Source organism: Virgibacillus kekensis, from assembly GCF_042654125.1.
In the GTDB taxonomy this organism is placed as follows: Bacteria; Bacillota; Bacilli; order Bacillales; family Amphibacillaceae; genus Lentibacillus; species Lentibacillus kekensis.
The window spans coordinates 57,672-288,357 of sequence record NZ_JBHSFU010000004.1 but is presented as its reverse complement, the minus strand read 5'-3'; the positions used below and the strand labels follow the sequence as shown (position 1 = coordinate 288,357).

At 43.4% G+C, this 230,686-nt stretch carries 212 protein-coding genes, 4 pseudogenes and 2 riboswitches (2 of these 218 only partly in view); of the genes and pseudogenes, 179 read left to right on the top strand and 37 right to left on the bottom strand.

All coding sequences use genetic code 11. The features are described from left to right. The 4 genes and pseudogenes from ACFO3D_RS05750 to ACFO3D_RS05735 form a co-directional block, all read right to left on the bottom strand. Positions 1-984, bottom strand: the 5' portion of a protein-coding gene (locus ACFO3D_RS05750) for a dipeptidase (protein WP_390293700.1). 72 nt of this gene lie to the left of the window's left edge; the window shows 984 of its 1,056 coding nt (coding positions 1-984); the start codon lies at positions 982-984; its stop codon lies off the left edge, out of view. Positions 985-1,647: 663 nt separating this feature from the next. Then, on the bottom strand, positions 1,648-3,105 hold the full coding sequence (locus ACFO3D_RS05745) for a sodium/proline symporter (RefSeq protein ID WP_390293698.1): 1,458 nt from the start codon (positions 3,103-3,105) through the stop codon (positions 1,648-1,650). A 58-nt stretch (positions 3,106-3,163) separates the two neighbouring features. Continuing rightward, on the bottom strand, positions 3,164-3,484 hold the full coding sequence (locus tag ACFO3D_RS05740; protein ID WP_390295461.1) for a hypothetical protein: 321 nt from the start codon (positions 3,482-3,484) through the stop codon (positions 3,164-3,166). A gap of 11 nt (positions 3,485-3,495) precedes the next feature. Further along, a pseudogene (locus ACFO3D_RS05735) lies at positions 3,496-3,849 on the bottom strand (FAD-dependent oxidoreductase); the annotation flags it as partial. A gap of 171 nt (positions 3,850-4,020) precedes the next feature. On the opposite strand from ACFO3D_RS05735, the gene ACFO3D_RS05730 reads away from it, so the two are divergent. Then, on the top strand, positions 4,021-5,247 hold the full coding sequence (locus ACFO3D_RS05730) for a CdaR family transcriptional regulator (RefSeq protein WP_390293696.1): 1,227 nt from the start codon (positions 4,021-4,023) through the stop codon (positions 5,245-5,247). Between the two features lie 29 nt (positions 5,248-5,276). Here ACFO3D_RS05730 and ACFO3D_RS05725 read toward each other — a convergent pair whose 3' ends face one another. After that, on the bottom strand, positions 5,277-5,627 hold the full coding sequence (locus ACFO3D_RS05725) for a hypothetical protein (protein ID WP_390293694.1): 351 nt from the start codon (positions 5,625-5,627) through the stop codon (positions 5,277-5,279). Between the two features lie 155 nt (positions 5,628-5,782). On the opposite strand from ACFO3D_RS05725, the gene ACFO3D_RS05720 reads away from it, so the two are divergent. Continuing rightward, a complete protein-coding gene (locus ACFO3D_RS05720; protein ID WP_390293692.1) occupies positions 5,783-6,088 on the top strand; it encodes a hypothetical protein in 306 nt (101 codons plus the stop codon). Between the two features lie 319 nt (positions 6,089-6,407). On the opposite strand, the gene ACFO3D_RS05715 is transcribed toward ACFO3D_RS05720, so the two are convergent. Together ACFO3D_RS05715 and ACFO3D_RS05710 are read right to left on the bottom strand one after the other, a co-directional pair. Beyond that, the gene (locus tag ACFO3D_RS05715; RefSeq protein WP_390293691.1) at positions 6,408-7,382 is read right to left on the bottom strand and encodes an N-acetylmuramoyl-L-alanine amidase; all 975 of its coding nucleotides are present in this window, start codon (positions 7,380-7,382) and stop codon (positions 6,408-6,410) included. A gap of 242 nt (positions 7,383-7,624) precedes the next feature. Beyond that, positions 7,625-8,719: a branched-chain amino acid aminotransferase gene (locus tag ACFO3D_RS05710; RefSeq protein WP_390293690.1), complete on the bottom strand. Its 1,095-nt coding sequence runs from the start codon at positions 8,717-8,719 to the stop codon at positions 7,625-7,627. Between the two features lie 296 nt (positions 8,720-9,015). Here ACFO3D_RS05710 and ACFO3D_RS05705 point away from each other — a divergent pair, with 296 nt between their 5' ends. From ACFO3D_RS05705 to ilvA, 15 genes are all read left to right on the top strand, one after another. Continuing rightward, a complete protein-coding gene (locus tag ACFO3D_RS05705; RefSeq protein WP_390293689.1) occupies positions 9,016-10,455 on the top strand; it encodes a carbon starvation CstA family protein in 1,440 nt (479 codons plus the stop codon). Between the two features lie 258 nt (positions 10,456-10,713). After that, positions 10,714-12,396 carry a dihydroxy-acid dehydratase gene (gene ilvD, locus ACFO3D_RS05700; protein ID WP_390293688.1) on the top strand — a complete coding sequence of 561 codons (1,683 nt, stop codon included), beginning with the start codon at positions 10,714-10,716 and terminating at the stop codon, positions 12,394-12,396. A 505-nt stretch (positions 12,397-12,901) separates the two neighbouring features. Then, on the top strand, positions 12,902-14,113 hold the full coding sequence (locus ACFO3D_RS05695) for an aspartate kinase (RefSeq protein WP_390293687.1): 1,212 nt from the start codon (positions 12,902-12,904) through the stop codon (positions 14,111-14,113). A gap of 38 nt (positions 14,114-14,151) precedes the next feature. Then, on the top strand, positions 14,152-15,462 hold the full coding sequence (locus ACFO3D_RS05690) for a homoserine dehydrogenase (protein ID WP_390293686.1): 1,311 nt from the start codon (positions 14,152-14,154) through the stop codon (positions 15,460-15,462). Further along, entirely contained in the window at positions 15,459-16,520 is a 1,062-nt protein-coding gene (thrC, locus tag ACFO3D_RS05685) for a threonine synthase (protein ID WP_390293685.1), read from the top strand. The genes ACFO3D_RS05690 and thrC overlap by 4 nt, the downstream gene beginning before the upstream one ends. Next, entirely contained in the window at positions 16,517-17,440 is a 924-nt protein-coding gene (gene thrB, locus ACFO3D_RS05680) for a homoserine kinase (protein ID WP_390293684.1), read from the top strand. Before thrC ends, thrB begins: the two co-directional genes overlap by 4 nt. An 869-nt stretch (positions 17,441-18,309) precedes the next feature. Further along, positions 18,310-18,495 (top strand): hypothetical protein, encoded by a 186-nt coding sequence (locus ACFO3D_RS05675; protein ID WP_390293683.1) that lies wholly within the window; start codon positions 18,310-18,312, stop codon positions 18,493-18,495. Positions 18,496-18,611: 116 nt separating this feature from the next. Then, positions 18,612-20,333 carry an acetolactate synthase large subunit gene (gene ilvB, locus ACFO3D_RS05670; protein ID WP_390293682.1) on the top strand — a complete coding sequence of 574 codons (1,722 nt, stop codon included), beginning with the start codon at positions 18,612-18,614 and terminating at the stop codon, positions 20,331-20,333. After that, positions 20,330-20,848, top strand: a complete 519-nt coding sequence (gene ilvN / locus ACFO3D_RS05665) for an acetolactate synthase small subunit (RefSeq protein WP_390293681.1) — start codon at positions 20,330-20,332, stop codon at positions 20,846-20,848. The genes ilvB and ilvN overlap by 4 nt, the downstream gene beginning before the upstream one ends. Before the next feature lie 42 nt (positions 20,849-20,890). Beyond that, entirely contained in the window at positions 20,891-21,925 is a 1,035-nt protein-coding gene (gene ilvC / locus ACFO3D_RS05660; protein WP_390293680.1) for a ketol-acid reductoisomerase, read from the top strand. Then, the gene (locus tag ACFO3D_RS05655) at positions 21,912-23,453 is read left to right on the top strand and encodes a 2-isopropylmalate synthase (protein ID WP_390293679.1); all 1,542 of its coding nucleotides are present in this window, start codon (positions 21,912-21,914) and stop codon (positions 23,451-23,453) included. Before ilvC ends, ACFO3D_RS05655 begins: the two co-directional genes overlap by 14 nt. Before the next feature lie 63 nt (positions 23,454-23,516). Continuing rightward, positions 23,517-24,623: a 3-isopropylmalate dehydrogenase gene (gene leuB / locus ACFO3D_RS05650; protein ID WP_390293678.1), complete on the top strand. Its 1,107-nt coding sequence runs from the start codon at positions 23,517-23,519 to the stop codon at positions 24,621-24,623. A gap of 19 nt (positions 24,624-24,642) precedes the next feature. Then, a complete protein-coding gene (gene leuC / locus ACFO3D_RS05645) occupies positions 24,643-26,049 on the top strand; it encodes a 3-isopropylmalate dehydratase large subunit (RefSeq protein ID WP_390293677.1) in 1,407 nt (468 codons plus the stop codon). Between the two features lie 11 nt (positions 26,050-26,060). Further along, positions 26,061-26,639: a 3-isopropylmalate dehydratase small subunit gene (leuD, locus tag ACFO3D_RS05640; protein ID WP_390293676.1), complete on the top strand. Its 579-nt coding sequence runs from the start codon at positions 26,061-26,063 to the stop codon at positions 26,637-26,639. A gap of 150 nt (positions 26,640-26,789) precedes the next feature. Next, positions 26,790-27,737, top strand: a complete 948-nt coding sequence (ilvA, locus tag ACFO3D_RS05635) for a threonine ammonia-lyase (protein ID WP_390293675.1) — start codon at positions 26,790-26,792, stop codon at positions 27,735-27,737. Between the two features lie 62 nt (positions 27,738-27,799). Here the strand turns inward: ilvA and ACFO3D_RS05630 are convergent, their stop codons facing one another. Further along, entirely contained in the window at positions 27,800-28,561 is a 762-nt protein-coding gene (locus ACFO3D_RS05630; protein ID WP_390293674.1) for a 2-keto-4-pentenoate hydratase, read from the bottom strand. 19 nt (positions 28,562-28,580) lie between these two features. After that, positions 28,581-29,789 carry an Nramp family divalent metal transporter gene (locus tag ACFO3D_RS05625; protein ID WP_390293673.1) on the bottom strand — a complete coding sequence of 403 codons (1,209 nt, stop codon included), beginning with the start codon at positions 29,787-29,789 and terminating at the stop codon, positions 28,581-28,583. A gap of 101 nt (positions 29,790-29,890) precedes the next feature. Between ACFO3D_RS05625 and ACFO3D_RS05620 the strand changes: the two genes are divergently transcribed. The 3 genes from ACFO3D_RS05620 (at position 29,891) to ACFO3D_RS05610 (ending at position 34,188) form a co-directional block, all read left to right on the top strand. Next, positions 29,891-30,655 (top strand): alpha/beta hydrolase, encoded by a 765-nt coding sequence (locus ACFO3D_RS05620; protein WP_390293672.1) that lies wholly within the window; start codon positions 29,891-29,893, stop codon positions 30,653-30,655. A 657-nt stretch (positions 30,656-31,312) separates the two neighbouring features. Next, positions 31,313-32,230, top strand: a complete 918-nt coding sequence (locus tag ACFO3D_RS05615) for a metallophosphoesterase (RefSeq protein ID WP_390293671.1) — start codon at positions 31,313-31,315, stop codon at positions 32,228-32,230. Positions 32,231-32,781: 551 nt separating this feature from the next. Beyond that, entirely contained in the window at positions 32,782-34,188 is a 1,407-nt protein-coding gene (locus ACFO3D_RS05610) for an APC family permease (RefSeq protein ID WP_390293670.1), read from the top strand. Between the two features lie 140 nt (positions 34,189-34,328). On the opposite strand, the gene ACFO3D_RS05605 is transcribed toward ACFO3D_RS05610, so the two are convergent. Then, the gene (locus ACFO3D_RS05605; protein ID WP_390293668.1) at positions 34,329-35,060 is read right to left on the bottom strand and encodes a class I SAM-dependent methyltransferase; all 732 of its coding nucleotides are present in this window, start codon (positions 35,058-35,060) and stop codon (positions 34,329-34,331) included. Positions 35,061-35,431: 371 nt separating this feature from the next. Between ACFO3D_RS05605 and ACFO3D_RS05600 the strand changes: the two genes are divergently transcribed. Further along, on the top strand, positions 35,432-36,619 hold the full coding sequence (locus tag ACFO3D_RS05600; RefSeq protein ID WP_390293667.1) for a M24 family metallopeptidase: 1,188 nt from the start codon (positions 35,432-35,434) through the stop codon (positions 36,617-36,619). A 277-nt stretch (positions 36,620-36,896) separates the two neighbouring features. Here ACFO3D_RS05600 and ACFO3D_RS05595 read toward each other — a convergent pair whose 3' ends face one another. Next, positions 36,897-37,880, bottom strand: a complete 984-nt coding sequence (locus ACFO3D_RS05595; RefSeq protein WP_390293666.1) for a 2-hydroxyacid dehydrogenase — start codon at positions 37,878-37,880, stop codon at positions 36,897-36,899. Between the two features lie 309 nt (positions 37,881-38,189). Between ACFO3D_RS05595 and ACFO3D_RS05590 the strand changes: the two genes are divergently transcribed. Continuing rightward, on the top strand, positions 38,190-43,703 hold the full coding sequence (locus tag ACFO3D_RS05590) for a pullulanase (RefSeq protein WP_390293665.1): 5,514 nt from the start codon (positions 38,190-38,192) through the stop codon (positions 43,701-43,703). Between the two features lie 66 nt (positions 43,704-43,769). Here the strand turns inward: ACFO3D_RS05590 and ACFO3D_RS05585 are convergent, their stop codons facing one another. After that, positions 43,770-46,043 carry an ATP-dependent DNA helicase gene (locus ACFO3D_RS05585; RefSeq protein WP_390293664.1) on the bottom strand — a complete coding sequence of 758 codons (2,274 nt, stop codon included), beginning with the start codon at positions 46,041-46,043 and terminating at the stop codon, positions 43,770-43,772. Positions 46,044-46,323: 280 nt separating this feature from the next. Between ACFO3D_RS05585 and ACFO3D_RS05580 the strand changes: the two genes are divergently transcribed. The 26 genes from ACFO3D_RS05580 to ACFO3D_RS05455 all read left to right on the top strand — a co-directional run bounded on the left by ACFO3D_RS05580 (position 46,324) and on the right by ACFO3D_RS05455 (position 72,885). Further along, positions 46,324-47,001 (top strand): GntR family transcriptional regulator, encoded by a 678-nt coding sequence (locus ACFO3D_RS05580; RefSeq protein WP_390293663.1) that lies wholly within the window; start codon positions 46,324-46,326, stop codon positions 46,999-47,001. Beyond that, the gene (gabT, locus tag ACFO3D_RS05575; RefSeq protein WP_390295459.1) at positions 47,001-48,356 is read left to right on the top strand and encodes a 4-aminobutyrate--2-oxoglutarate transaminase; all 1,356 of its coding nucleotides are present in this window, start codon (positions 47,001-47,003) and stop codon (positions 48,354-48,356) included. Before ACFO3D_RS05580 ends, gabT begins: the two co-directional genes overlap by 1 nt. 123 nt (positions 48,357-48,479) lie before the next feature. Next, complete coding sequence (locus tag ACFO3D_RS05570) at positions 48,480-49,925, top strand: NAD-dependent succinate-semialdehyde dehydrogenase (protein WP_390293662.1); 1,446 nt, start codon at positions 48,480-48,482, stop codon at positions 49,923-49,925. A gap of 12 nt (positions 49,926-49,937) precedes the next feature. Continuing rightward, positions 49,938-50,321 carry a RidA family protein gene (locus tag ACFO3D_RS05565; protein WP_390293661.1) on the top strand — a complete coding sequence of 128 codons (384 nt, stop codon included), beginning with the start codon at positions 49,938-49,940 and terminating at the stop codon, positions 50,319-50,321. Positions 50,322-50,521: 200 nt separating this feature from the next. Then, entirely contained in the window at positions 50,522-51,727 is a 1,206-nt protein-coding gene (locus tag ACFO3D_RS05560) for a M20 metallopeptidase family protein (protein ID WP_390293660.1), read from the top strand. A gap of 32 nt (positions 51,728-51,759) precedes the next feature. Then, positions 51,760-52,731 (top strand): pyridoxal-phosphate dependent enzyme, encoded by a 972-nt coding sequence (locus ACFO3D_RS05555; RefSeq protein ID WP_390293659.1) that lies wholly within the window; start codon positions 51,760-51,762, stop codon positions 52,729-52,731. Between the two features lie 39 nt (positions 52,732-52,770). After that, positions 52,771-53,625: a D-amino-acid transaminase gene (gene dat, locus ACFO3D_RS05550; protein ID WP_390293658.1), complete on the top strand. Its 855-nt coding sequence runs from the start codon at positions 52,771-52,773 to the stop codon at positions 53,623-53,625. A gap of 17 nt (positions 53,626-53,642) precedes the next feature. Next, positions 53,643-54,761: an alanine racemase gene (gene alr / locus ACFO3D_RS05545; RefSeq protein WP_390293657.1), complete on the top strand. Its 1,119-nt coding sequence runs from the start codon at positions 53,643-53,645 to the stop codon at positions 54,759-54,761. A gap of 25 nt (positions 54,762-54,786) precedes the next feature. Next, a complete protein-coding gene (locus ACFO3D_RS05540; protein WP_390293656.1) occupies positions 54,787-56,337 on the top strand; it encodes a Na+/H+ antiporter NhaC family protein in 1,551 nt (516 codons plus the stop codon). Positions 56,338-56,352: 15 nt separating this feature from the next. Further along, on the top strand, positions 56,353-57,420 hold the full coding sequence (locus ACFO3D_RS05535) for a tartrate dehydrogenase (protein ID WP_390293655.1): 1,068 nt from the start codon (positions 56,353-56,355) through the stop codon (positions 57,418-57,420). A 140-nt stretch (positions 57,421-57,560) separates the two neighbouring features. Further along, the gene (locus ACFO3D_RS05530; protein ID WP_390293654.1) at positions 57,561-58,394 is read left to right on the top strand and encodes a YitT family protein; all 834 of its coding nucleotides are present in this window, start codon (positions 57,561-57,563) and stop codon (positions 58,392-58,394) included. Between the two features lie 89 nt (positions 58,395-58,483). After that, a riboswitch (PreQ1 riboswitch) is annotated at positions 58,484-58,529 on the top strand. 607 nt (positions 58,530-59,136) lie between these two features. Continuing rightward, a complete protein-coding gene (queF, locus tag ACFO3D_RS05525) occupies positions 59,137-59,634 on the top strand; it encodes a preQ(1) synthase (RefSeq protein ID WP_390293653.1) in 498 nt (165 codons plus the stop codon). A gap of 54 nt (positions 59,635-59,688) precedes the next feature. Continuing rightward, entirely contained in the window at positions 59,689-60,303 is a 615-nt protein-coding gene (locus tag ACFO3D_RS05520) for a queuosine precursor transporter (protein WP_390293652.1), read from the top strand. Between the two features lie 209 nt (positions 60,304-60,512). Then, entirely contained in the window at positions 60,513-61,517 is a 1,005-nt protein-coding gene (locus ACFO3D_RS05515) for a LacI family DNA-binding transcriptional regulator (RefSeq protein ID WP_390293651.1), read from the top strand. A 52-nt stretch (positions 61,518-61,569) separates the two neighbouring features. Beyond that, on the top strand, positions 61,570-62,127 hold the full coding sequence (gene hxlB, locus ACFO3D_RS05510) for a 6-phospho-3-hexuloisomerase (protein WP_390293649.1): 558 nt from the start codon (positions 61,570-61,572) through the stop codon (positions 62,125-62,127). A gap of 10 nt (positions 62,128-62,137) precedes the next feature. After that, positions 62,138-62,773, top strand: a complete 636-nt coding sequence (locus ACFO3D_RS05505; RefSeq protein WP_390293648.1) for a bifunctional 4-hydroxy-2-oxoglutarate aldolase/2-dehydro-3-deoxy-phosphogluconate aldolase — start codon at positions 62,138-62,140, stop codon at positions 62,771-62,773. A 34-nt stretch (positions 62,774-62,807) separates the two neighbouring features. Beyond that, positions 62,808-63,821, top strand: a complete 1,014-nt coding sequence (locus ACFO3D_RS05500; protein WP_390293647.1) for a TRAP transporter substrate-binding protein — start codon at positions 62,808-62,810, stop codon at positions 63,819-63,821. A 66-nt stretch (positions 63,822-63,887) separates the two neighbouring features. Further along, entirely contained in the window at positions 63,888-64,373 is a 486-nt protein-coding gene (locus tag ACFO3D_RS05495; RefSeq protein WP_390293645.1) for a TRAP transporter small permease, read from the top strand. Beyond that, positions 64,373-65,659 (top strand): TRAP transporter large permease, encoded by a 1,287-nt coding sequence (locus tag ACFO3D_RS05490; RefSeq protein WP_390293644.1) that lies wholly within the window; start codon positions 64,373-64,375, stop codon positions 65,657-65,659. The genes ACFO3D_RS05495 and ACFO3D_RS05490 overlap by 1 nt, the downstream gene beginning before the upstream one ends. 31 nt (positions 65,660-65,690) lie before the next feature. Continuing rightward, entirely contained in the window at positions 65,691-66,437 is a 747-nt protein-coding gene (gene rpiA / locus ACFO3D_RS05485; RefSeq protein ID WP_390293643.1) for a ribose-5-phosphate isomerase RpiA, read from the top strand. Further along, positions 66,430-67,380 carry a sugar kinase gene (locus ACFO3D_RS05480; RefSeq protein WP_390293642.1) on the top strand — a complete coding sequence of 317 codons (951 nt, stop codon included), beginning with the start codon at positions 66,430-66,432 and terminating at the stop codon, positions 67,378-67,380. The genes rpiA and ACFO3D_RS05480 overlap by 8 nt, the downstream gene beginning before the upstream one ends. A gap of 13 nt (positions 67,381-67,393) precedes the next feature. Next, the gene (gene hxlA / locus ACFO3D_RS05475; RefSeq protein ID WP_390293641.1) at positions 67,394-68,011 is read left to right on the top strand and encodes a 3-hexulose-6-phosphate synthase; all 618 of its coding nucleotides are present in this window, start codon (positions 67,394-67,396) and stop codon (positions 68,009-68,011) included. Between the two features lie 26 nt (positions 68,012-68,037). Continuing rightward, positions 68,038-69,021 (top strand): Gfo/Idh/MocA family protein, encoded by a 984-nt coding sequence (locus tag ACFO3D_RS05470; protein WP_390293640.1) that lies wholly within the window; start codon positions 68,038-68,040, stop codon positions 69,019-69,021. Positions 69,022-69,430: 409 nt separating this feature from the next. Further along, positions 69,431-70,114 (top strand): YesL family protein, encoded by a 684-nt coding sequence (locus tag ACFO3D_RS05465; RefSeq protein WP_390293639.1) that lies wholly within the window; start codon positions 69,431-69,433, stop codon positions 70,112-70,114. Positions 70,115-70,162: 48 nt separating this feature from the next. Then, positions 70,163-70,987, top strand: coding sequence for an aldo/keto reductase (locus tag ACFO3D_RS05460; RefSeq protein ID WP_390293638.1), 825 nt, complete (start codon positions 70,163-70,165; stop codon positions 70,985-70,987). A 152-nt stretch (positions 70,988-71,139) separates the two neighbouring features. Then, a complete protein-coding gene (locus ACFO3D_RS05455; protein WP_390293636.1) occupies positions 71,140-72,885 on the top strand; it encodes a methyl-accepting chemotaxis protein in 1,746 nt (581 codons plus the stop codon). A 148-nt stretch (positions 72,886-73,033) separates the two neighbouring features. Here the strand turns inward: ACFO3D_RS05455 and ACFO3D_RS05450 are convergent, their stop codons facing one another. Then, complete coding sequence (locus tag ACFO3D_RS05450; RefSeq protein WP_390293635.1) at positions 73,034-74,194, bottom strand: acyl-CoA dehydrogenase family protein; 1,161 nt, start codon at positions 74,192-74,194, stop codon at positions 73,034-73,036. A gap of 160 nt (positions 74,195-74,354) precedes the next feature. Between ACFO3D_RS05450 and ACFO3D_RS05445 the strand changes: the two genes are divergently transcribed. The 11 genes from ACFO3D_RS05445 to ACFO3D_RS05395 all read left to right on the top strand — a co-directional run bounded on the left by ACFO3D_RS05445 (position 74,355) and on the right by ACFO3D_RS05395 (position 85,199). Continuing rightward, on the top strand, positions 74,355-74,798 hold the full coding sequence (locus tag ACFO3D_RS05445; protein WP_390293634.1) for a hypothetical protein: 444 nt from the start codon (positions 74,355-74,357) through the stop codon (positions 74,796-74,798). Between the two features lie 66 nt (positions 74,799-74,864). Further along, a complete protein-coding gene (locus ACFO3D_RS05440; RefSeq protein ID WP_390293633.1) occupies positions 74,865-75,713 on the top strand; it encodes a chemotaxis protein in 849 nt (282 codons plus the stop codon). 150 nt (positions 75,714-75,863) lie between these two features. Beyond that, the gene (asnB, locus tag ACFO3D_RS05435) at positions 75,864-77,708 is read left to right on the top strand and encodes an asparagine synthase (glutamine-hydrolyzing) (RefSeq protein ID WP_390293632.1); all 1,845 of its coding nucleotides are present in this window, start codon (positions 75,864-75,866) and stop codon (positions 77,706-77,708) included. 116 nt (positions 77,709-77,824) lie between these two features. Beyond that, positions 77,825-79,438: an FMN-binding glutamate synthase family protein gene (locus tag ACFO3D_RS05430; RefSeq protein ID WP_390293631.1), complete on the top strand. Its 1,614-nt coding sequence runs from the start codon at positions 77,825-77,827 to the stop codon at positions 79,436-79,438. 237 nt (positions 79,439-79,675) lie between these two features. Beyond that, entirely contained in the window at positions 79,676-80,626 is a 951-nt protein-coding gene (locus tag ACFO3D_RS05425; protein ID WP_390293630.1) for an ornithine cyclodeaminase family protein, read from the top strand. A 3-nt stretch (positions 80,627-80,629) separates the two neighbouring features. Beyond that, the gene (locus tag ACFO3D_RS05420; protein ID WP_390293629.1) at positions 80,630-80,842 is read left to right on the top strand and encodes a hypothetical protein; all 213 of its coding nucleotides are present in this window, start codon (positions 80,630-80,632) and stop codon (positions 80,840-80,842) included. Positions 80,843-80,873: 31 nt separating this feature from the next. Beyond that, positions 80,874-82,316, top strand: a complete 1,443-nt coding sequence (locus ACFO3D_RS05415) for a sodium:solute symporter family protein (protein ID WP_390293628.1) — start codon at positions 80,874-80,876, stop codon at positions 82,314-82,316. Positions 82,317-82,336: 20 nt separating this feature from the next. Continuing rightward, on the top strand, positions 82,337-82,927 hold the full coding sequence (locus ACFO3D_RS05410; RefSeq protein ID WP_390293626.1) for a hypothetical protein: 591 nt from the start codon (positions 82,337-82,339) through the stop codon (positions 82,925-82,927). A gap of 67 nt (positions 82,928-82,994) precedes the next feature. Then, positions 82,995-84,134 (top strand): glycerate kinase, encoded by a 1,140-nt coding sequence (locus ACFO3D_RS05405; protein ID WP_390293625.1) that lies wholly within the window; start codon positions 82,995-82,997, stop codon positions 84,132-84,134. 293 nt (positions 84,135-84,427) lie between these two features. Then, positions 84,428-84,979, top strand: coding sequence for a sigma-70 family RNA polymerase sigma factor (locus ACFO3D_RS05400; RefSeq protein ID WP_390293624.1), 552 nt, complete (start codon positions 84,428-84,430; stop codon positions 84,977-84,979). 28 nt (positions 84,980-85,007) lie between these two features. Then, complete coding sequence (locus ACFO3D_RS05395) at positions 85,008-85,199, top strand: YwbE family protein (protein ID WP_390293623.1); 192 nt, start codon at positions 85,008-85,010, stop codon at positions 85,197-85,199. A 50-nt stretch (positions 85,200-85,249) separates the two neighbouring features. Here the strand turns inward: ACFO3D_RS05395 and ACFO3D_RS05390 are convergent, their stop codons facing one another. After that, a complete protein-coding gene (locus tag ACFO3D_RS05390; protein ID WP_390293622.1) occupies positions 85,250-86,035 on the bottom strand; it encodes an HAD family hydrolase in 786 nt (261 codons plus the stop codon). A 206-nt stretch (positions 86,036-86,241) separates the two neighbouring features. Between ACFO3D_RS05390 and ACFO3D_RS05385 the strand changes: the two genes are divergently transcribed. The 11 genes from ACFO3D_RS05385 to ACFO3D_RS05335 all read left to right on the top strand — a co-directional run bounded on the left by ACFO3D_RS05385 (position 86,242) and on the right by ACFO3D_RS05335 (position 96,518). Further along, positions 86,242-87,012: an SDR family NAD(P)-dependent oxidoreductase gene (locus ACFO3D_RS05385; protein WP_390293621.1), complete on the top strand. Its 771-nt coding sequence runs from the start codon at positions 86,242-86,244 to the stop codon at positions 87,010-87,012. Between the two features lie 149 nt (positions 87,013-87,161). Continuing rightward, positions 87,162-87,359 (top strand): small, acid-soluble spore protein, alpha/beta type, encoded by a 198-nt coding sequence (locus ACFO3D_RS05380; protein ID WP_390293620.1) that lies wholly within the window; start codon positions 87,162-87,164, stop codon positions 87,357-87,359. Between the two features lie 197 nt (positions 87,360-87,556). Beyond that, entirely contained in the window at positions 87,557-89,605 is a 2,049-nt protein-coding gene (locus ACFO3D_RS05375; protein WP_390293619.1) for a BglG family transcription antiterminator, read from the top strand. Positions 89,606-89,642: 37 nt separating this feature from the next. Beyond that, positions 89,643-90,125 (top strand): PTS sugar transporter subunit IIA, encoded by a 483-nt coding sequence (locus ACFO3D_RS05370; RefSeq protein WP_390293618.1) that lies wholly within the window; start codon positions 89,643-89,645, stop codon positions 90,123-90,125. 2 nt (positions 90,126-90,127) lie between these two features. Then, positions 90,128-90,412, top strand: a complete 285-nt coding sequence (locus tag ACFO3D_RS05365) for a PTS sugar transporter subunit IIB (RefSeq protein ID WP_390293616.1) — start codon at positions 90,128-90,130, stop codon at positions 90,410-90,412. Positions 90,413-90,475: 63 nt separating this feature from the next. Beyond that, the gene (locus ACFO3D_RS05360; RefSeq protein ID WP_390293615.1) at positions 90,476-91,735 is read left to right on the top strand and encodes a galactitol-specific PTS transporter subunit IIC; all 1,260 of its coding nucleotides are present in this window, start codon (positions 90,476-90,478) and stop codon (positions 91,733-91,735) included. A gap of 41 nt (positions 91,736-91,776) precedes the next feature. After that, complete coding sequence (locus ACFO3D_RS05355; RefSeq protein ID WP_390293614.1) at positions 91,777-92,808, top strand: zinc-binding dehydrogenase; 1,032 nt, start codon at positions 91,777-91,779, stop codon at positions 92,806-92,808. Between the two features lie 28 nt (positions 92,809-92,836). After that, complete coding sequence (gene deoC / locus ACFO3D_RS05350) at positions 92,837-93,508, top strand: deoxyribose-phosphate aldolase (protein WP_390293613.1); 672 nt, start codon at positions 92,837-92,839, stop codon at positions 93,506-93,508. Positions 93,509-93,537: 29 nt separating this feature from the next. Continuing rightward, positions 93,538-93,702 carry a hypothetical protein gene (locus ACFO3D_RS05345; protein WP_390293612.1) on the top strand — a complete coding sequence of 55 codons (165 nt, stop codon included), beginning with the start codon at positions 93,538-93,540 and terminating at the stop codon, positions 93,700-93,702. Between the two features lie 51 nt (positions 93,703-93,753). Further along, the gene (locus tag ACFO3D_RS05340) at positions 93,754-94,806 is read left to right on the top strand and encodes a galactitol-1-phosphate 5-dehydrogenase (protein ID WP_390293611.1); all 1,053 of its coding nucleotides are present in this window, start codon (positions 93,754-93,756) and stop codon (positions 94,804-94,806) included. A gap of 161 nt (positions 94,807-94,967) precedes the next feature. Further along, complete coding sequence (locus tag ACFO3D_RS05335) at positions 94,968-96,518, top strand: Na+/H+ antiporter NhaC family protein (RefSeq protein WP_390293610.1); 1,551 nt, start codon at positions 94,968-94,970, stop codon at positions 96,516-96,518. Between the two features lie 519 nt (positions 96,519-97,037). Here ACFO3D_RS05335 and ACFO3D_RS05330 read toward each other — a convergent pair. Continuing rightward, entirely contained in the window at positions 97,038-98,735 is a 1,698-nt protein-coding gene (locus tag ACFO3D_RS05330) for a M3 family oligoendopeptidase (protein WP_390293609.1), read from the bottom strand. Between the two features lie 233 nt (positions 98,736-98,968). Between ACFO3D_RS05330 and ACFO3D_RS05325 the strand changes: the two genes are divergently transcribed. Together ACFO3D_RS05325 and ACFO3D_RS05320 are read left to right on the top strand one after the other, a co-directional pair. Then, complete coding sequence (locus ACFO3D_RS05325; protein ID WP_390293608.1) at positions 98,969-99,196, top strand: DUF2164 domain-containing protein; 228 nt, start codon at positions 98,969-98,971, stop codon at positions 99,194-99,196. Positions 99,197-99,285: 89 nt separating this feature from the next. Continuing rightward, entirely contained in the window at positions 99,286-99,564 is a 279-nt protein-coding gene (locus ACFO3D_RS05320; protein WP_390293607.1) for a hypothetical protein, read from the top strand. 94 nt (positions 99,565-99,658) lie between these two features. On the opposite strand, the gene ACFO3D_RS05315 is transcribed toward ACFO3D_RS05320, so the two are convergent. Both ACFO3D_RS05315 and ACFO3D_RS05310 read right to left on the bottom strand, forming a co-directional pair. Next, a complete protein-coding gene (locus tag ACFO3D_RS05315; RefSeq protein ID WP_390293606.1) occupies positions 99,659-99,871 on the bottom strand; it encodes a DUF3951 domain-containing protein in 213 nt (70 codons plus the stop codon). A gap of 133 nt (positions 99,872-100,004) precedes the next feature. Beyond that, entirely contained in the window at positions 100,005-100,844 is an 840-nt protein-coding gene (locus ACFO3D_RS05310; RefSeq protein ID WP_390293605.1) for a CvfB family protein, read from the bottom strand. Positions 100,845-101,311: 467 nt separating this feature from the next. On the opposite strand from ACFO3D_RS05310, the gene ACFO3D_RS05305 reads away from it, so the two are divergent. From ACFO3D_RS05305 to ACFO3D_RS05285, 5 genes are all read left to right on the top strand, one after another. Then, positions 101,312-102,208, top strand: a complete 897-nt coding sequence (locus tag ACFO3D_RS05305; protein ID WP_390293604.1) for an AEC family transporter — start codon at positions 101,312-101,314, stop codon at positions 102,206-102,208. A 442-nt stretch (positions 102,209-102,650) separates the two neighbouring features. Next, positions 102,651-103,034: a 5-carboxymethyl-2-hydroxymuconate Delta-isomerase gene (locus ACFO3D_RS05300; RefSeq protein ID WP_390293603.1), complete on the top strand. Its 384-nt coding sequence runs from the start codon at positions 102,651-102,653 to the stop codon at positions 103,032-103,034. 83 nt (positions 103,035-103,117) lie between these two features. Continuing rightward, a complete protein-coding gene (locus tag ACFO3D_RS05295) occupies positions 103,118-103,909 on the top strand; it encodes an SDR family oxidoreductase (protein ID WP_390293601.1) in 792 nt (263 codons plus the stop codon). 416 nt (positions 103,910-104,325) lie between these two features. Further along, positions 104,326-106,485: a DNA topoisomerase III gene (locus ACFO3D_RS05290; protein ID WP_390293599.1), complete on the top strand. Its 2,160-nt coding sequence runs from the start codon at positions 104,326-104,328 to the stop codon at positions 106,483-106,485. A 172-nt stretch (positions 106,486-106,657) separates the two neighbouring features. Next, entirely contained in the window at positions 106,658-108,130 is a 1,473-nt protein-coding gene (locus ACFO3D_RS05285) for a Na+/H+ antiporter NhaC family protein (protein WP_390293598.1), read from the top strand. Between the two features lie 178 nt (positions 108,131-108,308). On the opposite strand, the gene ACFO3D_RS05280 is transcribed toward ACFO3D_RS05285, so the two are convergent. Beyond that, entirely contained in the window at positions 108,309-108,506 is a 198-nt protein-coding gene (locus tag ACFO3D_RS05280; protein WP_390293596.1) for a DUF2188 domain-containing protein, read from the bottom strand. Positions 108,507-108,611: 105 nt separating this feature from the next. Here ACFO3D_RS05280 and ACFO3D_RS05275 point away from each other — a divergent pair, with 105 nt between their 5' ends. The 14 genes from ACFO3D_RS05275 to ACFO3D_RS05210 all read left to right on the top strand — a co-directional run bounded on the left by ACFO3D_RS05275 (position 108,612) and on the right by ACFO3D_RS05210 (position 120,317). Next, entirely contained in the window at positions 108,612-108,926 is a 315-nt protein-coding gene (locus tag ACFO3D_RS05275) for a CHY zinc finger protein (protein WP_390293594.1), read from the top strand. A gap of 71 nt (positions 108,927-108,997) precedes the next feature. Continuing rightward, complete coding sequence (locus ACFO3D_RS05270; RefSeq protein ID WP_390293592.1) at positions 108,998-109,234, top strand: indolepyruvate ferredoxin oxidoreductase subunit alpha; 237 nt, start codon at positions 108,998-109,000, stop codon at positions 109,232-109,234. Positions 109,235-109,592: 358 nt separating this feature from the next. Further along, complete coding sequence (locus ACFO3D_RS05265) at positions 109,593-109,985, top strand: hypothetical protein (RefSeq protein WP_390293591.1); 393 nt, start codon at positions 109,593-109,595, stop codon at positions 109,983-109,985. After that, positions 109,982-112,114, top strand: coding sequence for a LuxR C-terminal-related transcriptional regulator (locus ACFO3D_RS05260; protein WP_390293590.1), 2,133 nt, complete (start codon positions 109,982-109,984; stop codon positions 112,112-112,114). The genes ACFO3D_RS05265 and ACFO3D_RS05260 overlap by 4 nt, the downstream gene beginning before the upstream one ends. A gap of 427 nt (positions 112,115-112,541) precedes the next feature. Continuing rightward, on the top strand, positions 112,542-112,943 hold the full coding sequence (locus ACFO3D_RS05255) for a DUF192 domain-containing protein (protein ID WP_390293589.1): 402 nt from the start codon (positions 112,542-112,544) through the stop codon (positions 112,941-112,943). A gap of 24 nt (positions 112,944-112,967) precedes the next feature. Continuing rightward, entirely contained in the window at positions 112,968-113,168 is a 201-nt protein-coding gene (locus ACFO3D_RS05250) for a Flp family type IVb pilin (RefSeq protein ID WP_390293588.1), read from the top strand. A 237-nt stretch (positions 113,169-113,405) separates the two neighbouring features. After that, entirely contained in the window at positions 113,406-113,918 is a 513-nt protein-coding gene (locus ACFO3D_RS05245) for an A24 family peptidase (protein ID WP_390293587.1), read from the top strand. Beyond that, entirely contained in the window at positions 113,912-114,289 is a 378-nt protein-coding gene (locus tag ACFO3D_RS05240; protein ID WP_390293586.1) for a TadE/TadG family type IV pilus assembly protein, read from the top strand. Before ACFO3D_RS05245 ends, ACFO3D_RS05240 begins: the two co-directional genes overlap by 7 nt. Before the next feature lie 18 nt (positions 114,290-114,307). Next, positions 114,308-115,219: a pilus assembly protein TadG-related protein gene (locus tag ACFO3D_RS05235; protein ID WP_390293585.1), complete on the top strand. Its 912-nt coding sequence runs from the start codon at positions 114,308-114,310 to the stop codon at positions 115,217-115,219. A gap of 8 nt (positions 115,220-115,227) precedes the next feature. Further along, on the top strand, positions 115,228-116,193 hold the full coding sequence (cpaB, locus tag ACFO3D_RS05230) for a Flp pilus assembly protein CpaB (protein ID WP_390293584.1): 966 nt from the start codon (positions 115,228-115,230) through the stop codon (positions 116,191-116,193). Positions 116,194-116,209: 16 nt separating this feature from the next. After that, on the top strand, positions 116,210-117,022 hold the full coding sequence (locus ACFO3D_RS05225) for a CpaE/TadZ family protein (RefSeq protein ID WP_390293583.1): 813 nt from the start codon (positions 116,210-116,212) through the stop codon (positions 117,020-117,022). Then, a complete protein-coding gene (locus tag ACFO3D_RS05220) occupies positions 117,019-118,461 on the top strand; it encodes a CpaF family protein (RefSeq protein ID WP_390293582.1) in 1,443 nt (480 codons plus the stop codon). Before ACFO3D_RS05225 ends, ACFO3D_RS05220 begins: the two co-directional genes overlap by 4 nt. A 5-nt stretch (positions 118,462-118,466) precedes the next feature. After that, a complete protein-coding gene (locus tag ACFO3D_RS05215; RefSeq protein ID WP_390293581.1) occupies positions 118,467-119,393 on the top strand; it encodes a type II secretion system F family protein in 927 nt (308 codons plus the stop codon). Between the two features lie 3 nt (positions 119,394-119,396). After that, positions 119,397-120,317: a type II secretion system F family protein gene (locus ACFO3D_RS05210; RefSeq protein WP_390293580.1), complete on the top strand. Its 921-nt coding sequence runs from the start codon at positions 119,397-119,399 to the stop codon at positions 120,315-120,317. A gap of 43 nt (positions 120,318-120,360) precedes the next feature. Here the strand turns inward: ACFO3D_RS05210 and ACFO3D_RS05205 are convergent, their stop codons facing one another. From ACFO3D_RS05205 to ACFO3D_RS05180, 6 genes are all read right to left on the bottom strand, one after another. Then, entirely contained in the window at positions 120,361-120,507 is a 147-nt protein-coding gene (locus ACFO3D_RS05205) for a hypothetical protein (RefSeq protein ID WP_390293579.1), read from the bottom strand. A gap of 171 nt (positions 120,508-120,678) precedes the next feature. Beyond that, positions 120,679-122,721, bottom strand: a complete 2,043-nt coding sequence (locus ACFO3D_RS05200) for a thioredoxin domain-containing protein (RefSeq protein WP_390293578.1) — start codon at positions 122,719-122,721, stop codon at positions 120,679-120,681. 108 nt (positions 122,722-122,829) lie between these two features. Further along, on the bottom strand, positions 122,830-123,225 hold the full coding sequence (locus ACFO3D_RS05195) for a YmaF family protein (RefSeq protein WP_390293577.1): 396 nt from the start codon (positions 123,223-123,225) through the stop codon (positions 122,830-122,832). Positions 123,226-123,474: 249 nt separating this feature from the next. Continuing rightward, a complete protein-coding gene (locus ACFO3D_RS05190; protein ID WP_390293576.1) occupies positions 123,475-125,079 on the bottom strand; it encodes an amidohydrolase in 1,605 nt (534 codons plus the stop codon). Between the two features lie 110 nt (positions 125,080-125,189). Then, on the bottom strand, positions 125,190-126,839 hold the full coding sequence (locus ACFO3D_RS05185; protein ID WP_390293575.1) for a glycoside hydrolase family 13 protein: 1,650 nt from the start codon (positions 126,837-126,839) through the stop codon (positions 125,190-125,192). A 5-nt stretch (positions 126,840-126,844) separates the two neighbouring features. Further along, positions 126,845-128,599, bottom strand: a complete 1,755-nt coding sequence (locus ACFO3D_RS05180) for an alpha-glycosidase (protein ID WP_390293574.1) — start codon at positions 128,597-128,599, stop codon at positions 126,845-126,847. 273 nt (positions 128,600-128,872) lie between these two features. On the opposite strand from ACFO3D_RS05180, the gene ACFO3D_RS05175 reads away from it, so the two are divergent. The 14 genes from ACFO3D_RS05175 (at position 128,873) to ACFO3D_RS05110 (ending at position 144,678) form a co-directional block, all read left to right on the top strand. Beyond that, positions 128,873-130,159, top strand: a complete 1,287-nt coding sequence (locus ACFO3D_RS05175) for a sugar ABC transporter substrate-binding protein (protein ID WP_390293573.1) — start codon at positions 128,873-128,875, stop codon at positions 130,157-130,159. 118 nt (positions 130,160-130,277) lie between these two features. Further along, a complete protein-coding gene (locus tag ACFO3D_RS05170) occupies positions 130,278-131,525 on the top strand; it encodes a carbohydrate ABC transporter permease (RefSeq protein WP_390295457.1) in 1,248 nt (415 codons plus the stop codon). After that, positions 131,525-132,364 carry a sugar ABC transporter permease gene (locus ACFO3D_RS05165; protein WP_390293572.1) on the top strand — a complete coding sequence of 280 codons (840 nt, stop codon included), beginning with the start codon at positions 131,525-131,527 and terminating at the stop codon, positions 132,362-132,364. The genes ACFO3D_RS05170 and ACFO3D_RS05165 overlap by 1 nt, the downstream gene beginning before the upstream one ends. Before the next feature lie 37 nt (positions 132,365-132,401). Next, positions 132,402-134,747, top strand: a complete 2,346-nt coding sequence (locus ACFO3D_RS05160) for a glycoside hydrolase family 31 protein (protein ID WP_390293571.1) — start codon at positions 132,402-132,404, stop codon at positions 134,745-134,747. A 22-nt stretch (positions 134,748-134,769) separates the two neighbouring features. After that, positions 134,770-135,795 carry a LacI family DNA-binding transcriptional regulator gene (locus ACFO3D_RS05155; protein ID WP_390293570.1) on the top strand — a complete coding sequence of 342 codons (1,026 nt, stop codon included), beginning with the start codon at positions 134,770-134,772 and terminating at the stop codon, positions 135,793-135,795. 62 nt (positions 135,796-135,857) lie between these two features. Further along, positions 135,858-137,417, top strand: coding sequence for a plasmid pRiA4b ORF-3 family protein (locus ACFO3D_RS05150; protein WP_390293569.1), 1,560 nt, complete (start codon positions 135,858-135,860; stop codon positions 137,415-137,417). A gap of 156 nt (positions 137,418-137,573) precedes the next feature. Further along, positions 137,574-138,032 (top strand): flavodoxin, encoded by a 459-nt coding sequence (locus ACFO3D_RS05145; protein WP_390293568.1) that lies wholly within the window; start codon positions 137,574-137,576, stop codon positions 138,030-138,032. Between the two features lie 138 nt (positions 138,033-138,170). Beyond that, complete coding sequence (locus ACFO3D_RS05140; RefSeq protein WP_390293567.1) at positions 138,171-139,139, top strand: N-acetylglucosamine kinase; 969 nt, start codon at positions 138,171-138,173, stop codon at positions 139,137-139,139. A 12-nt stretch (positions 139,140-139,151) separates the two neighbouring features. After that, positions 139,152-140,009 (top strand): MurR/RpiR family transcriptional regulator, encoded by an 858-nt coding sequence (locus tag ACFO3D_RS05135; protein ID WP_390293566.1) that lies wholly within the window; start codon positions 139,152-139,154, stop codon positions 140,007-140,009. Between the two features lie 143 nt (positions 140,010-140,152). Continuing rightward, entirely contained in the window at positions 140,153-141,064 is a 912-nt protein-coding gene (gene murQ / locus ACFO3D_RS05130; RefSeq protein WP_390293565.1) for an N-acetylmuramic acid 6-phosphate etherase, read from the top strand. A 121-nt stretch (positions 141,065-141,185) separates the two neighbouring features. Next, on the top strand, positions 141,186-142,481 hold the full coding sequence (locus ACFO3D_RS05125) for an extracellular solute-binding protein (protein WP_390295455.1): 1,296 nt from the start codon (positions 141,186-141,188) through the stop codon (positions 142,479-142,481). 81 nt (positions 142,482-142,562) lie between these two features. Beyond that, a complete protein-coding gene (locus ACFO3D_RS05120) occupies positions 142,563-143,456 on the top strand; it encodes a carbohydrate ABC transporter permease (RefSeq protein WP_390293564.1) in 894 nt (297 codons plus the stop codon). Between the two features lie 100 nt (positions 143,457-143,556). Beyond that, positions 143,557-144,399, top strand: a complete 843-nt coding sequence (locus ACFO3D_RS05115) for a carbohydrate ABC transporter permease (protein WP_390293563.1) — start codon at positions 143,557-143,559, stop codon at positions 144,397-144,399. A 33-nt stretch (positions 144,400-144,432) separates the two neighbouring features. Further along, complete coding sequence (locus tag ACFO3D_RS05110) at positions 144,433-144,678, top strand: hypothetical protein (protein ID WP_390293562.1); 246 nt, start codon at positions 144,433-144,435, stop codon at positions 144,676-144,678. 156 nt (positions 144,679-144,834) lie between these two features. Here ACFO3D_RS05110 and ACFO3D_RS05105 read toward each other — a convergent pair whose 3' ends face one another. The 3 genes from ACFO3D_RS05105 to ACFO3D_RS05095 are packed head-to-tail and all read right to left on the bottom strand — an operon-like array spanning position 144,835 to position 149,964. Further along, positions 144,835-146,100 (bottom strand): exo-beta-N-acetylmuramidase NamZ family protein, encoded by a 1,266-nt coding sequence (locus ACFO3D_RS05105; RefSeq protein WP_390293561.1) that lies wholly within the window; start codon positions 146,098-146,100, stop codon positions 144,835-144,837. Positions 146,101-146,157: 57 nt separating this feature from the next. Beyond that, complete coding sequence (locus ACFO3D_RS05100) at positions 146,158-148,263, bottom strand: glycoside hydrolase family 3 protein (protein ID WP_390293560.1); 2,106 nt, start codon at positions 148,261-148,263, stop codon at positions 146,158-146,160. A 12-nt stretch (positions 148,264-148,275) separates the two neighbouring features. Next, positions 148,276-149,964: a serine hydrolase gene (locus tag ACFO3D_RS05095; RefSeq protein WP_390293559.1), complete on the bottom strand. Its 1,689-nt coding sequence runs from the start codon at positions 149,962-149,964 to the stop codon at positions 148,276-148,278. 217 nt (positions 149,965-150,181) lie between these two features. On the opposite strand from ACFO3D_RS05095, the gene ACFO3D_RS05090 reads away from it, so the two are divergent. Continuing rightward, on the top strand, positions 150,182-151,081 hold the full coding sequence (locus tag ACFO3D_RS05090) for a DMT family transporter (protein ID WP_390293558.1): 900 nt from the start codon (positions 150,182-150,184) through the stop codon (positions 151,079-151,081). Positions 151,082-151,114: 33 nt separating this feature from the next. Here ACFO3D_RS05090 and ACFO3D_RS05085 read toward each other — a convergent pair whose 3' ends face one another. Both ACFO3D_RS05085 and ACFO3D_RS05080 read right to left on the bottom strand, forming a co-directional pair. Beyond that, positions 151,115-152,140, bottom strand: a complete 1,026-nt coding sequence (locus ACFO3D_RS05085; RefSeq protein ID WP_390293557.1) for a potassium channel family protein — start codon at positions 152,138-152,140, stop codon at positions 151,115-151,117. A gap of 119 nt (positions 152,141-152,259) precedes the next feature. Continuing rightward, positions 152,260-153,588, bottom strand: a complete 1,329-nt coding sequence (locus ACFO3D_RS05080; RefSeq protein WP_390293556.1) for a short-chain fatty acid transporter — start codon at positions 153,586-153,588, stop codon at positions 152,260-152,262. A 367-nt stretch (positions 153,589-153,955) separates the two neighbouring features. Here ACFO3D_RS05080 and ACFO3D_RS05075 point away from each other — a divergent pair. The 4 genes and pseudogenes from ACFO3D_RS05075 to ACFO3D_RS05060 form a co-directional block, all read left to right on the top strand. Further along, positions 153,956-154,162: pseudogene (locus ACFO3D_RS05075) on the top strand (flagellin N-terminal helical domain-containing protein); the annotation flags it as partial. Positions 154,163-154,439: 277 nt separating this feature from the next. Continuing rightward, complete coding sequence (locus ACFO3D_RS05070) at positions 154,440-155,378, top strand: flagellin N-terminal helical domain-containing protein (protein ID WP_390293555.1); 939 nt, start codon at positions 154,440-154,442, stop codon at positions 155,376-155,378. 343 nt (positions 155,379-155,721) lie between these two features. Further along, a pseudogene (locus ACFO3D_RS05065) lies at positions 155,722-155,835 on the top strand (flagellin); the annotation flags it as partial. Positions 155,836-156,367: 532 nt separating this feature from the next. After that, positions 156,368-156,622 carry a hypothetical protein gene (locus ACFO3D_RS05060; protein WP_390293553.1) on the top strand — a complete coding sequence of 85 codons (255 nt, stop codon included), beginning with the start codon at positions 156,368-156,370 and terminating at the stop codon, positions 156,620-156,622. On the opposite strand, the gene ACFO3D_RS05055 is transcribed toward ACFO3D_RS05060, so the two are convergent. After that, on the bottom strand, positions 156,615-157,535 hold the full coding sequence (locus ACFO3D_RS05055) for an endonuclease (RefSeq protein ID WP_390293552.1): 921 nt from the start codon (positions 157,533-157,535) through the stop codon (positions 156,615-156,617). The two genes, ACFO3D_RS05060 and ACFO3D_RS05055, sit on opposite strands and share 8 nt — an antisense overlap. A 196-nt stretch (positions 157,536-157,731) precedes the next feature. Here ACFO3D_RS05055 and fabI point away from each other — a divergent pair, with 196 nt between their 5' ends. From fabI to ACFO3D_RS05030, 5 genes are all read left to right on the top strand, one after another. Continuing rightward, on the top strand, positions 157,732-158,511 hold the full coding sequence (fabI, locus tag ACFO3D_RS05050) for an enoyl-ACP reductase FabI (RefSeq protein WP_390293551.1): 780 nt from the start codon (positions 157,732-157,734) through the stop codon (positions 158,509-158,511). Positions 158,512-158,800: 289 nt separating this feature from the next. Next, on the top strand, positions 158,801-158,896 hold the full coding sequence (locus ACFO3D_RS05045) for a putative holin-like toxin (RefSeq protein WP_390293550.1): 96 nt from the start codon (positions 158,801-158,803) through the stop codon (positions 158,894-158,896). A 492-nt stretch (positions 158,897-159,388) separates the two neighbouring features. Then, positions 159,389-159,901: a sigma factor gene (locus ACFO3D_RS05040; RefSeq protein WP_390293549.1), complete on the top strand. Its 513-nt coding sequence runs from the start codon at positions 159,389-159,391 to the stop codon at positions 159,899-159,901. 666 nt (positions 159,902-160,567) lie between these two features. Beyond that, positions 160,568-161,767 carry a CynX/NimT family MFS transporter gene (locus ACFO3D_RS05035; protein ID WP_390293548.1) on the top strand — a complete coding sequence of 400 codons (1,200 nt, stop codon included), beginning with the start codon at positions 160,568-160,570 and terminating at the stop codon, positions 161,765-161,767. A gap of 21 nt (positions 161,768-161,788) precedes the next feature. Further along, on the top strand, positions 161,789-162,979 hold the full coding sequence (locus ACFO3D_RS05030) for an MFS transporter (protein WP_390293547.1): 1,191 nt from the start codon (positions 161,789-161,791) through the stop codon (positions 162,977-162,979). Positions 162,980-163,145: 166 nt separating this feature from the next. Here ACFO3D_RS05030 and ACFO3D_RS05025 read toward each other — a convergent pair whose 3' ends face one another. Then, positions 163,146-164,798 (bottom strand): SLC13 family permease, encoded by a 1,653-nt coding sequence (locus ACFO3D_RS05025; RefSeq protein ID WP_390293546.1) that lies wholly within the window; start codon positions 164,796-164,798, stop codon positions 163,146-163,148. Positions 164,799-164,953: 155 nt separating this feature from the next. Between ACFO3D_RS05025 and pxpB the strand changes: the two genes are divergently transcribed. From pxpB to ACFO3D_RS04920, 21 genes are all read left to right on the top strand, one after another. After that, positions 164,954-165,685, top strand: a complete 732-nt coding sequence (gene pxpB, locus ACFO3D_RS05020) for a 5-oxoprolinase subunit PxpB (RefSeq protein WP_390293545.1) — start codon at positions 164,954-164,956, stop codon at positions 165,683-165,685. Further along, positions 165,669-166,433 carry a LamB/YcsF family protein gene (locus ACFO3D_RS05015; RefSeq protein ID WP_390293544.1) on the top strand — a complete coding sequence of 255 codons (765 nt, stop codon included), beginning with the start codon at positions 165,669-165,671 and terminating at the stop codon, positions 166,431-166,433. The genes pxpB and ACFO3D_RS05015 overlap by 17 nt, the downstream gene beginning before the upstream one ends. A 454-nt stretch (positions 166,434-166,887) precedes the next feature. Continuing rightward, on the top strand, positions 166,888-167,829 hold the full coding sequence (locus ACFO3D_RS05010) for a 5-oxoprolinase subunit C family protein (RefSeq protein WP_390293543.1): 942 nt from the start codon (positions 166,888-166,890) through the stop codon (positions 167,827-167,829). A gap of 9 nt (positions 167,830-167,838) precedes the next feature. Next, the gene (locus ACFO3D_RS05005) at positions 167,839-168,420 is read left to right on the top strand and encodes a pyroglutamyl-peptidase I (protein ID WP_390293542.1); all 582 of its coding nucleotides are present in this window, start codon (positions 167,839-167,841) and stop codon (positions 168,418-168,420) included. Between the two features lie 12 nt (positions 168,421-168,432). Beyond that, on the top strand, positions 168,433-168,927 hold the full coding sequence (locus ACFO3D_RS05000) for a DUF1648 domain-containing protein (RefSeq protein WP_390293541.1): 495 nt from the start codon (positions 168,433-168,435) through the stop codon (positions 168,925-168,927). Between the two features lie 67 nt (positions 168,928-168,994). After that, a complete protein-coding gene (locus tag ACFO3D_RS04995) occupies positions 168,995-170,173 on the top strand; it encodes an MDR family MFS transporter (protein WP_390293540.1) in 1,179 nt (392 codons plus the stop codon). Further along, entirely contained in the window at positions 170,166-170,906 is a 741-nt protein-coding gene (locus ACFO3D_RS04990; protein ID WP_390293539.1) for a Cof-type HAD-IIB family hydrolase, read from the top strand. Before ACFO3D_RS04995 ends, ACFO3D_RS04990 begins: the two co-directional genes overlap by 8 nt. Positions 170,907-171,125: 219 nt before the next feature. Further along, a complete protein-coding gene (locus tag ACFO3D_RS04985) occupies positions 171,126-171,308 on the top strand; it encodes a cold-shock protein (RefSeq protein ID WP_390293538.1) in 183 nt (60 codons plus the stop codon). Between the two features lie 282 nt (positions 171,309-171,590). Continuing rightward, the gene (adh, locus tag ACFO3D_RS04980; RefSeq protein ID WP_390293537.1) at positions 171,591-173,114 is read left to right on the top strand and encodes an aldehyde dehydrogenase; all 1,524 of its coding nucleotides are present in this window, start codon (positions 171,591-171,593) and stop codon (positions 173,112-173,114) included. Positions 173,115-173,271: 157 nt separating this feature from the next. Next, entirely contained in the window at positions 173,272-173,625 is a 354-nt protein-coding gene (locus ACFO3D_RS04975) for a DUF779 domain-containing protein (RefSeq protein ID WP_390293536.1), read from the top strand. A gap of 382 nt (positions 173,626-174,007) precedes the next feature. Next, the gene (locus ACFO3D_RS04970; RefSeq protein ID WP_390293535.1) at positions 174,008-174,961 is read left to right on the top strand and encodes an ABC transporter ATP-binding protein; all 954 of its coding nucleotides are present in this window, start codon (positions 174,008-174,010) and stop codon (positions 174,959-174,961) included. Further along, positions 174,958-175,734, top strand: a complete 777-nt coding sequence (locus tag ACFO3D_RS04965) for an ABC transporter permease (RefSeq protein ID WP_390293533.1) — start codon at positions 174,958-174,960, stop codon at positions 175,732-175,734. The genes ACFO3D_RS04970 and ACFO3D_RS04965 overlap by 4 nt, the downstream gene beginning before the upstream one ends. A gap of 75 nt (positions 175,735-175,809) precedes the next feature. Beyond that, entirely contained in the window at positions 175,810-176,592 is a 783-nt protein-coding gene (locus tag ACFO3D_RS04960; protein ID WP_390293532.1) for a carbon-nitrogen family hydrolase, read from the top strand. Between the two features lie 322 nt (positions 176,593-176,914). Continuing rightward, entirely contained in the window at positions 176,915-178,531 is a 1,617-nt protein-coding gene (locus tag ACFO3D_RS04955) for a M14 family metallopeptidase (RefSeq protein WP_390293531.1), read from the top strand. A 208-nt stretch (positions 178,532-178,739) separates the two neighbouring features. Beyond that, positions 178,740-179,756 (top strand): hypothetical protein, encoded by a 1,017-nt coding sequence (locus tag ACFO3D_RS04950; RefSeq protein WP_390293530.1) that lies wholly within the window; start codon positions 178,740-178,742, stop codon positions 179,754-179,756. 140 nt (positions 179,757-179,896) lie between these two features. Beyond that, the gene (locus tag ACFO3D_RS04945; RefSeq protein WP_390293529.1) at positions 179,897-180,331 is read left to right on the top strand and encodes an IDEAL domain-containing protein; all 435 of its coding nucleotides are present in this window, start codon (positions 179,897-179,899) and stop codon (positions 180,329-180,331) included. A gap of 445 nt (positions 180,332-180,776) precedes the next feature. After that, on the top strand, positions 180,777-182,651 hold the full coding sequence (locus ACFO3D_RS04940) for an OPT family oligopeptide transporter (protein WP_390293528.1): 1,875 nt from the start codon (positions 180,777-180,779) through the stop codon (positions 182,649-182,651). Between the two features lie 177 nt (positions 182,652-182,828). Beyond that, positions 182,829-183,392 (top strand): chromate transporter, encoded by a 564-nt coding sequence (locus ACFO3D_RS04935; protein ID WP_390293526.1) that lies wholly within the window; start codon positions 182,829-182,831, stop codon positions 183,390-183,392. Next, positions 183,389-183,916, top strand: a complete 528-nt coding sequence (locus ACFO3D_RS04930; RefSeq protein WP_390293525.1) for a chromate transporter — start codon at positions 183,389-183,391, stop codon at positions 183,914-183,916. The genes ACFO3D_RS04935 and ACFO3D_RS04930 overlap by 4 nt, the downstream gene beginning before the upstream one ends. Positions 183,917-184,053: 137 nt before the next feature. After that, on the top strand, positions 184,054-184,191 hold the full coding sequence (locus ACFO3D_RS04925; RefSeq protein WP_390293524.1) for a hypothetical protein: 138 nt from the start codon (positions 184,054-184,056) through the stop codon (positions 184,189-184,191). After that, a complete protein-coding gene (locus tag ACFO3D_RS04920) occupies positions 184,191-184,523 on the top strand; it encodes a hypothetical protein (RefSeq protein ID WP_390293523.1) in 333 nt (110 codons plus the stop codon). Before ACFO3D_RS04925 ends, ACFO3D_RS04920 begins: the two co-directional genes overlap by 1 nt. A 255-nt stretch (positions 184,524-184,778) precedes the next feature. Here ACFO3D_RS04920 and ACFO3D_RS04915 read toward each other — a convergent pair whose 3' ends face one another. From ACFO3D_RS04915 to ACFO3D_RS04905, 3 genes are all read right to left on the bottom strand, one after another. Beyond that, on the bottom strand, positions 184,779-186,803 hold the full coding sequence (locus ACFO3D_RS04915) for a penicillin-binding transpeptidase domain-containing protein (protein WP_390293522.1): 2,025 nt from the start codon (positions 186,801-186,803) through the stop codon (positions 184,779-184,781). Between the two features lie 98 nt (positions 186,804-186,901). Further along, positions 186,902-187,846: an LCP family glycopolymer transferase gene (locus ACFO3D_RS04910; RefSeq protein WP_390293521.1), complete on the bottom strand. Its 945-nt coding sequence runs from the start codon at positions 187,844-187,846 to the stop codon at positions 186,902-186,904. A gap of 61 nt (positions 187,847-187,907) precedes the next feature. Continuing rightward, a complete protein-coding gene (locus ACFO3D_RS04905; RefSeq protein WP_390293520.1) occupies positions 187,908-188,501 on the bottom strand; it encodes a class D sortase in 594 nt (197 codons plus the stop codon). Between the two features lie 197 nt (positions 188,502-188,698). Beyond that, positions 188,699-188,783: riboswitch (cyclic di-GMP riboswitch) on the top strand. Between the two features lie 25 nt (positions 188,784-188,808). Here ACFO3D_RS04905 and ACFO3D_RS04900 point away from each other — a divergent pair. From ACFO3D_RS04900 to nagB, 8 genes are all read left to right on the top strand, one after another. Next, positions 188,809-188,946, top strand: a complete 138-nt coding sequence (locus ACFO3D_RS04900) for an anti-repressor SinI family protein (protein ID WP_390293519.1) — start codon at positions 188,809-188,811, stop codon at positions 188,944-188,946. An 83-nt stretch (positions 188,947-189,029) separates the two neighbouring features. After that, a complete protein-coding gene (locus tag ACFO3D_RS04895; RefSeq protein ID WP_390293518.1) occupies positions 189,030-189,362 on the top strand; it encodes a helix-turn-helix domain-containing protein in 333 nt (110 codons plus the stop codon). A 237-nt stretch (positions 189,363-189,599) separates the two neighbouring features. Continuing rightward, positions 189,600-190,124 carry an RNA polymerase sigma factor gene (locus ACFO3D_RS04890; protein ID WP_390293517.1) on the top strand — a complete coding sequence of 175 codons (525 nt, stop codon included), beginning with the start codon at positions 189,600-189,602 and terminating at the stop codon, positions 190,122-190,124. After that, positions 190,114-191,148: an anti sigma factor C-terminal domain-containing protein gene (locus tag ACFO3D_RS04885; RefSeq protein ID WP_390293516.1), complete on the top strand. Its 1,035-nt coding sequence runs from the start codon at positions 190,114-190,116 to the stop codon at positions 191,146-191,148. Before ACFO3D_RS04890 ends, ACFO3D_RS04885 begins: the two co-directional genes overlap by 11 nt. Positions 191,149-191,152: 4 nt before the next feature. After that, complete coding sequence (locus ACFO3D_RS04880) at positions 191,153-191,671, top strand: VanZ family protein (protein ID WP_390293515.1); 519 nt, start codon at positions 191,153-191,155, stop codon at positions 191,669-191,671. Positions 191,672-191,769: 98 nt separating this feature from the next. Continuing rightward, on the top strand, positions 191,770-191,910 hold the full coding sequence (locus ACFO3D_RS04875) for a hypothetical protein (protein WP_390293513.1): 141 nt from the start codon (positions 191,770-191,772) through the stop codon (positions 191,908-191,910). A 216-nt stretch (positions 191,911-192,126) separates the two neighbouring features. Beyond that, a complete protein-coding gene (gene nagA / locus ACFO3D_RS04870; protein WP_390293512.1) occupies positions 192,127-193,293 on the top strand; it encodes an N-acetylglucosamine-6-phosphate deacetylase in 1,167 nt (388 codons plus the stop codon). A gap of 4 nt (positions 193,294-193,297) precedes the next feature. Further along, positions 193,298-194,023 (top strand): glucosamine-6-phosphate deaminase, encoded by a 726-nt coding sequence (gene nagB / locus ACFO3D_RS04865; RefSeq protein ID WP_390293511.1) that lies wholly within the window; start codon positions 193,298-193,300, stop codon positions 194,021-194,023. Between the two features lie 17 nt (positions 194,024-194,040). Here nagB and ACFO3D_RS04860 read toward each other — a convergent pair whose 3' ends face one another. Next, complete coding sequence (locus ACFO3D_RS04860; RefSeq protein WP_390293510.1) at positions 194,041-194,676, bottom strand: YigZ family protein; 636 nt, start codon at positions 194,674-194,676, stop codon at positions 194,041-194,043. A 201-nt stretch (positions 194,677-194,877) separates the two neighbouring features. Here ACFO3D_RS04860 and ACFO3D_RS04855 point away from each other — a divergent pair, with 201 nt between their 5' ends. The 33 genes and pseudogenes from ACFO3D_RS04855 to ACFO3D_RS04695 all read left to right on the top strand — a co-directional run bounded on the left by ACFO3D_RS04855 (position 194,878) and on the right by ACFO3D_RS04695 (position 226,381). Beyond that, positions 194,878-196,017 carry a sensor histidine kinase gene (locus ACFO3D_RS04855; RefSeq protein WP_390293509.1) on the top strand — a complete coding sequence of 380 codons (1,140 nt, stop codon included), beginning with the start codon at positions 194,878-194,880 and terminating at the stop codon, positions 196,015-196,017. Between the two features lie 140 nt (positions 196,018-196,157). Continuing rightward, positions 196,158-196,844: a response regulator gene (locus ACFO3D_RS04850; protein ID WP_390295453.1), complete on the top strand. Its 687-nt coding sequence runs from the start codon at positions 196,158-196,160 to the stop codon at positions 196,842-196,844. Positions 196,845-196,975: 131 nt separating this feature from the next. Then, positions 196,976-197,371, top strand: a complete 396-nt coding sequence (locus tag ACFO3D_RS04845; RefSeq protein WP_390293508.1) for an ASCH domain-containing protein — start codon at positions 196,976-196,978, stop codon at positions 197,369-197,371. A gap of 101 nt (positions 197,372-197,472) precedes the next feature. Beyond that, on the top strand, positions 197,473-198,315 hold the full coding sequence (locus tag ACFO3D_RS04840) for a DegV family protein (RefSeq protein ID WP_390293507.1): 843 nt from the start codon (positions 197,473-197,475) through the stop codon (positions 198,313-198,315). A gap of 354 nt (positions 198,316-198,669) precedes the next feature. After that, positions 198,670-199,782, top strand: coding sequence for an ATP-dependent helicase ComFA (locus ACFO3D_RS04835; protein WP_390293506.1), 1,113 nt, complete (start codon positions 198,670-198,672; stop codon positions 199,780-199,782). A 1-nt stretch (position 199,783) separates the two neighbouring features. Continuing rightward, on the top strand, positions 199,784-200,467 hold the full coding sequence (locus ACFO3D_RS04830) for a ComF family protein (protein ID WP_390293505.1): 684 nt from the start codon (positions 199,784-199,786) through the stop codon (positions 200,465-200,467). A 313-nt stretch (positions 200,468-200,780) separates the two neighbouring features. After that, positions 200,781-201,197 carry a TIGR03826 family flagellar region protein gene (locus tag ACFO3D_RS04825; RefSeq protein WP_390293504.1) on the top strand — a complete coding sequence of 139 codons (417 nt, stop codon included), beginning with the start codon at positions 200,781-200,783 and terminating at the stop codon, positions 201,195-201,197. A 112-nt stretch (positions 201,198-201,309) separates the two neighbouring features. After that, on the top strand, positions 201,310-201,573 hold the full coding sequence (gene flgM, locus ACFO3D_RS04820; RefSeq protein WP_390293503.1) for a flagellar biosynthesis anti-sigma factor FlgM: 264 nt from the start codon (positions 201,310-201,312) through the stop codon (positions 201,571-201,573). 16 nt (positions 201,574-201,589) lie between these two features. Next, complete coding sequence (locus ACFO3D_RS04815; protein ID WP_390293502.1) at positions 201,590-202,075, top strand: flagellar protein FlgN; 486 nt, start codon at positions 201,590-201,592, stop codon at positions 202,073-202,075. A gap of 33 nt (positions 202,076-202,108) precedes the next feature. Beyond that, a complete protein-coding gene (gene flgK, locus ACFO3D_RS04810) occupies positions 202,109-203,629 on the top strand; it encodes a flagellar hook-associated protein FlgK (protein ID WP_390293501.1) in 1,521 nt (506 codons plus the stop codon). Positions 203,630-203,639: 10 nt separating this feature from the next. Further along, positions 203,640-204,521 (top strand): flagellar hook-associated protein FlgL, encoded by an 882-nt coding sequence (flgL, locus tag ACFO3D_RS04805; RefSeq protein WP_390293500.1) that lies wholly within the window; start codon positions 203,640-203,642, stop codon positions 204,519-204,521. A gap of 124 nt (positions 204,522-204,645) precedes the next feature. Next, on the top strand, positions 204,646-205,218 hold the full coding sequence (locus tag ACFO3D_RS04800; protein ID WP_390293499.1) for a DUF6470 family protein: 573 nt from the start codon (positions 204,646-204,648) through the stop codon (positions 205,216-205,218). Between the two features lie 19 nt (positions 205,219-205,237). After that, complete coding sequence (gene fliW / locus ACFO3D_RS04795; protein WP_390293498.1) at positions 205,238-205,681, top strand: flagellar assembly protein FliW; 444 nt, start codon at positions 205,238-205,240, stop codon at positions 205,679-205,681. 2 nt (positions 205,682-205,683) lie between these two features. Continuing rightward, positions 205,684-205,908 carry a carbon storage regulator CsrA gene (csrA, locus tag ACFO3D_RS04790; RefSeq protein ID WP_390293497.1) on the top strand — a complete coding sequence of 75 codons (225 nt, stop codon included), beginning with the start codon at positions 205,684-205,686 and terminating at the stop codon, positions 205,906-205,908. Positions 205,909-205,996: 88 nt separating this feature from the next. Continuing rightward, entirely contained in the window at positions 205,997-206,347 is a 351-nt protein-coding gene (flaG, locus tag ACFO3D_RS04785; protein WP_390293496.1) for a flagellar protein FlaG, read from the top strand. 15 nt (positions 206,348-206,362) lie between these two features. Then, positions 206,363-207,904: a flagellar hook-associated protein 2 gene (locus ACFO3D_RS04780; protein ID WP_390293495.1), complete on the top strand. Its 1,542-nt coding sequence runs from the start codon at positions 206,363-206,365 to the stop codon at positions 207,902-207,904. A gap of 22 nt (positions 207,905-207,926) precedes the next feature. Then, a complete protein-coding gene (gene fliS, locus ACFO3D_RS04775) occupies positions 207,927-208,328 on the top strand; it encodes a flagellar export chaperone FliS (protein ID WP_390293494.1) in 402 nt (133 codons plus the stop codon). Then, on the top strand, positions 208,328-208,681 hold the full coding sequence (gene fliT, locus ACFO3D_RS04770) for a flagellar protein FliT (protein WP_390293493.1): 354 nt from the start codon (positions 208,328-208,330) through the stop codon (positions 208,679-208,681). The genes fliS and fliT overlap by 1 nt, the downstream gene beginning before the upstream one ends. A 191-nt stretch (positions 208,682-208,872) precedes the next feature. Beyond that, positions 208,873-209,424, top strand: coding sequence for a ribosome hibernation-promoting factor, HPF/YfiA family (gene hpf / locus ACFO3D_RS04765; RefSeq protein ID WP_390293492.1), 552 nt, complete (start codon positions 208,873-208,875; stop codon positions 209,422-209,424). A 292-nt stretch (positions 209,425-209,716) separates the two neighbouring features. Further along, positions 209,717-209,872 (top strand): hypothetical protein, encoded by a 156-nt coding sequence (locus ACFO3D_RS04760; RefSeq protein ID WP_390293491.1) that lies wholly within the window; start codon positions 209,717-209,719, stop codon positions 209,870-209,872. Between the two features lie 313 nt (positions 209,873-210,185). Further along, the gene (gene secA / locus ACFO3D_RS04755) at positions 210,186-212,699 is read left to right on the top strand and encodes a preprotein translocase subunit SecA (RefSeq protein ID WP_390293490.1); all 2,514 of its coding nucleotides are present in this window, start codon (positions 210,186-210,188) and stop codon (positions 212,697-212,699) included. A 109-nt stretch (positions 212,700-212,808) separates the two neighbouring features. Then, a protein-coding gene (gene prfB / locus ACFO3D_RS04750) for a peptide chain release factor 2 (protein ID WP_390293489.1) occupies positions 212,809-213,910 on the top strand; the annotation gives its coding sequence in 2 pieces (ribosomal slippage) (positions 212,809-212,880 and positions 212,882-213,910; 1,101 coding nt in all). A 172-nt stretch (positions 213,911-214,082) separates the two neighbouring features. Further along, the gene (gene cccB / locus ACFO3D_RS04745) at positions 214,083-214,469 is read left to right on the top strand and encodes a cytochrome c551 (protein ID WP_390293488.1); all 387 of its coding nucleotides are present in this window, start codon (positions 214,083-214,085) and stop codon (positions 214,467-214,469) included. 351 nt (positions 214,470-214,820) lie between these two features. Then, the gene (gene ftsE, locus ACFO3D_RS04740) at positions 214,821-215,507 is read left to right on the top strand and encodes a cell division ATP-binding protein FtsE (protein WP_390293487.1); all 687 of its coding nucleotides are present in this window, start codon (positions 214,821-214,823) and stop codon (positions 215,505-215,507) included. After that, positions 215,497-216,390, top strand: a complete 894-nt coding sequence (gene ftsX / locus ACFO3D_RS04735) for a permease-like cell division protein FtsX (protein WP_390293486.1) — start codon at positions 215,497-215,499, stop codon at positions 216,388-216,390. The genes ftsE and ftsX overlap by 11 nt, the downstream gene beginning before the upstream one ends. A gap of 60 nt (positions 216,391-216,450) precedes the next feature. Further along, positions 216,451-217,815 (top strand): murein hydrolase activator EnvC family protein, encoded by a 1,365-nt coding sequence (locus tag ACFO3D_RS04730; protein WP_390293485.1) that lies wholly within the window; start codon positions 216,451-216,453, stop codon positions 217,813-217,815. A 274-nt stretch (positions 217,816-218,089) separates the two neighbouring features. Further along, complete coding sequence (locus ACFO3D_RS04725; RefSeq protein WP_390293484.1) at positions 218,090-219,556, top strand: S41 family peptidase; 1,467 nt, start codon at positions 218,090-218,092, stop codon at positions 219,554-219,556. 787 nt (positions 219,557-220,343) lie between these two features. Beyond that, positions 220,344-221,534, top strand: a complete 1,191-nt coding sequence (locus tag ACFO3D_RS04720; protein WP_390293483.1) for a PDZ domain-containing protein — start codon at positions 220,344-220,346, stop codon at positions 221,532-221,534. Between the two features lie 260 nt (positions 221,535-221,794). After that, positions 221,795-222,316 carry a cupredoxin domain-containing protein gene (locus ACFO3D_RS04715; protein WP_390293482.1) on the top strand — a complete coding sequence of 174 codons (522 nt, stop codon included), beginning with the start codon at positions 221,795-221,797 and terminating at the stop codon, positions 222,314-222,316. Positions 222,317-222,340: 24 nt separating this feature from the next. Then, positions 222,341-223,810 (top strand): annotated as a pseudogene (locus ACFO3D_RS04710) (cbb3-type cytochrome c oxidase subunit I). 29 nt (positions 223,811-223,839) lie between these two features. Then, the gene (locus ACFO3D_RS04705; protein ID WP_390293481.1) at positions 223,840-224,400 is read left to right on the top strand and encodes a hypothetical protein; all 561 of its coding nucleotides are present in this window, start codon (positions 223,840-223,842) and stop codon (positions 224,398-224,400) included. 225 nt (positions 224,401-224,625) lie between these two features. Next, positions 224,626-225,705: a multicopper oxidase domain-containing protein gene (locus tag ACFO3D_RS04700; protein ID WP_390293480.1), complete on the top strand. Its 1,080-nt coding sequence runs from the start codon at positions 224,626-224,628 to the stop codon at positions 225,703-225,705. A 136-nt stretch (positions 225,706-225,841) separates the two neighbouring features. Continuing rightward, positions 225,842-226,381: a YkoP family protein gene (locus ACFO3D_RS04695; RefSeq protein ID WP_390293478.1), complete on the top strand. Its 540-nt coding sequence runs from the start codon at positions 225,842-225,844 to the stop codon at positions 226,379-226,381. On the opposite strand, the gene ACFO3D_RS04690 is transcribed toward ACFO3D_RS04695, so the two are convergent. Further along, positions 226,341-227,222 carry a metallophosphoesterase gene (locus ACFO3D_RS04690; RefSeq protein ID WP_390293477.1) on the bottom strand — a complete coding sequence of 294 codons (882 nt, stop codon included), beginning with the start codon at positions 227,220-227,222 and terminating at the stop codon, positions 226,341-226,343. The genes ACFO3D_RS04695 and ACFO3D_RS04690 overlap by 41 nt on opposite strands. A 95-nt stretch (positions 227,223-227,317) precedes the next feature. Here ACFO3D_RS04690 and ACFO3D_RS04685 point away from each other — a divergent pair, with 95 nt between their 5' ends. After that, positions 227,318-228,418: an MGDG synthase family glycosyltransferase gene (locus ACFO3D_RS04685; RefSeq protein WP_390293476.1), complete on the top strand. Its 1,101-nt coding sequence runs from the start codon at positions 227,318-227,320 to the stop codon at positions 228,416-228,418. 298 nt (positions 228,419-228,716) lie between these two features. Here ACFO3D_RS04685 and ACFO3D_RS04680 read toward each other — a convergent pair whose 3' ends face one another. Further along, positions 228,717-229,118, bottom strand: coding sequence for a FixH family protein (locus ACFO3D_RS04680; RefSeq protein WP_390293474.1), 402 nt, complete (start codon positions 229,116-229,118; stop codon positions 228,717-228,719). A gap of 228 nt (positions 229,119-229,346) precedes the next feature. On the opposite strand from ACFO3D_RS04680, the gene uvrB reads away from it, so the two are divergent. Continuing rightward, on the top strand, positions 229,347-230,686 hold the 5' portion of the coding sequence (uvrB, locus tag ACFO3D_RS04675) for an excinuclease ABC subunit UvrB (protein ID WP_390293473.1). 643 nt of this gene lie beyond the right edge of the window; 1,340 of the gene's 1,983 nt are visible here — the first part of the coding sequence; the start codon lies at positions 229,347-229,349; its stop codon lies off the right edge, out of view.

The following is a 230,686-nucleotide window of genomic DNA, read 5'->3' as shown; positions in this document are numbered from 1 at the left end:
TCCATGAGCACGCAGTCGTTCAACGAGCTTGGTCAATCCGGTGACATCATGCATTTCATCCGGGATTGTTGTGCCATCAAAGTCAGAACCCAACGCGACATGAGCTATGCCAAACTTTTCCGCGATATAGCTAACGTGCTTTACAATTATATCAAGTGATATATCAGTGCCGAACATGCCGTCTTCACGAAGCATGTTAACCGCATAGTTAATACCGATAACTCCGCCTGATTCAGCGATGGCAGCAAGCTGTTTATCAGTCAGGTTAAGGGAAATCGGGCAGATGGAATGTACATTCGAGTGGGTAGCAACAAGAGGTGCATCCGTTATTTTAGCAACATCCCAAAATCCCTTTTCATTCAAATGGGTAGTGTCCACCATGATATCAAGCTTATTACACTCGCGGACCAAGGATTTCCCGGCATCGGACAGACCATCTCCAATATCGGGTGAAGATGGATAACGGAATGGGACGCCCTCTCCATATACATTTGGGCGACTCCAAACAGGTCCAAGTGAACGTAGGCCAGCCTGATGAAGAACATGCAGTGCATCGAAGTCTGTGTCGATTGCCTCGGCACCTTCAATATGGAAAACTGCTGCGATAATACCATTTTCCAGACAGTGTTTGAGTTCGCCGGCTGTCCGAACTACTTTAAAATCCCCACCGGATTCGCCTTCAATCCGAAACATTTTCCCAGCGAGCGCCATGCTAAACCGGAGAGCATCTTTTTGTTCAAGTTTGGGAGGCAAGGGCATGTCATAGCCATCATCTGTTAAATAATTATCTGGTTCAATTGCATAACCCTCGTTTGGTGTATATACGGCAAAAAAACCCCCGCCAAAGTTACCATTTCGGGCTCTTGGCAGATCAATGTGGCCAAATTTGCTTTCTTGGAAAAAGGTACGCTCCTGTCCCTTCTTTCCGAGGTGTAAGCTGAGTAATGTGTCATTATGTCCATCGAATACTGGAAAATTTGTCATATTATCCGTCCCCCAAATTAGTAATAATCCTATTATAACGTATATGTCAGGGGATTCCTTATGAGAAAGAGAGTAGAATATGGTACGGGTGTTAAAAAGACTGGGTTCTCCACCCTGGCAAAGCGGGTATATATATACCTGCTTGCTAATTAATAAAAAACAGGAAAGGGTGCTTGGCACGCTTTCCTGTTTTTTTACTAGATTCATTTTATAAATTCTATTTCTATTTTAATCTCGCAGTTGATATATATTGCGACGTAACAGCAATGTAGATTTCCGCTTCAGGCAGTCGCTTTCACCACTCCGGGTGCAAGTGCAACATCTGTTCCAGCTAAAGCTTTCACAGTGTTTCCTTCGCTGCCGGGCAACGCTTCAGCTTCCTCGGAAGAAGGCCACTTCCTGCGCGATTTTTAGCGGTTGCTTTTCCCGCAGGAGTTGACTGCCCTACGCTCCAATTCATAGGCTATATCAGAGGAGGAAATACACGCAGACCTCCTACGGGAAAGCGAAGACGTTGAGACCCCAGAGCGAGCGTTCTTTGCGAGCGAGGAAGCTCAGCGCGAGCCCGAGGAAAGCGTAGTGTATTTCCGGAGCGAATCTACGCTGTTACTTCGCAATTTATACTTTTTATGTCCACAAGAATCTTTCAAAAAGACTTTTTTATTATAATGCTTCTTCTGCAGGCCTTGCTTCTTCTTGTTGTTTGTCTGGCATCAGCAGACTAAACACAATTCCGAAGAAGGCTGCAATGAAGAAAGTTGTAAACTTGGATGTAATGATTGTCTCCAGAGGAGTGCTAATCCAAAGAATGGTTGAAAACAAACCGGCAAGAACTGTAGCAATAACTCCCGCTCCGGAATATTTTTTCCAGAAGAATGTCAGCAGAATCGCCGGTGAAAGAGTACATCCGACCCCTGCCCATGCCCAGCTAACGACAAGGTAGAGCAATGATTCGGAAACAAGTGCTATCGTCATACCAATAAGACCGAAGACTACCACAGATATCCGAGAGACCCAAATCAGTTGTTTCTCAGTCAGCTCGATGCCCATTGCCTTGTGGATAATATCCTCACTGACAGAACTGGTAATTACCATAAGCTGCGAATCTGCAGTAGTAATAATTGCAGCCAATACACCAGCCAGCAGAATACCAGCAATCCATGGTGGCATCAGGTCGAGAATCATGGTTGGCAGAATGGTTTCCACATCCGCAAAAGAGCCTTGGCTGTACATTGCGATCGCACAAATACCAATCAGGAAGGCACCACCATAGGCGAGGAACGTCCAGATAATAGCGACAATGCTTCCCTGGTTGGCTTCCTTATCATTTTTGAGCGCCATAAACCGGGCGCTTAGCTGTGGCTGACCGCCAAGAAACCCGAAGAACCAGGAGAAATTGTTAAAGAACAGGACACCGATTGCAAAACCCGTCAAACCACCAAACCAGTTATTAATGGAACCACCGGCATCGACTAGTGACTGACTGATTGAGAGATCATTGGTGGAGATATAAACCAGGGCAACGATTGGTAGTGCAACCAATGTTATAAGCATCATGACACTTTGGATCATATCGGTCCAAACGACAGAAATAAATCCACCGGCAAATGCAATGATGATTACAACAATCGTCGCAAGGATGATACCAACCACAGGTGGCATATCAAATGTGATGAGAAGCATTTTCCCTGCCCCAGCCATTTGTGCTCCTACATAGAACATCAGGAAACCGGCAATCAGTAAACTTACCAGCCAGCGAATGATATTTGCCTTTTCACCGAAACGTGCGGCAAGATAATCGGGAAGGGTAAGGACATTGTATTTGTTCGTCTCACGCATGAATTTCTTAGCAAGGAATAACCATGCAAAAATAATACCGACTGCTATCCCTGCGGCAACCCAGATGCCGGACAATCCGGTAGCAAATACAAATCCGGTATAACCAAGCAGGAGCCATGCCGATTCACCGGTGGCCCGCTCGGAAAATGCCAGCGCCCAACCGGGGATTTTTTTTCCACCCAGCAGGAAATCAGAGTGCGTTTTGCTTTTCTTACTGAAAAAATAACCGATTGCTAAAATAGCTACACAGTATAATAAGAACTCAACTAAAATAATAGACATCTAAACCCTCCTAATTTTTGTAATCGCTTTCAAAATAGTGCTGCCTGAGTGATGCAATTTATTCCAGAATGGTTCCAACCCCCTTTTCGATTGCACGTTTATAGATTTTATTTGCAACGACAACATCAAACAAGGCCATGCCGGTTGACTTGAAAACAATCGATGCGCCGTTTTTAAAGTGGAATTTATCCTTGTCAGCTATAAATCCTGCCATTGATTGAATCGATTCACTGGTAATCCATCCTTTTTCGAGAGGAACAGTGAGATCACCAGATTCTTTAACGGCATCTTCGGTATCGATAAAAATATGATCAGTCAATTGATAGAGAGAGCGAGGAAACTCCTGCGTTGTCGGCTGAAAAGACCCGACACCTACAATCAGTTTATCGGTAAGGAGTTCCGGTTCTGCATTTGTCTTTCTAGCTGGACCATATTCTCATTTTTGGCCAGGAAAAGATATCCGCGTTGTTTAAAGTCGATTTCGGCTTTCTCCCCGTCGATAGCCATATCCTCCGGGAAAGTTTGATACTTCTTAAGGCTATATCGGCTGATTTGAATATTAATAGCTGTAGTGAAGAGCTGCCTGATTCCACCAGCGCTCCTTGGGGTGGACGAATACTCATATATAGGGTCTTTCTCAAATACGGCAATATTTCCGGTATAGCCATCGTTTAACAGATTATAAGCGACACTGGAACCGATTACGCTCCCGCCAACAACGATAATATCTGCTTTCTTTTGCAAAAAATCACCCCGTAAAAAATAATTAATTATTCCTAACATTTTATTTATTTATAACGCATACAAAATCTGATTGCTATGGACACATTGCATAAAAATCTGCTGAGGTGTTTAGTAGTTTTCACAATTATTTAAATTATGGTACTATAGTTAAAAGCCGTAGATGCTGGAGGAATGTGGTATGGAGGGTTTGTTCAGTTTGCACAAAGCACAGTGAAAGCGGTTTCAGGAATTATTTCTTTTCCCATCAGTGTTAGTAATGAAAAAGGCTATATTATCGGTGATACTAACCCGGAAAGAATTGGGACTCGGCATAAACCATCCATTGAAGTAATCAGGAAGAATGATGTGACTCTTTTTACCCGTGAAAAGGTTGCCGGGATGGAGAATGTTCTTCCGGGCGTTGCAGCTCCATTGAACTTTGGCGGAAGACCTGTTGGCGTCCTTGGAATAATCGGAGAACCTGAATTAGTGGAACCTTATGCGCATCTGGTAAAAAAATACGTGGAAATGATGTGGCAGGAAACACTGCATGTCCAGGCTGAGAACCTGGAGTCCATGACACTGGAGTCATTTTTCCAGTATATCCTTCTGAATAAATCGGTTAACCGTGAACAGGTAAATCATTACTGTGATATGTTGAAAATCAGAGCTGACTGTACACGATTCTGCATTATAGTGGATATCGGTAACGCGCTGCTCGAAAATATCCGGCATACCAGTAACAGTCTGAAGCCTAATCGGTTCAAAGGGACATTGCTTGATTGTGTTAAGCGGGCATTTGACCATGGTAATGATGACATTTGTGCTTTTTTAAATACTGAGCGAATTGTCGTATTGAAGGCGGTAAGGGATGAGACCAGATATCTCGAGTATATGCGGGAGTTTAAAGGAAAATGTTTGGGACTGATTGAGACGCTGAAAATGTATTCGGTGGAATTGACAACCATAGGAGCGGGTAACCCCTATTCCTCGATAGATATGCTAAGCCGTTCCTATCTTGATGCAGATTCGGTTATGAAATACGGACAACAGTGGAATGGTGGCCGAAAAGTATTTAGTTATTATGACTGGGATATTCTCTTGGGTATGCTGCCGTCAAGGATTGATCCACATATGAGAAAAACGCTGATAACCAGATTGGAGGCTTTTCGAAAAGACAGTTCTTATATGGAGTTAAAGCATGATTTTTTGGTCTATTGTGAGCATAGCATGAATATTAGCCGGGCTGCCAAGGCATTGTATATTCACCGGAATACACTCATCTATCGTCTGAAAAAAGTTAACGAACTGACGGGACTTGATACTTCGCGATTTGATCATTGCACATTGTTGTATTTTTCTCTCAGGGAAGAAACTGAAAATCTTAGTCAGCAACATTTTCATAGAATGTTTGAATGAAAAGTGGGTCAATCAATCCGCCCGATATCTCAAAAACAGTATGATTGATCATTACTTTTATCAAAAATTACAATGAAATCTGTTTTTCCATTCCCCTCCAGGTAAACGGTGGTTGCCTGCTTCGGCAAGTAGGAGGGATTGTTTCCTCTTATCTTCCGGTAAACTGCCTGATCTAAATGATTCAGGAAGGATTGAATTTCAGTTTCATCGGTTGTGGTGGAATAGTTATTGGATACAGGTTCGGACAAGGTTAAACGGGTTACATTTTCTGGTATTATTGGCAATGTTTCAGCGAGAGGATAAGCTCTGTTTTCAATTTGGATGACAAAAGTAATCAGGAGAATGAGCAGTATTCCACTAACCAGTCCGATTTTTTTCATAACCTGACCTCCCTGGGAAGTTGATTCTTCTCTAATATATTGTCACCCATGAAAGGATATCAGCAATTGATACAAATCAAATTCGCTGAATAAAATTTGTGTTTTGGGAAACATTACCGCTAGCGAGTAAAAAATATACGAAGCGGTGAGATAGATTGAAAAAAGCACTGATTTTTGCTGGATTGGTACTGGTAGCTGGATGGAACGGGAGTATATACGCTAAGGCTATGGAAACAGAAGCAACCACGGCTAATAGGCATAACTGGGAGCAAATGAGCACGGACTTTGAGATTATTCCGACCGATTCTCATGAATTTACATACTGGAAAAATTTTATTCGGCATACCCGAACATGTGAAGTGTCGTTGAAAATAAAGACAACCGTGTATTATTGTGATCTACATAACCATACGCGAACTTCCACGGAATTGGATGGGACCGTTCATAGTTATAATCATTGATAGTACCGGCGGGTAGAAGGTTGGTTGCATTTGAGTGGATTTTAATCACTAAATGGAAAAACAAATAGAAAATGGAATGAACCTGAATAAATAAGAAAGGACCGCATCGCTTTAGGATGTGCCCTTTCTTACGTCAAAATCGATAAAAATTTGCCTTGTAGCGGAACCAGAATCCTAATAGTAGCGTTAAGGGCCCTTTTTTGTCTTTGAACGGAAAGAGGTTCCACTTCGGTGAACGCGAGGTACCTCATTCTATTATTAGACTTTGTTTCTCTGAAAAAACAGGGATGAACCGATGTCATCCCTGTTAATTGCTCATTTATTGCTTATAATAGTCTATTAACCCATCGGCAATAGCTGCGGCAACTTCCTCTTGATACTTGTCTGTTTTAATCGTGTCTAGTTCTTCCGGATTGGTCATAAAACCTAGCTCAACCAACAGAGCCAAATCATTATTTTCCCGAATTACGTGGAAGTTTCCTGTTTTTGCTCCACGGTTATCAAGTTTTACGTGACTTATTAGTGAGTCCTGAACGATTGTTGCCAGCTGAAGTTCCTCATTCCCATAATAAAACGTGTTGATTCCGCCTACAGATGGGTCGCGATATGCATTGTAATGAAAACTGATAAAAATATCTGCGGATTTCGAATGACTTATAGTAACGCGTTCCTCTAATGATAGGAACCTGTCATTAGTCCTGGTGAGTGTAACAGTCGCACCCTGGCGTTGTAGCTCTTCAGCTGCCAGCAGGGCTGTGGAAAGGGTGAGACTCTTCTCATTTACTCCTTCTGCGACAGCCCCCGAGTCATTTCCTCCATGTCCGGCATCTATTACGATATGATGGCCGGACAATGGACCGACACTGGAGACCTCAATTGTAGCTGATTTTAACTCAGGGGCCTCGGCTACTTTTAATTCCTTATTACTAGTATCCGCAGATTTGGATTCCTTATCAGGTTTTGGTGATTCAGTTTCGTTTGTCTCAGGTGTCTTTGTATTCTTTGGTGTTTCTTTTTTCACAGGTGCGATATGCTGAGATGCAACCCAAACTCTTTTACCACTATAGAATGTTTTAACATATCCATTTTTCTGGTCGAAAATGGTCAGCTTGTCTCCGCGTACTAGAATACCAACTGTTTCTGCATCAGTTGCCGGAGCAGTTTTCATATCCACCTGATCGGTCTCAACGATATACATTCCTTTGCCTTCACTCTCTGCACTTACAGGGGTAACAAAAATGAACATCATGATTACTAAAACGGCACCAAATAAAATAGACTGTTTACCTATCATACTATCCTCTCATTTCCTAATAGTTTAGTAGTATACAAGGATTACCAGAGATAGAGAGAAATATACATGCAAGTTTCATAGTAGCTGAATCCTCGGTATTCTAATCTATTAATAAATGAGAATGTCTCCCACAATAAAAAGGCTAACCCCAATGGGATTAGCCTTCGCTTAAATTATTCTGTAGAAACAAACCCTGGCTTCCGCGGTGGTTCATATGCGATAGCCAAGGTTTAATATATTATCTATGATTTCACCTTACTCGGTTCACGAACTTTCTCAATCCAACCGAACGGATCCTCCACTTTACCGTACTGAATTCCGGTCAGTGTATCATATAGTCTTTTGGCAACTGGTCCGGTCTCATGGTTATTGATAATCAAATCTGTATCATTCCAGGTCAGCTGTCCGATTGGTGAGATAACGGCTGCTGTACCTGAACCAAATGCTTCTTCCAGTCTTCCTTCCTGGTGTGCCTGGCGCAGGTCTTCCATCGAAATTCTCCGCTCGCTGACAGGGATATCCCAGTATTTCAGTAATTCGATGACAGAGTTCCTTGTTACGCCTTCAAGAATGCTGCCGTTCAATTTAGGGGTGACAACTTCACCGTCAATTTTGAAGAACACATTCATGCTGCCTACTTCTTCAATATATTTTTTCTCCACACCATCCAGCCATAGCACTTGAGCGTATCCACTGTTGGCTACGAGTTCCTGTGCCTTCAGACTTGAAGCATAATTGCCGCCGGTCTTGGCCTCGCCGGTGCCTCCTGCTACTGCACGTACATACTTGTTTTCCACCGCTATTTTAACAGGATTGATTCCCTCTTTGTAGTAGGCGCCTACCGGTGACAGGATAACGATGAATTTATAGTTATGTGATGGTGCAACACCCAGAAATGCTTCGGTCGATATGATGAATGGGCGAATATATAAAGAGGTTCCCTCCGCTTCAGGAATCCAATCTTTATCAATTGCAACCAACTGTTTGATGGCCTTCAGCGCATATTCCTCATCAATTGGCGGAATGCAGAGGCGGTCGTTTGAACGATTGATCCGCTGCAGATTTTTTTCCGGCCTGAATAATTGCGCTTCTCCGTCTGGATTCAAATACGCTTTCAATCCTTCAAATACGGATTGACCGTAATGAAATACCATGGCAGAGGGGTCAATAGACAGTGGCTGATATGGTACAATTCGCGCATCATGCCACCCCAGTGGAGCTGAATAGTCCATGATAAACATATGGTCGGTGAACACTCTGCCGAACTGCAGCTGGTCTGACTTGGGTTTTTCCTTCTCAGATGAACAGAAATTTACTTTTATTGAATGGTCTTCCATAAAGCCATCCCCCTTTGAGATATAAAATTGTTATTAATGATAAGCCAGATTTTTATGAATTGCAACAGTTTAACAAAAGAAATTTAAGATAAAAATTACAAAATTCTAATGTAAGCGTTTTATAAAAATATTTTGATAACTTGCCCGTAAAACCCTTGATTTTTAAAATTTTCAGGTATAGAATGTTCTCTAAATTCTTTTTTGATTGCTAGCAATTGATAGACAGAGGAACAAATGACTAAAAGCTCCCGTCCTAAACTGACGAGAAGCAAAACTTCATGAGGGGAGGCTCAGCGATGCTAACATTTATTGCATCTATTGTATTTTTAATTGCAGGTTATTTTGTCTACGGGAAGGTGGTTGAACGAATTTTCGGCGCCGACGATTCCCGGAAGACGCCGGCATATACACAGCAGGATGGTTTTGACTACATGCCGATAAGCTGGTGGAAGGCAAGCCTGATTCAGCTGTTGAATATCGCTGGGCTTGGACCGATTTTTGGCGCATTATTGGGGGCATTGTATGGCCCGGTCGCATTTATCTGGATTGTCATTGGATCAGTATTTGCAGGAGCAGTACACGATTATTTTTCCGGTATGCTATCACTTCGGCATAACGGGGCACAGTACCCTGCATTGGTTGGAAAGTATCTTGGGAAAAATGCCCAGAACGTAATCAACGTTGTTTCCATTGCTCTTATGATTCTTGTGGCCGCAGCATTTACAGCAGGACCTGCCCAACTGATGTCCGAAATCACACCACTTGGCTTCACAGCATGTATACTTATCGTTTTTGTTTATCTTCTACTTGCGGCAGTATTACCAATCAATAAGGTGATCGGAAAGATTTATCCGATTTTTGGTGCAATCCTCATTTTTATGGCTGTATCAATTGGAGTAGGGATGTTCTTTTTTGATAACCCAATTCCAAATCTGACGTTAAGCAGTTTGCATCCTGGCGGGCTGCCAATGTGGCCGCTTTTGATGGTAACAATTTCATGCGGAGCAATTTCTGGATTTCATAGCACACAGAGCCCGATTCTAGCCCGGACGCTGAAAAAAGAGAGCGAAGGCAGAAAGGTATTTTACGGGGCTATGATTGGTGAAGGAGTAATTACACTGATCTGGGCTGCAGCGGGAATGACTTTCTTTGGAAGTACTGCAAGTCTGCAGGCAGCAATTAATGCAGGGGGACCAGCGGGAGTTGTCAATGAAATCAGTATTTCCACGCTTGGTACATTTGGTGGAATTTTAGCGATACTGGGTGTTATTATCCTGCCGATTACGACCGGAGACACAGCATTGCGTTCTTCTAGGATGATGTTGGCTGATTTACTGAAGCAAGTCACGAAAAAGGATTTCAGTGGAAAAGGAGCTTTAGGGCTGCTTATTATTCCAGTAGCATTACCGACGTTTCTGCTGACACAAATGGACTATAGCTTTCTTTGGCGGTATGTTGGCTGGACAAATCAAGTTGTCGCGACAGTCATGCTTTGGACGGCTGCAATGTATTTGCTGAAACAGGGAAAATTCCACTGGATTGGCAGTGGACCGGCTTTGTTTATGACTGGCGTGACAAGTATGTACATTTTTTATGCGCCGGAAGGTTTTGGACTTGAATATTCCACTTCAATGATTCTTGGCTCGATTATCTGGGCCGTTGTTGCAGTGTGGTTTGTCTGGCAGGTTATTCGACATAGAGAAGGAAAGCACATCGAGGTTCCTGCCCAGGTTTAGGGCGGGAATTTTTACTACAAGGTTATACGGAATTTTTAAAATAACTGTTTTCTGAAAGATTGTTGGATTAACACAGAAGATTACGAAAGCAAACAACGTGAGCTTGAGTAGATGTCGTACTTGCACCCGGAGTGGTGAAAGCGTAGTGTATTTTCGGAGCGAAGCTTCGCTGTCATGTCGCAGTTTATAGAAACTGCGATTTACGAATAGAGTCAACAAAATAAAATCTATAAACTTTGATGAAGGGCGGGATTGAGAATGACAAAAGATTTACGGATTAATAGTAAGGTGTTCAGTGAGGGATCAATGAAGGCGCCAAACCGGGCCATGCTTAGAGCGGTGGGCGTTTCGGATGAGGATTTCACGAAGCCGATGATTGGGATAGCCAGCACATGGAGTGAGGTTACTCCTTGTAACATACACATTGATGATCTGGCTGTGAGTGCCAAAAACGGCTCCAGGGCAGCAGGCGGTGTACCGCTGATTTTCAACACGATAACTGTTTCTGATGGTATTTCCATGGGTACACAGGGCATGCGCTATTCTTTGCCTAGCCGTGACGTAATTGCGGACTCAATTGAAACGGTGGTTGGGGCAGAAAATCTGGACGGGCTCGTAGCGATTGGCGCGTGTGATAAAAATATTCCAGGATGTATGATCGCAATTGCGAACAGTGACGTGCCTGCTGTGTTTGTTTATGGTGGTACGATTGCGCCCGGCAGACATAATGGCAAGGACATCGATATCGTATCGGTATTTGAAGGAGTAGGACGCCACAACAACGGTGACATTGATGACAATGAGTTGCGGGGAATTGAGTGTAGTGCCTGTCCTGGTGCCGGAGCTTGCGGTGGCATGTATACAGCGAATACGATGGCTTCTGCAGTCGAAGCGATGGGGATGAGTCTGCCGGGAAGTTCTTCCAATCCCGCGGAATCAGAAGCAAAGGCAGCCGATTGTGCTGCGGCTGGAGAAGCGGTTTATCATTTGTTGGAGAAAGGAATTTATCCAAAAGATATCATGACAAAAGAAGCATTTGAAAATGCAATTACGGTTGTAATGGCACTTGGCGGGTCCACGAATGCTATTCTTCACCTTCTGGCAATCGCGCATGCACTTGAGGTTGATGTAACAATTGATGACTTTAATAGGATTCAGGAAAAAACCCCGCATCTAGCTGATTTAAAACCAAGCGGGAAGTATGTCATGCAGGATCTTCACCGTGTTGGCGGGGTCCAGGCAGTAATGAAACTTCTCCATGATGCCGGCTATCTTCACGGGGATTGTTTGACAGTAACCGGAAAAACAGTCGCAGAGAATCTGGCGGAGGCACCTTCTCTTTCAGAGGGACAGGACGTAATCATGCCATTTGATTCGCCAAAACGCACAAATGGACCGCTGATTGTTCTAAAGGGGAACTTAGCACCAAGTGGCGCTGTAGCAAAAGTCTCCGGGGTAAAAGTGAAACGGCATACCGGCCCTGCGAGGGTCTTTGACACGGAGCGGGAAGCGACAGCTGCGGTGATGGATAACAAAATCAATGAAGGTGACGTCCTGGTAATCCGCTATGTTGGTCCTAAAGGCGGGCCGGGTATGCCTGAAATGCTATCTATTTCCGCAATTTTGGTCGGAAAAGGGCTTGGTGAGAAGGTTGCATTGCTGACCGATGGCAGGTTCTCCGGAGGAACACATGGGCTTGTAGTCGGGCATATTGCCCCGGAAGCGCAATCAGGCGGACCTGTAGCCCTGTTAAAAGAGGGCGATATTGTGACGATTGACTCGGATAGAAAAGAGATTTCCTTCGAGGTAACCGATGAGGAACTGAAAAATCGCCGCCAGAATTGGTCTGCACCTCCATTGTACAAGAAAGGGATTTTGGGGAAATATGCCCATAATGTTTCCTGTTCATCAAAAGGGGCTGTTACTGATTTTTTGGACTGAACCGATGAGGCAGTTATTAAATGTAACCAAATTGTAATTTATCAATTTCCTGCTTGAAGATAAAGCAATGGAAACGTATACACAATATTTAATAAATCAAAAGTATCGAAAAAAATTTACAGAAACTGTTGACCTTCGGAGGAAATCGTTATATGATATTCCGCAATATCAAAAATAAATACCGTTATCGCAATGACGGGAACGAGGAGCAAAAGTGTAATCACAGAGATTCGGGGGTGCTGAGAACCCGAAATTACAGTTTGTTCTGACACCATCCCGGAGTGCCGGGTCGAACGGATTTCCTAGTAGGCTGGGCCAGGTTCATTCACATGCACCTGTTATCAAAGCGGGCTGTTCGCAGCCTCACAAGGTAGTAGTCGCGAGATTGCTATAAACCTGGGTGGAACCGTGAAAAGTAGACTCTTTTCTCCCCATTAATTCTGGACTTAAGCAGAATTATGGGAAGAGAAGAGTCTTTTTTATTTTTAAAAAAAGGGGTGGGAAGATGGCAATTGCTGTACAGAAATTTGGAGGTACGTCGTTACAAACGCCGGATGGCAGAGCAAAGGCAGTGGAACATGTTAAGGCTGCAGTTGAGCGAAACGCCAAGTTGGTTGTTGTTGTCTCCGCAATCGGGCGAAATCCCGATCCATATGCAACTGATACACTGCTAAGTCTGATTGGCAGTGCCACCCTGGGCCGGGAAAAAGACCTGCTGATGTCTTGCGGTGAAACAATTGCAGGGGTAGTACTGACCGATGTGCTGAGAACGAATGGAATTAACGCAACAACGCTGACAGGTGCACAGGCAGGGATCAGAACTACTGGTGACCATTTACAGGCCGAAATCGAGCATGTAGACACCACCCGGATACGAAAAGAACTTGGAAGCCATGATGCAGTGGTGGTTGCCGGATTTCAGGGACAAACGACCGAAGGAGAGGTCACAACGATTGGCAGGGGTGGTAGTGATACAACTGCTGCAGCACTGGGTGTTGCGCTTCAAGCTGAAAAGGTGGAGATTTTCACGGATGTCAACGGGATAATGACAGCAGACCCGCAAATGGTTTCCACTGCGAAATTATTAACCAAGTTAACATACTCGGATGTGTGCAACCTTGCTAATCAGGGAGCAAAAGTAATTCATCCGCGGGCTGTTGAAATCGCAATGAAGGCTACTATACCACTTTACGTGCGGTCCACGTACGATTTAGCGGGCGGAACTTTGATAACAGCACCTGAAAATAAAGGACTCCCCGACCAACCGATCATTGGGATAACCCATGCATCGGGTATGAGTCAAATTAGCGTCAGAGGCAGAGGTGCTATACAAAAGGTGAGAACAGTCATGCAGGAGGAGATTAACGGAGCAGGGATCCCTGTTGAAGTGGCAACGGTCAAGGATGGAAATCTCCTGCTCACGGTTTCATCACAACATATCGGTAATATATTGCAAAGGTTGAGAGAACGGAATCTACAGCCTGAAATCGTGGACCATTGTGCCAGAATTGCCGTCATAGGGAACGGGTTGGATGACCACTTACTTCTGTCTCGAATGACGACTGAAGTGAGTGAACAGGGGATTAAAGTACTGCAGGCCAAAACGAGTGAAACATCTATCCGAATGGTTGTTGTCGCCGATGAGTTAAAGCGTGCTGTTACTGTATTGCATGATAGATTTTGCGTAAGCGGATTTGCAAGGACGGAAGTCAGATAATTGCTCTCTAGGGGCAAAAAACTAAATGAGGTGAGTGTATGGAAAAAGAAATGGTTGTAGGATTATTAGGATTTGGAACAGTAGGATCAGGTGTTCATCAGCTGATCGAGGCTCATCAAGATGAGCTTGTTCATAAGCTTGGCCGTGGTGTAAAAGTGAAGCGTGTACTGGTTTATGATCTGCAGAAGGCACGGGAGGTCCAGGTTAACCCTGAGCTGCTTACAAACGATGCCAGTGAGATACTGAATGACCCGGAAATTGGTATCGTGATTGAAGTGATGGGGGGAATTGAGCAGGCGCGTAACTACATTCTTCGTGCATTTGAAAAAGGTAAACATGTCGTTACAGCAAATAAAGATTTGATGGCTTTACATGGACCGGAACTTCAATCAGCGGCTCTGGAAAATGGATGTGACCTCTACTACGAGGCCAGCGTGGCAGGTGGGATTCCGATTATACGGGGAATCGAGGATGGTTTGGTGCCTGATAGGATTGAAAGCATAATGGGCATTGTCAATGGGACTACAAACTATATTCTGACCAAGATGGATGATGAGGGTGTATCTTATGAGGCTGCACTCAAGGAGGCCCAGGAGCTTGGTTTTGCGGAAGCAGATCCGGCAGGCGATGTTGGTGGAATGGATGCTGCCAGAAAAATGGCGATTATGGCACGGCTTGCTTTTTCAATCCCGGTAGATTTAGCGGATGTTGAAGTGCAAGGAATTGAGCAATTGGCACTTGACGATTTACAGTTCGGTAAACAGCTGGGATTGACAATGAAACTGATTGGTCGGGCGCACTTTCAGGATAACCGAGTGGAACTGAGTGTCGAACCTGCTTTCCTCCCTAACACACATCCGCTGGCTGCAGTGAAAAATGAGAATAATGCTGTCTATGTTTACGGTAAGGCAATGGGAGAAACGATGTTTTATGGACCCGGTGCTGGCAGCCTGCCGACTGCCACCGCGGTGCTTTCGGATACAGTGGCAGTAATCCGAAATATGATCCTCGGGGTGAATGGTAAACAGGTGATTGCACCTCGGTTTGAAAAGGTATTAAAAGAGCCCGAACAGCGTAACGGCCAGTATTACTTCAGGCTCCAGGTCCAGGACAGGAGCGGCACATTTACCGTAATCGCGTCATTATTTAACAAATTGGATATAAGCTTTGAGCGAATCCTGCAGAATCCGGTAAACGAGAGTGATAACAGTGGTCTCGCAGAAATAATTGTGGTAACCCATCAAACGACACTCGATAGAATAGATGCCGCCCGTGAGGAACTTGAAAAAACTGAAGTGGTGACTGGTGTTAAGAGCTGCTTTCGGATTGAAGGAGGGCTGAACTCATGATATGGCAAGGGATAATGGAACAATACAAACAATTCTTGCCCGTTAATCAAGCGACACCAAAACTGTCACTTGGAGAAGGGAACACACCGCTAATTCATTTCCCAAGATTATCAGAAGAACTGGGTATCGAATTGTACGGTAAAGTGGAGGGTGCTAATCCAACCGGCTCGTTTAAAGACAGGGGGATGGTGCTGGCGGTTGCAAAAGCGATCGAGGAAGGAAGTAAATCTGTTATTTGTGCATCAACCGGTAACACATCAGCCTCAGCTGCCGCATATGCAGCAAGGGCAGGAATGCGTACCATCATTGTCATTCCAAAAGGGAAAGTCGCACTCGGAAAACTTGCCCAGGCGAAGATGTATGGAGCGGAAGTCGTTGAAATTGACGGGAACTTTGATAATGCACTGAAAATGGTCCGTAAGGTAAGTGAAACATCACCAGTCACACTTGTTAATTCAGTGAATCCGTATCGGATTGAGGGCCAGAAAACGGCTGCTTTTGAAGTCTGCGACCAACTTGGAACGGCTCCTGATTTCCTTGCTATACCGGTTGGAAATGCAGGGAATATCAGTGCTTATTGGCGTGGGTTTAAAGAATATCATGAAGCGAAGCAGACCGGTCTCCCCCGCATGTTCGGATTTGAAGCTGAGGGAGCGGCCGCCATTGTAAAAAATAAAGTGATTCCCAATCCGGAGACTGTTGCTACAGCAATTCGCATCGGGAATCCGGCAAGCTGGGATCTTGCTGTTTCTGCAAGGGATGAATCACAAGGAAAAATCGATTCGGTGACCGATGATGCAATCAAAGAGGCATTCCAGCTGCTCGCTCGGAAAGAAGGAATATTTGCAGAACCTGGTTCATGTGCCTCGATTGCAGGTGTTATCCAGCAGTGCAAGCAAGGGGAAATTGCCCCTGGCAGTAAAGTTGTTGCTGTTTTGACCGGGAATGGACTGAAGGACCCACAGACTGCGTTTGATCAGGTCAGTGTAGAACCCGTTTCCCTCCCAAATGATGAGGAGCAGGTGGCAGCATATATAACAGAATGGGTGAGAAAATGAGTCCTCTCAGAATTACTGTGCCAGCCAGTTCGGCGAATATCGGACCAGGCTTTGACTCAGTTGGCGTTGCGGTAAGCTGTTTTTTGATATTGGACGTGAGCGAACAGGATAGGTGGGAAATCCGGCACAAATCAAGTCACCTCCCTACGTTTGCGGAATATACGGATCATTTTATCTATCAGATCGCACGCCGTACAGCCGAATATCACAACAAAGAATTGCCGGCGTGTAAAGTGCTCGTAACAAGCGAAATTCCCTTAGCCCGAGGATTCGGCAGCAGTGCCTCGGCTGCTCTTGCGGGAATTGAGCTGGCAAACCAGCTTTGTGATCTGAATCTGTCAGACTCGCAGAAACTCAAATATGGGACTGAAATTGAGGGACACCCGGATAATATTGCTCCGGCGTTATTTGGTGGGCTGATGGTTACCGCTGTTTCACACGATGATCAGGTGGAATATATCTCCGTACCTGGCCCTGAGCTGGATTTAATAGCTTATATTCCAGAGACCGAACTGAAGACTGAGGAGGCCCGTCGAATTCTGCCGGAAAACTATTCGAGGGGTCAGGCTGCCAGGGCAAGTTCTGTCGGTAATTTAATGATTGCATCCCTATTGCAAGGGGACTATCAACTTGCCGGAAGAATGATAGAGCTTGATAGTTTTCATGAACCATATAGAGCTCCATATATTCCAAACTACCAGATCATCAGGCGGGAAGCCAGCCAACTTGGAGCTTATGGGTCTGCTATTAGTGGAGCGGGACCGACAATGGTCTCATTTGCTCCAAAAGGATATGGCCCCCGGATTGCAAAGCATATGACAACCTTGCTGCCTGAATATAAAGTTATGCCAATAAAAATAGATTCCAAGGGGTTGCAGGTCGAGCGGGTCAACCTGCAGAATACGATAGTCGCGGAATAAAACGCGGCTATCTTTTTATTTGGCTGTATTCTGTAACATTGTTGCTTTTAGCAGAAAATCTATAAACTGTGATAACAGCGTAGCTCCGCTCCGGAAATACACTTCGCTTGCCGCGGGCGACGGTTCAGCCTCCTCGTTCGTACCTCACTGTGGGGTCTTCACACTGTCGCTGTTCCCGCAGGAGTCTCCGTGTATTTCCTACGCTAAATTTGTTCACTATATACTGTGAATTAACGCATATTGCGGCGACACGACGGATAAAAGCAACGTTTTGTGTAACACCAGCAGATGGAACATGCGAGACTCCTGTGGGGCAACGGATCCTAAGAGACCCCACAGCGAGCGTTCTTGGTGAGCGAGGAGGCCTCGTGGTGAGCCCAACGGCAAAGGAAACACTGTGAAAGCTTTAGCTTGAACAGATGTTGGACTTGCACCCGGAGTGGTGAAAGCGAGTATATTCCAGTTTCGTGGTCAGAAAGCCATATTAATTCTGCTTTGCATTCTATATTTGGAGATTATTATAGAGCAACAAAATCTCGAAAAAAGTCAAAGAAAAGTTTATAGGAATAATGTCCTCCGACCTGCGCCATGGTAGATGTGAACTGCATTTGTGTAGATGCGAGGTGTAATAAAAAATTAACAAAAAAATTTTAGAATGCTAAAATGTTGGTCTGTCACATATGTAAACGCATACAACTTTTTGCATTTATCAAAAGTGTCAAAAAACTTCTTGAAAACCCCTTGACCCTTCTTCAAAAACGGTATATGATTGTCGGCAATATCAAGAATTCGAAAAACTGAAACTTAGAAGGCAATTCGAAAAAAAAGTATAAAATTAACGCGATGAAGAGAAAAAAGGAACAAGGCAAATGGATTTACAGAGAGCCGGGGTTGCTGGAAGCCCGGAAGTCCATTTTGTTCCGACATCATCTCGGAGTGCCGGGTTGAACGGAGGTTATCTCCAACTAGATCAGGCCAGGTGCATCTGGTTGTACCTGTTATCACAGAGGCTGAATGTTCAGCCTTGCAAGGCAGTGTTCGCGAGGATGCTGTGAAAACTGGGTGGTACCGTGAAAAGATGACTCTTTTCTCCCCAATAATTCTGTATTCATGCAGATTTGTGGGAGAAAAGGGTCTTTTTTTATAAATTTTTTAAAGGAGGTATGCTGCAGTGAAAGTGGAGGCAAAGCAGGAAGTGAAAGCTGTAAAAGAGCAGGTGACAGGTGCTGATTTACTTATTGATGCATTGGCTGATGCTGGTGTAGACACATTATTCGGATATCCAGGTGGTGCTGTTTTACCGATTTACGACGCACTGTACCGGAAAAAGGCTCCATTCCAGCATGTGCTTTCCCGCCATGAACAAGGATCAGTCCATGCTGCTGAAGGGTATGCCCGTGTCACCGGCAAGCCTGGAGTAGTACTCGCAACGTCGGGTCCGGGGGCGACAAATTTAATTACCGGGATTACTGACGCGATGATGGACTCTTTACCGCTTGTTGTTTTTACGGGTCAGGTGGCAAATAGTGTAATTGGAACCGATGCGTTTCAGGAGGCAGATGTGATGGGACTGACGACTCCGATTACCAAAAACAACTACCAGGTGAATGACTTGTCAGATTTGCCGAGAGTTGTTAAAGAAGCCTTTCATATCGCTTCCACTGGAAGACCAGGGCCAGTTGTGGTGGATATTCCAAAAAATATTTCTGCTGCAGTGTCTTCCGGGAGTTATGACAGTGAATTTTATCTGCCGGGATATCAGCCGACCAAACATCCAAATCCATTACAGATTGTCAAGCTTGCCGAGGCACTAAGCCGTGCTCAAAAACCACTGCTGTTGGCTGGGGCAGGTGTATTGTTTGCTAAGGCCTCCGAGGAACTTAAGGAGTTTGCCGAGGAGTACCAACTGCCAGTCGCAAATACATTACTCGGGTTAGGAAGTTTTCCGGGGAACAACGCCCTTTCTCTAGGGATGGCCGGGATGCATGGAACCTATACAGCAAACATGGCAATCGCCGAATGCGACCTGCTGATTAACATAGGCGCAAGGTTTGATGATCGTCTGACCGGTAATCTGAAACACTTTGCGCCAAACGCCAAAGTTGCACACATTGATATTGACCCTGCGGAAATCGGCAAGAATGTTCCAACTGATATCCCTGTAGTCGCCGATGCAAAAGAGGCGCTGCTGGCACTCTTGAAAGCACCGATTGAAGGTACTGAGTGTATTGGTTGGCATACTCAACTGCATCGGAACAAAACTGACTATCCGCTCTGGTATGAACGAACAGAGGAAGCAATCTCGCCGCAATGGTTGCTTGAGCAGGTATACCAGATATCGTCAGGCGAAGCAATTGTAACTACCGACGTTGGGCAGCATCAGATGTGGGCGGCACAGTATTATAAGTTCGATAAGCCAAATCGCTGGGTTACGTCAGGCGGACTTGGAACAATGGGATTCGGCTTCCCAGCAGCCATCGGGGCACAGCTCGGAAAACCGGAAGACCTGGTTGTAGCAATCGTCGGGGACGGCGGATTTCAAATGACACTTCAAGAACTGTCGATTATCAAGGAACGAAATCTTCCAGTTAAAGTGATAATCGTTAATAATCAGGCACTTGGAATGGTAAGGCAATGGCAGGAGAGCTTTTATGAAGAACGATACTCGGAATCGATATTCACGGAAAACCCTGACTTTGTAAAACTCGCTGAAAGCTACGGCGTACGAGGAGTCAAAGTTGAAACGGAGGAACAGGTTCCGGATGTCCTAAAGGATGTATTTGCCTATGAGGGGCCGGTCGTTGTCGACTGCCGGGTACTTCAAAAAACAGCGGTATACCCGATGATTGCACCAGGCAAGGGAATTCACGAAATGATCGGAGTGTCTAGATGAGACGGATAATAACAGCAACGGTGCAAAACCGGGGAGGGGTTTTAAACCGGATAACCGGAATGCTCCATAAGCGGCAATTCAATATAGAAAGTATCTCAGTCGGCAGTTCGGAGACAGAGGGAATCTCAAAAATGACATTTGTCGTGGAGGTCGGTGACAACCAAAAACTAGAGCAACTTACCAAACAGCTAAATAAGCAAATTGATGTTTTAAAAGTATCGGATATTACGGATAAAGCAATCGTGGCCAGAGAGCTGGCGCTTATAAAAGTTGGTGGGAGTGGACAGCAACGGACGGAAATACAGGGGATAATTGCCCCATTTAGGGCGTCGGTTATCGATGTCAGTAAAGATAGCCTTACAATCCAGGTAACTGGAAAGCCAGATAAAGTTGAGGCATTAATTTCATTGCTTCGGCCCTATGGAATTAAAGAAATGACGAAGACTGGGGTTACCGCTTTTCTGCGGGGCCATCAGCCAAAGCACGTTACTGAGATTAACACACTTACGCTGTAAGTAAGCATGGTTGATAAATATTAAATGGAGAGGGAGATTTAAATGGCAAAAGTTCTTTATGAAAAAGATATCCAGCAAGAGGTATTGAAGCAGAGGAAAATCGCAGTAATCGGTTACGGATCCCAGGGGCATGCACATGCGTTGAACCTGCGTGACAGCGGATATGATGTGGTGGTTGGGCTAAGACCAGGTAAATCGCAGCAAAAAGCGGAACAGGATGGTTTTGAAGTGCTGCCGGTTGCGGATGCAGTTCGGACAGCAGATGTTGTCATGGTTCTTTTGCCGGATGAACAGCAGCCTACCGTGTACTACCAGAGCATTCAGGCTAACTTGAAGTCCGGAAGTGCAATCGCATTTGCCCATGGTTTTAATATTCATTTTAGCCAGGTTGTACCCCCGCTAGATGTAGACGTTTTTCTTGTCGCGCCTAAAGGACCCGGACATTTAGTTCGTCGCACATTTGTGGAAGGCGCAGGGGTTCCAGCACTTTACGGTGTACAACAGGATGTTACCGGAAACGCGAAAGATCTTGCGCTTGCCTATTCACAGGGAATCGGTGCAGCACGGGCAGGAGTTTTGGAAACAACCTTCCAGGAGGAAACCGAAACTGATTTGTTCGGGGAGCAGGCAGTCCTGTGCGGAGGTATCACCAATTTAATCAAAGCAGGGTTTGAAACACTAACCGAAGCAGGGTATCAGCCTGAGGTTGCATATTTTGAATGTCTCCATGAAGTGAAACTGATTGTTGACTTGCTGTATGAAGGTGGTCTTGAGAACATGCGGTACTCCGTATCTGATACAGCACAATGGGGTGATTTTGTTTCCGGACCGCGTGTGATCAACGAAGAGACAAAAGAGCGGATGAAGGAAGTTCTTGCAGATATCCAGTCAGGTGAATTTGCTAAAGGATGGATTCTTGAAAATCAGGCGAACCGTCCAAAATTCAATGCAACAAACAAAAGGGAAAATCAGCATCTCATTGAACAGGTTGGAAGGGAGTTACGTGAGTTAATGCCTTTTGTTGAACAACCGATCCAAACTAAACAAAAGGATGTGAAAGTCAATGTCCCAAATTAAGATATTTGATACCACGTTAAGAGATGGCGAGCAATCCCCTGGTGTTAATCTGAATCAGCTGGAAAAATTGGAGATTGCCAAGCAGCTTGAACGCTTTGGAGTTGACCGGATGGAGGCAGGGTTCCCTGCTTCCTCCAAAGGGGATTTCAACGCTGTGAAAATGATTGCCGATACGATAAAAGATACATCGGTAACAGGGCTTGCCCGGACGGTTAAATCGGATATCGATACCGCATGGGAAGCACTGAAGGGTGCTGCCGAGCCATGTTTGCATCTTTTCTTGGCAACATCACCGATTCACATGACATACAAATTGAAGCAGACGCCTGAGCAGGTTATCGATACTGCGGAAAGAATGGTCGGTTACGCCCGGGAAAGATTCCCACAGGTGGAATGGTCGGCCGAAGATGCATCGCGATCGGACTGGAACTTCCTGGCGCAAATTATTGAGCGGGTTATTGATGCAGGCGCAACTGTTATTAACCTGCCAGATACGGTAGGGTATACGACTCCAGCTGAATATGGACAATTGTTCCGCTATATTAAAGAGACAGTGCCGAACATTGACCGGGTAAACCTTTCCTGTCATTGCCATAATGACCTGGGGATGGCCGTTGCCAATTCGATTGCTGCAGTGGAAAATGGGGCCACACAAGTTGAGGGAACAATCAATGGCATTGGTGAACGGGCCGGAAATGCCTCACTTGAGGAAGTAGCGGTGGCACTGAAAATCCGCGCTGACCATTATCCATATGAAACAGGGCTGAAGCTGAATGAAATCAAACGCACGAGTGATTTGGTCGCAAAATTGACTGGCATGTATGTGCAGGCAAATAAAGCGGTTATCGGACGCAATGCATTCGCTCATGAAGCAGGGATCCATCAGGACGGGGTACTCAAACATGCATCGACATATGAAATAATAACGCCGGAGTTAGTCGGCGTAAACTCAAATACGTTATTTCTTGGAAAACACTCCGGCCGGCATGCGTTCAAGGGAAAAGTGGAGGAACTCGGATACAATTTATCTGATGAGAAACTAAAAGAAGCGTTCAACCAGTTCAAACTATTGACCGATCGGAAAAAGGAAGTCACGGATGATGATATATTTACAATACTAACTGAAATACAAACGGATACATCGACCGTGGAGAAATACAAAATGGAAATGTTCCAAGTTCAATACGGAACAGCGAACATTCCAACTGCCACAGTACGCTTGAAGACTCCCGAAGGCGGCATTGTACAGACAGCGTGTACCGGACAGGGAAGTGTAGAGGCGCTGTACAAAACGCTGGATATGCTGGTTGAAGAAGAACTGAAACTGGTGGATTATCAGCTTAATTCTGTGGGTGGCGGGAAAGACGCACTTGCAGAATCACATGTACAGTTGATTGTAAATGGAGAACCAATGAATGGCAGAGGGTCTGCACAGGATGTTATCGAGGCATCGGCAAATGCATTTTTAAATGCAGTTAACCGCTATCTGGTTCAAGCAAAAAGCAGACGTAAAGAAGCCGTGAAATAATACAGCGGTCCCAAATCGCAATGAAGTATATGTACACATAACCGAAAAGGGGAGGAGAGTTTCATGAACAAGCAAATTATCATGCTTCCGGGGGACGGGGTTGGAAAAGAAATTATCGATTCAGCAAAGATTGTATTAAACACGGTTGCAAGCGAATTCGGCCACAGTTTCACATTTCATCAGCATGCCATTGGTGGTGAGGCAATTGACCTTTATGGTACGCCATTACCGGAAGACACCGTGAAAGCCTGCCAGGGTGCGGATGCCATCTTGCTTGGCGCGGTAGGCGGAAAGAAATGGGACTCTCTTCCAGGAGATCAGCGTCCGGAAAAAGGATTGCTCGGTATCCGTAAGACATTGGGGTTGTTTGCGAATCTTCGGCCTGTTAAAGGATACCGTTCGCTCCTTCATGCTTCACCACTTAAAGAAGAAGTGATTAAAGGCAGTGATATCTTGCTTATCCGCGAACTAACCGGTGGCCTATATTTTGGGAAACCAAGTGAGCGGCGTGAAAATGGCGACGCGGTGGTTGATACACTTTATTACCAACGGAATGAAATGGAGCGGATTATCGATAAGGCATTTGAAAGCGCACGGCTGCGGAAGAAGCATTTGACATCTGTCGATAAAGCCAATGTGCTGGAATCGAGCCGGATGTGGCGCGAAATTGTCGACGAAAAAAGCCGGGAATACCCTGATGTTACGGTAGAGCATTTATTGGTTGATGCTGCTGCTATGAAACTGATTACCCAGCCCAATCGCTTTGACGTTATTGTTACGGAAAATCTATTCGGTGATATTTTGAGTGATGAGGCATCGGTTCTGACTGGATCACTTGGGATGCTGCCATCTGCTAGTGTACGGTCTGATGGAGTTGGGTTGTACGAACCGGTACATGGTTCAGCACCAGATATTGCAGGACAGGGAATCGCTAATCCGCTTGGCATGATTCTTTCTGCTGCAATGATGCTCAGGCATTCATTCGGTATGGAAGAAGAAGCAGCTGAAATCGAAGAAGCGGTCCACGACAGTCTTGAACAAGGATACCATACACCTGACTTACAGATAAAAGGCGGGAAAGTGGTAACTACCAAGGAAATGACCGAAGTGGTTGTCGAAAACTTAACAACGATAAATGTGTCAAATAGCATCTGTAACATGTATGTCTAATTAATGGAGGTGGAATGAATTGGGAAAACCCGAAACGATTGTGTCGAAAATATGGAAAAAACATGTTGTGCATGCAGAAGAGGAAAAGCCGGATTTGCTTTATATTGATTTGCATCTGGTTCATGAAGTGACCTCTCCGCAGGCGTTTGAAGGTTTGCGCCTGAACAACCGAAAAGTACGCAGACCGGATCTAACGTATGCAACGATGGACCATAATGTTCCAACGCGGAACCGGGAAGTTATTCAGGATAAGACAGCGGAGAAGCAGATGAAAACACTGCGGGAAAACTGTATGGAGAACGGGATTGCATTAGCTGATATGAATCATCCGGATCAGGGAATTGTCCATGTTATCGGACCAGAGCTTGGGCTCACCCAACCGGGAAAGACAATTGTATGCGGTGATAGTCACACATCAACCCATGGTGCATTCGGTGCACTTGCGTTTGGCATCGGGACGAGTGAAGTGGAACATGTACTGGCAACGCAGACGTTATGGCAGGACCGGCCCAAAACATTGAATGTCCAAGTGGAAGGTGAGTTAGGACCGGGGGTTACTGCGAAGGACCTCATTCTTGCCATTATTGCTAAGTTCGGAGTGCGGTTTGGCACTGGATATGTAATCGAATATACCGGCGATGCTATCCGAAATCTATCGATGGAAGAGCGGATGACCGTCTGTAACATGTCCATCGAGGCCGGTGCCAGGGCGGGCCTGATCAGCCCGGATGCAAAAACAGTTGAATTCCTCCGGGGAAGGGCTCATGTACCGCAAGGAGAAGACTTTGACAAAGCAGCTGAGGAATGGCTTGATTTGGCAACTGATGAAGGCGCTGCATTTGATAAGACTGTAACAATCGAGGCAAGAGAAATTGAACCACAGGTATCGTGGGGAACGAACCCAGGGATGTGTGTTCCGGTAAGTGGGAAGACCCCTGATTTAAATGAGGTCGATCATAAAGAAGATGTCCAGCGCGCATTGGAATACATGGGTCTAAAAGAAAATCAGCCGATTTCCTCAATTGAAATCGATCATGTGTTTATTGGGTCGTGCACCAATTCAAGAATTAGTGACCTCAGGAAAGCTGCAGGTATTGTAAAGGGAAAGAATGTAAAGCCGGGCGTTAGGGCGATTGTCGTCCCAGGTTCATTCGGTGTTAAACTACAGGCGGAAAAAGAAGGGCTTGATACTGTTTTTAAAGAAGCAGGTTTTGAGTGGCGTGAGGCCGGTTGTAGTATGTGCCTTGCAATGAATGATGATGTGGTACCTCCTGATGGCAGATGTGCTTCCACCTCAAATCGGAATTTTGAGGGTCGACAAGGAAACGGGTCCCGTACCCATTTGGTGAGCCCGGAAATGGCGGCAGCTGCTGCAATTGAAGGTAGGTTTGTAGATGCAAGGCAATATGCCGGAGTACTTAACTAGGAGGTGGAATCATGGAAGCTGTACAAACACATGCCGGCATTGTATGTCCAATGAATCGGACCAATGTCGATACCGATCAAATCATCCCCAAGCAATTTCTCAAACGGATTGAACGAAACGGATTCGGACAATTTCTTTTTTACCATTGGCGATTTGATGATGAGGGAAATAAGCGAAAGGATTTCACACTAAACCTGGATGCTTATCAGGATGCATCAATCCTGCTTGCTGGAGAAAATTTTGGGTGCGGCTCATCCCGGGAACATGCACCATGGGCACTACTAGACTATGGATTTAAAGTGGTAATTGCCCCAAGTTTTGCGGATATCTTCTATAATAATGCATTGAAAAATGGGCTTCTGCCCGTGCAAGTGGAAGAGGAGCAGGTGGAACGGTGGATGGAAGCGGCAAAATCTTCTAGTCTTGTTTTAACGGTAGATTTGGAAAAACTAACTATTTCTAGTGACGATCAGAAAGATATACCGTTTGAAATCCCTGCCCATCATCGGGAAAAATTACTTAATGGCTGGGATGAGATAGCATTGACATTACAGTTGGAAGATAAAATTCTAGCATATGAGCAAAGATAGAGTATTAGCATAGAGAGTGCTGCAGTGAAGTATAATGACACCAGGAGAGAGGATTTGCGCCTCCACTGCAATACAAGACAGTTAAAACAATAATACAGGGAGCGTGAGTTAATTGGGAATTGCTTAACAGGTGAGACGGTCCACGAGGCATTGAGACGACTGGCGCCAATTGTACATCGGACGCCGCTGGTTACCTCAACAACTACAGACCGGTTAGCCGGAAAACATGTTTACTTTAAAATGGAGAACCAGCAAAAAACAGGGGCATTCAAGTTCAGGGGTGCAAGCTTCAAACTGATGCAGCTCTCACAGGATGAATTAAAAAATGGAGTGATAACAGCCTCAGCCGGGAACCATGCGCAAGGAGTTGCCCATGCAGCTGCAAAGTTGGGAGTCAAGGCAACCATTTATATGGCTGATTCCACTCCAGTGGCAAAAGTGAATGCAACTAAATCCTATGGGGCTAAGGTGGTGCTGACTGGAGAAACCTTCCAGGAGGCATATGAGGCATCCAAAATTCAGCAGGAACGGTGCGGGGCAGTATATATCCACCCCTTTGATGACTATGATGTCATGGCTGGCCAGGGAACAATCGCCTTGGAGATGCTGCGGCAGGAAGATCGGATTGATACCATTATTGTGCCGGTCGGAGGTGGAGGTTTAATCAGCGGAATTGCTGCCGCCGCCAAACAAGTAAACCGTAACATCCGGGTGATCGGTGTCCAGGCGTCAGGTGCGTCTGCAATGTATAATAGCTTTCATCAGAATAAAAGGACCGTTGTTGATTCAGTCTCTACGATTGCAGAGGGGATTGCGGTTAAGCAGCCGGGTGAACGAACCCTGCCACTGATTCAGCGATATGTTGATGATATTTTGAAAGTAAGTGATGAAGAGATTGCTTCGGCAATAATCTATATGCTTGAGCGGAATAAGATGCTGGTGGAGGGAGCAGGTGCTGCTTCATTGGCAGCTCTTATGAAATACAGTAATCAAATTTCATCCAGGCACTGCGCTGTCATTGTCAGTGGTGGTAACATGGATATCGGAGCACTTCCAAAAATTCAACAACTGGCAGGTGCATTAAATGTCACTGCTTGACGGTAGGCAACCCCCGGAACGTTGGTAATTCAGCGTCCCGGGGGTTTTTACTTCTTAGTAGTTCAGGAGACTTTTAAACTTACTTTGCCTACATTCTCAAAATCTACGACATATTCCCCGCGTTCAAGCACTTTCGGCAAAATAAAAGTACCTGACGATATAGTCATGCCCTTTTCAATCTTCCGTCCAGTTTTATCGAGTTCCTCAATCAGCCACTTGATTGCATTTACCGGGTTGCCCAGCACCTCGGTAGAAGGACCTTCTGCAATTCTCTCTCCGTTATGGAACAGGACAGCATTTATATTTTCAAGCTGCTCGTACGTTAAATCGTCGAGCGGATTCCCCACTACAATTTTACCGGCAACTGCACTATCGGCGATTACCTGTCCAAGACTTACCTTAGGAAACCAGTCGGTAAAACGTGAATCCGGAACTTCCAAGCCTGGTGCGATACTCATTTTTTTAAGAATTGACTGTTCGTCATCAGCTGTTGTCAATTCCTCTTTCGCAGTAAACATCAATTCGATTTCAAGGAGGGGAGAGAGCATTTCATCAAGATTAATCATGCCATTGGAAATACTTTTTGCAGTAAGCGCTCCGTATAATGGTGTTGTGGAGTTAAATAACTCCTGCGTTTCCTCGCTGGTCAGGCTGATTTTATAGCCGGTAATTCTGTCGTCCAGTTCGGCGGCCTTTTTTTCAGTCAATTGGTGCTGAATAGCGTACGCATCTGACTTACTAATTTCCGGGTCAACACTTTCCTTGGAAACTGGCTTATTTTGCTGGTATGCGTTAAATAGGATATCAACTGGATTATTACTCATGAAACGACCACCTTTTCTTTTATCCTATTATCCCAAAGGAATTAAGCGATAGCAATACAGTTATTGCAAAAATTGTCCAACCCACAATATTAAGCCATGTCTTATTTACGTTTTCATCAAGCAAACGCTTGTTGTTCATTACAAACATGAGGAACAATACGATTATCGGTAAAATAAGTCCGTTAGCGTATTGGGAAAAGAGAATCAGCTGAATTGGGCTGTATCCCATACTGGAGAAAATAATCCCCACTAGGATAATAATGACCCATACAATCCGAAAGCGGGTAGATTTTAAGTCGCTGCTCCAACCAAGCACTCCGGCAGTTGCATATGCAGCGGCAAGCGGGGCTGTCATCGATGAAGTGATACCAGCGGCGAAGATTCCAATCGCAAATACATATTTCGCCCAGGAACCAAGCAACGGTTCCAGCTGGATAGCCATGTCGGCAGGATTACTGATACTGGTCCCGAGCGGGAAAGCGACTGCTGCTGAGACGATAATTGAAACAGAAATAATCATTACAATAAATAAAGAAAAGATGATGTCGAAACGGCTTTCTTTCAACCCCTCTTTACTACTCCACCGCTCCTGAACTGTGGAAGATTGCAGGAATAATGTATATGGCACAATTGTAGTGCCTATCAGTGAGATAACAAGTAAAGTCGTACCGTCAGGGATTCTTGGTGCAAAGCCAGCAAAGATATCGCCAATGTCAGGCTGTACGACAATTGCAGTGATGACAAAACTGAAGCTCATCAGCAATATTAACCCAACAAAGACGCGTTCGATTAATTTGTAGTTTCCGAACCATAAAAGTAAACCGGCAGATATACCGATTACGATTGCCCAACCATTAACCGGAATACCTGTTACAGTTGCAAGGCCGATCGCACCACCGGTAATATTCCCGGCTTCATAGGCAGCATTACCAATTGCAATCGCAGAGATGATCAAAATTATAGTGAGTGTTTTCAAGACCGGGTTATCGAACTGACGGCGGAAAGCTGTCCCAAGGTCCATCCGTGTTACGACGCCTAGCCGTGTTGTCATTTCCTGAAGAAACATAGTCGCTATTATTGAAAATACCAGTGCCCAAATCAGCACATATCCAAACTGTGCTCCGACTTGAGAAGCGGTTGTAACGGTTCCTGGTCCAACAATTGCTGCGGCCACTATTGCACCTGGGCCGATATTTTTAAGTTTTTCAAAAAAACCTTTCTTGCTCATTATTAGCCTCCTTATGAATTTGGAAAAGCACCACTTTCTGTTAAAATAAAGTTACATTAATATTTAGATAATTTCAAGGTAAAAAGGATGGAGGGATATCAATGAGTGATTCGCTGAATGTCATGCAAGATGCAGAGGAATTATTTTTTTCGGGTAATAAAACAGGAGTGTTGGTTATCCATGGATTTACCGGCACAACACAGAGTATGCGCTATCTTGGAGAACGGCTTGCTGAAGAAGGATATACAGTATTCGGGCCACGGCTGACCGGTCATGGGACAGACCCCGAAGATATGGAAAAAGCATCGTACAAAGACTGGACCAGGGATGTCGAACGCGGGCTGGAGAAACTTAAGGAACAATGTGATGATGTGTTTGTGACCGGACTATCGATGGGTGGCACCCTTACTTTGTACCTGGCAGAAAAACAGGAGGGCATCAAGGGTATTGTTCCAATTAATGCCGCCACACATATGCCGGATTTAATCCAAACCTACAATGAACTGAAGGACACGGACACACGATTTGTTGACGGAATCGGCTCGGATATTAAGCAGGAGGGTGTAGAGGAGCTTGCATACAAAAAGACTCCGGTGCGCTCCATGAAGGAAATTATTGATTTGTCAGAACAGGTAGCCGACGATTTGATTCAGATAAAAACTCCTGCTTTGGTTGTATCCTCGAATGTGGACCATGTGGTCCCGCCAGAAAACTCGCAGGTCATCTATGATTCTATTAATTCTGATGATAAAGACATTGTCAGATTGGAGAACAGTTACCATGTTGCAACACTGGACAATGACAAGGAACTGATTGCCGATAAATGTATTGAATTTATAAAAGAGCATCAGAAGGAATCAGAATAAGGAGGCCGGGACAAAAATTTATAGGTCATATAAAATCCGAACTATCCATAAGGTAGTTTAGATTTTATGTTAGTAAAACTTCGTATAATCTATAAACTGCGACGTAACTCGTAGCTTCGCTCCGGAAATACATTCCGCTTTCCGCGGGCAACGCTTCAACTTCCTCGGAAGAAGACCACTTCCTGCGGGATTTTCAGCTGTTGCTTTTCCCGCTGGAGTCTCCATGTATTTCCGTCGCTGGATTGAAGTTGATTTATACTTATATCAACGCCAAACGCCTATTAGCACAGGCAGAATGCGTAGACTCCTGGGGGAACAGCACGAGTCCGAAGACCCCGCAGCGGCGTTCTTTCCGCGAGGAGGCTGAGGCCGTGCCCCCGGAAAGCGAAGTATTCTGACGTAGCGGTAGGTACGGCTGTTATGTCGCAGTTTCTATCTATTCCGACATTAATCAAACTGTAGAAGGATAACATTCCAAGATTCCCACCCTAGTATGTTCGTCTATCGAAAAACAAGTATTAGTTATGTCCCGGCCTCTATTTTTTGCAGAACCAGGCATGTTTGCGATTGGTGGGTTGGTGGTAAATAAGTAATATCAATAATTGATCAACCCTTAATCGGGGTTTTTTTGTGGTTTTTCAAGGAGGTTGTGGATTAGTGGCAGGGAGAAAGAAGAAACGTTCTAAGATAAAAAAGTTATTCTATATAATTAGTGCTCTTATTCTACTTGTTCTTATTTATGGAATAGCAGTGGAACCTTATCTGATTGATACTGAGGAAGAAACTGTTACTGTACGCAATCTGCCGGAGTCGTGGGAAGGTGAAGAGATCGCGGTTGTTGGTGATTTTCAGACCGGAATGTGGGCAAATAATACGGCAGCCGCACGCCGCGTGATCGATAAAATCGTGGACCGAAAACCGAAAGCGGTCCTTTTATTGGGTGACTTCATTTATAAACCTAAGGATGATTTGAACGAAAATCTGAAGACAGTGGCCGATTATCTGAAGCCGTTGACCAAAACAGATATCCCTGTTTATGCTGTTTTAGGAAATCATGATTACGGAATGGAGAAGCTGAAGGCAGATCCCAATGAAGAAGCTGCCCGTAAATTAACCGGGATGCTGGAGGGGTTGGGCATAGAAGTCCTTAAAAATGAATCTGTGCAGCTTGCTACTGAAGAGAATCCATTCTATCTTGTCGGAATGGGAGCGAAATTTCCAAACAATGCGAACCCTGAAAAGGCGTTTGCCACGGTTGAGGAGCAGGCCCCTCGTATGGTTCTAATGCATCATCCGGATACAATTGAAAAGATTCCAAACAATGCTTTTTCTTTTGCAGTGGCCGGACATACCCATGGTGGACAAATCCAAATTCCTCTAACTCCAGACTGGACATGGCTAACGTATACACCACGGGATTTAGTCCATGCTGCCGGGTGGATTACCGGGCATGGTTTTGACGACAAAAAGCTTTACGTAAATAAAGGAATCGGTTTCAGTTATTTTCCTGTACGGATAAATTGTGCTCCGGAACTGACTATTTTCACTTTGCAATCAGATGAATCTACTGCTTAATTGGACAACGTTTCTTTTGAAGCGTTGTCTTTTTGCCATATTGTATAAGATGTTGGTTCGACAGACGCGCTAGTGCTTTTGTTCATATTTTTATAAAATTCATGAATCATTTTTCTGTAGAATATTTTAAATAATTAAAAAAGTATTTGACATTAAAAAATGAATTAACCTATACTAATAATATACAATGTCGACAATCGGCAAAATTACTTAACGTTAATTTTGAAAGCGATTTAATTAGCGTGAATAAAAAGAAGGAACTAGATAGAAAGATTTAAGGGAACCCGCTGTCCAATTGCTATTCAACTGTGGAGAGTATTTGCGCTCTCCCGGATACCTCATAAATAAAACATCAGAGATTTGCATAAATATAATTCTAATTTTATATAGCAAAGGGGGTAGCATATTTTTTTAGCAGGTAAGAAAGTATAAATACTTTCTTACTGCATAAGTGCAACTAAGGCTTTCGCCATTAAAGCTTGGCGATAAGCCAAGTTTTCTAATATCAGAATATTAGAAATAGACCAATCAACTTACTAGGAGGGAACGCAATGAATGAAAGAAAATTGTTGAAGATCCTGGGTAACAAAGATGTACTTGCACTTGCGTTTGGCGCCATGATTGGCTGGGGCTGGGTGGTAACAACCGGATTATGGATTACCGAGGCTGGCTCGATGGGCGCGATTCTAGCATTCGCAATCGGCGGGCTGCTGGTGGTACTTGTAGGTTTGACGTATGCTGAGCTTGCATCTGCTCTGCCGCTTGCTGGGGGTGAGCATGTTTATACGTACAAGGCTATGGGACGAACCGCATCATTTATTGCAACATGGGCAATTATTTTAGGTTATGTTTCGGTTGTTGCGTTCGAAGCTGTTGCACTTCCCACAGTATTTGAATACCTGATACCCGGTTATAGTACAGGTTATTTGTATACAATCGCCGGCTGGGATGTAACAGCCACATGGGCGGGGATTGGAATTGCCGGGTCGCTTTTGATTACCTGGATTAACTACCGTGGAATCAAGTTGACTACAGCGGTAACCTTTATCTTTACCTTACTGATTATTATAGCAGGGATTATGTTGATTACTGGAAGTACTGTCGGAGGAAATACTGCCAATATGCAGCCACTGTTTGAAAAAGGAATTGCCGGCATTCTGACTGTTATAATTATGACACCATTCATGTTTGTTGGTTTCGACGTTATTCCGCAGGCAGCTGAAGAAATCAACCTTCCACAGAAAAAAATCGGACAGCTTCTGATTATATCTGTAGTGCTTGCGGTAGTATGGTATATCGCCGTGATTTTTGGAGTCTCCAGAGTACTAAGTCCAGAGGAGGTAGGAGCATCTAATCTTGTTACTGCGGACGCAATGGCTAAAGCATTTGGCGGAAGCCAGCTGATGGGCAATATTCTTGTTCTTGGCGGGATTGGCGGTATTTTAACAAGCTGGATTGGCTTTTATGTGGGTGGAAGTCGGGCAATCTATGCACTTGCACGGGCTGGTATGCTTCCTAAGTCATTGGGGGATCTGCATCCAAAATACAATACCCCACATAAAGCGATTTTGCTGATTGGAGCATTCTCAACCGTAGCTCCTTTACTCGGTCGTCCGGCTCTTGTCTGGCTCGTGGATGCGGGAGGACTTGGTCTGGTAGTAGCCTGGTTTATGGTTGCAGTTTCCTTTATTATTTTACGAAAAAAATCGCCGGAGATGAAGCGTCCGTTTAAACTCCGTGGTGGAACCGCAATTGGCTGGGCTGCAGTCGTTATGTCTGGAGGTATTACGACACTTTATATGCCTGGAATGCCATCGGCGTTGATTTGGCCGTATGAATGGGTAATAGTCGGGCTATGGGTCTTGCTTGGAGTAATTCTTTATAAAGTGTCGGTAGCCAAGTATGGTACAAAATATTCGGATGATCATATGAAAAAAGAAATCGACCGTATTGCCTGATTTCTACTAATTATAGAAAAAAACAGCATTCTACGAGTAACGGGTATCGCAGATTGCAAGAAATCGCATGGATTTGCACTGCACTTCAATTGTTGGAGACTATCTAACAATTAGATGTGCAGTTTTTTATCTTCAATTGCTCACTTGGTACAGGAAAAAACTAGTACGAGTGGAATTCTTAGTCTTCTTGAGAATTCCTCATCATTTGTAAAATGTTCGCGCTTTGGCATTCCTTCGCGTAGATCAACTACTGAGAAACCAGATTTAGTGAGTGTTTTAAAGTAGTGTTCTATTGTGCGATGGTATTTTACTACTATTTGTTCAATCCAAGGTTCTTTTCTTTCCCCTTCATTAAAATAATCATCAACTACCCAGTTTCCACGCTTATCTCCTGTTTGTTTGCTTATAAAAGATGAAGTAGTGAGGGGATGTTGGACACTAAACACAAACTTACCATTATCTTTTAAGGCTTTATGCACATTTTGAAACAGTGAATGAATATCTGAGACATAGTGTATTGCAAAACGAGAAGTCACGATTTCAAATTTGTTCGTTGGATAAATGTATGATTCCATAGTCTTGTGATGAATTATCCCGTTTTCATTAGCCAAGTTAATATTTGCAGCTGCTACCATTTGTTTGGAACCTTCTACTCCAGTGTAAAACACAGCACCTTGATTTAGTAATTCTCTTCCAAATGAGGCATCACCGCATCCTAAGTCTAAGATACTTTTATTTAGAAAGTCACCAATGAGTTCATAAATAATAGGCCTCTCGATAGCATTGTTGGGACTGTCCTTTCTATCCCGTCTCTTAATATAATTTGAAAAAAAGTCCTTTTGGTCATAAGCGCTTGCTCCTCTAAATTCCATACAAATCATTCTCCCTTTTCGCACTTTTTTTCTCAGATTGGTGTACTGGTCATCAATTAATAGCCTTTGGATATTTTATCATATAAATTATAAAATTCTTGAATTATTGTGGTTTTAATAATTATTTCATAAAACATTCAAATTATTTTAATAATGATTGACATTTTAAAAACCATTAAACTATACTATTAGTAATACATTGTCGACAATCGGCAAAACAAGATGTAGTTGGAAAGCAGCTGATCACACCAGAATTCTAGAAATACTTCCTTCCATCATTCTTAGTTGAATGCTGTAAAGTTTTTTCGGTTTTATGTAAGCGCTATCAAAATTACTTTTTCAATTTTATGCAAGAAGGGAAGGGATGGTTTGTGTTAACTTTTTCTGTCGAGGAATTTAAAGCTAGGCTGACCAGAACGAAGGAGCGTATGACGGATGCTGGAGTGGATATTCTTTTGGTGACGGATCCGGCCAATATGAATTATCTGACCGGATATGATGCATGGTCATTTTATGTCCACCAAATGTTAATTGTAATGATTGATGAGGACCAGCCGATATGGGTTGGCCGTGGACAGGATGCAAGTGCAGCCTACCATACTACATGGCTGGATATAGATAACATCATTCCTTACGCAGATCATTATGTTCAGTCAACGGAGCGCCATCCAATGGACTTTGTATGTGATTTGCTTAGGGAGAAAAAACGCGATAAGCAAGCAATCGCCGTGGAACTGGACGCTTATTATTTTACTGCAAAGTCATATATGCGGTTGACCCAGGGGCTTCCGAACGCAACGTTTAAAGATGGAACGAATCTGGTCAACTGGGTGCGAATTATAAAGTCACAGCAGGAAATAAAATATATCAAACAGGCGGCACAAATTTCCGAAAAGGCTATGCAAGTAGCGTATGATACAATTAATCAGGGCGTGCGTGAATGTGATGTAGTTGCAGCGATATCGTACGCACAGATTACCGGAACAGAGGATTTCGGGGGAGACTATCCTGCGATTGTACCGTTGCTTCCAACAGGAGAAAAAACGTCCGCCTGTCACCTGACATGGACCGATGACCGTTTTAAACATGGGGATCCGGTAATAATTGAACTAGCGGGATGTTACCGGAGATATCATTCACCGCTTGCCCGGACAGTGGTCATAGGCATGCCAAGTGAAAAAATGCAGACTGTATCAGATGTTGTTATCGAGGGAATCAATACCGCCCTTGATGCTGTGAAGCCAGGAATCACTTGCGAAGAACTGGAGATGGTCTGGCGTAAGGTTATTGAGAGAAGCGGTATTAAAAAAGAATCACGAATGGGTTATTCGATGGGACTCAACTATCCACCTGACTGGGGGGAGCATACGGCAAGCCTCAGACCAGGTGACCGGACTGTATTGGAACCGAATATGACATTTCATCTGATCCCAGGTATCTGGACGGATAACATGGGAGTAGAAATTAGCGAGTCCTTCCGTGTAACGGAGAACGGATGTGAGGTATTAGCAGACTTCCCGCGTGAACTGATGGTAAAACCGAATATTCGGTTGGCATAATGTGAGTGTGATTGAAGAGTAGCTTTCATGTGGAGGCTGCTCTTATTTGTGTCTGCATTTGATAAGGGCGTTGGGCGGATTAGCGCTTGTACAATCTTGAAGGCAGCTATATTTGTAATATCGCTCATAAAGTTGTGAAAAATCCGCTCAATCATCTGGAATTTGCGCTTATAAAGCTATAAAACCCGCTTAAAAATGGGCGATTAGCGCTCATAAACTATCCCCGCGCTAAAATCTTTCACACAAAAAGAGAAGCTGCCACCATGACAGCCTCTCTTCATTTTTTCTCCCACACTGCGGGATTAATCAGGTTCGGCGGCTTTTTGCCGGAGAGCCCTGCCTCCAGGTTGGTTGCTGCCAGCTCAGACATTTTCAATTCCGTTTCATGCGTGGAAGAGCCGATGTGTGGAGTAGTTACCACGTTATCCAGTTTCAGGAGCGGGTTATCCGCCTGCACAGGCTCCTGCTCATAAACGTCCAATCCAGCAGCTGCAATTTCACCGTTTTGAAGTGCAGCAATCAATTCGTGCTCAACAACGGTTTTACCACGTGATCCATTTATGAAAATCGCACTGTTTTTCATCAGCTGAAATTCCTGTTTGCCAATCAATCCGGTTGTCTCAGGTGTTAACGGTGTAATCAAACAAATATAATCGGAAACTTTCAGTAATTCATCGAGACCTAGATATTCCGCATTGAACGTTTCTTCGACGACAGGCTTTCGACTCCTGCTATGATATAAAATTTCCATGTCAAATCCGAAATGTGCTCGTTTGGCGATTGCCTGGCCAATCCTGCCCATTCCGATAATTCCAAGTTTTTTGTGGTGAACATCGGTGCCAAAGTATTCCGGTTCGATTGCCTCCACCTTCCACTTGCCGTTCTTTACATACCGGTCCAGCTCGGGGATTCGTCGTGCTGCCGAAATAAGCAGGCCGAACACGGTATCAGCCACAGTATCGGTAAGCACGCCTGGCGTGTTAGTTGCCATGATATTGCGCTCTGTAAGTCCATCGACATCTAGGTTGTTATAGCCGACTGAAACGTTACTGACTATCTTCAGGTTGGGAGCATGCTCAAGCAGTTGGCCGTCAACCGGCAGCTCAAGGCCGATAATTCCTTCTGTATCATGTAATTGCTTGAGGAATTCAGGGTCTTTTTTGGTATCAACATCCTTGAAAAAATGCACATCATACTGTTGCTCGAGTTTTTCCAGAACAGGTTTTTCAACCCGATTATAGGCAATGATTTTCTTTTTCATTTTGTTGAATCCTCCTTGCATATGATTTGAGATCATTAATATTAATAGGGATAAGTTTAATAGTTAATAGCCTGGCCACCTACTCCTTACTTCATTATATTCTACAAAAAAGTGCACATTCCTTTTAAAATTTTGTTCAGTAACTTTCCCAACCTATAAATGGAAAAATTGTGTTGAAGAAACTGGAATTTCGTGTAGTATAATAGGAAAGCGTTTGCACATATCACTACTAATCTTTAAAACTATTTTTTTATCTTTTTGTGCAAACGGTTTCACAAAATAAACACATTGGAAAGGAGAGGGAAAAACATGGCATTACGCAAGGGGACATCTCTGTTATTAGTTTTCATTTTGATGTTAAGTATTACCCTGCCATTTATTCCTGTTAAGCCAGTGAATGCGGAAGAAACCACTGACAACCGAACTATCCGGCTTACATATGAACGGGATGATGGCAATTATACGGGATGGGATGTTTGGGTATGGAATACGGGGGTCACAGATGGAAGTATTGCATTCACAGAATTTGAGAATGGCCTGGCCACCGCGTATATCGAAGTTTCTCCGACAACCGAGGAGATAGGTTTTATTATTAGGAAAAACAACTGGGAGGACCGGGAGCCTGCCGGACAGAAGATCGACCGATTTATCCAGGTGAATCACCAGGAACCAATTACCAAGGTGCATGTGCGTCAGGGGGAAGTCGACTTCCATACGGTACCTGAAATTCCTGCGCCACAGATTAAAGATGGGGATGCTACCTTTTATTATCGGGACTCCCTTTTGTATCAAAACAATCGGATGGGGACACTCGACAAGGTCGAACTGTCAGTAGCCGGTAACAGCTATGAAATGACATATGACAGTTTAAATGAGCGGTTTGAGTATACGTATCAGAATTTTCCGTATGGAACGTACGAGTATTCGTTTAATGTCACAAAAGATGGAACAACTGAACAGGTAGATGATCCTTACCATTCGCCATCCGTCATTGAAAATCTGAAGGTTGACATAAATGTATCAGGGAACGTGACCCCATCAGCAATAGACTATAACCAGAATGCCGTGCTTTCACTCGATATCGGTAATGCGACCGATGCTGAGATACGTAAAATTTATGCAGATACCTCAGCACTTGGTGGACCTGAACAATTAGAGGTTGACCCGAAGCTGAAAAAGGTTACCCTTTCAGTCAAGCACGATGTACCAGCGGGAATTAAAGAAATTCCGATTACGGTCGTGGATGAATTCGGGACTGAACATAAAGGAACTGCAACCGTTGAAGTGAAAACCCGTCAGGTAGTTGGTGAAGGTGATTTTAACTGGGATGAGGCAGTTATTTATTTTCTGTTGACTGACCGTTTTTTTGACGGGAATTCATCAAATAATGATCCGTACGGGTTAAATTACGATACAAGTCACCGGGGAACTTATCAGGGTGGCGATTTACAAGGAATAACGAAAAAGCTTGATTATCTGGATGAACTGGGTATCAATACCATCTGGATTAGTCCAATTGTTGAAAACATCAAATACGATGTGCGCTATAATGCGTCTGAAGCTAATCCGGAAGAGCCATATTATGGTTACCATGGTTACTGGGGCAGCAACTTTGAAAAACTAAACCCGCATTTTGGCAGTATTGAAGACCTGCACCGATTGATTGATGAAGCAGCTGCCAGAGGCATCAAAATCATGGTCGATGTCGTGCTAAACCATGCCGGATATGGATTGAAGGAAGTTGACGACTTACCTGAGACGGAACAACCGGCCGGATATCCAACTGATGAGGAAAGGGCTTTTTACAGTAATCTTGTTCGTCAGGGAACTGATGTCGGCACTGATGAGGTTACAGGTGAACTGGCAGGCTTGCCGGACTTTATAACGGAAGACCCTGCTGTCCGTCAGCAAATCATTGACTGGCAATCAAGTTGGATTGAAAAGTCACGGACTGATAAAGGAAATGCCATTTCGTATTTCCGAGTGGATACGGTAAAGCATGTGGAAGATACCACATTAAAAGCGTTTAAAAATTCAGTTACAGCCGTGGATCCTGAATTTAAGATGATTGGGGAAGCTTGGGGAGCTACACAACATGAGGGTTATGGGATGCTGGAATCGGGCGAGATGGATTCCCTGCTTGATTTCGAATTTAAACAAATTGCCAGGGATTTTGTGAGTGGTGATCTGGAAAGTGCAAATAGTCGTCTTGAAAACAGAAATGGAAGTTTATCAAACACTGCAACAATGGGCCAATTTTTAAGCAGCCATGATGAGGATGGGTTTCTTTACTCGGCTGGTGGCGATGAAGGGAAGCTAATGGTAGCGGCATCGTTGCAAATGACCGCAAAAGGACAGCCAGTCATCTATTACGGAGAGGAGTTGGGGTTAACCGGGAAAAATAATTATCCGTTTTATGATAACCGTTATGACATGGACTGGAGCCTGACTGAAAACAATCCAGTGCTTGAACATTACCAGAAAACCCTTGATTTCAGAGAACAATTTTCAGAAATCTTGGCTCAGGGGACAAGGAATGAGCTTGCCGGATCAAATGCTGAAGGGTACCTTTTATTTGAACGCTCGCATAATGGTGACTCTGTATATGTCGGTCTCAATGTTTCCAGTGAGAAAAAGGAAGTGACACTTGCCGTAGACTCTACTGAAACCACTGTTGTTGATCATTATAGTGGGAAAACATATTCAGCTGATAATAATCAAACAGTGACTATTACAATACCTGCAATGGGTGAAGGTGGAAGTGTACTGCTTACCACCACAAATGGAACGATTACTGGTGAGGGAGAGGTGTCTGAACAGCCTCCAGCGATTCCTGAGAATACGTTGCGGGTTCATTATGAGCAGTCGGACAATAATTTTTCTGGACTCGGATTATGGGTATGGGGCGATGTCGAAACGCCTTCTGAGCAGACAGGAGGTTGGCCAGACGGAGCTACAGACTTTACCGAAAGCCAGATGACCGATTACGGCGCATATGTAGATATAGAGCTGGCTGACGATGCCGAGACTGTTGGAATGCTCGTAAATAATGCAAACGGAGACAACCTGACATCCGATATTTCGGTTGATATTCTGTCACCAGATATGAATGAAATCTGGTTGACGGAGAATGGTGAAGTTTCCTTGTATGAACCTGCTGGCCTTGGCCCTAATGAAATACGAATTCATTACAAGCGTACAGATAATACCTATGAACCGTGGGGCCTTTGGACGTGGGGCGATGTTGTCGCACCAAGCCAGAACTGGCCATGGGGAGCTCATGCCTTTTCAGATGGGCAGGTCGGAGAATATGGGGCCTATGTTGACATCAATCTAACCGAGAATGCCGAGAAGATTGGGTTTCTGCTGGTGGAACGTAAAAACGGTGGAAGCCAGACAGGGGACATGTCATTTTCGGAGCTTGGTGAGCATAAACAACTATTCCTTCTTGAAGGTGATGAAACAGTCTATACAAACCCTTATTATGTTCACAAGGAGGGGCTCGAATATGGCGAGCTGGTTGCCCTTGACCGAATGGAATTGACTTTTTCATCTACCGCGGACTTTACCGAACAGCAACTTGCTGAAGGAATGGTTATAAAAGACAATAGTGGTAATGCCGTTAAGGCAGAAAACGTTACGAAAGACGGTGATGGAAAAACAGTCATTGTTGAAGGGACTTTTGACATCGAAAAAGCACCATATTTAGTAACATTTATGAATCAGTCTGAGGAAGTTAATAAAAGCTGGAAGCTGACTGACGAATTATACAGCTATGAAGGGGATGACCTAGGTGCTACCCTGAACAAAAATAAATCGGCAACCCTGAAAGTATGGTCGCCAAGTGCAGATCAGGTTTCTGTTGTTCTTTATGATAAAAAAGTCCAGTATGAAGTCGTCTCTGATGACATTACGATGGTAAAAGGTGATCGGGGTGTATGGCAGGTCACACTCGACCAGAAAAATACCGGGATTCCTAATCTGACCGGCTATTACTATCATTACAAAATTGAACGGGATGGAGAGACCGTTCTGGCGCTTGATCCATATGCCAAATCGATGGCGACGTGGAATGTGGAAGATACCGACGACATTCCAGTCGGAAAGGCTGCAATAGTCAATCCCGGAAAAATCGGTCCCACACTTCGGCATGCTGACATTAAGGGCTTTAAAGAGCGGGAGGATGCTATTATCTATGAAGCGCATGTCCGTGATTTTACATCTGATCCAAGCATAGATGACGAGCTGCATTCCGAGTTTGGAACTTTTTCAGCATTCATTGAGAAACTTGATTATCTAGAGGAGCTTGGGGTCACGCACATCCAACTGCTTCCGGTGATGAACTACTTTAATGTAAATGAATCCGACCATGAGCGACTGCTTGACTATTCATCAAGTGACAACAACTACAACTGGGGCTATGATCCGCAAAGTTATTTTTCTTTAACCGGGATGTATTCGGAAAATCCTGATGACGCTGCCCAACGGATTAAAGAGTTCAAGTTTCTGATTAAGGAGATTCATAAACGCGGGATGGGTGTCATTCTTGACGTGGTTTATAACCATACAGCACGAGTGGAAATCTTTGAAAATCTGGAACCGAATTACTATCATTTTATGGACGCGGATCTGACTCCACGTGTCAGCTTTGGCGGTGGTCGTCTAGGCACAACGCACGCCATGACGAAGAAATTGCTTGTAGATTCCATAACCTATTGGGTGGATGAATTCAAGGTGGATGGTTTCCGTTTTGACATGATGGGTGACCATGACGCTGCTAGTATTCAAATGGCGTATGACAAGGCAAAAGAATTGAATCCGAACATCTTGATGATTGGAGAAGGCTGGCGTACGTATGCAGGAGATGAGAATGGTGGCGATGTCATGCCTGCAGACCAGGATTGGATGCAGCATACGAATGGTGTCGCAGTATTCTCGGACGAATTCAGAAATGAACTGAAATCTGGGTTTGGTTCTGAAGGACAGCCGAGGTTTTTAACCGGCGGTGCACGAAATATCCAACAGATCTTCGACAACGTCACCGCGAACCCGCATAATTTTAAAGCGGATGACCCTGGAGACGTTGTGACTTATATCGCAGCACATGATAACCTGACATTGCACGATGTCATCGCCCAGTCGATTAAAAAAGATCCGAAATACCATGAAAAAGAAATTCATAAACGAATTAGGATAGGAAATACGATGGTACTGACTTCACAAGGCACTGCTTTCCTTCACGCCGGGCAGGAATATGGCCGGACCAAGCAGTTCAAACATGAGGATTATAAGGGACCTGTTAATAATCCGCCTGAGAAATCGACATATATGACTACAGCTGATGGAACCCCGTTCGCATACCCTTATTTCACCCATGACTCGTATGATTCATCGGATGCAGTCAATATGATTGAATGGGAAAAAATAACGAATGAAAAGAAGTATCCAATTCAAACACAGACACGTAAATATACACAGGGACTCATTGAACTACGCCGCTCAACCGACGCATTTACGCTCGGCACACGGGGAAAAGTAAATACCTACGTATCAAAGGTTAATGCACCGGAAATCGGCGAGCAGGACCTGATCATTGGTTACCGGGCTGAGGCACCTGAGGAAGAAGAAGCCTACTATGTGTTTATTAATGCTGATGATAACAAGCGGACACTGACACTTGAGGACAATCTAACGCATGGAAAAGTTATTGTGGACAATGATGAAGCAGGGGTTTCTGAAGTTACCGAACCATCTGGCTATACGCTGACCGACAGCGGAATCACCATTGATCCATTAACAGCGGTGATTGTTAAGGTTAAATAATCCGCATAATAAAACTACACACAAAAAGCTGCATTCATTCAATTTGGATGCAGCTTTTTGTGTGTTCTATTTTTCTATCCTGAATTCCTGCCATTCTTCCGGCAGCAATGCCTGATATTTTGGCTGTAGAAAACGGTCATCAATCAGTACGATTGTTCCCTGATCGGTTTCGGAGCGAATAAGCCTTCCGCCAGCTTGGAGAACTTTATTCATTCCAGGATAGACATAGGCATAGTCGAAACCATTCTGGCCTATTCGGGTAAAGTAATCTTTGATAATGTCACGTTCAAAGCCGATTTGCGGCAGACCAACACCGACAATCATCACACCGCGCAGTCGGTCACCTTTCAAATCAACTCCCTCGGAAAAAATTCCGCCGAGAACAGCGAAACCCACAAGTCGCTCCGTGTTGTCAGGCTTAAAAGCGCCAAGAAATTCCTCACGAAGGCCTTCCGTCATTCCAGTATCCTGCACGATCGTTTTAACCTCAGGTGCTTCCTGTTTGAATTTCTCGTAGACGGTATTCATGTAGCTGTACGACGGAAAAAAAATCAGGAAATTACCTTGATTTTTTTCAAGCGTGTTAATCATAAATCGAACCATTGGCTCAAGTGTCTGTTCACGGTCTCGGTATCTGGTCGATAATGGCTGAATCAGTATTTCCGCATTTTCTCTGGCGAACGGGGAAGGGATGTTCAGCACATAATCCTCTTTGGTCCCACCGAGCAGGTTCTTGTAATAATTTGCTGGAGTCAGTGTAGCGGAAAAGAATACCTTCGACCGGAATCCTTTACCTGCCTGCTGCAGGAGGTATGACGGGTCCAAGCAAAACAGTTTGATTCGGACTTCCCGTTCTTCTAATTCCACATAGGAAACAAATCGTTCATCATAAAGGCGGCTTATTTTGGCGTAGGCAGTGGCCGCAAAATAGGCCTCTAACAGCAGTTCATCGGAATCAACGTTTTGGGTGAGCTCGACTTCTGCTTCTTCAGCAAACTTTTCGACCATTACGGCGAGGTCTTCGTCAAGCTCTTGTTCAATCAGGTCTTGTTTCCGTTTTTCCGCAAGACGAACATTGATTTTTTTGGCCGATTCATAAATCGCTCTGTTTTTATCTTTATATTTCTTCTGAACCTCAAGAAAATCTGATTTGTTCAGTGTTGCAGAATACATTTCCCGCGCGCGGTCAACCAGGTTATGTGACTCGTCAATCAGAAGAACCGACTGTTTCTTGTGTTCGTCGAGTAACCGCTTCAGCGAAACCCGGGGGTCAAACACATAATTGTAGTCACAGATTACCGCGTCAGACGCATAGGCAATGTCCAGCGAGAATTCAAACGGACAAACATAATGCTTTAGGGCATATTCCTCGACCACCGGCCGGCTAATCATCGATTCATTCTTATAAATATCCAGAATCGCACCATTAATCCGGTCGTAATATCCCTCTTTAAATGGGCAGTGTTCCTCCGTGCAAAGCTGCTCATCCTTAAAGCAGATTTTATCCTTAGCGGTTAGGGTAACAACTTTCATGTCAAGACCATCGTAAATCAGCTGGCGGAATGCCTCCTCCGCAGCTGTCCGTGTTATCGTTTTGGCAGTTAAGTAAAATATACGTTTCAGGTGACCTTCACCAATCGCCTTAATCGAAGGGAAAATGGTCGACATCGTTTTCCCGATACCAGTTGATGCCTTGGCAAACAGTACTTTTTTATCCAGGATGGTTTTGTACACCGATCCAGCAAGTTTGCGCTGACCGTCCCGGTATGTCTTAAACGGAAATGCAAGCTCTTTACAGCTTTTATCCCGGTTTTCCTGATGATTTATTAATGCCGTCGCATATTCTGCATACTGTTTGGCCACATCGTTAACGAACTTTCCAAGCTCATCGAAACTCATCGTGCGCTGGAACTTTTTCTGTTGTTCGGTTTTAATCTGTACATATGTAAGCTGGACAGTCATTTTATCCAGTTCATGATCTTTCGCATAAATGTATGCATAAAAAATTGCCTGGGCCCAGTGTACCGGGTGGGTGTCCTCCAGAATATCGTTAAGTGAATGGACGGTCGATTTTATTTCATCAATAATCACATTGGAATCGTCAGGAAAAAGAACCCCATCAGCCCGCCCGTCAACCTGAATCGTTATTCCTTCCACCGGGATTTCCGTCTTCACATAGACTTCTTTCTGGTCATCTTCGTTATATGTTTTCTGGATCTTCTGGTGGGCTTTAGTACCATCGGTCATCGATGTTGCCGTCCGGAAACCAGACTCGATACTGCCACTTCGAAAAACGTATTCCACCAGGTTACGCACGGATATTCTTATCAGATTGCTCATTTAATCACCTTTAACTAGTAGGATATCCTACCACACACGGGAAGGGTTAGTTCCTTGTTGGTACAGGACGTGCCGTTCTTAACGCTCATCTTAGCTCTTGTATTTCAGTTTATCAGTTAATTGATTAAAGGGGAATAGGTGTACGGTATTTGAAAGGTCGCTAAATTATTTTAAATTATCTAAAAAGTGGTTGACAATCGTAAAATTATCCCCTATGCTTTAGCTAAGTACTAATTGTCGACAATCGACATTAAACAATAAGTAAGGGAGTGTGGCTGCAATGGAAGAGGATGATACAATCCTGCAGAAACCACTGAGTGAACTGATTGCAGACCAGTTGAAGAAAAGAATTTGGAATGAGGAAATGCAGTTCGGCGAGCGATTACTTGAGACAGAATTGGCGGAGACGTACGATGTCAGCCGCAGTACAATTCGTGAAGCACTGAAAATCCTTGAAATAGAAGAGCTGGTTGTCAGCAAGGCCAGAAAAGGAACATACGTGGCGAATTTTACCGAGCAGGATGTAAATGAAATTATTGAGCTGCGGACACTTATTGAGGCACAGGCATTTACTAAGGCGGTCTCCCGTCTAGAAAAAGAACATATTGAAAAACTCGACTCCATACTTGCTGAAATGAAAAAGCGGGTAGCCGATAAGGATTGGAACGGGTTGTTTGATCTCGATATGAAGTTTCACAGTTATGTTGTTGGCCTATGCGGAAATTCGCGAATTATTAAAATTTATGATTCCCTCCAGGTGCAAATCAGAACTTTTCTGATGCATCTTGATAAATATTATTCAAGCGTTGAGTCGTTCTATCAGGAACACGCGGACCTGCTTGAGGCGCTAAAGTCACGAAATGTTATGCATGTTAACAGGCAGGTGAAAGATCACATCGAATACGTGGAGGAGAAACTTCTGGGTGTTAGTCAGAATACTAAAGTTGAGGAGGCATAATAATGGGAAAAAAATTTGCTCATGTTCAGACCGCGCTGCCTGGACCAAAAGCCAAGGAATTGCTTGAACGCAGGCATAATGTGGTGCCAAATGGTATAGGGTACGGGGCACCGACCTTTGTTGAAAAAGCAAAGGGAGCGCTGTTAACGGATGTTGACGGGAACCAGTTTATTGATTTTGCCGGGGCAATCGGATGTATTAACGTGGGCCATAGTCATGACCAAGTTGTAAGCGCTTTACATGATCAGGTGGACAAATATATTCATACTGGGTTCAACGTGATGATGTATGACCCGTATATTGAACTCGCGGAAAAGATTGCTTCGCTCGCACCAGGTCCATCCAACAAGAAAGTTATGTTCCTGAACAGTGGGGCGGAAGCAGTGGAAAACGCGGTGAAAATCGCCCGTAAATATACGAAGCGCCAGGCGGTTGTCTCATTCTCGGGTGGTTTCCATGGCAGGACATTGATGACCATGTCGCTGACCGGAAAAGTTCGTCCATTCAAATATGAGTATGGACCGTTTGCTCCTGAGGTATATCACGCGCCGTTCCCGTATCATTATCGTAGGCCGGAAAGTATGACCGAAGAGGAATACAGTGACTACCTGCTGAGCCAGGTTGAGAACTTCTTTATCAGCGAAGTGGATCCGAGTCTTGTTTCGGCGTTCATCATGGAACCGGTTCAAGGGGAAAGCGGCTTTATTATACCTGATAAAAAATTCGTCCAGGGAATTCGAGAAATTTGCCATCAGCATGGAATCCTGTTTATTGCGGATGAAATCCAAACCGGATTCGGCCGTACCGGTAAGTATTTCGCGATGGAACACTATGGAGTCGAGCCGGATCTTACGGTTATTTCCAAATCAATGGCCGCTGGAATGCCAATCAGCGGTGTGATCGGCCGGGAGGAAATCATGGATAGCGCTAGCCCCGGGGAGCTTGGCGGAACGTATTGCGGAAGCCCGCTTGGATGCCGAGCAGGAATTGCAGTGCTTGACGTAATGGAAAAAGAAAATCTGAATGCACGCGCGGAAGCCCTTGGCAAACGGGTTATGGAAAAATTTGAAGAACTTTATGACCGTTACGATGTAATTGGTGATTACCGGGGACTTGGCGCGATGTGCGCACTTGAACTTGTAAAAGACCGGGATACAAAAGAGCCTGCCAAAGAACTGACTTCACAGGTATTAAAAGAAGCACATGAACGGGGGCTGATTGTACTAAAAGCTGGTGTTCATGACAATGTGGTCCGTCTCCTGATGCCGCTGGTGATCACGGATGAACAGTTGGATGAAGGCCTCGAAATACTAGAGGAGGCAATCGAATCAGTGCTTGTAGGTGCAAAGGGGTAGAAGGGATTTTTCATTGGCAGGTAGGAAAGATTAAAATTCTCCTACCTGCATATGGCCAGCTATGGCATTTGTAACCAAGGGTTGGCAAATGGCAATTTTTCTAAAGGGAGGAGAAGCACAGTTATGAGTGAAGTAAAAACACAACAATATTTAATGAGTATAAACGGTGAGTGGGTTGGCGATGAACTGGATTCACTTAATGTAGTTAATCCGGCAAATGGAGAAACGGTTGGAACGGTACCTAACGGAGGCGAAGAAGAGGCCAACCGCGCGATCGATGCGGCCCATGAAGCGTTTGGTCCGTGGTCCAGGTTGACTGCGTATGAGCGTGCAGGTTATCTGAAAAAGCTCCATCAGCTAATGCTTGATCACGAAGAAGAACTCGCGCAGATTATGACTCTGGAGATGGGGAAGCCAATAAAAGAATCACGTGGTGAGGTGAAATATGCGGCATCCTTTATCGAGTGGTTCGCGGAAGAGGGCAAGCGTATTTATGGGGAGACCATCCCAACGCACGTGTCGGGTAAACGGCTTCAGGTCTGGAAAAAACCAGTCGGTGTTGTGGCGGCAATCACTCCGTGGAACTTCCCTGCAGCGATGTTGACCCGTAAAATAGGACCGGCGCTTGCAGCAGGATGCTCCGTGTTGATGAAGCCATCAGGTGAGAGTCCGCTGACAGCAGTTAAGTTAATGGAATTGTGTGAGGAAGCAGGATTTCCAAAGGGTGTTGTTAACCTGGTAACCGGATCCTCTTCCAAAATTGCTAAAGCCATCATGGTGGATGATCGGGTACGCAAAATCACCTTTACTGGTTCTACGGAAGTTGGGAAAATCCTAATCCGCCAAAGCGCTGACCAAGTAAAACGGTTATCCCTCGAGCTTGGCGGCCATGCACCATTGATTGTACTGGATGACGCAAATGTCGATCTTGCGGTGAAAGGTGTTATGGCATCGAAATTCCGAAATTCTGGTCAAACGTGCATCTGTGCGAACCGGATTTATGTGCAGGCTGGCGTGTATGATGAATTCGTTGAAAAATTTGCGGAGGCAGCAGAGCAGTTGAAGGTTGGAAATGGCACTGATGAGTCATGTGATATTGGACCGCTCATCAATCAGGCAGGCCTTGATAAAGTGAACCGCCATGTCGAGGATGCGGTTAATAAAGGTGCATCTGTAGTGACCGGTGGTAAGGAGCTAACGGATAGTGGAGGGGTCTTTTTCCAGCCTACTGTCATCAAAGATGTTGATCGGTCAATGGTTATTATGCAGGAGGAAACGTTCGGTCCGGTGGCACCCGTACAAAAAATCGCATCTGATGAAGAAGCTGTTAAGCTGGCCAACGATACCACTTACGGCTTGGCCGCATACGTATTCACTGAGAATGTGGCGCGCGGTACCAAGCTGATTGAACAACTTAACTTTGGGATTGTCGGCTGGAATGATGGTGCACCATCCGCGGCACAAGTACCATTCGGTGGTATGAAGGAGAGCGGAGTTGGCCGGGAAGGCGGTCATGAAGGTATCGATGCGTTCGTTGAATCCCAATATGTTGCCATTGGAATGGATTAGGAGGGATCAGGTATGAAGCAGTTGATTGAGACGCTTAATGCTCCGAAGCCAACCGGACCTTATTCACAGGGGGTAAAAGCAGGTGGGTTTATTTTCGTATCCGGGCAGGATGGTGTTCATCCCGATGGCAGTACAGCGGGTGAATCGATTGGTGCGCAGGCGGCAGCAAGTCTTGATAACATAAAAAACATCCTTGCCGAAAAAGGAGCAGGATTATCAGATCTCGTCTATGTAACGTGTCATTTGAATGATTTAACCGAAGCGAATGTGAAAGCGTTCAATGAGGTTTATGCCGGCTATTTTGCCGATGTGGAAGTAAAGCCCGCGCGGATTACAGTGGGCAGTCAGCTGATGGAGACCGATGTGGAGATTACAGCAATTGCGTGTGTGGACTAACGGGGGAGTGAATTTGAGAACTCCCTCTTTTCTTTGGCAAGTAAGAAAGTATAAATACTTTCTTACTGCATAAGTGCAACTAAGGCTTTCGCCATTAAAGCTTGGCGATAAGCCAAGTTTTCTAATTGCATAAGGGCAACCAAGGCTATTGCTCTGCCAAGTCTTCTAACTATTTCCCATAGAGGGTGAGGTGTTGCCGAGTGGATGTTGGGGAGAAAATTAAAAAGAAATCAATGAAATTGCATGAACGGCTAATACGATGGCGCCGACACCTTCACATGAATCCGGAACTTAGTTTTCAAGAGGTCAAGACTGCCCGTTTTGTTGCTGGGGTACTCCGTGAAATCCCAGGTATGAAGGTGGAAGAGGGGGCTGGCTACCCAACTGCGGTGGTTGGCACACTTTCCGCTGGGGAAGGACCTGTAGTCGCGGTCCGGGCTGACATGGATGCATTACCGATCCGAGAGGAAAATAATGTGGAATACCGTTCTCGTCACGAAGGGATCATGCACGCATGTGGTCATGATGCCCATACAGCAATTGGCCTTGGCGTGGCGATCCTGCTTGGAGAATTTTTTTCGCTTGGTGAAGTGTCAGGTACCGTTAAGTTTCTATTCCAGCCAGCGGAAGAACGAGCGGATGAGCATGGGTCGACAGGTGCTCCGTATATGGTGAAGGGCGGTGTGCTTGATGACGTGGACTGTATAATAGCGCTTCATATGAGCCCGGAAAATACGCTTGGTGAAGTTCAGGTCCATGACGGTTACAGTATGGCTAACGTTGATGTGTTCGAGGCGAAAATTTTAGGGACCGGCGGGCATGGCGCATACCCGCATTTGGGTACTGATCCAGTCTGGATGCTCGGACCAGTACTCCAGGCATTGCACGGGATCGTTGCCCGGCGTGTTTCACCGCTGGATGCAGCAGTTGTGAGTGTCGGAAGTATTGTGAGCGGGTCGGCCGGCAATGTTATCCCATCCGAGGCAGTCGTCAAGGGAACTATCCGCAGTTATACACCGGATGTCCGCAAACTTGTGCATAGAGAGCTTGACCGGGCTTTCTCACTTGTAGAAGTTTTTGATGGGAAGTATGGCCTTGAGATAAAGACGGAGGACCCTGCTTTGTACAATGACCCGGGAGTGAACCAGGTAATCAGGACGGTCATCAATAATCTCTATCCCGAATATGAATTACTTGATACCCCTTTTGGCCTTGGTGGGGAAGACTTCGCTCATATGACGAGTGCTGTACCGGGTGCTATGTTCTTTTTGGGATGTGCGGTCGGGGATGGTGTGAGCAGGGATCTCCACACACCGAATTTTGATATTGATGAGCGGATCCTGCCAGTTGGTGTAAGTATTATTGCCGAGACAGTCCGGCGCTTTTTGGGTTCGGAAGTTAAGTAGTTTGGGTGATTTGACCGGGAGGAGGGATGTGATTGGAACCGAAACCTATTACTCTTCGGGATATTTGGATGGCACGGAAGCGAATTTCACCGATTGTTGAGAAGACCCCGTTGATATACTCTCCAAAATTATCGGAGTTCGCTGAGACGTCTGTCCACCTTAAACTTGAAAATCTGAATGTGAGCGGTTCTTTTAAAATAAGAGGGGCTGCGAATAAAATACTGAGTCTGACGCCAGAGGAACAAAAAATTGGGGTTACGACCTTTTCGACCGGTAACTTTGGGATGGCGGTAGCGCATATTGCAAAAACGCTCGGAATCAGGGCAGTCATATGTATTTCTAACCGGGTACCCGAAGTGAAAGTGAATGCGCTGAAAGAGTCCGGCGCTGAGATTGATATTTACGGGGGATCACAGGATGATGCGGAACGGAGAAGTTACCAGCTTCAACAGGAACATGGATTAACGGTGGTACACCCTTTTGATGATCAGCATATCATAGCCGGCCAAGGCACGATTGGTCTTGAGCTGCTGGAAGACATTCCTGAAATAGATACCGTAATTGGAGGGCTTTCCGGGGGCGGGTTACATTCCGGAATCGGGTCCGCATTAAAGTTAACCGATCCTTCTATCAAAGTACTTGGCGTATCAACAGCACAGGGGCCGACTATGTATGAAAGCATCCGGGCAGGGAAACCGGTCATCGTTCAAGAGCAGGATACACTCGCAGACAGCCTGCTAGGCGGGATTGGTCTGGACAACCGCTATACATTTAATATGGTCCAGCAATTTGTTGATGAAATTATTTTGCTGAATGAGGATGAATTCGCCAAGGGGATGGCGTTCATGCTAGAAAACCACCGTATGGTCATCGAAGGGGCTGCAGCGTCGGGTATTGGCGCTATTTTAAATAGAAAAGCAGACTTAGGCGAGCACGTTGCAGTCGTAGTCAGCGGATGCAGCGTTGATTTAGCCACTATTCTTGAAATAGCTGGTAACTATTAATCTGTAACGCTCAAGTGAATAGATAGGGAGGTTTTTTGAATGAATAAAATGTTATACAATGACCAGATTGTCGAGCGGGAAAATCTGATTAACATCGAGGACCGGGGCTACCAGTTCGGTGATGGAATCTATGAGGTTATCGGGGTGTATGACGGGAAACCGCTAATGCTTGATGAGCATTTGGTGCGGCTTGAGCGAAGTGCGCGGGAGGTACAGCTAAACTTACCAAGCCCGGCCAATGAGCTAAAAACCAAGCTGGAAGAACTGGTTGCTGAGAATGGGTTGAATGAAGGAATTATATATATGCAGATATCCAGGGGAGCGGCACCAAGATGGCATGAATATCCGGCAAAAGACGTTCTGCCGGTCACGATTGCCTATACACGGGCTGAGGAGCGGGAAACTGCTGTCGAGGATGAAGGTGCTACGGCTGTTCTTGCTGAGGATATCCGCTGGCTGCGCTGTGATATTAAAACACTGAACCTGTTGCCGAATGTTATGGCCAAGCAGAAAGCAGTCGAAAATAATGCGATTGAAGCTATTCTTCATCGTGGTGAAACAGTTACTGAAGCAAGTGCTTCTAATGTCTTCATTGTAAAAGATGGTGAGCTATACACCCATCCTGCCGACAATTTTATTTTAAACGGAATCACTCGCAGGAAGGTTCTCCAGTTATGTGACTCATTAAATCTTAAAGTTAATGAAGAAACGTATACGGTGGATGATTTGCTAAAGGCAGATGAAGTTTTTATTACAGCGACCAAACTGGATATTGTACCGATCCTTGAAGTTGATGGTAAAAAAATTGGAACAGGTAAGCCTGGTCCGGTAGTTAAGCAGCTTATCCGGGAATTCCGCGCCCTCTACATGGATGAAACAGTTAAAAAATCTTAAATGGGAGGTGCGGTGTAATGACTTCTTCATTCAGCCCGACGGTTGCGGAGATTGATTTGGAAGCCTTCAGATATAATGTAGAGAATTTCAGCCAGCTTGCTTCAAACTCACTCCTGATGGCGGTGATTAAGACGGATGCTTATGGACACGGCGCCGTTCCAATCGGCAAGGAAGCGATTAAGGCTGGTGCAGACCGCCTCGGTGTTACCTCGGTCGAAGAGGGCATCAGTCTGCGTGAAAACGGGGTTGAGGTCCCGATTCATCTTCTCAGTGCCGTATTTTCGGAGCAGGCGGCAGACGTGGTGAAACATGACTTAACAGCCTCTGTCTCCACTAGCAAGCTTGCTGAATCGCTTAGCAAAGAAGCTTTAACACTTGGTAAAAAAATACCGGTACACCTGAAAATTGATACGGGACTTCACCGTTTTGGAATCACGCCGGCAGAATCCATTTCATTCTGCCGGGACACATATGGGTTGTCTGGGCTGGAATGGGAAGGTATCTATACGCATTTTTCAAGTGCTGATGAAGGGAACTGGGAAACCACGGAAAGGCAATTCGATCTATTTTTAAAAACCGTCATGGACCTGAAGCGTGATGGATTCGAATTTCCAATCAGACATGCCGGGGCATCGACAATCGCTATCGAACGGAACGATATGCATCTTGATATGATTCGTCCCGGTGCGGCATTGTTTGGCTATCAGCCAGAAGCCCGGCAAAAAGAATTAGTCACCCTGAAACCAGTCCTTCGCCTGAAATCCAGACTGCTGAGTGTCCGGGAATTTCCGCCAAACACACCGGTTGGTTACGGAGGTAATTATGTCACCGACCGTAATCAGAGATTAGCTGTTGTACCAATCGGGCATGGGGACGGTTACCAGCGTTCTTTATCAAATAAAGGAGAAATGCTCGTCAACGGGAAGCGAGCCAAGATAGCTGGAACCATTTCCCTTGATCAGACGATTATAGATGTAACAGATATTCCGGATGTCAGAGAAGGAGACGAGGTAGTAATAATCGGCAGGCAGGGTGATGATGCAATTACCGCCCGTGAAGTAGCCGGATGGATGGACAGCATTGTTGATGAAGTCCTTGCCAGCCTGATGGGTAGGGTACGAAGGATATACCATTAAAAAGAACAAATGGGGAGGAACCTAGATGGATTTCTTATCAATCATTCCACCAATTGTAGCTGTAGTGCTGGCAATCATAACAAAACGTGTTTTATTGTCTCTGTTTATTAGTGTCTGGGTAGGTGGGTTAATTGCTATTGGAGGTAACCCGTTTGCAGCCGTAGGGACTACCTTCACATGGGTTAAAGATGTAATGATAGATCCCTGGAATGCCCGATTTCTCGTTATGACAGCTTTGTTAGGGGTAGGCGCCGCCTTTATGTTTAAAACAGGGGGTTCTGCCGGTCTTATCAGAGCCCTGGAGAAAAAGCTTACCTCTAAAAAAAGAGTTCAGTTCTTATCCTACTTCTTAGGACTTATCATCTTCTTCAATGACTATGTGAACTCTGTAATAGTAGGTAACGCAACAAAGGATATTACTGCTAAACATAAAGTTTCGAGAGAAAAGCTATCCTATATCCTTGATTCAACCGCGGCTCCAATAGCAACTATTGGACCTGTCTCTGATTGGATAGGATTTCAGGTGTCATTAGTAGCAGCAGCATTTGCTAGTGTTGGCATTATTGGAATAGAACCTTATTTTGCATTCTTGCAGTCTATTCCTTGGAATTTTTATGCTATTCTTTGTTTGTTTGCTGTTCCAATGATAATTGCAGGAAAAGACTTCGGTCCCATGGCGAAAGCGGAAAAACGAGCGCATGAAACGGGAAAATTAATTCCTGATGGATCAACTCCCTTATCCTCGGTTGATCAGGATTTAGGCGAACCACATAAGCGTGAAGGGAGTATTTGGAGTTTTATTCTCCCGCTTGCTGCCCTGATTTCTGTTAGCATTTGGGGGCTATGGTATTCGGGTGGCGGTGCAACCGGGAAACCTATTATGGATGCACTGGCTGATACGGATGTGTCGGTAGCCCTTACTTGGGGAGCTTTTGCCATGACTTTAATTGGTTTAATAATAGCTCTTACACTAGGGATGGGATTTAAACAATGCGAGGAAACAATACTGGGTGGGATTCGGACAATGCTTCCTGCTTTAGTTATCATAATCCTGGCCTGGTCCATCGGTACAGTCACATCGGAGTTGGGAACTGCAGAATTTGTAGTTAGTATGACTGAAGGGTGGATGACCGCAGCCCTATTGCCATTCCTTATATTCGCAATTGGAATGTTTATTTCTTTTGCAACCGGAACCTCGTGGGGCACTATGTCAATTTTGACTCCGATTGCCATTCCGATGGCTTATTCATTCGGAGGGGAAGAGCTGATTCCAATTATCATTGGAGCTATCTTTGCCGGCGCAATTTTTGGCGATCATGTTTCGCCTATTTCTGATACAACTGTAATGGCATCCATATTCGCTGAATCTGATCATATAGCCCATGTTAATACTCAAATTCCCTATGCGCTTGTCCCTGCTGGAATTGCAGGTGTTCTTTACTTAACATATTCACTGATTGGTAGCAGCATTGTACTTTTGATCATAGGGATTATCACTCAATTCATCCTGATACGATATTTAGGGAACAGGGAAGCCGCCAAGGAAACGGTTGAAGAGAGTAAACTGAGAGCATAAACAAAGGAGGAAACCATGAAAACTATTAATATAGCACTCATCCCAGGCGATGGAATCGGATCGGAAGTTGTCGCCGAGGGAGTAAAGGTTTTACAAGCAATCGAAGCAATGGATGACTCACTTTCCTTTTCTTTCACTGAGTTCCCGTGGGGATGTGAGTATTATCTCGAGCACGGAAAAATGATGGCCGATGACGGAATTGAAAAGTTGAAATCCTTTGATGCGATTTATCTTGGGGCGGTCGGCTATCCTGGGGTTCCGGATCACATTTCACTATGGGATTTATTGCTTCGGATACGAAAAGAGTTTGATCAGTACGTCAATCTTCGACCTGTAAAGCTGCTTAATCAATCATTGACACCGCTGAAGTCAAAGACGGAGGAAGATATTGATTTTCTTGTTATCCGTGAGAACAGTGAGGGCGAATATGCAGGTGCCGGTGACTGGCTGTTCAAAGGAAAGCCTGAGGAAGTGGTCCTTCAGACAGGCGTTTTTTCCCGGAAAGGAACGGAGCGCATCATCCGCTATGCATATGAGGAAGCACGCCGGTCAAAACGAACACTGACAAGTATAAGCAAAGGCAATGCGTTGAATTACTCGATGGTTTTCTGGGATGAAGTATTTGAGGAAGTCGGAAAAGAATATCCTGATGTCGAGACGTATTCCTATTTGGTTGATGCGGCGAGCCTATATATGGTGAGCGACCCGGGGAGGTTTGAAGTCGTGGTAACATCGAATCTTTTCGGTGATATCATAACGGACCTGGGTGCGGGAATTACCGGTGGTCTTGGCCTTGCCACAGGTGCTAACGTTAATCCGGAAAAAGAATTCCCATCCATGTTTGAGCCAGTTCACGGTTCAGCTCCTGATATTGCTGGAAAAGGCGTAGCGAATCCACTGGCCGCTATCTGGTCGGTCAGCCAGCTGCTTGACTTTTTTGGTGAAGAAAAATGGGGTGCAGTCGTACTGGAAACGATAAAATCGATTATTGGTGACACAGAAAGGCTGACACCGGACTTGAAAGGCAAAGCATCAACCGCTGAAGTCGGTGATTGGTTTGTAGAACTGTTGAAGAAAAAGTAATAAGTGAATATAGTAGGAAGCCTGCAGATTATAAAAACTGCAGGATTTTTCTTTTTTTAGATGGAATTTTGGTGTTCATCTCCAGTATAATCAGCTATCATTAAAGAAATAAGTGATATGGCAGTGAAAGGGGTGCCCGGATGAACAAGACGGTAAAAGATATGCTTATGATTATTATTGGTTCATTTATTTTCGCGATCGGGGTTAATTACTTTGCTATTCCAAACCGTCTGTCTGAGGGCGGGGTTATCGGGATAACCATTGTTACCTATTATTTGTTCGACTGGTCGCCTGGAATCGTAAACTTCATACTCAATACGTCCCTGGTCGCAGCTGGGTACAAGTTCTTTGATAAAAGGGTTACCATCTATACAGTGATTGCCATAATCTTCACATCCATTTTCCTGCATGTGACAGTTGGCTGGGGAGATGAAATTAACGGGGACACATTGCTGGCAGCTCTGTTTGCCGGACTGGCGGTTGGGCTAGGGCTAGGACTTATTTTTCGCTCTGGTGGAACGTCCGGCGGATCGGCAATTCTAGCACGTCTTGGAAATCAATATCTCGGCTGGACTATTGGAAAAGGAATGCTCGTCATCGACATTGCCGTTATCGTTGTATCGTCATTTATCATCGGGCAGGAAAAAGCGATGTATACACTGATTTCGGTTTATGTGGGCGCCAAAGTTATCGATGTGGTTGTGGAAGGGGCGAATGAACGGACAGCGGTAATGATTATCTCCAAATACCCGAAAGAAGTACTTGATGCGGTTACCAGCAAGATGGAACGTGGCATTACGGTACTTGAAGGACGCGGCGGTTATTCAAATTCACAGCAGGAAGTACTCTACCTTGTTATAAACAAATATGAGATTGTCCCGTTTCGAAAAATTATTACGGATATCGATCCCGATGCTTATGTGACGGTCCACGGAGTCCAGGAAATTTTCAAAAAAGGATACAAAGGAAGGTAGTCTAACAAGGTTGATGAAACCATTGACATTGTACGGTCACCTCTATATAATTAACCGGGTAAAATGGATAAAAACATATCCGTAAATTAACGGAAGAGGTTCTTAGCTTCACCCTCTATAAAAAACTAAGGACAGATGATGCGATTATAGACCATGTGCCTTAGGGCCGTGGTCTTTTTTTATGAAAGGCTGTTTTCTAAAAGATTGTTGTTATTGCCACAAAAGCAGTAAATTGTGACGTAAATAAAAATTGAGATGTGGAAGAAAGCGCTCCGGCAATACACTTCGCTTTCCGTGGACTCACCACGAGCCTCCTCGTTCACCAAAACCGCTCACTGTGGGGTCTCTTAGGCTCGTTGTTCCACAGGAGTCTTCGTGTATTGCCTACGCTTGATAACGTTATTAACACGAATTTAGGTGTATGCCCTTAATTTTGAAAACTATTCTAAGCTGCGGAAAAATACGACTCTCCTGGGGGAAGAGCAACTTCCGAAGACCCCGCAACGAGGGAACGAGTGAGGAGGCTGAGGTGCTGCCCCCGGCTAAGAAGACACTAGGAAAGCGCTAGCTTGAGTAGATGTCGCCTTGGTACCCGGAGTGGTGAAAGGGAGTATTTTTCCGCAGCGTCGATTAGAGCACATTTTAAATTATCATTACGTTGCAGTTTATTATCAACTTCGAAGGTTAAAGAGCGACAATTCTTAAGAAAAGAGTCTAATGAAAAAAGAGAGGAGGATGCTGTATGGCTGGGAGACGGGATGAAGAACTTACTGATGTGACCCTTCTAGGAAGCCAGGGGACAACATATAGTTTCGATTACACACCAGAGATTCTTGAGACGTTTGATAATAAACACGTCAACAGAGATTATTTTGTGAAATTCAATTGCCCAGAGTTTACTACTCTATGTCCAAAGACCGGACAGCCAGATTTTGGAACAGTTTATATCAGCTATATTCCTGATGAGAAGATGGTGGAGAGTAAGTCTCTTAAACTCTATTTGTTCAGTTTCAGGAATCATGGCGATTTCCATGAGGACAGTATGAACATCATCATGAATGATCTGATTGAATTAATGGACCCGCGCTATATCGAAGTATGGGGGAAATTCACTCCAAGAGGCGGCATATCAATCGATCCGTACTGTAATTATGGGAAGCCTGGGACTAAATATGAACAGATGGCCGATCATCGCATGATGAACCACGATATGTATCCGGAAAAAATAGATAATCGCTAGAGTTTGTATCGAGGGTTAGCTTTGCCCCTTTTCCAGGTAAAGGAAGAGGATAAAATGTTTGTTTATTTAAATGCTCTGTTTGTGGGGCTCTTGCTTATCGCCAATATATTGGGTGTTAAGCTGTTCAGTATCGGAGAGTTTGTTTTACCAGCGGCTGTTGTGGTGTATGTCGTCACATACTTGATCACTGATGTGATTGGAGAAATTTACGGGAAAGAAGCAGCCAGAAAAACGGTCCAGGCAGGATTCGTTACCCAAATTATTGCCTTGATATTTATCTTTATTGCAATCCAGTTGCCTGCTGCACCGGTCTTCGGCGCCCAAGAGGAATTTGAACAGATTCTTGGGGGAAGTTTCCGGGTAATTCTTGCCAGTCTAATCTCTTATATTGCCAGCCAGAATCTAGATGTGTCGATATTCCATCGTTTAAAAGCAAAACATGGAGACAAAAAACTCTGGCTTCGGAATAATGTATCTACGATGACAAGCCAACTGGTTGATACCACGCTATTTATCACGATTGCTTTCTGGGGAATTGTTCCAACGAATGTATTGCTCGGTATGATTCTGACTCAGTACGTATTTAAATTGTGTGTCGCATTAATTGATACACCGGTTGCTTATTTGCTGGTAAAAACAGCGAAAAAGCCCGAAAAAAATGCAGCATAGAAAGTAACGCCATTCCTGTTTGGGGATGGCGTTTTTGCGTATTATCTCTAGGATTTAAAGTTATTCAAATCTTCTCTATGAAAAAAAATTCTAAAAAAATATTAATCTACCTCTTGTAAACCGCTTTCATTTATTATACACTCTTACTAAATCGGTTTAGTAAATCGGTTTAGTAACTTCAAGTTATTTTTTATTTAGGAGAAAAGGAAATGAAAACTGTTACTATTTCAGATGTCGCACGGCATGCACAGACCTCCAAAAGTACTGTATCTCAGTTTCTGAATAAGCGATACGATTACATGAGGGATGACACAAAGAAACGAATTGAAGCGGCAATTGAGGAATTGGGTTATAGCCCCAACATAGTTGCTAGAAGTTTAAAACAAAAATCCACCAAGACAATTGGGGTAATCGTTGCAAATATTTTACACGTCTTTTCTACACAAGTGATCCGTGCTATCGAAGATTTTTGCAATGACTCAAATTATCATGTAATTGTTTGTAATGCAGACGACGATCCTGCCAAAGAAAAGCGGTACATAGAGATGCTTCGTGCTAAGCAGGTGGATGGGATTATTGCTTTTCCAACTGGAGGTAATGTCGATCTTTATAAAAAACTGATAAGTGAGAGCTATCCTCTTGTCTTTCTCGATAGAAAAGTACAGGAAATATCAGTTAACACTGTTTTACTGGACAACGAAAAGGCTGCAAAAATAGCTGTCGATGAGTTTGTGAAGACGGGATATGACAAGATTGGTATTATTACCCCCTCATTAGAGAAAGGTATCACGCCAAGGGTTGAAAGGGTCAGCGGTTTTAAAAAAGCCCTCGAAGAACATGGTTTGCCAGTAAAACCTGAATATATTGTAAGCGCTAAAATTGCGGATATTCAGCGGGAACTCGAGAAAATGCTTAATTTACCAGAGCCCCCAAAGGCAATTCTGGCACTGAATGACCGGGTTTTATTTGAAATTCTCAAATATGCAAAAGAGCATAGTTTAAAAATACCCGAGGACATAGCAGTAATAGGAATTGATGATGTTTCATTTGCCGGATTTTACAGCCCGGAGCTTACGACGATAGCTCAGCCTGCTTTCGATATGGGAAAGAAAGCTGCAGAGTTGCTGCTTAATAGAATAGCAAGCAAAGGTTCTGAGGTTGAGGTTAATACTTTCCGGTTTGACCCTCAATTAAAAAAACGTTCCTCATGCTAAAGGCAGTTATTTTACAAAATAAGCATTAATTAGACGAGAGGTGTACAGTTTAATGAAAAAAATCACACACACTATTGCAAACGAAGTATCGGGCGTACTGGAGCGGGTCGACCCGGAAGAATCTACAAATCTAGCGGACGAGCTCCAGAGTGCCAATCGAATTTTTGTAGCAGGTACCGGACGTTCCGGGTTAATTGGTAGAGTTTTTGCAATGCGACTAATGCATAGTGGCTATCACATTTATGTGGTTGGTGAAACGATTACACCCAGCATAAAAGAAGATGATCTCTTACTAGTGATTTCAGGTTCTGGGACTACTGATTCTTTAAAACACTATGCCGCAAAATCCAAAAAAGTTGGTTTTAAAGTAGCATTGGTGACTACCAATAGAAATTCTCCGATAGGCGAGCTAAGCGAATGTATAGTAGAAATTCCGGCAGCGACGAAAAAGAGACTATCAAGCGAACCTGACACGATTCAACCATTAGGAAGCCAATTTGACCAATCCGCGCATCTGCTGTTAGATGCTGTAGCAGTTTATCTGCTGCAAAAGCATACTAATGAAGAAAGCGCTTCAAAATTAAATGAAGTACATGCCAACTTAGAATAGAGGTGATTTGATGGATATTGTTCAATCTATTAAGAAACATATGATTGTAGCTGTAATACGAAAGGCCGATGAGACTAATATTATTTCTATTATTGATGCGTTATATAAAGGGGGTGTTAAAGCTGTCGAGATAACTGCAGAGACACGGCATGTAACTAAATTAATTGAAATGGCAGTTAAGGAGTTCAATGGAAAAGTAGCAATTGGAGCCGGAACTGTCTTAGATGCTGAGACTGCTAGAGCAGTTATTATGGCAGGTGCTGAATTTATAGTTTCTCCAACGTTGAATCCAGATACGATCAAAATAACAAACAGATATGGGATTACCAATATATCAGGAGCTCTAACACCTACAGAGATTTTAACCGCATATGAACATGGTGCTGATATGGTTAAAGTATTTCCAGCGGACGCGTTTGGTCCCGATTATATCAAAAATATCCATGGCCCCCTTCCGCATATCCCGATTATGGTGACGGGTGGAATTACACTGGATAACATGAATGAGTATGTGTCAAAAGGCAGTAATGCAGTAGGTATTGGGGGAAGTTTAGTTAATGTTTCACGTTTGCAAACGGAGGATGATTATAAGCGATTATCAAGTGAGGCAAGCCGGTTTGTAGACAAGATAAAAGAAGTTAAATAATGAATTAGTTCAAATAAGAGAGGGAGATTTAACAATGAAAAAGTTCGCATTTATATTGTTCTTAGCTGTAATTACAATTATTGCAGGGTGTGGAGATAAAAGTGAAGGAAGCTCTGGCGACGGATCCATTAAAATTGTTGCTGCACATAACCAAACCTCACCTGAGAATCCATATCAGGACGGATTACTAAAGTTTAAAGAGGTAGCAGAGGCAGAATCAGATGGCAATATTAAGGTAGAGGTTCATGCAGGAACAATTGGAACAGAAGAATCAGAACTTGTGGAAAAACTTAAAACCGGTGGCGCTGATGTAGTACTTGTCTCACCTGGTTTCATGACACAAACAGGTATAAAAGAAGTAAATCTTTTAGCTCTTCCATATTTATTTGATAGCTATGAGCATTGGGAGAAAGTAGTTGACGGTGAAGTCGGTGATAAAATGGCAAATATTATTAACGAAAAATCCAATAATGACTTTAAGCTGCTTGGGTATTGGACAGCTGGTGTTAGACACTACTATGGTAAGAAGCCACTTCAGTCAATGGAAGATCTGGAAGGTCTAACAATGAGAACTCAAACTTCCGGTGTCGTTGCTAACTATTGGAAACAAACAGGTGCAATCCCTACATCGGTAGCATGGGGAGAATTATATCAGGCATTACAGCAAGACGTTGTTGACTCAGCAGAAAACGCTTACCCATATTTTGTACAACAAAATCATCACACTACTGACAATGGTAAGTATATTACAGAAACAGGTCATGACTATACAACCAGGTTCCTACTGGTAAATGGAAACAAATTTGATTCTTATACGAAAGAACAGCAGGAAATCATTTTGAAAGCTGCAGAAGCATCCGTTAAAGCTGAAAGAGAATCTTTGTATAAGCAAGAAGAAGAATACAAGCAAAAAGCTATAGACGACGGTGCGAAAGTAAACGAAATTGATAGACAGCCTTTCATTGAACTGGCTAAGCCTCTTCAGGATAAAGCTGCAAAAGAGATGGGTGTTACAGACCTGCTTGAGAAAATAAGAGAAATGAAATAAAGATAATGACTGGAGGAATGGACACTTTATGTGTCCTTTCCTTTGGCCTTCTATAGGAGGATAGACATGAATCGCTTTATAAAAATGCTTGAAAAAATACAACTAACATTGGGTATACTCTTCCTCTCATTATTTTTCATAGTTATCGTAATTCAAATCACTACTAGGCATCTTGGGATTTCGGTTATTTGGACAACAGAACTAGCTACCTATTCATTTATATGGGCAGTGTTTATGGGGGCAGCTGTTATGGTTAACCGTCGAGAACACTTTACTTTTGATTATTTACAGCGAAAATTAAAAGGGAAAACACTACTGATATTAAATATTTTTAATGATCTGGTATTGATTGTATTTAATATTGCTCTATTTATCTATGGATTAGAGGTCGTAGAAGGTTTCTGGTCATATAATTGGGTAGCATTACCTCAATTGAAAATGGGGTATGTTTGGATTTCAATCCCTATTATGGCTGGTACTATGATTCTTTACTCGATCTCCCACTTGATGAAACATGTAAAGTCACTAAAGGTCGGGGAGGTAAGTGAATAATGGGATTCCTATTAGTAGGGTTATTTATTGTTTTAATGTTCATTGGAATTCCTATAGCGTTTGTAATAGGGATCGTAGCGTTACTTGGGATTATGAATATACCGTATATCCCTGAAATGACCGTTCCGATGAAAATGTTGAATGGACTGGATTCGTTTGTTCTTTTGGCAGTCCCGTTATTTATTTTAGCTGCCAACTTAATGAATTCCGGTAAGATTTCGGTTAAACTCATCGACCTTGCGTTGGCAATAGTAGGTCCAATCCGAGGAGGACTGGCACACGCTAATATACTGGTGTCTATGATGTTTGCGGGTGTATCTGGAGCATCCCAGGCAGACACAGCTGGCGTAGGGAAAATTCTTATTCCGAGTATGATTAGAAAAGGATATGACAAGGAAACAGCAGTGGGTGTTACAGCTGCATCCTCAACTGTCGGTGTGGTTATCCCGCCTAGTATCCCAATGATAATTTTCGCAGGATTGACGAATGCTTCAGTTGGTGCACTTTTTCTTGGAGGAATAGTACCAGGTGTATTAATAGGACTAGCTATGATGATATTTGTGTATATACTGGCGGTTAAGCGGAATTATCCCAAGCAAGCGAGGGTCGAATTTTCGAAGTTTCTTAAGCTGCTGATGGAAACTATTCCAGCTTTATTTACAATCGTAATTATTATTGGCGGTATTGTCAGTGGCTTTTTCACTGCTACGGAGGCCGCAGCAATCGCATCACTATATACCCTGTTGATCAGTATGTTTTTCTACAAAACGTTAAAACTGAAAGATCTACCTAAAATTTTAATTGATACGTTATCATTAAGTTCCCTGTCGCTGTTCGCATTAGCTACTGCGAGTGCATTGGGTGAATTAATGAGTTATTACCAACTTGGAACGTTAGCTCAGCAATTCTTTACAAATAACGTTGGAACAGAATGGTTGTTTATTATTATTATTGTTGGTTTCTTCTTATTTATTGGAACCTTCATGGACGCAATACCAGCTATGATTCTATTCGTGCCGGTTATCTTGCCAACAGCATTGCAATTTGGAATTGATCCAGTTCATCTTGGGTTAATTGTTGTTTTAACGTTAGCTGTAGGACTGGTAACTCCGCCGTATGGATTGTGTTTACTGCTCGCAGCGAAAATAGGAGACTTATCTATTGAAAGGTCATTTAAAGCGGTAGTACCGTATATTGCGATTATCATAGTAGTTTTACTATTTATTGCCTTCTTCCCGGATATTGCATTTTATGTTCCTAAAATGATTAACCCATCATTGTTTTAACGTTATAGGGTTTTAAACTGGAGGCGAACTTATGTTAAGCGGTTCTGATACTAACAAAAAAATGGCCGGTGAAGAGGCAGTCAATTATATTGAAGACGGTATGATTGTTGGCCTGGGTTCAGGTTCAACCGTGAATTTTATGTTAAAAAAACTTGGAGAGCGTGTTAAAGAAGGTTTGAAAGTAAAAGGGATACCTACTTCTATAAAAACTGAACGGTTAGCCAGGGAGTTAGGTATACCCTTAATAGAATCAGTAAATATAGAGAGAATTGATTTAGCGATTGATGGAGCAGATGAAGTTGACAATGACCTGCATCTCCTGAAAGGCGGGGGAGGTTCTTTGGTTAGAGAGAAAATTGTTGATGAAGCCTCCGATAAGCTAATTATTATAATTGATGGATTAAAAAAAGTATCTCATTTAGGGGCATTCTCACTTCCTATAGAAATTGTGCCTTTTGGCTGGAAACTAACTGAAATCCAGATTAAAAAGTTGGGTGGAATTCCGACTTTACGGAAAAAGAATGATGAGATATTTGTATCCGACAATGGGAACTTTATTCTGGATTGTGACTTCGGGCAAATAACAGATCCACAACAGTTACACTATAAATTAAAACTGCTTACAGGGGTAGTGGAAACAGGATTATTTGTCAGCATAACTGATAAAGTTATCATCGGCCGAAATAGCAGGGTTGACGTTCTTCATAGGTCACATTCGGATATGGAAGCTGACCTTGAATCAACAAGTCTTTTGCACAGGAGGAACTACAGTGAATGATGTAATTACAATTGGTGAAGCAATGATAGCCTTTAGCCCTGGCGCCACGGGACCTATGAAATTCGTTAATCAATTTGAGAAAAAGGTTGGTGGGGCAGAGTTAAACCTGGCTATTGGCTGTTCCAGGCTCGGACTTAACGCGGGTTGGATTAGTAAGCTGGGTAACGATGAATTTGGCAAGTATATTCAAACTTTTACTCGTGGAGAAGGAATCGATATATCTCATGTTGACCTCGTGGATGGATTCCCTACTTCCTTGAATTTCAAAGAGATTATGGAAGATGGCAGTGTAAGAACGTTTTATTATCGCGATAAATCTCCTACCTTAACGATGACGCCCGAGGATTTAGACGAATCTTATTTTCAAAATGCTAAAATATTGCATTTAACAGGAATCTTTCCAGCGATCGATCCCAAAAACATGGAAATCTTTGAACGTGCAATATCCCTGGCGAAAAAGTATGGTCTAAAAATCTCTTTTGATCCCAATATCCGGTTACGTATGTGGAGTAAGGAAGAAGCAAAAGAAGTACTTTCAAAAATCCTCCCGCATGTGGATATATTACTGGCTGGGGATGAAGAAATGGATATCATTATCGGTGAAAAAGATCCAGAAAAAATAATTGAAAGAGGAAAAGACCTTGGGATTTCTTTCATTGCGGTAAAACAGGGTGATAAAGGGTCGGTGGGTTACTATAAGGGGGAAACGTTTGAAGCAGCGCCAATTAAACCTGCAAAAGTTGTAGATACTGTTGGCGCAGGAGATGGGTTTAACGCTGGTGTGCTTTTTGGATTCTTGTATAATTGGTCACTGAAAAGAACGCTCGAATTCGCCAATACAATAGGGTCCATGGTGGTAGGTGTCAAAGGGGATAACGAAGGTTTGCCATATTATGAGGATGTACAACAACGATTAGGTGAAGTAGAACGTATCGAACGATAAGGAGGGGAGCCCCATGAAATTACAGCTTGCTTTAGATCGGTTAACAAGAGAAGAATGTTTACGAATTGTTAAAGAAACGGAACAGGAAATTGATTTAATAGAAGTAGGAACAGGCGTAATAAAGGAATATGGAATGGCGATAGTTAGAGAAATAAAAAAGATTTACCCTAACAAAACTATTGTTGCAGACATGAAAACCTGTGATGCTGGTGGCCATGAAGCAAAGCAGGCGTTTGAAGCAGGCGCTGATATCGTGACAGTAATGGCGTTTTCTTCTGACTTAACAATTAAAGACACAATGAAGGTAGCAGAAGAATATAGAAAGCAAGCAATGGTTGATTTACTGGAAGTCTCTTCAAGGGATCGGATGCAACAACTGGAAAACATCGGTGTTAACTTAGTTAGCCTTCATGTTGGAAAAGACAAGCAGCAGGAAGGGAACTTTGATACAGAGTTATTTTCATTGGTAAAGGGTTTTGAATTCGAGGTCACCGTCGCAGGTGGAATTAATTTGGACACTTTACCAGATATCATTCAGAAAAAGCCGGATACGGTTATAGTAGGTAGTGCGATAACAAAAGCTAGCAATCCTCAACAAATAGCATCTGAAATGAAAAGGTTAATAGATTAGTACGTGCATAGAGAGGAAAATACGGAATGAAATTAGGGACAATTGGGACTGGCTGGATTACCAGTCAGTTTATTGAAGCAGTTAAAGAAACAGGCGTTTTTAAGGTCCTTGCTGTATACTCTCGCACTGAGCAAAAAGCAAATCAGTTCGCTAACCGCCAGGGTGCTGAGAATTTCTATACTGATTTAGAGGAAATGGCGAATAGTACTTTAATTGATACTGTCTATATAGCATCACCAAATTCGTTACATTACGATCATGCATTAATGTTTTTAAAAAAACAAAAGAACGTAATTTGCGAAAAACCTATCTTTTCAAATATAGCTGAGCTTGAAAATGCCTATAAGGTGGCGGAGGAAAATGGTGTATATTTGTTCGAAGCTATAAAAAACATCCATTTGCCTAATTTCGATTGCTTAAAGAAAAATTTAGAGAAAGTGGGTAATGTTCGGAGTGCGGTATTACACCGTATTCGGTATTCCTCCCGGTATAATGAGTATTTAGATGGGAAGATTCCTAATATATTTTCACCGGATTATTCTGGTGGAGCACTTGTGGATTTAGGGATCTATCCCCTGTCTGCAGCGGTGGCGTTGTTCGGAATGCCTGAGTATTTCACATATTTTCCCGTGATATTATCCTCTGGGGTTGATGGTGGTGGAACGCTTGTTTTGACTTATAAAGATTTCACCTGTACGATTATATGCTCCAAGATTACTACGTCATATATGGCATCTGAAATCCATGGTGAGAAAGGAACTATTTCTATTGATGACACTGGGACTCTTTCAAGGCTGAGTTTTATAGATATACACTCGGCTCACAGAGAGGATTTCGGAATATACCAGAATGAGAATGAAATGGTATACGAAGTTCAGCAAATAGCAGAAATAATAAATACTAAGAATCATAAAAAGTATAGTGCCCTTCGAGAACTAAGCCATGATGTTTTATCTATCATGGAAGAAGCCAGAAAGCGAAATGGTATTATCTATTCGAGTGAACAATAAACGTGTTAGAGTTATAGGAGATGAAAAGTAGTGCTTTGTTAAATAGCACTGCTTTTTCTTTCTAAAAGATTGTTGTTTTATTTTTGACTCAAACGTGTTAACTGCGACATTGCACCGTAGCTTGCTCCGGAAGCATATTCCGTTTTCCTCGGGATCGCGTTGAGCCACCTCGAAAAAAGTGATGTCCATTTCCGCAGCGCCAAAATAGCGTTTCCTAGTCAATTAAATTTTCCCTACTAGCTTTTAATATTTACTGTAGGGTTTAAAAAAGACCTGGAAGACTTACTTGAATGAAAAAGACCTTGAAGACTGGTATAATCAATTTGAATTAGATTTCAAATATGTAACGACCACATAAGTAATGTAAATAAGATTATTGGATTTTTGGATTTCTTGTGGAGGTAAAAGAATGCAGCGTTCAGGGTTTTTTGGGAATTTATCAGGACTTGCCGGGTGGATTAGCCGCCTAGCAATGCTCAATTTACAATGGGTTAGTCTGAATCTCCCGGTTTTAATAATCGGTTTTTATATTTTATTTACTCCGATGGAGACTATCCTGCCAATTCATTTTGTCCTTATGCTGATTTGGATGCCGTTGGTGTGTCTGCCTAGTACGATTGCCGTTGTGATAAAAATACGGGAATGGATAGTGATGAAAGAGCATATCGGCGGCCAGCAAACATACTGGTCATATTTAAAAGAGAATTACAGTCGGAAAATATTTTTTAGTCTCTGGCTTACTTTATACTGGTTTATCTGGATTGCAGCATTTTTCTTCCTAAACATGCTCCTTCCTGTATTGGGAACAGTTCTGGTCTTCATTGGACTGGTACTATTCGTTTATACACTAAATTCCATCTCAATGTACGCACATTATGACATTCCAAACAGGCCGCTTTTGAAAAGGACATTTTCCATCACAATCAGCAGCCCGTTTCTTTTTATAGCTGTATTGGCCATAAACGTATTTTCCTGGTATTTCAGTGTGACGGTGTTCCCAATATTGATTCCATTTTTCACTGTATCGATCAGCTTGTTCGTGTCCTTCTGGGTATTCTACCGGGCCAGATTGAATGCTAATCAAAATACATAGCTGGTTATCTGAGGAGACAATCAAGATTAAGAAAGGAAGGTAATTATTGTGATTAAAAACTTGCAGGATACGGTTCAATTAAATAATGGCATAAAAATGCCTGGTTTCGGACTGGGTGTATACAAGGTCGAGGATGGAGAGACCGTGGTTTCATCAGTAAAAGCAGCCCTTAACTATGGTTACCGCAGTATAGATACAGCATCTTTTTATGATAATGAGCGGGGTGTCGGTCAGGGAATTAGCGAGTCAGGTGTACCAAGGGAGGAAATTTTTGTTACGTCCAAAGTTTGGAATGATGAACAGGGATATGAGGAGACACTTGCGGCGTTTGACAGGAGTCTGGAAAAGCTTGGACTTGATTATCTTGACCTGTATCTGATTCACTGGCCGGTTCGTGATAAGTATAAAGATACATGGCGGGCGATGGAAAAGTTATACGGGGATGGTAGAGTCCGGGCAATCGGTGTAAGTAATTTTCATACGCAGCATCTCAAAAACCTTCTTCCGGATTGTAAGGTGAAACCTGCAATCAACCAGGTGGAATATCATCCGCATTTAGCACAACCTGAATTGAAATCATTCTGTGAAAAAGAAGGTATTCAACTTGAGGCATGGTCACCATTGAAGCGGGGGCGGTTGCTTGACGAACCTGTGATTGTGGAGATTGCCGCTAAACATGATAAATCACCTGCCCAGATTATTTTACGATGGGACGTTCAAACCGAGGTTATTACTATTCCTAAGTCGACGAAGGAAGCGAGGATTAAGGAGAACGCCGATATTTTTGATTTTAAGTTAACGGAAGAAGATATGGAGCGAATTAACGGACTGAATATTAATGACCGGAGCGGTTCGAATCCAGATGATATGTAATTTAAGTGGCTGCCCCTCACGGGTGGTCATTTTTGCGTCTAATTACCTTTGCATTTATTTGCGGTTTCAGGCTACAAAAAGTGACAAATTATGCCGATATAGGAAAGAGAACCGTAATACATAACAGAGATACTTGCAGAGGGGAATACGAGATGAAAGAGAAGTTAAGGAAGTTGCGGAATGGCAGCCCATTAAAGAAAATCAATTATAGAGACGCATCGATTGGCAAAAAGTACGGACTTATTTTGGCATTGGTAATAGTACTTTTTGTTGTCTCAACAGGTGTAACCGCTTTTTTAATTTCCAATATTGGCAGCAATGTCGACGAGCTTGCACGAAAAGGTAACCGGGCGATAAATATCACGGAAATGGGATCATTGACACGGTCAAAAGGTATTCGAATTGTGGAATACTTGCAGACACAGGATCCGAAGCTCGTGGAGGTATATCAAGCGCGGAGTAAGCGTTTTGAGACATTGAAGGCGGAACTTTCCGGTAATGTGGAAAGTGGTAAACAGCAGGAGTTATATACTCAGATTACCGAAAACAACCAACAGATGGACAAATTGTTCGAACAGCGGATTGTTCATACCATTGAAAACGGTGACGAGCGTTCGGCTGCAGACTTTGTGGACCAGGCAAACGTTCTAAGGGCCGAGACGGTTGAGTTATTGGAGAGCCTGCGCACGATTGTAAACGAGGACAGGGAGCAGGCGATTGCTGAGACCGGTCAAAGTCAGCAACTTACTATCATTGTTCAGTTGGCTTCAATGATAGCTGCTATTATTATAGGCAGTCTGTTAGTTTATTTTGTGAGTCGTCGTATTTCCCAAAACCTGAACCGGGTTGTGGAGGTCAGTAATGAAATAGCAGATGGTAATCTTTCCGGTGAAACGATTGATTATAATGGTAACGATGAAATAGCTAAACTGGCTGGAGCCGTTAATATCATGCGGGATAACCTGCGGAATGTGATTCGGCAGGTGGCTGACGTTTCTGACACAGTAACCGGTCAGAGCGAGGAGCTGACACAATCAGCGAATGAAGTCAGATCTGGTTCCGAACAGATTGCTACTACTATGCAGGAGCTTGCTTCCGGGTCCGAGACCCAGGCAAATCATGCCGGTGAACTTTCTTCGACTATGGGTGCATTTTCGGCTAAAGTGATGCATGCAAATGAAAATGGGGAGAAGATACAGCAGCGTTCCGGTGAAGTAATGTCCATGACTGAAGAAGGCAGCCGTCTCATGGAATCTTCAACCGAACAAATGACGAAAATTGACCGGATTGTAAAAGAGGCCGTGAAAAAAGTTGAAGGACTAGATTCCAAGTCACAGGAAATCTCCCAGTTGGTTTCCGTGATTAAGGATATTGCGAGTCAGACCAACCTGCTAGCACTTAATGCGGCAATTGAAGCGGCGCATGCTGGCGAACATGGCAAAGGATTTGCGGTCGTAGCGAATGAAGTGAGAAAACTTGCTGAGCAGGTGGCCAATTCGGTAGCGGATATTACCGAGATTGTGGCGAGTATTCAGAATGAGTCCGGTGCTGTCACCGAGTCTTTACAAGAAGGATACCACGAGGTTGAGCAGGGTACAGGCCAAATCAGGAAAACGAGCGAAACTTTTACAGGAATCAGCTCTTCATTAAAAGATATGGTTAGCAGTATCAATACAGTATCCGAGAATCTGTCCGAAATTGCTGCAGGAAGTCAGCAAATGAATGGATCGATTCAGGAGATAGCTGCTATTTCGGAAGAATCGGCAGCAGGAATCGAACAGACATCAGCTTCATCTCAGCAGACAACCAGCTCAATGGAAGAAGTGGCGGCAAGTTCGGAACAGCTTGCCAAATTAGCAGAAGAACTAAATGGTCTAGTACGTAAGTTTAAACTATAGCCCTTTATATGACGTTGGCAGTAAGGTTGATTTATTATTAAGAGGGATTGAAAAAACCAGGAAGACTGTCTGTAATGGCAGTAATCCTGGTTTTTTTGCTATAAAAATAAGCATTCTTTAACTTTTTAGTTTTGAACCATTTAACCCGCTACTTTAACGGCCCACGGCTGATTGCCCGGTCGCCAAGCTTCATAATCGTCATATCGTCCATTGGCGGGTTATGGATGCCAGCTCGAACATCACGGTAGTATCGCTGCAGCGGATTCTTGGCTGATAAACTTCGTGCACCGGTTACCCGCATGGCCAGGTCCACTATTTCATTTGCCTGATTCACGACGGCCATCTTCACAGCTCCAAGTTCATCCCCCATCGTCTGCCGCTCATCTTCACTGCTGTTATCCCACTTCTCGGATATACTGAAAAGAAAGCTAGAACCCTGCAAACGGAGAAGTTCCATCTCACCAAGTTTTTGTTTAACGTTCGGTAACTCGGAAATAGTTCCTTTAATACTGTTCGGGGAATAGCTGGTTGCAAACTCGACCGCATATTCTTGCGCTGCACAGGCTATGCCGTGATAGCATGCCGGAATATGAAGCAGCCATCCTGCCGGTTTCTTTTTCCCTGGAGTGACATAGGTAACAAGATCATCATCGGCAACATGTGCATCTTCCAAAACAAGGTCATGGCTGCCGGTTGCCCGCATTGCAATAGAATCCCATGTTTCCTCGACACGGAGGCCGTTTGTCTCTCGTTTAACCAGGAAGTTCCCGACCTGATCTGTCCCATCTATCGAGGCGCTTACCACAAAATAAGAAAGTATCGGTGCCATTGTTGTGAATGTCTTACGGCCGTTAATGACCCAGCCATCATCTGTCTTTTTGGCGACAGTTTCCGGTTTACCGCCACGAGTTGGACTTCCTGTTGCGGGTTCGGTTGCTGCATTGTTCAGCAGTGCGCCATTTTCAACCACATCTTTTGCGTAGTCGTTGAATTTACTTTCTTCCCAAGGTTGATTTTCTCCCAGTTGCATCGTTATACCCATATGCCAGCCTATTGAAAGTGCTGTTGAACCGTCTGCCCGGGCAATGGTCTCCTGGTGGTGAAGCAATTCTGTCAGAGATATCCCAAGTCCTCCATATTTTTTTGGTAGCGTAAGGGAGGGGTAACCAATCGCTTTCAGGTCTTCAAAATTTTCGAAAGGGAAGGTTCCGCTCTCGTCGTGGTTCTGTGCTCGCTCTTTAAAAGGTTTAACTGTTTCTTTCATCAGGTTTATCCGTTCATCCATCGTTTTTAAATCTGGTAACTTCATTTTAATCCTCCTGCATTTCCGATTAAAACACTCGGATTTTCTATAAGTATTATTCCATTTAAAATATGAAAGTTCAAGATTTCCGACTGTGCGATTACCGCGCTTTCCCTTATAATATTTCCGTTTTTCACGAATAAAATTGAAATAGGCAGGGGGCGGTATGTTGAGAATCATACTTGTGTGTGTAGCTATTATTGCTGGGGGTCTGACCGTATATTTTCTGATAAATAAAACGCCTGAAGAGTATGCTGTTGAAACAGTGAATCAATTTTATAGATTCGAACAGGATGGTGATTTCTCGGATTCATGGGAAATGTTTCATCCGCTTATGAAGGAAAAATTTAGCAAGGGCCATTATCTTCAGGACCGTGCACATGTTTTTATGAACCATTTCGGAATCACTACCTTCAGCTATTCACTCAGCGAGGCAGTGGAACTTAAAAACTGGAAACTTGAGAAGGATGCGAAACCTATTGATCTTGTCTATAAAGTTACCGTTTCCCAGGTCTTCAAGGGGAAATACGGTCGTTTCACTCTTGTGCAGGATGTTTATACAACCCTAGTGGACGGGGAGTGGAAAGTGCTCTGGGATTATAATAAATAATAGTGTCTTTTTGACAGGAATTTTAGTAGATTAATATATTATAGGATATAAGGCAGGAGGGTTAGGATGACCCAAAAAATTGCGGTGATGATTTTGCACGGGGCAGGAACACCAGAGCGTCAGTTTGCTGAAGAAATGATGGAGCGTATTACAAAAAGTTTTGTGAAAAAAACGGGAGCAAGTCCGACGGAGCTGGTGTTTGAACCTGTTTTTTGGTCGTCCATATTCGCCGGAGGACAGGAGGAGCTTTGGGAGAATTTCCAGAGTGATAATTTGCATTTTCAGCGTCTCCGGAAATTCGCAGTGGAATTTCTGGCTGATGCAGTAGCATATCAGCCTACCGATAAAGACGGACAGAATTATGACCAGGTTCATACTTTGCTTGCGAAATCCATACGAAAGTTGAAGGAGCGGGCCGGTGAGCGTGCACCACTTTGCGTGATCAGCCATAGTCTTGGTTCGATTGTAGCGAGCAATTATTTTTTCGATCTGCAGTATAGGCGGGAAAAAATAGGTGTAGAAACGCGTCTGGCAACGAGTAAGACGCCAATCGAGCAGTGCGAGACACTAACATTATTCTATACGATGGGAAGTCCGATGGCGCTTTGGTCGATGCGGTATATAGATTTTGGTTCACCAATTATGGTTCCCTCACCGGAGTTACCTGTGCATTATCCTGATCTAAAAGGGGAATGGCTTAATTTCTATGATAAAGATGATGTACTTTCCTATCCTTTGAAAAATATTAATGAGGCGTATAATCGGGCGGTGACCAGAGATGTAAGTGTTAATGCCGGTGGAATGTTGACAAGCTGGAACCCGATTTCACACATAAAATATGATACGGATAAAGAGGTAATCAGCTCGATTGTGAACGGATTGTGCAGAACATGGAAAACAATTAATAACGATTAACTGACTCCTCCCATAGTTAGTTGCTATCAATAGAATATGGAGTCCGAAGTCGTTTCCTGTTCTTTTTAACTATACGCCTTCATATATTTGTACATTGTACAGCAGATTTTGCATAAGATGGCATATAGTTTGGAGAGAGGATGAACACATGTGTGCGGGATTACTGGAATGGTTAACTGGCATAAAAAAGTCTGGGAAGAACGCCCGATATTAGCCAGTATGACGGAAACACTTGAACATAGAGGGCCTGACGATACACAGTTATGGATTGAGAGACAAGTCGGATTTGGTCATAAGCGATTGGCTGTTGTTGACCTTGAGGGTGGAGTACAGCCGATGCAGCGGGAAAAGGACGGTAATATGTATACCATTGTATATAATGGTGAACTTTATAACACCGATGATTTACGAAAAGAATTATATCGGCGCGGGTACGAATTTCAGACCACGTCCGACACCGAGGTTTTGTTGACTTCCTACATGGAATGGCAGGAGAATTGCGTTGAGTATTTGAACGGTATTTATGCGTTTGGAATATGGGATGAAGCGAATGAACAGCTGTTTATGAGTCGTGACAGGCTGGGGGTTAAGCCGTTATTTTTCCATGCGAATGACGGCCGGTTTATTTTTGGTTCCGAGTTGAAAGCAATCCTGGCTCATCCGGATATTCCTGCAGCCGTCGAACGCGATGGGTTGGCGGAAATATTCGGACTCGGTCCGTCGAGAACACCCGGACACGGGATATTCAAGGGAATAAAGGAACTTCGGGCTGGTCATTCACTTACTTTTACGAGAAACGGTCTTAAAGTATGGCGCTATTGGAATGTGAAAAGTGAGCAGCATTCCGGAACGGTAGAGGAAACAGCCAAGAGGGTACGTGAACTCTTTATTGATGCGGTGGAACGCCAGCTTGTAGCGGATGTCCCGGTTTCCACATTCCTTTCAGGTGGACTCGATTCCAGTGCAATTACGGCAATTGCCGCAAATTATTTTAAAGAGAATAGAAGTGGTCAACTTGCCACTTTTTCGGTTGATTACGAGGGAAATGATAAATATTTTGAAGCCTCTAAATTTCTACCTTCAAGTGATCGCCCATGGATTAAAAAGATGGTTAAAGAATTTTCCACGGACCACCACGATGCGATTATAAGTGGTTTCGAGCTTGCTGATCTGCTGAAGGAATCAGTAAGACTTCGCGACCAGCCTGGAATGGCAGATATTGATTCGTCCCTTCTATGGTTTTCGGGAAAAATCAAACAGCATACGACAGTGAGCCTATCCGGTGAATGTGCTGATGAAATATTTGGAGGATATCCATGGTTTCACGATCCGGATGCTTCATCAAATGGCTTTCCGTGGATGCGGTCACTAGACGCCAGGGTCAATTTGCTCACGCCAGAGTGGCAAAAGAAACTCATGCTGCATGACTATGTGCAACAACGTTACAACGAGACAATTGCCGAAACACCTAGGCTCGAGGGGGAAAATGAGCAGGATGCACGTCGTAGGGAGTTGTTTTATTTGAACATGCACTGGTTTATGGCGCAATTGCTTGACCGGAAAGACCGGATGAGTATGGGAGCAAGCCTGGAGGTGCGTGTCCCGTTCGCCGACCATAAGCTGGTCGAATATGTATGGAATATTCCTTGGGATATGAAAGTACTTAATGGCAGGGAAAAGGGAATTTTGCGAGCGGCGCTAGAAGGAATATTACCTGATGAAATCTTATATCGGAAAAAAAGTCCGTATCCAAAAACATTTCAGCCGGAATATACAAGACAGGTGGTCAATTGGATGAATGAAGTTCTTGCTGACCCCGATTCACCGCTGTTTAAGTTTATGGACCGAGAGAAAGTCCGGGCGATCGTACAAAGTAAGGGAAAAGAATTTAACGAACCCTGGTATGGTCAGCTTATGAAAGGCCCGCAACTTATTGCGCATTTATGCCAGATCGACTACTGGTTGCGCGAGTATAATGTGGTAATAGACGGTTAGAATATCTGCACGCCTGAAGCATACTGTTTCGGCGTGTTTTTTGCTTGTGATGGATATTTTTTACTACACAATCCATGCTAACGATATAAACATTTTGCCAAAGGTGGAAATGCAGCATGAACATAGCGGATATAATGATAGTAATCGGGTTTATCACTGTCATTCTAATAATACTTTGCCTGATTGTAGGCTTAATTTATTTTTATTTTGTCGATCGTACACAAAAGCAGCATCCGGTTCTGCGTAATTACCCGGTTATTGGCAGGGCAAGGTATTTCTTTGAAAATATCGGTCCAGAACTTCGGCAGTATTTTTTCAACAATGATAACGAGGGGAAGCCTTTCTCACGGAACGAGTTTCAGCATATTGTCCGGAAATCAAAATATAAGCGTGATGTAATAGGATTTGGTTCGCAGCGTGATTTTGAGGAAGAGGGCTATTATGTAAGGAATTCCATGTTTCCGAAACTTGCTGAAGAGATGAAAATGGACCGGGAAACGATGGTAAAGACAAAGCGATATCTCCTGATCAAGGAACCAATGTTTACACAGCGGGTTGAGAAGCTGGAGGATGAAGAGTCGTCTGCGTATCTGCTCGATGAAAAGGATACGATTGTGATTGGGGAAAACTGCAGGGAACCATTCAAAGTCCGTGGACAAATTGGCATGTCGGCGATGAGTTATGGTTCTCTTGGCGAACGAGCGATTACTGCACTGTCGGAAGGCCTCGCAATTGCCAAGGGAACATGGATGAACACTGGAGAGGGTGGTCTGTCAGAATATCATCTCAAAGGTGGCGGAGATATCATCATGCAGATTGGCCCTGGTATGTTCGGAGTCAGGGACAAAGAAGGGAAATTTAATTGGGGTGCACTTAAGGAAAAAAGTGAGATTCCCCAGGTGAAAGCATTTGAAGTGAAATTGGCCCAGGGTGCAAAAACGCGTGGGGGACACGTGGATGCTGAAAAAGTTACGGAAGAAATCGCCAGGATCAGGATGGTGGAGCCGTTTAAATCAATTGACAGCCCGAACAGGTTTCCGGAATTCAGCGACTATCCATCATTGTTTGGTTTTATTGAACGCGTCCGTGAACATTCTGGAAAACCTGTGGGAATGAAAGTGGTTATAGGCAGTCATACTGAAGCGGACGAACTGGCAAAAAGCATCCGAGATACCGGAAAAGGTCCTGACTTTATTACCGTAGATGGTGGCGAAGGAGGTACCGGGGCATCATATCAGGAACTGACTGACAGTGTCGGTCTGCCGATACGATCGGCGCTTCCTCTGGTAGATAATGCATTAAAAAAATACGGCCTACGGAACACCGTTAAAATCTTTGCATCGGGTAAACTCAGTTCGCCTGACCGAGTGGCAATCGCACTTGCAATGGGAGCGGACCTCGTTAATATCGCACGTGGTTTTATGATTACCGTCGGATGCATCCAGACATTGCAGTGTGCATCCAATATCTGCCCTGTTGGTGTGGCGACAACTGATCCGAAACTGCAGAAGGCACTTGTTATCAGTGAGAAAAAACACCGGACAGCAAACTATGTCATCACGATGCGGAAAGGGTTGTTCAGGATTGCTGCAGCTGCTGGTCTCGATTCCCCTACCCAGTTCAAACAGGAACATGTGGTATATAAAGATGAAAAAGGAAAGACTTGGTCAATGGATGATATTTATCAGACGATGATTGAACCAGGCAGTGAAGGGTCAGCAAATGCGTGAGTGAAGGAGACCGGGTGTAGAACGTTTTTTAGCCTATGCATCGCTTAGCTATCCTACTCACTACTGTTGGAGCGATTATTCAGTAAAATCCATGCGAGCCATAGTAAAAAAGTAACCGGGCATTCATTTGCTCGGTTACTTTTCGTTCATGGAAGAGCAAATTTTTTGTCAAATTAGAATCTTATGTTAAAATTTATAACAAATTTGAGTGGTTAATAAAGGGAGGGGAAAACTTATATGGATATTTTATCAGCACAGGACATCAACAAATTAATAACGATGGAGGAGGTGATTAGGGCAATAGAAAATTACTACCTTAACGAGGAAGCTAACGACGAAACAAGCCCTGATCGAATGCATGTGGACGATGACGATAACACTGCCCTGTTAATGCCAGCGTTTTACGGCGATTATTATTCCGTCAAACTGGTAGGGGTTGCACCACACAATACGGAAGCCGGCAAACCAACCATCCATGGCACCATGCTGCTGCACGACCGGAAAACGATGGAGCCGATTATGGTTTGTGATGCTATGCCGATAACTGCACTCCGAACCGGTGCGCTGGGTGGACTTGGAATGAAGTATATTTCAAGTCCTGACGCATCATCTATTGGAATAATCGGTACCGGTACACAGGGATGGAGTCACCTCCAGTCTGCATGTGCAGTTCGACCGATTAAAACTGTATATGTGTATAACCGCAGTCAGAAAAAGATGGCTGATTTTATTGCCAGAGCCGAAAAGGAATTCCCTGAGCTGACAGTTAAGGAAAGTAAGGTAGAGGATCTGGTTCAATACTCCGATATCATTATCACGACTACCACATCACCTCGTCCGGTTTTGCCTGATGTGGATCCATCCGTCTGGAAAGGGAAGCAGGTTATTGCAGTAGGATCGTTTAAACCCAACATGCAGGAATTGCCTGATTCCTTATTTAAACAAGTTGATGCGTTTTATGTTGATGGCTACAGTGCCTTCAATGAATCCGGTGACATGATACGGGCAGGCAAGTTTGGGGCAAATGAAAATGACGCCATGTCGCTGGAAGAAATCATCAGCAAGCAGCATACTCCTGAAAATATTGCCGAGAAGACACTTGTATTCAAATCGGTAGGTATGTCTATTTTTGACTTGGTAGCTACCAAAGCTATCTACGAAAAAATAAAGCAACAGAAAGGAGATTAACGATTGAAAACAAATTCGAGACTTAAAGATCCCGGTCTGATTATTGCTGCCATTCTTATCATTATTTCGGCCATTGTGTTTATCTGGTGGCCTGCTGATGTGCATATTTACGGCATCTCACTGGTAGGCTGGCTTATGTTTTTCTCTTATTTTATCTGGTTTGCTTTGGCTGTCATTTATGTAGTGTGGATGGAGAGAAAAGAAAAAGGCAAATAATTATCAGTTGTGAGGGAGTGGGGTTGACGATATGCAGATAATGGAAGCAGTTATACTTGGAATTTATCTAATTGGCATGACATTTATTGGTATTTATTTTTCAAAACGTGCCTTATCCTCTGAAGAGGACTACTGGACTGCAGGGAGAAGTATCAATTCATTCGTTGGTGCATTTGCGTTATTCGCCGCAGTTGCCAGTTCGAGTTCCCTGATGGGTGCGGTTGGTTCGGGAGTTGCACTGGGGATCCCGTTTTTATTTGCGTATGGATTTGGTGCAGTGGCAATTATGCCGTTTACCCTTTTCCTGATTGCCGGTCAAATCCGCCGTTCTGGAGTAAGTACGATGCCGGAGTTTTTCAAGCAGCGATTCGGTAAATCGGTACAGGTTCTGGCTGCTGGAATCGTGGTTGTTGGGATGACGTTTTACATGGTACCACAGCTGACAGCATCTGGTCTGATTGGTTCCTATGTGCTTGGGATTTCCTATGAAAGTGCGGTAATAATTCTTGGAATAGGGTTCACCCTTTATGCGGCACTGGGCGGTATGTGGGCGATAACATACACCGACCTTATTCAGGGAGCGGTTATGCTTGTTGGGATGCTGGTCTTATCTATTCTTATTTTAGTAGAGCATAATGGTCTTGGCTCACTGATTCAGGATGCGCTTGCTGCCAGCCCGACATTCGGGGATGTCACACAACCTCTATTATCCTATTTTGGTCTGTTCCTGGCATTTCTATGGTTCGGAATTGTATCCCCGTCAGCAGTTATGCGTAATTTCGCTGCCCGCGATGCTCGCACCGCTCGCCGATCTGCGATGTGGGCGTGTCTTTTATATTTGTCCATCTTTGTATTCGGCTTTGTGGTGGCTTCAGGTGGGGCAAGCCTGGGAATTGCCGATACACTGGAGAACCAGGATATGATTTTTGTGTCAGCGATCCAGCATTATATGCCATCAATTCTTGCAGGGATTATGCTTGCTGGTCTTCTGGCGGCAATTATGTCTTCTGCAGATGCGATGCTCCTTGCAATCTCGGCAGGTGTGGCGCGTGACATTTATAAAGGATTCATCAATAAGGATGCTTCCGAAAAGACGGTTACACGCCTTGGCTTTATTGTCATGGTCGTCGCGAGTCTTGTAGGTATAGTAATAGCGCTCGACCCGCCACAACTTATCGCGATAATGGTAGGCTGGGTTGGTGGCGGCCTGCTGTCAGCGTTTGGCTTCCCGGTGGTGCTTGGGATTTGGTGGAGTCGTGCAAATAAAGCTGGTGCTCTCGCGGGTATGATCGGCGGATCGATTGTATTTCTCGCATTGGTCATTACCAAGCCATTTGCGTTGGTTGCAGAGCCTATCATCGCAGCGCCTGTATCGCTGATTCTGATGATAGTTGTCAGCCTTATGACACAGCCACCATCTGCAGAAGTACAGGCACAAGTGGAGAAGTATCACACACACTTGGAGAAACAGTAAAAGTTGAAGGATGGATTAATGTGCTGAAAGCGGCTTTGGAGAAGATTGGGGTAATCGGAAAAAAAGAAAAGATAACCGAGCGGGATATTTATCCGCACATGTATAAAGCTTTAAAATGGCGAACCCGGATAAATAAGTCAATCACGGAAGAATACCTGAATGAGCATACTGTCAGCAAAGCGTTATTTTACCATCCCATATGGCTCGCTAAAATCCTTTTGATTGCCAGGCGACCACCATTTCCGCCTAAAAAGATACCAAACATGATTTTTGTTGATGCAGTATCAGGGTACAGGGGGTTAATCTCCAGCATCCCCGGAACAGTAATCCAGGAAGTGGATCCACAACCACTTATTTCACCTAAGATAAATGAGCAGGATGCAGTTAAGCGTTATGTGGAAGACGTACAGATCAATCAGATTAATCGTTCCTATGTACTGAAAAAGCCGGAGTATGATTTGCGTGATTTGTCACTCGTGTATCTGCCGTTGTGGAGAGTAAAAGTTGAAAGCGATTTGCTGACAAAAGAATTTACAATTAACGCTAACACTGGGGAGTCAGAGGAATATATGAGCAGCCTATGGGATTCAAACAAGTTGTTATTGGATTAAGAAACAGGTACTGGATCGTATTGGCTGTCCGGTACCTGTTCTAATTTCTAGAAAAGAAGGGACCATTATGAAAATCGTAATCGCACCGGATTCTTTTAAGGGAAGTCTTACCGCAACTGAGGCGGCAGGAAAAATGCTGCAGGCTGTGAAACTTGTAGACGAAAATTTTAAAGTTGAAGTGAAACCAATGGCTGATGGCGGGGAAGGAACCCTTGACTCATTACTGACAGCCACTACTGGCAAGAGGGTTTCTCTCCGCTGCATCGGACCATTGGGCGATGAAATGAACACGGCATACGGATTACTCGATTCTACGACCGCTGTTGTGGAATGTGCTAGCATCGCTGGTCTCCCACAGGTCCCAATGAACAGACGAAACCCGGACATAACAACTTCATACGGAATTGGTGAAGCCATCCGAAATGGGCTGGAGAGGGGATGTACTTCTTTTGTAATCGGACTCGGGGGAAGTGCAGTTAATGATGGAGGTCTTGGGATGCTGCAGGCACTCGGGATGAAGGCTTGGGATAAAAACGGTCAGGAAGTTGGCATGTTCGGAAAAGACTTACTTCATGTCAGTCGAATCAGTCTGAATGGATTGGATTCCCGGTTGAAAAACGCAAAAATTATGGTTGCCTGCGATGTTGATAACCCGTTATGCGGCAAAAAAGGAGCAACCTATGTATATGGTCCACAAAAAGGTGCGACAAATGATCAGTTATTGGTGTATGACCTGGCAATGAACAGGTATGCAGAACTAATTCAATCAGCAACAGGCTGTGAGCTAAAGGATGTACCGGGAGCAGGTGCTGCAGGAGGACTCGGTTTTGCATTACTCGTGATCGGGGCTAAACTTACTTCAGGCGCTAAGCTCATTGCTGAAAAAATGGGTCTGGAGGGGACGATTCGGGATGCGGATCTAGTGTTGACCGGTGAGGGACAAAGTGATGAGCAGACGCTCTATGGTAAAGCACCTGGATATGTTGGATCCTTGGCACAGAAACATGGAGTACCCGCTTTATTGATTTCCGGTAGCCTCGGCGAGGGAAGAGACACGTTGGCCAAGCGGTTTACTGGATATTTTTCCATTGTAAATAAACCGATCGCTTTAGAGGAAAGTATGGAGCAAGCCGGCGAACTGCTTTTTGAGCAGACCAAACAGGTTGTAGGGCTAGTTAATGCTTTCAAGAATGAGTTAATTTCATAAATGCTTATATTCATAGTTTATCCGAACGATCTAGTGGTCTATTGTAATAATGTTTGTGAATTCTGTGCGTTGCCATTGTTGATTGAGACGGAAAGCGTCCGCCTGCAGTGGAAATCAACAGGCCTAGCAGATTTAAAATGTGTGGATTTACCACTTTAGTTTTTGGATTATGAAATTGACTCGAATAAATAATTTTTTGAGTTCTGATGCCACCAAACTGACCTCCACAAACGATAATAGTTATAGACTATAGTACTAATATAAAATGCCGGCTTTTTGGAAAGAGGCTGTTGATGAATACAGCAATCGGAAAATCGTTTGAAACAATTCTGGAGGAGAATGAAAACCGTATATATTTTCAGATTCACAAATTACATATAAATGATCCACATCAGGAGTTTTATCAGGAGGGGCTTGAAGCGTTGTGGAACGCTTATTTATCATACCTTCCGGACAAAGGGAGCATGACGACTTATTTTAATTATTCGATACGAAATCGTTTGATTGATTTACTGCGGAGAAAAACGGTTGACCAAAAATACACCAAAGCATTCCAATCTGAATTTGAGACCCAGTGCGGTGCCGGCAATCGGAACCGCCGTAATGGTATTGGTTTGCCGGTTGTTGGCAGAACAGATATGATGCTGATTCATTCGCCCCTTTTTGAATTGGTGCGCGAGGGGTTGACAACGAATCAGCAAAAATGGGTAAATTACTATATACTTGAAGATAAATCGGTGAAAGAAATAGCTGAACTTGAAGGTGTTTCGGAAAGTGCCGTGAAAAGCTGGGGCAGGCAAGCCAGGAAGAAATTGAAGGATGTAAAAGTATACGTCCAAGAATAATTGTCTGCGGTTCGTAAGGAGGGTTTGAATGGAAGTTGATGGCAGATATCGCAAAAATATTCAGCCGGGACTTGAGGTCGAAGTTATTTTGAAAAAAGACCAGCGGAGTGGAGCCCGTACCCCGGGCGTGGTGAAAGATATACTGACTAAGTCGGATTATCATCCGCACGGCATTAAAGTGCGACTGGAAGATGGTCAGGTTGGCCGAGTGGTATATTAAAGACACAGTAACAGGCAGAATATAGGCGTACAGCCCATTCTGCCTGTTTTTTAAATGTCTAACCCTAACTTTTTAAGACCATTATAAATACCGTCTTCGGAAACAGTGGTTGTCTTATTTTTAGCATAATCAAATAAATCAGGGTTTGAATTTCCCATTGCAATACCTTCTCCAACAGTCTGCAGCATTTCCTTATCATTCATACCGTCCCCAAATGCAATTGCCTCAGAAGGTTTGATGTTAAGGAGCTTAAGTATTTTTTCAACAGCAAAGCCTTTGTTAACATTTTTTCGAATAATGTCATAGCAGTGCTCGACTCCATTGACATTTACCTGGGAAAGATGGATGTTTGCTTCAATTTCGTATAATGCTGTTTGCTGTGGAGAGAGATTCATCACTGTGGCACCTAGGTAATCGTGTTCGAGAGCTCCCTGAAATTGTTCATTTTTTTGCAGTTTAAACGTATTGATGAAGTTCTGAACAAGCGGTCTGTTCAGGGATGTGTAATAATTTGTATCTCTTGAATAGATAACAATCTCATGATCATGTTGCTTCGCTATCTCAAGGAATTGAGCCACAGTTTCCTGTTTCATTGGCTCGTTTACGATTGTTTCATCCTGATGAATCGCAAATGCGCCGTTGTAGCCGATAAATGAATGAATATCCAGTTCATCTGCCAGATAATCAATCTCATGGAGCGGGCGGCCAGTCGCGAGAAACACCTCAAGGCCTTGCTCTTTAGCGGCAGTTATTGCGTGTTTAGTTGATTCTGTATACGTATGATCAGGTTTTAAGATGGTCCCATCAATGTCGAGAAATAAAATTTTGTAATCCATGTGTATCTCCTTGTCTGTCTGATATAAATAGCATTTTAGCATAGCTAGGAGGTTTTTTGCACATTTTGGACATTATGAGGAAATAGTCTTTCACTCGGTCGTTATTTTCTGAAAAAATAGGTTTTATTATCGATGTGAAGGGAAAGAGTGATTGTGGGACAGGAAAAATGTCCTAGTCAAATTCTTTTAAAAGGAGCGGATCCATAGTGGCACGATTAGAAGGAAAGACAGCTATTATTACTGGTGGCGCAGGTGGTATCGGTAAAAAAACAGCTGAAATTTTTCTGAAAGAAGGTGCCAACGTATCCCTGGTTGACATGAAGCAGGATGCTCTTGATGAGGTTAAATCCGAACTTGAGCAGCATGGAAACGTATTAACAGTAGAAGCCGATGTTACCAACGAGGCTGACGTAAAGAACTATGTTAAGATGACTAAAGATGAGTTCGGTAGTATCGACGTATTCTTTAACAATGCTGGTATTGAAGGTACAGTTGCTCCAATCGCTGAACAAGAACTGGATGATTTCCAGAAAGTGATGTCAGTAAATGCTAAAGGTATTTTCCTTGGTTTGAAGCATGTGATTCCGGTTATGACCGAGCAGAAGAGCGGAAGTATCATTAACACTTCATCGGTTGCCGGGCTAATGGGATTCCCTGGGCTTGCACCATATGTAACTTCCAAACATGCGGTAATTGGATTAACAAAAACAGCCGCATTGGAAGTAGCAGACTCCAACGTGCGGGTTAATTCCATTCACCCATCCCCGGTTGACACACGGATGATGCGTTCACTTGAGAAAGGTTTTAATCCGGAAGACTCTGCACAGGCTAAAGAGGAACAAGAACAGGGAATTCCAATGGGCCGGTACGCAGAGTCCGAAGATATATCAAACCTGGTACTGTTCCTCGCTTCTGATGACAGTAGTTTTATCAGTGGAGCCCAATATCGTATCGATGGCGGAATGGCAGCCCAGTAAGTAAAAAATTTCTTATATTCACTCGCTGAAAACAGGAAGCTCAATATATGGGCTTCCTGTTTTTTACATGTGTAAAATACCCTGCTCAACAAAAAATAATTATGAGCAGATATTTAAATCTGTTCACATCCCACGAGGAGTGATTAGCGATGGCAGATAACAACAATAATGATTTGTTGGTGCCAGGTGCGGAAAATGCAATCGACAATATGAAAACGGAAATTGCAAATGAGTTTGGTATTCAGCCAGGCGCGGATACCACAGCACGCGAAAACGGAAAAGTGGGTGGCGAAATGGTCAAACGAATGATCAAAATCGCCGAATCAAGCATGGCCAACAAAAAATAAATTGGACATGCAAGAGCCACTTCAACATTTTTGTTGAAGTGGCTCGTTTAATAATATACGTTTTCAGATGTGCAACATGAAGGGATTTGTACAGATAAAGCACAATGATGTACATAACCAATTCGACAAACTGTGCTGAAAACGTATACATTCATGCAAAAATGGGTGCTAGAATGAAATCAGAAGGGAGAGCTATTATGCAACTTGATGATCGAAGCAATAAGTTGTTGGAAGACATTATAAGCATCCCGGGTATTAAGGGGAAGGACTTAGAAACAAAATATAGCTTGTCCCGAAGACAATTGGGATACAGCTTCGATAAAATCAATAATTGGCTCAGCTCGAATAATCTTCCGGAAATCATACGCACAAAACAGGGACATTTCGTTGTCGATCAATCAGTAATCACTAAGCTGATAAGCACTCCTGAAAAAACAGATTTTGAAATGAGTATTCTTTCAGAAGAGCAACGGATTTATTTAATTATATTAATGATTTTAAGTAATAAAGAGCTGTCCCTAATCCACTTCACAAGTGAATTGGATGTCAGCAAGAATACAGTATTACATGATCTAAAGCGTGTCCAGGCGTGTGTTGAAGAGTACGGTTTGAATGTTCGGTACTCCCGACGTGATGGTTATCTGATTGAAGGAAAAGAATTTGAGATCCGCAAGCTTCTAATCAAAGTTATTTACAGAGTTCTGGAAATGCCGAATGGTGAAGAAAGATTGAACAGGCTGGCAACAATCGAAAAAGATGATGTAGACGAATTAATTAGGCGAATTGAGAAAGTGGAAAACAAGCTTAATCTGAAGTTTACCGATGAAAAGATCGAAACGATGCCGTTCATCCTGACGCTTACATTGCGGAGAATTAAACAAGGTAATACTATAAAGCCATTTTATATCCATTATGAAGAGTTATCCGATACAAAGGAATACCTGGCAACTGAAGAGCTGCTATATGATTTCGAAACAGTTCCGATGGAAGAACGGCTATTCATCACCTTACATCTTTTGACCACCAATGTGTACTGGTCAGAATTTCTGACACAGGAAGCAATCCCGAATTTGATTCAGGCAATTGACAATATGCTCCGTCAGTTTGAAAAGACTGCTTGCATTTATCTTCAGGACCGGGATCAATTACTGAATAAATTGCTGCTTCACATTAAGCCGGCTTACTACCGTATCAAGTACCAACTTACAGAGGTGAATGAAAGCCCTAACACAGTAAGCGATGAATTCAAAGAATTGCATCACCTCGTTAGGAAATCGACCGGTCCGTTGGAAACGTTAATTGGTAGTCAGATACCGGAAACAGAAACAACATACATTACAATGCTTATTGGTGGATGGTTGACCAGACAAGGTGACAGCATACAGGAGAAGGTCAAGGCAATTGTTGTTTGTCCGCGGGGAGTATCGGTATCCAGGCTGATGTACAGCGAACTAAGAGAACTTTTCCCGGAATTTGTATTTTTGGATTCTTTATCAGTAAGAGAATTTCAGTCCTATGATTTCGATTATGACATCGTTTTCTCACCTGTTTTTATTCAAACAGATAAGAAGCTATTTATTACAAGTACATTCCTGGAACGCGAGGAAAAATTCAGGTTGCGAAAACAAGTAATGTTGGAGTTGCATGGGTATGCTCCATCTGAGATAAGCATTGCGGAGGTCATGGACATTATTAAAAAGCATGCAGTGATTGAAGATGAGCATAATTTGTCAAAAGAATTACATGCCTATCTCAAGAGTGATAACGAGACGGAAATCGCGTCAGCAAATGACCGATTGGTGTTAAATCTCGATGAGCTGATAACTCCTAGCCGTATAACACTGGCGAAATCTGCAGCGTCATGGGAAGAGGCAATTCGGTTAAGTGCCGGGCCGTTGCTCGAAAGTGGACATATCGAACCTCAATATGTCGAGGCAATTGTAACTTATGACAAAGACCCGTATATTGTAATCGGTCCTAACATAGCAATCCCGCACGCCTCCCCTGACGATGGCGTTAATAAAGTAGCGATGAGCCTGCTTCGCTTGGAAGAAGGCGTGGAGTTCACCGCCGATTATTCCATTAACCTGGTAATCGTGATTGCTGCAGTTGATAAGCAACAGCATTTACGCGCATTGATGCAGCTTCTGAAGCTTGCAGGTAATGAAGACGATCGAAATGCTATTATTCATGCGGAAAATGGAGAAGAAGTATTCTCCATCATTAAAAAATATTCGCAGGAATAAATATGAAACTATTTTTTGAAAATGAGGTGCACAGGAAATGAGTGATTTGTTTTTTGATGAATCTATTATCCTATTGAATCAAGAGGCGACAACAAACGAGGAAGTCTTGTCACTAATGGCTGACAATCTTATAGATAAGGGGCTGGTGAAAGAAAGCTTTAAACCGGCCATAATTGCCAGGGAAAAAGAATTTGCTACAGGTCTGCCAACAAAGGGCTTTTCGGTGGCTATCCCACATACCGATGTGGAGCACGTAGTACAAAAAAACATCAGTGTAGCTGTACTTAAAAATCCAGTGGACTTCTGCATTATGGGTGATGCAGAATCTACTACACCAGTAAAAATAGTATTTATGCTTGCAATGGATGAAGCACATTCACAATTGTCTTTACTCCAACGACTGATGCAGATTTTTCAGGACGAATCGACGCTACAAACTTTGGCAACCGAAACCAGCAAAGAAACTATTAAAAATTTACTGGCTGATAAGCTGGATTTTTCCCTTGAAGGAGGTGAGTAAGAATGGCGAAGAAACAAGTACTAGTAGCATGTGGAGCAGGAATCGCAACTTCCACAGTAGTAAATGGTGCAATCGAAGAAATGGCAAAAGAACATAAACTTGATGTGAATCTGGTTCAAATCAAAATTGCTGAAGTAGGTTCATACGTGGATACAGCTGATTTACTCGTTACCACAGCAATGACTAAAAAAGAGTATCCATTTCCTGTAATTAATGCTCAATCATTCCTGACAGGTATTGGAACTGAAAATACAAAACAACAAATTTTAGACGAACTTAAAAAGTAATCATTCTATCCCGGTTTCCGGTAATTGGGAAACCGGGGTCATATTGAAATAGGGGGTACGAAAATGGAAGCGTTTGTAAATGTTATCCAAAGTTTCTTGGATTTAGGCGCAACAGTAATTCTGCCAGTTGCAATCTTCTTATTAGGTTTATTCTTCGGACAAAAACCAGGAAAGGCCTTCCGTTCCGGTTTAACAATCGGAGTCGCATTTGTGGGTATCTTTCTTGTCATTGACCTTCTTGTCGCCAACCTCGGCCCTGCCGCTCAGGGAATGGTTGAACGTTTAGGTGTAAGTTTAAATGTTATTGATGTAGGCTGGCCTGCGACATCGTCAATAGCCTGGGCTTCAGTAGTTGCAGCATTTATTATTCCACTTGGCTTAATAGTTAACGTGGTTATGCTTTTCACCAAAACTACTAAAACCATGAACGTTGATATTTGGAATTATTGGCACTATACATTTATGGCTGCACTGGTATACGCAATTTCCGGAAGTATTGTGCAAGGGCTTATTGCTGCAGTTATTTTCCAGATTGTTTGTCTCAAAGTTGCTGACTGGACCGCTCCAATGGTAAGTGATTTTTATGAAATGCCAGGGGTTTCAGTTGCAACAGGAAGTACTATTTCATATGCACCAGGTATTTTCCTTGTTAAATTACTCCAGAAAATTCCTGGGATTAACAAACTTACTGCGGATCCTGATACGATTCAAAAACGCTTTGGTATTTTCGGGGAATCGATTTTTATTGGTCTGTTCCTTGGGGCAGCAATTGGTTTCCTGGCAGGATACAATGCGGGAGATATTATTGAAATCGGAATGGCCATGGCGGCTGTTATGGTACTGATGCCGCGTATGGTAAAAATCCTGATGGAAGGATTAATGCCCGTATCCGAGTCAGCTCGTGAGTGGCTCAATAAGCGTTTTGGCGACAAGGAAATCTATATCGGACTGGACGCGGCAGTACTGCTTGGTCATCCTTCCGTAATTTCCACAGCACTGATTTTGGTGCCAATCACAGTTTTACTGGCGGTTATTTTACCAGGTAACTCACTATTGCCATTCGGCGACCTTGCAACAATTCCATTTGTCGTGGCATTCATCGTGGGTGCTGCCAGAGGTAACATTGTTCATTCCGTAATTGTAGGGGCAATAATGATATCACTTTCCCTATATATGGCAACCGATGTCGCTCCAATCTTCACTGAAATGGCAATTAAGACTGACTTCAAAATGCCTGAAGGCTCTGCAATGATTTCAAGTATTGACCAGGGTGGTAACCTGGTTAACTGGATAATCTATAAAGTCTTTGCTTTGTTTAATTAATCGAAGTTGTTGGTCCATCACGTTAGACAGGAGGATTCCAGATGAAAGCATTAGTGAAAACAGAACATGGTTTTGGGAATTTGGAAATTCAAGATAAGACAGAACCAACACCTGGCAAGGGTCAGGTGAAAATAGAAGTTAAATATGCCGGAATTTGCGGCTCGGATATCCATACGTACGAAGGTCATTATAAAGTTGGCGTGCCTGTGACACTTGGTCATGAGTTTTCCGGTGAAGTGGTAGAAGTCGGGGAAGGTGTAACTGACTTTAAACCTGGTGACCGCGTAACATCAGAAACCACTTTCTATATTTGCGGTGAATGTGAGTATTGTCAATCAGGTGACTATAATCTTTGTAATCACCGTAAAGGATTAGGTACCCAGCAGGATGGCGGATTCACAAAATATCTGATCGCCCGTCAGGAGAGCCTCCACTTCCTGCCTGAAAATGTTGACTATAAGTCAGCTTCTATGACGGAACCACTGGCATGTACCCATCATGCGGTTTCCAAAACGGAAATTAACGAAGGTGACATTGTCGTTGTAATTGGACCAGGACCAATTGGACTCTTTACTGCTCAGGTAGCTAAAAGTCGTGGTGCTACCGTTCTAATTACCGGTTTAACGAATGATAAAGTTCGTTTGGATAAGGCGAAGGAACTGGGAATTGACTATGCGGTTGATACCCAAAAGGAAGATATCAAGAAGATTGTAAACGATTTGACTGATGGCTATGGCGCCGACGTCGTATTTGAATGTTCTGGTGCGGTACCGGCTGCCAAGCAGGGACTTGATCTTCTTCGTAAAAAGGGACAATACGGACAGGTTGGTCTTTTTGCACAACCGGAAGTTCAATTTGATCTTGAGAAAATTATCCAGAAAGAGATCCGTGTCGTAGGGAGCAGAAGCCAGAAACCTGCTGACTGGGAACCTTCACTTGCTTTAATGGCGGATGGATGTGTGAACGCGAAAGCACTTGTAACTCACGAATTTAACATTACCGAGTGGGATAAAGCATATGACGCCATCAAAAGCGGTGACGCAATAAAGGTACTCTTGACCCCTGTTGAGTAATAGAATTTCTCTGAATGGAGCTGGAAAAATGGAAAAGCAATCCATCATTAATATGATAGATTACACACTTTTGAAAACGACAGCAACCAAGGAAGATATAAGAAATTTTTGTAATGAAACTATTGAACATGGATTCAAAACAGTTTTCGTTAACCCATACTATGTTCCACTTGCGGTAAGTTTGCTGGAAGACCATGGAGTGAAAGTAGGCGTTCCGATTGGTTTCTCGCTTGGCGGGGCTACCACACACGTTAAAGTGGAGGAAACGAAAGAAGCAATCCGCAATGGGGCAAAAGAAATTGATATGCTGATTAATCTTGGCGCATTAAAGTCAGGTGAATATGCGGTCGTTAAAAACGATATTGCGGAGGTAGTGAAGGCTTCAAATGGACTGACTACTAAAGTAATTATTGAAACAGCACTACTGACGGAAGATGAGAAAGTCAAAGCAGCAGAACTGATCGTGGAAGCGGGCGCTGACTATGTTAAAACAGCCACAGGATTTAATGGCGGCGGGGCAACAGTGGAAGATGTCAAACTTCTGCGGCGCACTGTCGGACCGGATTTCGGTGTGAAAGCAGCGGGTGGTATCAGGACGTATGAAGACGCGGTCAATATCGTTGAGGCTGGCGCCAACCGGATTGGTACAAGCGGAGCAATAGCGATTATTGCTGGCGGTAAATCTACCGAAATATATTAGTGAAATCTTAAAGGTTAGGGTGAGTTAAAATGGTAGAAGCATTTCTGGATTTTGCACTGGGACCATATATAGGAGCAGTTGGGGACTTTTATTTTGAAAATCAGGTTATTCTGAACAGTATTGTAGTGGCGGCTGCTTTCATTAAAATCTTCAGCAGCAGAAAAAGAAAAGCACAGAATGAGTCTGCCAGTTAACTACTGTAACCCCAATGTGAACTGTAATAATATTGGGAAGGCGGGAAATACATGCGAACATTGAATCTGTATGGGAAACAGGATATACGGTTTGAAGACACAGAGAAACCTTCCATCGAAAAAGCTGATGACGTTATCGTAAAAGTTAAAGCTGTCGGGATTTGTGGTTCAGACATCTCCCGATATAACAAACTTGGTCCGTACGTGGAAGGTATGACGTTCGGACACGAGTTTTCTGGAGAAATTGCTGAGGTTGGCCCTGAGGTGACAAATGTAAAACCTGGAGATAGAGTTGCAGGTTGTCCTACATTGTACTGCGGGGAGTGTGAAAGTTGCCGTAAGGGTGAACTTTCACAGTGTGAACAGCTTACGGTAATCGGAGCAAGACATCCGGGTGCATATGCTGAGTTTGTTAAGCTTCCGGCTGAAAACATTGTACCGATTCCAGATTCAGTTGATTTTGACACCGCTGCAATGGTGGAGCCATCCGCGGTGGTGGCTCACGGGTTTTATCGGACTAGTATGCAACCGGGCGCTGAAGTAGCTGTTATGGGCTGCGGAAATATAGGACTTTTGGCAGTTCAATGGGCAAAAATCTTTGGCGCTAAAAAAGTATATGCAATTGATATTGATGACGAAAAGCTTCAAATTGCAAGTGAAATTGGTGCGGATGAGCTAATCAATCCAAAAGAAAAGTCTGCCTATGATCAAATTATGGAGATAACAGGTGGCCGTGGAGTGGATGTTGCTATTGAATCTGCTGGTTCCCCGATAACCTCCGCTCAAGTATTCGCGCTTGCCAAAAAAGGTGGCGAAGTGGTGTTCATGGGTATTCCATATGCAGACATCAATATAGAACGTTTTTATTTTGAAAAAATCGTTCGAAATGAACTTACTGTTTTAGGTTCCTGGAATGCGATCTCCGCTCCATTTCCAGGAAAGGAATGGGATACAACGGTTCATTATATGAGCACGGGACAAATCAATGTGAAACCGATCATCTCCCATCGCCTTCAACTGCGACAGGGTCCTGAGACGTTCGAAAAAATTATTAACCGGGACGAATCTTTTGGTAAAGTTCTCTTTTATCCCGAAATAGGTTAACTATTAATAGATTTGAAACGAATCCGATGTCTAATTGGATTCGTTTTTTCGTGATGTCGTCTGGACAAAAGAGAAAAGGTTATTGCATGAGATACAATATGTTGTTATTATTAATTGTCTATATCTATTTAACGATTTAATAAGTGAAAGGAGTTTATCATATGGAATTTGGGATGCTTTCCCTCTTGCCTCCGATCATAGCAATTGTACTGGCGCTGGTTACCAGAAACGTGATTCCTGCGCTGTTTGCCGGTGTATGGCTCGGAGCGACTATGAAGCACGATTGGAATCCGCTAATGGGGCTATACGCCAGTTTCAGTGAGTTCATCATTCCGAGCGTTGGAGATGAATGGAGCGCAACTGTCCTGATCTACTGTGGTCTTTTTGGTGTACTAATCGTATTCCTGCAGCGTACAGGAGGGGCGCATGCAATTGCGCATGCGATTTCAAAAAAGGTTAAGACGCCAAGAGGGGCTCAAGGGTCAACCTTTCTATTCGGTATCATTATTTTCTTTGAAGATTATTTCAATGCCTTGACCGTTGGAAGTGTAATGCGGTCTGTAACTGACAAAATGAAGGTATCACGCGAAAAGCTTGCTTACATCGTGGATTCCACGTCAGCTCCGATGTGTCTGCTTGCACCTGTTTCCACATGGGTTGTTTTCGTGATGGGGCTGATTGGTGCTCAATTTACTGAGCTTGGCATGGATGGTTCTGAGTACATGACATACATCCTCACCATCCCTTTTAACTTCTACTCCATACTTGCTCTAATTATGGTAGCTCTGATTGTATTCATGAAGTGGGATTTCGGTCCAATGGCAAAAGCCGAGTACCGGGCACGGACTACCGGTAACGTTATCCGCGAAGGTGCAGAGCCACCATCCGATGACAGCATGAGTGAAGTCGAACTGGCAGAAGGTCTTGTTCCGAAGAAGCGTAACATGATTGTGCCAATTGTTGTACTGCTTGGACTTATTCCACCGCTATTCCTGTGGACTGGCGGATTTCCGGAAAATGACCTAATAACAGCTGTTGGGGAAGCGGATGGTGCGACCTCAATCTTAATTTCTGCATTCGTGGCAGGGATTGTGGCGCTGGCAATGGGAATCCAGCAAAAAATATTTACATTCAAAGAATCCATGTCACTGTACGTTAGTGGGTTCCGCAGTATGATGATTGTTTATGTCATTCTTACGCTTGCATGGTCAATCGGAAGCGTAACGACTGAACTTGGTACTGCTGCATATATTGTGAACTTTGCTGAACAAACAACGTCTCCGGCTATCATACCGGTACTGCTGTTCTTTGTTGGAGCGATTGTTGCTTTTACAACAGGAACCTCTTATGGAACGTTTGCGATTATGATTCCAATTGCAATGCCGATTGCTGAGACAATGGATATTTCAATGTATCTGGCGATTGCTGCAGTATTGAGTGGAGGTATTTTCGGCGACCACTGTTCACCTATTTCGGATACGACTATCCTATCATCTGCAGGTGCATCAAGTGACCATATTGACCACGTTAATACACAGATTCCGTATGCAATTACTGCAGGAATCAGTGGAATTATTTCATTCCTGATTGCAGGATTTACCGGATCAGTAGTCCTGTCGATTGCTGTTGGATTGGTTGTTCTGGTAATAATGGTTTATGCGTTAACCAAGGTATGGGGACAAAAAATACCGAACGAGTCTATTTCTGCATAACGTAAAAACAGCTTCCGCGTTCATGGCGCAGAAGCTGTTTTTTTTTGATGAACATCGTGTCCATTATTTTTCAAAATAACGTTTGTTTTTGACAAAATAACTATAAACTGCGACGTAACTCGTAGCTTCGCTCCGGAAATACATTACGCTTTCCGCGGGCAACGCTTCAACTTCCTCGGAAGAAAACCACTTCCTGCGGGATTTTCAGCTGTTGCTTTTCCCGCTGGAGTCTCCATGTATTTCCCTCGCTGGGTTGAAGTTGATTTATACTTATATCAACGCCAAACACCTATTAGCGCAGGCAGAATGCGTAGACTCCTGGGGGAACAGCACGAGTCCGAAGACCCCGCAGCGGCGTTCTTTCCGCGAGGAGGCTGAGGCCGTGCCCCCGGAAAGCGAAGTATTCTGACGTAGCGGTAGGTACGGCTGTTATGTCGCAGTTTCTATCAACTGCGAGAGTTAATAAACAACAAAGTTTACGAAAAGAACCTGATGGCTGCTATATTTACTCCATCTCACTTACAACTGTTTATCGTCTACAGAATCTAACCATTCCTCAATTGTACCTATTACGGATTCAACACTGCCTTTCTGAAACGGTGAACGAAGGTTGGCTGCTTCCACCAGACCTAGAAATGATTTGGAACCGCCAAGTTTACAAAGGTTCAGATAATCATTCCAGGCGTCTTCTCTGTTATCCCTTGAGCGCTTCCAGAACTGGAATGCACAAATTTGAGCAAGGGTATAATCGATATAGTAGAATGGCACTTCATATATATGCCCCTGACGTTGCCAGAAGCTCCCTGACTCCAGGTAAGGGATGCCATCATAATCCCGGTGTGGCAGGTAGATTTCCTCTAATTCCTTCCATGCCGCTTTACGCTGATCCGGTGTCCAGTCAGGATTTTCATAGACCTTATGCTGGAATTCATCGACCGCTACACCATATGGTAAGAACTGAAGTCCGTCGGCAAGGTGGGAATACTTATATTTTTCCGTGTCCTCCTTAAAGAACAACTCCATCCATGGCCAAGTGAAAAACTCCATGCTCATCGAATGAATTTCTGCCGATTCGTATGTCGGCATGAGATATTCCGGAATGCCGATGTTACGGCTGCTGTAGAACTGAAACGCGTGTCCTGCTTCGTGGGTAAGTACATCTATATCACCTGATGTGCCGTTGAAATTGGAAAAAATGAACGGTGACTGATAATCCTCAATAAATGTGCAGTAACCACCTGCTTCTTTTCCTTTTTGGGCCTCCAAATCCATCAGGTTACGATCAAGCATAAACTGGAAAAACTCCTTTGTTTCCGGAGAAAGTTCTTCATACATTTTTTTCCCGTTTTCGATAATCCATTCCGGGGAGCCCTTTGGCTGAGCATTTCCGGTAGGGAACTTAAAGTTTTCGTCATGAATCTTAAGCGAGTCCACTCCTATACGGTCTGCCTGCTTTTCATACAATTTGGACACGAGCGGTACAATCTTTTCACGAACCTGCTTACGGAAAACATCCACCATTTCAGCGTTATAATCAATCCGCAGCATCCGTACATACCCGAGCTCCACAAAGTTTTTATATCCAAGTTTGGTTGCAATCTCGTGCCGAGTTTTAACAAGCTGATCATAAATGTCATCAAATTTATCAGCATTCTCAGCAAAAAAACCTGCACTCGTTTCTACTGCCTGTTTGCGAATAGAGCGGTCCTTATTTTGGGTGAAGGGTGCCAACTGGGCAAGCGTGTAAGTTTTTCCCTGAAACTCAACTTCTGCAGAGGCCACCAGTTTGGAATACTGTGACGATAATTTATTTTCTTTTTGTAGAAGTGGCATAACTTCAGGTGAAAATGCCTTTATTTCATAATCGGCAATCTGGAAGAGCTGTTCGCCCCATTTCTCCTCCAGTTCATTTCGGAACGGAGATTTAATAAGTTCCTTATAGAATGCCGTACTCATCTCCTGGATTTCCGGCTGGATTTCGTCAAAATAATCGCGTTCTTTCTGGTAGAAGTCATCATTTGTATCAATGGATGCGCGGATATAAACCAGGTTTGCCATTGTTGAAAGTCGATTCCTGAGTTCGTTGATTTTGTTGATTGCCTCGTTTTGCTCAGCGGCTGACTTCGATTGCGTAAATTTCCCAAGTAATGACTGGAATGTGCTTTTTTCAGCGTCCATATTCGGACGCTCGTATGTATAGTTCTCAAATGTTTGCATGAGATTCCTCCTTGTTATATGTACTTTATTCGACATTTTTTTCAGAAATCCTTTTTTGTTAGAAGAATTTTCCTTTCATAAGCTTTGTTGCACCTTAATCCTGTTAGTTGATACAAAATGCGACGTAGTGAATTTGGGGAAGTACAACCTAAAAGAACGACTGTAAAATAGGCATTATACAGAATATGTTATACTTTGCCATAATAGAACGTAAAGGAAAGGGGGCTAGTACAGTGAAATCAAAATTTGACCTGCCAAAAGAAAAAAAGGATGATCTTGTTAAGGAGATAAAAGCATATTTTTTGGATGAACGTAACGAGGAAATCGGCGACTTGGCGGCAATGCTGATGCTGGAGTTTATTATGGAGTCAATCGCGCCCGTGTTTTACAATCTGGGAGTGGAGGATAGTCATACATATATGGGAGAGAAGCTGGACGACTTGTTTGGAATTATGAAGTAGACTTTTTCTGAAAAATATAATAACTTATTTGACTTTATAATTTTTCATGGATAGACTGAAATTAACAGGGAAAAGGGAAGGGTGATAATATGTTTGGTAACACATTGATTGCTGTATTTGCGATAGTAGTAGTACTCATGATATTGAACATAATATTGAGTAAGGTATCATCTCCGAACAGTTATACAATTTATATGCCAGGATTTATTATCTTTGGAATTGGGCTGATTTTGTTTGTCGTGTCCTCGATTGCCGGAAAAGTGGTTATTGTTGGTTTAAGTCTAGGCGCGTGGGGAATTGCATGCCTGTTTGCTGTAGCAATCAGTTTAGTTGCTACGGCAATTGTGGAATCAAAAACCGATTCATAATTCAATGCTATTATAGGTGAAAAATAAAGTCGGCTATGGATAGATAACTCCTATAGCCGACTTTTTTCGGTTAGTTTTCAGGAATAAAAGCAATTTAGAAAGATTGATCGTCTTCTACTCTTTCTTCATATTTGATAGTATGCTTTGTATCGTGGATGGGGGTTCCCCGGTTAACACCATCTTTAACACCCATTGTTATGTCATCATAGGGTGTATAACTATTAGAAGATATGGATTTTTTCTTGAAGATACGGAAACATACAAGTCCAACTATTAAAACAATAAATAAAATATAAACTAATCCCATTAACAAACGCACTCCTTCGATAGATTTACCTACTTTGTATTATTCTCTAAAAACTTAAAGGATTCCTCTGTTCATAAGAAAATAATAAAAAAAGCAACCGAATGGCTGCTTCTTTATCAGAAGGGAAGAACCCCTATTTGAGATATGTTTTCCCGTCCCGCTGTTCAACTTTTCCTTCTTTCATCAGTTTGCCAAGTGCACGTTTAAAGGCTGCTTTACTGATGTTAAAAGTCCCGCGGATATCCTCGGGGTCACTTTTGTCGCTGAACGGAATCATACCTTCATTCTGCTCCAAATGGAGAAGAACAGATTCAGCATCTTCTCCCATACTGTGCTGTTTTAGCGGACGCAGTGACACATTGACTGTTCCATCGTCTTTCACATCGATAATTCGACCATTTTCAATCCATTGGCCAAGCCGTGGTTCTTCCATTCGCTCGGAACGATGGATAAAGCCGCGGTATCCTTCCTCGGAAATAATGGCTGTTCCTTCTTTGCTGGTGTGGTAGACACGGCCACTGATTGGTTTGTTTAGCATATCCTCAGAGGCGTGCTCCCATTCTCTGCGTACCACTCCTTCTGTAGCAGGGATGGCAAGCAGGCGTCCTTTCCGGTCTTTGCCCAATGTCACAAAGAGCATGTCACCAATTTCCGGCCAGACATTCTGGTAAAGTGGCAGATCATCTGACGATACAAGAATCCCTTTTGAAATCCCTATATCAACAAACACGCCGAGGCTTGGGACAACTTCTACCACTTCGGCCCAGTCGTATTCATCCATTTTAACGGAAGGGATTGCGGTTGTAGCAACTGTCTGTCCTTTTTTATCGGTATAAAGAAAAACCTCCACTTCTTGTTCAACTTCCAGTTCTGTGTCCGTTTCATTATGGTGCAGCAGGACGTCGCCTTCCAGCACGTATCCTGTGTCGATTTTCCGTATTACGCTCAGTTTTTGAATCGTTCCTGCGTTCATGGCTATCCTTCTTTCTACAATAATCTTTTTTATGTATTGGAAAAGGGGCACCCTTACTATAAGAGTACCCCTTTGTTTTATAAAGTAACACATAAGTTTCCATTTTAATATTAACCCGAGAGTAATCTCAATCGGGTGGGAATCATTCAGATAGATTCCTCTATTGCCGCGGTCAGTGTTCCACTGGTGTTCTCTCACTTAAGTAACGTCAGCCCTACCTGCTCTAACGTCCTTGCGACCCCTTAGTCGCGCCAGTGTAAATAAGCTTCTACAAAAACTAACTAGCAGAATGCCAGAAATTTCAATACTTATTTGCTACTTCATTATTGAACTTATTTATATTCTCATACATTCGCCTAGATGTCAAATTGAACTTCCGACAAACGATAAATAACAGGCATCAGATTCGAGCTGCTGTTTCGGATTATGGTAGACTATTAGTTGATTTTATAATTGGAGATGTCGATATGGTATTGTTTTTTCAGGTTATTTTACCCATTATAGCAGTGTTTGGCGCGGGATATATTCTGCAGCGTATTCGCGTGCTTGATGTGAAGTCAATCGCAACCGCGTCAATTTATATTTTCCTGCCTGCATTAGTATTTACCACTCTTTATGAGTCCACGTTCAATCAGGGATTCACGATCATAATTGTGTTTGCATTCTTTTTGTTATTTATGATGATTGTAATTAATAAAGCGCTGGCAAGGATATTCAAATGGAATCGGTCGGTCGAGAGTGCCTCAATATTGACGACCGCGTTTATGAATGGCGGCAATTACGGTGTTCCCGTAATGCTGTATAGTATCGGGAATGCAGCAATGCCGTACGCGATATTTTTTATGGTTCTTCAATCGCTGGTGATGAATGTTTTCGGTGTCTATTATGCTTCTAGAAGTACTAGTGGCTTTATGAAAGCTTTTGTAACCATTTTTAAAATGCCGGCAACGTATGCAGCGGTGTTAGCGTTTGTTTTTCAGGCAATCCCTTGGGAGATCCCCGAGTCAATCTATTCAACCCTGACAATGGTCGGAGGGGCAGCCATTCCAATGATGATGGTTATGCTTGGAATGCAGCTGGCTTCCATTACATCACTGAATTTCAACTGGCAGGTAATTTCATCAGCCCTTGGGGTCAGAATGATTGTCTCGCCGCTACTCGCCTTTTTATTTATCTGGATACTGAATGTGGATCCAATCATTAGTGCTGTCATTCTAGTCGTGGCTGCCATGCCGAGTGCTGCAACAACCACCATGTACGCTATCGAGTTTGATACGGAGCCTGACCTTGTATCAAGTATTACGCTGGTAACTACGCTGTTCAGTATCATAAGCGTTACCGTACTCCTGAATATTATCTCGTAAGGTTTTGAAATCCTTTCTGTTGCATACCCTAGGAGAAAGAAGTAAAAGGCAGGAGGGTGGACCATTGTTAAGGACAATCCTGATGATTATCGGAGCGATAGTGGTGATTGGCTGGATACTATCTATGTTTTAAACAAAAATGCCGGTGTGGTTATTCCATCCGGCATTTTTCATGTCGTGTTTTCGTTTGTGCGGGAAAAGGGTAATGATAGGTGAGGCTGTTTTTAGAAAAGGATAAGTAAGAGACAGGAGGATGGACCATTGTTAAGAACAATTTTGATGATTATCGGAGCAATTGTAGTGATTGGCTGGATACTATCTATGATATAAGCAAAAATGCCGGTGTGGTTAGTCCATCCGGCATTTTTATATCGTGTTTTCGCTTTTGCAGGAAAAGGGTATTGATATGAAATGCTGTTTTCTGAAAAGGAGGTAGTCATACATGCCGTTTATAACGGTAGAATACACCGATAACCTGAAAGCGGGTGCCGACATTCCATCCCTATTGAAAAAAATTAACGAACGTCTTTACGGTGAGGGTGATGTGTTCTCATTAGGAAGTATCCGGTCCAGCGCCATAGCGATTAATGATTATTATATTGGTAATGGCGAAGCAGAAAATTCATTTGTCCATGTTACGGTAAAAGTAGGTCCGGGCCGGCCACCACAGGTGAAGAAAGATTTGTTTGACCCGCTGTTTGACACGGTAAAAGATCATTTCACCCACCTGATGGAGAACCGCTATCTGGCTCTGTCGATGGAGATATATGAGTTTCATGAGGGTGGAACCTATAATGAGAATAATATTATTGCACGGTATGAATAAATCATGGCCGGAATCATTCCCCAAGTCTTTTAATACAAATTCACCAACCTGTCACGCTATAATGAGATAAAGGAGATGATGGGATGGATCTTAAATTGAAGGCGAAGTCCGTTATTGTAACAGCTGCAAGTAAAGGTCTAGGTAAGGCGACAGCACTGGAGTTCGCGAAAGAAGGTGCACACGTGCTGATCAGCAGCAGGGATGCGTCTGCGCTTAAGAAATCTGCCGATGAAATCATTAAGGAAACAGGAAACGAACAAGTCCATTATACGGTTTGTGATATGAAAAAGCCTGAAGACATCAAAGCAATGGTGGAGTATGCAGTTTCTGTTAACGGACCGATTGACGTGCTGGTCAATAATGCAGGGGGTCCGCCGGCGGGAACCTTTTCTGACATGACAGATGAAGAATGGTACCATGCATTTGAGCTCAACTTGCTCAGTTTCGTCCGGACAACACGTGAGGTCATTCCACATATGAAAAAACAGGGTGGAGGGCATATCGTCAATCTTGCCTCGTCGTCAATCAAGCAGAGCATCGATAATCTTATTTTATCCAATACGATGCGGCCAGGAATCGTCGGTCTTGCCAAAAGTCTTGCAAGGGAACTAGCCCCGAATAATATTCTGGTAAATACCGTTGGGCCGGGTACCATTGAGACTGACCGGATTCAGGAACTTAACGAAAAACGCGCAGAGAAATCCGGAAAGTCTGCTGATGAAGTGAAGCAAGAGGCGATTAAGCAGATTCCTATGAAACGTTATGGTGAACCGGTGGAATTCGCACGGGCAATTGTCTTTCTGGCATCTGGTGCGAATACATATATTACCGGGCAATCGCTTATTGTCGAGGGTGGAGCGGTAAAGGCGTTGTAAAGGAAAAGCGAAATAGCATGCCAAGTCACATAATGATTGGTATGCTATTTTTGTTGATGTTAAATAGTCAGACATATAGGTGAAAAATAGAGCATCTGAGGGGATTTGAGTTCCACTATTTAGCAAAATAACGCTTCATTCGGGGGGGTATCGGAATTCTGTTCCGCTATTCTTGTGGATTAAGCCTATTCTAACAATGATTTTAGCAAATAACGTATCTCTGTTCCAAAAACACCTCGAAAGTATCGCTTTTTAAGCATATAACGCATCTGTGTTCCGCTCAGCTTAATAACTTCATTCTGTTCAACCGCTCTTTGAACTGTTTTCTCACCCCATAATCATGACTGTCAGCAACTTGGCGTTATTTGTGATAAAGTAGCTTATAGGAAAATGTTTATCGAGAAGGGATTTTTTTAATGAGTAAAACACTGGTATTAGCTGAAAAGCCTTCTGTCGGAAGGGACATTGCCCGGGTACTGAATTGTACCAAAAAGGGCAACGGCTTCATGGAAGGTTCCAAATATATTGTGACGTGGGCGCTTGGGCATTTGGTTACCCTGGCAGACCCAGAAGTGTACGATGAAAAACTGAAAACGTGGCGGCTGGATGATTTACCGATGTTGCCGAAACATCTGAAACTTGTAGTGATCAAAAAATCAGGCAAGCAGTTCAGCACCGTAAAAACGCAAATGAACCGTAACGATGTAAAAGATATCGTAATCGCGACCGATGCGGGACGTGAGGGTGAACTTGTTGCCCGATGGATTATTGAAAAAGCACGGGTGAAAAAACCGGTGAAACGACTTTGGATTTCATCAGTAACTGATAAGGCAATTCGCGATGGGTTCAATAATCTGAAACCCGGCAAAAATTATGAAAATCTGTATGATGCAGCGGTTGCTCGTTCGGAAGCAGACTGGTATGTCGGACTGAACGCAACCCGGGCGCTTACTACCAAGTTCAATGCACAGCTTTCAAGTGGCCGTGTTCAGACGCCGACACTTGCTATGATTGCTGCAAGGGAAGAAGAAATCCGTAATTTTAAGCCGAAAAAATTCTATGGTTTTGAGGCCAAAACAATGAACGGCATTACGCTGACATGGCAGGACGCGAAAAACAACAGCCGAATTTTTGCTAAAGAAAAAGCTGACAAATTATATAATCAGTTGAAAAGCAAGCCGGCTAAAATCACATCAGTTGATAAGTCGTATAAAAAAAAATATGCGCCGCAACTATATGATTTAACCGAACTGCAGCGGGATGCCAACCGCATTTTCGGCTACTCCGGAAAGCAGACGTTATCCCTGATGCAAAAACTATATGAACAGCACAAAGTACTCACATACCCACGGACTGATTCCCGGGTGATTTCGACGGATATTGTGCCGACATTGAAAGACCGTGTTAAGGCTTGTGGTGTTGATGAATATGCGAAGTTTGCCAATAAAGTTATGCGCAGGAATGACTGGAAGCTACCTAAATCGGTAGTCGACAATTCAAAGGTATCGGACCACCATGCGATTATCCCAACCGAACAGCCGGTTATTCTGGAAGAACTGAATGACAAGGAACGTAAAATTTATGACCTGGTTGTCAAGCGGTTCCTCGCGGTGCTCGCTAATCCGTATGAATATGAACAGACAACAATTGAGGCTCAAATCGATAATGAGAGGTTCACTGCCAGAGGTAATATCGTCAAGAAGCAGGGCTGGAAAGAGATTTATCAAGAAAATAGTTCTGAGCAGCAATTGCCTGCAGTATCTCAAGGTGATACGTTCACACAGGTTAAAATAACGCAGACAAATGGTGAAACAAAACCGCCAGAACGCTTTACCGAAGGGGCATTGCTTCAGGCGATGGAAAATCCTGTCCGCTATATGGATTCAAATGAAAAACATCTGGCGAAAACCATCAGTCAAACCGGTGGGCTCGGGACGGTTGCCACCCGTGCAGATATTATTGAGAAGCTCTTTAACGGACAGTATATGGAAATGCGCGGAAAACATATCTTTTTGACAGGCAAGGGAAAACAGTTACTTGAGCTTGTTCCCGAAGATTTACGCTCGCCGGCATTGACTGCAGAGTGGGAAAATAAGCTGGGACAAATTGCGGAAGGTAAACTTGCCAAAGATCGCTTCATTAAAGAGATGAAGGATTATGCGCGTGAAGTGGTCCAACAAATTAAAGCCAGCGATGAAACGTTCAAGCACGATAATATGACTGGAACCAAGTGTCCGGAATGTGGCAAGCTGATGCTTGAAATTAATAATAAAAATGGGCGTATGCTTGTCTGCCAGGATCGTTCCTGCGGCAACAAAAAGAATATCGCCAAGCAGACGAATGCACGCTGCCCGAATTGCCACAAACGGATGGAGTTGCGTGGTGAAGGAGAAGGTAAGACATTCACTTGTAAGTGTGGACACCGGGAAAAGCTTTCCACATTCAATAAACGAAAAGAACAGGAAAAGAAACATAAAGTCTCCAAGAAAGATGTAAACAAGTATCTGAAGAAACAGGATGATGACGGGTTTACAAACAATGCATTGGCTGAACAGCTCGCTAAATTGAAAAAATAGTTACTTCCAGAAGCCCGCTGACAAAACAGTAGGGCTTCTTTTTTGTAAAATTTCATCATAAGTTATATGAAGAGACTTTTGGACAGCCAACTATATTTCTAAATTGCGAAACTTATGATACACTGTCCAATATATTTTAAATTTTTTTACATAACAAACAGGGGGTAGGAAGATGTCAAAAGAAGAACAGCTGAAAGAAGCGACTGGGGAGAAGAAGATTCAATCACTTACATTTCGGATGGGCGCATTCGGTGCTGCTGTACCACTTTTATTTTTCGTGGTCTGGGCAATTTCAATCAGTGTCCTGAAGCTATCATCCGAAGTGGGACTCGTTATGGGGGCAGTTATTGGGCTTACGCTTGGTCTCCTGTTCTGTAAAAGCAAATGGGAGGATTATGCCCAGGGATTGTTTGATGGTCTCGCACAACCTATTGGTGTAGTAGCGATGGTCGCATGGTTTTATGCAGGAATGTTTGCGCAGGTTCTTCAGGTCGGCGGACTTGTTGAAGGATTGGTCTGGGTCGGGGCAGTGACCGGGCTTACAGGTGGATTATTTGTAGCCTTAACATTTTTACTGGCAGCTACATTTTCAACCGCAGTTGGAACAGGATATGGGACTACCGTGGCTTTCTGTACACTGATGTATCCGGCTGGTGTGGCTGTTGGGGCTGATCCGGTCTTCATGTTTGCAGCTATCCTTGCTGGTGCGGTTTTCGGTGATAACCTTGCACCTGTCTCGGACACGACAATCGTTTCGGCAACCACACAGGATGCTGATGTACCAGGCGTCGTTCGGTCACGTTTCAAGTATGCGATTGCAGCTGCAATACCTGCAACAATACTCTTTGCTATTTTTGGTGGTGGTGGAAAGGCGCTAGAAAACCAGGCGGCTTTGGATTCTATGATAGAGTCAACAAATCCTGCTGGTCTGATTATGCTGGTACCATTTGTACTTGTTCTCGTATTAGCTTTATCCGGCCAACATTTACTAACTTCATTAACATGGGGAATCATTGGCGCTATTCCACTGATTGTACTGCTTAACCTTGGCACATTTGGTGATATTATCCGTTTTGATCCTGAATCCGGCACGATTGTGGAAGGTGCGCTGGTTAGCGGGCTGACAGGATACTTCAACATGGCAATCCTTATTCTGCTTATCGTTGGTGCCGCGCACTTGATGCGTCTTGGTGGCACAATGGAAGCAATAACAAAAGGTCTGATTAAATGGATTAAAAATTCAATCCGCAAAGCCGAATTTGCAATCTGGAGTATCGTGGCACTTCTTAACAGTGCGATCACCATCAATACTGCTGCTGAAATTGCTGCAGCACCGTTTGTCAGAGAGCTTGGGTCAAAGTATAAGATTCACCGCTACCGCCGAGCCAATATGCTTGATGCGGTAACTTCGGCACTCGGCTATATTTTCCCGTGGGGAGCACCAGTCCTGCTTGGCTGGTCAACAATTCAGACGATGACAAATCAATACGAATGGCTTCCGGTGGTTGAACCAACTGCTGTATTCCCATTTGTGTTCCAGGGCTGGTTCCTGGTAATTGTCATGCTGATTGCCGCCTTAACCGGCTGGGGACTTCGTTATGAGGGTAAGAATGGTGAAGAATTGAGAGAAAGACCAAAAGAATAATAGGAAAGAGTAAAGAGTGAAAGCCTTCCACGAGGTCTTTCACTCTTTTTTTTCATAGGGGCGGGGTTTAGCCCTTGTACTATCAGAATTTATAAGTTTCTACTGAAAATTGTATAAGAAAAACTTCGACACTTGTTATAGACAAACCGAATGTCAAGTTTTTCTACGAGTTTGTGTTCTAAAACCGTTTTTCTTCCACCACATTATGTTCCTTATCGAGAATGGAAAGACGACTTGGTGTATTTTCTTTAGCGAGTTTTTCAGCTTCGGCAATTGCATCGTCTTTTGCTCCGTATTCTTTTTCCGGTGCAACATCTTCCAGCTTCACAATCCATGCTGTTGCATCACGATTTGGTGCTACACTGTATTCTTTCATAGATGAAAACTCCTTTACTGCTGTTTTACAGATTCGATTCCCATACCGAATTCGAATCAAACATTTGTGATATACTTTTACCAGGTTGATATGGGGGTTTTTTAGATGAAAATCAGGGGAGCAATCGATAGTGAAACACGCTGCAGCCATTACCATGGTGAAAATGACCGGATTGCTATTAAGTTTTATTGCTGTCAGGAGTATTTCCCGTGTATCCATTGTCATGAGGAATATGGCTGTGGTCACCGTGAATTATGGCCATGTAAAAAGTTTGATGAGCAGGCGATCTTGTGCGGAAGCTGCAAAATTGAACTTACGATAAATGAATACCTAACTAGTAACTCCAGGTGTCCTTCATGTAATGCATCGTTCAACCCAGGGTGTGCACTTCATTACCACCTATATTTTCATAAACCGTGAGTCAGGTTGTTTACTTGGAGCGGTTATTTCATGTATCATTTAAGTAGCAGGAGAAAAGGAGGGTGCGATAGATGGCTTTTGTAATATTGGACCCATGCCGTCAGGAGAAAGCTGGAGAATGCTTAACTGTTTGCCCGGTGGATTGTATCGAAGAAGGGCCGGAGCAGTTTTACATAGATCCCGATATTTGTATTGATTGTGGTGCATGTAAAGCAGTATGCCCGGTTGATGCAATTGTCGAAGAATATGACTTAGCGCCGGACCAGGAAAAATACCTGGAAGAAGCAGAAGAATTCTTTGCTAAATAACGGCATTTCCAAATAAATTAAAACCTCGTTTACGGGCTGTTTAGGCCAGTAGGCGAGGTTTTTTATATGGATGTCAGTTCGGCAAACGTGCCTGGACCAGGCAATTCCCGCTCCCCGAGATAGACCAATAGTCCCCTGATTTTTTCTCTTAATTTGATGGAATGTATAATTATGAGTCTTTTTGATTATTTACTACCAGCTGCTAATACCCGATATTAGTAGGAAAGAGAGAAAATAGAGAATGGGAACACTAGGGGATATGTATCACGAGAATTATGGTATAAGATAGATAATAAGTTTACCTGATACTTATGCTGTTATCTGTGAATGTTCCTGTAAAAGAAGGATAGGTGAGATTATGCAAAAACACACTGTATCTGGACAATCTGAATCTGGGGGGATTCTGGCTGGATATTTTTTGGAGAAAGCAGCAATAGTGGAAGGGGAACCTGTAAACATGAAGGTAACTTTCAGTATTCAGGAGGAAAATGATATGGTAAGAGATGAACTGCTGCCATTGAGGGCAGAGTGTGCACTGCTTTTCCAGGCAAACCCCCATATGGTAGAGTCAATTGATGGCCTGCAGCAGTTGCTTGGCAAGGAAAAGGATAAGTTGCTTCCTGTTCTGGAAACATTGGTTAAGCAAGGAATTCTGCAAATGCTTGGAGATGAAACGGCCCCCTTATATCGGTATAAAGAGCCCCTTACTATAACGGAGTTTGATGCCAAAAAACCAGCAGATAGTCTATGAGACAATTCGAGCTGTTGGAAGAAGTTCTTGAGTTTTATGCAGAGCGATACAAACTTACCGTTATAACAACAGATAAAGAAGGGGATTCTGTTCTACCAGTTAAAGGGGAAAATCCACTAAGTAATATTTTTTTATGTGATAAAACAAATGGCTTGTCAGCGGTGATCGCCAGAACACTAAGAGAAGCGAAAAACATTAAGAGTCCACTGGTTTATGAACTTTGGCCCGGAATACATACCATTATTGCGCCATTCGTTCCAGAGGACGGAAAGATGTATTTTATTTGGGCGGGTCTAATGGTGGAACAGGAAACAAATCATCTAGTACTTGACCAGCTTAAGGAAAAATATCCCGATATCCATAATTGGGAGGATATCCTCGCACAAACACCGATGCTTACAGCGAAAAATAAAGCTGACTGGCTGAAACGGATCTCGAAGCTGATCCGGCTGGCTGGTACTCCAGGCGGAAAAAATGATGGTTCTTCTTCGTTTGGAGAATACAATCAGCTGCTTTCCATAGCGTTTCAAAAGGAGGAGCTGGAACTAACTCCCGTACTGAATGAATTCTTGGCAAAGGGAAAAGAGTTTGACTTCATGGGATATGCTGCAAAGCAGGATGATGAATCATACATTGTCACCGATGTTTCCGGGAAAGCCGCCCAGGGCCTTAAAGGTGCTGGTTTCTCGGTTGGCGAGGGCTTCCTAGGACGTGTGCTGGTGACAGGCGAACAGGAGTATTGGGATTCAATCAGCAAAGACCCGCGCACCTATTTTTTTACCCGGAATGGACTTTCACCAGCGACACTTTTTTGTTTCCCTATAACCCGGCATGATGGGTCACTGGCACTGTTTTTCGGTGGAAACGTAACCGCGATGAAAGAAAATGGAAGGATGGAATTTGCCCGGACATTGGCAACTATCCTTGAGAAGAGTCTGTTGACTGACGCGCTGAGAGACGAAAATACACAGCAGTTTCAGCGGCTGTCATCACTGGTGGAAATCTGTAAAATGATGGTTTCCAGACCGGAATACAAGCGGATCATTTATATACTCGTCGATATCAGTCTCAGTCTGATGGAAGGCCCGTTCTCGTGTATGATTCTGAAAGACCCGAAGACCGGCAAAATGAAGCTGGTATCCCGCGGGGCACAAAATGAAAGTATGGGTGAGTATGCGCAGGATGTCATCGATCGATATTACAGCGGAGTTTCCATGGAAAGTAAAGATGTATCCTTGAAAACCGCCGATGATGCCACGAAATGGGGAAGCCCGGTGATTGAATGCCCGCTTTATTATAAAAGTGTACTGCTTGGCATTCTTTGTGTAGGTACCAATTCACCGGATGGCCCCCAGTTAAGCGAGGACAGAAAGTTTCTGCAGACGTTATCAAGTATTGGTGGTGTCACACTGAAACTTGCCATGAGTGAGGAAGAAGATACCGAAGAAACGCAAGTGAACACGTTATATCAAGCAATACGGCAGTTTGACAATGAGGCTTATAATACTGCGGAGACAGCATCGGACCTCGCAGAAAAGTTTTCTGAGAAGCTGGAGCTTTCATTATGGAGCAGCCAGGCAATAATGAACAGTTGCAAACTATATCATTATGATGTCGAGTTCATCAGAGAGATATTACCTGGCAGCAGAATTGCCGATATTGTGGAAAATACGAAAGGACTGCTTGACGGAATCCGTGACTGGGAAGATTTAGAGGTGGAAAGCCGAGTAGTAGCTATTATAATTTCTTATATGAAAAATAACCTGCTTGATGCAGTAACATCCCTTACTAATGGGGTTCAGGATGAAATGGTCAGCAAATTTATATCATATATTCACAGAAGTCAAATGATTGAAGAAGACTTTTTCACAGTTGAGGATGGGGGAGAAGAGGCGACAGATGAGTTCATTACATTCGCGATTAAAGAACTTAACATCTCACCCCGCGAGCAGGAAGTCCTCGATCTCGTAATCCGCGGATTTAATAACCGAGAAATAGGCGAGAAGTTATTTATCAGCAGCCACACAGTTAAGAACCATGTCACGAGAATCTTTCAGAAACTGGGTGTCCAGGATAGGGCGCACGCAATATCCAAGGTATATCAATTAAAATATCAGAAATCAAACTAAGCCTCCCGCACGTCTGGGAGGTTTTATTGTGTTCTTTTTTATGGCGAGATCTGAGATTTAGTATTATTATCAGGCCATTTTGAAGCATTATCAGGCGAAAATGATCGCATATCAGGAGATTTCACTTTATTTCAGACCAGCATATGGGAAAGTACGTTGACTTTTGCCGATTTGAGTATAGGTACTTGGCAGGAGTGGACGAAATAAGGTGAATTTTAGGGTGATTTAGCATATCTAATTACCCAAGAATTATGCCATTCCTATGTCTAAAGTAACAGGAATCGAGGTTTTTCACCCCTTAATAGGAAGGCATTCCCCTTCTTTGGCGTTAACTTATTAAGGGAATACTGGTGGATGCCAATACCTGACAAAATCCGGCATAATAGGGTTACAGGTTGAGCAACAACAGCCGTGTAAAAGATTAATAGTGGAAGTGGAGGTGTACCTGATCGAATTGGTCAACTGCAGTACCGGCCAGGTAATAGCCAGTGAAATGCAAACCGCATATTCATTCTGGCGACGGTTCAAAGGGCTGATGCTCGTAAAAGAAATACCTGAGAACTTTGCCTTGCATATCGCACCATGCTCGTCGATCCACACGTTCTTTATGAAATGCCGGATTGATATCTTATACCTTAACCAAAAGAACGAGATTGTCGGTATGGAAGAGAATTTCGCACCAAGCAAAGTTGGCAGACTTCTAACGGGAGTCAAATCTGTCATTGAACTACCTGCTGGTAAAATCAAAGCTTCTGCTGTGAAAATTGGACACGCTGTCGCGTTTGTCTCAAGCGAACACGAGAAAGTCATCAAGACTGGAACTAATTAACTTTATATAAAGGGAGAGATTTACATGTTGTTAGAAAAATTAAAAGGATTGTTTGTAGAAGAAGAAGGACAAGGAATGGTGGAATACGGACTTATTCTAGGACTTGTTGCAGTAGTAGTTATTGTAGCTTTGACCACAATGGGTACAGATATAAAAGCTCTATTTGACGATTTGGTAGCACAACTGCCTGGCGGAACAGCTACAGACAGTACTACAACCCCATAAGTAATTAAAGGGCCCGCCCCCACGGGCCCTTTTATAAGATATTATTCATTTTTAAAAATGAGATCAGCATGAGCAAAAGGCGGCGACTCCAGTTGGAAAAGCAATAGCTGAAGACCCCACAGAACGAGGAGACGAGTTCGAGGAGGCTGAAGCATTGCCCGCGGAAAGCGTCCGTCTGAAGCGAATGCGGGTTATATAGGTTTAGTAAACTATCAAACAACGAATGAAGGGATGGTCATGATGCTGGATATTTTCCTGTTACTGATTCTATTAATATGTGTGATTACAGATCTGAGAAGCAGAAAAATCTACAATAAAGTCATTTATCCTGCTCTTTTGGTAACACTAGTATACCACTTGGCAGCAGGCGGCCTGGAGGGTCTATCCCATTCTTTCATTGGTTTTTTGACAGGACTCGGTCTTCTATTAATCCCATACCTGATGGGTGGGATGGGAGCAGGGGATGTAAAACTGCTTGCTCTGATTGGTGCTGTAAAAGGAAGCATGTTTGTTTTTCAATCGTTTCTCTATATTGCGATTCTTGGGGCCGGAATTGCGGTCGTAGTTCTTTTTGCCCGTCGAGGAATGTTTAAGTCAGTAGTTTACTATCTTGCAAGTTTACGAAATGGAATAGTGCTTCCTGGCGGTGTTTCAAGAGGATCGATGACGGCCACGTATCCATATGGAGTGGCGATTGCCGGTGGGGTCGTACTATGTATGGTCATCCAGGGCGGTCGTTTTTTATGGTAAAAAATGAAGACGGACAAGCAATGGTCGAATTTGCTCTTATTGTTCCACTACTTCTAATGCTTCTTGTGGGGATTTTTGACTTCGGAAGGGTGTTATATACGCACCTCCAGCTCGAATTGATTGCCCAGGAATCGGTCCGGATTGCTGGACTTGGGCAGGGAGACGAAGCAATTCGTACGTATGCACATAACAATTTTGATCTGGGAAACCCTGGAGATCTTCAGGTGAGTATTTCACCTGAAGAGCCAAACCGCGTCTCGGGTGAGTATGTTACGGTCACCCTCACCTTCCCGGAAGAAATTCTTGACATATTGGGCAGTGCCGCGGTTCCATATACGGTTAAGACCAGCTCGACAATTCGGGTGGAGTGACGAAAGGGGTGCACAGTTATGTTCGAACAACTGAACAACAATGAACAGGGCAATGTGCTCGCTCTTTTCGCCGTGGCACTCGGGGGATTACTTCTGGCTGTTGGCCTGGTTATTGACGGTGGTCACTTGTTTATGACGAAAAGCCACCTGCAAAAAACAGCAAACGCAGCAGCACTTTCAGGAGCGCAGGAAGTTCCGTATTCTGAAGTGGAAGTACATACGGTCGTTGATCGGATTCTGCTGGAACATGGAGAAACAGGAAGCCTTGATCAGGTATTGATAGAGCCGGAAAGTCAAATAGAAGTTATTTTATCGAAGGATGTCCCGCTTTTTTTTGCAAAGTTGTTTGGGATAGAAACAGTACCTATTAAAGTAAACGCGGTTGCGGCCATTAATCCAATGGGCATAGCTAAGGATGCTGTACCCTTGGGGATTGATGAAACCGTCGAGTTGATTTATGGACAGACATATTCATTAAAAGTGGACGCAGGTGATTCTGCTTCTGGAAACTTTGGGGTTTTGGCGCTTGATGGCCCAGGTGCGAAATTGTACGAGGACAGCCTGCGTGATGGGTTTGATGAGCAGCTTGAAGTGGGCGATATTGTTAATACGCAAACTGGTAATATTGCTGGACCAACACGGAATGCGATTGATTACCGGATTGCCAACTGTCCGTATCCGGTAGGGGAATATAAACACCGGGACTGCTCCCGGGTAATGCTGATTTTGGTGTACCAACCGCATGAAGTTACAACTAATCAGATGAAAAGTGTAAAGATAACAGGATTTGCATATTTTTATGTCACCGATCCGATGAGTAGTACGGATGATTCAATTAACGGGATTTTCATCAAACGAACCGGTACAGGTTTTACAGGTGAGGGGACGCCGGTTAATCGCGGGGCATATGCAGTCAAATTGATAGAGTAGGTGAACAGATGAAGCCAAGACGGATAATACTGCTCGCACTGATTTCCGGAGTCATAACGACAGGACTTTTTTATATGTACATGAATAAGAGCGTACCTGCAAGTTCCGGAACAGCTGAACAGACAGAAATGGTCGGCGTTGTAGCCGCCGGAATTGATATAAAGAAAGACCAGCAAATTACGGAAGAAAACCTGGTTTTAAAAGAAATGCCTAAAGATCAGGTCCATGACACAGCCCTACGGAAGACGGAAGAAGCGATTGGTAAATTTGCTGCTGCTGATATAAAAGCAGGTGAAGTGGTCATGAGTCACCGAATCCGTACAAGTGAAGATGTAACGGACGTTGTTTCCCGGAAGATTGCTGAGGGTAAACGGGGTGTTTCCGTGCAGGTGGAATATGATCAGTCTGTTTCCAATCTGACGGTTCCGGAAGATTATGTGGATGTCATGCTAAGCGTCGTCCTCGACCCAGCGATTCCACTCATTGAAACGGATTTAATTCTTGAAAAGATCCGTGTGCTTGCGGTAGGGGAACGATTAATTGAAAAGCGTGAAGGGGATGTGGAAAAGACATATATGACCGTCACACTTGAATTGACGCCGGAACAATCGGTCAAGCTGGTACATGCAAGTGAGCGGGGAAGCATACATCTTGCCCTGTATAGCAAGGTCGACACCGTTAAACAGGAGACTGAAAAAGAAGCGAAACCTGACGATGAAGAACCAGCCAAAAAGGAAGCCAAGGTTGGCGGTGACAAGGATACGAGGTTTGTGACCACTCCTGAACGGTCCATTATTCGTAAAGCACCCCAACTGACGGCGCCTGTTGTAACGGTAGTTGATCAGGGGACCGCTTTACTTTTTTTGGATGATCAATCGACCGATGAGGACGACCGGGTATGGTTCAAGGTTAAAACTGCTGATAAAAAGAATGGGTGGGTTAGCAGCCGTATAGTCAAACATGAGAACGAGTAAGGAGGAGGTTGCAGTGGTGATTTCTCCAGATAAGAAAAAACAAACAGTTGCAGTGTGCAGTGCCACTGGAGGACAGGGCAGGACCTCGGTTACGGTAAATCTTGCCGCTTTCCTGGCAGCCCGGCAGACAAAAGTGACGATACTCGATGCTGATTTGCAGTTCGGCGATCTCGCGATGGCACTTGATATCGATGCGCCGGTGACGCTCGCTGATATTGCGGAGCAAAGTGACAGCACCAACAGTATAAGCTATCTTAATCGTCATCCATCCGGCTTGGATTTGATTGCTGCCCCAAAGCGGCCCGAGCAGGCTGATATGGTTAACAATGATCTGCTTAATGGTGTTATGGACGAATTGCAGACTGTTTCGGAGGTTCTTTTTGTCGAAACCCAGGCAGGTCTCACTGATCATACACTCCAGGCTGTTGAGAAGGCTGACCGGATATTGGTTGTGACCACCCCTGGCATGATCTCACTTAAAAACGCAAGACTTATGATTGAAACTCTTGATGCGCTTGGTATGAAAGATAAAGTCCGGCTGGTTGTCAATCAGTCGACCGCACCATCAGCGGTTAAAGCAGGTAATATTGCTGAACTAACAAAGGTATCAGAAATTTTTCATCTGCCGTATGACCTGAAAAATACGGCCCAGGCATTGGATACAGGGATGCCGATAGTTATTAGTAATCCGAAATTAGAGTATGCGAAAGCAATTGAACGTATGGCGAAGAAACTGTTTGTGGTAGAGCGCAGTACCGAGAAAAAAGTACAGGTGCGTGGGTTGTTCCGTATCAAAAAAAGTAAAAGAACGCGAGGGAAACAACGATGAGTCTACTGGAAAAGCTGCAGTCCCAAAAAGAAAGCAAACCGACAGCAGTAAACACTGCGGTGAAAGAGAAGGGTAATACAGCACCGGACAAATCTTCGGCGGTTTTACGAGAACCTTCTACTGAGCTAAACGCAGTTGACCCTTCTGCTAAAGTCAAACAAACGAAAAAGAATTCTGAGGTATCCAAAGAATACCAAGAGCTGAAAAGTCTGGTGTTCAAGCATATCATCCGGGAACGGAAAGACGACGAGGTCGAAGCCATTATCGAAGACCTCGATGAAATTATTACAGAAATTGTGTCAGAACAAAATTTTAAACTCCGTCGTACCGAGGACCGGAATAAATTAAAAGAAGAGATAGAGAATGACTTGACCGGGTATGGTCCAATCACGCCGCTATTGAATGATGAAAGTGTCTCGGAGGTTATGGTTAACGGACCGAACCAGGTGTATGCCGAGCGCAACGGCCGCTTGGAACTTACCGATATAACGTTCCGGGATAATGATCATGTGTCAGCAGTCCTGGAAAAAATCGTTGCCCCGCTTGGCCGGCGGATCGATGAAAGCAGTCCGATGGTTGATGCGCGACTTAAGGATGGATCACGGGTTAACGCGATTATACCGCCTCTTGCACTTGGTGGGCCGACCATCACCATCCGTAAGTTTTCCAAAGAGCCATTTACGATTCATGACCTGATTCGTTTTGGTACGTTAACCGAAGAGATGGCTGAATTTATTCAAGCGTGTGTACAGGCAAAATTGAATATTTTTGTAAGTGGTGGAACAGGATCCGGAAAAACAACTACGCTCAACGTATTGTCATCGTTTATTTCGAATACTGATCGTATTGTCACCATTGAGGATGCGGCTGAGCTTCAGCTTGGACAGGATCACGTTGTCTCGCTTGAAACGCGTCCACCAAACATTGAAGGCAAAGGTATGATTTCCATCCGTGACCTGGTGCGAAACTCGCTCCGTATGCGTCCTGACCGAATTGTCATTGGGGAGGTGCGGAGTGGTGAAGCCCTCGATATGCTTCAGGCGATGAATACCGGGCATGACGGGTCACTGGCAACCGGTCACTCCAACAGTCCAAGGGATATGGTTTCCAGACTCGAGACAATGGTACTGATGGCCGGGATGGAACTGCCGATCAGAGCAATCAGGGAACAAATCGCTGGTGCGCTTGATGTTATTATTCAGCAGTCCAGACTGAAGGACGGCACGCGCCGGATTACTAATATCACCGAAGTGCAGGGAATGGAGGGGGACGTTATTGTACTCCAGGATATTTTCACATTCCGCCAGTCAGGTCTTGATGAGAATGGTAAGATAATCGGCAAACTGGTACCAACAGGGATTCGTCCGAAGTTTTATGAACGGATGGAATATGAAGGAATTCATCTGCCACCATCTATTTTCGCTGAAAAAATGGAGTGATAGCAATGGAGTTTATTTTACTGGCTGCAACATTTATAACAGTATTTTTATTTCTTTTCGCAATAGTTCAGTGTAGAAAATCCGAAGTAGAACGACCTGAAAAAAAGCCCAAACGATCGATTTCTGATTTATTGAAGAATGCCAATGACCGCTTGAAAATGCTGCTTGTCCGAAAAGGAAAACCAAGTGAGAAGCGGAATACGCTCCAAGAACGGCTCAGCGTTGCCGGACTTCCGATTAAGCCTGAAGAATTTGTGGCTTTCCGCTGGCTGATTGCACTTATAACTGGTGGCCTTTTAAACTTAAACGGCAACATATTGCTGGGAATCCTGGGATTTGTTGTGGGTTATTTTATCCCAGAAGTCTGGCTGAAAAGGAAAATGAATAAGCGGATTAAGGCATTCAATGAGGGACTCCCGGGAATGATTACGTCGATGATGGGGTCATTACGGGCTGGGTTCAGCTTTGTTCAGTCACTGCAGATGGTCGCTGAAGAATCGTACTCACCAATTAAAGAAGAAGTGGAAATCGTCATAAAGTCGATGCAGTACGGGACAACCATGGAGGATGCACTGATTGAATGGCAGAAACGGATGCCAAGTGATGACCTCGGTCTGCTGGTAGATGCCATTCTGATTCAGCGACAGGTGGGAGGAAATCTGGCCTACCTGCTTGATAAAATCGTTGAAACTATCCGGGAACGGACAAAAATTGAGAACCAGATCAAGACCCTGACAGCGCAGGGAAGACTGTCCGGTATCATCATCAGCCTGCTTCCGATCGGACTGGGATTTGTCATCTATCTGATGAACCCAGGTTATATTTCCACTTTATTCACAGAAACGTTCGGCCAAATCATGCTCGGCGGAGCGCTTGTCGGCGGCGTTATCGGATTCTTCCTGATTCGCAAAATAACAACAATTGAGGTGTAGGCCATGCTGGCTTTTTATGCGGGGATTTTTATCACTGTCAGTTTAATAGCGTATGGATTCCTTGCTGTTTATTCCGGCAAAAGAATCGTGGTGCAGCGAAGAATTCAGACGTATCTTTTGAATAATACCCCGGTAGTGGAAAGCGCAGTGGCTGCCGAAGAAGATCTTTCTTTTAAGGAGCGCGTAATTGCGCCTGCCTGGAAAAAAATGAAACGGAAGTACACCAAGCGGTTAAGCGAAAAAGAGGCGACTAAGCTGGAGGTTAAGCTTCTCCAGGCTGGCCAACCATTTGGACTGACCCCTGTTTCGTTTAAAATGCTGCAGATTGTGCTGACCATCGCCTTGCCGGCTATTGGTGCTGGATACAGTCTTCTCTTGGATGTATCTGTATTGATAACGTTGGTGCTTGGCCTCGGTGGACTGGCAGTGGCAGTTCTTTTACCAAAGTATTATCTTAAATCAAAGATCGAGGCGAGGAGCAAAGAGGCAGAAAAAAGCCTCCCGGACATACTTGACTTGCTGACGATAAGTCTTGAAGCTGGGCTTGGGTTCGATGCTGCAATCAGTCAGGTTGTTGCCAAGAAGAAGGGCGTTCTGGCGAATGAATTCAAAGTGACACTTGAGGAAATGCGGCTCGGAAAAACCCGGAAGCAGGCGCTGACAGCGATGAATGAGCGAATTCAGTCAGAAGATTTGAAGACGCTGATTTACAGCATTGTCCAGGCGGAGAAACTCGGTATCGGTATGGTGACCGTTTTGCGCGTTCAGACCGAGGACATTCGGGAGCGTAGACGTCAGCGGGCAGAGGAAGCTGCAATGAAAGCACCAATTAAAATGATGTTTCCACTGGTTTTCTTCATTTTCCCCACGTTGTTTGTGATTCTGCTTGGTCCAGCGATCATTCAATTTATGGATGCCATGTAAAAAAGCAACTATCTCATTAGGGTGGATAGTTGCTTTTTATTATTTATTTTTCTGATTTATCTTCGGCAGGCGTGGCTATTTTGCTGGCAATCCAGCGTTTGGCTGTAGTCTCGTCGATTTCATATTCTTTTCCCGCTCGCAGCAGTTCCCCGTGATACGCAGTCTGCACGTTCATTTTTACTTTTGGCATTTGTGGTACTCCTTTGTTGGCTGTTTACTTTTAGTTTATCATACATGACAGCGGTAGGGATTACATTGAATCGCGAGACTTTTTAGGCGGGAATTCCGAACTCGCCGGAAATTGATGTATTTTCGCCGGAAAAAGAGCTTAAATCGCCGGAAACGTTCCTCAATTCCAACTCTATTCCCCGGTAATCAGTCGATACGCCTCATCCAGGTCATTTGTTGGCTGTTTACACGCAAAGTTTTCACAAATATAAACAGTTGTCTGGTTATTAACTTTTTTATAGTCAGAAGTGAAAGGCGCAGCGTTTGCCAATTGTCCGTGGTCCTTGCTGTACAGTAGGTTAACACCGGGCAGGTACTCCCGCTGCAGTCTGTTCACCAACTCATTCTTGTCACCCAACACCACAACTTCCTTCGTAGGGTTGTCCATCATCAGTAGGCTCTGGATAAAGAACGTGCTCGCGGAAGGACCCTGGTCGATATCCTTGTAAAAAGTATGGTACATTTCCTCAAGTTTATTGTGATATTCGGTTACTCCGGTCAGATAGCCTAGACGAGCAAGCATGACTGCCGCCACACTGTTTCCGGATGGAAGCGCGCCGTCATAAATTTCTTTTTCCCGGGATAAAAGTTCCTCACTGTCCTCGCCATTAAAGAAGAAACCGCCATTTTCTTCGTCCCAGAACAGGGAAATCATTTGATCAGCCAGTTCGCGGGCCCGTTCCAGGTATTCGGTATTGAATGTGGCGTCATACAGTTCAAGCTGTGCCCATAAAAGAAACGCGTAATCATCCAGATAACCATAATACTTGACCTCACCATAACGATAACGGGCCATCAGACGGCCATCCACTGTGAGCTTTTCGTCGAGGAAGGCTGCTGCATCCTTGGCAACGCGAAGATAGTCCGTATTTTCGAAAGCTCGTCCTGCCTTGGCGAATCCAGTTATCATCATCGCATTCCAGGATGTAAGAATTTTATCATCGACATGCGGATAGACGCGCTGTTCTCTTGCCTCGAGTAACTGAACGCGGGCTTCCTCGAGGTGGCTCTCCAATTCATCAAGACTCATGTTATATTCCTCAGCGGCTGACTCAAGGTTGGTATCGATCAAATTCGGAACATTTTTACCCTCAAAGTTAGCTTCTTGTGTAATGTCATAAACGGCACAATACAAATCAGCGAGATCTTCATCAAGCACATCGAAAACTTCCTCATAATCCCAAACGTAATATTTTCCTTCGACACCTTCTGAATCTGCATCGATTGCCGAATAGAAGCCGCCATCCTTGCTACGCATTTCACGCATTACAAAGTCAATAATCTGTTCACTGATTTTTTTATAGAGCGGATTTCCGGTAATCTGATAGCAATCCACGTACGCACATAGCAGCAGGGCATTATCATAAAGCATCTTTTCAAAGTGCGGGACGAGCCACTTTTCATCGGTCGAATAGCGGGCAAAGCCGAACCCAATATGGTCATAAATCCCACCGTCAGCCATTGCCTGCAAGGTACTTTCGGCCATTTTCAGAGCAGCCTTTTTCCCGGTGAAATGATAATAATTCTGTAAAAAAAGCAGGTTTTGCGGAGCAGGGAACTTCGGCGCTGAACCGAACCCACCATGATTGAAGTCAAAGCGCCGTCCCAGTTGCTGGTATGCCTGATCGGTTATGTCTTTGGTCAGACGAGTTTCACTCTTGGTGGACACGGTTTTTGCCAAAGCATCGGTAACACTTTTGGTAACCTCGGAAATATGGTCAGGCTCCTCGTGGAATTTTTTTGCCAACTGGGAAAGAACTTCCATAATTCCAGGCATGCCGTACTTACTTTCCCGCGGAAAATAAGTCCCTGCATAGAAGGGCACCTTGTCCGGTGTCATGAAAATCGAAAGCGGCCAGCCACCCTGTCCGGTCATCATCTGACAAACTTTCATATAAACGGCATCGATATCCGGGCGTTCTTCCCGGTCAACTTTTATCGAGACGTAATGCTTGTTCAGGTAGTCGGCAACTTGCTCGTCCTCAAACGATTCATGGGCCAAAACATGACACCAATGGCAAGTCGAGTAGCCGACTGACAGGAATATCGGTTTATTTTCTTTTTTTGCTATATCAAACGCTTCCTCACCCCAAGGATACCAGTCAACAGGATTGTATGCGTGCTGCTGGAGGTAGGGGGAATTTTCGTCAATTAGCCAGTTTGGTTGAGTTGTCAAAATCTCAGCTCCTTTACTGTCAGTTTATCGCTGATAATTTATCTTATCCAAAGCTTACTAGGAAAAACCTGGAGAGTCTAATAAAAATAAGCGGGAAAGTACTCCCGCTTAGCTTTTAGAGGCATCCGTAAAACCTCTGATTACATGTATGTGGCCATCATTTTCGGTTGTCCGGATATCGGTATAATGGGTATGATAGCCATTACCGATTGGGATCGGTGCACTCGTGTAAGCCTCATAGTAATGAATATGTCCGTCATCAAATGTTGTATATCCATAAATACGGTGAACATGGCCTTCCTCAGTCTCGATTGGTGGGCTGGTGACGCCCGGATGTAAGTGGGTATGTTCATCGTTACAGGTTGTCGCTCCATAATGGGCATGGGTGTGGCCGGTTCCCCCTTGGCCTTGGTTATTTCCTCCTGGAATCTGCCGTGGCATTCGGCCATAATTGCCCCAGCCAAATGGAACCGCACCAGGGTAGCTCGCATTGTTAAAATGCATTCTCGTATTCCCCCTTAGAACTTTTTACATAACAGGGTATGACATATGCCCAGATTAAGTGTCCGTCTATTTCTTAATGAACGTAATTTACGGGTGTCTTATGACGAGTGCTAACTCAATTGCTGAGGGTGCTATTGGTTTTCTGCTGAGGTGGAAAGTCCATTTTAATCAGCGCCCAACCGAATTATTTAGCGCCGCAGCCGTGACAGGAATAGACCCCAAAAAAAGAGCGGGATACTGCTCCCGCTCTTAATGCTGCTGGTAAACCCGCTCGCCACGTGACCAGGTTTCAATCACTTTTATATCGTTCAATTTATCAGGTGCTACATCTTTTGGATGGTCTGATAGCATTACCAAATCGGCCTGGTAGCCTTCATCTAATTTTCCTTTCTCGTGTTCACGGAATTCCATCTTGGCCGCACTCAGTGAATATGCTTCAAAGCTCCGATCGATGGATAGTTTTTCTCCTGGAATCCAGCCGCCGTCAGGGTTACCGTCGAGGTCGGTCCGGTTCACTGCTGCAAAAATTCCTGTCAGTGGAGAAAGTGGACCGATTGGTGCATCGGAACTTGCAGTGAATGGAATGCTCAGGTCATCAACTGTGTTCCATGGGTTGCAGTATTTCTCTTGTTCTTCGCCAACCCAGTTCACTGTCTGGTCATGCTCGTCGATGATGAATCCTGGCTGTGTCTCCAGATGTGGCTTCACTTTTTTGAGACGCTCCAGAAGATCAGGCGCAAGTACCTGTGCATGAATAATCCGGTGGCGAAGTTCACTGCAATCAACTTGTTCCAATGCGGTCAGTGCCTGTTCAACAGCACGGTCGCCAATCGCATGCATCGCAACCTGCATTCCATTGTTATGCGCGAGTTTCACCATGTTGTTTAGTTCTTCCTGCGAGTAAACCAGGGCACCTTTGGTTTCTGGTTTGTCGTGGTACGGTTGACGCAGTGCTGAGGTGTGGAGCCGTTGTGTGCCATCAAGGAAAATCTTGAATGCACCAACTTTTACACGATTCGTTCCATCACCAGTCCGTTTATTATCCTTATCAAGGAAGTTTTGAATATCGTTAATGTTAAAGATATAGTGGTGCAGACGAACATCAATGTTCAGGAGACCATCTTTCTCGAGGTCCAGATAGGTCTGCCACAATGTTCCGTAATCACCGACAAAATTAAGGTCGTCCGTGTGTGCGGATGTGATTCCATTTTGCAGCAAATAGGGTACAGCTGTTTTTACAGCTTCATAGATTTCTTCCTCACTCTTTTGGCGGAAATTGAACTTGATGAAGTGTACTGCTGTATCCTTGAATCTGCCAGTCCAGTTACCTTCTTCATCCTTTTCGATAAACTCTTCATGCCCCTCGATCAGTTCGGGTTCTTCTTTTATTATTTTTAACGCTTTCGTATTCACTACACATTCATGGCCGTCATCATGCAGGAAAAAAGCTGGTTTATCAAATTCAAGCTCATCAAGGTCCTTGGCAGTCAGCGGATTATCGATATCCTCCAGCTGGCTGTCAACAAGACCGCGGCCGACAACCCAGTCGTTTTCTTCCATTCTTTCTTCGATGAACCGATCATGAACCAACTCTTTCATTTTTTTAAACGAAGTAACTTCACGCAAGTCAAGCTCGCTGCGCATCAAGCCGTACCGGAGCAGGTGCATATGCGAGTCATTGAACGCGGTAGTGACCACATTTCGGTTGCCGTCAATCACATGGGAACCCTGGTCGTCCGTACGTCCTTTGTGAATGGAGTGGATTTTCTCATTATCAATTTTAATATGGTAAATTTCGTTGGTGTCTTCAGAATCAAAGGGGCGGAAAATTCGTACATTGTCGAGTATTTTCATGATAATCCTCCTTCCGTTAGTTTTTTTACCCTAATCTGGTAAGTAATTAACATGGGTAAAAAATACAGGAAGGCAATGGTTCGTGTTTACTGCAAAAAAAAACGCCGGTGCTATTTTGCATCAGCGTGGAAAACATATGTCTCATATGGTCGCAGCTTTTCTCGATTGGTATCGTGGTAGTTTCCAATCAATTTGGTTGCACCTGAAAAGCGATGGGGCATCCTGAATGATACTTCTTTGTCTGTAAAGTTGCTTGCTACTAATAACTCTTCACTATTAAAATTTCGTGTATAAGCGAATACTTCCTCATTGTTCGGCTCTAGGAGGATAAATGTACCGTGAACGATGATAGGGTGTTTTTTTCGAAGCCCAATCAGTTTCTGGTAATAGTGATAAATAGAATCTGGATCCGCTAATGCCTCGGCAGCATTTATCTCAGTATAGTTAGGGTTGACTTTTAGCCATGGCTCCACGTTACTAAATCCAGCATTAGGGGATGCATCCCACTGCATCGGGGTACGCGCATTATCCCGTGACTTCTGATAAATGGACTTCATAAGTGCTTTTTCATCAGCACCATTGGTTATATTTTCATGAAACATATTAAGTGTTTCGATATCCCGGTAATCTGATATGCTATCGAATGCTACATTGGTCATTCCAAATTCTTCACCCTGGTAGATATACGGATTGCCTTTCATCATATGCAACGTGGTAGCAAGCATTTTGGCTGATTCAGTTCTATATTTCCCGTCATTTCCGAATCTGGAAACCACACGTGGCTGGTCGTGATTATTCCAGTACAGACTGTTCCATCCTTTGTTCTCGAGTTCAGTCTGCCATTTAGAAAGAATAGTTTTTAGTTCAACCAGAGACCAGGGCTTGATATCCCATTTTCCATCTTTTCCGGAATCGACATCCATATGATCAAAGTGAAATACCATATTCAGTTCTTCACGTTCCTCAGCCGTATAAAGTTTGGCTTCCTTTGGCGTAACACCAGGCATCTCACCAACGGTCATAATATCGTAGTCTGCAAGTGCTTGTTTTTTCATTTCATGCAGAAACTCGTGTACTCGAGGTCCGTTCATAAAAGACTGATGACCGGAAGCATATTGCTTACCCTGCTTAATCTCGCCGTCAGGGAAGGTCTGATCTTTGGAGATGAAATTAATAACATCCATCCGGAAACCGTCAATACCTTTATCAAGCCACCATCTGATCATCGAATAAAGATCCTCCCGCACTGCACGGTTATCCCAGTTGAGATCAGGCTGTTTTCGGGAAAATAAGTGAAGGTAATACTGCTCGCTATTCTCGTCGTATTCCCATGCGGATCCGCTGAACGCCGATTCCCAATTGTTTGGCTTATCACGCCAGATGTAATAGTCACGGTAAGGGTTATCCTTTGATTTGCGGGATTCGATAAACCAGGAATGTTCATCAGAGGTATGGTTAACCACCAAATCCATAATCAGTTTCATGCCACGGGAGTGAACTTCCTCGAGCATCCGCTCCCAATCTTTCATTGTGCCGAAATCCTTCATGATGCTCGAATAATCACTGATATCATACCCGTTATCATCATTCGGTGATTCATAAACAGGGGAGAGCCAGATGACATCGATTCCTAAATTCTTAAGGTAATCCAGTTTTTCGGTAATCCCATTAATATCACCAATTCCATCATTGTTACTGTCATTAAAACTGCGCGGATAAATCTGATAGATGACACTTTCTTTCCACCATTGAGTGGTCATGTCGATCATCCTTTCACTTTAATCATTGAGAAACCATATGCATCGGTATCAATCTCGAGTGTATTCTGGTCACTTGCAATTTCTTTTTTGGTCCACAAATCAAGTCCACTCTTACCTTCAAGTGAAGTCTTTATAGAGTCTGCGGATGGATTGATTACAAAATAGATTCGTTCCTCGTTCGATTGTTTCATGAAAACGAGGTGATTTGTATGCTCATCTGCCGACAAGATTCGATAGCTCGCCTGACTGCCAAAAGCAGGTTCATTAGTACGCAGATCAATCAGTTTTTTTATAAATGCTTTTAATTCAAGGTTCTGGGCATTTTCATCCCAAACCATACACTTTCTGCATCCCGGATCCTCTCCACCGGTCATTCCTATCTCGTCTCCGTAATAAATACAAGGAGTTCCAGGGAAGGTGAATTGCAGGATATATAACAGCTTAGCACGGTCAATATTCCCATTACACTGGGTAAGTACCCGGGGGGTGTCATGACTTCCGAGCAGGTTAAACGCTACCTCATTCACATTTTCAGGGTACGAGGCAAGCACGCTTCCGGCCTGATTCGCAAACGATTTGGCATTGACCCTGTTTTTTGCAAGATAATCAAGCGCCGCAAGTGTGAACGGATAATTCATCACCGCATCAAATTGATCGCCCTGCAGCCATGGCATGGAGTCGTGCCAGATCTCACCTAGTATATAGGCGTCAGGTTTTACGAGCTTAACTTCCCTTCTAAATTCGCGCCAGAATTGATGATCAACTTCATTCGCGACATCAAGACGCCAGCCATCGATATCGAATTCTTCTACCCAATATTTTGCAACCTCAAGAAGGTGGTTTTTTACTTCCGGATTTTCCGTGTTCAATTTCGGCATATGTGGCGTGAAACCAAACGAATCAAAGGTTGGTCTGGGGTCTGTCCGGACAGGAAGCTCTCTAATATGGAACCAGTCCCTATACCTGGAGTGTTCGCCATTTTCCAGGACGTCCTGAAATTGTGGAAAATAATAGCCGCTATGATTGAATACTGCATCAAGCATGACCCGTATGCCTCGTTCATGACATTTCATCACCAGTTCTTTAAATTTTGCCTTATCACCGAACTGAGGGTCAATTTCCATATAATCGATTGTATCGTATTTATGATTGGAAGCCGCCTTGAAAATGGGAGTGAAGTAGATTCCATTTATCCCGAGATTTTCCAGGTAATCCAGATGATTGATCACGCCCTGAAAGTCCCCGCCAAAAAAATTCTCCTGTTTTGGCTCGGTGCTTCCCCAAGGAAGGGCACCCGCAGGATTAATTGAGGGGTCTCCGTTGGCAAACCGCTCAGGGAAAATCTGGTACCAGACTGTATCCTTAACCCATGCCGGAGGGGTAAATACATCGGCAGGATTCAAAAATGGAAAACAAAAATAGTAGGCAACATCGTCAAACGGGGCTTCCTTGTAGAATCCCTTTTCTGTATAGATTAGTGTTTCTTCTTTACTGATAAGTTCAAATCCGTACCGCAATCGTCGGTAAGGTGGCTGAATTTCAGCTAACCAGTAATCAAAGAGTTCATCACTTGCCTGCAGCCTCATTTCCGACTTGGCTGTCTGCCACCCATCTTTTGTCCAGTCGTACGGGTCCCCATGGATGAGATGAACATTTTCAACGTCATCTTTCTTTGTCCGTAACCGGATATGCAACGTTTGGGTGTCATATGCATACGCGAAATTATTTTTCGGCCGGTGATAAATTGCCTCTTTTAACATTCTCAACACGCTCCTAACTAGTTAATATAAAACAACCCCGCTCTCTAACAGGAGAACGGGGTTGTTGTGATAGATACAAAGCATTGCCCTCAATTTGTAGCTTGTTTTAATTATAGAATACTAATTTCCTGCCGTTTGTCAAACATACTAGATTTTTTAAAAAATAATTGTGAAAACGGTTGCACAAAATTTAAAATAGGAGTAGTATAAGAATAAGAAATTGTGCAAACGGTTTCGCAAACTGTTAAATTAAAAAAATAAGGGGGAAATAAAATGTTCAGGAAATCTTCGTTTCTATTAATTGCTTTTTCTATTTTCGCAATACTTTTATTGGCTGCATGTGCGCCGGATCGTCAGGAAAGTTCAGATGAGGGAAGTGAGAGCGGTGACAGCAAAGAAACTGCTGAGAAGCCGGAATCATTGACTATCTGGGCTAATGATGAAGAAAAACAACTCGAGGCAATCAAAGATATTGTGGCAGATTACGAGGAAGAAACAGGCATCAAAGTTAACGTGGAAGTAAAATCCATGCTTGAACAAATGGAAGAACTTGCACTTGCTGGACCTGAAGGAAATGGCCCGGATCTATTCTTCCAACCGCATGACCGGATTGGAAACATTGTTGCACAGGGGCTGGCTGAACCAGTTGAAATTCCTGAAGATGTCAAAAATACTTATAGTGACGCTGCGGTTGAGGCTGTTACGTATCAATATGACGGAAATACAAATCAGTATGGATTCCCGGCTGTCATCGAAACTTACGGCCTATTCTACAATACTGATATTGTGGAAGAGGCACCGGAGACAATTGAAGATGTGAAAAATCTTCTGGAAACAAAAACGGATCCTGCAAATGACAAATATGGGTTCATGATGAAACCGAATGATCTATATTTTTCTATTCCGTTCTTCTTTAACTACGGAGCATATATTTTCGGAGGAGAAGCAGGGGAATATGATACAAAAGACATTGGTCTTAACAACGAAGGGGCGATAGCCGGTGGTGAGCTGTTCCAGTCATTCTTTGGTAAAGGAAAGATTCCACCTTCTACTACAACTGACGTTATTGATGGATTATTCAATGACGGAAAAGTCGGTGCGGTCATCAACGGACCATGGGCAATTGTAGGGTATAAAGAAGCAATAGGAGATAAGCTCGCATTCGCGCCATTCCCTTCTATAAACGGAGAGCCTGGGCAGACGTTTGTCGGAGTGAAATCATGGATGGTTTCCTACTACTCTGAGAATAAAGAGTGGGCAGCAGATCTGGCTGCGTTTATAACTAACCCTGAGAATGCGCAGCACTATTACGAAGTTGCCGGGGAACTTGTGCCAAGTAAAGATGCCCTTAATGCAATTGAAGATCCAATCTATGCAGCATTTGCTGAGCAAATCAAACACGGTGTACCAATGCCAAGTACGCCTGCCATGCAACAGGTATGGGGGCCATTCAATAACGCACTTCAGTTCATTGCTGAAGGTGAGGATGTAAAACCGGTTCTTGATGAAGCAGTAGAGCAAATCAAAACTAACATTGAGGCAAGTGGAGCAACAGAGTAAGTTCTTAAAGTGATGGGGGGAGATAACTCTTCCCATCATTCTATTTGCAACCAAGGGGGAATCCGAATTGTCTTCACCCGACAAAAAGGCCAACAAACAACACAGTCCAAAAACAGCTATGATTTTATCAATTCTGTTTGCAGGACTTGGACAACTTTATAACCGCAGATATATAAAAGGAATTGCCTTCCTAATCATAGAAATCGCCTTCCTGATTACCACATTGCAGTCAATCAATTTTGGGCTATGGGGACTCAGGACACTTGGGACAATACCGGGTACTGATCATTCCATACGATTACTTGTATTTGGGGTCCTCTCTTTAATCGCAATAGTCATCCTGATGACACTCTATATTTTTAACGTGATTGATGCCCATAAGCAGGCAAGAAAAATCAGGGAAGGGTGGAAACCGCTTAACCTGAAGGATACAATCCGTGCAGCGTATGATCAGACATTTCCGTATCTGATGACCCTGCCAGGGCTGCTTTTGATGATTTTTGTGGTTATTTTCCCATTGATATTTTCAGTATTATTAGCTTTCACCAACTATAACCTGTATAACTCGCCTCCACGCCATTTGGTGGATTGGGTAGGATTTGAAAACTTTCAAGAACTCGTTACCGTTCCAATCTGGCAGGACACCTTTATCAGTGTATTTGCCTGGACCATCGTATGGACGGTAGTCGCAACAACATTGCAGATTATGCTGGGAATGTTTCTTGCCGTACTGGTCAACGATCCGCGAATACGATTTAAGAAACTGATCCGGACGATATTGATTCTGCCGTGGGCAGTACCGGCTTTTGTAACCATTCTTGTTTTCGCGGCAATGTTTAATGATGAGTTTGGTTCGATTAACAGGGATATTATCATACCCCTGATTGGCGGGGACGGCATTCCATGGATGAGTGACCCGTTCTATGCACGAATAGCAATCATTATGATTCAAACATGGCTTGGCTTTCCATTTATTTTTGCTTTGTTTACAGGCGTACTTCAGAGCATTTCAAAAGAATGGTATGAAGCAGCGGATGTGGATGGGGGATCCCGGTTCCAGAAATTCCGGAACATTACGTTCCCGCATATCATGTTTGCAACTGCTCCGTTACTGATTATGCAATACGCGCAGAATTTCAATAACTTTAATATTATCTACCTGTTTAATGAAGGTGGCCCACCCGTGCGCGGGCAAAATGCAGGTGGAACCGATATTTTGATTTCATGGGTTTATAAACTGACATTCGATACCAACAACTATGCAATGGCGGCAGTCATCTCCATTATTATGGGACTTGTCGTGTCAGGGTTTGCATTTTATCAGTTCAGACAGACCAGGTCGTTCAAGGAAGAGGGGGAAGTATAATGGATCAGAAACTGAAATCCAAACTGGAAGTAACAGCTATCTACTTAATCATAGCGATTATGACAATCATTATTTTTTATCCGCTTCTCTGGACACTGGGTATGTCATTGAATCAGGGTACGAGTCTGTATTCATCATCCATTATTCCGGAAAACTTCTCACTTGAGCATTATAAGTGGCTATTCAGTGAGAACAGCGATTACCTTATCTGGTATAAAAACTCGCTGATCGTGTCGACTGTAGTTGCATTCGGAAGTGTGGTACTGACCTCGCTTATCGCATACGCGTTTTCAAGGTATCAGTTTGTCGGCAAAAAGAACGGACTTTACGTGTTTCTTTTGCTGCAAATGTTTCCGGTAATGATGGCGATGGTTGCTCTATATATTTTCCTGAACATGATCGGGCTTCTGGACACGTTAGCTGGATTGATACTGATTTACCTGGGCGGTCAGATACCATTTAATGCATGGCTGGTTAAGGGATACTTTGACACGATTCCACGTGAGTTGGATCAAGCAGCACGAATTGACGGTGCTGGCCATTTACGGGTTTTTTGGAGCATTATGCTTCCGTTGGCAAAGCCAATATTAGCAGTTGTGGCACTATTTAACTTTATGATGCCAATGTTCGACTTCCTGCTTCCATCAATCGTATTGAACAGTGAGGAAAACTTCACACTGGCGGTGGGATTGTTCAATTTTATTAATGACCAATTCTCCAACAACTTTACCAGATTTGCAGCCGGATCCGTATTGGTTGCTGTACCAATCGCAGCCATCTACCTCTTCCTGCAGCGTTACCTGATTTCAGGATTGACAGCAGGCGGATCAAAAGGATAAATACAACAGTTAATTTGACAGGCAGGGGGATACAGAAATGCTTGAAGATACAAGTTTTGCAATACAACCTGAAAATGAACAAGAATCTAAATCAATAACTTACCAGGATATTGGAAATATGCAAACGTATAAAACCATAGATTATGGCTATTCCTTTCAGTGTACGAACGGCTATGTGTCGGTCCAATTTTTTGGTGAATCCATCGTTCGTATAGTAATGAATCAGAAAAGTGAACCAGCACTGGATCAGTCATATGCCGTTATAGCAAACCCGATTGAGGTTCCGATACAGAGTAATGATACTGAGGAGGCAATAGCGTTTAATACAAAAAAGGTGGTTCTTACAATCCAGAAATCACCTTTCCGTATAAAAGTGGCAGACCGTAATGGAAAAAGTTTTCTTGAAGAGGAAAACCGCGGGATGGCATACCGGGCGAATGGTGAAGTGGTTGCCTTTAAAAAAATGTATGCAGATGACCATTTTTATGGGTTTGGCGAAAAAGCTGGGCATCTTGATAAACGCGGTGAAAAATATGAAATGTGGAATTCAGATGTTTTTGCACCGCATAACCCGGAGACAGACCCACTTTACCAATCGATTCCGTATTTCATGACATTACGGAATGGCCGGGCACACGGTGTGTTTTTTGATAACACGTTTCGTAGCACTTTTGATATGAGGTCATTTGAGGACATGTACTCGTTTAAGGCGGAAGGCGGGCAGCTTGATTATTACATTCTTGCTGGACCAGATCCTAAAACAGTAATGGAGCAGTATACTTACCTGACAGGGAGAATGCCACTGCCGTCCAAATGGTCACTCGGGTATCATCAGTCCCGTTACAGTTACAAATCGGAAAAAGAAGTTCGCGAGCTGGCCCAGAAATTCATCGATAAGGATATCCCGCTCGACGCAATTCACCTTGATATTCACTATATGGATGGCTACAGAGTATTCACATTCGATAAAGACAAATTTCCGAATCCCGAACAGCTGGTAGCCGATTTACGAAAAATGGGAATCCGCATTGTGCCGATTGTTGATCCGGGTGTCAAAAAGGATTCCGAATATACGATTTACCAGGAGGGTATACTGGATGATCTCTTCTGCAAATACTTGGAAGGGGATGTTTATTTCGGGAAAGTGTGGCCGGGAACTAGTGCCTTTCCTGACTTCACCGATGAAAAGGCCCGTAAATGGTGGGGAGATAAACATACGTTCTATACGAAAGCAGGGATTGAGGGTATCTGGAATGATATGAACGAACCGGCTGTTTTCAATGAAACAAAAACGATGGATACGAGTGTCATGCATCGAAATGATGGCAAGATGAAAACACACCGTGAGCTCCATAACGTGTACGGCCTTCTGATGGGGCAGGCGACTTATCAGGGTCTGAAAGAGCAGCTGGATGGCAAGCGTCCTTTCCTTTTGACACGAGCGGGCTATGCAGGTGTACAACGTTATGCTGCTGTATGGACCGGTGATAATCGAAGTTTTTGGGAACATTTGCAGATGTCTCTTCCTATGGTGATGAATCTTGGACTGTCCGGCGTGCCATTCACGGGTCCGGATGTCGGTGGTTTCGCACATGACACCAGTAGCGAGCTTCTAGTCCGCTGGTCGCAGGTTGGTGCATTTACACCGTTTTTCAGGAACCACTCTGTAATTGGGTCCCACTATCAGGAGCCTTGGCAGTTTGGTGAAGATAATGAGGCTATAATTAAAAAGTACATTAAAATGCGGTATACTTGGATGCCTCAGTTATATTCGTTATTTTATCAGGCAAGCGTAAAAGGACTCCCGGTAATGCGTCCGCTTTTGATGGAGTTTCCAGAGGATAAAAAGACTTATAATCTTAACGATCAGTTTATGATTGGTGACAATGTTATTATGGCACCGATCCTTGCGCCATCGGTCACTGACCGGTCAGTTTATCTGCCAGCAGGGGAATGGGTGAATCTTGAAAACGGCGAGACGTTGAGTGGAGAAAAAGCACATTTGATTCATGCGGAGCTAGATCATCTGCCGATTTTTGTTAAAAAAGGAAGTGCAATTATGCAGGCGGACTGGGAATCGAATGTGGATAAGACACCGAAAAGTGTGTTGATGGAAGTCTATTCCGGTGCACCTGGAGAAGTTTACAACTTTACGTTCTACGATGACGATGGGGAAACATTCAACTATGAAAGTGGTGGATTCCTAAGACTGGATATCGAAGTGAAGTCGGCTAATGATGGAGCTATAATTTCAGTTACAAACCAGGAAGGGAATTACCAGCCTTCTTATGAGACTATTAAGATTAATGTTCACGGCCTGCGTGACAACCAGCATGTTATAGTAAATAATATAGATAGTGGAACTATTACGTTAGTGAACTAAGAACAATGTAGAGGGTGATGAAATGGTTACAATTAAAGACGTGGCAAAGGCAACAGGAGTGGCGCCCTCTACTGTGTCAAGGGTAATTGCGGACAACCCGCGAATTAGTCCCGATACAAAGGAAAGAGTCCGGAAAGCAATGAAAGAACTGGGGTATCATCCGAACATCAACGCGCGGAACCTTGCAGTTAGTTCGACAAAAGCTATCGGCGTTATTATGCCGTCTTCCGCTGATAAAGCGTTACAGAACCCATTTTTCCCAGAAATCCTAAGAGGCATTGGCTCGGTAACACATAGTATGCAGTATTCGATGACCCTTTCAAGCGGGGTCACAGAAGAGGAAATTTTCAATGAAGTGGAGCGAATGGTTTACGGCAGTTATGTTGACGGGATCATCCTGCTTTATTCAAAGCTAGATGACCGCATAACTAACTTTCTTCATGAAAAAAACTTTCCATTTGTAATGGTGGGGAAACCGTATGAAAATGCTACCGAAATTACCCACGTGGATAATGATAACTATACTGCCGGAAAAGAAATCACCGATCATCTGATTCAGATGGGGCACCAGAATATTGCTTTCATCGGTGGATCGAAAGAATTATTCGTTACTCTTGACCGGGAAGCTGGTTATGAAGCTGCTCTTTGCGATGCAGGATTGGATGTTTATGATGAATATCGGATTCATACCGAATTTCTAAAATCAGGTGGCCGTGAAGCGGTCGAGAGGTTGCTTTCACTTAAAGAAATGCCGACTGGCCTTGTTGTGAGTGATGATTTAATAAGTCTTGGCGTATTGAGTATGCTTGAAGAATCAGGGGTCTCAGTACCAAGCGATATTTCTCTAGTAAGTTTTAATAATGTTTACTTGTCTGAAATAACCCGGCCCGCGCTTACAACGGTTGATATTCAGATTCATGAGCTAGGTGCACAATCAGCAAAGGTTCTGATCGAACAAACAGTTGATAAATCAGTTGCGGCTAAACGCATTATTGTGCCACATAAAATTATTTACAGAAATTCTATAAGTGAGAAAGGAGCCTTATAGGGGCTTCTTTTTTTTATATATGTGTCTCTGTGCTACACTATTGTCAAAGTGAGGTGGACGATGTGATTCTTGAATTTAAAATAACGCTGCGTGATGTTGGGGTTCCTGTTTGGAGGGTAATTAAGATTGATAGCGAGGAAACCTTTAGTACGCTGCATAAAGTTATCCAGGCTGCTTTTGGCTGGACCAATTCTCATTTACACCAGTTTTTTGTCGAGAAGTCGGATGGTCGGGATGTTAATTACGTTCAAATCGCTCAGCAGATTCCGGATGGCGTAATGGATTTCCAGTCTGAGTCTGAAATGTTGATTGAGGATGATATTAAGCTGTCTGATTGGTTTAAAAAGGTGAACGATACAACCATCTACATTTATGACTTTGGCGATGACTGGTCACACGAGATAGTGTTGACGGGTAAGCCAGCGCCTGTGAAAGGGCAACCACTCCCATATTGTACGGCGGCCAAAAATAATGCACCTGAAGAAGACAGTCGGGGTGAAGTTATGATGGGGGAAGTCAATTTGAAAAATGACAATCCCAAAAGACTAATCCAAGACATTAACGATGCGCTGCTTGATACGGAAAGTTACCTCGAAAATTTAGAAGGAATGAATTTCGTTGACGATCCGGGTGTGGTATACGACCCATGGGAAGAGGTTCTTCTCGCTGCAAAAGAATTCCATAAACTGAAGCCGTGGGAATTCATGGAAGACGATCAAATCTTTGCTATAGCTGATCCGGTACTAGACGAGTATTATTTCTGTTCTGTGCTTGGAAAGGCAGGAGAAGTTTTTGGCCTTGCAATCTACCCAAACCGGGAGGGCTATGCGATATTAAAAGAAATACAGCGCGGCAGGGTCCCTGATTTTGACTTTCTGTTAAAACAGCGCAGTATCCTTTTAAGTTTTGAAGATAGAACGGACTTGGCCAAGGAAGATTATGAGTTTATTAAATCCTATGATGTTACCTTCCGGGGCAAAAAAGCATGGCCGGTATTTACGAGTTATAAGCCAGGATATGTCCCGTGGATTCCTGATGAGTACGAGGCTGATGTTCTGCTGGAAGTTGTGGAAGAAGCAATCGGTCTATGTAAAGAGTTTAAGAACGGGAAGACACTGCCGGATTTTTTCGCGGAAAACAAGGTTCTTGCGAGAATTCCAGGAGTGGAGGATGAGGTTATATCGCTTGATAACTATCAGCGGGAAGACAAGGTTTTTCAACTGGAAGTATCCGAACTAGACTTAAGACGTGCAAAAAAACTTATGGATAACTTTATCCCAGCGACGATTGAATTTGTGGTGACCCAAATTGACATGCCGTTACAGGAAAATATCGGCGACAGACCTGCTTTCCCATACCTAGCGATTGCGGTGGATTATAATCAGGGGATGGTGTTCTTCCAGGATGTACTGCCTGGAGGGTCTGATAATGGATTGCTGCAAAACCAGCTGCTTAAAATGCTGCAGCTTACCGAAGGCATCCCTGAAAAGCTGTTGGTTGATGAAAAGACCTTCGAAATCATGGAGCCGCTGATTAAAGAACTAGGACTGAATGTGGAAATTCCAAATGAATTGCCACACGTTGCAGAAATAGTTAATGATATAGGGATGCTGTATCAATAGGATTGCGGGGCCTCAGATATAAGGCCTCGTTTCATATTTTGCTCACAAACCTGTCACAATTCAGGATAAAAAAAGCCCAAATTACCTCAGGTCAATTGAAAACAATTCTCAACCAACATAAAATGAATGTAGTATGACCGATGTGGAGGGATACCAATGGGCAAAGTATTGATGCTCTATGCAAGCATGACAGGCAATACTGAGATGATGGCTGAAATTATAACCGATGTCGTGGAGCAGCGTAATCATACCGTTGTTACCAAGACTTTTGATATGGATCCAATAGATGTAGAAGAACTTGCAGATTATGATGGCGTGCTGGTCGGCACCTATTCATGGGATGATGGTGAGCTTCCGTATGAGTCAGAGGACTTTTACGAGGAACTTGATGATGTGGACATCAAAGGAATGGTGGCCGGTGTATTCGGCTCTGGTGACTCCTTTTATGATTCATTCGGCGGGGCTGCCAACCTGATGGGCGATCGGTTTGAAGCGAGAGGCGCCAACCTTGTTCCGGAGCGGTTGATCGTAGACCTGGAGCCGGATAAAAAAGATGTGGAACGATGCCAGAAATTTGCTGAAGTGTTTTGTGGAATGATGGAAGAGAATTTATAGTATTAAAAGGAGTAAGATCAAGTGGAAACTTGGTCTTACTTTTTCATTCGTTTGAAATTTTATTTCAAAATAGCTTGTGCTTATATTTCAGCTCCTATAAAATGAGTTTATATATCTCTTTTCAAAGGATGAATTGAAATGGACCATGTAATAGGCATTGACGGTGGTGGAACAAAGACCAGTGCTGTGATTGCAGACTCAGATGGAAGAATAATTATTAAAGCGATTGCAGGGCCGACTAATCCCAATGTCGTTCCACATGACGAAGTGTTTGAGACGCTTTCCACACTTTTCAATGAGCTTAAAAATCAGTTTGCTGGGACAGCGTTGAACATTACAACTGTTTTTGCCGGTGTTTCCGGGGCTGGAAATGATACCGCCAAGAAGGCATTAATGGAAATGATAAGCAAGTTAGTTGATGCGACGGTTGAAGTTGTAGTCGAAGCTGATCCAATTAATGCTTTGTATTCTGGGACGTATGGCCAGCCGGGAATCGTACAGATTTCAGGGACGGGTTCCATAACGTATGGTATTAATAGCGAATCAGAGCATGGACGTGTTGGCGGCTGGGGTTATTTGTTCGGGGATGAAGGGAGCGGATATGACCTTGGAAGGCAAGGGGTCATTGCTGTACTGAAAGCCGCTGATGGACGAGGTAAAAAAACAATTCTGCAGGAGAATATACTGGAATATTTTCAGGTGAATAATGAATTCGACCTTGTTCAGAATATATATACCGCACCTTCGCCCAAAAGTGAGATTTCCGCGATTTCCAGAATGGTTCTTGAGGCATATCGAAAAGAGGATAAGGTTGCCCGTGAAATTGTCGCTGATATTGTGAAGGAAATGGGAGTAAGCATAAATACACTCCATCAAAAACTTTTCAATGAACGGGAAAAAGTGAAGGTTGTATTATGTGGCGGAGTCTTCAAGGACAAAGATATCCTGCCGCAATTATTAAAGGCAGAGCTTAAAGAAGCGGAGTATCTTCAACTAACGGCTCCGGAAATGTCGCCCGTTGGCGGGTCGGTAATCGGGGCGCTGCTCCATCAGAATAAAGAGAAGCCAAGAGAAGAAGTAATCCAAACTATTATTTCAACAATATAGGGGGTAATTCAGTTGTCGCATTTAAAGGGCGGTCTAGTTATTTTAAAAGAAATGATTCCAACGTTGCCACCTTCCGAGCAAAAAATTGCAAAATATATACTTCAACACCCGGAAGAGTCCATCATGCTAACGGCGTTGATGCTTGGGGAACGAAGCGATACCAGTAGTGCAGCGGTGATTCGATTATGCAAGTCGCTGGGTTTCAATGGCTTTCAGGAGCTGAAAATTCGCGTCGCAGGTGACCTGCAGGAAAAGTCAGAAGCAGGGTACCGTGATATTGAGCCTAACGAGGATTTTAAAAATATCATCGACAAAGTTACCTCTAATACTATTCAGACGCTTACCGAAACAATCAATATGATGAATGTCGAGAATCTCACCGAGGCAGTCAAGGCAATATCAGATGCACGATCGATTGTGCTAATCGGTGTAGGTGGTTCGTATATTGCTGCTAAGGATGCTGAGCAGAAATTCTTGAGGATTGCAAAGCATGCCAGGGCGTACACGGATATCCATATGGCGGCAACCGATATTGCCAACAAGGGACCAGAAGATGTTGTAATTGGAATTTCTTTTTCAGGAAAGACCAAAGAAGTAACAGGGCTGATGGAACTTGCCAAGCAGAAAAATATTAAAACAATTGGAATCACCAAGTATGGCAAGTCACCTGTAAGCAACAACTCGGATATCCTTCTGCACACATCTGCAACCAAGGAAGCAACTTTCAGAAGTGGCGCGACTTCTTCAAGAATGGCTCAATTACATATGATTGATATACTCTTCATGTGTCTGGCTTCGCAGGAATATGAGAAAATCATCAGTCATCTGGATGAAACACGTGAAGCGATAGCTTTTCTTAAGCGAAAATAATAATTTTTTTATGGACAAACTGAAATATTATTACAATAATCATTAGAGCATGTTGACAAAATAATTCAGCAAGTCTATAATTATATCAACTTGTTCATATGAAAGCGTTTTATCATTCTGATGGCGGGGAGAAAGAGAACTTTATGGAATTAGCTAAATTGACTACAGAACAGCGAAACAAAAACAGCATGAATCTGGATCAGATGTCCAGTCTAGAAATCTTACAGACAATTAATAATGAAGATAAAAAGGTTGCCGATGCGGTGGAGGAAGTCCTTCCAGATGTTCAGCAGGCTGTGGAACATATTTATAAAGCATTGAAAAGTGGTGGCCGCCTGTTTTACGCGGGGGCCGGTACAAGTGGAAGACTTGGAGTGATAGATGCTTCGGAATGTCCGCCCACATTTATGACGCCGCCTGAGATGGTCCAGACTTTGATGGCAGGTGGAGACGGCGCGTTTCTAAGTGCTGTTGAAGGCTGTGAAGATGATGAGTCACAAGGAGCCAAGGATATCAAGGCTAAGAATCTTTCAGACAAAGATGTGGTAGTGGGAATAACTGCAAGCGGACGCACCCCTTATCCGATTGGTGCGTTGAAACATGCAAAGGAAGTTGGAGCTTATACTGTTTCCCTATCGTGTAATGAAAATTCACTGATCAGCCAACATGCAACGTGCAATATCGAAGTGGTGGTAGGACCTGAAGTGCTGACGGGTTCCACACGAATGAAGGCTGCAACGGCACATAAAATGATATTGAACATGATTAGTACAGCGACTATGGTGAAACTTGGTAAGGTACATGAAAACCTTATGGTTGATGTACATGCCAGCAACTATAAACTGATGGAACGCGCAAAGCGGACAATTATGGAAGTTACAGACGCATCCTATGAAGAAGCGGAGAAAACCCTGTCACTAACGAACAATGCGGTAAAACCTGCAATCGTTATGATTGAAGGGGGTGTTACATACCAGGAAGCAATTGATGCCATAGACCGCAGCAACGGGTACGTCCGGGACGCGATTGACTATGTCACGAAACATAATGTCTGAAACTGTATTGATAGTTAAATAGCTATTGATACATTTCATATAAATTAAAATTTCAAAGGGGGAGAAATAATTGAAAAGACTTTTCAAAGGTCCTGGCGCCTTAATCTTTATAGCTATACTTATGCTGCTTATTGCAGTTGGCTGTTCAGATGACGGCGGCGAGGCCACAAAGGATGGAAGCACTGACGATGCAGTCAAAAATGACGGAAAAGTAAACGGAACACTTGAGATTCAGTACTTTGTCGGCGGATATGGGGATTCCTGGTGGAAAGAAGTAATCGGGGATTTCAAAGAGGAATATCCAGACGTTGAGATTGTCGAACACGCAGGTCCTAATATTAACGAAGAAATGAGATCCCGTTGGGTTTCCGGCGATCCACCTGATGTTGTATACATTGATGGGGCAGGCTCAAGTGAAACACAGATGGTGGAAGACGGCCAGCTGATGAACCTCACTGACTGGGTAAAAGAGATCGAGGTTGATGGAACTCCATTGACTGAAAGCTTCATTGTTGATCCAGCTAAATATGATGGCGACATATACAGTCTGCCACTTGTTTTCGATACTTGGGGAACATGGTATGACAAAGCCTGGTTTGATGAAAAGGGATGGGAAGTACCATCTGACTTTGAAAGCTTTATGAGCACAATGGGTACAATCAAAGAAGATGCGGATATCGCGCCGTTTGTTACAACAGGTCAGCATCCGTACTACTTCCTGCGAGGTATGCTATATCCAGCATTTGGAGCTGCCGGCGGTGACGAGTTACTGAACGATGTTATCACTGGGGCAGAAGGTGCTTGGACTAGTGAACCAGTACTGAATGTAATGAAAAAAGTAGAGAAAATGGCAGCAGAAGGTTACATTGATCCTGGGTTTGGAGCACTTAACCATACACAGTCACAAATGAACTTCCTGCTTCACAAAAATGCATTTATTCCGGTTGGTTTCTGGTTGCCGAATGAAATGGCAAACGATACACCTGAGGACTTCGACTATGGATTTATTCCATCTCCAATGAACGAGTCAGGCGAACCGATGGCAATTGTTCCGGACCTTCGTCCACTGGCAATCGCTGAGCAAGCGGAAAACAAAGAAGCAGCTAAAGCATTTGTTGAGTTTGTTTTTACTAAAGAATACGCTAAGTTGTTCTCTGAGCACACTGGTGCGATTATGAACCTTAAAGGTGTGGATCTATCATCCAATGAAAATGTACCACAGTATCTGATTGATGCGAATGCAATGATCAACGATCCTGAGCAGGTACAAATCTATCATAAGCCACATCCAATGAGTGCGGATCTGGAAACTCCTATTTCTTCAGCATTGGTATCCCTGATGCTGGGTAACATTACTGCTGAGGAGTTTGTACAGAAGGCTGAGGAAGCTGCAGCCAAATATCGCAGCAGCAACTAATAAAATCAGTGTATGGAATGTAAAGGCAGATGTTTTCTGGCTCTGCATTCCATACCTTTATTTCACAGAAAGAGTGATAGGATGGTACAGTCTAAGAAACAAAAATACATATTCCTGGCTTTTTGCCTGGTTCCCACCTTTATCATGTTCAGTATTTTCACGTTGTACCCCTTATTCAGTGGGTTGTACTATTCATTTTTTGAATGGTCAGGGTCTTCGCAGGTTAAAGAATTTGTTGGTTTTGATAACTATATAAATCTTTTTAACGACGAAATTATCCCTGCGACAATCTGGCATGATTACTTCCTTGTAGTAACAAAGGTTATCGGAATAATGATTATGGCTATGTTCATTGCTGTTGCCCTCACACAATTGAAGATAAAAGAAGCGCCATTTTACCGTATAGTATTTTTCTTCCCGAATATTATGTCGGTCGTTGTAATCGGTATTCTATGGACATTTATCTACAATCCAAGTCTTGGCCTGATAAATTCCGGGCTGACGTTTCTTGGTCTGGAAGAGTGGGCAAAACCATGGCTTGGAAGTGAAACCTGGGCGTTACCAAGTCTTGTTTTACCATCAATCTGGGCAGGTATCGGCTTATTCATGCTACTGCTTATGGGCGGGATTGCAAATATCTCGAAAAGCTATTATGAAGCAGCCGAAATTGATGGGGCAAACGAATGGCAGCAGTTTTGGAAGGTAACCTTACCACTGGTATGGCCTCAAATAAAAATTTCCATTTTATATATCGTTATTACCACTCTGAACGGATCGTTTATCATTGTTCAGATTATGACTGGTGGAGGACCGAATAACTCAACACATGTTATGGGTTCCTATCTCTACCAGCAGGCTTTTAAGCAGTATAACTTTGGATATGGAGCAACAATTGGTGTAATGATTCTTGTTCTTTCGCTTATAACTGTACTTATTTTGCAGTTCTTCTTACGCAGAGAAAAAGTAGAATACTAGACCGCTTAGAAAACGTGTTGTTCATCAAGCCTTTGGATGAATGGCTTAGTTCACTCACGCAGATAAAGGAGTTATATCTGCCAAAAAGGAGGAAAACACCGTGAAACGAAGTGTAGGCCAGATTGTGGCTAGAATGGGTATACGGCTGCCATTAATCTTATGGACAATAGCTGTACTTTACCCGATTATCTGGATGTTTATCGGCGCATTTAAATCAAACGCAGAAATTTACGCAAACCCATGGGGGTGGCCGGAAACATGGAACTTCCAGAACTTTGCAACCGCATGGTCTGAATATAATATCGATACAAGTGTATTTAATAGTTTAATAGTTACCGTTGTCGGTGCTGCTCTGACCCTGGTGCTGGCGATTCCAACCGCGTACGCACTTGAACGGATCCGCTTTAAAGGGAGCAACTTCCTGTTTACATTATATGTATCAGCGATGATGATTCCAATGGTGCTTGGCTGGATTCCATTATTCTTCCTGTTAGCAGAATTCAATTTGCTGGATAATATTTATGGACTTGCCATCGTTTACGCAATCAGCCAGCTGCCATTCTCGATTTTTGTGCTGACCAGTTTTATTAGTACAATTCCTAAATCACTGGAAGAATCAGCAGCAATGGACGGGATGTCACCATACGGGGTTCTTTGGAAAATAATTACCCCGCTGTCGATGTCCGGAATCATCACTGTAACGATTATGAATGCGATCCAGTTCTGGAACGAATATTTTATGGCATTGATTTTCCTACAGTCAGAAGGCAACTATACCCTTGCTTTGGCGATTGATTACATCAGTAGTGAAGCACAGTATACGAATGCATGGGGAACGCTATTTGCAAGTCTTGTAATCGCGATTATCCCGGTTATCGTGCTGTATGCAATCTTCCAGCAGCGTATTGCTAAAGGAATGACCGAGGGAGCTATTAAAGGGTAATATTATTTTATCGTACAGCGGGAGAATCCTAAGATGGATTCTCCCGCTGTATTTTTTGTTGTGAAGGAATTGAAGGGGAGCAAGATTCCGGTGCTTGCATCGTTTTGTATAGGAACGAGCCCGCTATTAAACGTATTATTGTCGATGCGGATCAATCAGGAGTCATCTGCGATTGGATTTGGTGATAAACGTTGCAGATTCGATGATAGCGAAACGAAATTCGGTGATAGGCGATCCGGATTCGAGGATAAGAGGGCATTATCGCAAAAAATCCGGTGATAAACGTCCACAATTCGATGATAAATACCCATGCGACAGTTAGTACGAGAACATTTTCCTGTAGTGAACCCTAACACAAAAAAGGGGTGTTCCGCTTAAAACGGAACACCCTCTTTCGGTAAATTGTTTTTTCTAAGGGGGAATTTAAATGTCTTGCTAGTATAATAGATACCCTTCTCGTAGATTATTAAACTCATTTAAATCATTTTGCCATTTTTCCTGCATGTATTCGACTGATTTACCTTCTTCAATTGCTTCCCGTACCCAGCCGTTTCCGATCAGCAGATCAAAGAATGAAACGCCTGCACTGTTTTCTGCACGGAATGCAAAGTCTTCAGGATACAGATCATGGATTGTCTTAACAATGTGCAGGCCGGTCACAACAGGATTGAATGACTGTTTGTGTGTGACGTGTATCTGAACACCGTTGCTAAGGTCGCCACTATGCTTAGAATATATTGGTGTAAAGGATGCTGCACGGAAATCCACACCTGGCAGATTCAATTCATTTAATGCTGCCGCAAGTTCAGTGCTGTTGATATATGGTGCGCCGATCAACTCGAATGGACGGGTTGTTCCGCGTCCTTCTGAAACGTTTGTACCTTCAATCAATGCTGCGCCTGGATAAACCATCGCCGTTTTTGGTGTTGGCATGTTTGGTGACGGCATTACAAACTCAAGTGGTGTATCTTCGTAATACATATTGCGTTTCCATCCTGCCATTTCCACAACCGTTAAGTCTGCTCCGATGTCAAATTCATTGTTAAATAGTTTCGCAAGCTCACCAACGGTCATACCGTGACGCAACGGAATCGGATATTTTCCAACGAAAGAAGAATAATCCGAGTCCAGTACTGGTCCTTGTACTTTTTCTCCTCCAAGCGGATTAGGACGATCCAGTACGACGAAAGGAATGTCATTTTCAGCCGCTGCTTCCATTGCGTATGCCATTGTGTAAATATACGTGTAGAAACGTGTACCTACATCCTGGATGTCGAACAACAGGACATCCACGTTTTCAAGCATTTCTGGGGTAGGTTTACGTGTCTGTCCATAAAGACTGTAAACAGGAAGTCCGGTTGTTTCATCGATATAAAAATCAACATATTCACCAGCCTGGGCACTGCCGCGTACGCCGTGCTCAGGGCCATAAAGGGCTGTCAGGTTAACGTCTGGATCGTTATGCAATACGTCGACGCTGCTGTTCAGATCCTTGTCGACGCCGGTAGGGTTGGTAATCAATCCTACGCGCTTTCCTTCAATAAGTTCTTTTTGCTCACTAAGCAGGACGTCCACCCCGAGCTTAAACCGTTTATCGAGTCCTTTAGCTTTACCGTTGCTGTGGTCATGTGCCATCGCTGCTGCAGTAAAAGACCCCACGATGAGAAGAAGTGAGATGATACCAATCAAGTATTTCTTCATACTGTAACACGCTCCTTGTTAAATTTTAAAAAAGTTGGTGAGGACAAGGCACCCTCCTTAATAGGAGAGACCATGTCCGAATTCAAATAATACGCCGCCATTCGGATTAGGAATGGTTACCGGTAATTGTCCGGTCGGATTGTTTTCGCCAAAAATGGACGCTGCTGTTGCTTCAAAACTTGCATCTCTGAATCCGTATTGTGCAAGGTAAGCATCGACAGTAGGGTAAGCCATGATATCGTATGGATTACGAATTCCTACGCCGATTACCGGAGCGGATGCTTCATCGATTAGCTGATTCACCATCTGCATTTGCGAGTTTCCAGGTGAACGTCCCCACACATTGTATGTGTACGTTCCAACGATTACTGCACTGGCATCTTTAACCGTAGCCAGTTGTTCATCCGATAGGGGACCTGAAGCATCAATTACTTCAGCGTTCGGATGGAATTCTTTTACCGCGTTATACAGGCTGCTAACAAATGAGTTGCCTACTACAACTACTTTTTCATCTTCATTTACATCAAGTGGTAGAGCATTTTCGTTTTTGATCATCGTAATTGATTTGTTTGCAGCTTCCGTTTCAATTTGCTTATGTTCCTGAGAGCCAACGACATCGACGGCATTCGCGATGATTTCACTGACCGGTGTTGGTGTTTCGGCCTTGATAATTCCGCGTTCGATCTTAAGGGTCAGCAGTCGTTCTACAGAAGCCTCAATGCGCTCCTCCGAAATCTCTCCTGTTTTGACGGCGTTCAACAGGCCATCTGCTACATCATTCAGACCAACCGGCATAAGGACAATATCTGTTCCAGCTTTCACCGCACGGATTGCAGCGTCAACCGGTCCAAAGTGGTCCTCGATTGCATTCATATTCAGTGCGTCGGTGATAATGATGCCGTCAAAGCCCATTTCCTCGCGCATCAGCCCGGTTAAGACTTTTTTGGAAAGTGTTGCGGGCAGGGAAATCTCTGTTCCGTCTTTTTTGGAAATAACTTTGGTATCATCAATTTTAGGGAATGTGACATGTGCGGTCATTACCGCATCAATTCCCTGTTCCATTGCTTTCTGGAACGGATAAAGTTCCACTTCCATCAAGCGTTCTTTGTCATATGGGACTTCCGGCAGTCCAAGGTGTGAGTCAACTGCAGTATCGCCGTGGCCAGGGAAGTGCTTGGCCGTCGCTGCTACACCTGTGCTCTGAAGTCCTTTCGTATAGGCGATCCCCATATCAGCCACAAGCTGTGGTGATTCACCAAATGAGCGTACACCGATTACCGGGTTATCCGGGTTGTTGTTTACATCAAGTACCGGTGCAAGGTTCATATTGATTCCAAGGGAGTTAAGCTCTTCGCCAATAGCTTTTCCGACGTTGTACGAAATGTCGGTTGAGCGGGTAGCGCCAAGTGCCATATTGCCCGGGAAATCGGTTCCAGATTGCAGACGGGTCACGATGCCGCCTTCCTGGTCAATCGTCATAAGCATGCCGTATTTTTCGGATGCTTCCTGATAGGCTGCAACCAGTTTAGCTGTCTGCTCGGTTGTTACTACGTTTTCTCTGAAAAGAATTACGCCGCCGAGGTGGTATTCTTTGATTGTCTGTTTTATTTCCGGAAGCATTTCAGTAACATTCTCACCATTCCATTTGCGGAAATCAGGCATCAGCATCTGTCCGATTTTTTCTTTTAACGTCATGCCCTCGATTGCATTTGAAATAAGGTCATAACGGTCACCGTCTTGTTTAACCACTTTTCCGGAGAAGGAAGGCTTTCCTGCTTCGGCGGACTTGTCCACTTTGTAATCAACCGCAATCCGGTCGGTGGAATTGCCGTCGGATACCGTGATAAATGAACGCCCTGCTTGTTCTGTAAATGTAACAACCCCGTCCTGGTTGACTGTGGCAACATTTTTATTGGTTGAATCCCAGTTAAGGTTTTCACTGGTCAATTTAAAATGACCATTATTGTAGATGTGCAATGCGCTTAAATCTACTGTGTTATCAGTGATGTCAGCTGCCGCTTGCGGAACGTTTTCAAGGATAACCAGGTCCTTGACGTCAGCCGCTTCAGCAGCGTTAACTGTATTGCTGTTAAAACTGAATGGGCTGACCAGCAGCACCATTATTGTCATCAAAATAAAGGAAACTTTCAGATTAACCTTCATTGTTTTCCCCCTTTAATAGTTTCTTTTAACCCAGTCGTTACTAGAGAAGCTTAATGTATTATTATCTAGCATTGGATTGGAAATATACCATCCACGACCATTTGTGTAGGAATCAGTCTCATAGTTGAACCGTATGAAGTTGGTTCCGGCAGGGATGGTGACTTCCTCCTGCGTCCAATCCGCACTTAAACCGGTGTACGATTCGCCGACAGTGGTCCATGTTTCGCCGTCTTCAGAAACCTGGACTTTACCAAAATCATATCCTGGCTCGATCCGGTGCCATGTTTTGAACGACAAGGTACTGTCTTCTGTAACGTCAACCTCAGCGGTCAGGGTCTGGCTGTCCTGATCACCATATCCAGAAAACCATGTTTTACTTTTATGTGGAACATTGACAGGAATCGCATCGGCTACTTTACGGGCGAACTGACGTCGTGCTGGGTTGGTTGAGACAGTTTCCCGGGTAGGGTGGACTCGATTTGTTAAAAGAACTGCAACAGTGTCGTTGCTCCGGTTGATAACGATTGATGTACCGGTATATCCGGTATGACCAATTGCTGTTGGTCCGGATAATGCGTCCATATACCATCCTTGTCCAACTTCCCAGCCAAGGCCGTGTTCGTCACCAGGGAACTGAGGAATCTGGTTTTCAACCAGTAGTTCAACCGTTTCTGGCTCCAGGATCTGCTTGCTTCCATAGCGGCCGTCATTAATAATCATGTGACCAAGCTTGGCTAAATCGTTTGCGGTCGAGAACACCCCAGCATGTCCAGCAACACCACCGAGAGACCAGGCATTTTCATCATGGACATTGCCCCATACAAGTCCACGGTTGGTCCACGGCTGGTATTCAGTTGCGGCAATTTGGTCTTTTAATTCTTCCGGCGGGTTGTACATGGTGTCGTTCATGTCGAGAGGTTCTGTAATGTGTTCTTTGACAAACTGGTCGAGTGGCATTCCTGATAAACGCTCTACGATAACGGCCAGGGTAATCATATTGAGGTCACTGTATGTGTAGGTGGAACCCGGCTCATTTGCGAGTGGATACTGAAAAACGTGTTCCAGACGACCCTGCTTAGTTTCACCAATCGTGTAGAGGGGAACCCATGGTTTGAACCCTGAAGTATGGGTCATCAACTGACGGATTGTTACGTCTTCTTTCCCATTTTGAGCAAATTCAGGAATATACGCGGCTACAGGGTCGTCCAATTCGAATTTCCCTTGCTCGTATAACTCCATAGCTGCAATGGTAGTGAATATTTTACTGAGTGAAGCTACATCAAAAATAGTATCTTTTGTCATTTTGAGTGGATCTTCCAGTTTGGTTTCCTGATCGTCCTTATAGAGAGCGGCATGCCCATATGCTTCATGCTGAACGATATGACCACGGCGGGCTACAAGGGTAACTGCCCCTGGCATAACGTCATTTTGGATCATTTCCTTCATAACAGAATCAATTTCTTTGAGCGGTGCCGCCACCATACCTGCTCCCCGGACTGAGCCAGGATGCAAGACAGGGGAGGATGGTCCTGGAGTGCCCCAGCTGAATTGCGGGTGCGCTGTATCCTGAGCGTGCTTTGATGCATGTTTCTCAATTGAGGATTGGATTTTACTGTCTGCTTCTGTCTCGATTTCTGTAGTAGCTAAAAAGGATGTCGATACGAGTGCGGATAGTGTAATATACGACAATTTCCGTTTCATTTCTTTCCTCCTTTTAAGTATTGTAACTGCTTACATTTAGAATAGTTATAATAGTTGGAAATGTATATGCAACTATTGGATTAAAAAACTTGGGAAAGTTGAGGGATATGTGGTAAAGGTAATAGGTCGGAAAGTCTATCAGGATTCTCTGATTGTCAGGGTGAACCGGAAACTATTATAATGAATCTATTACATTACATAAGAAGGTTTTGCTGTTATGGGAAAAGAATTGCTAGAAAAGAAATGGGTAATTTGGACACTGATATTATCGATCACATTGATTTGGGGATATGCATGGGTGGCGATGAAGGCGTCGCTTAATTTCATGGGTCCGTTTACGTTTTCGGCGTTCAGGTTTGGAACCGGGGCGTTGACATTACTTCTGGTTGTCTGGGTAATGCGGGCTGGGAAACCACCGAGGGACATGTGGAAGCACCTGATTGTGGTTGGGATGCTTCAGACAGCCATCGTATTTTTGTTGGTTATGTACGGCATGCAGTTTGTGAACGCAGGGAAGTCGTCCGTTTTGCTTTACTCGATGCCGCTTTGGAGCACAGTATTTGCCGTGAAGATGCTGGGTGAGCGGGTCACGGCTTTTAAGGCAGTTGGTCTTGGAATTGGTATGGTTGGCCTGCTGACAATCCTTGGCTGGGACGTATTTGTTGTGCAGGATGCCGAGGTTATCTTCGGAGAGATTTTAATCGTACTGGCGGCAGTGGCGTGGGCTGCTTCGAACATTTATTACCGGCTGAAACTTGAAAATGTAACTAAACTGCAGGTGTCTGCGTACCAAATGCTGTTTGGGACAATTGGCATAGTAATTGCCACGATTTTTGCCGAATGGGGAGACCCGGTGAAGCTGACAGGGGAGAGTATTTTCTACATATTATTTACCGGTGTTCTGGCATCTGCACTATGCTTCACGGTCTGGTTTATTTTGCTCAGCGCAATCGACATGGTAACCGCAACCCTATCAACACTCCTTGTCCCCGTGTTCGGACTGTTCTTCGGCTGGCTCATACTGGATGAGACGCTCACAGGTGGCGTATTAATAGGGTCCGGGCTGGTAATTGTAGGGATAATCGTTGCACAGCTAAAGCGGGACAGAGGAGCCTGACCCCCTGTCCCAGTTCTTAAGCGGAACGAGGGGTCAGACCCCTGTGTCCCGGAGTTTCTGGTATGTTTCCTGATTGCAAATCACATATAGTTCGGCATCGGCAGGGATTTTTTCATCGAGCCGGCGGTTAATGTCCAGTTTCTCACCGTCAGAGATCAATGTGGCGCCCTGGTGCAGTAATTCCTTAAATGCGTCCTGATATGTCACCCACGATTCTTTTTTAGGAAGTTGGTACAAATTCTCACCCTGTCTCCGGCTGATCAACTGGGAATAAACTTTGCTTACTCCTTTATAGATAGCCGAGCGAACCGCAAGATTGGAAATGGTTTGCTGAGATAAAATGAACTCATCGACTTTAACATGCGAGAAGTTGGAAATGTTATTTTCAGTAAGTATCTCAACAGTGGTATGTACAGAGGGCGCCATCCGTTCGACTACAATCGCGACGGTCAATGTTTTTGCATCCCTTAAGGAAGCGTCCTGAATCGTATCGTCGGAAAAAATGATGACCGAATCAGCCGCCGAAATATTTGCCTTTTCATATGTATCTTCCTCGGTTGTATCTCCCTGGATATAATGCACACGTTCCTCGCCAAGGTCAATCGGCGTTTTTGGCAGGTTATCAATTATTATGATATCAACTGTTTCGGTTGAAGCAAGAATCTCGTTCACTGCGGTTTCAGCTTTTTTGCTCCAGCCGATGATAATAACGTGTCCTTCGTTTGTGTATTCCATCCTACCTTCCTCCTTCATTCTTCTGAAAATCGTCAAGGCATCAATGATCTTTCCAATAACTGCTCCCAACAGCCCGATTCCAATAAGGTACATCACAACAGCAAATACTTTTCCGGCCGCTGTGACAGGGGAGAAGTCACCATAACCCACAGTTGAGAACGTGGTCATTACATAATAGAAGGAATTGAGCAGATTCCCGAAGTTGTCCGGTTCAAGGGCGTACATGATAACAGTACATAATATGACGAATACTAGGGTGGAAATCGCTAATGTAAGGTTGCGCATCTTAATTAACTTGAGCCCAAGTCTTAAAAAAACATGCATGTGCGTATGGCCTCCTTTCTGAGAATGGTATTATTTTACCACAGTATTGAAGATAGGGCAGTTCCAGTAATCAAAATAAAAAGAGGATGCCCACTGTTTTTGGCATCCTCTTGAATCTTTTAAAAGAACAGCAGTCCGATAGAAATCGGAATAAAGCTATAAAGCAGGATCATCACACAGAATCCCATAATGTCACGAACCTTTAGCCCGGCAATCGCGAGAAGCGGCAATGCCCAGAATGGCTGAATCATGTTCGTCCACGCATCACCCCACGCAACGGCCATCGCGGTCTTAGCGGTGCTTGTGCCGATTTCAAGGGCAGCCGGAATCATAATCGGTCCCTGCACAGCCCACTGGCCACCACCGGATGGAACGAAGAAGTTGACGATTCCTGCACTGAGGAACGTGAACAATGGCAAGGTGAATTCGGTCGAGATACTAACGAACCACATTGACATTTCCTCAGAAAGCCCTGAGGCGACCATCATTCCCATGATTCCTGCGTAAAAAGGAAACTGAATAATGATTCCACCGACGTTCTTTACAGCGCCGGTAACAGCATTAAGGAAGCGGCGCGGTGTCTTATGCAGCATAATGCCAAGGAAAAGGAAAATAAAGTTGACGATATTAATGTTCAAATCAAATCCATTGTTAACAAAATGATAGACAATAAACGCTAGACCAAGAATACCAATCAGCAGAGAAATGATTTGACTGTTCTCCAGTCTTTCAGCAGGTGTCATTTCTGCTGTACTGGATATTTCTTCTTCTGTATCGTCATCATCTGTCTTCCACGTCGATGCATTTGTAACGTTTAACGGGTCACGTGCTTGCATCAGGAACCGATTCAGGATCGGCAGTGTAATCAGCAGAGTAACCACTATGAAAATATTAAAACTGCTGAATAGGGTTTCGGTTACCGGTACTGTTCCGATTTGTTCTTCCAAAAAGTGTCCCGGGGTCGCAATGAGAAGTGGAACCGATCCTGATAGCCCGCCATGCCATAAAAGAAAACCACTGTACGCTGCCGCCATAAGCAACCGGTAGTCCACCGATGGAACCCGCTTTGCAACGTGAATGGCAAGTAATGCACCAACTACAAGACCAAATCCATAGTTAATCAGACATGCAACAGACGCAACGAATGTCACCAGAATAATTGCTTGGCCGGGTGAATTGGCAAGTGTACTTATTTTCGCCAGTACTTTTTTCACAAACGGTGTATTTGCGAGTATGTACCCCGTCACAACAATAAGGGACATCTGCATCGCAAACGAAAGCAGGTTCCAGAAACCGTCGCCCCAGTACTGGACCATATCAACAGGCGAGCTGCCGGTGATTGCCATTCCTAGGATAAATACGATAAACGTGAGAATAACCGCAAAAAGAAATGCATCCGGTAAATAGCGCTGCACCATCCGGTCAAAAAATGATGTTAAAGCCTTCAATTTATATTCCCCCTTTGTAATGTAAGCGTTTTAAAATTCTTTTGCCTTATTAAAAATATCAGAAGATTCGACAAGAAGTCAATTAAGTAAGCTGGTTGCGTGGGTGATAGACTCCAGTTAATAAGGCTTGTTTAACTTTATGAGGTGGTAGTCGGAAAAATGAATTCATTGATGGAAAAATTATTTAACAAAAAGTATTAAACATTATCAAACTATGCCGATATAAGTAATACATCATCATGATGGATAAATGTTATGGCCATAACATTACAGGAAGGATAATAACTCTAAAATGGAGTTGTTATAGATGCGGGACACAAGGATGTGACTCGTAAAAAAATTACACTTACATGGAGGTAAGGAAAAAATGAGAATTAATCACAACATTGCGGCACTTAACACGTACCGCCAGCTAACTAGTAACCAAGGGCAAGCAGCTAACTCTTTAGAGAAGCTATCTTCAGGACTTCGTATCAACAGTGCAGCTGATGATGCAGCAGGACTAGCTATTTCAGAGAAAATGCGTGGTCAGATTCGTGGATTAGAACAGGCTACTCGTAATGCCCAAGACGGTAAACTAGAAATGCCGCTCTAAGTAGTAATACTTAGATGAAAACTCCGTGAATTCGGTGGAACCCCAAACCAAACCTAGCAGTGTTGATGGTGGGCAATACCGAGCCAAGCCTAATGAATTGGTAAGAAGTAGTTAGGAAGGTGTAACGATCAGGTGGTGAGGAACCATACCAATAAGCCACCCACGAGCGCGGGGCATCCTTGAGGGATGAAGATATGATCTGAACTTTATGGAAACATAAAGAAGCAATGGTTTAAATGCCATTGTGATAACAAAATTGATTTCATTAATTCAAACTGCTGAAGGTGCACTAAATGAATCACATTCTATTCTCCAACGTATGCGTGAGTTGGCAGTACAAAGTTCCAACGATACAAATACCGAATCTGACAGAGCAGAACTTCAAAAAGAGGTAGATCAGCTATCACAAGAGCTTTCAAGAATTGGAAATAATACTGAATTCAATACACAAAATCTTTTAGATGGCTCATTTGAAGGTACTTTCCAAATTGGCGCCAATGAAGATCAGAACCTAACCATAGATGTCAAAGATATGCGTGGACAAGAATTAGGTATGGCTGGCGCAAGTGAATTTTCGGAAACAGTAACTGCTTCTGGTTCAACTGAATTAGTAGATGGTACTTATACGGTGGATGGTACCGATTTGAAGGATTCTAATGGGAATGTAATAGCTACAACCACTGATAATCTAACATTTACTTCTACTGGTACAGCAGCAGAGACAATAGTTTTTAGCCAGAAAATAGAAGATGGAAAAATTACCATTCAGGGTGGAGAGGCAACAGCCACTGCAAAGTTTGATAATGGTGGGTTAGAAGCCGGTGATTATACAATTAATTACTCTGCAGGTGCCTCCACAATAACCGATTCAAATGGAAACTTAGTAGCTTCTTCAGCTGATGATACTATATTTAAAAATGCTGATGGAGATACAGTACTAACTTTAGATGCAGCGGCTACAACTGATATGGAAATAAGTGTAGGTGGGGTAGATATTTCTAGCCAAAGTGCGGCCAATTCAGCTATTACAAAAATCAATGATGCTATCGAGACTGTATCAGCTGAAAGGTCAAAACTTGGTGCTTACCAAAACCGGCTAGACCACACAATTAATAATCTAGGCACATCTGCAGAGAACTTAACTGCTGCGGAATCACGTATTCGTGACGTTGATTATGACTTAGCTGCTGCATAAGCAGTCACAGTCACAGTCGTCCTAACTGGTAACGGTTAGCGATTATTATCGGGTGAATTGCTGGAAACCCCTTATAGCTTTCTTCTCCACAACGTAGCTGGAAACGGCAAGCGTGAAGGAGTAAAAAGAAGAAAGATTGGGCAATCAGCATCCAAGCTCCTGTGAGGAAACTCTGGAGAAGGTTCAACGACTAGGATAAACCATCTACGGCAAGAACTATGGTGATGAAATCCATAGGTGAGATAAGATTGAGTAACTTATTGATCCGAAGTTCCCGACCCCTACTGATAAATCAGAGGGTGAAGATATAGTCTAGTCATTTATGAAAGTAAATGTTCGCACGATGGCGAAAGAAATGATGGCGTTCACTAAGAACAACATCCTAACTCAAGCAGCACAATCAATGTTAGCTCAATCACAGCAATTGCCTCAAGGAGTTTTACAACTACTTAGGTAACTGGTGTAAGGGCGTCTTAACCGGTAACAGTTAAGAGTATAACTGGGTGAATTGCTGGAACTTCCTAAAGCACTTTATACCACAACGTAGCTGGAAACAGCACACGTGAAGGTTAAAAAAATGAAGTGATTATACAATGGATAATCAGCAGCCAAGCGCCTGCGGTGAAAACCTGGCGAAGGTTCAACGACTAGAGAATACGGTCTAAGGTGAAAACTAGGATTATGAATCTCGTAGGGCAGTGAAAACTGTTCGAAGTGCCCAGCCCCAAAAATTAACGGGTGAAGATATAGTCTATTCTATGATCGAAAGACATAGCGGCAAAGCAAGCCAACCAACAACCACAAGGAGTTTTACAACTTCTACGTTAATAGTTGATAATTTAAGGAGATCCTAGTTTTCTAGGATCTCTTTTCATAATTTAGAGGTAGTACTTTTAAGAACCAGCTAAGAAATTCAGTCTTAAAGAATTTAAAACTAAATATTTAGACTGACGATCTTCCAGGATAAGATTTACTAAGGGGTAAATAAAATGAAAAAAGCTCAGCTAGAACAAAAAGAATTCTTAGAACAACAGATTCAATGGAGTAAAAACCAAGTTGCTATATTAGATAAAATAGATAGCCGCCTTCATGAGATGCGAGCTATAGCAGAATATGCTCGCGATCATAAGCTTGACAAAGGGGAGGCTGACAGGTTGAATAGACAGCTAAATGAATTAAAGAATGAAATTTATTCTTTAGAGGAGCAAATGAAATCAGTTTTCAGAGAGCAGTACATCATATGAAGCAGAGCACTACAATCTTACTATAGGACAATCCGGTCATCGCTCTTAACAATTGAAGGTTATTCAGGTTTTCTTCTTTTATTATGATTTGATAGCTTTTCATTTCGATCTCACCTGAGTTGCCACCAGAACTTTTAAAATACTCCTCATAAAACATCCCACTTTTATAAGTGCTGATAAGATATGGTAGCTTTTTAAGAGCCATATTAATATTACGAGTAGGGGATTCTATATTGATTGTCTTGGGCAAATATATAGTGGTTCTGTTTGCTGATGTTTTGAATATGTATTGATAGCTATTAATTGTCTTTCTATACATGCTTGGGTGTATGTAAGTTCCTACCAAGGAGAGAAAATAATTTATTTGGAACTGATCATAAAGTAAAATTCTGTTTTGATTATCCCTGCGAAAATTCAATTGGAACTTCTCTCTTAAAATACTAACTAGTTCTGCGTTTTCTTCCCCAGAAAAACTCTCCGAAGATAATATTATTTTCCTTGCCAGTTGCCCATCGCTCTTAAAGTTCCCATCGTCCATATACCACCACGCTAAGGATTCCTTGGTAAAGTGTTTGACTATGAGGTCAAAAGGTATTACCTTTCCCACTGTGGAATACCACTTGGTTCTTAAGTAAGTGATTATATCTGAAGTACGAGATTGAACATAATAGGATTCACTGTACCCTTGCAGGAGTCTAGGGTCTTCTGTTTTTTTATATTTAGGTGAGTTTAGAGGAAGGAAGTTACTCAATTGTTTATAACAATAATAGCTCCACTCGAAGTCTGTTGCAGTATGAATATAATTAAACCTTGGTTTTCTGCCTCTCTGTAAAGTTATAGAACCGTCGCCAAGAAGTTTTCCAATCATTTGAGCTTTAAATGCAGAGCTTGTTTCGAACCAAGTTTTTTCCACCATATCACCCTCTAAATAGAATGTTTGTTCTATTTATTATACCATATTATTTAAATGAGGAGGGAAGTTAATGTATAGATGACATAAAACAGGATGTTAATGATGATACTTAAATAAATTAACTATCATTTAACACCTGGTCCTAACTATGCTACATTATATATAGAAACTTATCCTACCAATCGGAGGTACATAAATGAATTCACTAATGAAGGATAAAAACATAGTTGTAATGGGTGTGGCGAACAACCGGAGTATTGCTTGGGGAATCACTAAATCCCTTCATAATGCAGGAGCAAATCTGATTTTTACCAATCGTCAGGAGCGTTCCAAGCAGAAGCTGGAAAAGATGCTTGCCGAAAATGACATCGAGGCTAAAGCAATCGTATCCTGCGATGTGTCAGACGATGATAGTATCGTTAAGGCATTCCAGGAGATCGGGGAGAAGGTTGGTACGATCCATGGCTTGGTTCACTCGGTCGCATTTGCGAACCGAGACGAGCTGAAAGGTGAGTATGCGGACACATCCCGTGAAGGTTACCTGCTCGCACAAGATATCAGCGCGTATTCACTTGTTGCGGTTACCCGTGAGGCTAAAAAGCTGATGACAGAAGGTGGCGGGATTGTAACGCAGACGTATCTTGGCGCTGAGCGTGTTGTCCCTAACTATAATGTTATGGGTGTTGCTAAGGCTGCGCTTGAAGCGAGTGTTCGTTACCTTGCTGAAGATGTTGGTAAATATGGTATCCGTGTCAACGCGGTATCTGCTGGACCAATCCGCACGCTGTCAGCCAAGGGTGTTTCCGGCTTTAATGAGAAGATGTCTGTAATCGAAGAAAAGGCCCCGCTCCGTCGCCAGATCGATCAGGATCAGGTCGGGGATGCAACACTATTCTTGCTAAGTGAAATGGCACGCGGTGTAACCGGTGAAGTGCTGCACGTTGATTCAGGGTTCCATATTGTCGCTGGATCCTAAGCCACACGAACAGGTTTTCCTTAAATGGGAGCCTGTTCTTTTTTTACCCTCCTATCCCGCTACAAACGCATTGCCGACCATACCCCTGCTCGCATAAACTGTAATATACAAGCTCTATCCAAAAAGCTTGTGATTTATGTATAGCATTTTTTTCCAATACAAAAGCATGTACACCAGATCACAAACCAAACATTTGTTCGTATTTCAGTGGTAAAATATGCTATACTAATAACCAGATAATGTTTTTCGGGGATTGGTCGGCTTGCCCAGCTAAGAAGGGGGTGATGCCTTGAACATTTATGAAGTGTTTATGGTGCTGATCGGTTTCGGCACCCTGCTGATTGCCATGCTGACACTTGTTGTAGCGATGATGAATAAAAAATAGACCTCCCGACTCAGTGAAAAGGGAGAGGCCTATTTTCGCGGATAGCTGATCCCCTGAGGAACCGCTTATCACAGGGCCACAGCTGCAACTGTGGCCTTATTAATATATGTGAATATCTACCTAGATTATACCATAAACAAGTATACTTAAAAGGAAAAAGGTTAAATTTCTTGCGTATCCTATTTCCAAGCGAGTTAACAGTTATAGTTAAAGGAACTGAATCAATACTTTACACCCTTAAACAGAATAATTCACAAATTGTACACATATATGTACTTGACAATGTATTTAATGAAAAGTGGCTTTTTCTTCTAGACATACGCCATACATTTACACTATTCGACAAAATACTCTGTTATTTTGTTCGTTATGTAGGGCTTTCGACAATAGATATGAAAATAATTGAATAAATACGAATGTTGTATAATAAGAGTAGAAGGGAGGCTGTGGTTAGGTAGAAGTTAAATTACTAATAGAGATGGGGTTTATTTATTGAAAGAGTTTTGGGGTGGTGCAGCAACCTTCATGGAGGTTGTCGAACAGAACGAAAAGCGGATTTATTTTTTTATCCATAAGATGGGTATAAAGGACCAGTACGGCGATTATTATCAGGAGGGGTTGTTTGCGTTGTGGAGTGCATATAAAACATTTGATCCGGCTAAAGGAGAGTTTTCGACTTACTTGAATCATCAAATCAGGTACAGACTTGCTGATTTGAAAAGAACCACACATCAGCGGTTTACACGGGATAAGTTTCTTTCCGAGGCGCTCAAATGGAATATGCCAACTTCAATAACAGAAACGCCAAACGACCCATTCTTATGGGAGCGAGTTCAGTCCCAAATGACCGTGAACCAATGGAAATGGGTCTACTACAATATAATTCTTGATAAATCATTGAAATCGATTGCCGAACAGGAGAACATGACTGTGGATGCGGTTAAAAGCTGGGGCAGACAGTCGATCAGGAAGTTGCGCAAAGATCCTGTGTTAATTGAGGATTGATCGTCTGACAGTGACAGAATTCGCCATGTTCAGCGTTATTTCCTGGGCAATATTACGCATTAAAATGGAAGGACGAAAGGGATGCGTCCTTCCACCAAATGAATCTTATCCCCGATTCATTTGTTCCTCACATATGGCGTGTTGCCATTCTGAATTTTTTCAAAAAAAGCGAATCGCCCACCCCAATCACCGGAAGGTTTTCTGCTTATGCAGGGAATCTTCTTTTTTATAAGAAAAGTGTATAATTTGAGGTGCTGTTCAGCTTTTGACAGGGCAAGCCATGTCCAGCTCCAACGCCCAGCAACTAGCAAACTTCACACTCCTTCACTACGATAAAGAAGACTTGCCGATGGTGTAACCAGAGGCTTAGTCGCACTTATACCCCAGGGTGAAAAGAAGACTTGCCGATGGTGTAACCAGAGGCTTAGTCGCACTTATACCCCAGGGTGAAAAGAAGACTTGCCGATGGTGTAACCAGAGGCTTAGTCGCACTTATACCCTTGTGGTGAAAGTCAACATCGGCTCGTACCTCGCCGTGTTTCCTTTATCTCATTGCAGAGTGCTCCAGTTTGTACGTTGCTAAACGGGCGCTTGCGCTTTTCTTTAGTTAGTTAAGTCGGGTGTGCTATATTAGAAAGAGAACTTTTCGGAAGGGAATTTACATATATGACTGCTGATGAGAATGCAAAACAGATGCGCCGTTTTCTTTTGATTGCCGGGATTGTGCTGGTGGCATTTAACCTGCGACCGGCAATCACCTCGGTCGGTCCGTTGATGGGTATTATAAGGGATGACCTAGCGCTGTCAAACTGGAGTGTCGGAATCCTGACAAGTTTGCCGCTGATTGCGTTTGCCGTTATGTCACCTCTGGCACCGCGGCTTGGCAATCGATTTACATACGAGCGAACAATGATTGCCGGACTAATTCTCCTCTTGTTTGGGATTGCGGTTCGCTCGATTCCCGTTCTGGCGCTCCTATTTGTTGGAACGCTGTTTGTCGGACTGGGGATTGCTATTTGTAATGTATTGCTTCCTGGTGTGGTGAAGGATAAGTTTCCGGCGAAAGTCGCACTCATGACAAGTGTTTACTCCACCGCAATGGGAATATTTGCAGCAACGGCGTCAGGGGTCAGTATACCGCTTGCACGAGGAGTTGACCTTGGCTGGGAGCTGGGGCTGGCGGTCTGGACCGCGCCAACCGTAATTGCGATTATCGTCTGGATTATCCTTGCTCGAAAAGAAAAAACGGAGGGCGATGTGGAACTTAAATATGTCAGTGTCAGCGATAACCGGATGTGGATGTCACCGCTCGCGTGGCAGGTTGCATGCTTCATGGGGCTTCAGTCGTTCTTATTTTATGTAACGGTATCGTGGCTGCCGGAAATTCTGCACGGCAATGGAATGACGATGGCGACCGCCGGATGGATGCTGTCATTTACGCAATTCGTTGGTCTGCCGTCCAGCTTTTTTGCCCCGATTATTGCCGGCCGGTTCAAGTCGCAGAGTGGCACGGTGTTTGTTCTGGCACTTTTTGCTATCGGCGGGTATAGTGGTCTGCTGTTTGGCAGTTCGTTTGGTGTGATGGTATTGAGTACGGTGTTGATTGGTATCGCGATGAGCGGTTTGTTCGCATTGTCCCTGACTATGCTTGGACTTCGTGCCCGAAATGCCCGCCAGTCAGGTGAGCTTTCCGGAATGGCGCAATCAATCGGATATCTGCTGGCGGCGGTCGGTCCGATGTTCATCGGATTTTTATATGACCTGACACATGCATGGACGGTTCCGCTCCTGACGATTATTGGTGTGGCGCTGCTTGTTATGACGTTTGGAATGCTCGCAGGAAGAGACCGGTACGTGCTGGATTAATTTTTATTGGATGTGAGAGCAATGCAGCAACGATTATATACAATTAAAGACTTCTATTTCTGGCGAATTACCCTAAGCCTGGGGCTCGCCTCCTTTTTTATTTTCGCGAGTATGTACTCCGTGCAGCCGCTCCTCCCGGTTTTTGTAAAAGAATTCGGGGTGACGGTGTCCGAATCGAGTCTTTCCCTGTCGCTTACAATTATTGGACTGATTGCCGGGCTGATTGTACTCGGGTTTCTTTCTGACCGCAACGGCAGGACTTTTTTTATAAAAATTTCCCTCGTGGGTTCAGTCATTCCATTCCTGCTGATCCCGTTGTTTGATTCGTTTCTGTTGCTGTTGGTATTACGGCTATTGCAAGGATTCGCGCTTGCTGGGCTTCCTGCCGCATCACTTGCATATTTAAGCGAGGAGATTGACCGACGGAGTGTTCACGTGGCAACCGCCCTTTATATTTCGAGTAACGCACTTGGCGGTATGATTGGCCGGGTGATGACTGGATATATTACCGATAACTTTTCGTGGGAAACAGCGTTTTATGTATTGGCGGGCGTGGGAGTGGTTGTATTGGTGGCAGTATTTTTAATGCTGCCGAAGTCACGGTTCTTCCAGCCGAGTAACCTGACATTTGTCCGTGACATTCAGGCTTTCTTATATCACTTAAAAAATCCTGGACTGCTCGTTATATTCGGCTTGGGGATTGTCCTGCAGTTTACATTCACCGGAATCTGGACTTATTTACCATTTTATTTGCAGGACCCACCATTTTCACTTTCGCTTAAAGTGATCTCATATACTTTTTTTGCATATGGACTGGGAGTTGTCGGTTCACCGCTTGCCGGATGGCTTGCGGGGACGATTGGATTGCGTCGTGTACGAATGGCAGGGATTATTATTTTATCAGCGGGTATGTTTATGACGTTGAGTCCGTATTTTTGGCTGATTGTCGTGGGCCTCTGTGTGACATGCCTCGGATTCTTCACCGCCCATTCGCTGACGGCTGCTTCGGTCGGCGAACAGGTTACAGACCACAAGGGGAGTGCGGCAAGTCTGTACCTTGTTTCGTATTATATCGGGGTGGCGCTCGGTAGTTCGGTGCTTGGTCCGGTTTGGACGGGGCTAGGCTGGAAAGGGCTTGTACTGCTGGTGGCCAGCTTACCGGTCGTTTACCTCGTGTTTGTTCGTATATTTCAGTATAAAAAAAGCGGCTGACTCGCCCGGGGAGTTGATTCCTCGTGAGTCAGCCATTTTTGTATTCGATGTCCAGCTCTAGCGCCTACCCCCTCGAGGTCTTAAGCATAGTCTCTATGTGGCAAAAACCACCACTTTGAGCCTCTGCTTAAGCTTGTCGGGGGTGAACAAGGCACTTGCGCTTTTCTTATTTCTGAAGCATTGGTGGGATTTCAGTTAAGTCAATTCCCCATACGAGCGGCAGGAAGAAGTATACCGCTAGCGTTACAATGAAGACCCCAAGAACGTTCAAAGCGAATCCTGCCTTGGCCATGTCCGGAATTCTCAAGTAGCCGGATCCGAAAACAACCGCGTTTGGCGGAGTCGCAACCGGCAGCATGAACGCACATGATGCAGCGACACCAGCGGCAATCATTACCGCATACGGGTGAACGCCAAGTGCCACGGCAAGTGACGCCATGATCGGGTACATCATCGATGCGGTCGCTGTGTTGGAAGTAATCTCGGTCAGGAAAATAACCAGAGCGGCAACTACCATCAGAACGATAAAGATGTTCACACCCTGCAAGACATTCAGCTGATTACCGATCCATTCAGATAGACCTGACCCCTGGAAACCTGCTGCGATAGCAAGACCCCCGCCGAACAGGAGCAGAATTCCCCACGGCAGTTTAACTGCTGTGTCCCAGTCAAGCAGGCTGTCACCTTTTTTGCTCCGTGCTGGAATGATAAACAACACTAATGCAGCGGACATGGCGATAATCGCGTCATTTATATTTTCGTTGATGTATTCCTGCAGTAAGAACGAGCGGGTAATCCAGGACAATGCAGCAACGATGAATACGACGAATACTGCTTTTTCTTCAAATGATGGATCGCCAATTTTTTTCTTTTCCGACTGAATTACTTCAAGGCCACCCGGAAGCTCTTTCAACTTCAGTGGGTAGGCAACTTTCACAAGATAGAACCACGCGATAATGATGAAAATCCATGCAACTGGAACACCGAACAGCATCCAGTTGGCGAAGGAAAGCTCAACACCATACAGGTTATTGATGACACCAGCAAGTACCGTGTTCGGGGGTGTACCGATTAGTGTTCCAATTCCGCCAAGTGACGCCGAATACGCAATACTGAGCATCAGTGCTTTTCCGAAGCCGAAGTTTTCTTTTGACGTATCGATTGAGTCGTCATCCTTAAGAGTCTCGGACACCTGGTAAATAATCGCCAGTCCGATTGGTACCATCATCATCGCTGTTGCGGTGTTGGAAATCCACATCGACAGGAATCCGGTCGCAACCATGAAGCCGAGGATGATTCGCTCGGTGTTTGTCCCGATGGCAGAAATAATATTCAGCGCAATCCGTTTATGCAGATTCCATTTTTCCATGGCAAGGGCAATCATGAACCCGCCCATGAATAGAAAAATCGTATCGTCACCGTATGAGGACGTTGTCGCGCCGATATCCAGTCCGCCTGAAAGCGGGAACAGAATAATCGGCAGGAGAGACGTCGCAGGGATTGGAATCGCCTCGGTAATCCACCAGGTCGCAATCCAGAGTGTGCTCGCCAGTATTGCCTGTCCGGCATCCGACAGTCCCTCCGGCTGAAAGAATAAAAGGGTTAATGTAAATAATAGTGGTCCTAATATAAGGCCGATTAGTTGGGCAGGCGTATAGGTTCGGTTATCGCCGCCATTGTTATCCCCGTTGCTCGCGTTTGAACCATCCGACTTTTTCTCGGAAGCCATATTGGACGAGTTCGGTTTAACAAAAAAACTCAATAAATCCTTTGCCTGGTCATGCTTGTCCCATAACCAGTTCCATGTAGCTGTAATCATTTTTGCTGCCTCCTCTCGCCATAATTTTAATTTATTTTTTAAATATTGTAAAAGAAATAGCTGCAAGCGTTTACGAGGGGAGCTGCATTGGTTAACTGGACCCGTGAATTGTGCTATCCTTTTAGTAACAGTTTTAAGGTGGAGGGGTGTTCGGTATGGATATTTCCTTGCATGCGCTAGGCGATTCCGCGGTGAAAATTGAGTTTGCCGGTGACGTCTCGCCGGAAATGAACAGGGAAATACAGATTTTTTCAGAAAAAATAAAGAATGCTAGCGTGCCGGGCATCGTTGAATGGGTACCGGCGTTTAACTCGGTGACAGTTTATTATAACCCTATTAGACTGAGATATAAGGAAATCGAAGAAAGACTTCAGCAGCTGCATCAGGAAGATGGAAACTTGATTCAGTCGGGGAGACGGATTATTTCAGTGCCGGTTCTGTATGGAAATGGATATGGGCCTGACCTCGAGCGGGTTGCTGACCAGAGCGGATTTTCCGTGGATGAAGTGATTAAGGTACATAGTGATGGTCAGTATCTCGTATATATGCTCGGATTTCTGCCGGGATTTCCGTATTTAAGCGGGATGGACAAACGGATAGCGACTCCACGTCTGGAGGAACCTCGTCCCAAAATTGAGTCTGGTGCCGTGGGAATTGCGTATGAGCAGACGGGAATTTATCCGATAGAATCCCCGGGTGGTTGGAATATCATTGGCAAAACGCCACTTAAGTTATTTGACCAGCAAAAAGATGATGCATTTCTTTTCCAGGCAGGGGACAAGGTGGTGTTTTACCCGGTTGATGAAAAAGAATTTAAGCGAATAGAAGCGGAAGTTGCTGCTGGTGAGTTTCAGGTGGAGGTGACTGAAGATGGAGAAACGGATTGATTTGAACTGTGATATGGGTGAAAGTTTTGGCGCATATACAATCGGCGCTGACAAGGAGCTGATGGAGCATATTACGTCGGCGAACATTGCTTGTGGTGCACATGCAGGGGATCCGAATGTGATGGACAGGACCGTTAGTTTAGCAAAAGAATATGGTGTCGGCGTTGGTGCGCATCCTGGGTTTCCGGATATTGAGGGTTTTGGCCGGCGGATGATCGACTTTTCGGCTGATGAGATTTATAGGATGGTTGTTCACCAGATCGGTAGTTTGCAAGCATTTTGTGCGGTGCATGACGTGCCGATGCAACATGTAAAGCCGCACGGAGCTCTCTATAATTTTGCAGCAAAAAATTGGGAAGCAGCCGACGCGGTTGCTCGTGCTGTACGTGATGTGAATCCTGATTTGATTTTATTCGGTCTTGCAGGAAGCGAGCTGCTGGCGGCAGGCCGGAATGCTGGATTGAAGGTTGCGTCGGAAGTATTCGCTGACCGGACCTATCAGCCGGATGGCAGCCTTACACCACGCGGTCAGGATAATGCGTTAATTGAACGGACAGAGGATGCGGTCGAGCAAGTCAAGCAGATGGTGAACGATGGCCAGGTTCGTGCGGTTAATGGTGAGATGATTGATATTATGGCTGATACGATTTGCGTCCATGGCGATGGACCACATGCTGCGGAGTTTGCAGAAAAGCTGCGTGCGATGCTTGAGGAAGACGGCGTTGAGGTGTGTTCCGTTGGGGAATAATTCCGTTGCGCTAGTTGGCGCTTCGTATTGGTTCATTTTAAGATGCTCGGGATAGTGGCTGCCTCGCTCGAGTTTGGGGCACGCTCGCTCGAGTATTTGAGGCGCTCGCTCGACTTTACGGGAATCCCGCTCGAGAATTTGCGAACCTCGCTCGACTTTACAGGTTTCCCGCTCGAGAATTTGCAGCTCTCGCTCGACTTGATAGGAATTCCGCTCGAGCTTAGATAAGGTTCACTCGCTTATTGTCACATTTGCGTAATCTAAGGAGGGAAGCCATCAATCTGGGGAGAGCCAGGCACAAAGTCGGGAGAGAAGCCATCAATCTGGGGAGATGCAGACCCAAAGTTAGGAGAGTAGCCGTTAATCCGAGGAGAGAAAACATCGTTCTCGGGAGTGGGAGCTTCAATCCCGGGAGAGTCCCTTGTCAAATATATACAAAAGTGGTGAAGAGACTATGAATAGTCAACAAATTTTTAATGTCATAAAGCCTGGTGCGTTGACGACGTTTCAGGATCTTGGCCGGACTGGATATCAGAAATATGGTGTGCCGGTGTCGGGTGCTATGGACAAGTATGCGCTGCAGGTGGCTAATATCCTTGTGGGCAATCCGCGTGATAGCGTATGCCTGGAGGTCACGCTGATGGGGCCGACACTCGAAGCCACTGCTGAACATCCCATTACACTCGCAATCACCGGAGCGGGACTGAAACCGATGCTTAACAAACAGCCAATTGATATGTGGAAGACATTCCGCATGAAGCGAGGGGACAGGCTCTCGTTTGGTGGACATGTTACCGGGGTTCGAGCGTATATTGCGGTTGCCGGCGGTTTTGATGCTCCATCATTCTTTAAAAGTCAGTCTGCCGATGTGAACAGTGGTTTTGGCCATGCCCTAAAGGAAAACGATGACATTTATGGTTATCCCGCTGAGGCAGCGTCCGGTGTTGGGCTGACAACCCCGCCCACATATGAAAAGTCAATTGAGGTGTCGGTCGTCGAAGGGCCACATTCCGATATGTTCACCGATGAGGGGCGCGCGAAATTTTTCAACACTGTCCATACCGTTGAGGCGAATTCCAATCGAATGGGCTATCGGCTGAACTCCGTGAAAATCGAACAAAAACCCGGGTCCACGGATATTTGGTCGGATGCTGTGCCATTTGGCGGAATTCAGATTCCGAATAATGGGTCACCAATTATCTTAATGGCGGACCGGCAGACGACGGGTGGATATCCGCGAATCGGTACGGTAATTTCAAGCGACCTGCCGAAAGTTGCTCAGCTGGTGCCTAAAGGCGAAATCCGCTTCAAACCGATATCCGTTGAAGAGGCGCAGTATCGTGCAATCGCAATGGAAGAATCATTATACAGATTGGAAAAGTTAAGAATAAATTGAGGTGTTTTTTTGAAAAAATTATTGTTATCCGGATTTGAACCATTTCTTGAGTTTCCCATTAACCCGACGACTGAAATCTCGAATTCCTTAAACGGGCAAACTATCAACGATTTTCAGGTTATCGGTGAGGTTCTTTCCGTGGATTTCCAAAAATCAGGCAAACAACTGCTGGATTTAATGGAAAAATATCAGCCGGATGCTATTATATCGCTTGGGCTTGCGGCAGGGCGCAACTGGATAACACCGGAGCGGATTGCCATCAATTGTAACGATGGGCCGGTGGATAACAACGGTCACAAACCAAATGGCGAAAAGATTTTCGAGGACGGTCCGGATGGTTATTTTTCCAAACTGCCAATCTATCAGATTGTGGAGAAGCTGGAGGAGGCGGGACTCCCGGCGAAAATTTCCGATACGGCAGGAACGTATCTTTGCAATAATGTGATGTACTATGGTCTCCATCACTTTGATGGGCCGACAGGTTTCATACATATACCGGCATCGCATAAACTGGCTATTGAGAAGAAAATGCCGAGCTGGTCGCAGGATGACCTGCTTCAGGCGATTAAACTAGCAATTGAATGTTTATAAAAGGAGAAAAAGATGAAAAAGCAACCTAAAATCGATGTCCCACCGTCCATGTGGGAAAAGTTTTTTAATCTGCTGTCTGCAATCCTGATTATCGCTTTATGGGTTTATGCTGCACAGGCATACAGTACGCTCCCGAAAGAGATTCCTACTCATTTTGACGGAAGTGGGGTACCTGATGAATGGGGCAGTAAAAAAACAATCTTCATCATGCCTGGTATCGCCCTGATTACGTTTGTGCTTATGTATTTTGCATCAAAGAAACCACATCTGTTCAATTACCCTATGAAAGTGACCGAGGAGAATGCCCATCGATTATACCCGCTGGCGAAAACTTCGATGGCGATCATAAACTTTGAAATGGTGTTATTATTTTCGTATATTACTTGGGGGATGATCCAATCAGCCAAGGATGATAGCGGACTGGGAGTAGGTTTCGTCATCGCGGCTCTGCTAATTCCGCTGATTACTTCGATTATTTTTATGGTGAAAATGAATAAGGTTAAATAATATTGCTTAGGCTCCCGAAATATATTAAAATAAGCTGAATGAGTTGGGAGAAAGCGGGATGATGGGGATGCCAAAACTTGTTTGGCTGTTAGTGATAGGAACGACAATTAATGTGACAGGGGCCTCATTCCTGTGGCCGCTGAACACGATATATATGCATAATGAACTCGGTAAAAGTCTAGCTTTTGCGGGGTTCATTTTGATGTTTAATCAGGGTGCTTCGATTGCGGGGAACCTGATTGGTGGTATGCTGTTTGACCGGTTCAGCGCATATAAAACGATATTGATCGGGACAGGCCTCGCATTTGGAGCAGCAGTTACGCTATCATTTTTTCATAGTATTTTGCCGTATGCGATTTTGCTGGTTTTAATAGGCTTTGGTGCCGGGATGACCTGGCCGGTGATGTTTGCGATGGCTGGTTCGGTTTGGCCGGAAGGTGGCCGCCGGGCGTTCAATGCTGTTTATGTTGCGCAGAATCTTGGTGTAGCGCTCGGTGCATCGGTAGGCGGATATGTAGCGAGTTTCTCATTTGATTATATTTTTATCGCGAATGCATCATTTTTTGGGGTGTTTTTTCTTCTGGTCCTGACAACATTTAGGCGAATGGATGATGAACGGGACCCACAGATGCATAAAAATATCCTTGGACAAAATAATAAAATCCGTGATAAAGCTGCATTTATAGCACTGCTTATCCTGTGTGGCGGTTTTCTGGTGATGTGGATTGCATACAGCCAGTGGCAGTCAACAATTGCATCGCATACACAGAATCTGGATATACCGCTTGACCTGTATAGTACCTTGTGGGCAATCAATGGATTTCTGATTGTACTTGGCCAGCCGTTGGTCAAATGGATTACGAACCGGATTACCAGCAATAAGGTGCAGATTTACGTTGGGAATGTTATTTTTCTGTTTTCGTTTATCGTCGCTATGTTCGCCGAGGAGTTTACGCTATTTGCGGTTGCCATGGTTATTTTGACAATCGGTGAAATGCTGGTATGGCCGGCAGTTCCGACACTTGCAAATGAGCTTGCGCCAAAAGGCCGGGTCGGTTTTTATCAGGGTATTGTTAACAGTGTAGGTGCGGGCGGGCGTATGATTGGTCCGTTACTGGGCGGACTGGTTGTCGACTTTTTTAATATACAGTTATTGTTCTTTGCTTTATTATTTATATTGTTGATTCCGTTTATAACAACACGGATATTTGATAACGGTGTAAAAGAGGAGCGTTCAAATGGATAGTATTAAACTCGTAGCATTGGATATGGACGGGACACTGCTGAACAGCAGGGAAGAGGTCTCGGAGTATACCGAAGAAATCATCGCAAAAGTACTGGAAGAGGATGTGCATGTGGTCTTGAGTACGGGCCGCTGGCTTGATGCATGTTACCCGTATGCGGAACAGCTTCGGCTTCGGTCGTATTTGGTTACAAGCAATGGTGGTGAAATATGGACGATCAATAAAGAACTGCGGGACCAGCACCTGCTTGAACCTGAACGCGTTCAGATGATGTGGGAACTTGGTGAGGAAATGGGTGTCAATTCGTGGATGGTGGCAACTGATAACGTATGGCGCCGCTCACGTCCGGATGATTTTTTTGCCCATAAATGGCTGAAATATGGATGCGACTCGCTCGATACCGATAAACTGGACAAGATTGTCGAGGAGCTTTCCTATTATCCGGAACTCGAGCTGACGAACTCGCTGCCGACTAATGTCGAGGTCAATCCGAAAGGCGTCAACAAGGCTAGTGCACTGAAGAAAGTTTGCGACGAGCTCAATATTACGATGAACAATGTGCTGGCAATGGGTGACAGCCTGAACGATATTAAAATGATTGAACAGGCAGGAATGGGAATTGCGATGGGGAATGCCCAGGAAGCGATTAAAAAAGCTGCCGACTATGTAACCGACACAAACGATAATAATGGGGTTGCCAAAGCACTTGAGAAATTTGTGCTGCAGGCGAAGTAATGTGTTGCGGCTTCCCCCGACCGGTATAATTTCATTCGTTTTCGCATAAAATAAGATAATAGGTTGATGTTCTCTTCCTTTTTTGGCAGACAGGAAGCTAAAGCTTTCCTGCTTGCATAAGCGCAACTAAGACATTCGCTGTAAATAATTACCGAACGTCTAGTTTTCTAATCTGAAAAGGAGTATAATGAGAGTAGTACCGTGAAAGGGGTTGCTGTAATGTCATTTTCCCGCGGGCCAAAAGAGCCAGTGCCAGAGGTAGAAACTAATGTGTGGTCTTGTACCAGTGACGACTGCGCAGGCTGGATGCGAGAATCATACAGTTTTGAAAAAGAACCAACTTGCCCATTGTGCAAATCAGCAATGAAGCAGGAAGTACGGGTTCTTCCGGAACTGAGCTAACTTAATGCACAAATGCAATTTATCTTTATAATTTTCACCGGGATGTCGGGATAGACATCTTTTGTACGTTATAGGGTTATTTAAAAACCGGCCTTTTTACAGGGCCGGTTTTTTGGTGTGTGTCATTATAAAGGTTATTGCGAACGTATAACTAGTAATAAAACGATAATTCAAATACTTGTAATAATTTAAAATTTATTGCTATAATCTAATATAGAGTCTCCACCAGGAATCCTTCATCAAATTTGTAACCGTTTACAATTAAAGGGAGGAATGTTTTGGATGCGATATGCTAATCCGAATACAGATGGTTCTAAGGTAAGCTTTAAAGAACGGTACGATAATTTTATTGGTGGTGAGTACAGGGCACCGGCTAACGGTAAGTATTTTGAGAACGTCAGCCCTGTAACCGGCAAGGTATTTTGTGAGGTTGCTAGATCCACGAAAGAAGACGTGGAGGCGGCAATTGATGCAGCACATGCTGCTAAAGATTCATGGGGAAAAACTTCAGTTGCAGAACGTGCAAATATACTTAATAAAATCGCTGACCGGATTGAGGAAAATCTGGAAACACTGGCAGTTGCAGAAACGTGGGATAACGGTAAGGCAGTTCGGGAGACATTAAATGCTGACATCCCGCTTGCAGTTGACCATTTTCGTTATTTTGCCGGGGCAATCCGGGCTCAGGAAGGCGGAATCAGCCAAATAGATAATGACACGGTGGCCTACCATTTTCATGAGCCGCTTGGGGTGGTCGGGCAAATTATCCCGTGGAACTTCCCGATCTTGATGGCAACATGGAAACTGGCACCAGCCCTTGCTGCAGGAAACTGCGTGGTACTGAAGCCGGCTGAACAAACGCCTGCATCGATTCATGTACTGATGGATTTAATCAAAGATTTACTGCCAAACGGCGTTGTGAATATTGTAAATGGATTTGGTGTGGAAGCTGGTAAGCCACTAGCATCCAACAGCCGGATTTCCAAAATTGCGTTTACCGGGGAAACAACAACCGGCCGCCTAATTATGCAGTACGCGTCTGAAAATATCATACCTGTAACACTTGAACTTGGTGGTAAGTCACCTAACATATTTTTCCCGGATGTCATGGATAAGGATGACGGATTTCTTGATAAAGCAATCGAGGGACTTGTCATGTTCGCCCTCAACCAGGGTGAAGTTTGTACCTGTCCGTCCCGTGCGCTTGTTCACGAGTCTATTTATGACGAATTCATGGAGCGGGCAATTAAGCGGGTAAAAGAAATTAAGATTGGTCATCCGCTTGATACCGACACAGCGATGGGTGCTCAGGCTTCCGAAGAACAGATGGAAAAAATCAAATCCTACCTCGATATTGGTAAGCAGGAAGGTGCCGAAGTGCTTGTCGGTGGTGAGGTAAATAAACTGGATGATGATGAGCTTGCGAACGGTTATTATATCCAGCCGACAATCTTTAAAGGCAACAACAAAATGCGTGTTTTCCAGGAAGAGATTTTCGGACCGGTTCTTTCGGTTACGACTTTCAGCGACGATGACGAAGCAATGGAAGTTGCCAATGATACCTTGTATGGCCTAGGTGCCGGTGTTTGGACACGAAATATTAACACTGCATATCGCTTCGGACGCGGTATTGAAGCAGGACGCGTATGGACTAACTGCTACCACCAGTATCCAGCCCATGCTGCATTCGGCGGATATAAGAAATCAGGTATCGGCCGTGAGAATCATCTCATGATGCTTGATCACTATCAGCAGACAAAGAATCTATTAATCAGCTACAGCGAAGGGGCTGCCGGATTCTTTTAAAAAATAACGAAGCTTGCAGGGGGAAATATAAGAGCGGGACACGGGGACAGTGTTGCTGTCCCTAAAAACCGGCAGCCTATTCGTCCCGCAATACAGCTATCACGGAAAAAGGGGCGTTCAGCCCCTTTTTCTACTATTTTTTGAAAGGGTGTGAAAAATGGTTGCTCGTGTAACGGCTACCGACGAAGCGCTGAAACTGATTCGAACACTTGTGGAGACACATGGACCACTGATGTTTCACCAGTCAGGCGGATGCTGTGATGGAAGTTCGCCGATGTGTTACCCCCGGGATGAATTCCGTGTCGGCGATTCTGACATCCTGCTAGGAAAAATCGGTGATACACCTTTTTATATTTCAAAAGACCAATACGAATATTGGAAGCATACCCAACTTATTATCGATGCGGTGAATGGCCGTGGCGGGATGTTTTCATTGGAAGGCCCCGAAGGTAAACGCTTCTTAACGCGCTCCAGGGTGTTTACCGAAGAGGAGCGGGCACAGTTAAGCTGAACGAAGAAGCCATGCAGCTGTAAGAATCGCTGCATGGCTTTTTTAGCGGGTAGGATTTCGCTGCTATAAGGATATATCCGCGAATCCGAAGGCGCTATCCGCCGATCGAGCATATATATCCGCGAACCCGACGGCGATATCCGCCGATCCAGCATATATATCCGCGAACCCGGGGTAGATATCCGCCGATCGAGGTTATATATCCGCGAACACGGGGTAGATATCCGCCAAACACCACCTTTTATCCGTAATCCGCCTACACGCCGCCGGAAGTTCAACCAAATCTCCGCCTTAAGACTGAGGCAGAAAACACCAGCCGACTGATTACATATTTTTTGAGGAAAGTATACTAGAGTTATAAAGCTTGAAAGGGGCATGAGGGATGGAAAGCATTATTAAGGTGAACGGCATCCAGAAGACATACAAAAAGCGAAAGACAAAAGAAGAGTTCAAGGCGGTTAAAGGGGTTTCGTTTGAAGTCGCAAAGGGCGAAATCGTTGGGTTGCTTGGGCCTAACGGTGCGGGGAAGACGACAACGATCAAAACAATCTGTGGGCTGTTGGTGCCTGACGAAGGATCGGTAACGATAAACGGCCATGATAGTGTACGAGATCGGAATAAGGCTCTTCGCCATATCAGTGCAGTCCTGGAGGGGAATCGTAATATTTACTGGCGGCTGACCGTTCAGGAAAACATGCAGTATTTTGCGGGTAACCGTGGTGTTCGGAAAAAAGAAATCCGGGAGCGGGTAGCGGAACTGCTTAAATTGTTCCGGCTAGAGGATAAAAAGAATGAACTCGTTAACAACCTCTCACGCGGTATGCAGCAAAAACTAGCAATCTGTGTGGCAATGCTCGCCGATACGGATGTTATCCTGCTGGATGAACCGACACTTGGTCTGGATGTGGAGACGGGGTATGAAGTCCGGGAGCTGCTCCGAAAAATCGCTTCCGAACAGGGGAAAACAATCATCATCAGTACCCACGACATGCCGGTTGTTCAGGACCTATGCGAGCGAACGATTATTATTAACGAGGGTAAGGTAATTGCCGATGATCGCGTTGATCACCTCCTGCAATTATTCGAAACCAGTGCATATCAAATCCATGTAAAAGAATCCATATCAGACCAGCAACAGGAGGTCCTCACCCGGCAATTCCCGCTGCACAGTTGGGAGGGGCTGAAACTTCAAGTGAATCTCGGGCAGGAGCAGGATATCTATGATTTAGTTGAAATTTTCAAGCGGGAGCAGACACCGATAGAAACGGTCACCCGAAGTGAAGTTAATTTTGAACAGGTATTCCGCAAACTTGTAAAAGAAGAGGTGGCATCATGACCGCATTTTTAAGTGTACTTAAAGCTAACACGATGATGGAATTTATCGAGCTGAAACGTTATAAAGCGAACACGATCAGTCTTCTTTTGACCTTTTACATTATTTTTATCGCGATGATGTTCGGTATTCAAGTTATAGGTGACCCGTCTCAGGCTGATACCAATATTCAGTTTGTGATTGTAAACTATATCTTCTGGTATTTTGCCATGATGGTACTTCAGTCGATCGGTTGGACGATATCAGATGAAGCGATGAAAGGGACGCTCGAACAGCTGTTTATGTCACCGATAAGTCCGTGGAAAATATTCCTGGCCCGAATGTTCGGCATGATTTCGAACCACTTTGTTCTCGTCGTATTCCTCTTATTTGTTTCTATGGCAACGGCCGGACAATGGCTTAATCTGAATCCGGTGGCAATCATTCCAATTCTGATTTTAACGCTTGCCAGTATGGTTGGAACCGCGTATATAATCGCGGGTATGGCGCTTATTTTCAAGCAGATCAGTGCGTTTCTTCAGATTCTGCAGTTTATCATTGCAGCGTTGACGTTTGTTCCATTATCGGTTGCACCTTATATGGTTCTTGCTCCGTTCGTTAAAGGAGTCGACATGACCCGCCAAGTGATGATTGAAGGTTATGTGTTGACTGACTTCACTGTTGCGGATTTTGTGTGGCTTATCGGAAATGCAATTGTATATGGTATCATCGGGATTGCCATTTACATTGCCTGCGAAAAGTATGCAATGAAAAAAGGGCTTCTCGGACACTATTAATCATTTAAAAGACCGCTATTCTTAACCGGATAGCGGTTTTTTTGGTATGATAAAAGAACAGGAGGGGTGACAACGGTGAAGAAAAAAATAGCTATGATTCAGTATGATATTGTGTTTGGTGATCCTGCGAAGAACAGGGAGCGTGCTGAAAAATGGATAGCGGAGGCTGCCGAAACTGAAGCGGAGATTATTTTGCTGCCGGAATTGTGGACGACAGGCTATGACCTGACCCGGCTTGATGAAATAGCTGACAAGGATGCAAAAGAATCAATTGAGTTCCTTTCCAACCAGGCGAAAAAGTGGAATGTTACATTTGTTGGCGGATCGGTTGCTGAACAATGTGAGGATGGTGTGCGTAATACGTTACTCGTAATAAACCAGAATGGTGAACTTGTCCATAAGTACAGCAAACTTCATCTTTTCCAGCTGATGGATGAGCACTTATACCTTGAAGATGGGCAAGATGAATCAGACTTCGAGCTTGACGGGGAAAAAGCTTCCGGATTTATATGCTATGATATCCGTTTTCCGGAATGGTTGCGTAAGAGTGCCGTGAACGGAACAAAAGTGATGTTTGTAGTGGCTGAGTGGCCTGCACCACGGATAGATCACTGGCGGGCACTGTTGCAGGCTCGTGCTATTGAAAATCAGTGTTTTATTGTAGCCTGTAACCGGGTTGGCGCCGATCCGAAAAATGAATTCGGCGGCATGTCGCTTGTAATCGACCCTTGGGGTGAAATAACTGCCGAGGGAAGCAGTGGTGAAGAAATCGTCACCACAGAAATAGATTTAGATCTCGTTGACGAGGTACGTGGACGAATCCCGATTTTCCAGGACCGGCGCGTTGATCGGTATTAAATTAAGAAACCTCAGAGGTGTGCACTAAGTTGCATGCCTTTTTTTATGTTCTCGATGGGCACCAAACTGGGACCTTTAAACTGAACTTCGCCTACTTTTCTACCAATAAATGGAAAACGCACCTCGAAAGTCCCTCCTCAAAAACACATCTTTCGACGCAAGGATTTATTATTCGTCAAAACGAAACTAGTTAAGAGAAGTTTTTTAAAAAATCGTATCAGGGGGTGACCTCAGAGAATTTCTATCAAGATCGATTAAAACTTTTAAGGAGGGCTTAACTATTCGAAAGATAAAAACGTTATCGATTCTAACAATTCTTTTAATGGTTACATCACTATTCGGGTCAGGACAGGCAAGTCAGGCGGCCACTGGAGATAACATCACCCCATACTTTGGTCAAATTTATGAGCAGCCTGAACAAGTATTGGAGTTATATGACTTACCTGGAGTTGAGCTAACTACTCCCGCATTTAAAGAAGGAAAAACCAAGTTTACGACTCAAGATGAAATGCTGACGTTTTTGCAGGAGTTAGATCAGTCAAGTGACGTAATGAAGATGGAAACAGCAGGGTACTCAATTGAAGGGCGTGAAATACCGTTATTAATTTTCTCAACTAGCGGTGATACGAATTCCTCTGACTTTGAAAATAAGACAACGGTTATGTTGGAGGGTCAGATTCATGCTAACGAACCTGCCGGTGGAGAATCCATGCTGGTGATGGCTCAAAAACTCGCTACAGGTAATTTGGGAGGGGACGTGCTTGAAGATATTAACGTCCTTATAGTTCCCAGAATTAATCCAGATGGTTCTTACTACTTCCAACGCTATACAGCGAATGGTTTAGATGCAAATCGCGATCATATGAAGCTGGAAACTCCAGAGGTTCAAACACTTCATAAAGTATTTAATGAATATCAGCCGGAAGTCGTCATCAGTGCGCATGAATACAGTGCATACCCTGGTAAGTTCCCGGATGTTGGAGAAGAGGGAGCTCTACCTTACCATGACATTCTATTGGCCCCAGGATTCAACCTGAATATTCCGGAGAAAATACGTAATAAGTCATCGAAATGGTTTGTTAAACAAGCATATAAAGACTTGCAGAAAAATGGATATTCTTCGTATCCGTATTACATCGTCGATCGGTCAGCAGATGAAACAACCATTACAGAAGGCGGACTAGAAGCGCGTATGGACACCAATGCATATGGCCTTCAGCCAAGTTTTACAATTCTTGTCGAAAGTCGTGGAATCGGCATAGGACGCGAAAATTTTGAACGCCGTGTTGCCGCAACAGTGGAAGCTCATACTAGTCTTCTTAAGTCCAGTGCCAAACGTGCAAAAGCAATTAAACAAGTCATCGACAATGTAAAAGCTAAGATTGTTCGTGACGGTGGTAAGATTGGCGATAACGATAAGATTGTGTTGGATAACGAGCGCCAGGAGTTACCAGGTCAGCAGCAACTTAAAGTGGTAGACATAGCAGAAGGATCAATCAAGCAGATACCAGTCAACTATTACAGTTCAGAAGAAGCGGTACCGACAATGGAGCGAGTTCGTCCAACGGCGTATATATTGCCGCCCGAGTCTCAGGAAATAGTGGAGAAACTGAAACTCCAGGGGGTAGAAGTTAAGTCACTTAATGAAACAAAAGAAATACCAGTCGAACGTTATAAAGTAACGGATAAAGTGGTCGAGGATGAGTTGTACCAAGGCCATCAAATCAATCATGTTACAACCGATATCGAGGAAATCACCCGCGAATTCCCGAAAGGAAGTTATGTCGTGAGTTCAGCCCAGCCAGCAGCCAACGTAATTGCTGTGGCCCTTGAACCAGAGTCTATCGATAGTTACGTTACCTTTAACTATCTACCAGTTGATGTTGGGGATGTTGTGCCTGTTTATCGCTATATGAAAGAAGAACCAGTGGTAGAATAATAGGTTTATAGTCTCTGAAAATATACCTCATCCTTTTTAAAGGATGGGGTTTTTTACATAAAATGATTTCTGAAGAAAAACTTTAGCTACAGAAAGTTAATGGTCACCTTCACCTATCAAGTTCGAGCGTTCATAATCACCAAACACGCTCACATATCATAAACTAATTAGGCGATATACTTATTATTTTATACGAGGAGTGTATGCTTTGCCTATTACTAAATATTGGGTTACCGGGAACACCGCCGAGGGTTTCGTGAACTTTTTGGAGGATAACCTGCAGGGGGTTGATCAGGTCATTAGCCTGAAGCATCCATCCGCAACCCTTAAGTCAAAGGTTCTGAAAAACCTGATGAACGACTTTGATCCCGAAAACATCGAAGTCCTGAAAAGCACACTTGCCGAGACGTATTTGGATGGTTTTATTGTCAGAAGCAAATCGCTTGCCATTGTGGATTCTACTATAGCTGGCAGCAATACTACCGAAACTGAACTGGACGCGCATTTTCCGGTTGAAGAGCAGAACTTGGATGAATTCCATAATCTTCGGCAGAAGGCGTACAGTTGTTATGCGACTGGGCTCAGTGTGCATGATGAGCTTGAGGAAATATACATTAACCAGATGGACTTCGGGAAGGCTGACAGGTTTACTGCGAATTTCATTAGTGAATTATTGAAGCACAGTCCTGCCAAAGATGATACCGGACAAATCTATCACCGGTTATTTGGAACGAATACTGCCGATGGAACCGTAAACGAAGTACCGCACTTAATCAAAAATATCGGGGACGTCCGCTATATTAAGGGGAGGGCGGGTACCGGCAAATCCACTTTTATGAAAAAAGTTGCTAACGCCTGCGTGGAGAAAGGGTACGATGTCGAACTGTATCATTGCAGTTTTGATCCAAATAGTGCGGATATGATACTAGTACGTGGCATGGATTTTTGTATATTTGATAGTACGGATCCGCATGAATTTTTTCCGCAGCGGGAAGGCGAAACGATTGTTGACCTTTACGAGGAACTTGTGGAACCAGGAACCGATGAGAAGTTCGGGGATGACATTTTCGAACTGAACAACCGTTATAAAGCATTTATGAAAGAAGGAAACCGTTATATAAAAGAAGCAGGTGATCTTCTAGAAAAACTGGAGCAGAATTATATTAACACCTATTCGGATAAGGATATTGAAAAAGTAAGCCGGAACATTTTGAACACTATTTGATACCATGCCGTTAATTCTGTCGATTAGCGGCAGTTTTTTACAAGAAATTTTCCATTAAATTCCCTTGTATTTTATAAAGAAGTATAGTAAAATAAATTAACAGAAAATTATGAGTTTAAAGATATCCGGGAGGTGCAAGAATGGTAACCGTGAAGATGCTGAAGCCGTATTATATAAAAGCTGATGATGATTATGTACAGGTTATTCTGGCTTATCAATATTTCGCAGTATTTATTAATAAGAAGGTTTATCAATTTGTTCCGATCGAATCCAAGGAAATCCGTATTAACCGCAAGACAAAGCGAGTAGAAAACGTAGGTGCCAGGTTTGCTTTTCAAAAAGGAAAGGATATCATATACATGACCTTAAGTGAACTTGTCTCTCTTCCGGACTTTTTGGTGCAGCTTAACTCGATTGCTGACCCGTACTATATCGATGAAATTAAAAATGAGGAATCTAAAAATGAAAACGCTATCATTAACGAGCTTGAAAAGCTCAATCTAAAGCGACTGATTGATAAATCGCTTGATGAACGTGATTTTGAGGCATTTCAGTCGTTAGTTAAATTGTTATAAATAATATTACACACTCTCTGAAAAGGGGGTGTTTTTTTGGCTAAATTGTACCCTTCGATGAGGGTTATATCCCCAATTGTAATTTCTCCTCACAATTGAAGAATCCAAACGTTCTTAAGCATTGAGTGGGAAACAGGAAACGGGCATATTAATGAAATGTAAACGGTCACATAACTGTCGGACTAGACGAAATTATATTAAAGTGCGACAATTAACGACATACGATAAGATTTTTTTGTTTCTAAAAAATAGGATTTATGATACTATAAATATTGCTGTATTCCTTGGCATTATTGTACTAAGGGTGAAAATTTTCTAAAAACAAAGCGGTCCATTCCTTGCTGTGTATACATAGTAAGGTTTTTCTGTTTCATGATATTTATCTATATATTTAGAATATATAAACTGAAATGGACTGCAATTCAACTAAAGGAAGGTGTCTAACTTGTCACAGAAGGATCCAAATCCGGGATTTAAGCCATATGTTCCTGCATCCCAGAAACCCCCGGAATTCACTTGGGTTGCAATGGTGGTCGGTGCGGTACTTGCAATTGTTTTCGGCGCAGCAAATGCGTATCTTGGACTTATTGTTGGTATGACTGTGTCCGCATCAATACCGGCCGCTGTAATTTCAATGGCGGTACTACGAATCATCCTGAAACGTACCTCGATTCTGGAAAATAACATTGTCCAGACGATTACGTCAACAGGTGAGTCATTGGCTGCAGGGGTTATTTTCACATTGCCTGCATTGTTTATTTGGCAATTGGAGCCAAGCCTGTCAACAATTGCAATCATTGCACTTGCTGGTGGTATCTTGGGAGTTGTTCTTATGATTCCGCTTCGCCGCGCATTGATTGTTAATGAGCATAAGAATTTGCCGTATCCTGAAGGTACCGCATGTGCGGAAGTACTTCAGGCAGGTGAACGCGGTGGCCAGGGAGCCAAGCTTGTGTTTGGCGGTCTTGGAATCGGCGCAGCGTTCAAGTTGCTGACAGATGCCGTGAAAGCATTCCCGTCTTCGGTTGAATGGGAAATCTATAAATTTAAAAATGCTGCAATTGGTATCGACACGTTACCTGCACTACTTGGTGTTGGTTATATTATCGGGCCACGTATTGCAGGAATCATGTTTGCCGGTGGTGTGCTAGGCTGGCTTGGAATCATTCCGTTAATTAGCTATATTGGCGGTTTCACTGATGCAACCATCTATCCTGGTGAAGTTCCGATTGCCGACATGGGCTTCCATCAGATTTGGGATAACTATCTTCGTTACATCGGTGCCGGAGCAGTGGCATTCGGTGGTATTATAGGTCTGGTCAAAACACTGCCAACCATCGCTTCTTCATTTACAGGTGCGATGAAAGGATTCTCTTCAGCGGGTGAGGGAGAAGACCTTCGTACAGAGAAGGATATTCCAGTAATATTGATTGTTATTCTAACAGTGATATTCCTGGCTGTCCTTATGTTCTGGCCAACTATCAACCTCGGACTTATAGGGTCCATTCTGTTGTTCATTTTCGGTTTCTTCTTTGTAACCGTATCTGCTAGGATTGTTGGTATTGTAGGTAGTTCCTCAAACCCGGTATCCGGTATGACTATTGGTGCGCTGATTTTCATTTCATTAGTCCTGTCTGCAGTTGGTCAAACTGGACAGGCTGGAATGGTTACCGCAATCATTATCGGTTCAGTTGTTTGTATTGCGGCAGCGATTGCCGGAGATACTTCACAGGACCTTAAAACCGGTTTCTATGTTGGTGCTACACCTAAGTGGCAACAAATCGCGCAACTTTATGGTGTTCTGATTACAAGTATTGTAATTGGATTCATCCTGATTCTGCTTGATAATGCATATGGATTCGGTTCAGCGGAACTACCTGCACCACAGGCTGTACTAATGTCCATGATTGTTGATGGAATCATGAATGGCGATCTTCCATGGAATCTGATCTTCATTGGTGCTGCAGCAGCGGCAACCGTTGAATTGTTCGGAATTGGATCACTTCCATTCGCGGTTGGTCTTTACCTGCCAATCCACATGACATCGCCAATTATGGTTGGTGGACTGATTGCAGGAATTATCAGACGCCGCACGAAGAATAAAGAAGAACTTAAAGAGAAAAACGAACGCGGTATTTTGCTCGCATCCGGTTATATTGCTGGTGAGGCATTGATGGGTGTAATTGTCGCCCTTGCCGTAACAGCGGGAGTTGTGTTCCCGACCGATACATTCTTCGGTCCGATTGTTTCCCTGATTGCATTTGCAATTGTGGCATGGTATCTGTTCCATGTTTCCAACAAGGGAAAGGTAAAACAATAAGTTAATTTTATTGAGAATCACCCCTCACATGAGGGGTGGTTCTTATTTTTTGTCGAAACTTTTGGTATGATGTTTAATGAAACCTGCGGGAATAATGAATGAAACGTTTTCAATTACTGATCATTCAACAAAATAATTAAGAAATTATGAGCAGGCATCCAGCCAGGAGGTATACATTTGCAGCAATTGCATTTATTCCTAGCGTTTTTCCGGGTGGGAATTCTCGGTTACGGTGGTGGTCCGGGATCCATACCGCTTATACATAAAGAAGTCGTTGAAAAATACAGATGGATGAGCGATGAAGATTTTGGAGATTTGCTGGCGCTTTCCAACACATTGCCAGGTCCGATTGCGACAAAACTGGCCGGGTATATCGGTTACCAGGTTTCTGGGATGTTCGGGATGATTAATGCTGTGATGGCTACCATTCTCCCAACAATTGCCCTGATGATTATTCTGCTTACATCACTATCGAGCATTAAGGATGTAAGCTGGGTTGAGGGTATGACTGCTGCGGTAATTCCAGTGGTAGCAATGATGCTCGCCGTTCTGACATGGCAGTTCTTCGATAAAGCAAGACGTGGGATGGGCTGGACACAGACATTTCTTATGTCAGTAGTTATATTTGTGCTGTTTGAGTTCATGAATGTACATCCAGGCATTCTGATTGGCGTGTTGATATTGATTGCTTTAGCTAGGAAAGATAAATCTCCGGACGAGAAGGGGGATAAGCTGTCATGAAATACTGGCATATTTTTATGGCTTTTTTCATTCCGGGGATTCTCGGATATGGCGGCGGCCCCGCGTCCATTCCGCTTGTTGAAAATGAGGTTGTCCGGCGATATGGATGGATGAGTGTACAGGAATTCAGTGAGATGCTTGCGATAGCCAATTCATTACCAGGTCCGGTTGCAACTAAACTTGCCGGTTATATCGGCTATGCCGAGGGAGGACCAATAGGAGCGGTCATCGGAGTGTTCGCTTCTGTTGCCCCATCGCTATTGCTGATGATTCTCCTTTTAGGGATTCTCTACAAATATAAAAATTCTCCAAAAGTGCATCGGCTGACAATGTATGTCCGGCCGGTAATTGCTATTTTGCTTGGTGTAATGGCTTGGCGTTTTTTCCAGACGTCCTACGAAGGAATAGGGTTATGGCAGGTTCTGCTGATAACCGTTTCAAGTTTTTTACTGATTGAGCGGATGCGTATTCATCCCGCATTTGTAATAGGAATAACATTGATATATGGCGCCGTGTTTTTATGAAAAAGCATTCCTTAGATGGAGTGCTTTTTTTAATGGATAGAAAAAAAGTGTGCTGGGGGCGACAATTTCTTAAAAGTTGATACGGGTCAAGGAAATAGGTCTCCTTACATATGATAATGAAACTAAGAGGGAGGGTCATGATGGAAAACAACGATTATTACGAGGTTGAGCGAATGATCAACGAGGGGCTTGCGGGCGGTTTTCTGGATGGACGATACGGGACGGCACAATATGATTTACCGGAACAGCCGGGAAATAGTGAGGTGAAGGAGTAATGGGTGGTTCATTCGTAGTAGAGGGGTTTAGCTTTATTTTTATCGCTGGGATGGTTTCAATTATATTATCCATATTATTGCGGTCGTTTCTGACTACCTTCATTCAAGTAATTTTGTTGGCAGCTCTATTGATAATAAACAGTGATGGCGGCTTGGTTTATGTAATTGGTGGTTTGGCTCAATTCGCCCTGACCGGATTGATTATTTTCAAATATATCATGGCTATTGAGATGAACTACCAGCTGGTCATGGAAAAAACACATCAGATACCAGTTAATGTTAGTGGGAACGGGGACAGAGGAAGCAGATTCTCATTCTGGCAGACAAAATAGGGCAGGGATGTCTTATGGGGAGATAGATACGAAATTGAAATTGCATATGAGATTGCAGGCCAAATCGCATTATCGGTTTGGTCTTTGTTTTATCTGGATGTCAGAAATGGAGGTAATTGGAACCTCATTCCGTTAAAAGGGAAAAAAGCAGGGGTAGAGAGGGTGAAGTGGATCCTGTATGCAGCGTTATATTGAAAGGTTTCACGCCAACAAAAAAGTCTACTCGTATTTGGTCGAGTAGACTTCTTCCAGTGATTAATTCTTATACGCTGATAATACTTCTGTTACTTTGTCAATCGTGTAGGCACTGCCACCACGGTCTTCGGTACTCTCAACCATCATGGCAAGCAGAATGTCCTGACTGTCACTTGGATATGCGACAAACCATCCATTCTCAGCACCTGACTCCTCACCAGCCTTCTTCAATTCAGCAGTTCCAGTCTTACCGGATATAGGAAAATCAGCTTTTTGTGCACCTTTGGCTGTACCTATTGGGGAGGAGACAACTTTTCGAAGCGCCTCGCGCACAACTTTTGCTTGTTCCGTGGAAATCAGCTGTTCCTGCCAGACCTGGCTTTTTTCTTCATCAGCGAGCAGAACTGGTTTCAGCAGATTCCCATCATTGAGAAATGGTGTAAATGTTGAAGCCAGATGGAGCGCGCTCATTTGTAACTCACCCTGCCCATAACTGGTGTCAGCAAGCAGAACTTCATCATCAAGGGAGCCGCTGTTTGAAATGGTTGATGTTTCGATTGGATAAGTGTACGGAAACTCTTTGCTGAATCCAAATTTCTTTAATCCACTACTATATTTTTCCACACCCATTTCAACAGCTTTTCGTGCGAAAAATATATTATCAGAACGTATCAAGGCATTTGTGACGTCTACTGGTCCGTTGGATTCGGATACACGGCGGACTTCATAGTTGCCCCACCCTTCACCACCGCTCCAAGTAAGACCGTTTATTTCCATACCTTCACCAGGTTTAATAGTGCCATTCCCAAGTCCAATTGCGGCAGTGACAGGTTTAATTGTCGAGCCTGGTGCATAGGTAGCGGTGAAACGGTTCACCAGCGGCTGTTGTGGGTCATTTTGCAGTTTATCCCATTCCGACTGTGAGATGCCGAATAGGAATTGGTTTGGGTCGAACGATGGACTGCTGACAAGCGCCAAGGTTTCACCGGTCTTCGGATGAATTGCTGCGGTCGTACCAGCGTCTCCATCATATGTCGCATAAATCTGTTTCTGTAATTCTGCATCAATTGTCGTAATAATATTTTCACCGTGCTCAACTCGCTTTTCTGCAAGCACAACCGGATCTTGACCTTCTTTTTCCACGGTAATGGCTACACCTTGAGTACCTTTCAACCGGTCTTCAAACAATTGCTCCATTCCTCGCTTACCGATTATATCGTTCGGGCCATACGTACCAGGTTCCTGTTTTTCCAGTTCTTCAGCGGTAATCTTGCCAATATACCCGACGAGATGCCCGGTTGCTTCTCCGTTGGGATAAACCCGGCCGGTTACCGCACGTTGGGAAACGCCATTTATTCCAGCCAGTTGGCTTAATGTTTCTTCGTCATTCTTTGGTACCTTCGCCAGAGGAACGTACAAATTCGGCTTAACCCATCCAGCATTCAGGGCATTGTTGATTTCCTCTACACTCATCCCGAGTAAGTCAGCGATTTTCTGTTTTTGCTCTTCAGGATTAGGCTGGAGCCGTTCAGGTACAACTCCGATTTCTGGAACCTTGTCGTTTATAGCGAGCGGCATCCGATTGCGATCAAGGATTTCTCCGCGCTTCGGTGCTTCAGTATCAATCCTGATTTTTCCTCCGTCTTTTATTTGGGGAAAAATAAAACCGGGATCCCACTTAACAAACCAGTTTTTATTTTCTTCTTCACCCTCCTGGATTAGGGTAGCTTCATAATCAAAGTTAATCGGCCCTGCAATTGTTTCCATTTTCACTTGGAATGGAAACTGTGCCGTCCCTTTTTCCATAGCGGTTTCTATATCTTCTGCCGATAATTTCTTATATGTCACCTTAAGATTTTCAACATTTAAGTCTCCGTATATATTTTTATAGCGGTCAACGAATTCTTCTGTCGGATATTCTTTCTCTGAATTGGTGGTGACCATTTTGTACATTTCGCTGAATTCTTTTTTGTTCCAATGTTTTACATACTGATCAAACCGTTCCTGTGGAGTTACTTCATCCTCGGCACAGGCTGTAATCACAACAAGCAATAGAACAGAAATCAATGCAATTATTTTCTTCATAGTGACCCCCTTAAATGTATCCTTTATTCTCTTTAATAATATCATTTTCCTAATGCAAAAACATGTATAGGTAAAAAGATAAGCCATCCGGAGATGACTTATTCTGCGTTCATATGATTCTTTAGCTCACTTTTAATTCTATTCATTTCTTCATCAGGTACGATATAGTACCAGCCACGGTTGATCATATCGCCGCTCCCGCTGATTTCCATCGTCTCAATATTGTTACGGGTCTGACGGTAATCAGTGAACAATGTCTGCATCTGCTCCATTGTCATGTTTGTCTTCACATTACCACCAAGTACATCCAGAATATCGGTGACCTTGGTGATGCTCGAAAAGCTGGCTGCTTCTGCTACCGCAGCTTTGATAACTTCACGCTGCCGTTCATTCCGTCCCAAATCTCCGCGCGGATCGTTTTTCCGCATCCGCGTGTACTTCAGAGCTTCCTCACCATTCAGGTTAATTTCACCGGCAGGGAAACGCTCACCGCCCTGGGTGAATGCCTGGTCATTTTTAACGGTAACTCCACCCAGTGCGTCGACACCTTGCTTGAATCCTTCCATGTTAACTTTTGAGTAGAAATGGATTGGTAAATCAAGCATCTGTTCAACAGTCTTTACTGTAAGGCTCACATCGCCAAATGCATATGCGTGGTTAATTTTGTCCATTCCTTCACCTGGAATATTCACATACGTATCACGCGGAATACTCAACATTTTCATGGAGTTGGTTTTCGGGTTAAGTGACATCAAAACCATCGTATCTGAACGGCCTTTATCGTTTTTACGCTCATCAACACCAAGTAAAAGTATATTAATAGATTTATTTTCACTGAAGATACTGTTAAGCTCTTTCTGTCGCTCTTCACTGTCATCACCGGGAAGCGGTTCATGCATCACGGCGACTGTATCGCCAACCTGATCATATATAAAATAAATATAGCTGCCGATCGCTAGTACTAATGCTGCAATTATTCCAACAACCCAGTATGGCCATTTTCTTTTCTTCTTGTGCTGTCTTTTTTCTGTTCTTGAATCCACTATTATTCTCCTCTGCTGTTTCCATTACTATAATTATAGCTGACCCCGCCATTATCGTCCATCACTCATTTATGACCGGGAGGGCGGTAATGATGTAACGGTCAGGTGCGTTACCGATATACGAAAAAGGATAGCAGGTTGTCAGGGTGAGAACCTCGTCAGGTGCAGTTGACTTAATTACGGTTCGGTCATCAGCATTGACAATTTCGGTATCGGTAATTTGATAGGTAAAGTCCCCATATGGCATTCTGACTGTCAACGTATCGCCGAGTTTCAGTTCCCCCATTCGGCGGAATACGGTATCGCGGTGTCCAGATAAAACTACCTGATTTTTTTCAAGCGGATAAGCCGTCCCTGCATAATGGCCAACCCCTTTCGCCAGTTCTTCCGGATCAGTTCCTTCAATGATAGGGAGTTCGGCGTTCAGCCTCGGAATATGCAGAATTCCAACTGATTCACCCTCGTCCGGCAGAAAAGGCTCCAACATATGAGACGATTGGAGGGAGGAAGATGTTTCACTTTTTTGATCTGCCAGCCGGATTTTTGCTTCTTCCAGGCTTTTATTTTGCGAATGATCGGTTTTAAACAGTTGGTAGCCGCCAATTCCGATAAAAATAATCCCGGCAATCGTGAGTAATATAGCGACACCTTTCATCCACATCCGCCTCCAGAAAAAGTAATCTAATTAGAATATAGGTTATTTTTAGGAACAAATCAATACATCTATAGAACAAAAGCCCTATATCGCCAAAATGTTTTCTGATAATTACAAAACTAGTTTGCATTTGACAAAACAAGACACCCACAAAATTGAAGTTTTATAGTATAGTAGTCCTAAGAAAAACATGGATCCTCAGAAAAGAGCAAACTTATTGAAAGATAAGGGCGCAAAGTCACAGGTCTAACGCATTGTTGCTATGGCGGCTGGATTACCTGGGAATTAAAATGGGGGACGGGGAAACATGCAGAGTGCTGAACGAAAAGTCGAGCTTGGTAACGATCTGGATTTAGAGTGGGTATTTTTAATGAAAGAGGCGAAAGCAATTGGACTGACAGTTGAGGACATACGGTTGTTTCTGGAGAAAGATGAAAAAAAGTGAAAGAATAATGTAAAAATAATGTGCTTTATATAGAACTATACGCCTTTTTGTGGTATAATTTAATCTGAAAGAAGGTGTATGGCTTGATCGGTGAAAAAATAAAGCAAATACGTAAAGAAAGAAAAATGTCCATATCTGAACTCGCTGAGCGGGCAGGAGTGGCGAAATCATATCTAAGCTCTATAGAACGAAACCTTCAGACAAATCCATCGATCCAGTTTATCGAGAAAATTAGTTCTGTACTGGGAGTATCCGTAAATGACATTATTCAAAAAAATAATGAGAACGATATAGAAGAAAAGTTGGATGGGGAATGGTTGGAGATTGTTCAGGAAGCAATGAGTTCAGGTGTTTCCAAAGAACAGTTTAAAGAGTATCTGGAGTTCAACAAGTGGCGTAATAAACAGGAAAACTAAAAGCCGTGAGCCATAAGCTTGCGGTTTTTTTGTGTGGTTAAAAAATTAGCGGTAAGTGGACTAAATCGAAATACATTTCGCTTTCCACGGTTGTGTAAATATATTTCACTGCTCGGCAAGTTTCATAGATTTATCCATTTACATCTTAAGCAATTATCTTCCGGAAATAATCTTTTTAAAAAAATGTAACAAAGTTCATTGCTGTTTCGTTGTTGTAATAGAGGGGGGAGGAGTTGATTGGAAAAGAAGATTTTTGCCGACTTATTTGAAGAATATCAACTCCCGCTGTACCGATATTTATTGCAAATGAGCCGCAATAAACAAGTTGCCGAGGAATTGCTGCAGGAAACATTCTACAGGGCGATGATTTCCTTAAATGTACAATATGTTAAAGAGCCAAAAGCATGGCTTTTTAAGGTGGCGAGAAATCTTTATATTGATACAAGCCGAAAATCGAAATCGGAAAAACGTATGGTTGAAAGGATAAAGACAGAAAGCACGCAGAACAGTGATATAGGTAACCCGGATGAAAGTCTGGAAAACAAATCAAGACAGGAGCATATCGAGAGCGTATTGGACAGATTGCCTGAACGAATGCGAACAGTGTTGTATTTACGGGAGATACAGGAATTTACATATAAAGAAATCGTGTCGACGACGGGTTTAAGTGATAGCCAGGTGAAGACTACGCTGCACAGGGCAAGGAAAAAATTCCGTTATTACGATGAGCTTTTAAGAGGGAGGTCTATTGATGGACGATGATAAAAATGTATTAGGCGACTGGAATGAAAGTGGGCAGGAAGAATTGGATCAAAAGAGTGCTAAGAAACTTGTATGGCGCACCCGCTTATCCATTACATTAACTGTAATCAAGACGCTCCTGCTTATATTGTTGGTTTATATCGCCTACACGATCCCGGTAAGCATTTTTTATGATTTTAACAAGCAGGCGGGCTTCGACAGACTTGTTTCTACCGTGATAGAGACTCACTATCCCGGGGTTGAAGTGAATAATGCTAGTGGGGGTAGTGATGCAGAAATCAATCCACTGCTGACACAGTCGACAACCTTGAAATTATACCGGGAAATCGGTGATTGGGATGTGGTTATTGGAGAAGTTTCAGCGGAGAAACAACTGTTTGGTGAATTAGATTATTCCCTGCAGCTTGATGAGAAATATTTAAATCAAAGCGGCCTCAAAGGATTTGTTATTCCAAACGAGTTGCTCGGTAGAGGTGAAACATATGTAAAGCCGAATGCAAGTGAGCCTGTTCGTTCCCAGCTGGAAAAAATCGATGGGGGTAATGTAATTCAAGTACAGTTTTCTATCAAGAAGGCAATGTCTCCGAAAGCATTGCTCAAGGAGCTTGATAATTATAATATAAGCGTCCTGAATATGCCTGTGTATGGTGGGGAAATTACTGAAGTGGAAGTGCCATACTCCCAGGCTGGCCAATTCACCTTTGCTTCAACGCTAATTCTTAATCCGGCTACAAGGTATGATGAAAATAATCGGCCGTCTTCATGGATAAGTCCGCTGAGTATGCAAACTATAGAGCGTTCAGTTGATCAGTTCTATGAGAATATTAATTGGATGGTTAATGAAGGAGGCTATTACGCTTCCGATATAGACAGAAAACGGCTGGAATATATCCAGGAGAACGGTATAAAAGTATTTGGAGCTACTGTGACAGGTCCTATCCGTGAGGTGGAGAAGCTGCTCCGCAAAGAAGAGTTTCACCAGTTTAGATTAAATGGAATTGAGGTATGGAATTGGGAAGCGTGATAGCATGAAAGCAATTTTATTAAAATACGGATATTGGCTGCTGCCGATTGCCTGGATGGGAATCATTTACTATTCGTCGGCGACACCGTATCAGGAACAGAATATGAAGCCGTTTTTGTCCAATACATTTGATTTATCATTTCTGACGCCGTGGTTTGATTGGATTAATTTTACCTACCATCACTCAGAGGTCAGTGTTGCAGTTCTTGGGATTGAAGGTTTTATTGAATTTTTTGTCCGTAAGGGTGCGCATGTCGGGGTGTTTTTTGTGCTGATGTGTCTGTTTTACCTTGCTCTGCATAAAATGGGTATGACACGTTTATGGAAAAAGTCAGCGATAGGCTTTGTTCTTACCGTGGCCTATGCCGGGCTTGATGAATTTCATCAGTCCTTTACGGCAAACCGCACACCATATTTTGGGGATGTTATACTTGATAGTTTTGGTGCTTTACTGGCTGTAATATGTCTGACGGTTTTTCAACGATGGGCAGTCACAAAGCAGAACAGAAATCGAAAGCTATAAAAAATCCTAATAAATTTCCGAAGCGACATAATTCGACACCATCTTTCCCTAACATGTGATATGATGTTTTTAATATTTTCAAAAAAGGCGGTATGAAAATGGTTGAGCAAGAACGTTATAAAGATATGCTTAAGAAGATGATTGAGGAAACCGAGAAAGATAAATTTCAGTCGTCTGAAGAAGTTATTAAAGCCTTGGTAACCGAACTAACTAGAGGAAATAAACCTATAGCAAACTAATATATATGAATCTGCGTCTCTATTAAGGGATGCAGTTTTTTTATTTCTCGGAACCTCATTCCGTCCCACACCTTTTTTCCCCCATTTCATCCCTTTTAACGGAATGAGGTTCCACCTTACAGAGTCGCCGGCATTTTTACCAGTTAACGCTTTCTAGACAGGGGGGTGCTGGTATGCTACCGTTAAATAGAAGAAAATAAAAAGGGTTGAGGCATAATGGTGAAGGATTTATATATAAAAAATGCTAGAGTACATACTGAAAATGAGGGAACTTTGAATGGTTCGGTATTAATCAGCGATGGTAAGATAACTAAATTGTACACGGACCATAACAGTCCGATTCCGCCGGATGCTGAGGTGATTGATGCCAATGGGCTTCATCTGATTCCGGGATTTATTGATGGACATATTCATGGAGCGGCTGGAGCCGATGTAATGGATGGAACTCCAGAAGCCCTTTCGACGATGGCTAAAGCCTTACCTGCAGAAGGTACAACTGGCTTCCTGGCGACGACCATTACCCAATCTCCTGAGAATATTGAAAAGGCGCTTAAGAATGTTGCTGGATATACATCTCGGCCAGGACAGGCTGAAGTGATCGGTATACATCTGGAAGGACCGTTTATAGAAAAGAGTAAAAAAGGCGCACAGCCTGCGGAATATATCCAAAAACCGGATATAAATCTCTTTAAAAAGTGGCAGGAGTTATCCGATAATAAAATCAGAACGATCACTATGGCACCTGAGCATGATGCAGATGGTAGTTTTACAAAATATTTGCATCAAACCGGTGTAAATGTATCTGCAGGACATACGGGTACTGGATTTGAGGGGATGCAACAGGCCGTTTCTCACGGTGTGCGCCAGGTGACTCATCTCTGCAACGCGATGTCAGGAATCCATCACCGTGATATTGGGGTTGTTGGGGCTGCATTTAAGCTGAAGGAACTTCGGGCGGAATTGATTGCCGATGGTATTCACGTTTCACCACAGATGCTCGATTTGATTTATCAAAACATCGGAAGCGAGCGGCTGATCCTGATTACCGACGCTATGCGGGCAAAATGTCTGCAGGCGGGTGATTATGAGCTGGGTGGACAGGCAGTGAAGGTAACCGAAGATCGGGCAGTTTTGAACGATGGGACGCTTGCGGGTAGTATTCTTCAATTGGTCAATGGAGCGAAACAAATGATGCAACTGGATGGTGTTACCATCGACAATATTATTGAAATGGCATCAGAAAACCCTGCCAGACAACTGGGTATATTTGGGCGAAAAGGAAGTATTGCAGAAGGAAAGGATGCGGATCTTTTACTTGTGGACAATAATTTAACCATCAAATATACTTTCTGTCGGGGCATCATTGCACATCAGGAGGTATAGTTAAATGGAAATTATCAAGGTTAAAGATTATCAGGGTTTAAGTGAAAAGGCATGTCAAATAATTATTGACCAGATAAAAGGGCAAAAAAACCCGGTTTTGGGTCTTGCGACAGGGTCAACACCAGAGGGCCTTTATCAGCAGCTGATCAATGCTTTTCGGCGGGGTGAGGTATCTTTTCAGCAGGCGAAAACATTCAATCTGGATGAGTATGTCGGTCTTCCAGGAAGCCATTCGAACAGCTATCGTTTTTATATGCAGGAGAAACTGTTCAACCACATTGACGTTCCAGGAAACCAGACATACCTCCCGCACGGAAATGCAACTGATCTGGAAAAAGAATGCCACCAGTATGAGCAGTTGATCCGTGATGCAGGCAATATTGATCTCCAGGTATTAGGATTGGGTCTGAACGGACATATCGGGTTCAATGAGCCTGGTACTGCTTTCGACAGCAAAACACATATAGTTGATTTGGATATGACTACAAGAAAGGCCAATGCTCGTTTTTTCAGTTCTTTGGATGAAGTGCCCGAGAAAGCAATTACAATGGGGATTGGGACGATTATGGAATGTAAAAAAATAATGCTGCTCGTATCAGGGGAGAAAAAAGCGGAGGCTGTAAATCGTCTGATAAATGGCACCGTTACGGAAGAGTTTCCGGGATCCATCTTGCAAAAACATGAGAATGTGGTGCTGATAGCAGATGAGGGGGCACTGTCCACGTTGTAGGACAGCGCCCAGTTGTATTATTCCACATCTAGTTCGATATAAGCGGTCCCTTTGTTATCGAATTCTGCCTGGTCACTGGTAAGATCTGTGATCCAGCTACGGAAATCTTCCTCTTCACCATCCCGGGCGTAGACGAGAAATTCTACCTTGTCCAGGTAATTAATTGATTCCAGGACATGGGTTGAGTTGCGAAGGACATTCTCCAGTTTTCCGAGCAGCGAGTAATCAACAGTTACTGATATTCCAGACATTAGTTGGCGTTGGACTACCCCGGTAGCTTTTATCGCTTCAGATGTCGTACTGCCGTAAGCGCGGATAAGTCCGCCGGCACCGAGTTTAATTCCGCCGAAGTATCTGGTGACCACCACAGCTGTATCTTTAAGATCCTGTTTTTTTAACACTTCAAGTATGGGGACGCCAGCTGTTCCGCTTGGCTCACCATCATCGTTCGCTTTCTGAATCTGATTATTTTCTCCTATCATATAGGCAGAACAATTATGATTGGCGTCATGATGCTTCTTTTTAATTTCCTGGATAAAGGACTGGGCCTGTTCTTCCGTTTCGACCCGCCGAACATATCCAAGAAAACGTGATTTTTGTATCGTTATCTGGTTAAATCCTTCCTGTTTTACGGTATAATAGTTAGATAACATTTTATAGGAACCTCCCGTGAACTCATTTAATAGAACCTTAAACATACGGCAAATCGCTATTTTCTAGCCCTAAATATATCAAGCAGGGGAAAGCAAGGCGCTTGTATTTTTTAATAGGATAATTTTTCCTGAATCGGGTATAAGACCCTATAAAAAGAACGGACTGCTGCGAATTATTATATCATAGGTTGGTGGGATTTTATGGCACAAAAGGTAGAAGAGAAAGCGCTCGATAATGTCATTGATGAGATGATCGATGTAGTGCAAAACAGCAAAGACGAGATTTTTAACATCAGCGAAGAGGCCAGGAATGAGTACGAACATCTCCAACGCCAGCTGAAAGAGACAAAAGAAAAGGTTATCGAACATATCAACACAGGGGATGCGCTCGAACAAAAAGTGCGATTTTCACGGCAGCGGTTGTCTGAAGTAAGCAAGTTTTTTGACCGTTATTCCGAGAATGAAATACGGGAAGTCTATGAAAATACGCATGCCATGCAAACTGAACTTGCGATGCTGCGCCAGGAAGAAAAAGGACTCCGTGACAGACGGGATGACCTGGAACGGCGACTTCTTGCGCTTGATCAGACGATTGAGCGGGCTGAAGGGCTTGCCGGTAAAATAACAGTCATACTCACCTATCTTAATGACGATTTCCGACAGGTCAATGAAATGATTGAAGAAGCAAAAGAGAAGCAGCAATTCGGTTTGAAAATAATCGAGGCACAGGAAGAAGAACGACGTAAAATCTCCCGGGAAATTCATGATGGTCCAGCACAGATGCTTGCCAATATTCTACTCCGTTCCGAGCTGGTCGACCGAACATTTCGTGAAGGGACGGTTAATGATGCACTGGAAGAAATTAAAAGCGTCCGGAAAATGATTCGTTCCTCCTTGTATGAGGTGCGGCGTATTATTTATGATCTGCGGCCAATGGCCTTGGATGACCTTGGGCTTATTCCAACCATCAAAAAGTATTGTGCTACAATAGCGGACTATAATGACACCGAAATCGAATTTTCCTCTATCGGTCAAAATAAACGCCTTAACCAAAGGTATGAGATTGCATTTTTTCGGCTCGCCCAGGAAGCAATACAAAATGCGGTTAAGCACGCAGGGGCTCCGTTAATCAAAGTTAAAATCGAAATTTGCGAGAAGAACTTATCCATGGTTATTAAAGATTACGGGAAAGGTTTTGATCCGACACAAAAACGGGATAAATCATTCGGGCTGATAGGGATGCGTGAACGGGTTGATATGCTTGATGGCACATTATCGATTAACTCAACAATTGGCGAGGGTACTACCATTATCATCAAGGTGCCATATAAACCCGTATAGGGCTTACTTTTTTTCAAAACTTTAAGTATACTAAAAGAAGCCGATATAAAAAGAGAGATTAATATAGACTATCATTGACATTGTAATAGGGTAAATTTAAATAAATAGATATTAACCTGGGAGGAACAAATTCGATGAACATGAAACGAACTAGAATTGTACTTATTGATGATCACAAATTATTCCGTGAAGGTGTAAAACGTATCCTTGAATTTGAACCGTCGTTTGAAGTTGTTGCTGAAGGCGATGATGGTCTGGTCGCATCCAAGCTGGTTAAAGAACACAACCCTGATGTAGTACTGATGGACATCAACATGCCAAATATGAATGGTGTACAGGCAACTGCCGATCTGGTCCGCCATTTTCCAAGTACGAGTGTGATTATTCTTTCCATCCATGACGATGAAAGTTATGTAACCCATGCACTTAAAACAGGGGCAAGGGGTTACCTTCTGAAGGAAATGGACTCGAACTCGCTGATTGAAGCAATTAAGGTGGTTAGTGAGGGAGGCTCTTATCTCCATCCGAAAGTAACACATAATCTCGTTCAGGAGTATCGGAGGCTGGCCAGGGAAAATGTTTCCGGTGGCCCTGACAATGGTGTTGAATATCATAAACCGCTTCACTTACTGACACGCCGTGAATGCGAAGTACTTCAGCTGCTTGCGGATGGGAAGAGCAACCGTGCTGTTGCCGAATCACTGTATATCAGTGAAAAAACGGTCAAGAACCATGTCAGCAACATTTTGCAAAAAATGAACGTAAACGACCGGACACAGGCAGTTGTTCAGGCAATACGTAAAGGCTGGGTGGAAGTTTTATACTAGACCGCATCAGTTTGTTCCTGGTAAATGATGGTCGTCTTAACTCTGTCACCAATTGGTGGCAGAGTTTTTTATATCCTGCTGTAATTGGATAGTAAAAGTTTGATAAATAAATAGTAAAGGAAGAGCTGAGCATGAAAAAGATTGATTTCTGGGGACGGGATGAAAACGACGAACGGCTTCTTGAAGAGGTGGTCGCTGGCTTGAAAACAGCTACCTGTACGCCAAAGGTATGGTATAATCGGCTCCCTGAAGACGAGAAGAGCCAAATCGGCGATTATTTTCAGGCATGTACTAAGCAAGGTGTTCCTCGTGCTGTAATAATAATAATAGATGTGTATGAAATACCATTTGGAGAAATAAAAGGAAAAATCGGCCAGCGTATAGCCGAAGGAGAAAACTGCACACTCGAAGAATACATAAAAGACCATATCTCCTGCTGGGAGGAGCCTTTAGAGTCGGAGGGACACGGTTTCGGAGATCACACCATTATAGTCGTAGAACATTTCAAAATAGTTTCGGCTGAATAATTTACCTGCAACAAATACTAGTCAAAATAATAATGCAATTGCTCTGATGTTCGTGTAAAATAAATTGATAGAGTACTTGTTAGTATAGGAGTGGGCATACGATGAAAGTTGCTGTGATGACCGACAGTACAGCGTATATTTCGGAAACGCTGATCAGTCAATATGATATTAATGTGGTTCCACTGAGTGTAGTATTTGGCGATGAGTCATATCGCGAGGGAATTGATATAACAACCGAAGAATTTTACCGCAAAGTAAAAGAGGCGGAATCCCTGCCGAAGACGTCTCAGCCATCAATTGGTACTGTAACTCATACGTTTGAGGAACTGGCGAAGGACTATGATGCTGTCATTTCCATTCACCTTTCCAGCGGTATAAGCGGTACATATGAAGCTGTGGCGGCAGCTGGTGAGATGGTGGACGGGATTGATGTGTATCCATATGATTCTGAGCTCAGTGCAATGGCACAGGGCTTTTATGTCCTTGAGGCAGCTGAGATGGCCAGAAATAATAAATCCCCTGACGAGATTATTAATCGTCTGAATGAAATCAAGAAGAGTATCCGGGCTTATTTTATGGTCGATGATTTAAGAAATCTTCAACGGGGCGGCCGGTTGAACGGCGCTCAGGCACTTGTGGGAAGCCTCCTTCAAGTTAAACCGGTTCTGCATTTTGTAGATAAAAAGATTGTTCCATTTGAAAAAATCCGGACACGCAAAAAGGCGCTGAACCGGATCATTGGAATGCTAGAAGAAGATGCAAAACAAGGTAAGAAACTCCGAGTTGTATTTATTCATGCCAACGATGAGCCATCAGCCCTAGAACTGAAGGAACGTTTTGACTCCATGTATCCAAACGTCGAAAGCTCAATCAGCTATTTTGGCCCGGTAATCGGTACCCACCTTGGTGAAGGCGCCATTGGTGTCTGCTGGTATAGCAAATAAACTATTGCCGCCGGCGTAATAATCCCCGGCGGTGTATACATCATAAATAAGGAGCGTGAAGCTGTGCACTCAGATACTATTCCCGACGACTTCCCTGAAATGTTGGACGCTCTGGTCGGACGCTTTTCTGGTAAGTTATTGCTTAGACGGGAAATACCTATCCCTCAGGACCTCTTTCAAACTCTTCTCAACAACTCTTTATTTACTCCTGTTACATCTATTAACCAACATTTTTTTCAATCCATATGTCAGCGCTGCAACAATAATAAGCGTTCGCTCTTTGGTGTTATTCCTTGCGCTGTCTGTGGAAAAGAGCATTTATATTGTCGTAAGTGCATCGAGATGGGCCGTGTAATGCAATGTCAGCCGCTGTATCAATGGACAGGTCCCGAGATGACATGGTCCGTTCATGAATATGCCTGTACTTGGAGTGGCGAATTGACACAGGGGCAACAGGGTGCCGCTGACCGGATTACAACTGCCATCCAGACTAACGGACATGAGCTCCTAGTCTGGGCAGTGTGTGGTGCCGGCAAGACAGAAATGCTGTTCCCAGGAATAGCAGAGGCACTTAAACTCGGTAAAAGAATATGCATTGCAAGTCCTCGTACGGATGTAGTAAGGGAACTTCTGCCAAGGATTCGTCAAGCATTCTCTTCTGTTTCAGTTCAGGGGCTGTATGGCGGAAGTGATGAAAATGAGGGAACCGCCCAGTTGATTCTGGCTACAACCCACCAGCTTATGCGATTTAAACTTGCTTTTGATGTCCTGATTATCGATGAAATCGATGCATTCCCGTACCATTCGGATAAATCACTTCCATTTGCCGCTACCCGTGCCAGAAAGCAGTCCGGTACAACGATTTACCTCACAGCAACTCCACGCCGCAAGCATAAACATTTAATTGACAGTAAAAAACTGGATCATGTTTTCGTGCCAAGACGGTTTCATGGCCATCCGCTCCCAGTTCCAGCACTCCAGATTTGCCATTCATTAAAGAAAAGCATCCACAGAAACCTTCCGCCTCAACAGTTTTTTAAGTGGTATGCTAATCGAAAAAACTCTACCAGACAGCTGCTTATCTTTGTTCCTAGCATCACTTTTGCTGAGAGACTAAGTGATAACCTAATCCCCCTCCTCCATGATGAATCACTTTGTGCTGTACATGCCTCGGATGATAATCGGGCAGAAAAGATACAGCAGTTCAGAGACAGAAAAATAAGGACATTGATAACGACAACGATATTGGAGCGGGGCGTTACCTTTCCGTCAGTGGATGTAGCCGTTCTGGATGCCGGACATTCTGTTTTTGACGAGGCGGCACTTGTGCAGATTTCAGGCCGTGCAGGCAGGAGTCCGAATGACCCGACCGGGGAAGTAGTATTTTTTCATGACGGAAAAACCGAAGCTATGGTACGGGCGATCCAGTCGATAAAAGCGATGAACAAACGGGGAGGATTTCATTAAGATGAACTGCTTATGGTGTGACACGGAAATTATCCCGGAGGTTGGCTGGAAAACTCTCTTAATGCCTGCTGAACAAAAGATCTTGTGCCAACCGTGCGGGGACGGGCTAAAATCAATTACCGGAAAACGCTGCAAAAAATGCAGTCGTATCAGTGAAGTAACTAAATGCAACGATTGCATATGGTGGGAAAAACATACGCAGGGAAAGGACCCATTAACAGCCAATCTATCAGTCTTTCATTACAATTCCTATATTCAGGATGTGGTTTCCCGATGGAAATACCGAGGAGATTACTGTCTCGGTATGGTTTTTAAAGAAAGTTATAAAGACGCATTCACTAGATATCTTCATTTTTTACCGGATGATACAATTATGGTGCCCATCCCACTGAGTAATGAACGGTTGAATGAGCGGGGGTTTAACCAGTCAGCAGTGCTGTCCAGTTTCTTGCCACTGAGGACGGAAGAGCTTCTTGCCAGAAAACACAGTGAAAAACAGTCGAAAAAGAATCGGCATGAACGGATTGCTGCAGAAAATCCCTTTGAATTGATTGAAAGTATAAACAAACCTGTTCTTCTTGCCGATGATATATATACAACGGGTGCTACGCTTAGACATGCTGCACTTCTTTTAAAAGAATCCGGAAGTCCAAGTATTCATGCGCTGACACTGATACGCGGTTAAATGACGTATGAGAGTTATTATAAAGGTAGAATGTTTTGTTGTATTTGAGACAAAAGTTATATGGTGCCACTTAAGACGATGCTCCGGAAATACACTTTGCTTTCCGCGGGCTCGCGCTGAGCCTCCTCGTTCGCAAAGAGCACTCACTGTGGGGTCTCAACGGCTTCGCTTTCCCGCAGGAGGCTACGTGTTTTTCCTTCGCTAATTTGGCTCAATCAATATAAATTAAATCACCTATGAGATTAGTGAGCAGCGATGATTAAAAGATGTGGCAAATATAAGTTATACTATTAAAATTGAAGGAGGTGTCACAGTGGCTGAATTGGCAAATTGTTCACGCTGTGATGCAGTTTTTGTGAAAACAGTAAGGGATATCTGTAAGACATGTTATCAGGAGGAAGAAGCTGCATTCGAGGTTGTTTACAGATTTTTAAGGGATAGAAAAAACAGGGAAGCAACCATGATGGAAATTTCCAAGGCTACCGGGGTGGAAGAACATCTGATTATCAAGTTTATTAAAGAAAAAAGATTGCGCACCTCTCAGTTTCCCAAACTGGCATATCCTTGTGAGCGATGTGGGGTCGAAATTGTTAAGGGCCGTCTTTGTGGTAACTGTTCAGCTGATATTCACCAGGGCCTTACACAGCACGAAGAGAGTGAGAAAAGAAAGGCAGAAAAAGAAATCCGGGAAAACCATACCTATTATGCTTACGGAGTTGATAAGAAATAAAGGTTTTTCCTTTACTATTTCGGTGAATGTGCCGATATAGACAGTAATAAACAAATTATATAAGCGAAGATACTATATAAAAGTTATCAGACAGGAAAAGCGGGGTGATTTCATGAAAATTAATGGTCCTAACCAGTCAAACTTTAATCCATATAAGAATCAGATTCAAAAGCAATCAGAATACGCAAAAGATGTAAACAGAAAGGATCAGCTGGAAATTTCCAGTCAGGCGAAGCAATTACTTGAGAGTGAAAAACCTGGCGCAAAGCGGGCAGCGTATGTCCAGCAGATAAAAGAAGCAGTTGATGCCGGGGAATACAAAGTAAATCATGAAAAAACGGCCCAAAAAATAATTGATTTCTGGTCAAAACAATAAAAAGGAGGACATCATTTTGTCCCTTCGTCCAGTTACAGATTCATTAGAAAAGCTGATCATTCTCCACAAGTCATTGCTGGAAGTGTCAAAACAGAAAACAGACATTGTAAAAGAAGGCTCTGCCGAAAAACTGCAATCATTGCTTGTAAAGGAACGCAAACATGTACAGGCCCTAGAACAAGCTGAGGCAAAACGGCAGCAGGTGGTTGGGGGATGGCTGAAACATCAGGGTATACAGTCTGATGAGGCGACTCTCACCGATATCCTTAACAATGTAATTGATCAGCAGGACAAACGAGAACTTGAGGCAGCTGCAGTGGAGCTTACGAATGTAATTACCCAGCTGAAGCAACAAGAGCAGCTTAATCAGGCGCTTATCCGCCAGTCAATGCAATTTGTTGAACTCTCACTAGAAACAATGAAACCGTCTATACAAAGCTTCAATTACGGTGGCAATAAAACTTCAGCTCCCGGTCGATCTGTTTTCGATTCAAGAGCATAGAAATAATCAGGCATTCATGAAAGGAGCAGTCCAATGAGTACTTTCCGGGGACTGGAAATGGCTAAACAAGCCCTATTTGCACAGCAATCAGCACTATATACCACAGGTCACAATATATCCAACGCGAACACGGAGGGATATACTCGTCAGCGGGTTAATTTTGAAACAACATCACCATTCCCGGCAGCGTCCCGAAATCGTCCGGAGATACCCGGTCAAATGGGAACCGGTGTGAAAGCAGGATCCGTTCAGCGTATACGTGATCAGTTCCTTGATTACCAGTTTCGTACAGAAAACAGTAAATCAGGATACTGGAGCACAAAAGCTGACGCCCTATCACGGATGGAGGGGCTGTTGAATGAACCGTCTGAGAACGGTCTTAATAAGACTATGGACAGATTCTGGCAGTCGTTACAGGATCTTTCTGTGAACCCGGAGAATTCAGGTGCACGGTCTGTTGTTGCGCAAAGAGGACTTGCTGTTGCTGAAACATTTAATTATCTATCTGATTCACTCGGTGGTATCAGAACCGATCTGAAAAATCAGATTGATGTGACGGTCGGAAATGCCAATTCAATTCTTGAACAGGTTAACGCGATCAATAAGCAGATTGGTAATATAGAACCGCATGGAATGCTTCCAAATGACCTTTATGATGAACGCGACAGGTTAATTGATGAACTCTCCAACATTGTCAATATTGAAGTAAGCTATTCAAAAAGCGGTCAGAGTTCCCCGGAAATTGCTGATGGGCTGGCATCGATCAAATTGGTTGATCAGAACGGAAAAGGACTTGTTCCTCCAGCAGTGCTAGTTGATGCTACAAATGAAAAGGTAAATAAACTGACGGTGAATTACTCGGATGCTGAAGGAGAACTTGGTGCTGTGAAGGATATCTCAGTTAATGGTACTTCCTATCAGCCAAATGAATTCACTTCTATTGGATCACTGACTGGTTTCATAGAATCATATGGATATCTTGATGGCACAACTGTGAAAGGGTCATTCACCGATATGTTGGGCAACCTGGACAGCATGGCAGCAGCGTTCGCCAAAGAATTCAATAATGTTCATAACAGTGGGTTTGACCTTAACGGTGATCAGGGAATCCCGGACTTTTTCCAACAGGCCACTGGCACGGGTGCAGCTGGGGCTATAATCGTTAATGAGGAGATTCTGGATGACCCGGATTTGATTGCTGCGAGTAATGGCGGTGGGTCCGGTAACGGTGCAAATGCCTCAGATTTGGCTGATGTGTTCGATAAGCCACTGACTGACCTTGGAACGAATACGTCTGTAAAAAGCTTTTACGAATCCGTTATCGGAAATATGGGGGTTAATGCCCAACAGGCTAACCGAATGGTTGAGAATACAACTATTCTCCGTTCACAGGTGGAGGAACAGCGGATGTCTGTTAGTTCGGTTTCGCTGGATGAGGAAATGTCTAACATGATCAAATTCCAGCATGCGTACAATGCTGCAGCCCGCAGTATGACTGCAGTGGACGAAATGATCGACCGGATCATCAATAATATGGGAATTGTAGGAAGGTAGGTAACGGATTATGCGAATTACTCAATCAATGTTATCCAATAATATGCTCCGTAATCTGTCGAATAGTTACTCCAAAATGGATACCTATATGAATCAGTTATCAACCGGAAAAAAGATCAATCGCCCTTCTGATGATCCAGTAATTGCAATGAAGGGGATGAACTACCGTTCACAGGTTACGGAAGTAGAACAATTTAAACGTAATATCGGGGAAGTTCACAACTGGATGGATAATTCTGATGCAGCTTTGGATAAAGCTACCCAGGCATTACAAAAATTTCGTGAATTAGCTGTTCAGGCAAGCAACGATACGTATGGGGAAGAAGAACGAGATAACATCAAAGAAGAGGTTGAACAACTGAAAGAACACCTCATAGATATTGCCAACACCAATGTAAATGGTAAATATATTTTCAATGGTACAGGTACGGATACTAAGCCGGTAACAGTGGATGGCACGGGTCAAATTACCGTCTCCACAAACAATGACCGAGTAATGATAGAAGTCGCAAATGGTACAAAACTGCAGGCTAACGTGGAATCTTCAAGTGTGTTCACGGATGACCTTTTTCAAAATATCGATGATTTTGTAACTGCGCTGGATAATAGCAATCAGGGCGATATTGAGGCCAGTATTGGTGCTCTTGACGAAAACATCAACAAGACCATCAATGCGCGGGCAGACCTTGGCGCGCGGATGAACCGCCTTGATCTGGTTGAGAACCGGCTAGGTGAACAGGAAGTAATCGCCAAAAAAATGATGACTGAGAATGAAAACATCGATTACGAAAAAGTAATAACACAACTGACTACACAGGAAAGCATTCACCGTGCAGCCTTATCAGCAGGATCCAGGATTATACAGCCGACACTGCTGGATTTCCTACGATAAATATTTACTGCCCTGGCCTCTAATGGTACAGGGCTTTATTTTAAAATTGCTGTTCATATATGTGGAGAACAATTTATCCTAGAAAAAAATCGTGCAGCAGTATTAACAATTGGGGACTGATTGGATGAGATTACCACAAATTCGAATGGAATCACAGATAGCACGGATTCAAATCCAGCAAACGGATGGAAGGCAGGAAATTCAACAGCCAAAGGCACAGCAGTCCATCCGGCAGCCGGAAGCAGAAATCACAATGAAAACAACACCATCCAAGCTGGATATCGATCAGACAAAAGCATGGGAAGATATGAACCTCATGCATATTTTTAAACGCATTGAGAAGTTTGCTAACGATGGCAGGCAAGGAGCATTTGAGGGAATAGCACGACGCGTCCAACAGGGTGCCCAGCTAATGAAAATAGAGAATGGTGGTAATCCCATTGCGAGTCAGGCTGTTACCAATGCTTATGACGAAATGAAGCGATTGGGGATTAAATTTATTCCGTCGCCATTTGCTGTCAAGATTAACTATCAGCCTTCCGAATTGAAGATCAACGTAAACGTTAACCCACCGGAGATTGAGACGCGTCCACAACGGCCTATCCACTCCTATACTCCAGGAGACGTGACTACCAACATGAAAAACTATCAAGATCTAAAGATTGATTTCGTGAATTTATTTTCGGAATCAGTTTAAGAAAGGATGATTTATAACTATGAACATTAAGACGAAATATCTGGGAGAAAAAGAAATCGAGGAAAGCTCTATTATTCATTTTCCATTCGGACTGCCCGGTTTTCCAGAGGAGAAACAATTCGCTCTGCTTGATATGCCAGGAAACCCTGTATTTCAAATACTACAATCAATTAACAGCCAAGGTACAGCTTTTATTGTAACCAACCCATATCTCTTTTACCGTGACTATGCTTTCGATTTGGACGATAACCTACTGGAGACGCTTCAAATTAAGGATGAGAAAGAAGTAAGGGTTCTCACAATCGTTACCGTCAAAGATCCATTTGATACCAGCACATTGAACCTAAAAGCACCATTGATTCTCAATAGCCGACGTAACCTCGGAAAGCAGTACATCTTAAATACTGACATTTATCCATCCAAGGCAGCAATTGCATTGTCCTCTGCCGGGAAAGGGGAATAACAATGCTGGTATTGACACGTAAACTGAACGAATCCATTCAAATCGGTGATGACATCGAGATAAAGGTGCTTGCTGTGGAAGGGGATCAGATTAAGCTGGGGATCGATGCGCCAAAGGCAGTAGATATTCACCGGAAGGAGATTTATCTGGATATTAAAAATCAGAACAGTGAAGCGGCGAATCTTCCTGATGACGTATTAAGCCTATTGAAAAACTCGGAAAGGTAGTTTGTTATTTTTTCGGCGGACCCTTAACAATTCGTGTGATTCAGCCGATAAAAAAAGAAAACATAGGCAATGAGGAGCTGTATGGGTAATGAAAATAGAGACTACACTCACAGGCACTCAACCTTTGCAAAATGGTACGTACAACAGGCAAATTACATCTGCAATGGAGAAAGTGGATGAAATTCAAAAAGTATTAAAAGAAGAAAGAGCTGCAGACTCGAATGAAGTTAAAACAGTGGTGGATAAGTTAAATGAATTTACCGAGCCGCTGAGGACCAATCTTCGGTTCGAGTTTCATGAAAAGCTTGAGGAATACTATGTTACTGTAGTAAATCCTCATACAGATGAGGTTATCAAGGAAATACCACCCAAGAAATTACTCGACATGTACGCAGCAATGGCTGAATTCATGGGGGTTCTGGTGGATGAAAAGATTTAGAAGGAGCGGTTTGCTATGCGCATTGGCGGTCTGGCAACAGGAATGGATATCGATTCACTTGTAAGTAAATTAATGAAGGCTGAGCGTATGCCTCTGGACCGGATGGAGCAGGAGAAAATAAGCCTGACTTGGAAACGTGATGCCTTCAGGGATATTAACAAATCATTGCTTGAACTGGATGAAATGATTCTCAATATGAAAATGAGCAGTACATATAATTCGAAAAGTGTCAGTTCCACGCAGGAAAGTGCCATAACAGCAACTGGAACTTCAACAGCTACCAATGGTACTTACCGAATTCAAGTGGATCAATTAGCTTCCTCGGCGATTAATATGAGCGACAGTCCGATCGGAATTGAGGCTGATAAAACGTTTGGTGATTTACTTGCAGAAGGTAAGGTAACTCAGTCACAGCTAGGTGAATTTGAATTTTTCACTTTTGATAAAGCCGGGAATAAACAGCGACATGCCATTACTGTTAGTGAAACAGATACTTTAAATGACGTAATGAAACGAATAACTGAAAAAGATAATAATGTAAGAGCTTTTTATGACTCCAACACACAGAAAGTAATCATGGAAACAACACGGACTGGTAACTATAATACATCCAGTGAATTTCTTGGAGCGGAAATAGGTTTTGACAGTACTACGGATTCTGCCTTTTTGCGGGATGTTTTAAACCTGAAAAATGGTGTTCAGCAAACTGATGGTACATGGGATCCAGCTGAAAAAGGTGGAAAAGACGCGGAGTTCTACTATAACGGCTTGACTGAAAAGATGACTTCTCATAATAATTCCTACAAACTTGGCGAGGTAACTTTCCAATTTAAGAATGTTACTGAAGGCCAGGCCAGTTTAACGGTCACCAATAATGTAGAAGCTTCCTTCGAATCCATTATGAAGTTCGTGGATAAATACAATGAAGTTGTAGAGAAGTTGAATGGTTCCCAGCAGGAAGAAGTTTACAGGGAATACAAGCCTCTTACCGACAAACAGAAAGAGGCAATGTCTGAAGACGAGATAGAAATGTGGGAAGAAAAAGCTAAAAGTGGAATCTTGCGTGGTGAGTCAGCAATTTCTGATGGACTGTTTTCGATGCGTCGAAGCTGGTATTCCACTGTACAAACGGGCGGAGATATTACGTCTCTTACACAAGTTGGTATCACTACATCAAGTAATTACATGGACGGCGGAAAGCTAATTGTAGATGAACGTGAATTAAAAAAGGCGCTCACAGAAAATCCGGCCGGAGTCCAAGCTCTCTTTTCCAACAGTACTGAGGGTGCGAGCAAAGGTCTGATTAACCGGCTTGACGAGGCACTTGATAAGACCAGAGAAAAGATTGATTTGCGTGCCGGATCAGGGTTGGATACACTTCAGAATTATACATTAGGTAAAAGAATGAAGGAATTGAACGAAAGTATTGTAGCATTTGAAGACCGTCTAGTACGGGTTGAAAACCGATATTGGAGTCAATTTACCGCGATGGAAAAAGCAATACAGCGAATGAACCAGCAATCAGCCCAATTGATGTCTCAATTCGGCGGTATGTAATCCATTTAAGGAGTGTTACGTAATGTCAGTAAACAAACATTATCAGGCTTATCAGGATAATTCGGTTAATACTGCCTCAGGTGGTGAACTAACCCTGATGCTATATAATGGCTGCGTCAAATTTATCAAGCAGGCAATGAAGGATTTGGAGAATAAAAATTTCGAGGCAAAAAACACAAATATCCAGAAGGCACAGAATATTATCCGTGAACTAATGGTTACCCTAGACCCAGAAGTTGAAATTTCCAAACAATTTATGCCTCTATATGAATATATCCTTCACCAACTAAAAGAAGGCAATGTTAAAAACGAGAAAGCCCCTCTTGAAGATGCATTAGGCTTTGTCGTGGAGTTCCGTGACACGTGGAAACAAGTAATAAAACAGACCCGTCAGACACAGTACGCACAGGGTGCTAGGGTTTAATGAATACATTAAAAGAACTGTACGAGGTTACTGAAAAGCTTGACGTGATACTTTCCGGAAAGATTACGCCTGCCAACCGGAACGAAGTAATTGATCAGATAAATAATATGGTGGAACGAAGGGGAATGTTGATGAAGGATATTTCCCCGCCTCATTCTGAAGAAGAAAAACAACTTGGCAATGACTTGGTCAAGTTAGATCAGGAAATTCGCAAGAAAATGGATACGATGTTCACCGAGCTGAAGACTGAAATGAAGCAATCCAAAAAACAAAAAAAATCCAACCGTACATACGTGAACCCTTACAAAAACGTGGGTTCTTCTGATGGCCGATATGTGGATAGCAGAAAATAATCCCAAACTCCCGAATTAATCGGGAGTTTTTTGCTTATATATAATTTAAGCTAAATCCCCAGTGGACATAGCTTACAAGCCCTTTCTGTTCAAAACTTTCAAAATTCGTCAATATTTTTGTTAGTTTAGGCAGGAAAAATATGTGGAAAAGTTGTATAATAAACACATAAGGATGAAAGGAGGACACTTTTATGAGGTACAACATTCGTGGTGAGAATCTTGAGGTGACTGGCTCGATAAGAGACTACGTAGAAAAGAAAATCAGCAAACTGGAGAGGTATTTTGATACCACGCCGGCATCCGATGTACACGTAAACTTAAGTGTCTATAACGATGAACAGAGAATTGAAGTTACGATCCCAATGACTGATCTGTTACTCCGGGCAGAAGAACAGCATATTGATTTGTATGCAGCAATTGACCTGGTAGTAGACAAATTGGAACGACAAATTCGTAAGTACAAGACAAAAGTTAATCGTAAATTTAGACAAGAGGGTTCTCCGAAACATATTTTTGCAGAATTAGAAAAAGAAGCGGCGTATGAAGAAGAAAATCCAGATGAGATTGATATTGTTCGTACAAAACGGTTTAATTTAAAACCGATGGATTCAGAAGAAGCAGTCCTGCAGATGGATATGCTTGGTCATGCATTCTATGTATTTACGAATGCAGTTTCCGGTGATACCAATGTAGTCTACCGTCGAAAAGATGGAAGATATGGATTGATAGAACCGAACAGTTAATTCATTAAAATAATAGACTAATAGATGGCGATCCTGCTAAAAGGGGTCGCCTTTTAATTTGTGCAGGCCGTTATCCAAGTTTGTCGAATTTTGTAGAACGCTTTGCCAAAAATGAAATTTGGATGAAGAAAATGTGGCTTATTTTGAAATAAACTTATATAGGGCTGTCAAAAAGTTATTTATTATGTATTTTTTTGTCGAACTGGACGCCAAAATTGAAAAATGGCAATTAGGTTCAAATATAGCATTCATGGTATAACTAAATCGTACCTGCGAGAAAGGAGGAGATTATGTGAGTGATAGCAAGTATGAAATATTACAGACTCGTATCCAGCAGCATGAGGAAACAATCACCCAGTTAGTTGAAATCATTGCTGTTATAAATCGTCGCCTATCAGATCTCGACAGGAAAGAACGTGAGCAGTCACATACTTACTCACTCACATAGTCTTCCCTGAACCGCCGGTGAATTTCGCTTTTCCACTATTGCGCCCCAACATACCTCACTAAAAAAACAGTTCATCCCCGGACTGTTTTTTGCTTTGCATAATTAATGGTTGCAGTAAACAGTGGCTCGTTCAAACTCACTTCCGTGCAGTTGTCAGAACTTTTAAGATGCGTTATTATTAAAGTTGGACTATGTAAAATCAAGTAATTAAGTAGTACTATAAATATCTTCAAAAACAGATATAAATGGGTGAGCCTAACTTATTTCCTAACAGGGTTTAATGGTTTATCCAACAATACGAGGAGCGTTATATATGGCTAGTCTTTTGACAAAGATATTTGGCGATGGCACCAAAAAACAGCTATCAAAGTTACAAAAGAAAGTTGATGAAATAGAGGCGATTGAGCCGGAAATTGAGAAGCTGTCAGATGATCAGCTTCGTGGGAAAACAGATGAATTCAGGGAAAGATTTTCAAATGGTGAATCACTGGAAGATCTAATGGCTGAAGCGTATGCAGTAGTCCGTGAAGCTTCTAAACGAGTGCTTGGCATGCGGCCATTCCCTGTTCAGTTAATGGGAGCGATTTCTCTTCATGAGGGTAATATAGCGGAAATGAAAACAGGTGAAGGTAAAACACTTGCTTCCACTATGCCAGCCTATCTGAATGCGATAGAAGGGAAAGGTGTTCACATTATCACCGTAAACGAATACCTTGCTGACCGTGATGCGAAGGAAATGGGGCAGTTATACGGATTTCTTGGATTGACAGTCGGACTAAATGGTAATGGCTTGTCGAAAGAAGAGAAACGGGAAGCTTATCACTGTGATATCACCTATGGTACGAATAATGAGTTTGGATTTGATTATCTGCGGGATAACATGGTTCTTTATAAAGAGCAAATGGTTCAGCGACCATTGAATTTCGCTATAATTGATGAGGTTGACTCTATTTTAATTGACGAAGCACGAACTCCGTTGATCATTTCAGGTACCGCTCAAAAATCTGCGCAAATGTATCAGCAGGCAAATTCGTTTGTGACTACATTGAAACGTGAGGAAGACTATACCTATGATGAAAAAACCAAGGGTGTGCAGCTGACCGAAGAAGGGATCAACAAGGCAGAACGTTATTTCAATATCGAAAACCTGTTTGACCTGAATAATGTTTCATTGACACACCATATCAATCAAGCACTGAAAGCTCACGTGGCGATGCAACTTGATACAGACTATGTCGTACAGGAAGGCGAAGTAATAATCGTTGACCAATTCACGGGCCGCCTGATGAAAGGACGTCGTTATAGCGATGGTCTCCATCAGGCAATTGAAGCGAAGGAAGGTCTGCAGATACAGAACGAAAGTATGACCCTTGCTTCAATTACGTTCCAGAACTTTTTCCGGATGTACAATAAACTTTCCGGAATGACTGGTACTGCCAAGACAGAAGAAGAGGAATTCCGTAACATTTATAATATGGATGTAGTGGCGATTCCTACAAATAAGCCAATTATCCGTGACGATAAGCCGGATATGATTTATAAATCGATGCAAGGAAAGTTCCAGGCGGTTGTCCGTGAAATCAAGGAGCGGTATGAAAAAGGCCAGCCTATCCTTGTGGGTACAGTTGCTGTAGAGACTTCTGAACTTATCTCCAAAATGCTTCAGAAGGCAGGCGTTCGGCACAATGTACTGAATGCGAAGAACCACTACCGTGAAGCGGAGATTATTGAAAATGCCGGTCAAAAAGGCGCTGTAACGATTGCAACAAATATGGCCGGTCGTGGTACAGATATTAAACTGGGCGACGGCGTAAAAGAAGTTGGCGGATTAGCGGTAATCGGTACCGAGCGTCATGAATCCCGTCGTATTGATAACCAGTTGCGTGGTCGTGCTGGGCGTCAGGGAGATCCCGGCATGTCACAGTTTTATCTATCCATGGAAGACGAACTGATGCGTCGCTTTGGTTCCGATAATCTGCGTTCCATGATGGAGCGGCTGGGTATGGACGACAGCCAACCGATTGAAAGCAAAATGGTATCACGTGCGGTAGAATCAGCACAGAAGCGAGTTGAGGGTAATAACTTCGATGCACGTAAAACAGTACTGTCATATGATGATGTATTACGTCAGCAGCGTGAAATTATTTATAAACAGCGTTTTGATGTAATTGAAGCCAACGAAGATCTGCGTGAAATTGTTGAAGGGATGATTCACTCCACCCTTGAACGCGTGGTAAATGTAAATACCCAACAGGAACTTGACGAAGAATGGGAACTTGACACAATTGTTGAGTATGTCCATGGAAATCTTCTTGAACCTGAAGATATTTCAGCCGATGACCTTAAAGGCAAAGAGCCTGAAGAAATCACTGAATTCATCATGGATAAGGTTCGTGCTCGTTATGACGAAAAAGAAGAAGAGTTGTCACCTGAGCAGATGCGTGAGTTTGAGAAAGTTATCGTGCTTCGGACGGTGGATACGAAGTGGATGGACCATATAGATCAGATGGACCAGTTACGTCAGGGTATCCATTTACGTGCATACGGACAGACGGATCCATTGCAGGAATACCAGGCAGAAGGTTTCCGGATGTTCGAGGAAATGATTGTTGCAATCGAGGAAGAAGTATCAAGATATGTAATGAAAGCCCAGATTCGCGATAATCTTAAACGCCAGGAAGTTGTGAAGAATACACAGGCAGTTTCCGGTGGTACGGATGAAAAGAAAAAAAGCCGTAAACCATATGTGAAGACACAGGATGTAGGGCGTAATGACCCATGTCCATGCGGCAGCGGAAAGAAATATAAAAACTGTCACGGGAAATAGAAGTAATCGGGATTAGTCTCCCCCTAATAGAGCACTCCCTGTTTCACGGGGAGTGTTTTCCATGGCAGAAAAAAGTTCAAAAAAATAACTTGATGAGGTGAACGGTATAATGGAACTTTCTGAAATTAGCAACGAACTGAATAAAATGAGCAAGCGAATAGAAGAATTCAGGGGGTCTCTTTGACTTAGATGACAAGAAGCAACGCATAAAAGAGCTTGAACAGGAAATGACTTCACCGGATTTCTGGGATAATCAGCAGGAAGCACAAAAAGTAATTAATGAATCGAACGGACTGAAAAGTTATGTAGATAAATTTGAAGAATTGAACGAAACAGTGGAAAACCTCAAGGTCTCCTATGAACTCGTACAGGAAGAAAATGATGAAGAGTTATACGCGGAACTTGAGAATGAAATATCAGCACTGAGAAAAAATATAAATGAATTTGAGCTTCAATTACTGTTAAGTGATCCGTATGATGCCAATAATGCGATACTGGAATTACACCCAGGAGCCGGCGGAACAGAATCACAAGACTGGGCAAGCATGCTTCTCAGGATGTATCAGCGTTGGGCAGACAAAAGGAATTTTTCTGTAGAAACACTTGATTATCTGCCAGGTGACGAAGCAGGTGTCAAAAGTGTAACGCTTTTAATAAAAGGTCATAATGCTTATGGTTATTTGAAAGCAGAAAAAGGTGTTCACCGGCTCGTCCGGATTTCGCCATTTGATTCATCCGGCAGACGGCATACCTCGTTTACTTCATGTGATGTAATGCCTGAGTTATCGGATGATATCGATGTTGATATTAAGACAGAGGATATCAAGATTGATACGTACCGTGCAAGCGGTGCGGGTGGTCAGCATGTCAACACTACTGACTCGGCAGTCCGGATTACACACCTTCCGACAAAAGTCATTGTAACTTGTCAGTCAGAACGCTCACAGATCCAGAACCGTGAGCGAGCAATGAAAATGCTTAAGGCTAAACTTTATCAGCTGGAGATTGAACGTCAGCAACAGGAAGTGGATGAGATACGTGGTGAACAGAAGGAAATCGGTTGGGGAAGTCAAATTCGATCTTATGTATTCCATCCATATACAATGGTAAAAGATCATCGTACAAACGTAGAAGTTGGAAATGCGCAGGGAGTAATGGACGGTGATCTCGATCCATTTATCGATGCATATCTTCGCTCCCGTATGAACTAAATTATTAGTGAAATTCATGAATCTGTCACAATCTGCCAAAAGCTTAGTCCCCCATACAATTACCGAGTTTTCTCACCAATAGGTGTGACTTTATGTGGTTTTAAAAAAATATTATTAGGTTATAATATCCATGATAACCTTTACACTAAATTGATGTTAGGGGGATTTAAGCATGAAAAAGTGGTTATTCACAGTACTATTCGGTTCAGCGCTTGTGCTCGGCGCTTGTGGCGGTGGTGGTGACGAAGGTGCTACTGACGATTCAGGCGGAAATGGCGGCGGTGAGGATACAGAACAGACTGAAGGAAACAACGGTGGCGGTACTACCGACACTGCTGCTGCAGAGGAAATTTACCAGAACAACTGTGCTTCCTGTCACGGTGCGGATCTTTCCGGTGGGGCAGGTCCAGACCTGACTGCTGTTGGCTCCGAGTATTCTGCCGATGAAATTGCCGATATTATCAAGAATGGAACAAATGGCGGTATGCCAGCATTCGATGGTCAGCTTCCAGAAGAAGACATTCAATCTCTTGCACAGTGGCTGGCTCAGAAGAAATAAGTTGCATACTTAATAGCTGACAAGCCCGGCTTTGGGAAGTTTTCTCCCAAAGCCGGCTTTTATTTTTGGCCAGTCAACATATTTCCCCAGCATCATTCTACATATAAGTTCTTAATATCCGTCTATATACCCTTGTATTACAAAAATAAACATAAATACCCTATTTTGAAATGAAAATGTAATATTAATAGGGGTAAAAATATTGGCGAAAGATGGTATAATGTTAATTAATTCTTGATTAGAAAATTAATCGCCGCATTAAATAGTGAATATTCGACTGAGGACATCATAGAACGTTAAGAATCGACAGCGAGAATTACTACTCAGAGAAGGATTAAAGGTGATAAATGCATGATAAAGATGGAAGATGTTTACAAGACATATGCCAACGGTGTAACCGCACTGAATGGCGTTAATATAGAAATAGACCAAGGGGAATTTGTTTATATCGTGGGCCCCAGTGGTGCAGGGAAGTCAACTTTCATTAAGCTGATGTATCGGGAAGTTAAGCCAACAACCGGTAAGATTGTCATTAACAATAAAGACATGAGTGAATTGAAAGAGAAAGAGGTTCCATTCCTGCGTAGAAATATCGGAGTTATTTTTCAGGATTTTAAGTTGCTTCCTAGACTCTCAGTCTATGAAAATATTGCTTTTGCCCTCGAAGTTATCGAAGAATCACCCCGTAATATCCGCAAACGTGTAATGGATGTTCTTGAACAGGTTGGTCTTAAAAACAAGGCCCGGTTCATTCCGGATGAACTGTCAGGCGGGGAACAACAGCGTGTATCTGTTGCCCGGGCAATTGTAAACCATCCGAAAGTAGTTATAGCGGACGAGCCTACTGGTAATCTCGACCCGGAAACCTCGTGGGGAATAATGCGACTGTTTGAAGAAATTAATGCAAGTGGTACTACAATTATCATGGCCACGCACAGCAAAGAAATTGTCAACACGATTAAAAAGCGCGTGATTGCGGTTGAAGATGGATTAATCGTACGTGACGAACATCGAGGTGAATACGGCTATGAAATTTAGAACCCTCAAAAGACATTTCCGGGAAGGTATTAAAAATATTTTCCGTAACGGCTGGATGACAGTTGCGTCTGTCGGTGCTGTAACCACAACCCTTATTCTTGTGGGCGCTTTTCTTGCACTGATGCTCAACCTCAATAATATGGCTAAAGCCGTTGAGGATGACGTGGAAATCAACGTTCTAATTGATCGAACTGCTAATGAGCAGCATATTAAAGAACTTGGTGCCAAGATAAAGCAGATAGATAATGTAGCCAGTGCGGAATTCTCTTCAAACGATGAAGAGCTCAAAAAGTTAATTAAAAGTATGGGTAAAGAGGGAGAGTCCTGGCAGTTATTTAAACAGGACAACCCGCTGAATCATGTATATATCGTAAAGGCAGAAGATCCGCAAAACACAGAAGATATAGCCACCAAAATAAAAGGATTCGAAGGTATTCAGGAAGTTAATTACGGCGAAGAGGTTGTTCAAAAGCTGTTTAAATTTAATGAATATGCCCGTAACATTGGCCTAGTACTGATTGTTGGATTACTTTTTACAGCTATATTCCTTATATCAAATACTATTAAACTAACGATTATGGCCCGAAGCAGAGAAATTGGAATCATGAAGCTTGTAGGTGCAACAAACGGTTTTATCCGCTGGCCTTTCTTTATAGAAGGTATGCTGCTTGGAGTTTTAGGGTCAGTAATTCCTATAGGGATAGTACTTGGGGGTTATTATTACCTCGACAACAGCATAAGTGGCCAAATATCCTATAGCTTCGTAGAACTGTTGCCATTTAATCCATTTGCATGGCAACTATCACTAACTATATTGGCAATTGGAGCATTCATTGGAATCTGGGGCAGCGTGATGAGCGTGCGCAAATTCCTGAAAGTATAGATTAAGAGATTTCTAATCTTCAACTAGACAAAGTTTTATAGTATGAGAGGGGTATACGAGTTGAAAAAAGCATTTTCATGTGTTTTGACTGCAGCATTATTATTGAGTACAGGTACAGTATCCGCAAATTCTATGGGTGATGTAAATAGTAAAATTAATGAACTAGAAGAAAAACAGTCAAAGTTAAACGAAAAAAAGGGTGCAGTGAATAACAAAAAAGAAGCAACTGAAGATAAAATCTCCAAAAACCTGGACAAGCAGGAAGAGGTAGGCAATGATATTGCTTCTATTGACAAGCAACTAAAACAAACCAGAGAGAAAATCCAGCAAAAAGAAAATGAAATTGCAACAACTAATAAACAAATAGAAGACCTGAAACAACAGGTTACAGATCTAACAAATAAAATAGAACAACTTAAAAACGAGATTGTCGTACTTAAGGAACGAATCGAGCAACGGGATAAAATGCTGAAAGAACGTCTCCGGGCAATCCAAAAAAATGGCGGAGAAATGAGCTACCTGGAAGTAATCATGGGTGCGCAAAGTTTCAGTGATTTTATCAGCCGGGCAACTGCTGTAAATACCATAATGGATCAGGATAAGACTATTATGGAAAAACAAGCGGCCGAGAAGAAAGAGATGGAAAAGAAGAAAGTAGAAGTTGAAGAGAAGAAGGCCTCAATTGAGAAGAAAAAAGCAGAAGTTGAAAATAAGAAAGCTTCTCTTGAGCAACAGGCGAAGGAACTGGGTTCATTAAAAGCTTCGTTGGATAAACAACTGGACCAGAAAAAGAAATTGATGGGTGAGTTGGAAGAACAGCATCAGCATTTGGAACAATATAAAATGAGTCTTGCTGAACAGCAGCAGGTTCTAAGTGACCAGGCTGCAGTAATTGCACGTGCAAAGAAAGAGGCAGTTAGTGAGAAGGAAAGACTTAAGCAGCTTGCTGAGAAAAAGAAAAGAGAAGCTGAGGCGAAAAATAGTGCTTCGTCAGCCGCTTCAAGTCAGTCAACCAGTTCGCCAGTAACGAATTCAAATGCAGCATTGGTGTGGCCGGCTAATGGGAGTTTCTCATCAGGGTATGGTCCGCGTCCAGCCCCTTATGGATACCACAGAGGCATTGATATTGCGGGTCCTGTAGGAACTACTATTAAAGCTGCATCATCTGGATACGTAACAAGGTCTGGATGGTCCAATAGTTACGGTAATGTTATCTATATTTATCATCCGCATATTGACAAAACAACTGTTTATGCACATCTGTCCAGCAGGTCAGTTGGTTTAGGTCAACAAGTGAATTCCGGTCAACGTATCGGCGGAATGGGTAACACCGGCGAATCTTACGGTAGCCATTTGCATTTTGAAGTGCATAATGGTGGATGGGATTATCATTCAGGGGTTAACCCTATGGCATACCTTCCATAAATCCCTATGAATGTATTTGCAATTTGATTGCATAAACTATAATATTAAAGGCATCGCACATTCGGTGTGATGCCTTTTTAGCAGATAAAAAAGTATAACCCTTTTTTATCTGAAAGCAGCTAGAAGGCAAGGTAAATGTCAACTTTTCCAATATAGGAAAGAAAGTATAAATCTTTCTTCCCTGCATAAAAGTAACTAAGGCAATCTCCATATGACTTGGAAGTGAAGCGGGGTTACAATTAAAGATAAAGTACAAGCTGGGGTGAATAATAGAATGAATCTTCGAAAGCAGCATATTGTGCTGATACTAGTGGCAGCCTTGGTGTTTGGATTTGCGGGAGCATATTTTGGAGTGAATCTTGCCCAGTCCGACAATAATACCGAACAGTCGCAGGGATCTGCAGGAGAAAGCCAGGAATTATTTGAACAGCAATCGAGTGAGCTGCCTAAGGATATGCAAAAGATCGCTCAAGCATACAATCTGATTAAGACGAACTATATTAATGATGTAAAAGACAAGCAACTTATTGAAGGAGCAATTCAAGGGATGTTGACTTCCCTTGAGGATCCATACAGTTCCTACATGGATGCAGAAACAATGGAACGTTTTAATGAGACAATTGAATCCTCCTTTGAAGGAATAGGTGCTGAAGTTAGTATGGTAAATGGTAAAGTAACCATTGTGGCACCGATCAAAGACTCACCTGCAGAGGCAGCAGGTCTTCGTCCAAATGACCAGATACTTAGTGTAGACGGTACGAGTGTTGTTGGGATGGACTTGTACGAAGCCGTTGAAAAGATACGGGGTAAAAAGGGAACCGAAGTAGTATTGGAAGTTCAGCGGGACGGGGTTTCTGAACCGTTTGATGTGACGATTACACGAGATGATATTCCAGTGGAAACTGTGTATTCTGAGGTTAAAACAATCGACGGTAAAAAGACCGGAGTGATTGAAATCACCACATTTTCAGAAGACACAGCGAAAGACTTTTCTGAACAGCTTGCTAAACTTGAGGAGAAAAATATCGAAGGTCTTGTGATAGATGTCCGAGGAAATCCAGGCGGATTGCTCAATGCTGTCGAGGGTATTCTTAAAAACTTTATTCCAAAAGATATGCCATATGTGCAGATTGAAGGTCCAAATGGTAAACAGTCCAAGTCATATTCAGATTTGGAGAAGAAGAAGCCATACCCAATCAGTGTTCTGATTAATGAGGGAAGTGCTTCCGCATCTGAAATTCTGGCAGTTGCCATGAAGGAAGCCGGATATGATGTTGTAGGGACTAAGAGTTATGGTAAGGGAACTGTTCAACAGGCAATTCCGCTTGGTGACGGTAGCACCATCAAATTAACTTTCTTTAAGTGGTTATCACCGAATGGAAAATGGATTCACGAAAAAGGTGTGAAACCGACCGTTAAAGTGGAACAACCTGACTACTATTTTACTAATCCAGTTGAAGTAAAAGATTCTTTAACCTTTAACCATACTGGAGTTAAAGTGAAAAACATTCAGGTTATGCTTAAGGGGCTTGGATATAAGCCTGGCCGGACCGATGGTTACTTCAGCAAGGATACACAAACTGCTGTAAAGAACTTTCAGACCGATAACGACTTGAAAGTAACCGGAAAAGTAGACGCCAAAACAGCAGCCTTGATTCAAACAAAGATAGTGGAACAGATTCGGGCAGGTAAGGATGACGTTCAAATGGAAAAGGCGCTGAATGTCCTATACAAACAGTAAATCCTAATCCGCGGTATCACACCGCGGATTTTTTCATAGGCTGTTTTTTAAAAGATTGTTGTTATGATACAAAAACTATAAAATGCGAAGTAGTTAGCTATGTTGATTTCCGCTTCGCGCAGTCGCTTTTCACCACTCCGGGTGCAAGTACGACATCTGCTCATACTTTCGCAGTGTCTCCTTTGCCGCCGGGCAACGCTTCAACTTCCTCGGAAGAAGATCACTTCCTGCGGGATTTTCAGCTGTTGCTTCGACGAACAGGACGTTCTAGTACCGGCGTTGGCCACAGGACGTGGCCGTTTTTAGCCGGTGACCCGCAGGAGTCGACTACCCTAGGCTCCAATCAACGCCAAGTTAGCGAAGCAGATTTATGTAGAATTCAGTGAATGGCCGTTGGAAACATGCTCAATCCCTTGTAAGTTATGGACACCAAGCGTAAGCAATACACAAAGACTCCTGTGGAACAACGAGCCTAAGAGATCCCACAGTGAGCGGTCTTTGCGAGCGAGGAGGCTCGTGGTGAGTCCAACGGCAAAGGAAACACTGTGAAAGCTTTAGCTTGAACAGATGTTGACCTTGCACCCGGAGTGGTGAAAGCGAAGTGTATTGCTGAAGCGATTGCCTAGCACTTCCCTAATTCATTACTTCGCATTTTATATCAACTGTAAGGGTTAAAGAACTTAAAGTTAAGAAAAGAGACTTTCAAAAAGAAGGAAATGATTCGACAAATACCGAATATAACTACATAATAGTTTATAGAAAGAAAACGGTGTTGGAGGTGAATTGGATGGCAGAAGCTTGGCTGATAGAAATAGCTAAAGGGTTCGGAAAGTTCTTTATGAATCCTGTTTTTTACTGGGCTATCATTCTTACCTTATTAGCAGGATATAGTCGTATCCGACGGGAACGAATGAATTTTGGTTTGAAACTGTTCGATGTCTTTTCAGAATGGAAAAATACCTTGGTTTTATCGATGGTATCTGGGCTGGTTATCTCTCTTCTGTTTGTCGGGGTAGGGTTTGTCTTTTCTTACACGACCATTCTAATACTGTGTGCAATTACAATATTATTAAGCCTTACACTCAGGTTTACGATGCTTTCCCCAAGTTATACGATTGGCATTACATATATTGCTTTGTTGTTTCTGCCGTTGATTCCGATTAATCAGTCTCTGACAGATTGGCTGGCAATTGATCATATAAACTTTATAGGAATTAGCCTGTTGCTGGCAGTGTTATTGACTGTCGAGGCACTACTACTCAAGCGGAATAATCGGAGCAATACATTTCCTGATTTGGAGCGGGGGCGCCGGGGTTCCTGGATGGGAACGCATCATTTAAAAAAGTTAAGCATTATACCCTTTTTTATCTTGGTACCTTCCGGGGCGCTTCAGCCGATTGCTCCCTTCTGGCCGTATTTCTCAATGAACGGGGAGACGTTTAGCCTGATACTTGTCCCGTTTTTGCTTGGTTTTGATTATACAGTACGTGGAAGTCTGCCTGAAAAGGCTTCTGCACGGATAGCCAGGTCCATTCATATTCTCAGCCTGGTTGTACTGCTGCTTGCACTTGGGAGTATTTATGCTGGATGGTTGTCACTTTGTGCTGTTGCCGTTGCGATAATTGGCAGAGAGTATATAAATTACCAGCACCGGGTAAAGGACCAACAGAAAACAGGTTACTTTAACCGGAACGGCAGAGGTTTAAAAGTCCTGGGAATAATCCCTGGTACACCTGCAGACCGGTTGGGAATCCTTGCCGGTGAATCGATTGTAAAGGTTAATAGCAGGAAGACAGATAATATGGATGAGTTTTACTTGGCTTTACAGGAAAGCGGGGCATTTTTTAAACTTGAAATTATCGGTGATAATGGGGAGCTACGATTTGTTCAGGGTGCAATTTATGAAGAGGATCACCATGAACTTGGCATTATAACTGCAGATCACCCACACAAAGAAGACGAATCGAGAGCTAATTAAATCAAGTTTTGAATAAAAGCAATGGACTACTTATTGGTAGCCCGTTGCTTTTTTTGTTTTGCTTATTTACCTCAGGAAAACACTGTTCGCATAGTAATAAACATAAAAAGTAAAATAACTGTTTATTCACAAATTTACCTTTGATTAGTGATTTGCATCACAGGTCAAACTCCTTATTTTTCGTATGATGAATTCGATCATCAAACGGCTTTATAGGTTGATCAGATACCATCAGATATTTGACTGAGGAGGTTATTAATTTGGTACAAACAGTTGCTTCAATTGTTACGTTGTTTTTTATGCTCGTTGTTGTTTTTGTATTTGGATACGTATTTCTTAAATCAAAAGAGAGAAGAGAATATGAACCAATTAAGAAAAAATGGTATAAGGTTCGTACGTTTTATGGAGCATCTCTAATAATCGTAATGCTGATTCTAACGGTATATACATTGCGTGAGTTACCGTATGATCAGCCGGTCTACGGGGCCGAAAAGGAACCTGTAATCGTAAATGTAGAAGCGATACAATTCGGCTGGAAATTAAGCCAAAGTGAGTTTAAAACTGGTGAGCCGATTGAATTCCATGTGACAAGCAAGGATGTTAATCATGGCTTTGGAATCTATGACAAGGACATGAAGCTGATAGCGCAGACACAGGCGATGCCGGAATACACTAATAAGGTATATATAACGTTTGAGGAACCTGGCACATATGAAGTGCTTTGTCTGGAATATTGCGGACTGGCTCATCATTTAATGAAAAGCAAAATTGTCGTTAAGTAATAAATCGATAGGGGTGTCAAAAGGATGGAAACAACAATTAAATCACGAAACAATCTGGTGGTGGCATATTTAACTGTTGGCGGAATCATAATTATGGCTATGATGGTTTTCGGTATATTAATGTTATTGGCGCAGGGAGGGGTTCTGAATGTACCGGCTGCAGCGTTTTATCAGTTTCTGACCATACACGGAACAGGCATGATTGGCGCGGCAGCACTTGCAACTGCGGGGGTTATGTGGTACTTCCTAAGCAATTATGTATCTCTTTCAAAGAAAGTTATGCTGACAAATTTGGTTTTATTTGTGCTTGGTGTAGTGATGGTGATTATCGGGGTATTTTCATTTAAGTATGCAAGCTCCTGGACATTTCTTTATCCATTACCGACGCTCTCCGTTAATGCTTGGGGGAAAATTGGTGCGCTGCTGTATCTAGGTGGAATGCTTATCCTCGGGATAGGGTTTTTATTATTCTATTTGGATTCAGGGCGGGCAATAATTAAAAAATACGGAAGCCTTGCAAAAGGTCTTGGCTGGGATGTTATTTCGGGGAAAAAAGCCGAAAAGGATGCGCCTTCAGCTACTGTAGTTGCGAGCACAATGGTAACGATTGTGAACATTACCGCTTTGACAGCCGGTGCGATCGTATGAATTATGAACATGATTAATGTTATAAATCCCGCTTTTACATTTGATCCGTTACTTGCTAAAAATTTAACCTATGCATTCGGACATATTTTTGCTAACTCGATTATTTACATGGCTGTTATAGCAGTTTACGAAATACTTCAGCGTTATACGAATCGTCCGTGGAAGGCGAATAAAGCATTTTTAATAGCCTGGACCATGTCGACGATCTTCACCCTGACGATTTATACACACCATTTGCTGATGGACTCGGTGATGCCTAAGTGGACGCTGGTGTTGGGACAGATTCTGTCATATGCAAATGGGCTACCAGTTCTTGTCGTAACTGCATATGGCGCTCTAATGATTGTTTATAAATCAGGTATTAAATGGGATGTTGCTTCTTCACTGATTTATATTTCCATGTTCGGTTGGGTGGTTGGTGTAGTACCAGCTATTGTCGACGCAACAATTGTGGTGAACCATGTAATGCATAACACAAAGTGGGTTCCGGGACATTTTCACATGTATATGGCACTTGGGGCTTGCGCAATGTTGTTTGGGTTCATGTATTACATGGCTAAACAGGAGGGCTATTTTAAAGTCTCTGTGCTGGATAAAATCGCGACCATATCATATACACTCGCAATTGCCGGCCTTAGTGGGTCTTTCTTGGTATCTGGCGCACTGAGTACTCCCAGAAGGTGGGCAACTCATATTCCTGAATGGATGGGACCTGCTTTATTCGGATCTGTTGCAGGAGTGCTTGCTGTATTGTCAGTTGCCGTGTTCGTGACTCATTTTATCCGCTATATAGGTAATAGGGACAAGACAGCGGCACATGAACTGGACATCAAAAATCCTGCCTAAAGAAGAATGAGAGAATGAGGAGTGGTAAGATGAAACAGACTAAGTTTGGATTCATATTGTTCCTAATACTGCTCCTTCCTCCAGTCAGGAATTTACTTGAGTCAATTATGGTGGTTCACATGCTTGTTCAGCTGCCATTATTAATCTTTTTCGGTTGGCTGATGGCAGATTATTTTCAAAATAGGTTTCCAAGCTTTTTTGAAAAATGGAACGCAAATGGCCTTCCCGGAATTATTCTGGTTGTTATCATAACGACCTATTGGATGATTCCCCGCACGCTGGACGAGGCATTTGGCTCATGGGAGGTAGAGCTTTTTAAGTTCGTTAGCTTGCCAATCCTCGTTCGTATACCTTTAAGTCACAGTTGGAAAACACTTTCATCACTTGGCAGAAGTTTTGTCATATTTAACTACCTGCCAATGTTCGGCCTGATGGCATGGTTGTATATTGATGCCCCGGTAAGGTTATGTAACAATTATTTGGTAACTGAGCAAAAAGTGCTTGGTTGGGGCTTTCTGGGTATTACGGTATGCATCATTTTATATACGCTGCAGAGTGTATTTACAGACCATTCAGAGGAAACATACTAAGGCTGTATCACTGGTATTAAGCCTGGTGGCGCAGCTTTTTTATTGACATATATTGTTCACGAATTCACATACTTGAGTGATGCGAATCACATGTACAGCGGGTAATTCGAACTAAACTATAAGTGAAGATAAGAACAGCCATTCAGTCAGGCAGATAACAACAACTACTCATCTTTGATTGAGTGGCATAAGCCCTTATCTATTAAAAAACATGAGGTGATTCAAATGTTGAAAAATGCAGGGATAAAAGCCGCTGTTGGTCTTAGTGTCACTCTATTGTTGTTATCTGCTTGTGGTGAAAGTACCAGTGAGTCCCAAAAAGTCGTATCACCTGAATTGGAAAACACCATACATGAAGTAAGCGCTGAAGGGTCTGCAGCGAACGTAATAAAACCTCATCAGGGAGTGAATCAGGAACCAACTCCACTGGAAATAAAGCGGGAAGGTACGGACGTTTACATTAATATGACCGCCCAAATCACTGATATTGAAATTGCAAAAGGATATACGTACAAAGCTTGGACATTTAACGGGGAAACCCCTGGCCCACTAGTAGTTGTGAACGAAGGAGATACTATTCATTTCACATTGGAAAATAAAGATCCAGCCATCCCGCATAGCATGGACTTTCATGCAGTCCATACTGCACCTGATAAAGGATTCGCCAATGTGGCTCCAAATGAGGAAGGGACGTTTTCTTATCAGGCCACAAAACCTGGAGTGTTCATGTATCACTGTGGAACCGCGCCAATTCTGACGCATATTGCCAATGGAATGCACGGAGTTATCATCGTTAAACCAACTGAAGGATATCCAACTGACCAGGAAATTGACCGGGAATATGTTGTAATCCAAAATGAATGGTACAAATACAATGATCTTGAAAATATGACAAATGAAGAGCCAGCGCAAGTTGTATTTTCCACCAAGGCCCTTCAGGAAGGACAACCAAATACTAATGGTACGGTATCTGCTGTGAAAGATACGCCGCTTCTTGCCAAAGTTGGTGACAAAGTGCGAATCTATATAAACAACATGGGTCCAAATGAACTAAGCAGCTTCCATGTTGTCGGCACCATTTTCGATGACGTATATATCGATGGTAACCCTGCCAACCACTTCGAAGGAATGCAGACAGTGATGCTTCCGGCCAGCGGTGGAGCGGTAGTTGAGTTCACGGTTAAAGAAGAAGGTGTATATCCTTTCGTTACCCATCAGTTCAACCACGCAACCAAGGGAGCTGTTGGTTATATCAAAGTTACCTCTGATGGAAGGGACGATGGCAGTACAGTTGGTGGTCATTAATATAAAAAACTTCTGCTGGGTATCCGGCAGAAGTTTTTTTGGATTAAAATACCTTCAATATAATTTTGCAGGATATGCAAACTAGATATAGGCGGAAGCCCAAGAACCATTTTGTTAGTGAAAAAGGGGAATGGCAGTGAAAAATTATCTACTGGGTGCATGGAATGCAATCGATCCCATTTACTACGGTATATCCAGACTTCATTATGTTCCGGATCAGGAAGATAATAACACATTATTCCGCGTAAGGCTAACGAGGTATAAAGGCTACAGCGTAGTTCTTAGCGATGGTACCGTTATCTCCAAGGATGATCTTCTTATTAAACTTCACCTGCACAATGTCAGGATGATAAGCGAACTTGCAGCGGTTGAAAGTGATATAAAAAAGGCAGTGTTAATTTACCACAGAGTCCGCGATGGGTTACCGGGATTGGCAAAATTTCTCGCATCTCATGACCGAGGAAATGAGATCAAAGGTGTTATCGGAATTACCACGTTGTGTCGAGGGGCAGAACGGCTTGGTTTTGAGAAGGTCACAATCAGGAGTCGTCCCTATTCTTTATATAAAAAGATGACCTTATTACCGATTAAACACATCGCGAACACTAAATTAGATTTGGACCCAGCTTATTTGTTTATGTCGAAGCAACAGCTGCTTTCGAAGTATCCGACATAGAGTTTGTTTTTTCGGAAGTTACTGAACAAACTGGAATGCTGTGAAACGTAATTTCCGGCCGGCTGCCGACCCGAATATTTAGACCTGTCTGGCCAAGCCCCTCACTGATATAAAAGGGTGATTGTTCATGGGAGTGTAACCCCTTGATAATGTTGTTTCGTGCAAGATCACCCATTTTTGCAAGGTGATATGCTTTCGGATAACAGATTTGCCCACCGTGGAAATGACCGGCCATTAGATAGTCAAAACGGTATTCAGTCATTTCAAGTACAATTGTGGGGTCATGTGTCAGGACAATGTTGGTCCCCGGGACAGTCTTTTTGAATGCAAGCGGTACATTGCTGCGATTGGTGTAATAGTCATCAATACCAATAATATTAACGGGTTTGCCATTTATAGTAATTGTCTTGCTCTCATTCTGCATAACATGGACTCTGTATTCCTGCAGAACAGACTTCAGGTTGTTTAAGTCATCATCTGCCAGCACATAATCATGGTTGCCCAGCACAGCATAGATTCCATAACGAGATTCAATTTTGACGAGTTCTTTTAAATACGGAATCAGTTTTGGAATCGTTTTTTTTCGATCGAGAAAATCACCGGTCAGGGCAATCATATCGATTGGTTCGTCTTTTATTTTTTCGGTAAGCTGTTCAGGGGAGACAGAGATATTTTCGAGATGAAGATCAGAAAGATGCAAAATGGAAAGCATGGATTGCTCGCCGTTATTAGATGAAACATTAATTTTATTTATCTGTATTTCCCTGGTATTTCGGTATGCTCGGTAAAAAAATATCGTCCCAGCTAGAAGCAACAGGGCAGAAGCCAGTAGCAAAGCCATTGTTATCTCTCCTCTCACAATAATACATTATAACATTTAGACATTGACTCTATCATTGGTAAATGGAACCAGCATCAGGACAGACGGAGGTAAAAATGTCACAGAAAAAAGCATTATTCCTACCTTTCATGCAAATCCCCACTGGGCATCACCATGTAGCGGATGCGTTGATCGAATTGAGTAACCGCTATATGGATTGCAGTAAAGTTGATATTTTGTCGTACAGTTTCGGTCCGATGGAGAAAGTGGTTTCTTCAGCTTATTTAACATGGATCAGACACTTTCCGGGTGTATATGACCGGATTTACCAGTTCGCAGCATATCGGAATTCACCGAAAGTATCACGCCACTATCTCTATGAATTATTATTTGTCCATTTTTTTAAACGGCTGACAAGCGTGCAGTCCCCTCATATTCTTTTCTGTACGCATGCACTGCCGTCAAGTATTGCCTCTGTCCTGAAAAAAAAGAATCAATTAAACGCCATAGTGGTGAATGTCTATACTGATTTTTTCATTAATAGAGTTTGGGGAATTGAAGGAATTGATTATCATCTTGTCGCTACTGAAGCTATGAAAGAACATTTAGTGAAGAGAGGAGTCCCTCCTGAACGGATTGTAATGACAGGGATACCTGTCCATCCAGCATTTAATACCCGAACTCTAAACAAAAAAACCGGAGATAAGCTATCTGTGCTGGTTACTGGTGGCAGTCTTGGGGTGGGAGCGATCCATCAGTTGGTACGTGCGTGTCAGTCGGGGAAAATTAACTATCTTGTCCTTTGCGGGAAAAATTCAGCGTTGTATAATCAGCTGAAATCCGCTGAAAATCCATCAATCAGACCGTTTCCGTACATTGAGAACAAGCAGGATTTGAACAAAATCTATGACAGTGTGGACGGGGTTCTGACAAAGCCTGGAGGGGTGACTGTCAGTGAATGCCTGATAAAACGAAAGCCGGTATTTCTGTACAACCCATTACCTGGACAGGAAATGATTAATGCAGAAGAACTTACACGGATTGGTCTGGCGAGAATGGTTGAAGTGAATTCCGGACTGGAACAGCAGATTATAGGCTTTTTTACAGACCGAGCCGAGCGGAAGAAGCATAAAATCAATCTGGATGCCTACCATGAACAACTGGACAGCCGACCAGTGAATAGCGTAATTGAGGAGCTGATCAGAAAAAAACACTAGCGTGTTGAAGCTAATGTTTTCTGTCAGCTCTTTATTTAGAGGTAAGAAAGTATAAGTTTTGCTCCATAAAGTTCTTGATTTACACAGCCACGTCCAGCTCCAGCGCCCATCACCTAGTGCCCTTCCGGCCTCTTCTTACGATAAAGAAGACTTGCCGACTGGTGAAACCAGAGGCCTAGTCGCACTTATACCCTTGTGGTGAAAGTCAACATCAATTCGCTTCGCTCATTGTGCTTCCTTTATCTCATACGATTCCGTCCAGGTCATACGGTGATAAGCAGGGCGCTTACGCTTTTGTTCATGTTTGCGGATTGCCGACGGTAATTTCTTGCTTTGGCATCGTATGCATTGCACGGGCACTCACATGGGATTGAACATGATAAACACCAGCTTCTTCAAATTTTTTCTCCACGGTGTACTTCCCGTCTCCAGTATGTTCGGCCGCAATCATTTCACTATCATCTTTCATGCCGTCTTTCCAGATTTCAAATTCAACCTCATCTGCATCTTCGACAGGCTCGCCATCCTGGGTAACTGTTACAGTAAATGTTTGAGGAGCATTCAACTCGGCTTTATCTGGGACTTTCAGTTCAGCATTTATAGCACTAACAGTCTCGTTGTTTGATGCATTACTGTCTTCCTCTTCACCACAACCGGCAAGAAATGCTGCCATAATAAGCAACAATATTACTTTCTTCATCGTCAGAATCCTCTCCATGGCATATCTAATGTCATTATAGTTAACAAACTATCGTAAAACAATGTTATCGTGTGAAACCTTTGTGAATGATTTTTCTTCACGTAAAACGGGTAAGATGTATAAATATCAGGCAAGCAAAAGTATCGAATATTTGTTCGCTTATATGTTAAAATGGATACATATCTGTGGTAGAATATATACAGATCGTAATAAACGGAGGTTTTTGTGTTGAAAAACCAATTTGAACTGGTTTCCCAGTATGAACCGAGTGGTGACCAGCCAAAAGCAATTAAAGAAATCGTGGAACGAGTTAATACTGGTCAGCGGCATCAGACTTTACTTGGTGCTACAGGGACCGGAAAAACATTCACCATGTCGAATGTCGTTCGTGAAATTAATCGTCCAACGTTGGTTATTGCCCACAACAAGACACTCGCTGGACAATTGTATAGCGAATTTAAGGAATTTTTTCCAAATAATGCGGTAGAGTATTTTGTCAGTTACTATGACTATTACCAGCCGGAAGCATATGTCCCCTCAACCGATACATTCATCGAGAAAGACGCCAGTATTAATGACGAGATTGATAAGCTTCGCCACTCGGCAACATCCGCGCTGTTTGAACGGCGCGATGTGCTTATTGTTGCCAGTGTGTCATGTATTTACGGTTTAGGCTCTCCTGAAGAATATAAAAGTCAAGTGCTGTCACTGAGAATGGGGATGGAAAAAGACCGGGACCAGCTGCTTCGTGACCTGGTTGACATTCAGTATGCACGTAATGACATTAACTTTCAGCGTGGAACCTTCCGCGTGCGTGGCGACTCTGTCGAAATCATCCCGGCCTCCCATGAAGAACACTGTATCCGGGTGGAGTTCTTTGGTGATGAAATAGACCGTATTCGAGAAGTGGACGCCTTGACCGGAGAAATAGTAGGAGACCGTGAACATGTGGCTATTTTCCCAGCATCCCACTTCGTAACCCGTGAAGAGAAATTAAAAAAAGCTATTATAAATATCGAAAAAGAATTGGAAGAACGGCTGGCGGAACTTCGTGAGCAGAATAAGCTGCTGGAAGCACAGCGGCTTGAGCAGCGGACCAACTATGATCTTGAAATGATGAAGGAAATGGGTTTTTGTTCCGGAATCGAGAACTATTCCCGGCATCTGACATTTCGTGAAGAAGGCGCAACTCCGTATACACTCCTGGATTTCTTCCCGGATGATTTTCTGGTCATAGTCGATGAGTCTCATGCCACCCTTCCGCAAATCCGAGGTATGTACAACGGGGACCGAGCAAGGAAACAAGTACTTGTCGATCATGGTTTCAGGCTGCCATCGGCGCTTGATAACCGTCCATTGAAGTTTGATGAGTTTGAGAAAGCGACGAATCAGCTTGTCTATGTATCTGCAACACCAGGACCGTATGAAAGAGAGCATTCACCGGAAATGACCGAGCAGATTATCCGTCCGACAGGGTTGCTTGATCCGGTAGTGGATGTCCGTCCGATTGAAGGGCAAATTGATAATCTGATAGAAGAAATCAATAAACGAACCGAGCAGAATGAGCG

Bases quoted from the DNA above. Each gene is read 5' to 3' on its own strand.
- ACFO3D_RS05745 (WP_390293698.1), bottom strand. From the start codon at position 3,105: ATGTCTATTATTTTAGTTGAGTTCTTATTATACTGTGTAGCTATTTTA.
- ACFO3D_RS05730 (WP_390293696.1), top strand. From the start codon at position 4,021: ATGTGGTATGGAGGGTTTGTTCAGTTTGCACAAAGCACAGTGAAAGCG.
- ACFO3D_RS05725 (WP_390293694.1), bottom strand. From the start codon at position 5,627: ATGAAAAAAATCGGACTGGTTAGTGGAATACTGCTCATTCTCCTGATT.
- ACFO3D_RS05715 (WP_390293691.1), bottom strand. From the start codon at position 7,382: ATGATAGGTAAACAGTCTATTTTATTTGGTGCCGTTTTAGTAATCATG.
- ACFO3D_RS05710 (WP_390293690.1), bottom strand. From the start codon at position 8,719: ATGGAAGACCATTCAATAAAAGTAAATTTCTGTTCATCTGAGAAGGAA.
- ACFO3D_RS05705 (WP_390293689.1), top strand. From the start codon at position 9,016: ATGCTAACATTTATTGCATCTATTGTATTTTTAATTGCAGGTTATTTT.
- ilvD (WP_390293688.1), top strand. From the start codon at position 10,714: ATGACAAAAGATTTACGGATTAATAGTAAGGTGTTCAGTGAGGGATCA.
- ACFO3D_RS05695 (WP_390293687.1), top strand. From the start codon at position 12,902: ATGGCAATTGCTGTACAGAAATTTGGAGGTACGTCGTTACAAACGCCG.
- ACFO3D_RS05690 (WP_390293686.1), top strand. From the start codon at position 14,152: ATGGAAAAAGAAATGGTTGTAGGATTATTAGGATTTGGAACAGTAGGA.
- thrC (WP_390293685.1), top strand. From the start codon at position 15,459: ATGATATGGCAAGGGATAATGGAACAATACAAACAATTCTTGCCCGTT.
- thrB (WP_390293684.1), top strand. From the start codon at position 16,517: ATGAGTCCTCTCAGAATTACTGTGCCAGCCAGTTCGGCGAATATCGGA.
- ACFO3D_RS05675 (WP_390293683.1), top strand. From the start codon at position 18,310: ATGGATTTACAGAGAGCCGGGGTTGCTGGAAGCCCGGAAGTCCATTTT.
- ilvN (WP_390293681.1), top strand. From the start codon at position 20,330: ATGAGACGGATAATAACAGCAACGGTGCAAAACCGGGGAGGGGTTTTA.
- ilvC (WP_390293680.1), top strand. From the start codon at position 20,891: ATGGCAAAAGTTCTTTATGAAAAAGATATCCAGCAAGAGGTATTGAAG.
- ACFO3D_RS05655 (WP_390293679.1), top strand. From the start codon at position 21,912: ATGTCCCAAATTAAGATATTTGATACCACGTTAAGAGATGGCGAGCAA.
- leuB (WP_390293678.1), top strand. From the start codon at position 23,517: ATGAACAAGCAAATTATCATGCTTCCGGGGGACGGGGTTGGAAAAGAA.
- leuD (WP_390293676.1), top strand. From the start codon at position 26,061: ATGGAAGCTGTACAAACACATGCCGGCATTGTATGTCCAATGAATCGG.
- ACFO3D_RS05630 (WP_390293674.1), bottom strand. From the start codon at position 28,561: ATGAGTAATAATCCAGTTGATATCCTATTTAACGCATACCAGCAAAAT.
- ACFO3D_RS05625 (WP_390293673.1), bottom strand. From the start codon at position 29,789: ATGAGCAAGAAAGGTTTTTTTGAAAAACTTAAAAATATCGGCCCAGGT.
- ACFO3D_RS05620 (WP_390293672.1), top strand. From the start codon at position 29,891: ATGAGTGATTCGCTGAATGTCATGCAAGATGCAGAGGAATTATTTTTT.
- ACFO3D_RS05610 (WP_390293670.1), top strand. From the start codon at position 32,782: ATGAATGAAAGAAAATTGTTGAAGATCCTGGGTAACAAAGATGTACTT.
- ACFO3D_RS05605 (WP_390293668.1), bottom strand. From the start codon at position 35,060: ATGGAATTTAGAGGAGCAAGCGCTTATGACCAAAAGGACTTTTTTTCA.
- ACFO3D_RS05595 (WP_390293666.1), bottom strand. From the start codon at position 37,880: ATGAAAAAGAAAATCATTGCCTATAATCGGGTTGAAAAACCTGTTCTG.
- ACFO3D_RS05590 (WP_390293665.1), top strand. From the start codon at position 38,190: ATGGCATTACGCAAGGGGACATCTCTGTTATTAGTTTTCATTTTGATG.
- ACFO3D_RS05585 (WP_390293664.1), bottom strand. From the start codon at position 46,043: ATGAGCAATCTGATAAGAATATCCGTGCGTAACCTGGTGGAATACGTT.
- ACFO3D_RS05580 (WP_390293663.1), top strand. From the start codon at position 46,324: ATGGAAGAGGATGATACAATCCTGCAGAAACCACTGAGTGAACTGATT.
- ACFO3D_RS05570 (WP_390293662.1), top strand. From the start codon at position 48,480: ATGAGTGAAGTAAAAACACAACAATATTTAATGAGTATAAACGGTGAG.
- ACFO3D_RS05565 (WP_390293661.1), top strand. From the start codon at position 49,938: ATGAAGCAGTTGATTGAGACGCTTAATGCTCCGAAGCCAACCGGACCT.
- dat (WP_390293658.1), top strand. From the start codon at position 52,771: ATGAATAAAATGTTATACAATGACCAGATTGTCGAGCGGGAAAATCTG.
- alr (WP_390293657.1), top strand. From the start codon at position 53,643: ATGACTTCTTCATTCAGCCCGACGGTTGCGGAGATTGATTTGGAAGCC.
- ACFO3D_RS05540 (WP_390293656.1), top strand. From the start codon at position 54,787: ATGGATTTCTTATCAATCATTCCACCAATTGTAGCTGTAGTGCTGGCA.
- ACFO3D_RS05535 (WP_390293655.1), top strand. From the start codon at position 56,353: ATGAAAACTATTAATATAGCACTCATCCCAGGCGATGGAATCGGATCG.
- ACFO3D_RS05530 (WP_390293654.1), top strand. From the start codon at position 57,561: ATGAACAAGACGGTAAAAGATATGCTTATGATTATTATTGGTTCATTT.
- queF (WP_390293653.1), top strand. From the start codon at position 59,137: ATGGCTGGGAGACGGGATGAAGAACTTACTGATGTGACCCTTCTAGGA.
- ACFO3D_RS05520 (WP_390293652.1), top strand. From the start codon at position 59,689: ATGTTTGTTTATTTAAATGCTCTGTTTGTGGGGCTCTTGCTTATCGCC.
- ACFO3D_RS05515 (WP_390293651.1), top strand. From the start codon at position 60,513: ATGAAAACTGTTACTATTTCAGATGTCGCACGGCATGCACAGACCTCC.
- hxlB (WP_390293649.1), top strand. From the start codon at position 61,570: ATGAAAAAAATCACACACACTATTGCAAACGAAGTATCGGGCGTACTG.
- ACFO3D_RS05505 (WP_390293648.1), top strand. From the start codon at position 62,138: ATGGATATTGTTCAATCTATTAAGAAACATATGATTGTAGCTGTAATA.
- ACFO3D_RS05500 (WP_390293647.1), top strand. From the start codon at position 62,808: ATGAAAAAGTTCGCATTTATATTGTTCTTAGCTGTAATTACAATTATT.
- ACFO3D_RS05495 (WP_390293645.1), top strand. From the start codon at position 63,888: ATGAATCGCTTTATAAAAATGCTTGAAAAAATACAACTAACATTGGGT.
- ACFO3D_RS05490 (WP_390293644.1), top strand. From the start codon at position 64,373: ATGGGATTCCTATTAGTAGGGTTATTTATTGTTTTAATGTTCATTGGA.
- rpiA (WP_390293643.1), top strand. From the start codon at position 65,691: ATGTTAAGCGGTTCTGATACTAACAAAAAAATGGCCGGTGAAGAGGCA.
- hxlA (WP_390293641.1), top strand. From the start codon at position 67,394: ATGAAATTACAGCTTGCTTTAGATCGGTTAACAAGAGAAGAATGTTTA.
- ACFO3D_RS05470 (WP_390293640.1), top strand. From the start codon at position 68,038: ATGAAATTAGGGACAATTGGGACTGGCTGGATTACCAGTCAGTTTATT.
- ACFO3D_RS05465 (WP_390293639.1), top strand. From the start codon at position 69,431: ATGCAGCGTTCAGGGTTTTTTGGGAATTTATCAGGACTTGCCGGGTGG.
- ACFO3D_RS05455 (WP_390293636.1), top strand. From the start codon at position 71,140: ATGAAAGAGAAGTTAAGGAAGTTGCGGAATGGCAGCCCATTAAAGAAA.
- ACFO3D_RS05450 (WP_390293635.1), bottom strand. From the start codon at position 74,194: ATGAAGTTACCAGATTTAAAAACGATGGATGAACGGATAAACCTGATG.
- ACFO3D_RS05445 (WP_390293634.1), top strand. From the start codon at position 74,355: ATGTTGAGAATCATACTTGTGTGTGTAGCTATTATTGCTGGGGGTCTG.
- ACFO3D_RS05440 (WP_390293633.1), top strand. From the start codon at position 74,865: ATGACCCAAAAAATTGCGGTGATGATTTTGCACGGGGCAGGAACACCA.
- ACFO3D_RS05430 (WP_390293631.1), top strand. From the start codon at position 77,825: ATGAACATAGCGGATATAATGATAGTAATCGGGTTTATCACTGTCATT.
- ACFO3D_RS05425 (WP_390293630.1), top strand. From the start codon at position 79,676: ATGGATATTTTATCAGCACAGGACATCAACAAATTAATAACGATGGAG.
- ACFO3D_RS05415 (WP_390293628.1), top strand. From the start codon at position 80,874: ATGCAGATAATGGAAGCAGTTATACTTGGAATTTATCTAATTGGCATG.
- ACFO3D_RS05405 (WP_390293625.1), top strand. From the start codon at position 82,995: ATGAAAATCGTAATCGCACCGGATTCTTTTAAGGGAAGTCTTACCGCA.
- ACFO3D_RS05400 (WP_390293624.1), top strand. From the start codon at position 84,428: ATGAATACAGCAATCGGAAAATCGTTTGAAACAATTCTGGAGGAGAAT.
- ACFO3D_RS05395 (WP_390293623.1), top strand. From the start codon at position 85,008: ATGGAAGTTGATGGCAGATATCGCAAAAATATTCAGCCGGGACTTGAG.
- ACFO3D_RS05390 (WP_390293622.1), bottom strand. From the start codon at position 86,035: ATGGATTACAAAATTTTATTTCTCGACATTGATGGGACCATCTTAAAA.
- ACFO3D_RS05380 (WP_390293620.1), top strand. From the start codon at position 87,162: ATGGCAGATAACAACAATAATGATTTGTTGGTGCCAGGTGCGGAAAAT.
- ACFO3D_RS05375 (WP_390293619.1), top strand. From the start codon at position 87,557: ATGCAACTTGATGATCGAAGCAATAAGTTGTTGGAAGACATTATAAGC.
- ACFO3D_RS05370 (WP_390293618.1), top strand. From the start codon at position 89,643: ATGAGTGATTTGTTTTTTGATGAATCTATTATCCTATTGAATCAAGAG.
- ACFO3D_RS05365 (WP_390293616.1), top strand. From the start codon at position 90,128: ATGGCGAAGAAACAAGTACTAGTAGCATGTGGAGCAGGAATCGCAACT.
- ACFO3D_RS05360 (WP_390293615.1), top strand. From the start codon at position 90,476: ATGGAAGCGTTTGTAAATGTTATCCAAAGTTTCTTGGATTTAGGCGCA.
- ACFO3D_RS05355 (WP_390293614.1), top strand. From the start codon at position 91,777: ATGAAAGCATTAGTGAAAACAGAACATGGTTTTGGGAATTTGGAAATT.
- deoC (WP_390293613.1), top strand. From the start codon at position 92,837: ATGGAAAAGCAATCCATCATTAATATGATAGATTACACACTTTTGAAA.
- ACFO3D_RS05345 (WP_390293612.1), top strand. From the start codon at position 93,538: ATGGTAGAAGCATTTCTGGATTTTGCACTGGGACCATATATAGGAGCA.
- ACFO3D_RS05340 (WP_390293611.1), top strand. From the start codon at position 93,754: ATGCGAACATTGAATCTGTATGGGAAACAGGATATACGGTTTGAAGAC.
- ACFO3D_RS05335 (WP_390293610.1), top strand. From the start codon at position 94,968: ATGGAATTTGGGATGCTTTCCCTCTTGCCTCCGATCATAGCAATTGTA.
- ACFO3D_RS05330 (WP_390293609.1), bottom strand. From the start codon at position 98,735: ATGCAAACATTTGAGAACTATACATACGAGCGTCCGAATATGGACGCT.
- ACFO3D_RS05320 (WP_390293607.1), top strand. From the start codon at position 99,286: ATGTTTGGTAACACATTGATTGCTGTATTTGCGATAGTAGTAGTACTC.
- ACFO3D_RS05315 (WP_390293606.1), bottom strand. From the start codon at position 99,871: ATGGGATTAGTTTATATTTTATTTATTGTTTTAATAGTTGGACTTGTA.
- ACFO3D_RS05310 (WP_390293605.1), bottom strand. From the start codon at position 100,844: ATGAACGCAGGAACGATTCAAAAACTGAGCGTAATACGGAAAATCGAC.
- ACFO3D_RS05305 (WP_390293604.1), top strand. From the start codon at position 101,312: ATGGTATTGTTTTTTCAGGTTATTTTACCCATTATAGCAGTGTTTGGC.
- ACFO3D_RS05300 (WP_390293603.1), top strand. From the start codon at position 102,651: ATGCCGTTTATAACGGTAGAATACACCGATAACCTGAAAGCGGGTGCC.
- ACFO3D_RS05295 (WP_390293601.1), top strand. From the start codon at position 103,118: ATGGATCTTAAATTGAAGGCGAAGTCCGTTATTGTAACAGCTGCAAGT.
- ACFO3D_RS05290 (WP_390293599.1), top strand. From the start codon at position 104,326: ATGAGTAAAACACTGGTATTAGCTGAAAAGCCTTCTGTCGGAAGGGAC.
- ACFO3D_RS05285 (WP_390293598.1), top strand. From the start codon at position 106,658: ATGTCAAAAGAAGAACAGCTGAAAGAAGCGACTGGGGAGAAGAAGATT.
- ACFO3D_RS05280 (WP_390293596.1), bottom strand. From the start codon at position 108,506: ATGAAAGAATACAGTGTAGCACCAAATCGTGATGCAACAGCATGGATT.
- ACFO3D_RS05275 (WP_390293594.1), top strand. From the start codon at position 108,612: ATGAAAATCAGGGGAGCAATCGATAGTGAAACACGCTGCAGCCATTAC.
- ACFO3D_RS05270 (WP_390293592.1), top strand. From the start codon at position 108,998: ATGGCTTTTGTAATATTGGACCCATGCCGTCAGGAGAAAGCTGGAGAA.
- ACFO3D_RS05265 (WP_390293591.1), top strand. From the start codon at position 109,593: ATGCAAAAACACACTGTATCTGGACAATCTGAATCTGGGGGGATTCTG.
- ACFO3D_RS05260 (WP_390293590.1), top strand. From the start codon at position 109,982: ATGAGACAATTCGAGCTGTTGGAAGAAGTTCTTGAGTTTTATGCAGAG.
- ACFO3D_RS05250 (WP_390293588.1), top strand. From the start codon at position 112,968: ATGTTGTTAGAAAAATTAAAAGGATTGTTTGTAGAAGAAGAAGGACAA.
- ACFO3D_RS05245 (WP_390293587.1), top strand. From the start codon at position 113,406: ATGATGCTGGATATTTTCCTGTTACTGATTCTATTAATATGTGTGATT.
- ACFO3D_RS05240 (WP_390293586.1), top strand. From the start codon at position 113,912: ATGGTAAAAAATGAAGACGGACAAGCAATGGTCGAATTTGCTCTTATT.
- ACFO3D_RS05235 (WP_390293585.1), top strand. From the start codon at position 114,308: ATGTTCGAACAACTGAACAACAATGAACAGGGCAATGTGCTCGCTCTT.
- cpaB (WP_390293584.1), top strand. From the start codon at position 115,228: ATGAAGCCAAGACGGATAATACTGCTCGCACTGATTTCCGGAGTCATA.
- ACFO3D_RS05220 (WP_390293582.1), top strand. From the start codon at position 117,019: ATGAGTCTACTGGAAAAGCTGCAGTCCCAAAAAGAAAGCAAACCGACA.
- ACFO3D_RS05215 (WP_390293581.1), top strand. From the start codon at position 118,467: ATGGAGTTTATTTTACTGGCTGCAACATTTATAACAGTATTTTTATTT.
- ACFO3D_RS05210 (WP_390293580.1), top strand. From the start codon at position 119,397: ATGCTGGCTTTTTATGCGGGGATTTTTATCACTGTCAGTTTAATAGCG.
- ACFO3D_RS05205 (WP_390293579.1), bottom strand. From the start codon at position 120,507: ATGCCAAAAGTAAAAATGAACGTGCAGACTGCGTATCACGGGGAACTG.
- ACFO3D_RS05195 (WP_390293577.1), bottom strand. From the start codon at position 123,225: ATGCATTTTAACAATGCGAGCTACCCTGGTGCGGTTCCATTTGGCTGG.
- ACFO3D_RS05190 (WP_390293576.1), bottom strand. From the start codon at position 125,079: ATGAAAATACTCGACAATGTACGAATTTTCCGCCCCTTTGATTCTGAA.
- ACFO3D_RS05185 (WP_390293575.1), bottom strand. From the start codon at position 126,839: ATGACCACTCAATGGTGGAAAGAAAGTGTCATCTATCAGATTTATCCG.
- ACFO3D_RS05180 (WP_390293574.1), bottom strand. From the start codon at position 128,599: ATGTTAAAAGAGGCAATTTATCACCGGCCGAAAAATAATTTCGCGTAT.
- ACFO3D_RS05175 (WP_390293573.1), top strand. From the start codon at position 128,873: ATGTTCAGGAAATCTTCGTTTCTATTAATTGCTTTTTCTATTTTCGCA.
- ACFO3D_RS05170 (WP_390295457.1), top strand. From the start codon at position 130,278: ATGATTTTATCAATTCTGTTTGCAGGACTTGGACAACTTTATAACCGC.
- ACFO3D_RS05165 (WP_390293572.1), top strand. From the start codon at position 131,525: ATGGATCAGAAACTGAAATCCAAACTGGAAGTAACAGCTATCTACTTA.
- ACFO3D_RS05160 (WP_390293571.1), top strand. From the start codon at position 132,402: ATGCTTGAAGATACAAGTTTTGCAATACAACCTGAAAATGAACAAGAA.
- ACFO3D_RS05155 (WP_390293570.1), top strand. From the start codon at position 134,770: ATGGTTACAATTAAAGACGTGGCAAAGGCAACAGGAGTGGCGCCCTCT.
- ACFO3D_RS05145 (WP_390293568.1), top strand. From the start codon at position 137,574: ATGGGCAAAGTATTGATGCTCTATGCAAGCATGACAGGCAATACTGAG.
- ACFO3D_RS05140 (WP_390293567.1), top strand. From the start codon at position 138,171: ATGGACCATGTAATAGGCATTGACGGTGGTGGAACAAAGACCAGTGCT.
- murQ (WP_390293565.1), top strand. From the start codon at position 140,153: ATGGAATTAGCTAAATTGACTACAGAACAGCGAAACAAAAACAGCATG.
- ACFO3D_RS05125 (WP_390295455.1), top strand. From the start codon at position 141,186: ATGCTGCTTATTGCAGTTGGCTGTTCAGATGACGGCGGCGAGGCCACA.
- ACFO3D_RS05120 (WP_390293564.1), top strand. From the start codon at position 142,563: ATGGTACAGTCTAAGAAACAAAAATACATATTCCTGGCTTTTTGCCTG.
- ACFO3D_RS05110 (WP_390293562.1), top strand. From the start codon at position 144,433: ATGGATTCTCCCGCTGTATTTTTTGTTGTGAAGGAATTGAAGGGGAGC.
- ACFO3D_RS05105 (WP_390293561.1), bottom strand. From the start codon at position 146,100: ATGAAGAAATACTTGATTGGTATCATCTCACTTCTTCTCATCGTGGGG.
- ACFO3D_RS05100 (WP_390293560.1), bottom strand. From the start codon at position 148,263: ATGAAGGTTAATCTGAAAGTTTCCTTTATTTTGATGACAATAATGGTG.
- ACFO3D_RS05095 (WP_390293559.1), bottom strand. From the start codon at position 149,964: ATGAAACGGAAATTGTCGTATATTACACTATCCGCACTCGTATCGACA.
- ACFO3D_RS05090 (WP_390293558.1), top strand. From the start codon at position 150,182: ATGGGAAAAGAATTGCTAGAAAAGAAATGGGTAATTTGGACACTGATA.
- ACFO3D_RS05085 (WP_390293557.1), bottom strand. From the start codon at position 152,140: ATGCATGTTTTTTTAAGACTTGGGCTCAAGTTAATTAAGATGCGCAAC.
- ACFO3D_RS05060 (WP_390293553.1), top strand. From the start codon at position 156,368: ATGAAAAAAGCTCAGCTAGAACAAAAAGAATTCTTAGAACAACAGATT.
- fabI (WP_390293551.1), top strand. From the start codon at position 157,732: ATGAATTCACTAATGAAGGATAAAAACATAGTTGTAATGGGTGTGGCG.
- ACFO3D_RS05035 (WP_390293548.1), top strand. From the start codon at position 160,568: ATGACTGCTGATGAGAATGCAAAACAGATGCGCCGTTTTCTTTTGATT.
- ACFO3D_RS05030 (WP_390293547.1), top strand. From the start codon at position 161,789: ATGCAGCAACGATTATATACAATTAAAGACTTCTATTTCTGGCGAATT.
- ACFO3D_RS05025 (WP_390293546.1), bottom strand. From the start codon at position 164,798: ATGATTACAGCTACATGGAACTGGTTATGGGACAAGCATGACCAGGCA.
- pxpB (WP_390293545.1), top strand. From the start codon at position 164,954: ATGGATATTTCCTTGCATGCGCTAGGCGATTCCGCGGTGAAAATTGAG.
- ACFO3D_RS05015 (WP_390293544.1), top strand. From the start codon at position 165,669: ATGGAGAAACGGATTGATTTGAACTGTGATATGGGTGAAAGTTTTGGC.
- ACFO3D_RS05010 (WP_390293543.1), top strand. From the start codon at position 166,888: ATGAATAGTCAACAAATTTTTAATGTCATAAAGCCTGGTGCGTTGACG.
- ACFO3D_RS05000 (WP_390293541.1), top strand. From the start codon at position 168,433: ATGAAAAAGCAACCTAAAATCGATGTCCCACCGTCCATGTGGGAAAAG.
- ACFO3D_RS04995 (WP_390293540.1), top strand. From the start codon at position 168,995: ATGCCAAAACTTGTTTGGCTGTTAGTGATAGGAACGACAATTAATGTG.
- ACFO3D_RS04990 (WP_390293539.1), top strand. From the start codon at position 170,166: ATGGATAGTATTAAACTCGTAGCATTGGATATGGACGGGACACTGCTG.
- ACFO3D_RS04985 (WP_390293538.1), top strand. From the start codon at position 171,126: ATGTCATTTTCCCGCGGGCCAAAAGAGCCAGTGCCAGAGGTAGAAACT.
- adh (WP_390293537.1), top strand. From the start codon at position 171,591: ATGCGATATGCTAATCCGAATACAGATGGTTCTAAGGTAAGCTTTAAA.
- ACFO3D_RS04975 (WP_390293536.1), top strand. From the start codon at position 173,272: ATGGTTGCTCGTGTAACGGCTACCGACGAAGCGCTGAAACTGATTCGA.
- ACFO3D_RS04970 (WP_390293535.1), top strand. From the start codon at position 174,008: ATGGAAAGCATTATTAAGGTGAACGGCATCCAGAAGACATACAAAAAG.
- ACFO3D_RS04965 (WP_390293533.1), top strand. From the start codon at position 174,958: ATGACCGCATTTTTAAGTGTACTTAAAGCTAACACGATGATGGAATTT.
- ACFO3D_RS04955 (WP_390293531.1), top strand. From the start codon at position 176,915: ATGGTTACATCACTATTCGGGTCAGGACAGGCAAGTCAGGCGGCCACT.
- ACFO3D_RS04945 (WP_390293529.1), top strand. From the start codon at position 179,897: ATGGTAACCGTGAAGATGCTGAAGCCGTATTATATAAAAGCTGATGAT.
- ACFO3D_RS04930 (WP_390293525.1), top strand. From the start codon at position 183,389: ATGAAATACTGGCATATTTTTATGGCTTTTTTCATTCCGGGGATTCTC.
- ACFO3D_RS04925 (WP_390293524.1), top strand. From the start codon at position 184,054: ATGATGGAAAACAACGATTATTACGAGGTTGAGCGAATGATCAACGAG.
- ACFO3D_RS04920 (WP_390293523.1), top strand. From the start codon at position 184,191: ATGGGTGGTTCATTCGTAGTAGAGGGGTTTAGCTTTATTTTTATCGCT.
- ACFO3D_RS04915 (WP_390293522.1), bottom strand. From the start codon at position 186,803: ATGAAGAAAATAATTGCATTGATTTCTGTTCTATTGCTTGTTGTGATT.
- ACFO3D_RS04905 (WP_390293520.1), bottom strand. From the start codon at position 188,501: ATGAAAGGTGTCGCTATATTACTCACGATTGCCGGGATTATTTTTATC.
- ACFO3D_RS04900 (WP_390293519.1), top strand. From the start codon at position 188,809: ATGCAGAGTGCTGAACGAAAAGTCGAGCTTGGTAACGATCTGGATTTA.
- ACFO3D_RS04885 (WP_390293516.1), top strand. From the start codon at position 190,114: ATGGACGATGATAAAAATGTATTAGGCGACTGGAATGAAAGTGGGCAG.
- ACFO3D_RS04880 (WP_390293515.1), top strand. From the start codon at position 191,153: ATGAAAGCAATTTTATTAAAATACGGATATTGGCTGCTGCCGATTGCC.
- ACFO3D_RS04875 (WP_390293513.1), top strand. From the start codon at position 191,770: ATGGTTGAGCAAGAACGTTATAAAGATATGCTTAAGAAGATGATTGAG.
- nagA (WP_390293512.1), top strand. From the start codon at position 192,127: ATGGTGAAGGATTTATATATAAAAAATGCTAGAGTACATACTGAAAAT.
- nagB (WP_390293511.1), top strand. From the start codon at position 193,298: ATGGAAATTATCAAGGTTAAAGATTATCAGGGTTTAAGTGAAAAGGCA.
- ACFO3D_RS04860 (WP_390293510.1), bottom strand. From the start codon at position 194,676: ATGTTATCTAACTATTATACCGTAAAACAGGAAGGATTTAACCAGATA.
- ACFO3D_RS04855 (WP_390293509.1), top strand. From the start codon at position 194,878: ATGGCACAAAAGGTAGAAGAGAAAGCGCTCGATAATGTCATTGATGAG.
- ACFO3D_RS04850 (WP_390295453.1), top strand. From the start codon at position 196,158: ATGAAACGAACTAGAATTGTACTTATTGATGATCACAAATTATTCCGT.
- ACFO3D_RS04845 (WP_390293508.1), top strand. From the start codon at position 196,976: ATGAAAAAGATTGATTTCTGGGGACGGGATGAAAACGACGAACGGCTT.
- ACFO3D_RS04840 (WP_390293507.1), top strand. From the start codon at position 197,473: ATGAAAGTTGCTGTGATGACCGACAGTACAGCGTATATTTCGGAAACG.
- ACFO3D_RS04835 (WP_390293506.1), top strand. From the start codon at position 198,670: ATGCAATGTCAGCCGCTGTATCAATGGACAGGTCCCGAGATGACATGG.
- ACFO3D_RS04830 (WP_390293505.1), top strand. From the start codon at position 199,784: ATGAACTGCTTATGGTGTGACACGGAAATTATCCCGGAGGTTGGCTGG.
- flgM (WP_390293503.1), top strand. From the start codon at position 201,310: ATGAAAATTAATGGTCCTAACCAGTCAAACTTTAATCCATATAAGAAT.
- flgK (WP_390293501.1), top strand. From the start codon at position 202,109: ATGAGTACTTTCCGGGGACTGGAAATGGCTAAACAAGCCCTATTTGCA.
- flgL (WP_390293500.1), top strand. From the start codon at position 203,640: ATGCGAATTACTCAATCAATGTTATCCAATAATATGCTCCGTAATCTG.
- ACFO3D_RS04800 (WP_390293499.1), top strand. From the start codon at position 204,646: ATGAGATTACCACAAATTCGAATGGAATCACAGATAGCACGGATTCAA.
- fliW (WP_390293498.1), top strand. From the start codon at position 205,238: ATGAACATTAAGACGAAATATCTGGGAGAAAAAGAAATCGAGGAAAGC.
- csrA (WP_390293497.1), top strand. From the start codon at position 205,684: ATGCTGGTATTGACACGTAAACTGAACGAATCCATTCAAATCGGTGAT.
- flaG (WP_390293496.1), top strand. From the start codon at position 205,997: ATGAAAATAGAGACTACACTCACAGGCACTCAACCTTTGCAAAATGGT.
- ACFO3D_RS04780 (WP_390293495.1), top strand. From the start codon at position 206,363: ATGCGCATTGGCGGTCTGGCAACAGGAATGGATATCGATTCACTTGTA.
- fliS (WP_390293494.1), top strand. From the start codon at position 207,927: ATGTCAGTAAACAAACATTATCAGGCTTATCAGGATAATTCGGTTAAT.
- fliT (WP_390293493.1), top strand. From the start codon at position 208,328: ATGAATACATTAAAAGAACTGTACGAGGTTACTGAAAAGCTTGACGTG.
- hpf (WP_390293492.1), top strand. From the start codon at position 208,873: ATGAGGTACAACATTCGTGGTGAGAATCTTGAGGTGACTGGCTCGATA.
- secA (WP_390293490.1), top strand. From the start codon at position 210,186: ATGGCTAGTCTTTTGACAAAGATATTTGGCGATGGCACCAAAAAACAG.
- cccB (WP_390293488.1), top strand. From the start codon at position 214,083: ATGAAAAAGTGGTTATTCACAGTACTATTCGGTTCAGCGCTTGTGCTC.
- ftsE (WP_390293487.1), top strand. From the start codon at position 214,821: ATGATAAAGATGGAAGATGTTTACAAGACATATGCCAACGGTGTAACC.
- ftsX (WP_390293486.1), top strand. From the start codon at position 215,497: ATGAAATTTAGAACCCTCAAAAGACATTTCCGGGAAGGTATTAAAAAT.
- ACFO3D_RS04725 (WP_390293484.1), top strand. From the start codon at position 218,090: ATGAATCTTCGAAAGCAGCATATTGTGCTGATACTAGTGGCAGCCTTG.
- ACFO3D_RS04720 (WP_390293483.1), top strand. From the start codon at position 220,344: ATGGCAGAAGCTTGGCTGATAGAAATAGCTAAAGGGTTCGGAAAGTTC.
- ACFO3D_RS04705 (WP_390293481.1), top strand. From the start codon at position 223,840: ATGAAACAGACTAAGTTTGGATTCATATTGTTCCTAATACTGCTCCTT.
- ACFO3D_RS04700 (WP_390293480.1), top strand. From the start codon at position 224,626: ATGTTGAAAAATGCAGGGATAAAAGCCGCTGTTGGTCTTAGTGTCACT.
- ACFO3D_RS04690 (WP_390293477.1), bottom strand. From the start codon at position 227,222: ATGGCTTTGCTACTGGCTTCTGCCCTGTTGCTTCTAGCTGGGACGATA.
- ACFO3D_RS04685 (WP_390293476.1), top strand. From the start codon at position 227,318: ATGTCACAGAAAAAAGCATTATTCCTACCTTTCATGCAAATCCCCACT.
- ACFO3D_RS04680 (WP_390293474.1), bottom strand. From the start codon at position 229,118: ATGAAGAAAGTAATATTGTTGCTTATTATGGCAGCATTTCTTGCCGGT.